Consider the following 230,686-nt stretch of genomic DNA (forward strand, 5'->3'; position numbering starts at 1 on the left):
ACTGGTGATGGAGCTCCTGAACAGCAAAGTGAACCACAAGGACTATATGTGCGACCGTACCGCCTGGGGCGCTGAGCTGGCCAAACGATTGGGCTCTGAGAACTTCAAGCTGCTGTATGACATCTACCACATGCAGGTAGACGAGGGCAACGTGATCCAGACCATCAAAGACAACCACCAGTACATTGCGCATTACCACACCGCCGGCGTGCCGGGCCGCCACGAGATTGATGATACCCAGGAGCTCAATTACCCGGCCATCATGCGGGCCATCAAAGACACGGGGTTTAAAGGCTTCGTGGCGCAGGAATTCATTCCGCAGGCCAAAGACAAATTGAAATCATTGCGGCAAGCCATCCAGATCTGTGATGTCTGAGCGGCCTGCCCATCAAAGAATACTCTAACCAATCAACCTTCTACTAAGCACCAAAGCCAAATGAACAACAGAAGATCTTTTTTGCAGAAGCTGGGTTTGCTGTCGGCGGGCGTCGCCTTCGCGCCGTCGCTGCTTGCCTCCTGTGATTCCTCTAAAACCACTAATACTGATAATGCCTCTGCGGATGCTTCTACAGACACCAGCACCGCTGGCGCCAGCACGGGCAAAGCCACCGGGGCCATCCGTGACATAGGAATCCAGCTGTACACCCTGCGCGAGCTGCTGCCCAATGACCCGAAAGGCGTGATAGGCAAAGTGGCCCAGGCCGGATACAATGATGTGGAAACCTACGGCTACTCCGTAGACAAAGGCTACTGGGGTCTTCAGCCGAACGCTTTCAAAGAACTGCTGCAAGCCAACAACCTGGTTTCTACGAGCGGCCACTATGAGTTTGGCCAGTACATGAAAGACGGCAACACCGACATTGTAAAGCGCTATATTGAGGCCGGAAACATTGTAGGCCAAAAATACATCACGGTGCCTTACCTGGGCGAAGAGCTGAGAAACAGCGCAGATGCCTACAAGAACATCGCTGAGAAAGTCAACAAGGCGGCGGAGTTATGCAAAGCCTCAGGCCTGAAACTGGCCTACCACAACCACGATTTCGAATTCAAACAATACGGCAACACCACCGGGTACGACATCCTGCTCAAGGAAACCGATCCGGCCCTGGTAAGCTTCGAAGCCGATCTGTTCTGGATGGAAAAGGCCGGCCGCAAACCGGTAGACCTGTTCAACCAGCACAAAGGCCGTTTTGTGATGTGGCACGTGAAAGACATGGATAAAAACTCGCCTGACCTCAACACCGAGATTGGCAGCGGCACCATGGACTACAAGGCCATCTTCGCGCAGGCTAAAACCTCCGGTCTGGACCGCATTTTCGTGGAGCAGGAAAACTTCGCCGCCGGCATGGACCCCTTCAAGAGCATCAAGCAAAGCCGCGACTACGTGAAAAATACCCTGCTCGCGTAAGCAGCTGCACCATTTTTGTCATCACCCTTTCGGGCCTGTTTTACCAGAAACAGGCCCGAATTGCGTTTAGGGGCTCCGGTTGGTTTTTGATTTTAGGGTGATGGTAGGGCAGTTTTGGTTGTTGGTGATAACACCAACAACGGCGGATGAGGCAGCGAGGGAACGATAAGGAATGTAGGGGCACCTCTTGTAGGTGCCCTTCTTGGTAACTGCCAGTCGCAGCCGTTGCGGAGGACCCGTGGGAGACAAGACATGCCTTGTCTCTACATGATCACCTAACCTAATGCACAAACACCTGTTTTCCTGCGGCGGGCCGGGGCGAAGGCCTACAGTGAGGCCGAGACACGGCCTGCCGCACGGATGAACTGTTCATTTGGTAGTGGCCTGCATTAGCTATGGAACAGAGGACGGCAGCGGGGTGGTACCTTGATGGAAGCCTCACTGTCCGAGCGTCAGCGAGTTTGAGGCTTCTTGATTCTTTTGGTTACTTTTCTCATCAAGGAGAAAAGTGACAAACGCCCGCAGGCCGCGGCTGCAGCCAAAGAGATAGTAGGGAAGGCAGTAGGAAGTAGAGGCAATAGAAGGAAAGCCACGGAAGTAAATCCGCGCCAAGGCAAGTTTGAGGCTCACGCCTCACTGCAGTTGCAAACTGCAGCCCATGGTAGGTCCAAGTCACAGACTTGAACCAGAGAAGAGAGAAGAAGAGTCAGCAGAAGAGGTCATCCACCTACCCCCTTCAAAGGGGGACGTGCGTTTAGTAAGCATTTTTAGAAAATGAGCCGTAAAGGGAGAGGTCTTCAAGTCTGATGGTTAGAACCCCAAATCCATTTCTTGGGCAATCTTCCAAAACCATCTCAAAAGCACTTTTCCCAAAGTGAAGGTCAGAGACTTATCAAAACAATCCTTATCTTCACAAATCCCAAACTATCACCCTACTAACCCCTTTATTATGAAGCAGTTTTTTACCAACCATGTCTCTGGCTGGAGGAAACCCGTGTTGCTGCTATGCACTCTGGGGCTGTTCGTGGATCCTTCGCTGGCCCAGAACGCCCCTGCCCCGGCAAAGAAGGACGGCGCCAAAAAAGAAGAGAAGAAAGACCTGCCTTTAGAGGCGGGCCGCACCATTGACATTAACACCAAGGAAGGCTCCTGGCTCGCGCTAGACGTGCACCCGGCCGGCGGACAGATCATCTTCAGCATGCTGGGCGATCTGTACCTACTGCCCATGGCCGGTGGCAAAGCCGAGCAGCTCACCGAAGGCATGGCCCTGGACGTGCAGCCGCGTTTCAGCCCGGACGGAAAATCCATTGTGTTCCTCTCGGACCGCGATGGCAATGACAACGTGTGGGTGATGGATTTGGCTACCAAAAAGACGCGCCAAATCAGCAAAAGCAAAAACGAGAACTTCCAGGCCGCCGAGTGGACGCCCGATGGCGAGTACCTGGTGGTGTCGCAGGGACGCCGGAATCTGAAACTGCACCTGTACCACAAAGACAGCGGTAGCGGAACGCAGCTGATCAAAACGCCCGAGACCCTGAAAACCGTGGAGCCGGCCTTCGGCAAAGACCCACGCTATATCTGGTACGCCCGCCGTACCGGTGGTTGGAACTACAACGCGCAGTTGCCGCAGTACCAACTGGCCACGCTGGACCGCGAGACCGGTGAGACGGATACAAGAACTTCGCGCTACGGCTCGGCGTTCTCGCCCACCTTGTCGCCGGATGGCACCATGCTGGTCTACGGAACCCGCCACAACAACCAAACCGGCCTCATTGTGCAGAACCTGAAATCGGGCGATGAGAAGTGGCTGGCCTATCCGGTGCAGCGCGATGAGCAGGAATCGGTAGCGCCACTAGGGGTGTTACCGGCTATGTCGTTCACGCCCGACAGCAAAGAACTGGTGGCGTCTTACGGCGGAAAGATCTACCGCATTCCGGTAAGCGGCGGCCAGGCCAAGGAGATCCCGTTTGAGGTGAACACCAAGATCGCGATCGGGCCTAAGCTGGAGTTCAAGTACCCCATCAACGATGACAAAACCATGAAGGTGACGCAGATCCGCGATGCGGCTATGTCACCGGATGGCAAGCGTCTGGCCTTCACCGCGCTGGACCGATTATACATCACCGATTATCCGAACGGTACCCCGAAACGGGTGACCACCAATGATTTCACCGAGGCGCAGCCCGCCTGGTCGCCAGATGGCAAGGAGTTGGTGTTTGTGACCTGGCACGAGAAAACCGGCGGTGCTATCTACAAGGTGGCGGCCAACGGCAAAGCGAAACCGGTAAAACTAAGCCAGGAGAACTCGGTTTTCCAGGAGCCGGTATGGTCGCCTAAAGGCGATAAAATCGTGTTCATCAAAGGCTCTGCGCAGACCTACCGTGAATCGGCTGGTCCGGGCGCGTTTGACTCCCGCCAGACCATCAACTGGATCTCGTCTAAAGGCGGACCCAGCACGTTTGTGACCAAAGCCAACCTGGGTGCGAACCCGCACTTTGTGCAGGGCGATGACCGCATCCATTTGTACAGCTCTACTGACGGATTGATCTCCATCCGTTGGGATGGTACCGACAAGAAGCCGTACGTGAAAGTGAAAGGGATCACCACCTTCGGATCGTTCGCCGATATGCTGGAGGAGGAGATGAGCCACAACACGCACGTAAACGAGCGTGAGCCGCAAATGCAGGCTTCTACCGCCACTACCGTGATCAAGGCCCCCAAAGGTGACAAAGCCCTGGCCCTGATCAACAACGAGATCTACGTGGTGACCATCCCATTTGTGGGCGGTGAAACGCCTACCATCTCCGTGGCAGACGTAGCTAGCTCTCAGTTCCCGTCCTGGAAGTTAACAGATATAGGTGGTCAGTTCCCAAGCTGGTCAGCTGATGGCAAGAGCGTGTACTGGTCTATCGGTAACGCTTTCTTCGCTTACAATTTAGACGCCGCTTTCGCGAAGAAACGCGAAATGGAAGCCGCTGAGGAGCTGAAGAAAGACGCCAAACCTGCTACCGAAGCCAAGAAAGACAGTACCGGCGCCAAAGAGGCTGTGAAGATTGAAGGCTACAAGCCGGTGGAAACCAGAATCGCGATCACCGTGCCGCGCGATATCCCAACCGGAAACATCCTGTTGAAAGGTGCCCGCATCATCACCATGAACGGCGATGAGGTGATTGAGAACGGTGATATCCTCATCCAGGACAACCGCATCAAGGCCGTAGGTGCTTCCGGTACCTTGACCGTGCCGCAGAACGCCACCGTGATGGACGTGAAAGGCAAAACCATTACCCCGGGCTTCATAGATACCCACGCGCACATGTGGCCACGTTGGGGCGTGCACTCCAACCAGGTATGGATCTACGCCGCTAACCTGGCCTACGGCGTGACCACCACCCGCGACCCACAAACCGCCACTACCGACGTGTTGACCTACGCTGACATGGTGGAAACCGGCAAGATGATCGGGCCACGCGTGTACTCTACCGGTCCGGGCGTGGGCTACTGGTCATACAACCTGAAGAGCCTGGATCACGCCAAGAGCGTGCTAAAGCAGTACTCAGACTACTACAACACCAAGACCATCAAAATGTACATGGTGGGTAACCGCCAGCATCGTCAGTGGATTATCATGGCCGCCAAAGAGCAAGGCCTGATGCCTACCACGGAAGGTGGTCTGGATTTCAAACTGAACCTAACCGAGATTCTGGATGGCTACCCTGGCCACGAGCACTCGTACCCTATCTATCCGCTGTACAAAGACGTGATTGATTTTGCTTCTAAGTCGCAGATCGCATACACGCCTACATTATTGGTGTCTTACGGCGGACCATGGGCCGAGAACTACTACTATGCCACTGAGAACCTGGCCGGCGACAAAAAGCTGAACTACTTCACGCCTAAAGTGGAGCTGGATGAGAAATCGCGCCGCAGACCAGGTTGGTTCATGAAAGAAGAGCACATCTTTGACAAGCACGCGGAGTTTGTGAACAACCTGGTGAAAGACGGCGGTCTGGCTGGCGTAGGCTCGCACGGTCAGTTGCAGGGCCTGGGTTACCACTGGGAGCTTTGGTCTATCCAGTCGGGCGGCATGAAGAACCTGGATGCCCTGAAAGTAGCCACCATCCTGGGCGCGAAATCCCTGGGCTTGGAAGGTGACCTGGGCTCCATCCAGAACGGCAAACTGGCTGATTTGGTCATCATGGACCAGAACCCGTTGGAGAACATCCGCAACACCAACACCATCAAGTACGTGATGCGTAACGGTCGTCTTTACGATGCCAGCACGCTGGATGAACTGGCGCCAACCAAGAAGAAAGCCCCGGACTTTGACTGGCACAGCGCCCTTCCATTGGGCGTACCCGGTATCCAGGAGTAATTTCTGGAAAACGGTTGAGAAAAGCCTCCCTTGCATAGCAGGGGAGGCTTTTTGTTTTATGGTTATAAAGTGATTTCGCGCTGTGCCTGAGCTAAATTCGGTTGTTACTATTTCCGCCTCCCAGTAGCGGGCTGATTCATTTCTCCCGGAACTGATTCACTTCCTCAGATTGCCTGGTTCAAGTTGAAAACCTGAACCAGGCAATCTGAGGAAGTGAATCAGTTCAAGTCATGGGAGGGGGCTGGCTTCTTGATGAACTCCGCCGAAGGCGCGGGACTGTTTCTAAGCTGATTTTGAGAAAACACTCATAAAACAATAAGCCAGGTAGAACCTAGAACCCCTGAGGAAAGACGTAAATGACAACCCCAGGCCTATTTCATCTAAGACAAGTAGAACCTCCTCGCCAGCCTGGGAGTAAACACGGGTAAATTCTTTCCTTACACCTATCCCAAAAAGAAAAGATGAAACTAGCTGGAAACACAGTGCTGGTTACCGGAGGCGCCTCCGGAATTGGACTGGCCATTGCCGAGCGTTTTTTGAAGGCTGGCAGCACCGTCATCATCTGCGGCCGTCGCTCAGATAAACTCAACGAGGCAAAAGAGAAGTACCCCGAACTGCATACCCTGGTCTGCGATGTGGCCCGCGAGGCCGAGCGCATTGCGCTGCTGGAATGGACCACCGCTGAATTTCCCAACCTGAATGTGCTGGTGAACAATGCAGGCATCCAGCGGCGGGTAAACCTGGTTTCAGAGCAGGAAGAGTGGAGCAAAACGCAGCAGGAAATTGCCATCAACCTGGAGGCTCCCATTCACCTGTGCAGCCTTTTTGTGAACCACTTGAAGAGTCAGCCGCACGCGGCCATCGTGAACGTGACCTCGGGGCTGGCCTTTACGCCGGGCGTTTTCGCGCCGGTATACTGTGCCACCAAGGCCGCGCTGCACTCTTTCACCATGTCTTTGCGGTACCTGCTTTCCAAAACCAACGTGGAGGTGGTGGAGATTGTGCCGCCCGCCGTGAACACAGATTTAGGTGGTACCGGGCTGCATACCTTCGGGGTGCCGCTGGATGAGTTCGCAGATTCTGTCATGCAGCGCGTGGACAACGGCGAACTGGAAGTTGGTTTTGGGACCTCTGAGGTGAGAAGAAACGCCTCTCGCCAGGAGAACGATGCCTTCTTCTTGGAGATGAACTCCCGCTGGGCTTAAGAGAAAGGCGTTTAGGTCTGTTTCTTAGAAAACAGGTCCTAAACACCTTCATTATCGCTTGCTTCTCCCTCTGTTTTAATCTATCATAAGGATCTCCTTTGGCCTAGTAAATGTCTGGCTTTTACAGTGTAAATTTTGTAACTTCCTGACAGGGCGAAGCCTTGTCTCTCTTCTGCAGCTTGCATGAGTTGGTGTCTAGTAAGTGCTTTCCCTTTCTGTTTTTTACTCTTTAATTTCCGGAAAGATGAGATGGGTATATAGTTTAAAACATAAAACAAAGGCCGCGCTGCTGCTGGCTGTCATCATGGTGCTGGTGCTGGCTAAGAATACGCTGGACAACAAGACCGTAACCAAACTAGGGACTTCCTTCGCTACGGTGTACGAGGACAGACTGCTGGTGGAAAGCTACATCTACCAGCTGTCGGGGCACCTGTACCAGAAGAAAATGCTGCTGGATAATTCTTTCTATGCCGGGAATGACGGGAAGTTGTCCTTGGGGTTGAAAGAAAACAACACGGCCATTGCCACGCTCCTCACAGAATTTGGTAAAACCGAGTTAACCCAGTCCGAGGCCCGTTATTTATCGGCCTTCAACCAGAACCACCGGGCCCTACAAACTTTGGAGAACCAATATCTGGAAGAACTGGGAGGCCAGGGCGCTAAGCCAGCCAAGCAAAAGCTGGACGCCAGATTCCAGCTGGCCACGAATTACCTAAACCACCTGTCCAGCATCCAGGTGGCCGAGGGCAAGCGGTTGAATGATTCCACCAAGCAGATGATGGCTGGGTCTGCGGTCCTTACCCAATTGGCGTTTGTGCTGGTCATAGGCATCGGGATCATGATTCAGGTGCTGATCTTCGCCTCCAAATCAAAGCTCTCTAAGTTTCCGCAGAACCCCATGTTGAACTGAGAAAGCGACTTGTGGGCAGCTGGGGAAAGCAGCAGATAATGTATGTTAATCTTCGTCTTGAAAACTAAAAATCAATAATGAAAAATACGATTCAGGTCCTTTTCCTCGCTTCTCTGCTCTTTGGGGCTGGTTGTGCCGAAAGTAAAAAAGAAGCCGCCTCTGGTGCAGGGGCCGGGAATAATACCTCTCTGCCGGTAACTACCTATTCCTCCAGTTCTGCCCCGGTAATTTCCAGCCAGCCAGCGGCTACTGTTAGCCAACCGGTGACCTCTCCGCAGCCTGCGGTAACGGCCGGCTTAAACCCAGCCCACGGCCAGCCTGGCCACCGATGCGATATCCCGGTTGGTGCGCGGTTAGACTCGCCTCCGGGCACAACGGTAAGTTCCAGCGCCACCACCCCGTCCGCCTCAAGACCTGCTACCTTGCCTCCGGCGCCGGTTCTACCTGTAGGCCCGCCGGTGGTTACGGCCAAAGGCATGAATCCACCGCATGGCCAACCCGGGCATGACTGTAGCATTCCGGTTGGCGCCCCGTTGAAGAAGTAGTTGTATTAAAAAGGCGCGGTTGATTGTTGGGCTGATATACCTGTTTAGGGGTTGTTTTCTTGAAATAGCCTCTAAAACAAAGGATAGTGCCTTTTTCTTTGCTTCTCCCGAGAGGAGCCCAGGCCTGTTTATTCTGGCGTGAAGCGTAAGCCGGCAGATCAGCATAGCTGGTTTGAGGCTTACGCCTCACGGAAGTTTCAAACTTCCGATCATAGTAGGTTCAAGTTGAAAACTTGAACCAGGTGTTTGTCTCTTTGTCGTTTCAGGCTTGTTTTCAAGGAAACAGGTCTAAAACGTACCAAAGTCCAGAGCTTCGACTAGAAGCAGGATTGGGAATTTGACCAATCTTATGGTTCGATACCAAACGGGATCACCTCAATCTTCCGGTTTGGCTATGGCCCTGAGCCAAGAATTTAATGTGCTGTTTTGGTCTCGTTTTCGGGGAAATAGGCTGGTTTCGCCTTACCTGATCTCTGGCAGCAGAATCAAAGGATATTGTCTTTGAATGCTTTTGCGACGGCCTCTGATTTGGAGTTCACCTGGAGCTTCTCGTAAATCTTCTTCACGTGCGAGCGCACCGTCTCCAAAGAAATGAAGAGCTGTGCGGCCACCATTTTGTAGGAGTAGCCATTCACGAGCCAGTGCAATACTTCTTTCTCACGGTCGCTGAGTTGGTATTGAGGCGCCGTGGCTTTAGGGGTTTGGTGCGCGAATAGTTGCAGTACCTGGCGGGCGACAGATGAAGTCATGGGGGCACCGCCTTCGTAGACATCCACAATGGCTTCCAGGAGTTTGGCGGGCGGCGTTTTCTTGAGCAAGTACCCATCGGCACCGGCCTGCATGGCTTCCAGTACATTCTGGTTATCATCGAACACGGTAAGCATCACCACCTTCATCTTGTCAAACTGGCTCCGGATGAGTTTGAGGCCGGCAATGCCACCCACGCCCGGCATATCAATGTCCATCAGGATCACATCGGGGGAGAGTTGGGTTACCTGCTGCAGCACCTGCGTACAGTTCTGAAAAGCACCTACCACCGAGAAGCCCTCGGTGCCGTTGAACAACATGGAAAGGCCCTCGCGCAACGGGGCGTTGTCTTCATAGAGCAGGATCTTTATCATACGGGTAGGGGGTGGAAGGCTGTTTTAGAAAGTGGTGCGGTTAGTGAAACGGTAGTGCCCTGTCCGGGTGCCGAGCTGATGTCCAGGGTCGCTTTGATGTTCTGGGCCCGTTTCTGCATGTTCAGCAAGCCGTTGCCGCTGCTGGCCTGGGCTGTGTCAAACCCCTGGCCGTCATCTTTAATCTCAAGATGCAGATTGTTCTCCTGCAGTTTTATCTTCATCCAGACTTGGCGGCAGTGGGCGTACTTCGCGATGTTGTTAATGGCTTCCTTGAAAATCATGAAGAAATCATACCGCGCCTCCAGCCCAAGCCGAAGGTTATTCACCGCCGGGTCTGCTTCCAGGCAAAAGGCTATATCTTTTGCTTCCAAAACCTCAGTGGCCACTTCCCGCATGCGCGAAACAAGGTTCTGTACCAGATCATTATGCGGATTGATGGACCAGACAATGTCATCCATCACGGTCATCATCTGGTGCGAGTAGCGGCTGATTTTCTGCAGGTAGCCTCGGGCCAACGCAGGGTTGCCCAATACCTGCTGGTTGGCCAGATCAGAGAAAATGGTGATGGTGCTGAGGGTAGAGCCCATGTCATCGTGCAAGTCGCGGGCAATGCGGGTGCGCACCGCTTGCAGAGCCAGTATACGGTTGATCCGGAGACGGTAGAGCCCATACAAGCCGAGGGCCACCAGGAGAAAGACCAGGCCCAGGAACCACCAGGTTTTCCAGAAAGGATCAGAAATGACTAGGCGTAGGGTAGTCACCTGCGGGGTAATGGCACCATCGTCGCGGCGGGCTCTTACTTTAAACAGGTAATCGCCGCCGTCTAGGTTCGTGTAGCTGGCGAAGCGGTTGCGGCCCGCCTGCCGCCAGGTCTGGTCCACGCCTTCCAGTTGGTACTCGTATTGGATCTTGGCGTCATCATAATAGCTCAGGGAAGCGAACTCCACCATGAAGAAGTTCTGGTTATGGGTCAGGTGCAGGCCTTCTTTTCCCGTGATAACCTCGTTTAGCGGGATGTTTTTGTCAAACACCTTGAACCCGGTGATGGCAACCTTGGGCAGAGCGGCAGAGCAGTTGAGACTGTCTGGGTGAAAGTAGTAGAAACCTTGGAGCGTTCCTACCAGTATCCGTCCATCTTTCAGGGTATAGCCAGTATTGAAAGCATAGGATTCCTTCACCAGCCCATCCTGAGCACCGTAGCCGGTAACGGTTTTGGTCTTGGTATTCCAGCGGCCCAGGCTGAACTGGGTGGTGAAGAACAGGTGCTTGTCCGGGGTTTTCACCAGGTTCAGGATGGTATTGGAGGGCAAACCGTTGGCGGTGGTGAGCGCGGTGATCTGGCCGGTCTGCACGTTCAGGAAATGGATGCCCAGGCTAGTGGAGATGGCCAGGGTGTGGTCATCGTGCCAAATTATCTCACCCACGGCGTTGCTGAGCAGGCCCTTAGGACGGCTGGCGGTGGAGTAATGCGCCATGATCTTGCCCGTTTTAGGGTCAACCCGCAAGACGCCGGCTTGGGCAGTGGCCAACCACAAGGTACCATCCAAGCCAAACAATAGCCTTTTGATCTGCCCCATGGTTTGGGAGGGTGCCTGCTCCTGCAGAGAAAAAGACTTGAATTGCCCTTTCTCTGGATCATGCTGTACCAAAAGCCCTTGATTAGTGCCCCACCATATTTGCCCCGAGGCATCCACAGTAGCCTTCATGATGTTCTGGCCCATCAACGTAGGCGGATTGATGTGCCGGATAGCCGACTTGCCCGGTTCCATCAAAAGTAACGTGCCGTCTGAGGCACCGGCCCAAACCCGGTGCCGACGATCTTCTACCAGGCACCAGACCTGTAAACCACCTAATGCATAATCTTTGAAAGGCCTGAACTCCTGGTCATACACTTGGATTCCCTGGTTCAGGGTGGCGGCCCAGATCTCACCCGCGGCGGTTTCCAGAAAACCAGAGACCACGGCTAGATCCTTGGTATTTGAGTCTACGGAAAAGAAACGCTGCTGCCCAGGGTTGAAGTAGTACACTCCCTTGTTCGTGCCCAGCCAGATGGTGCCTTCCTGGTTCTGGGTAATGCTGTAGATCTGGTCAAAGTCAAGGCCGTGCCGGAAGTCATTGTGCTGCGGGATCAAATCAAAGGTGGTGGCTCCCGGCGCCTGGGCCCACAACTGCTCCGAAGCGGCCCAAAGCGTTTCCCGGTTATCTTTTAGATACACATAAGGCTCCACACTGGGCTGGGGAACAGGAGCTGCCTCAACTTTCTGGAGGCACGAGGCTATTTTTCCACCGGCTGCCTGAGGCACTACAAAAGCCTTTTGGTTGGGTGCGAACACAAATTGCTCCTGTTGGTTTCCGGCTTCTAGGATCATGGTACCTTGGCATTGCCGGAGGCGCCACCGGCGGGGACCGCTGGTGAACCGGGCGGCGGTTTGGATGGGAATGCGAGTGAAGGTGCCGCGGGTGGGGGAGTAGCGCGTGACCTGCGCGGGAGAGGCGATCCAGATGTTGCCTTGCCCGTCCTGCAGCAGCGCCTCCACAATATCAGAAGCCAGGCTGTTAGGGTTGTTTAGGTCATACCTGTAATGGAGAAACTGGCGACCGTCGTAGCGCTGCAGTCCGTTGTCGGTGCCAAACCACATGTAGCCGTCACGGTCCTGCAGAATGGCCAATACAATACTGCTGGCCAGGCCGTCTTCGCGGTCCAGGTGCTGGTAAATGTAGGGGTGCGGTGCCCCCATGGTATTCCCCGTCAGGCCCAGTAAAAGCCCGATCAATACTCCTGACAAATGAAGAAATACCCTGAGGTGCCGCATAAAAAGAAGCTGTAACTAAAGGTACAAGTTACCGGCTTATCCAGAAACAGCTGGCTGCAATATCCCCCTTTTATGGGAGGCAAGTGGGCGGTTGCAGCGGCAATTCCCCCTTATATGCGATTGAACTACAAGTAGAAAAGGACGCATCTTTGTCTTGTTCTCTAATGTGTACTTCAACCCACCATAACCATGAAAACCATACAGAAAATAGGAAGCTTGTTGTGCCTGGCCATGTTCCTGTCCACTGCTTCCGTAGCCCAGAAAAGCCCCCAAAAGGAGGCCGAGAAATTCTTCCGGGAGATCATGCAGCGCGAGCATATCCCTGGTTTGGCATATGCCGTGGTGAAAGACGGGAAGGTGGTCTCGCAGGAGCAGTTTGGCGCCGCCAATCTTTCCTGGAATGCTCCGGTAGACAAGGAAACGGTTTTTCAGACGGCCTCCTGCAGCAAACTGTTCTCTGCCTTGCTTCTGGGACGCCTCTTTGACGAGAAGATCCTGCTGCCTGGCCAGACCATGGGCGAACTGCTGGATTCTATCCCGGCAAACTGGAAGCCAATCACCATCCAGCAACTGGCCGCCCATCAGTCAGGGATCAACATTGCCGATTTCAGCAGAACCAAAACAACCAAGGAAGCCTTTGAACTGGCCAAGAAGCAGGAGATGACCTATGAGCCCGGCACCAAATCTTTCTACGTGAGCTCAGACTACTGGATCCTGCAGTACATCATTGAGAAGAAATTAGGCAAGCCGTACTTTGAGGCCCTGAAATCCTATGTGCTGGACCCGCTGGGCATGCAGCACACCTTCGTGAACAACAACGATGACAGCCAGATCCGGAGTCATGCTGTGCTGCCCAAGGAAGCCGCTGTGTACGCCTACCAAAACGGAAGCCACAAGGTGAGCGATATGCAGTTTGTGAGTACCGGCTACACCGCGGGTGGTATTTACACCTCCATCACTGATATGGCCCGGATTGCCCAGACACTGGACGATGGCAAGATTCTTACTCCTGCCACGCAGGCTCTGCTCTTGACCAATGCGTCGCTAAAGACAGGAGGTAAAGGTGATTTTGGCATCGGGTTCCATATAGAAAACCATCAGGGGCACAAGATATCAGGCCACAGCGGCGGACCTGCCTTAGCGGATTTCGTGCGGTTCGATGACAAGAAAACCACCTTCATCGTGCTTACCAACCTGCGCGGCTTTTACCCTTACCTGGCCAAGAAGCTGGCTACCTTCTACATCCCCGGCCTCAAGAATCCTGAGTTACCGCCTAACTATTGGCTGGCGCTGGAGTAGCTGAGAGGAAGTCCTCAGGACGGGTTAGATAAAATGTTAGAAGCCTGAAAAAAGAACGTGCCCTAATGATCTCTCAGAAGGGCACGTTCTTTTATGGGCTCTCGATTGGAGTTTAAGACAAACCTGTCACCAGGTAATATCCCAAGCCGGCCAGGGCGCTGATGATGATCCAGGTGATCATGCCTATTTTGAAGCGGTACATGGCTACAAACGAAATCAACGTCCAAGCCAAGGCGAAATAGTCTATCCCGGAGAGGGAAAGGCCTTTAGGGAAAATCACCGCCTGCCCGAAGTATACCGTCAGGTTGAGTACTACACCCACCACCGCTGCCGTCACCACGCCCAGCACCGATTTCACGGCCGTGTTGCCGCGGGTGCGTTCAATAAGCGGTGCACCCGCCAGAATGAACAGGAAGCACGGCAGGAAGGTATAGAAGGTGGTGGTAAATAGTCCTACCGCGCCCATGGCCAGCGAACCGCCGTAATGGTTGTAACCGGCCATGTAGCCCACAAACGCCAGCACCATAATGAGCGGACCCGGCGTAGTTTCACCCAGGGCCAGACCGTCTATCATCTCGTACTTGGTAAGCCAGTTCAGTTGCTCCACCGTTACCTGCGCCACGTACGGCAGCACGGCATAGGCACCCCCAAAGGTGATGAGCGCAGCTTTGGTGAAGAAAAGAATGAGTGTGTTCCAGAAGGCGAAGTCTTGGGTAAGGAAATAGAACAGCGCTACTGGTAAGGCCCACAAGACAATCGTGGTGATTACCCGCAGCACGCTGGTAGTGAGGTTAACGCCGGCGCCCACTACTTCGCTGGAGGCGTTGAGGTAATAGCCTGCCTCATCGGTCTGGGCTTTGGCCGTGGCAGGCTTCTCAGCCAGGAACGGCGGGTGCAGTTTCTGGAGCAGGAAAGCAATCACAATAGCGCCCAGAATGATGAAAGGAAACGGCACGTGCAGAAAGAAAATGCTGATAAAGCTCACCGCCGCCACGGTATAGTGGAACCAGCTCTTCAGAGACTTGCCCGCAATCTTCATCAGGGCCAGAATCACAATGGCCACCACCGCCGGCTTCAGGCCATAGAACAGGGCAGACACCCACGGGATGGTCCCGAAGGACACATAAGCGGTGCTCAGGCCCAGCAGAATAAACACTGAGGGCAGCACGAACAGAATGCCGGCTACGAGCCCGCCTCTCACACCGTGCATAAGCCAGCCCAGGTAGGTGGCCAGTTGCTGCGCCTCAGGGCCAGGAAGGAGCATGCAGTAGTTGAGCGCATGCAAAAACCTGGAATCAGAGACCCAGCGTTTCTGCTCCACTACAAACTGGTGCATAATAGCAATTTGCCCCGCCGGGCCGCCAAAGCTGATAAACCCCAGCTTCAGCCAGAAAAGAAATGCTTCTGTGAAAGAAGGTTTTCCCGGGGGCGGAAGGGGGGCTTGGGTCTCCTGTTCAATTAAAACTTTCTGGGTCATGCGGCTAAGGAAAACTTTCTACAATTCTACGACACTCTTACTTTCAAAGATAGAACAGGCGTAACCTTTGGAATCCTTTTTACTTTTAACCGGCTTTTTAAGCCTGTTTTCCGGAAATCGGCCCCAAAACAGAACGATTACTTTGTCTGTCTGTGGCAGGAAACCTACAGAAGCATCTGCCGGAAAACCTCAGGTGTTTAGAGCCTGTTTTTAGGAGATTAGGGCAGAACCGGTGGCTCAGTTAGCCACCGGTTCTGCCTTGGGTTTACGGAAATCCAGGTTATGGAAGAGAAAAAGTCTAAGCGTGTGGGTGTTGAAAAACTGGTTTCCGGCGGCCGTCTGCTGGAACACGTTCATGTAGCCCAGCTGCGCGTTGAAGCTTTTGGTGAACTGGTAGCCTATGCCCCCGAAAAGGCGGTTCTGGTCAAAGTAGTTGTAGACAATCTCCTTCCCGAAATTCACATGCACCTCGTCATTGAATACCAGAAAAGGGACGCCCGGGGCAATGACATCGGCGGTTAAGGGCACCATCAGCCCGATCATGTATCGCGCCCGGAAGTTGAAATGGTAGCCTTCCTGCAGCTCATCATTGGCGATGTTGCGGTTGAACCTTTCCTCCAAACGTACCCACTGGTTTGTCTGCAGCCGTTTGCTCTTCCCAGACCAGTTGATCTGCTGCCACAGCCGATGCTCGGGCCTTACCGTTTCCTGCTCTGCCGAGGCGGGCCAATGGGAGGCATAGGCGTAACCCACTGTAAAGCGGGTGTGGTCTGAGATGTGGTAGGTGATACCCGGACGCACAATGGTGGTCGCCCAGCGGTCCAGAAAATCATTGCGGCGCGCGTGCAGATCCAGCCACAAAGAGAACTTGTCTGAGATGCGGGTCTGGTTAAAATACCCTAGCCAAGTCTGCGACCGGTCTGTCACTTTCTTCTCGGCCGTCTGAGCCTGGGTTTGGAAGGGTAGGAGAATGAGTAGCGCAAAAGCAAAGCGTAAAGTTAGTTTCATAGGGCAGGTGGTATGTTGAGTGTTTCAGGATCAGGTTATGAATGACGATATCCGGATGTCCCCCTTTGAAGGGGGTAGGGGGATGATTACTCGTGCAGATCATGGCATTCCAGAAGTGTAGGGGCAATCCCTTGTGGTTGTCCTTGGTTGAGGAGCGTAATAAGCGTATCTGCTCTGTAGCCAAAGTAAATTGGTTCTTTCAGCGGCCTTGTCATCCCCCTACCCCCTTCAAAGGGGGACGATAATTTAGTCCGTCATTCTGGCAATCGGCATCTTTGGCAGAAGACGCTTCGTTTCAGGGCCGTTTCCTGGAAATGAGCTTTAAAGCAGGGGAGTTGAGCTGTAAACCAGAAGCGGCAGGTTTTGGCCCGCCGCTTCTGGTTCTGTTATTTGGCTAGCAGCCCGTCTATGGTCAATGCCACGTAGTAGAGACCGCCTATGGTGGGGCCGGCGGCGAATTGGTAGTAGCGTTTGTTGAACAGGTTGGTGGCACCCAGCTTTACAGAAGACTTGAAGGCCGGGAGTTTGGCGGTTACCTGGGCATCAATGGTGGAGAAGGCAGGAACCAGGCCGTTGGCCAACGTGCTTTCCCAGTACACCTCGTCCTGGAAGCGCCACACTACGTTGAAACCTATGTTCTTGAAGACTTCGCGGTTGCTGAGGGAAAGGTTGGTCACCCATTTAGGCGTGTTGAAACTGGTGAGGAAGATATCTGGGGTAGGGTTCTTTGACAGGGCGTTGTAGTTCGCATTTCCTGAGAGGGTGAACTTCTTGTAGAAGATATAGGTCAGCCCCAAAGATGTGCCGTAGCTGTTGTAGATGTTCTTGGCGTTGGTGTATACCCGGTACCGGTTTTGCTTGGACCTGGTAAGCATATCCAGCACCGCCGCATCTGACCCAACCGGTCCCGAGGTGGGAACTGCTACCTCTACCTGGCCTAGGAATCCTTTGTAGGAGTTATGGTAGGCATCAAAGTCAATGGTGAGGGTATTGTCAAACAAGACGCTCTTGTAGCCTACCTCAAACGAGTTGATGCTTTCTGGTTTCATTACCGGAAGATTGGCCACCTGTAACAAGCCCCTGTTTTTCAAAGCCGCGTCGTTACGGGTCATGCCGGCGGTAACATCGGCATTCACGGCCGCCGTAAATTTGTCAAAAGAGGCTAAGGTGTAAGAGTTCTCCAGAAACCCGATGCCTTCGTTTACCCGGGCCAGGCCACCTACCCGGCGCACGCTGGCATTGTTCAGGAAGGATAAGGCTTCAAACAGGGCCGGGAAACGGTATCCGTTCTGGAAAGAGGCTCTGAAATTGTGCTTCTCCGCGGCGGTATACACAGCCGCGATTCTAGGGTTGAACTTAGGGCTAAACTCCGGGTTGTTGTCCAGGCGGGCCGAAACCGTGAACTTCAGTTTGTCATCCAGGAACAATTTGCTGGCCTGCACAAATCCGCCATACTTGGTATAGTATTGGTTCTTCCCGAAGGAGCCATTGGCATCTGCCACGGTTCTGGTCTCCAGGGGCCTTGAGAGGTCCACAAAGGTGTTTCCGTCAGGGATTACCTCGTAGCGGCGGTAATCGGCGCCAATCAATATGTTGGCCCATTTAAATTTGCTCAGGTTGTACTGGAAATCGGCGTGGTAGGTGTTGCTGTACTGCCACAGGGCGGCACCTCCGTTGGGCGCTCCTCCCGGTACCACCGAGGCAATGTCCCAGTTATTGGAGTTGATGATGGTGTTTTTGAGGGCATCAAATTCCGGGGTTCCGGGCTCGGCGCGACCGGCATCGGCGGCGGCCCGGGCTATCTTCATGGCCGTGACCAGATCCACCCCATTGTCTACCTGGGTTTGCAGGGTGTTCTTGAACACTCCACCCCACTGCGCATTGGTGGCGTGGCTCAGGTCAAGGCTGTACGCCAGGGGGTTGAGGTTATAGGAGTTTCCCGTATTTTCCTTCAGTACATAAGCCCGCACCAACAGGTCGGTGCCCTTCAGTTCCAGTTTATGGTTCTGGACCTTCACGTCTTTTAACTGGATGCGGTTACCGCGCTGGAAAATACCATCCATAATGCCGAAGCGGTAGCCGTAAGACAGTTCCAGTTTCTCGTTCAACCTGTAGAAGATGCTTCCGTCTAGTTTCAGGTTCCGTACTGTTGGGTAGATAAGGTCTTTCTCCAGGTAACCGGTTCTGGCCACGTTGAAGGTCTGGTTAACGCCTTGGTAATTGATGGTGATGGCCTGGCGGGCTTGCCGGTCATCGCCGTAGCGGCTCCATTGGTCAAGCGCGGGGTTGTTTTCGCCGGAAAGCTCGGGGAATTTAGGGTTGGCAGTGGCCAGGTTCTGGGGATTCTGGTCCACCAGGCCATTCGCCACCCAGTCGGTGCCCTTCAACGTGCTGAAGTTTACTTTAAAGGCGAATTTATCATTGAAGGCCTTAGCGTAACGCACGGCGGTTTCGGTGAGGATGCTGGGATCCCGGTCAATACCATCCACGTGGTTCACGCCCACCTTTTGGTAGACGCTCAATCCCTGGTACAGGAAAGGGCTTTTGGTGGTGAGGTTGGCCATGCCGTTGATGGCGTTCATACCATACAACGCCGAGGCAGCGCCCGGCGTGATCTCCACGCTCTCAATGTCTAGCTCGGTGGCCCCGATGGCGTTCCCTAGCGGCACTCCCAGGGTAGCGGCCTGCATGTCTACGCCATCCACCAACTGCATGAACCGGAAGTTGTTGGGCACGTTGAACCCCCGGGTGTTAGGGACTTTGAAGGTGAGGCTGGAAGTGAGCATCTGTACGCCTTTAACGTTCTCCAGCGCCTCGTAGAAGCTGGGCGCGGCCGTTTCCTTAATGGCCCTGATGTCCAGCTTCTCAATGGCCACCGGCGATTTCAGGATGCTTTCCTCTACCCTGGAGGCCGTCACCACCACTTCCTTGCCCAGCAAGGTCTGGGTAACCAGCGCGATGTCCAGACGGGACCCGGGTTGGGTGATCTCAAATTCCTGCGGCTGGTACCCCACCATGGAAATCACCAGATTGAACGGGAATTTCAGTTTGGTCTTGAGGTTGAAGTCGCCTGAGGCATTGGTGGTGGTGCCGGTCACCGTGCCGCGCACGTACACACTCACGCCGGGCAGCGGGTCTTTGGTTCCCTGCTCGGTAACCCGGCCGTTGATCTCCACAAAGTTAGTTTCCTGCGCGCGGAGGCTTAAAAGTGGAATGAAAAGAAAATGAAGGAGAAGTAAAAGTTTTGATTTCATGACTGATGTGTTGAAAAATTAAAGAGAAAGGGAGCGGAGGCGATTAGCGGCAACAACAACCAAAACCAGCAAAATGGCCAGGTCTGCTTTTCTTCATTCTTTTGGGGATAACATCAGGTTTCATTGGGTAATAGGTATAAGTGAATGCGTAAGGGGGAGGGTTACTCCCGGGTATTTCAGATCTCAATCCCCAACTGGGGCCGCGGAGGTTCTGGGTTCAGCAGGAGCCGGCATTTGGGGGATGCTTCTCTCTTTCTGCTTCATTTGGCTTTGCCTCTGGATGAAGCCTTGGTAGACCTTGCCTTTGCAGGGAGGTGAGACAGGCCAGCTTTTATAGCACCATAGCCGGCCTGTCTCTTGTCTACCAAACTCCCCTTCTGGCTGCTTTGGATCCTTTTCTCTCAAAACAGCCCCAAAACGCGGCGCGCAACTCTCTTTACCTTTTGACGCCGCACTCTGGAAAGAACAAGGGTTGCGGTCACGGGCGGAATCGAACCGCCATAAAAAACCTTGCGGGTCTTTGCTTAGCCACTCAGCCACACGACCGGTTTCTCCTGATTCCGGAGTGATTTCAAGTAAGCCCGGAAGCCTCCGGGGAGCTTCCTCTTGTTTGATACTCTTAATCCCTATAGAATCAGTAGACAAATAGAATGGCTTTTTACGGCTTCAGCAAATTTTTACCAGAAAATTTCAATCTTATTTTTATAAGGTGTTGAAAATTAGTAAGATAAAATTACGAGTGTTGCTTCTGAATTATCTTAAAGGCCAAATAATCTGTTGATTACAAAGCGGTTACAGTCGGTTTTGCGGTATTAATCGGGACTTAGGCCAATGGTAGGGGCCGGTTGATAAAAGATGATTGGTTCAAACTACTGCGCTGCAAAATCCAGCGGAAAAAAGTGTCTGCTGCCCGGGTTTCTTTCTAGGGCTAGTACTCTGCCAGTCCTTTCCGACGTGGATCAAGGGCCGGTCTTACAGATAAGGTGAATGATTTGCAAGATTACCCTGGGTGCCTAACCTAAGCTAGAACACAGTTAACCTTTAGAACCTGGTTTACTTTTTAAGCAAACTTTTTCGGTACTCAGACGGGCTCTGGCCCATGTGCTGGCGGAAAATGCGGGTGAAGTGACTTTGGTCGGAGAAACCAGTGAGGTAGGCCACCTCCGCGAGGGAATAACCCGAGGTATGCAGCAGGCTAAGCGCCTTTTCTATGCGGAGTTTCCGGATGTACTCGCCAAAAGAGAGGTTATCGAAGTATTTGGAGAAAACCCGGGACACGTAGGCAGGGTGCACATCCAGCGCCTCGGAGATTTCCTTCAGGCTGAGCGCGAGGTTGGTGTCTATCTGGTCCTGGATGATCTCCTTCAGGTGCATTGCCCAGGCCGGGACTTTCTGCTGGTTCTCTTTCTTTTCCTGCAGGTATTTGTGGTACACCTGCAGGAAAAGCTGCTCCGTGGGCTCGGTGGTATGCTTTTGCTTTTGCAGGTGCTTGGCCCAACTGTACAATCCATCATAGAGGACCATGCCCTTCTCCAGCAACTCATGGTCATCAGAGATGTTGAAAGACATGCCGTGCGAAATAGCCCACAGCCCCGCCGATTGCGCCGCCAGCGAGTGGTCATCGGTATCGGCGCCGCGCACAATAAGGGCCATGGTTTGCAGGGCCGGCTCAGTGAGACTGTACTTCTCCAGGAAATAGTCAAAAGTGCACCGGTCCTCATAGTGCGAGTACTCCACCCCGGGTATGTCAAACGGAATGGCATCCAGTTCCCTGGCCTTATCCAGCACCTGGCTCTCGGGCACGTAGATGATTTCTGCAGAGGCATCAATGAAGCGCCTGATTAGCCACGGGCAGGCCAGCCGGTCAATCTTGGGGCGCTCGCGGGTTATCCATTTCATGGCGTTTTTGATAGAAGGGGATGACTAGGAGAAATTGGTAGCTGAAGTAAAGATAAGCGGAAATGACCTGCATTTTAAGCCTCTTTTCAGGAAATCATGCCCAGAACGGAGAATGCTTCACGTTCATCAACACCAGCAAGCCCAATAAAAAGTAATCCTGCAAGGTCCTTGGGCGAACGTCTTGCTTAGTATAAGCCATTCTAGTTCGCACACAAGATCCTTTCAGGATGACAAAGAGTGGTAAGAAGGTAAAATTGTTTTCAGGCCGTTTTCCAGAAACCAGCCCAGAACCAGTCAAGAAATAGATTATAGGTTGGCTTTCTTCGTCCAGTTATCGGTTCTGAAGCCGGAGGCGGGCAGACCTGCTTTGTTGAACAGGTTGGGGTTGGCGGAGTTGCTCCAGCCCAGCCGGACGGCCACCGGGTTCTTTACTTCTTTGGCGCTTACCACCACGGTTTTGCCGTCTATTCTGGCTTTGGCAGGCACGAAGTTCTGGTCCTCGCCGGCGATCTCAAAATGGATGAGTTCTTTTCCTTTGGCTATCAAGCCTTGTTCGGCGTTGTCAAAGTAGAGGCGGATCTTGTTGCCTTCTTTTTTCATCTCGCGGTAGATAGGGCCGGAGGCAGGCACGTCTTTCTTGCCGTAGGTTTTGTTCAGGGCCAAAGCTGCCAGGCGCTGGCCCACGGGCAGCTTGTTTCTGGGATGGATGTCATCTACGTTGCCCACGTCATGGATCACGGCCATGCCGGTATTGGGCACGCTCAGGGTTTTCAGCTGAGCTTCGGCCAGACGGGGCCATTCCTCGGCGCCGCCGTACTTGTAAGGCGCGATCTGCACGAAGTAGAACGGGAACTCATTTTTCCACTCGGTGCGCCAGTTCTTGATAAGGGCGGGCAGCATCTGGGCGTACACCTCGGGTGCGTCAACGTTGGACTCGCCCTGGTACCAGAGGGCTCCGGCCAGGCGAAAGGGGATGAGCGGCGCGATCATGGCGTTGTAGGCTTTGGCGGGCTGCACCGGGCCCCATTCCACCTCTTTGCGCTTGGCGGCGGCATCAGCTAACACCGGGTTCGTGGAAATGGCGCTGGCGCTCAGCCAAACCTCGGCGGGTGTGCCGCCCCAGCTGCTGTTGATCAGGCCCACGGGCGCCTTCAGGTTATGGTGGAGCTCGCGCCCGAAAAAATACCCGATGGCGCTGAAGTGTTTCATGGTCTCGGAGGTGCACACCACCCATTGGCCCTGCACATCCAGTTGGGGCGCATCGGCGGTGCGGTGGCCCACCTGGAAGAAACGGATGGACGGGTAATTGGCCTCTGCGATGTGTTTCTCGGCGTTGTCTATGCCCGCGTTGGCGCTCCATTCCATGTTAGACTGGCCCGAGCACAGCCATACTTCGCCCAGCAGCACGTCTTCCAGCACAATGGTGTTATACCCTTTCACGGTTACAGTCTGGGGACCGCTCACGCCCGAGGTCTGCAGCTTCACCGACCATTGGGCCAGGTTGTCTGTTTTGACTTTCATGGGTTTGTTGTCCCAGCTGCCGGTGACGGTGACCTCCTCGCCGGTTTTGCCCCAGCCCCAGATGGTGACCTCGGCGTTGCGCTGCAGCACCATGTGGTTGCCAATGATAGAAGGCAGCGAGACGGCGCCCGCCGAGGTGGTTCCTGCCGCCAGCAGCAGGCCCATGAAAAGTTTACCCAATGATTTCAACGATTTCATGTTTTTTGAATTGGTGCGTGGATTTCAAGGTAAGCAGAAGATTGGAAAGAACTGCGTTTGGCTATCGCTTCTGCTTTAAATGTATTAAAAGCCAAGGTAGAGACGCAATACTTTGCGTCTGGCGTGCACGAATAAATAGGATTGGGTCTGAGAGGGCTCAAACGTTCCATAGAGTAGAGACGCAAGGTGTTGCGTCTCTACCCTATGAAAGCGTTTGGGGCCTGTTTTACAGAAAACAGGCCCCAAACGCTGTTTTGCAGCCACCAAGCAGGAAGTGGTTACTTGCTGGCTACTTTTTCTTTGTCGGCGGAGAGTACCAGCAGAATGACATCGTGGGCGGGTACGGTCGCCTCGAAGTCCTTTTTCGTAGTGCCTTGGCTTTTCTTCGTCCAGACGTTGCGGATTTTGTAGGTGGTTTTGCCGCCGTCCAGTTGTCTTTTAGCCACCTCATCGTTGATCACGTTCTTCTGCCAGTCAAAGTCTACCTTCTGCGGATTCTTGGCCCGGTTGAGGAAAGCCACCGCCCATTTGCCGCCATCCAGCGGTTTCACCCAGGTCTCTAGGCTGTCTTTCACGGTGTACCGCAGGCCCTGCACACCCAGTTTATCCTGGTTGATGGCCAACACTTCTTTGTCGGTGAGGATGGCTACGGTTTCTTTGCTCATCTTGCGCAGGTCGTTTCCCGCTATCAGCGGCGCCGCGATCATGCTCCACATGGTGAAGTGGGCGCGGTCTTCGTTCACGGGCATGCCGTTGCCTACCTCCAGCATATCCGGGTCGTTCCAGTGACCGGGGCCGGCGTATTGGCGCAGGCCATCCTGCTTGTCCAGAATCTGCATCACGCCCCAGGATTTCCAGGTGCCATGGTCTTCCACGCAGTCAAAGCAGTTGTAGATATCACCAGTGGTGCGCCACAGATGACCTACCGTTGGACCCCATTCCCAGGGCTTGTCGTTGCCCCACTCGCAGATGCTCAGCACCATTGGCCGACCAGCCTTGCGCAACGCCGCCGCGATGGTTTTGTAAGCGCCCTCGGCTTTCAGTCCCTCGGTGTTGCACCAGTCATATTTGAGGTAATCAATGCCCCACTTGGCATACATCTGGGCATCCTGGAACTCGTAGCCGCGGCTGCCCGGACGGCCGCCGCAGGTCTGGGAACCGGCATCGGAGTAGATGCCCAGTTTCAGGCCTTTGGAATGCACGTAATCTGCGAGGGCTTTCATGCCCGAGGGGAAACGCTTGGGATCAGCGTGGATGAAGCCCAGGCTGTCGCGGTCGCCGTGCCAGCAGTCGTCAATGTTGATGTAGGTGTAGCCCGCATCGCGCATGCCGGAACTCACCATGGCATCGGCGGTTTCCCTGATCAGCTTCTCGTCCATGTTACAGGCGAATTTGTTCCAGCTGTTCCAGCCCATGGGCGGGGTCAAGGCCAGGCCTTCAAACTTGGTGTAGTTCTGCGCATAGTTGTTTCCCTGGCCGAAAGCGGTCACTGAGAGCGTGAGGGCCGCCAGGGAGAGCAGGAGTTTTTTCATCTTGTTAGGTCAGTTAGGGTTTGGATTTAGGTTCTGGGTGATCGGTTCTGTAGATGTTCTTTGCAGTTCTGATTCAGGCACGTTTTTGCGAAATCGGCTCCTAAACGGACCATTTGGTAGGTTGAGGAAACAGGCAGGGGCCGCTTATTTCTTTACCACCACCTTGCGGCAAACCTGCTCGTTTCCTTTTCGAATGGAGAGCACGTAGATGCCCGCCGGTACCTGCCGCAGCGGAAGCCGCACCTGGTTCTGGCCACTGACCAATTGCGCGGTGACTTCCGTTACTTTGGCGCCCTTGGCATCGTAGAGACCAACGGTAGCTTTCATAGGCGATCTGGCCATGGTCTTCATGGTGAGGTGCGTACCGTTAGCCGGATTGGGATACACTTCCAGCTGGCTCAAAGCCTGTTCCAGCGCGCTGCCGGTCACCGCGCCGGATTTCCGCCAATCGGGCAGTTCGTCCAGCGTGATCACGTCTGGGTCGTTGAAAACGGCGTGGAGAAGGCTGGTGGGCTGTTTCCTGGTGTACTCGGCGCCGGGCCACACGGCAAACCAAGACCACCAGGTTTTGAAAGTCCGGATGTACTCGGGGTTGGGCAGATTACCAGTCTCGGAGAGTGTCACCAGTTTCTTGCCGTTGAAAAGGTTCTGCAACTCGGTCCACTGGCCGCTCAGGTTAGAGGCCACGGCGGTGTTTTCATAGATGTCAATGCCCACTATATCCACGTACGCATCGCCGGGGTACCACTCTGGTTTGGCGCGCTCGGCGGTGTAGACCCAGATGAGGTTGTGCAGTTGGTGGTGGTTGGTGAGGCGGTCATACATCAGTTTCCATAGTTCTTTGAACGGACCGGCGCCCTGGGCTCCCCACCAGAACCAGCCGCCGGCCGCCTCGTGCAAAGGGCGCCACAGCACCGGGATGTCCTGCGCCTGGAATTTCTTCAGTTCCACGGCAATGGCGTCAATGTCACGGAGCAGGAGCTGGTAATTAGCCCCGTTTTTATCGGCGAGCGCCGCCGCAAAGTTGAACGTGGTAGCCCGGGTGTAGAAGCCGCTCCACCAGAGTTTATCGGGTGATTGGTTGATGAGATCGGTGGGCGCGTTCCAGTGCCACATCAAACTAATGATGCCGCGACCCTGATCTTTCTTGGCCCATGCTATGGCTCTCTCGGAGAAACCGGCGGGGTTGGAGCCGTACTGGATGCGCGAGGGCGAGTACTCAATCAAATCATAGGACCCAACGGCCGGGTCTTTGCCTGTGTGCGTGCGCACGTAATCTATTTCCTGCAGCTCATTTATTTCCTGCTGTCCCGCGAGTACCTTGGAACCATAGATGTCCACCAGGTACGAGAACAGGTTTTTGGTGGAAACTGTGGCGTTGGCGTCAGATAAGGTCTTGGGTGGTTTGGCAGGTAGCGGGATGTTGGCCGAGGCCAGGTTGATGAAGTCAATAAAGTAAAACCCCCAGCCGCCGCCCAGGGTGATGGTGTTCGCGCCCGCCGGTAAACTGAACATGCCGCCTTGCGCCGTCCCAAAACCCGTCACGTTGGTGAACATGCCCGAGGACTGCTGCCCGTTCACCTCAAGCACGTAGCCTTTCTCCCCAGATGGGGTGGCGTAGCGGATGGAAAGCTCGTAGATGCCAGCGGCGGGAAGGTTGAACGTGAACTTTACGTTTTTCGCGAAGGAGTTGTCAAAGCCCTGGACGTACCCGGTGCCGGAGTAACCCGCCATGGAGCTGGCCACGGTCACGCCGTTGCGGGTACCGCTCTCGGCTTCCAGTTTAATGTCAGCAGCCATGGCGGCAGGAGCGAACGCCATGAAAAAGAGAGCCGCGAGCCAGGTAAAATGCCCGGGCCTGTCTATCTTGGAAAGCAAACGTAGCAGTGTTTTCATCCTGGAATCAAGGGTTAAAGTGGATATTTCTAAATGTGTTTCACGGCCATTTTCACAGAAACGGCGCCAAGGCATTGACCTTCCCGTTTTAAGCCTGATTTTCATAAACTAGGCCCAAAACGGGAAATAAAATTTATCTACTCCACGGCGGCTTCGCCAATGGTTTTCCTGCACCGATGTATGACCTCGAGGCAGGCGCGGGCATTGTGGTAAGGGCATTTCCAGAAACCCACCTTGTCTTCTTTGTCCATCAGGGAGTAATCTTCGTGCACGCCCCAGTGCCACTCACCCCGCTCCAGGTCCAGCAGGTGGGTCTGCGCGAACCGCCAGGCACCGAGCGAGTGCCGGAGGAAGGCCTCGTCTTGCGTGAGCTCGTAGGCGTTGAGGAACCCGACCATGGCCTCGGCGCTCACCCACCACTCGCGGTGCGTGTCGTAGTGGCGGGTGTCCGCGTTCAGCTCGTGGTAGAGGCTGCCGTCGGGCAGCAGGGCCTCGGCGGTGGCGCGGGCCATCTGCAAGGCGGTCTCCTTCACCTGCGCCAGCAACTTGGCATCGCCCAGCACCTCGGCTGCTTCCTGCAGGAGCCAGGAGGCCTCGATGTCGTGGCCGTAGGAGACCAGGTTCGCGGAAGAGGCCCAGTCGCGGGCGAAGAACAGTTTCAGGTGCCCGGTCTCCGCATCCACGATGTGCTGCAGGAACACTTCGATCAAGCCTCCGAGCTGTTTTCCCAACAATGGATCTGGCCAGGCGCGGTACAGGTTGGCGTAGGCCTCCAGGATATGCAGGTGCGTATTCATGGTCTTGGGGTCGTTGCGGTCCTTCTCGCTCAGGCGCAGGTCCTCCAATAATTCGCCCGTTTGGCTGAAGGCCTCCAGGTAGCCGCCGTGCGCCGGATCAAAACTGTATTTCTCAATCCAGCGGAACAGTTCCTGGCTCACCTCCAGGGCTTTCTCGTTTTGCGTGGCCAGGTAGAACTCACTCATGCCGTAGATGGTGAACGCCAGCGCATAGATTTGCTTGCGGTTGTTTAGGGGCTGGCCCTGGGCGTCCACCATCCAATAGACCCCGCCGTGGGCGGAATCCAGGAAAGAGGCGCACAGGTAATCGAAAGCGCGGGTGGCGGTTTCCAGGTACGTTTTCTGCCCCGTTTGCCGGAAAGCGGCTGAAAACGTCCACAGGATGCGGGCGTTGAGGACGCTGCCTTTGGGGGCCCCGTGGTTCACCGTGCCGGTGTTGTCGATCTGTCCCACGAAGCCGCCGTGCCGGTGGTCCAGAGTGTGCCCGACCCAGAAGGCCAGGATCCGCTCCAGCTCGGTCCCCATCTCCCGCTGGTAGGTGGAAAACATATGGGTTAAAGAAGTATCGGAAGCGGTAGCCATCAGTTTGCGCCGTTCAGTTCGGGGGCCAGCGCCTGCTTCTTGCTTTGGATGTAGGCCTTGTTCCTGTCCACCAGTTGGTTGATCTGCTCCACCGAGGCGGCCGAGCGGAGTCCGTCGGCCGGGGTGTTCAGCACGTAGTCCAGCAACTGCCCTACCGTGGAGGTGGCCACGTGCAGGCGGGTGTCGGAGGAGGCATAGTAGATGAAGACGGTGCCGTCCCCGTCCAGGATCCAGCCGTTGGCGAAGGCCACGTTCGAGACGTCGCCCACCCGCTCCTCGCCCTCGGGCGCGAGGAAGAACCCGCCGGGCTTGGCGATCACCTTGGAAGGGTCCTGCAGGTCGGTGAGGAACAGGTAGAGCACGTAGCGTAGGCCGGCGGCGGTGTTGCGCACGCCGTGGGCCAGGTGCAGCCAGCCTTTGTCGGTTTTAATAGGCGCCGGGCCCTGGCCGTTCTTCACCTCGTAGACGGTGTGGTAGGCCTTGGGGTCGATGATGGCCTCGTCGTCCACCACGGCGTTCTCCATGGAGTCGGTGAGGCCCCAGCCGATGCCGCCGCGGCTGCCCGCCTCGATAAAGCTGTCCTGCGGACGGGTGTAGAGTGCGTATTTGCCGTTGATGAACTCAGGGTGCAACACCACGTTACGTTGCTGCGGCGAGGTGGATTTCAAATCTGGCAGGCGCTCCCAGGAGACCAGGTCGCGGGTGCGGGCGATGCCGCACTGGGCCACAGCCGAGGACTCATCGCCGGGATGGGCGGCCGGGTCCTTGCGCTCGGTGCAGAACAGGCCGTAGATCCAGCCGTCCTCGTGCCGGACCACCCGCATGTCGTACACGTTCACGTCCGGGTTCTCGGTCTCGGGCATGGTGATGGGCTTCTCCCAGAACCGGAAGTTGTCGGTGCCGTTGGGGCTCTCGGCCACGGCGAAGAAGGACTTGCGGTCGTTGCCCTCCACCCGGGCCACCACCAGGTACCTGCCGTTCAGCTTGACGGCGCCGGCGTTGAACACGGCGTTGATCCCGATCCGCTCCATGAAGTACGGGTTGGTCTCGGGGTTCAGGTCGTAGCGCCAGGCAAGGGGGGCGTGCTGGCTGGTCAGGATGGGGTATTTATATCTGTCGTAGATGCCGTTGCCCAGGGGCTGCTTCTCGTTCTTTCTGGTGATCAGCTCGGCCTGGAACTGCTCCAAAGCGTGCTGTCTTTTCTGGAAGGTGTTTTCCATGGGGATTTTGTAAAAGGTTGCTAAAACGGCTTTTTCAGGGCCGGTGATAGTTTAGGAAACAGAGACTAATTTGCGTTTAAGGGTGGCCGCCACTGAATCGCCGTCCTGGGGCAGTTTGTCCCACCAGGTTTTCTTCAGGATGGCGCTGCACACAAGCATAAGGACCACGGAAACCATCAGTTCGGTGTGCATACCCAGGATGAGGTAGATGGGGATAACTGTGAGGCACATCTGCCACACCACCCCGATGGCCACGTTGCACATGTCCAGCCCGAAGTTCCTGTTCTCCACAAAGGAGGGATCCTCGGCTTCCACCTGCTCGGCGACGGGTTTCCAAAAGCCCCACGGGCGCACGTTTTTGTAGAAGCTTTTCAGGGTCGCGGGATCAGTGGGCGGCGCTAGGTACGTGCCAATCAAGCTACCGGCCAAAGAGATGAGCAACAGCCACGGGAAGTAATAAAGGTCAAGTCCTTCTGTGAAATACGGGAAGATGAGGGCCGCCACAATGCCTACCAACATGCCCCAGAAGAAGCCGTTGGCGTTGAAGCGCCACCAGTACCATTTGAGCACGTTGGCCGAGATGTAGCCTCCATAAAGACCAGCCACAATCCACTGCAGCAGGCTATTCACGTCCTTGGCCAGGAAGCCCAGCGCCATGCTCACCAGCACCACCACGATGCCCGTGCCGTAGTTCATGCGGTTCACCGTGGCGTTGCTGGCCTTGGGGTTCACGTACTTCAGGTACACGTCGTTCACCAGGTAGGCCTGCGCCGCGTTCAGAGTTCCGGCAAACGTGCCAATAAACGCCGCCAGCAGCCCGGCCAGCAGCAAACCCATGACCCCCGTGGGGGCGAACCGCTGGATGGCCGCCGGCAGGATTCTCTCAAAGTCAATCCCGGAGGCCGACTGGAGGTCCAGCTGGTCATAGTTCAGGATGGCCAGAACCGTGAAGCCCATGATCATGAGGTAGCGCGTGGGAATCAGCACCACCGAGACGAAGGCGCTCATCTTGGCGGCGTCCTGCGGCGAGCGGGACGAGAGGATCTTCTGCATGTCGTAGTTGGGCGTGGGCCCGGCCAGGCTGGCCAGGATTCCCTTGAAGACCATGAGCGAGAAGAAGACCCCGAAGAGCGAGTAGCCGTCCGACCGGACCTTGGCGTTCACGTCGTCGATGATGCCGGTCCAGTCCATGTCGAGGGTGGCCCCGAAGAAAGGCGTCCTCCACTCTTCCGGCACGTTCAAGGGGGCGGTGTCCAGGTTGTCCATGGCCAGCACGGCCACCACCACGGAGGCGGCCGTCATGATGGCGTACTGTAGCACGTCGGCCCAGACGATGCTGGCCATGCCGCCCAGCACCGAGTAGAACACGGCGAAGCAGGTGAAGAGCATGCCGTAGAAGTGGGGCACGAACTCCGCCGGGATAGTGAACGGCACGTAGGGCTGCACCGCGGACCACGGCACGAAGATCTCCACGAACTTGCCCAGCCCGATGAAGCCGTACGCCAGGAAGCCCAGGCAGCTCAAAAGGGCGAAGGCCACCACGATGGCGTGGGACCTGTTCGAGTCGCGGCCCTGGCCGAAGCGGGTGAGCATCCACTCGGCGCCGGTGGTCACGTTGGAGCGGCGCAGCCAGGCGGCCAGGAACATCATCAGGAAAATCTGGTTGAAGGAGGGCCACAGCCAGGGGATCCAGATGCTCTTGAGGCCGTAGACGAAGCCCAGCATTACCATCCACATGGTGCCGGAGATGTCGAACATGCCCGAGGCGTTGGAGAGCCCCAGCGCGTACCAGGGCAGGGTGTTGCCGCCCAGCATGTACGCCTCCTTGTTGGCCTTGGCCCGCTTCTGCAGGACGAGCCCGATGGCCGCCACCGCAAAGAGGTAGACGAAGATGATCCCGATGTCAAGCGCGGTTAGTTTCATGAGAAAACAGTAAAGTTTTGTTGGGTTTGGTGGGTAAGAGGCGGTGTGAAGGTGCTAGTATTATTTTTTGACACCCAATTTGTCTTGCGGAACCGGCGCGTACAGGTTTTCCCGGGCTACTTTCTTCATGAAGAACACGTTGGGGTTCTGATAGAAGCTCTTGAAGTCCTGGGCGCTTTTCTGGCCGGGGTAGGGCGCGTAGAAATGGTCTGGCCGGGCGTTGCGCCACACCATCACGTAAGACAGACCGGAATCTTTCACGATAGGGGCGAGCACGTTCGTCCACCAATCTGTCACAGGAAGGGTTTCCAGGCCGGTTTCACTCAGGGTCCAGACCTTATTTTTCTCCTGGCCTATCTGGCGCAGCGTCTCCACCATCTGGCGGGTTTCTTTCACAAAGTTCTGGTTCGATTGGGCGAGTTGGTTGGCGTCTGCGTTGGCGGGAGGACGGTGGTAAATATCGAAGCCCACAATGTCTACGTAGTCATCGCCGGGATAGCGCTCCAGGTAATCCTCGCGGGAGGTGAACCGGTCAGTGGAGTAGGCGAAGAGCAGGTTGTTGGCTTTTTTCTTGCGCAGGTAATCTACCGTAAAGCGCCACATCTGCTTGTATTCTTCGGGGGAGCAGTGCTTGCGGCCCCACCAGAACCAGCTGCCGGTGTGTTCATGCAAAGGCCGGAACACCACCGGAATCAGCTCGCCGTTGGGGCCTTTGAGGCTTTTCATGAAACCAGCCAATCCGTCTAGCCAGGATTTGTAACGCTTCAGGGCTTTTTTGTCTTGGAACAGGTGCCGGATGGTGAAATCTGCCGCGTCCCAGCTGGTCTTAGATGGGTCTACGGGGTTGTTCAGGTGCCAGCTAAAGGTGTTAAGGCCTCCCTGGGCGTACACTTCCTGAGCGTAAGCCTGCATTTTCTGGAACGGCACGCTGTCCAGGTTCATGGGTTTGCCTAGTTCCAGGTGTCCCAGTTCCCAACCCACTACCGCCGGGTATTCGCCCACTACCTCTTTTACGTCTGAACGACCAACCTCATACTTCCACCCGATGCCGTAGGCCAGTGCGTCCTGATGCCCGAACATGATGCCTTTCTGGGAAAGGCGTTTCAGATTGGCGTACAGGTTTTTAGTGGCCTGGGTCGAGTTCTTGTTCACCGGTAAGGCCTGCCCCAACGAGGTAAGATGTGCAGTCAACAGAAGAAAAAAGGCCAGTTGGGTTCTAGTCATAGGTTCTGTTTGGTAAGATGCCTGTAAAAAGCAAAGCCTGAAGTCGTGGTTTTCCTTATGGAAAGTGCCCGAATGACAAAGTCGGGACCTTTTCTCTCACGATTCCCGCTCTGGTGAGAGCAGAGTGTTTCGTTACTTTACAAAACTAGATAGTTTTTGCACAGACTTGTAGTACTATTTTATCGTTTGTTTGATGAAATCTATATAATTAACCCACCAAGGGATGGAAGTGTGCTTTAGCGGTGATTTTGTGGAATTTAGCCATAACTGGAATAGAGTGGCTTTAATCTGGTAGTTTGTTGTTGATTTTACAATAAACTAAAGAATGAAGCCACAAATCACAGCTTAAGTTGGCTCTGTGATGAATGTGCGGTAAGGAGTTGTGCAGGAGAAATTTTTGGTATGAAGGCTTTCTGTGCAGATTAGGAAGGATGCAAGTCATCTTTAGACTGGTATTTTTTTAACCTATTTGGGGTAGTTGTAAGCAAATTTGTGTAAATTGGCTATGTAATTCAGCTATTATGAGTGCTATCTATCGTGAGATTACCCCGTTGACGCAGAACGACTGCTTTACCCTGTTTTCCAGGACAAAGGAGGAGTTTAATTTCCCGCTTCACTACCACGAGGATTTTGAGTTGAACTTCGTGTACAACGCCGCCGGCGCCAAGCGGGTGGTGGGCGACCACGTGGAGATCATTGATGATCTGGACCTGGTGCTGGTGGGCAGCAATTTGCCCCACGGTTGGTTTACGCACCAGTGCAAAACCAAGGCCATTGAGGAAATCACCATCCAGTTCCACCGCGATCTGCTGGACGAGAAATTCCTGCGCCGGAACCAGCTGAGTTTTATCAGGGCGCTGCTGGAGCGCGCCAGCAAGGGTATTTCTTTTTCCCGCGAGATCAAAGAAGCGTTCAGACCTCGCCTGAAGCAGCTGACCCAGAAAGGTGGCTTTGACTCGGTGCTGGAGCTGATCTCTATTCTGCATGACCTGTCCATCTCGCGCAACATGCGCACGCTCTCCAACAGCTCTTTCACCTCAGACCAGTTCAACTACTACAGCCGGCGCATTGAGAAAGCGTTTGAGTATATGCAGACCTACTATGACAAAGAGGTTTCCCTCGCCGATGTGGCCAAGGTAGTGAACATGCCCGAGGTCTCTTTCAGCCGGTTTATTAAAAAACGGACCGGAAAAACGTTTATCGAGAGCCTGAACGAGATTCGGCTGGGGCACGCCTCGCGCATGCTCATAGACACCACCGAGACCATCTCGGAGGTGTCCTTCAAGTGCGGGTTCAACAACCTGTCTTACTTCAACCGTATTTTCCGGCGCAAGAACGGCTGTACGCCCAAAGAATTCCGGCAGAACTACTCCGGTTCACGGGTTTTCATTTAAGGGTGTAAGTATGAAATATAGGCTTTTGCTCAACCTTGGAATCTGCTTAATCTATTTTTGGCTAATCATCAAATGGACTTGGAACACTTCAGGTGGTGACATAGCAGCAATGTTCTTCTTTACAGTTCTATTTCTTCTGCATCTTACAGTTGTATTGATTTTTGTAGTAAAAGGTAAAGGCCCCACAAAATTTAGTTATCTCTATGGACTTTTACTTGGATTGGCCTTGAATGTCTTGTCCTTTCAACTACTATCGGCATATAGAACTTTTAGATTTGAGAAAGAAGGCGATATTAGAGTTGTGATAGAAGAAGGGATTTGATGAGTAACACTAATAGGAAGACTTGCCAATGAAAACCATTGTCTACCTAAGGCCGATTTCTGAAAAACAGGCTCTAAACGCCTCTCTAAATTTGAGTCCTGCAAAAGTAGAAATCCCCGCGTAAAATGGTTTACGCGGGGATTTCTGTTGTAAAGCTGGTTTGAACACCCAGGCTAAGGCTGTGTTTTCTCTTGTTTGGCTTTCTCCAGAAGTTGCTGCCTAACCAGCTGACCGGAGGCGCTGATGCTGGCTTCGGGCCACTGGCCGGGGGCGTTGGTGCCGGGTTTCAGGGCCGAGGCTGCTTCGTCTTTGTTTGCCACGGACCAGTTGCACCACGAGATCTGGTGCTGGTCCAGGAAAGCCCACCAAGCTTTGGCTTCGGCCTCGTCTACCTTTCCGTTGCCGTCGGCGGCGCAGGTCCCGAACTCGGTCACGAACAGCGGTGCGCCTTTTGCAATGGCTTTGGAAGCGATGTTGCGGAGTTCCTGTTTGTGGGTGGCGGCGTAGTAGTGCAGGGTGTAGGCAATGTTGCGGGCGTTGATGGGGTTCTCCGCCGCCTCGTCTACCCGCTGTGACCACATTCTGGTGCCGCAGACAATAACGTTATCGGGATCGTGCTTCCGGATTTCTGCAATGATGGTCTCGTGGTAAGGTTTGATCTGGGTGGCCCAGTCAGCGTCTTGCAGGGGCTCGTTATACGGCTCGTAGATCACGTTGGGGTACTCTCCGTAGCGCTGGGCCATCTCCCCGAAGAACGCTTTGGCGGCCTCGGTGTGCTTGTGCGCCTCATGGTCGTGCCAGTCAATGATGACGTAAATGCCCTCTTTGATGGCGGCTTCCACCACCGTGATCACCTTCTGCTTCTCGGCTTCGGGGTTCTTGAGGTATCCGCCCATGTCCACGCCCATGGCGGCCCGCACCACGGTATTCTGCCAATCGTCTTTCAGCCATTTCACCGTGGCCGGATGATAGAAACTGCCCTGCCACTGGCTCCAGAAAAAAGACATACCCCTGAGTTGCACCGCTTTCCCGTTCTGGTCTACCAGGTGCGTCCCCACAATGCTCAGTTGTCCGTGTTGCTCCACCGGCGTCTGTACCGCGGCAGGTTTATCCGGTACGGTGCTTTTGCACCCAAAACAAACTACCGCCGCCAGTAACACGGCGATGGTAAGGTACAGGAAATGCTTATTATTCATAGAAGGAGGTGAGGTTTGGTTCTGAGAAAGGTTGGCTTTTTTAAGGCTGATTTCCGGAAAACGGCCCCTAAACAGCTTGTCAACAAAGATTTTTTAAGCCAAAAGAAACAAGCTTTCCGTTTCGGGGCTGCTTTTGGGAAAGTGGGCCCTAAACGGAAAGCTTGTTTACAGGATATCGGTTATTGCAGGGTCACCACGGTTTTCTGGTCGCCTACCATCAGGTCGAAGGCGCCGGGCTCGGTTACCCATTTGCCGGCCTCGTTCACGAAAGCCAGGTCTTTGGCGGAGATGGTGAAGCTCACTTCTTTCTCCTCGCCGGGCTGCAGAGACACTTTGGAGAAAGCTCTCAGGCGTTTGGCAGACGGGGTGATGCTGGCGTACTGGTCGTGGCTGTAGAGTTCCACTGCTTTCTTGCCGGCCTTGCTGCCGGTGTTCCGCACCCGCACAGTTACCTTTAGGTTGTCATTGTTACCGAAGGTGGTTTTGTCTACGCGCAGGTCAGAGAAAGCGAAAGTGGTGTAGCTCAAACCGTGCCCGAACGGCCACTGCGGGTTGAAGCCACGGTTTCCGGCGGCGTTAGGAATGTCCTCGCGGATGATCTCGGTGCCTTTGTGGTCATAGGTCAGCACGTCGCCGGAGAATCTTGGGTAAGTGAAAGGCAATACGCCGTCTGGGTTATAGTCTCCGAACAGCACATCGGCAATCGCCGCGGCCCCGAAGGTAGCCGGACGGTAAGCCATCACAATTGCATCGGCCAACGGCTCCACTGAAGAAAGCACACGTGGTCTGCCTTCCAGCAATACAATGATTACCGGTTTGCCGGTTTCTTTGGCGGCTCTTACCAGGGCTAGTTGGTTTTCCTCCAGGTCAAGGTCATCAATCACACCAGGGCTCTCGGCGTAGGCTTTCTCGCCTAGGCAAAGCACGATGGCCTGGGCCTGGGCAGCGTCTCTTTTCAGCTGGGCCACGCTGTAGTTGGCGGCGTTGCTGAATTCAGCCACAGAACGGGAGATCACATTGTTCTTCCCGATTTCGGCCACTAGGCCTTGGATCACGGTTTTGGCTTTGGCTGGGTACTGGGTCTCATCGGTTCCTTGCCAGATGTAAGACCAGCTGCCGTGTAATGCCGCCAGGGTGTTGGCCGTAGGGCCGGCTACCACAATCTTGGAAGTCTTTTTAAGCGGCAGTACCTGGTTGTTGTTTTTCAATAGGGTGATGCTTTCCAGGGCCGACTGCAGTGATACCTGGTCAAACTCTGCTTTGTGAATGGTGGTTTTCAAGGCTGCTTTTGGTCTCACCTGCTCAAACAAGCCTAATTTCTTCTTTAGGGCCAGGATGCGGCGCACCGAGGTGTTGATACGGTCCTCAGTGATGGTGCCTTCTTTCACCAGGGCCACCAGGTGGTCATAGAAAGACAAATCCATAGGCACCATGCTCATGTCCAGGCCGGCATCCACGGCCATGCGCACCGCTTCTTTAGGCGTGGCGGCTACTTTGTGGCGGGTGTGCAGACGGATTACGTCTTCCCAGTCAGACACGGCCACGCCTTCAAAGCCCAGTTCGTTCCGCAGGATTTGGGTCAGGTAGTACTTGCTGCCGTGCACCGGTACGCCGTTGATCTCGCCGGAGTTGATCATGACAGTAGAAGCGCCGGCTTCCACGGCCGCTTTGAACGGCGGCAGGAAAATCTCGCGCAGCATCTGCTCCGGAATGTAAGAAGGCGTGCGGTCTTTACCGGTAGAAGGGTAGGAGTAGCCCAGGAAGTGCTTCATACAGGCGGCCACCGTGAAATCCGGACCTTTGCCGTTCTGCTCATAGCCTCTGATGGCGGCGGCGCCCATGGTTTTCACAACAAACACGTCTTCGCCGAAGGTTTCCTCGAAACGCGGCCACAGCGGCTGACGGCCCACGTCCAATACCGGGTCAAAATTCCACGGAATACCGGCGGCACGCGTTTCCAGGGCGGTGATCTGGGCCAGGCGGTTCACCAACTCGGGGTTACGGGTGGCGGCCATGCCGATGTTGTGCGGGTAAAGGGTGGTGCCGGCCAGGTAGTTGTTCCCGTGGATGGCGTCAATGCCGTAGATCACCGGGATTTTCAGGCGGGTTTTGTCGGTCACGTCATGGATGGCGTTCAGGACGGTGTGCCACTCGTCAATGGTGTAAGCCCGGCCTTTCACGTTCAGAATGGAGCCGATATGGTGGTTCACCAGCACATTCCGCAGCTTGGCGGTGTCTACGGTGGCCGCTTCGCTGTCTTTCAGGATAAGGTCAATGGTGAGCTGCGTCATCTGCCCTACTTTTTCCTCCACGGTCATTCTGGAGAGCAGGTCCTCAATCTGCTGGTCGCGGGCCTGGGTGGCCGGGGCGGTGCTGGTGGCCGCAGACATGGAAGCTTCTGGTTTGGCTGACTGTCCCGTCTGGGTAGAACTGCAGGCCTGCAGCCCTAGCGCCAACACCAAAGCCATTGGGGTAAGGTATCTCATTGTTTTCGGTTGGTTGATTTTGGTCGGAAGATGCCCTGCCCCGGAGTGCCCGAAACAGGGATTGTACAAGTATAAAGCATCTTTTTGAGGAGACCTTCGGCCATGGGCCATTCTTAACAAATGGACCACCAAAAGGAAACATTTGATACTTCAGGGGCGCTGCCAAAGCCGCTACCTTTGACCACAGTGGGAGTTTGGCGCCTGCCTCTATGGTTAACATTCTTTCGCCGGTCCAGTCAAAAATTGGGGTTCTGTTAGCAAAGTCGTAACTTTTGGGAGTTTAAACCTCAAAATGGCAAGCATCCGTTTCAAGGCAGTTTTCTACAAAACGGCTTAAAAGCTTTCCTTGATTAGGGAACGTTTTGCAGGATTGGTCTGTGTTGGAGGGGTTAGAATGATAACTGCCTCATTGGGTTTTAGTTAATTCTGAAAGGCCCCGTTTTAGTGCCGGTTTTCTGAAAATAGGCCTCAAAGACAAAGGAAAATAAAGGTGGGTTCCGCCTGCCGGTGAAACATCAAATAAATGGCCCCAGCCCATGGCAAGGGGTGGGTTTAAGATAAATTTCCACTGAAGATCAGGTATGGGAGTAAAAAGATGGGTAGTGGTAGTGCTGGTGCTGCTGGGGTCGTTGGCCCAACAGAGTCAGGCGCAGGCGCCGGGGCAGTTCAGGTTTTCGTCTATAGACATGGACCAGGGCTTGTCCAGCAACCAGGTGAAGTGTTTCCTTAAAGACAGCCGCGGCTACCTGTGGGTGGGCACCGTCTCGGGTGGTCTGAACCGCTATGACGGCAATAAACTCAAGGTCTACAAGTCCCAGTCCAACGACACCACTTCGCTCATCAGCAATGATGTGACCAAGCTGCTGGAAGGCCCCGACGGGCGCATCTGGGTACAGACCTTCCAGGGCAATTGCATCTTTGACCCGCAGACCGAGCGGTTCCACCGAAACCCCCAGGCCTTTTATAAACAATATAAACTGCCGGCATCCAGCGTGGTGCAGGATATCCTCAAAGACCGGGAAGGTAACTTCTGGTTTGTAGTGTCGGGCCAGGGACTGGTGAAGTACAATGTGCGCAATAAAAGCTCTGTGCACCTCAAGCACGCTTTCTCTGCCAAAAGCAGCCTGAGCACGAACAATATATCGTCCATCGGCCAGACTTCCCGCGGCGATATCTGGATGGTGCACCAAAATGGCCTCCTGGAGCGGCTGGACGGCAAAACCCTCAAAGTAGTAGAGCGCAACGACGACATCTACCGCAAATACAGCCAGGAAACGCAGGACTACGCCCTCACCGTGGACACTAATAATGACCTGTGGCTCTACGTGCGCGAAAGGGAAGGAGGCGTTTACTTTTACTCCAGCGCAGGTAAAACGCTCCAGCATTTCCACAAAGACTCTCCGGGACTGCAGCTCAACAACAACCTGGTGCGCGGCATCATTGAAGGCGCCCCGGGCAAGATCTGGGTGGGCACCGATCACGGCGGCATCAACGTCATTGACAAGAAGAACCTCACGGTCCAGTACATCCGGCACGACAAGGAGTCTGACCAGAGCTTGGTGGATAACAGCATCCACTCTCTGTACAAAGACAACCAGGGCATTATCTGGGTGGGTACCTTCAAGAAAGGCATCAACTACTACCACCAGAACATCATCCGGTTTCCGCATGTCAAGTCCCAGTCCTCGGTGCCGGGCAGCCTGCCGTTTGATGATGTGAACGCCTTTGCCGAAGACGCTAAAGGCAATCTCTGGATTGGCACGAACGGTGCCGGTCTGCTTTATTTAGACCGGGCCACCGGCCAGTACACCCGCTACACGCATAACCCCAAAGACGCTGCCAGCCTCTCCAGCGACATCATTGTGAGCCTGCTCATTGACCGCAACCAGAAACTGTGGGTGGGCACCTACCTTGGCGGGCTTTCGCGGCTGGAGGGCCAGAAGTTCGTGCATTATAAAAATGAGCCGGGAAATCCCCACAGCCTCTCTGACAACAACATCTGGGAACTGTACGAAGACACCAAGGGCAACCTCTGGATTGGCACGCTCAGGGGCGGGCTGGAACTCTTTGATCCGAAGCTGAACGGGTTCATCCACTCCAAAGGCGGTGCAGGCAAATTCCCCAACCACTGCGATTACATCAGCTCCATCACCGAGGACCGGCAGGGGAATCTCTGGGTGGGCGGCGGCTACGGTATTGACGTCTTCAACAAGGAAACGGGCAAGAGTACTTTTTTCCTCCATGATCCCAAGAACCCCAAGAGCCTCCTTAGCAACAACATCACCTATATAAAAAGAGACAGCCGGAATAACATTTGGATCGCGACCACCGAGGGGCTGGACCTGTACAATGAGCGTGATAACTCTTTCACCCATTTCACGGTCAAAGACGGGCTGCCCAACAACACCATCACCACCATTCTAGAAGACAAAAGCGGTAACCTGTGGGTGAGCACCCATAACGGCATCGCCAACGTCATTGTCAAGCAACAGGGAAAGGGGTACCGCTATGATTTCGTAAGCTACGATGAGCAGGACGGCTTGCAGGGCAAAGCCTTCAATGAGAACGCGGCCCTGAGTACCCGCCGGGGGGAACTGATCTTTGGCGGCTCAAACGGTTTCAACATTTTCACCCCTAGCCGGATTGAGAAGAACAAGGTACCGCCCAAGGTGGTGTTCACAGATTTTCAGTTGTTCAACCGGAGCCTGGTGCCCAACCAACCCGTTGATGACCGCGTGATTCTGGAAAAGTCCATCTCTGATACCCGCGAAATAACCCTGCAACATGACGAGAACGTGTTCTCCATTGAGTTTGCGGCCCTGAACTACATTCACCCGGAGAAGAACCGCTACCGCTACAAACTGGAAGGCTTTGACAAAGAGTGGCACCCTATCACTGACGGAAACCGGAAGATCACCTACACCAACCTGGACCCAGGTGAGTATAAGTTCAAGGTGATGGCCGCTAACAATGACGGCGTCTGGACCCCCACCCCGGCCACCATGAAGATTACTGTGCTGGCACCTTTCTGGCAAACGCCCCTGGCTTTTCTGCTCTATGCGGCGGTAGTAGTGGTGGGGCTGGTTATGATCCGGCGGATAGAGCTCAAAAAGGCCATTGCCAGGTTTGAGATGGAGCAGGAGAGAAGGGAGGCCCGGCAGTTGCACGAGCTGGATATCCTGAAAATCAAGTTCTTCACCAACGTGAGCCATGAGTTCCGGACGCCGCTTACCCTCATTCTGGCGCCTATCGAGAAACTGCTAAAAACCACCACTGACCCCGAGGTGCATCAGCAGTACCAGATGATCAACAAGAATGCCCGGCGCCTCCTGAACATGGTGAACCAGCTGCTTGATTTCAAAAAGATGGACGTGGAGGACATTAAACTCTCGCCGTCTGAGGGCAATGTGGTGGCTTTTGTGGAAGAAACTGTCCATTCCTTCGGGGACCTTTCTGATAAGAAGCATATTTCCCTTTCCTTCCAGACCGAGGTGCCCGAACTGCACACGTCCTTCGACAAGGATAAACTGGAGAAGATCCTGTTCAACCTGCTCTCCAACGCCTTTAAGTTCACCCCGGAGCACGGCCGAATCTCGGTGGAGCTCAACTGCCATAACAATGACTCCTCTTCAGAGGGGATTAAGATCCTTGAGATCAAAGTCAAAGACAGCGGCATTGGCATTGCCAAAGAAAACCACAAAAAGATCTTTGAGCGCTTCTTCCGCGACACCGTGCCCAGCCACATGGTGAACCAGGGCAGCGGCATCGGGTTGGCGTTGGTGCAGGAGTTTGTGCACCTGCACGGGGGCGTGATCTCCGTGGAGAGTGCCCCTGGCCAAGGAAGCTCCTTTACCGTGACCATTCCGGTGAAAGAACTAAGCAAGGCGCAGGCAAGCGAGGAGATTCCGGTGGAAGAAATCAAGGAGCCAAGCCAGCCGGTGCAGGCAGAACCTGTGAAACCCCAGAAACCGGTGTTCGCCGACAACAAACCCGTAGTGCTGGTGGTGGAAGACAACGACGATTTCAGGTTCTACCTCAAAGACAGCCTGAAGCCGCATTTCAACATACTGGAGGCCCGTGACGGCAAGGAGGGCTGGCAAAAAGCGCTCTTCCACCTGCCAGACCTCATTGTGAGCGACCTCATGATGCCTGAGGTAGACGGCATGGAGTTCTGCCAGAAGATAAAGGCCGACCCCAGAACCTCGCAGATCCCGTTTGTGCTGCTTACCGCCCACGCCTCAGACGAGAAGAAACTCAAAGGCCTGGACGTGGGCGCCAATGATTACCTAACCAAGCCCTTCAACTTTGATATGCTATTGTCCCGCATCCGGAACCTGATTTCCCAGCGGGCGCTTTTGCAGAAGGTGTTTGAGAAGAAGATTAGCGTGCAGGCCAGCGAGAACGAGATTGTGTCCCTGGACGATAAACTCATCCGGAAAGCCATCAAGTACGTGGAGGACAACCTGTCCAACCCAGACCTGTCGGTGGAGGAGATGAGCAGGGAACTGGGCGTGAGTCGGGTGCACCTGTATAAGAAGATGATGGCCATCACGGGGCAGTCGCCGGTGGAATTCATCCGGAAGATTCGCCTGCAGCATGCGGCCCAGTTCCTGGAGAAAAGCCAGCTTACGGTGGCCGAGGTGGCTTACAAGGTGGGCTTCAACAACCGGAAATACTTCACCAAGTACTTCAAGGAGGAGTACAACATACTGCCCTCTAATTACGCCGAAAGTCTGCATAACGAGAAAAAGGAATCTTAAAGTCGTTTTGAGGCTGTTTTCTGAAAATCAGGCCGCAATCATTCGGTTTGATAGGCACGGGTTAACCGGAGAGGGACAGATTTGAAACATTTGGTGTACCCCGGCGCGAGTGGGCTTGCCTATCTTAGCCAACCAGAAAACAGCCTTTCTGAAGGGTATAAATGTCCCATCCAGAAGGCTATTCCTCCATGTCTTTGTCCTTGGGCAAAGAAATAAATTGAAAAGAACAACCATGCGTCATCTCTACAAAACCTTGGGCGGAGCCCTGCTCTGCCTTTCTTTCTCCTGTGCCCAGGCGCAGAAACCCTTGTCAAGCCAGGAAACCATCCGGCTGAATCAGATCGGTTTTTACCCGAATGCCTCCAAAATAGCCGTGGTGGTGGGCGAGAACAAAGGCGGCAAGTTCTTCGTGAAAACCGCCGATGGATCTAAAACGGTCTTTACCGGCCAACTCACCGATGCCAAAGCGGCCGAACTTTCCGGCAAACCCACGCGGTTAGCGGATTTCAGCGGTTTCAGCGGGACTGGGTCTTACGTGCTGGAGATTCCGGGGGTAGGCAAGTCCTATCCGTTTGACATAAAGCCACAGGTGCACGGACCAGTGGCGGCCGCGGCCATCAAGGGCTTTTACTTCCAGCGTACGGCCATTGAACTGCCGGAGAAATACGCCGGGAAATGGCATCGGCCGGCTGGCCACCCAGATGATAAGGTATTAGTGCACCCTTCGGCAGCCTCGGCCCAGCGCCCGGCCGGCACGGTGATTTCCTCTCCCAAAGGGTGGTATGATGCCGGTGACTACAACAAATACATTGTGAACAGCGGCATCACCATGGGCACGCTGCTCTCGTCTTACGAGGATTTCCCTAAGTTCTACGCCGCCCAGAAACTGAACATCCCCGAGAGCGGGAACGCCGTGCCGGATCTGCTGGATGAGGCCCTCTGGAACCTGCGGTGGATGCTGACCATGCAAGACCCCAACGATGGCGGCGTGTACCACAAACTGACCAACCCTGCATTTGACGGCATGGTGATGCCCCACGAGGCCACCAAACCCCGGTACGTGGTGCAGAAAGGAACCGGCGCAGCCCTGAACTTCGCGGCCGTGATGGCGCAGGCCAGCCGCGTGTACAAGAACTTTCCCAAAGAGTTTCCGGGTTTGTCTGATTCCTGCCTCACCGCCGCCACCAAAGCTTGGGAATGGGCCCAGAAAAACCCCAACGTGGCCTACGAGCAGGATGACATGAACAAGAGCTTCGACCCGGATGTGACCACCGGCGCCTATGGCGACAAGGACTTCAACGATGAACGTCTGTGGGCCGCCGCCGAGCTCTACACCACTACCCAGAAAGACAGCTACTACCAGGCCGTGAACGTGCTGCCCGATGCCAGGATGCCGCTGCCCAGCTGGGCACAGGTGCGTCTGCTAGGCTACTATACCCTGCTGCGGAACAAGAACCAGAAAGGCGCCGCCCAGAAGGACCTGCCGGAGATCAGAAAAAGGCTGTTGCAGTCCGCCGATGACATGGTGACGGGCGCCGCCAACGCTTCTTACAGAATGGTCATAGGCCGGGCCAAGGAAGATTACGTGTGGGGCAGCTCCTCGGTGGCCGCGAACCAGGGCATTCTGCTCGTGCAGGCGTACCAACTCACCGGCGACAAGAAATACCTGCAGGCCGCGCTCTCCAACCTGGATTACCTCCTGGGCCGCAATGCCGTGGGCTACTCCTTTGTGACCGGCTTTGGGGAGAAAAGCACCATGCACCCACATCACCGTCCTTCCATCGCCGATGGCGTGGCGGAGCCGGTGCCGGGTTTGTTGTCCGGCGGTACCAACAGCAATGCCAACAAGCAGGATAAGTGCGAAGGCTACACCGCCACCTCCCCAGATGAGATGTACCTGGACGTGGATTGCTCTTACGCCTCCAATGAAATCGCCATCAACTGGAACGCCCCGCTGGTGTATTTGACCGGTGCCATGGAGGCCCTGCAGCAACAGGCCGGTTTTGCCGCGAAAAGCACGAAGTAACCAAAGCAGTTTTCCCGTTAGGGTTTTTATGAGGCTTCAAGGATAGAAATTGCTTTCTGCCTTTGAAGCTTTTCATTTATAAATCTGCTAAATTGTTTTACTAAGCTGCAAACGGATTTTCTGACGGCTTTTATGGCTAAAATCTGAAGATAAAGCAGTATACTTGAAGATTCTATGGACAGAAAGCCGCTACTACCTATCGGTTGCTTTTCTGAAGGGTAGAGGCAATACGGCGGCGGCTGGTTTTGGGCTTGTTTTTGCAAAAATCGACCTGAAACAGAAACCGCCGGGGGGAGAATTGGTGAAGTACTATTGCCGATGCCTCGCTGTCCGTAATGCCTAACCCTTCCCGAGGAAAAGCTTGGGTAGCCCGCTTCTGAAAACCAGAACTTTAACGTTTCATCCCCTTACCAAACAAAACAAACCATATGGCAGGAATTTCCAGCAGCGCGGCCTCGGCTCCCGCGGTAACAGAGCCCGGTACCACCAGCAAGAGCTACACCGGTGCCTTGATGACGGTGACCATGCTCTTCTTCATGTGGGGCTTCATCACATGCATGAATGACATCCTCATCCCCAAATTGCAGCAGGTTTTCACGCTGCAGAACTGGCAGGCCATGCTCATCCAGACGGCCTTCTTCGGGGCTTATTTCATTGTCTCCCTTCTGTACTTTATCTTCTCGGTGACCAAAGGCGACCCTATCCTGAAGATCGGATACAAGAACGGGATCATTGTGGGATTGGCGGTGACGGCCATCGGCTGCCTGCTGTTCCTGCCTGCCGCCGATTCTCATTCCTACGGCTTGTTCCTGGCCGCTTTGTTCGTGCTGGCCTCGGGCATCACGGTGCTGCAGATCACGGCCAACCCGTACGTGTCCATCCTAGGTCCGCCGGAGTCTTCCTCCAGCCGCATGAACATGACCCAGGCCCTGAACTCTTTCGGGACGACCATTGCGCCTATCATCGGGGGATATCTTATTTTCGATCAGGTGTCTAATGATGCCGCCACCGCGGATTCAGTGAAGATGCCGTACATCGGCCTGGCCATTACTTTGATTGTGATTGCGGTGATTATCAAACTGGCCCGTTTGCCCCGCCTCACCGGCGATGGTACCGCGGTGGTGGCCGGCTCTGGCGCCCTGCAGCACAAGCACCTGGTGCTGGGGATTATCTGTATTTTCATGTACGTGGGCGGCGAGGTGGCCGTGGGCAGCATGCTCATCAACTACTTCAAACTGCCGCAGATTGCGGGTCTGGACGAGTCTGAGGCCAAGCACTTCCTGTCGTTTTACTGGGGCGGGGCCATGATCGGCCGTTTCTTCGGGGCTGTGGCGCTGGCGCAGTTCCGCAACAACTCGCTTAAGTACGTGATCATGGCCGTGATCGCGGCCGTGACCTTCGGGACCGTGTACGCCATCTATGACCTGAACCAGGCGCTCATCATCCTGGGGCTGATTGCCGCCAACTTTGTGGTGTTGCTGCTGGGTGGTTTCATCCCGAACCGCACGGTGGGTCTTTACGCCACCGCTGTGATCGTGCTGCTTCTGATCGGTACCTTCGGCCAAGGCGCCGTGGCCATGTGGGCGGTGATCGGCATCGGGTTGTTCAACTCCATCATGTTCCCTACCATCTTCGACTTAGCCATCAAAGGCTTGGGCGTGCACACGAGCCAGGGTTCGTCGCTGCTGGTGATGGCCATCGTGGGCGGGGCTATTGTGCCGCCGCTGCAGGGCGCCGTGGCCGATGTGACGGGCAACGTGCAGCTCTCCTTCATTGTGCCCCTGCTCTGCTACCTCTACATTGTTTTCTACGGCTTCCGAGGCTACCGCACCCGCGACCACAGGTTGGTAGACTAGGCGTTTAGGGGCTGGTTTCAGGAAAACAGGCTCAAAACACCTCCCTTTTTAAAGCAATCGGCCCGGGAAGATTTACTTCCTCCCGGGCCGATTGCTTTTGTTTTTTGTGGTTGAAAATGTATACCTTGGCCGCACGTATGAATACAAAAATTGTCATGTCGGGCAGCGCGGTGGTGATGGCTGTTTTAGGGTTAACGGCTTCCTTTCTGCCGCAGGAGGTGCTGGCGTCCCTGGGCGCCGAGGCCACCGGAATGGCCCCGTTGCTGGTGCAGTTGCTGGGCGCGCTGTACCTGGGCTTCGCCATCCTGAACTGGATGGCCAAGGGTATCCTTATCGGTGGGATCTACGCCCGTCCACTGGCCATGGGCAATTTCCTGCATTTCTTCTCCGGGGCCATGGCGCTCCTGAAAGGCCTGCAGGCCGGTCATCAGCACCAAATTACCTTGGCTTTGGCAGTGGTGTATGCCTCGCTGGCGCTGCTTTTCGGCCTGATTTCGTTCCGTCATCCGGCCAAGGCCTCGCTGGCGGGCTAAATGATCTCTGCGGAGAAAGCCGCCGGTTCATTTTCAAGCCAATTTTAGAAAACCGGGCCTGAAATGCCTCCTCACGAATCTTCCATTAGGCGTTTTTTTACGGGAAAGTGCTCCTCAGATTCATCAATTTGGGTTATCTTCATGCTATGTGAACCGGTTGTTGAAAGTAAACACCAGCGATATGGAAGCGGACGAAATCCAGAAGTTTGACACCGTGGAGGAGCTGTTGGCTTTTCTGCCCTTGGAAGAACGGAAACTGGTGGCCGAGCTGCGGCACCTGGTGCTGGAGTGTCTGCCGTTCTGCGCTGAGAAGCTTTCCTACAACGTGCCGTTCTACGTGGGCCATACCCGAATCTGTTTTATCTGGCCCGGCGCTTTGCCTTGGGGGCCCGTGAAGCAGGAAGGTGTACAGCTGGGTTTCTGCAACGGAAACCTGCTGCAGGACGAGACCGATTACCTGGAAAAAGGCAAACGAAAACAGGTGTTCACCAAAACCTTCCTGCATGTTCAGGACCTGGATTATGACCTGATCAGGATGCTGCTCTACGATGCCGGGGAGGTGGATGCCAGGCTGTTTGCCCAGAAGAAAGAGCGCAGCAAAGTCCGCCGGAAAGCCTAACCAAAGGCTTTTGTGAAAGGCAGCAGGTGAGAGGCTGCATTGTTCCAGAAAGAACCTTTTCCTATCATTGGCAAAACAACTGAACTTATGAACCGGGTAGACAGGCTTTTCGGTATATTGACCTTGCTGCAGTCCAAGAAATACGTGACCGCCGAGAAGATTGCCGAGGCATTTGACATCAGTGTTCGCACCGTGTACCGCGATGTGAAGGCGCTGGGCGAGCAGGGCGTACCCGTGGGCTTTGAGCCGCACAAAGGTTATTTTGTGGTGCAGGGCTACTTTCTGCCGCCCGTCTCCTTCACCTCCGAGGAAGCCAACGCCCTGCTGTTGATGGAGGCCATGGTCTTCGGGTTCACCGATAAATCCATCCACACGCACTATGCCTCGGCGCTGAACAAGGTGAAAGCCGTGTTGCGCACGACCCAGAAAGAGAAACTTGATTTCCTTAATAACCACATCAAGCTGCAACTGCCGCCCTGCCTCAACAATGACTACGAGTACCTGGCGCTTATTCAGCAGGCCATCTCAGACAGAACCATCCTGGAGATCGGCTATAAAAACAAAAACGAGGAAGTCAGTAAACGGCAACTGGAGCCCATCGGACTGATTTTCTACGCCTACAGTTGGCACCTTATCGGTTGGTGTCACCACCGCCAAGACTACCGCGATTTCAAAGTCTCCCGCATCCTCACCATCAGGAACACCGGCCTGCCTTTCCTCAAAACCGAGCACCTGCCGGTAAGCGAGTACATGAAGCAATTGCCCGTGCCGTATTGATAAAGCCTCGTTTGGTAAACCGTTTTGAAGCTGTTTTTTAGAAAACAGGCTTAACGCAGGACATCAAAAAATAATTTACACTTCCTGAAAGTAGACTGCCATAGGGTTGTCAGTGGGTGACGGTTTCTTTGTGTCATCACTAAACCACTAACCTTATGTCAGAGATGCACACCTCCATCGCCACTACTACCATCCTGGATCTGCTCGCCAAAGAAATGGAGCAGGAAGCTGTTACCACCCGTAAAATGCTGGAGCGCATTCCAGATGACAAGTTCGACTGGAGACCCCACCTCAGAAGCATGGACATCCGCACGCTGGCCACGCACATCGCGAACTTGCCGTCTTGGGTAGGCATGACCTTAAGCACCAGCGAACTGGATTTCGCCCAAAACCCGTACCGGCCTAAAGTTGTAAATACCACCGCTGAGGTGCTGGCCTATTTTGAGGAAATGCTGGAAGACGCCAGAAAGTATTTAGCCGAAGGCTCTGATGAACAACTAGACGAGTCCTGGACTCTCAGAGAAGGAGATACCATCTATCTCACCTCCACCAAATACGATGTGCTGCGCATGACCATGAGCCAGATCATCCACCACCGGGCGCAATTGGGCGTGTTCCTGCGTCTGCTCGACATACCTATCCCTGGCAGCTACGGCCCCAGCGCCGATGAACCGGGAATGTAAGTAATAACCTGCAAGTAACATCAAGGTGGCTGTTCACCTGAACTTATCTACCTTAATTGTCACGCATTCCGTCCCCCTTTGAAGGGGGTAGGGAGATGATTACTCTTGCTGATCACACACATTCCCGATTTGGTAGGGGCAATCCTTTGAGGTTGCCCTAGGTGAGGAGCACCATCAAGTTCCCTGCACTGTAGTAAAGTCTCTGGTTCTTGAAACGACCTTGTCATCCCCCTACCCCCTTCAAAGGGGGACGAAAGGCGTGTAAAACTTTGGAAGATTAGACTTAAAATCGGGATTGTCGTTTCGCAGATGTTAAGGTGTTTCTGAACAGTTGCTGCCACTTCCCGAGCCAAGGTCGTTCATAGGAACAAAACGCCCCGCTGGACATTCCAGCGGGGCGTTTTGTTATATCAGGTAATAAGCACTTTACAACTTTGGCAAATCTTTTACTTCTTTCTTGCTGCCTTCTTTGATGCTGATGGCCAGGCCGCCGCTGGAGGCTAGTTTCTGCTTCAAGACACTGCCAGGCGTTACCACTACTTTCCTCACGGTGTAGCTCTGGGGTTTTTTGTCGTAGCTGGCGTCTGCGCCGTCTGCGTAGATGGTGGCAATGTACTGCTTGCCTTTGGGCAGGAAGGAGAAGTTTACGGTGGCGGTGCGCGGGTTTTCATCTGTGACGCCGCCTACGAACCACTCATCTTTGCCTTTGGCTTTGCGGGCGGTGGTCACGTAGTCGCCGGGCTCGGCTTCCAGCACGTAGGTGTCATCCCAATCCACGGCTACGTCTTTGATGAACTGGAACGCATCGGGGAAGCGGAGGTAGTTCTCAGGCATATCGGCGGCCATCTGCAGCGGGCTGTACATGGTTACGTAGTAGGCCAGCTGCTTTACCAGGGTGGTGTTCACGCGGTTGCCATGCCCGTAAATAGATAAATCGGTCTGGAAAATGCCGGGCGTGTAGTCCATCGGGCCACCCATGAGACGGGTAAATGGCAGGATGGTGGTGTGCTCCGGGGCCAGTCCGCCCATGGCTTCAAACTCAGTTCCTCTAGCAGATTCCTGCGCGATCCAGTTAGGGTAGGTGCGGTTAAGGCCGGTGGGGCGCACGGCTTCGTGGCTATTGACCATGATCTTGTAATCGGCAGCGGTGTTGGCTACGTGAATGTAGTGGTTCACCATCCATTGGCCGTCGTGGTGCTCGCCGCGCGGAATGATCTGGCCTACGTAACCGGTTTTCACGGCGTTGTAACCGTTATCCACCATAAACTGGAAAGCGGGGTGCAGGCGGCGCTCGTAGTTCGTGGCGGAGGCCGAGGTCTCGTGGTGCATCATGATCTTCACCTTTTTAGAGGCAGCATAACGCTGCAGCTCCTTCACATCGAAGTCTGGGTACGGCGTCACAAAGTCAAACACGTTCTCTTTCCAGTTCCCGATCCAATCTTCCCAGCCGATGTTCCAGCCTTCTACCAGCACCGCATCAAAACCGTGCTCGGCGGCAAAGTCAATGTGTCTTTTCACGTTCTGGGTGGTGGCGCCGTGGCGATTGTTGGGCGTGAGCTTGCTGAAGTCCTGGTCCAGTTTCACGTTGTTCTCGGTACCGTAGGCCCAGGTACTTTTGCCGGCCACAAAGTACTCCCACCACACGCCAATGTATTTCACCGGCTTGATCCAGGAAACGTCTTTGTATTTGGTAGGCTCGTTCAGATTAAGGATCAGTTTGGAGGCCAGGATGTCGGTGGCTTTGTCGCTCACGATGATGGTACGCCAAGGCGTCTGGGCATCGGTTTGCATGTAGCCCTTGTTGCCCACGGCATCGGGCACCAGGTGCGATTTCATCCGGAGGGTTTTGGCATCCACTTCCAGGTCCATGGCCGGGTAGTTGATGAGCGCGGCCTCGTGAATGTTGATGTACAGGCCATCAGCGGATTTCATCATGGAAGGCGTCTGCACCGATGGTTCTTTGATAGGCGTCTGCGCCGTGATCTGCACCGTGGCTTTCTTCTGCAGGCCCGGGATCTCCGACACTTTAGAAGTGGTGTACGGATACTCATTGGTGTCATAGTCGCCCGGAATCCAGAAGATCTTGTGGTCACCGGCCAGGTTGAACTGCGAGTGCTCTTCCTTGATCACGAAGTAGTTCAGCTCCTTCTGTTTTGGGAATTCGTAGCGGAAACCCAGACCGTCGTTGAACAGCCGGAAGCGGAGGCGGATGACACGGTCTTTCTGCGCCTTCTGCGTCAAAGTCACCAACAACTCGTTGTAGTTGTTTCGGATGGTTTTCTGTTCGCCCAGTACTGGCTCCCAGGTATCGTTCACCGATTGCAGCTCGGTTTTAGTTACGGTGAAGCCGTCCAGGAAAGAAGCTACGTCTTTGGTTTCAATGCCCAAAGTGCTGGGTTTGATGACCGGTTTTTTCTTGTACGTCAGTTGGTAAGAGGGAACGCCTTTCTCTTTCAGCTCAAACTTGAACGTGAGGTTCTTGTCTGGCGAGGTGAGCGTCTGGGCCTGCAACTGCACCGTGAAGACGCAGGCCATGAGGAACAATAGGATTCTTTGCATGGGGTAAATTAGGATATAGGTATAGGGTTCGGGGTGTTTTCAGGCGGCTTTTTGCAAAACAGCCCGAAAACGGTTTTCTCTTTCCAGCCATCGGCTTGTAAGCCTGAAGCCAAAACGGAGAAAGTTTACCGCAAGTTAAATGCTCCTTTCTGATTTCCGGCTGATTTTCTGAAAATGCCTCTTAAACGCAAATAGAGTTAAGGAAATAGTATGGGAAAAAAGAGAAACGGGTTGGCCGGAAAACCCGCCAACCCGTTTCTGCTTTATTTTATGGAATTTGGACCTGAAACTACTTTCCAGTCGCCTCCACAAAGCTGATGGCGTAGCCGCCGCCCGGGGCCACAAACTGTGACAGCTTGGATTTGCTCGTCACGTTTACCTTGCGGATGTTATAGGCTTGCGGATTGGTTTTGTAGTGGGCGTCTTTGGCATCGGCGTAGATGGTGGCCACGTATTTTTTGCCTTTGTCCAGGAAGTCCAGCTTGATGTTGGAGGTGCGGGCCTCGTTGCCGCCCACGCTGCCTAAAAACCACTGGCCGGTGCCTTTGGCTTTGCGCGCCACGGTCACGAACTCGCCGGGCTCAGCCTCCAGGTAGCGGCTGTCATCCCAATCCACGGCCACGTCTTCGATGAACTGGAACGCATCGGGGAAGCGGTCATAGTTCTCAGGTAAATCAGCGGCCATTTGCAGCGGGCTGTACAGGGTGAGGTAAAGCGCCAGCTGGTTGGCCAAAGTGCTGTTCACGTGCGATTTGTTCTGCGGGTTGAGTTTGCTCAGGTCCATCTCGAAGATGCCCGGCGTGTAGTCCATAGGGCCACCAATCAAGCGGGTGAAAGGCAGCACGGTCACGTGGTTGGGCTTGGAACCGCCAAAAGATTGGTACTCGGTACCGCGGGCCGATTCGTTCCCGATGAGGTTGGGCCAGGTGCGGGCCACGCCGGTAGGGCGCACCGCCTCGTGGGCGTTCACCATGATCTTGTACTCGGCAGCTTTCTCAATGGCGTACTGGTAATGGTTCACAATCCACTGGCTGTAGTGGTTCTCGCCGCGCGGCAGGATGTTGCCCACATAGCCACTTTTCACCGCATCGTAGCCGTTGTCTTTCATGAACTGATAGGCTTTGTCCATGTGGCGCTCATAGTTACGCACCGAGGAAGAGGTCTCGTGGTGCATGATCATCTTCACGCCTTTGGACTTGGCGTAATCCCGAATTCCTTGCACATCAAAGTCAGGGTACGGGGTCACGAAATCAAACACGTAATCTTTGGAGTTCCCGAACCAGTCTTCCCAGCCCACGTTCCAGCCTTCCACCAGCACACCGTCAAAGCCGTGCTTGGCCGCGAAGTCAATGTACTTTTTCACATTGGCAGTGTTGGCGCCGTGGGTGCCGTTGGGTTTGGCTTTGGAGAAATCGGTGATGCCCAACTGCACGGTAGGATAGTCGTTGGTGTAAGACCAGGTGCTCTTGCCGGTGATCATCTCCCACCACACGCCCACGTATTTGGTTGGCTTGATCCAGGAGGTGTTTTTGATCTTGCTAGGCTCGTTGAGGTTGTAGGTCATTTTGGAGGCAAGGATGTCGCGGGCATCGTCGCTCACGATCACCGTGCGCCAAGGCGTGCTGCGCGGTGCCTGCATGTAGCCTTTGGCTCCCTGCGCATCGGGCGTGAGCCAGGACTCAAACACCAGGTTCTTGTCGTCCAGGTTCAGGTGCATGGCTGGATAGTCAATCAGGGCAGCCTCGTGCAGGTTGATGTAGATTCCATCTTTGGACTTCATCATTAAAGACGTCTGCACGCCGGTAGGCGAGAAGGTGGTCTGCGACAGGTTGTTCGTCACGGCCTTGGCCATGATGCCCCTGATCTCCGACAGCTTTGAAGTGGTGTAGTCGTACTCCTGGGTGTCGTAGTCGCCCGCGATCCAGTAGGCGGTGTGGTCACCGTTCATCCCAAACTGCGTCCTTTCCTCCTTGATCACGAAGTAGGTGAGGTTCTTCTGGGTAGGGAATTCATACCGGAAACCCAGTCCGTCATCGAACAGCCGGAACCGGACCACCATCTGGCGGTCGGTGCCTTTCTGGTTCAGGGTCACGGCCAGTTCGTTGTAATGGTTCCGGATGGTTTTCACTTCGCCCCACACCGGGTTCCAGGTCTCGTTGAAAGAAGCGTTTTTGGTATCGGTGACGGTGAAGTTGTCATGCAGGGAGCCCTGCAGGTTCACGGCCTTCTGCTCCATATTGGCATCAGACCCGCCCGAGGCCGCCGCCGCGCCTTTGGTGATCAGTTCAAAACCCATTTTGCTGGGCTTGACGATCTGCTTGCCTTTGTAAGTGAGAGCGTAGGTGGGCACCCCGTTGCCCTGCAGCGAGAATCTCATGCTGAATTTCCCGTTGGGCGATTTCAATTCCTGGCCTTTGACCCGTACCATTCCCACGAAAAACACCAGAAGTAGTGTCAATAAAGAAAGTTTATGCATGTTTTAAAAGTAAAAGCGGTTGTTTGAATGATGAGTTTGGGTTCTGTTTTGGCCCTGCTTTCTATATTTCAGGCTGAAAACGGAAAGCTGGAATACCGGATGACAGAAAACGCCAGAAAAGGGTACCATTGCTTTCCGCAGGTAAAGCTAACGCCTATTTACCGATTTTTAATACTTAGGCTCAGCCGGTTTCCTGTAGTTTAAGTTAAGAAATGTTGTCCGTTTTGCCTTGGGTTTATGGTTACTTCTTTTACTCTATCCTGGTCAGCCGCAGGTAGTCCAGCAGAGCGCGGTTGATCTCACCGTTCATGTTCTCGTTGGCCGGTTCAAACGCCAGGGTCAATTCGCGGGTGCCTTTCTCCAGTTTCACCTGCACGGCATTGGTGAAGCCCCAGTCTGACCACTCATTTGTGCCTCGCTGCGGCAGCACGACCGTTCCCAGGAAAGCGTCGCCTTGCCTAAAGGTCCGGATGGCGCATTTGTTCTCGGTGTTGATAGGGCCCTCGCCGTTGGCGTACCGGAAGTCAATGGCGTATATGCCGGTTTCCGGCACCTGTACCTTGAACGTGACCTGCGTGTTCTGGGTCTTGCTGATTTCCACGAAGCCCTTCCCGCTGAATCCTTTGTAGGGCAGGCTGGCCTTGGTGGCACTATTTTCGACTTCCTGGATGATTTGCTTTCCAGTGGGCACCACCACTACCGGTTCATTCGCGAAGGACTCGTGGCCTCTGGTATGCACGGCAATGACCTGGTACTCGGCGTAGGCACCTTTGTTTACCTGAAGTTGGGTTTTATTGGTTTTCTCTATCTGTTCCCCGTTTTTAAGGACTTTGAAGTGTTTTACTCCGTTGCCAGCCGTCCAGGAGAGGGTGCCGTTGGCGTAGGTGACCACCGGGGTTGCCGGGGCGAACTCCACCGCTACCCGGTTCACTTTGTTCTCTCCCAAAGGATTATTGGCCAGCACTATCTTCACGGCGTGTTGCCCGGTGAGGGCACCCGGAATCTCCGCGTTGGGAAGCGGCTTCCCGTCCAGGGTGATAGATTGGATCTGGTCGCCGTGGCCTTCCATTTCTATGTCCAGCACGGCGCTCCGGTATCTGAAATTGGTGAGCTGGCGCTTGCCCCCGAAGGCCTGCGGCACCACCGGTTGAAAGACCAGGTTGTTGGCCCGGTACTCCATCCCGAAGATGACTTTGTAGGTCATGCTCAGGTTGCCCGCCAGGCTCCAGAGCATGTTGCTGGAGTTGATCTGGGTGCCGGCATAGTCGCCGCTAATAGCCACGAAGTTCTCTTTGTTCGTCAGAAACAAGGCGGCAGGCCGATAAATGGCACTCATGCTTTCCAGCAGGGCTTCTTCGTTCTTTACCTTGGCAGCGGCAAGTGACCAGTAAGACTGCACAAAGGGCCAGGTGGCGTTATTGTGGTAAGGCGGAATATTGGGGATCTGCGGGTAGATAGTAGGGATACCGAACGGCGCGACCGGCGTGTTACCTACAATCTGCTTCTGTTTTTCTGCATCAGCGATGCCGAACAATACGGTAAGGGCCTCGCCGAGCGCCTCTGCCTTGGGTGACAAAGTTTTGTAGTTGCGGCCGTATAGATATTGCCCATAGTAACCTTTATCCGACATCCAGAGGTGTTCGTTAATGCCTTTTTTTACTTTCTCGGCAAGGGCTTGGAATCTGGTGGCGGAGGTACCATCATTCAGGAGCGTGGCCATTTGCGAGAGAATGCTGGTGGCTTGGTAGAAGACCGCGTTGGTGCCCAGGTTCTCAGATTCATAGATGTCCACGGGTTGCATCCACTCGGGATAGGTTTGTTCTCGCCAGTCCAGGAACGAGGACTCACCTTTGAACAGCCCGGTTTTGGGGTCATACACGTTCTTCAGGTCATCTTCCAGCGTGTTTTTGACGATCTGGAAAGATTCCTTGAGCCAGTTCTGATCTCCCGTCACCTTGTAGAGTTCCCAAGCCGCCACGGCCCATATGATGCGGTCTGACGAGACGGGGTACGCGCCGCCCGTGCCGGTGTCTTGTACAATGCGGCCGTTCTTCACTTTCCGCATGAGACTGTTGTAGGCAACTTTGGGCTGTAGGGCCGCCATGGACAGGATGATGCTGTAGCTGATGTCACGGGTCCAGACGCCGGCCCATTCTTTTCCCGTCCTGAAGGTGCTATCCGGCTCCACGGCGTTCACCATCTCCTCCAGGGAAAGGTTGTACAGGGCATCCACCATGGGGTAACCTGATCTGTATTGCGGGAAGGCGGCTACGTTCTTGGACAGTTTCCAGGTGGAGGCCGTGACGGTTTCATCCCCAGAGGGATTCAGCACCAGGTCCAGTTCATAGATGCCATCTTCGTCAGCGTCTTTCAGCTCCAGATTTTTGAAGTTGTGCAGGTTGTCAAAGTCCCAGGTGAGTGGAGCGGTGCCGCCCGCCACGAATACGCCTTTGAAGTCCTCTTTGTAGATTTTGTCGCCGTTGAAAGCCGTATAGAAGCCTTTTTTGGAAAACGCCTCCAAAACGTGCCGCATGTCCAGCCTGATCTTCAGTCTGGTATTGGGCGCCAGGTACGTGTTGGCCGGCACCTTGGAGCTGATGTTGTTCTGCGTCCCGAATACAATCAACGGTGTCTCACAGCTGCCATTTTCTGCCATGCAGGCAAAGGTATGGTCCCGACCGGAAAGCATTTCGTTGTCCTTGCCATTGATACTGAACTTGAACTTGAGCTCGGGGCTCAGGAACTCCTTGGCCATGCTTCTGTAGTTGGAGACCAGTTCTGTGGGAGAAAGTGCCTTGGCTTCAAAGGAGCCCTGCACCACCCGGTTGGGGTAGATGGCGTACTGCTCCGATTTGAAAATAGGCTCTTCTTGCATAACGGGGGTAGTTACAGAGGCCAGGCTATTTCCTTTCTGCGTTTGGCAGCTCCCTAAAAGCAGGAGGGAAAGCGCCAGGCTTATTTGTAAAGGTTTAGTACTCATTGCGGAAAGCGGAGGTTATGGTATTGGGAAGGGTTTGGCTCAGGAAAGAGGGGGCGATCCTGAACCGGGGGAATCAAATGGAATGTCATGAAAGCTTTGCCCAGGTGCACCGTTTTAGGTTCTGGGGCAGGTTGTGCCAAGATCTTGTTTTGGGGCTCTTTTCTGAGAAACAGGATTAAAACGGCGGCGGCTAAAACCGGGTGAAACCAGAAACTGCCCTGCAAAGGACACAAGGGCAGCTTCCGGTGACAGGTTTCTAATACTCTACCACAATCATGCTCCAGTACTGCAGCTCGGGCAGGGTGAAGCTGACGGTATTGCCGCTTTGGGCAAAATTCAAGGAGCGGGAGGCGCCGCCGATATTATCCGGGGAGGCGCACCACACTTTCTTCACCGGGCCTGTGGCCGTGAAGGACAGCTTGGCATCCTTTACCTGAACCGGGGCTGTCTGGATGCCGTTGGTGTCGCGCCAGTTCTGGGTTTTGGAGTTCTTGAAGTTGATAAGGTGGATGACCTGACTGTTTCCTGCCTGTTTTCCGAAAACGGCCACAGAACCGGCCGTGGCAGGCCAGTTGGCAATGGCCAGTTTATTATCCTTTGAAGAGAGGGTGACGTTGTTGAACGTGCCACCGTCGCGCAGCAGGTTCTGGTAAGCCACCAAAAAGTCATAGTAGTTTACCAGGGCATTCTTGAGGTCCTGCTTCATCTCCAGTTTGCTGTGCGGGAAATACTCCTTGGAGAGCATGTGCTCGCCCATTTCCAGGTGCGAGCCGCCAAACGCAAAGATCACCGCATTGGTCATCAGCACCGAGGAAGTGTTGAAATAGCCGTTGTTGTTGGACAGGTCATAGTTCATATACGCAGTCAGGACCGTGTTCTTGGTGTTGTTGCTGAGGGTGTTGTTCTGCTTGATGAGGTTGGCCAGATCATTGAAGGTGTCAAATGGAGCCCAGACCTCGGTGTACAGGAAATCAGCGTTAGACTCAGCAATGCCTTGTTGTCCATATTGCGCCACGGCATTCATGACCGCGTACTTGTTAGGGGCCTGGGCTTTCACCGCGTTGATGAAGGGTTTATACGTCTGGGAAAGGTTCAGGGCGTTGCCGTTGTACGCGTAGGTGGTGCCCCGGTCGCCTAGTTGGTCCATGTGGAAACCATCGAATGCCAGGTGCTGGTACACTTTCCGGTTTTCATTGATGAGGTAGTTCTGCCAGGCGGTGTTGGCGGGATCCACCAGGTAAATGTTGCTCAGGAACGGCGGCGTAGGCAAGGGGTGGAAATCGCGGTTGGTGCGGGTGTTGTCTTTAAAGACGTACCATTCTTTCTGGACGCCGTCTGCCTCGGCATTGTCCCAGGCCCCGTAGACCAGGTTGTACTGCATGGCTTTCATGTTGAAGCTATGGGCGCTGCTGATGTATTTCTGCACGGTGCTGAAATAGATGTCCCGGTTCATGATGTCTTTCCAGGAACTGGCCGGGGTGCCGCCGGAAACCGGAAGCGGCTGGTGGTGCTTGTTATGCCAGTCATAGAACTGGATGCCGTTGATATGGTGACGGTTTAAGTTAGAAATGACCCCGTTCACCTCGGCCTCGCTCAGCTGGGGGAATTTGGAGAGGAAACCATAGCGGGGAAATTTCTTCCAGTCTGAGGAAACGTCTACCCCAATGGTGGCGTGGATGGTCTCCGTGGCATTGACCGTGCTGAATACCTCGGCCAGGTAGCCCCGGAAATCAGTGGCGGGCGCTTTCCAGGTCCAGGTGCCCGATGTAATAGCTGCTTCACCTAACACCTGGTTCAGGTACTTGTACCGCACCTTGGCCCCGGCCGGTAGTTTGGCGAAGTCAACCGTAAAGGTCACGTCACTGCCCGGGCTGTAAGCGGCTTTATCAATGGAAAGGGACACGTTGCCATAGGCGGGAGTGCCCGGATTGGCTGGCACCTCGGTAGGCGAAGGGTCAGAACTGGCATTGCTGTCTTTACAGCCCAATCCTGTAAAAAGAACCAAAAAACACGAAAATAGAATCCTGAAAGTCATAGTGAGGGGATTTGATCCCAGCCTCCGGACATCTCGCGGAAGCTGGAATTGAATGAAATGGAAAGGAGGATTATTGCTTTTGGAACTGGATGGTTTCGTGCAGCACATCAATGGTGATTTTGTAATTGCCCGCCTGGTCTGCGGAGATTCTCCATTTATTGTCTGGCTGCCCGCCGGGAACGAACTTCATCTCGGTACTGGTAGCGTCTTCGTTGGGCGTGACCGGCATGTAGTAGTCCCCTGTGAAGTCTTTCTGCAGCGGGAACTTGAACTCACCCGCTTTCAACGCCCCGGTGTAAGTGAAGACATTGGGATTGGCGGCATCACGCACTAACGGTGTGGCGTTCCCGATATCCCAGCCGTTAGGCGTGGCATCCCCCACGAGCCAGATCTGGGTGGGCGGCGTAAAGGGTCTAATCTCGATCTTCATGGTTTCCAGATCCAGTTTGATCTTGTAAGCGCCCGGCGTGGTGATCTTCCATTTGAGGTCTGGGATTCCGCCGCGCACCAGTTGCACCCCGGTGGAGCTCAAGTCTGGGTTGTTCACCAGGGGCATATAAAAGTCGCCGGCCCACCCATTCCCGGTAAAAGTGGGGATCTTGAACTCGCCGGCCTTCAGCACTTCATTGTAGGTGAACACGTAGGGGTTTGATCGGTCTACCCGCAGTTTATTGGGGTTGTCAATATTCCAGCCGTTAGGCGTGGCGTCGCCTACAATCCATAGCTCAGAGTAAGGAGGGGCGGAGCCCTCTACAATGGAAACGGTCATGTCCAGCAGGTTCACCGAGATGGCGTACAAACCGGCTTTGGTGATGGTGAACTTGCCATCTGGCTGCGCATCTGCGGTGCGGTACACCAATTGCGTGGGAGAGGTCCCTTTGTTGTAGGATGGCAGGAAGGCGCCTTTGGTAGTGATGAACTTGAACTCACCGGCCTTCAATCTGCCTTGCCAGGTGAATCTTCCCGGGGCCGAAGGGTTCAACGTAAGGGGCGTGGCCTCGTCGGCGTTCCAGTCATTGGGCGCAGCGTCGCCTATCAGGAACAGAGTGGTGGTTACCGGTTGGTAAGGGGTTACTTTCAGCGTGGTTATGGTAGAGTCTGACAAATCCGTGCCCGAAACCCTGGAGACTACTTTGGCTTCCAGGGTGGATTCCACGCCTGGCATCAAGTTCAGCCCCAGCAGCAGGTCATTGAGTTCCTTCACGCTGTACTTCTTCTGGAAGCTGGCTTTGCCCATATCCGTTGCCACGGCGTTCTGGAAGTTGTTTCCCTGGCGGTCAAGGTACAGGGTGTAGGAAATAGAATTGTTGGTGCCGTAGTTGGAGCCGGTGGTCCAGTTGAAGGCCACGGCTTCGCTGGCGGCCAGGCTTTCCTGCAGCACTACTGCGTCTTTGCTGGTGGAGATAGCCAGTGGCGCATTGACGCTTTGGTCAAACTCGTCGTAAATATCGGTTTTACAGGAAACCCCCAGTAAGGTCACCAGCAGGAGCAGCAGGGCGTTTAGCCAGTTTACTCCTTTAGAGAGGTTATATATGTTTTCCATATCAGTCTAGAATGAAGGGCTAATGATTAGTAACCGGGGTTTTGGACAAGGTTTGGGTTCGCGGTGACCTCCTGCTGCGGAATGGGCAAGAGCATGTGCCTGGTGCTGGCGTTGGTCTTGCCCAGGGAATGCAGGTAAGGCACGAAATACTGGCCGTTGTCATACCGAATGATGTCAAACCAGTGGTGTCCTTCAAAGGCTAATTCAAGGCGGCGCTCTTTTCTGATGGCTGTTCTCAAGGCAGCCTGGTTAAGGTCGATGAGGTTGGGCAATCCGGCTCTTAATCTTACCCGGTTCAAAGGTCCTCCATTGTTAATGCTGGTAGCGGGGGCCTGGGCCTCGGCGGTTCTGCCCAGTTCATTCAGGGCTTCGGCCTGCATCAGGAGCACATCGGCGTAGCGCAGTACCGGGAAGTTGGCCGGGTTGGTGTTGTATTCGGGAGAAATGGATTTTGGCACCAGGAACTTGCGCAGGTTATAGCCCGTCACGGAGTAAGATTTCTTGTACGCCTGCCCGTCAAAGTCAGGGCCGCCCTCGTACAGGATGGTTTTGTCTTTTCTGAGGTCACCGGGTTCATATTGGTTCACGAACTCCTGGGTAGGCTGGTTCCAGCCATAGCCCCCGGCCACCATGTTGGCGTTTCTTGGTCCGGTGAAGGTGCTCACCCAGGAAGCCATCTGCTCATTGCCCCCGAAGAAATCGGCGGTGTTCACTTTGCCGGCGTACTGTACCTCAAACAGCGATTCGGGGCCGTTTTCAGATAAAGGGGTGAAATTCGCGCTGTAGTCCGGGTTCAGGGTATATCCCAAAGAAGTCACCTGTTCGCACAACTCCACGGTTTTGGCATAGTCACCTAGGGTTAAATATACCTTAGCCAGCAATCCGGTGGCAGCACCTTTAGAGGCGCGTCCAATGTCAGAGCCGGAGTAAGTTTCTCTGGTGGGCAGTAACTCAATGGCCTCGGTTAAATCCTGCACAATCTGGGCATACACCTGGTCTTTGGGCGTGCGTGAAGGGTAGAGGTATTCCTGGGTTGGGGTGTCGGGGGCATCGGTAATCAGGGGTACATCGCCGAAGGCCCTTACCAGAATGAAATAGTACAGGCCCCGCAGGAATTTGGCCTCACCCAGGATGCGGTTCTTCAGACCTTCTTCCATTTCAATGGCCGGTACATACTTCAGCACCACATTGGCCCGCAGAATTCCGGGGGAAGGACCGCGCCATAGATCCAGGGCGGCCTCATTGGCGGTGGTGAGCACAAAGTTGGAGACATCCTGCGTCCCAATCCCGTCCGTACCGCCCCCGGCGCCCACAATACTGTTACCCGCCCAGATGTCTGAGGTCCAGATCTGGAAGTTGTACAGCTTGGGCCACATCAAAGGCTGGTAGGCCCCGTTGATGGCGGCAATGGCATCTTTCTCGGTTTTATAGAAGTTAGAAGGGTTGATGGTGTCCAGCGGAGTTCTGTCCAGGTAATCGTCGCAGCTGCCAAGCCCCAAGGTGAGCAACAGGGCCGCGGTATATTTGATGAATGATTTCATGCTTGTTCGTTTTTGATGATTAAAAACCAATGTTGATGCCGGCGCTCAGGGTTCTGGCCAAAGGATACACACTCAGGTCCACGCCGCTGGTACCTACCTCCGGGTCAAAGCCGGTGTAATCTGTGAAGGTGAACAGGTTCTGGCCCGAGACATAGATTCTGGCAGAGCTCATCTTCACTTTCTGGGTGAGGCTTTGCGGCAGGGTATAGCCCAGGGTCACGTTCTTCACCCGCAGGTAAGAACCGTCCTCAATGAAGCGGGTAGAGTTTCTGGTGTTTTTGTTAGGATCATTGAAGACCGCCCGCGGCATGGTGGTGCTTGGGTTGGACTCGGTCCAGCGGTTCAGGGTAGCGGTAGTCTGGTTCTGCGCCACGGCCATGCCTTCTTGGAAAACCCTATTGGCGTTGAAGATGTCGTTGCCCTCTACCCCTTGCAGGAACAAGGTGAAATCAAAGCCTTTCCAGGCCAGGGTGTTGTTCAAGGCAAAGGTGAACCGAGGGTTAGGGTCGCCAATGTACGTGCGGTCTGCGTCGGTGATCTGTCCGTCGTTGTTGATGTCCAGGAACTTTACGTCGCCGGGTCTGGTGCTGTTGAAAGGGTCAGCGCCCTGTTGCTGGCGGGCATAGTTGTCAACCTCTTCCTGGGTCTGGAAAATGCCGTTCATGATGAAGCCGTAGAATGAGTTGATGGGATAACCCACTTTCTGCCGGTTAATCTGCCCTATACCGCCGTACAAAGGCACATCGCCGTTCAGGTTCAAGACCTCGTTCTTATTGATGGAAAAGTTGAAGTTGGTGCTCCACTCCAGGGCCCCCGTCAGGTTCTGGGAGTTCACGGCGAACTCAAGCCCTTTGTTCCGCACTTTCCCGAAGTTGATGCTGGGCACGAAGATGTCTGAATATCCCGTAGTCACCGGCACGTTCATGGGCACCAGCATGTCATTGGTGTTTTTCAGATAGGCATCTACGGTCACGTTTACGCGGCCGTTTAGGAAAGCAAGGTCTAAACCAAGGTTGGATTGCTCCACCTCTTCCCAGCGTACATCGGCGTTAGGCAGCACCACCGGTACCACCGAGTTGACCACGGTATTATTAAAGTTGGCTTCGCCGATGGCTAGCCGGGACGCATAGGCGTAGTTCCCAATGTTCTGGTTACCGGTGATGCCGTATCCCACCCGCAGTGACAGATCGCTCAGCCAGCCTATTTCCTTGAAGAATCCTTCTTCTGAGATGCGCCATTTGGCTGAGGCCGAAGGGAAGGTGCCGTAACGGTTATTGGGTCCGAAGCGGCTGCTGCCGTCGCGGCGGATGTTGGCCGTGAGCAAATACTTGTCATTGTAGTTGTAGTTCACCCGGCCCAGAAGCGAGAACAGAGCCCAGTCGCTGGCGTTTCCGCCGGAAGGAAGCATCAGGGTGGCGTTGTCCAGTTGCTGGGCATCATCACTGACGAAATCCTGGCCGGCGGCATTCATCTGGTCGTAGCGGTTGTCCTGGGCGCTGGTTCCGGCCAGAATGGTGAGGTGGTGCTTCTCCCCGAAGGTGGCATCATAGGTAAGGTAATTGTCCCAAAGTTTGGTGATGCTCTTGTTGGAGCCCTGGTAGAGGGTGCTGAACTCATTGGCGATGGGTTTCCAGGCGTATTGCGGGCTCCAGTTGCGGTTATCCCAGAAGGCCGCCTGAATACCCACGGTGGTTTTGAAGGTCAGCTGCGGCAGGAGGGTGAACTCCCCGCTGAGGTTGCCCAGCACATTGTAACCCGTGGTGGTGTTGTCATTGAGCAATGCCTGCCCGATGGGGTTGCGCACATCGCCGTACCAGTTGCTTTGGCCCTCGGGGCCAGCCCAGGTACCGTCTGGGTTGCGGATGGGCTGCACGGGAAGCGCCGCCATGGCATTGCGGATATCCACGGTGCCGCTGCTCTTCTTGTCATGGCTCAAAAGCAGGTTATTGGAAAGCTTGAACCACGGGAAGAAGTTGTTGTTGCTGTTGAGCGTGAGGGTATACCGTTTGTAGCGGTTATTGATCACAATCCCCTCCTGGTCTGTATAGGTGCCCGAAGCATAGAAATTAGACTTCTCCGTACCACCAGAGTAAGACAATGAGTAGTTCTGCTGCGGAGCCGATTGGAAATATTCGCCTAGCCAATCTGTGTTGGTAGAGATGGAAGCCGGGTCTGCGTAGGCCGGGTTCTGGATTTGACCGTTGTTGGCCATGATCTCGTTGTGCAACGCCGCGAACTGGGCCGAGTTCAACATCTTCACCGTGCTGGTGGCCTGCTGCACCGCAGTATACGCCTTGAACTCCAGACGCCCTTTCTCAGAACCTCTTCTGGTGGTGATCTGTACCACCCCGTTGGCGCCCCTTGAACCATAAATAGCGGTGGCGGAGGCATCTTTCAGGATATCCATGGTGGCGATGTCATCCGGGTTGATGGCATTCAAAGGTAAGTCGGTGGGTACGCCATCAATCACGATCAGCGGGTCACTGTTCCCGATGGTACCGGTGCCCCTCACCCTGATGGTCACGTTGCTGCCCGGAGCCCCTGAGCCCACCACCTGCACCCCTGCGGCGCGCCCCTGCAAGGCCTGGCCCGCATCGGGTACCGGCAGCGAACGGGTTTCCTCCATGTTCACGGAGGAAACTGCTCCCGTCACTTCTCTTCTGTTTTGGGTGCCATAACCTACCACTACCACCTCGTCCAGGGCTTTGGCGTCTTCCAGCAGCACCACGTCTATATTGGTCTGTGTGGTTACCGGTATTTCTTGGTTTAGGTACCCGATGTACGTGATTTGCAAGGTGCCCCCCGTTTCTGGTACCGAGATTTTGAACTTTCCTTCCACGTCCGTAGCCGCACCAATGGTGGTTCCTTTTACCACCACAGACACTCCGGGAAGCCCGGTGCCCGCAGCATCTTTCACAGTGCCAGACACAGCACGGGTACCTTGGGCCTGGGCGGATACTGCCAGGAGGAGGAAGCCAACCATTACCACCATCTGGCGATATCCGTTGGACCATAATCCATCTCTGCAGAATACGCAGGCCACAAAAGAACTAAGCTTTGGTGGCCATTGAGTTAAATGTTTGGTCATAAAGGTGTGAAGTAAGTTATGTTAGCTATTAAGAATTGCCATTTTGTTAATTATGAGGGTTTGGCCCCAAGAGGAGAAGAGCAGGACAGGATAGAATGAGATGGCTGCTTATTCCCTGTTTACAAATTTGAGATTCTTATCAGCCAAGAAGAAGAAAGTGAAATGGAAAGTAAATGTTTTCACAAAGGGTTTATTTGTATTGTATTGATTTTCAGATAGTTGTTTTTGTTTTTTGGCTTAATTGGGTAGGTGAAAAAGTAAATGATTTGGAGCGAACAGGTGGTGTTTTAAGGTGAATTTCCCTGTTGGCTCCCTGTTTTGACTCGGGCAATCCCAAGCGAAGGCTGAATAGATCCTTTTTGGAATATTGACAAAATGTCAAAAGAAGTCCTTGGGTCTGCGCGCGGGAGTTGGATGAGAAGGCGGGAAGAAAGAATGGTAAGTGGGGCTGGAACGGGGCGTAAAAAGAAAACCCTTTTGGGGCTCTTTTTGCGAAAAGAGCCCCAAAAGGGAAATGCTGAACTTCGGGGAGGACCGGCAAGGGACTACACGTCTCTAGGCCTGCCTAAAAGGCTTTGATCTCCATGATCTTCTCCTCAAAATCGTCGTTGGGCAGGATGGACCGGTTCTTAACCTTGGTTTTGTAGTTGTAGATGGTCCGCACGGAGTAGTCCAGGAACTGGGCCACCTGCTCGTGGTCGGTAATGCCCAGGCGCAGGAGCGCGAAGATGCGGAGTTCTATGTTGAGGGAGTTCTTGTCTTTGAGCCTGATCCGGTCCTCTTCCTTGAAGTACGAGTTGAAGGTGGAAACGAAGTTGGGGAAAAGCTTCAGGAAGGTCTGGTCAAAGCTCTGGAACAACAGCTCGCGCTCGTTCTGCACGTTGATGCTCTTCATGGCGTGCCCAATCTCGTCATACTTCTTGGCCATGAGTTTGCGGTCAATAGACTTCTTGAACTTGTCTATCTTGTCCAGGTACGTAGACTGGAAATTGAAAGAGTAGCCAATGTACTCCTCCTTGATCACGTTGGCCTCAATCAGTTTTTCGTTTGTTTCCCGAAGTTTGTCATAGGCATCGGTAAGCGTCTGCTTGGCTTCCACCAGCTCATCATTGGTTTGCTGCAGCTTGTCAAACGCCTCAGTGAGGGTACGTTTCGCCTCCCGCAGCTGCTTCAATTGCCGGAAGATGATGTAAGCAAACACCAATACCAGCAAGGACAGCACCGTCACCACGATGGCGTAAATGTAGAGCCGCTGGCGCTGCCCTTCCACGGTAGAGAGACGCTCGCCTTCAATAATGGGCAGGATCGCCGCCACCTGGATGGTCCGTTGTTTGGCCCCATAAAAGGTAGCGTCCCGTAAAGCCTGCTTGATGTATTCGTAGGCCCGTACCTCGTCTCCGGTCTTGTACAGGAACTCCGCCAGGGTCATAAGCGCCACCCCCTCCTTCACCGATCCTTTCATATCCGCGATGGCGGCTTTGGCCATCATCTCAATGGCTTTGTCCACGTTTCCTTTTTTGTAGTAGATATTGCCCAGGGAGTTGGCCGCCATGGCATATTGGTTCAGCGTGGGATTGAACCGGTCCAGGATTGTCTGGAAATAGCCCCGGGCCTCATCTGGTTTCTGCGCGATCTCTGCCCGCATTCCCTTCATGGCATGGAACTGCAGCTTGCTCTCATCCAGCAACGCCAGCGCGGAGTCGGCGTAAATCTCGCCTTTCTTAGAATAGCGCGAGGAGTAAAAGATGTCCTGGGTATAGCCGGAGAGGTCATAGTACGCCCGCGATTTCAAGGCATAATAATCTAACCGCACACTGTCTGGCAAGTTGGTTGCCCTGATGTTTTCCAGGGAGTCCAGCGCCTCGTTGTACATGCCTGAGGAGACCAGGATAAAGCTCAGTTTCAGTTTGGCGTGCGTAACTCTCACCGGATCATTCATCTTTCTGGCTACTTCCTGCAGTTTTAAGGCATAGGCAAAAGCGGAGTCATACTTAAAGGCGCGGTATTGGTAGACAAGTTTGTCATACACGGTGAACTGGTGCAGGAGTGACCCTGAGTTCCCGTTTTTCAAGGAGTTCTTCAGTTGGTCAAGCTGTCGGTTTTTCCCCTCAATATAACTTTCATTGTTTTTAATGGTCTGGCTAAGCTCCGTGAGTAAGCTGTCAGTCACCGGAGATGCCTGGCCGTTGGAGGGGCAGACCACGCAAGAAAGCAACAGGGCAAGTGCGACCCAAAGATTCTTGCCGGTTGGAAACAAAATGGGATTCAAGTTCTTCAAAGAAGCTTCTGATCTGATATGAATAAAGCAAAATGAGCTGCCAAAGCTAAGGGGAGGCAGATGCAACGCTAAAGATACCCAAATATAGAACCTTATGCCGGGTGACAGAACTAAAACTGTGAAAGGCGGCGCACCTCTGGGCAGGGAAAAGCAGTGAAGGTCAGAAAGGGCTTTAACGCTAATCGGGTTTAGGGGCTGTTTTGCGGAAAACAGCCCCTAAACCCGATTCAATATATCTGATTATAAGTCCTGTTACGGATTACCCGCTGAGGCGCCCGAAGCAGTGAGCGTAAATGGCGCGGACTTCACGTCACGAGAGTTAGAGCCTACGTACACCATGAAATCGCCGGGCTCGGCTACGTACTTCATGTTGATGTCGTAGAACTTGAGGTCGTTCTCGGTGAGGGTGAAGGTCACGGTCTGCGTCTCGCCTTTTTTGAGGAAGACCTTCCTGAAGTTCTTCAGTTCCTTCACCGGCCGGGAGACGGTGCCCACCAAATCCTGCACGTACAGCTGCACCACTTCCTCGCCGTCATAGTTGCCGGTATTCTGCACCTGCACGCTCACCGTCATATTGCCGCCCGGTTGAAGGTTGGCGGTGCTCAGCGTAGGGGCCGAGATGGAGAAGGTGGTATAGCTCAACCCAAACCCGAACGGATACAGCGGATCATTGGACACGTCCAGGTAGCGGGATTTGTACTTGTCCAGCTGCTGCCCGCCGTATGGCCGACCCGTCATTTTGGCATTGTAGTAAATAGGCACCTGCCCCACGTTCTGCGGGAAAGTAGCCGTGATTTTGCCGGACGGATTATAGTTCCCGAACAGCACATCGGCGATGGCGTTGCCGCCCTCGGTACCAGGGAACCAGGCTTCCAGCATGGCGTCTACGTTGTCGTTTTCCCACTTCAGCGCCATAGGCCGGCCGTTCATGAGCACCACCACCAAGGGCTTACCGGTGGCTTTCAAGGCTTTGAGCAGATCCAACTGGCGGCCCGGCAAGGTGATGTCTGAGCGGCTGGAGGCCTCACCGGTCATGCCCTGCGATTCACCTACCACTGCCACCACTACATCGGCCCGGCGAGCGACCTGCACCGCCTCCCTGATCATAGCTTCCGCGGAGCGTGGGTCAACTTCAATGTTGCCACCGTGGGCGTTCAACCGGCGCAGCATGAGCGTATCATCGGCGATGTTCGCTCCTTTGGCGTAGGTGATTTTCAAGCCCGGTCCGGCTACGTTCCGGATGCCCTGTTCTACACTTATGGCCTGTTTCCAGTCACCGGCGCCGTTCCAGTTGCCTAATTGGTCTACCTGGCTTTTCACCAGCGGGCCCACGAGCGCAATGGAACCTGTTTTCTTGAGGGGCAAGGTCTGGTTCCGGTTTTTGAGCAACACCATGGTACGGCGGGCGATGTCACGGGAGGCATCACGGTACTCTTTTTTCAGGAGCGTTTCTTTGGCGCGCTGCTCGTTCGCGTAGCGGTACGGGTCTTCAAACAAGCCCAGTTTGTACTTGGCCTCCAGGATGCGCCGGCAGGCGACGTTGATCTGGTCCTCGGTTACTTTTTTGTCCTTCACCAGTTGACCCAGGTGTTTCAGGAAGACTTCGCCCACCATGTCCATGTCAATGCCGGCGTCCAGGGCTACCTTGGCTACCTCGTACTCGTTTTTGCCCAGCCCGTGCGGAATCAGCTCATTGATGGCGGTGTAGTCGGTGACCACCATTCCATCGAAGCCCCACTGGTTCCGGAGCAGTTCGGTCATGAGCCAACGGTTACCGGTAGCGGCCACGCCGTTGATGTCGTTGAACGAGGACATGACGCTGGCGGCTCCCGCATCCAGGGCGGCTTTGTAGGGCGGCAGATACTCTTCCATCATGCGGCGCTCGCTCATATCAGTAGTGTTGTAGTCGCGGCCGGCCTCGGCGGCGCCGTACAGCGCGAAGTGCTTCACGCAGGCCATCACCGTGTTGTTAGCCGACAGGTCATTGCCCTGGTAGCCGCGCACCATGGCCTTGGCGATCTGGCAACCCAGCCAGGTGTCCTCGCCGGCACCCTCGGCAATGCGGCCCCAACGCGGATCACGGGCGATGTCTACCATGGGCGAGAAAACCCAGTTCAAACCATCCGCTGAGGCTTCGTCGGCGGCGATGCGGGCGCTGCGTTCAATGGCGGCCAAGTCCCAGGATGCGGCCAGGGCAATGGGCATCGGGAAGATGGTGCGGTGCCCGTGGATGACGTCGTACCCAAAGAGGAGCGGGATTTTGAGACGCGATTGGGTGATGGCTTTCTCCTGCAGTTTACGCACGGCAATAGGTGTAAAGGTGTTGAACACGCCGCCCACCAGCCCTTTGGTGATGTTCTCGTCCACGTTTTCGCTCACCACCGGACCCGTCACTGTAAAGCCCACCGATACCAGGTTCAGCTGCCCGATTTTCTCCTCCAGCGTCATCTTGCCCATGAGGTCGTCAATAAAGGCTTTCATCTTGGGGTCCTGCGGTCGGGTGGGGATTGAGTTAGTGGCGGTGGCCGCAGTCTGGTTTTGTCCGGTACCGGTGGAGGCAGTTTCCGGGGTTTTCTGCGGAGGCATCTGCGTGCAGCCTCCACTTATCAGCAGGATCAAGGCAAGGGTAAAATTTCTCATCATGCGCGCGTGTTTAGTGGCTTCTAATGGTATTCTCTCATATTCTTTTCGGCCAACCGATGACATCTCACCGGCGAAATCTGACCTACCGTTTTATGGCAGTTTTGGTAAAATCAGCCATAAAACGGAACTGTACTTTGGGCACTTTTCATCTGCTGTTTCACCTGAATTCAGGCGAGGCGTTTCGGGCCTGTTTTCCTGAAATCGGCTTCAAAACACCTTTATTTCGATTCTATCACTTTGCTTCTTTCCGAGACGCCGTTTTCGTTGATGGCCTCAATCTGGAAGTAGTAGGGCAGTTCTTTGTCCATGCCTTTGAAGTAGTACTCGCCGCCGCCGTGCACCATGATGCAGTTGTAGAGCTTGTCGGGGGCCACGCCCACGTAGAGGTTGTAGGCGTAGGCATCGCTCACCTGCGACCACTTGATCCAGGCGCTGCGTTTGTCTTTCTCGGTGCGCAGAATGGTGAGGTCTTTCACGGCCTGGGGCTTTTTGCCGTTCCCGCTGCCGAACACCCGGAAACCGCTAATGGCGAATTTGCCGGTGGGCATGTGCAGGTTCTCCAGCTTGAGGTAACGCGCCTGCACCGGCTTAGCCAGCTCAATGTAGTCATGCGGCACATCGGTTTTGTTCTGGCTTTTGTCTACCAGCACCTTCCAGGTTTTGCCGTCCAGGGAACTGTACAGTTTGTACTGGTGGTAGATGTTCGTTTGCTTGCCCAGGAAGGTCACGTCCTGATCGGCGTAGTTGAGTTGGATGGCGTTCACGGTGCTGGGTTGGCCCAGATCGGTCTGGATCCATTCGCCTTTGTTGCCCGTGGCGGCGCTCCAGTAGGTTTTGATGCTCTCGTCCACGGCGTAGTTGGGAGCGTAGGCAGCCAGCGTGGAGGAAACCGTCACGGGCTTGTTGTAGTTGAGGAGCATCCAGCCAGTGAAACGGCTTTTGAGGTGATCGGCGGAGCCGTTGGGCAGGTAATGCGGGTAATCCCCGAAGGTGGTGTTGCAGTACATGACACCGTCTTTGTCAAACCCGGCGGGCCACACGCCCAGGCGGCGCTCAAAGTTGTTTTTCACCGAGATCACCACCGTGGAGACGTGCCACCAGTTGCCCCATTTGTCTTTGAACGAGTTGCCGTGCCCCGCCCCGCGCGCGAACCCGCCGGGCTTGTAGGCGAACGGATTGTGGGCCTGCGGTTTGAACGGCCCCAGCGGACTGTCGCCTACCTGCACGCCATCGGCGTAGCCGCTGAATTCAGTGCCGGGGGCGCCGTACTGCAGGTAATACTTGCCGTTGTGCTTGTCCATCCAGGCGCCTTCCATGAACGGGTCCAGGAAGGTGTTGTCCAGGTACTCCCCGAAACGCTGCCACCCAAACCGCTCGTGGTTGAGCCCGATCATCTCCTTCTTTTCACCTATTGGTTCAAAGGTTTTCCGGTTGATCTCGATGCCGTACATAGGGTACACGTTGCTGCTGCCCCAGTAGAGGTACAGGCGGTTGTCATCGTCCAGGAAAAAGGCAGGGTCCCAGGCGCCCACCTGGAACGGCTCCACAGCCTCTTTCCACTGGTTGGCTTTGGGGTTGGTGCTCATCCAGAGCGGGAAATTCTTCTCGTGCGTGGACCCGAAGACCAGCAAGGTATCGCCCAGCACGAACACCGCCGGGGCGCACAGATCGTCGTAGACTTTGTGGTGCGGCTTCAGGAAGGACTTGGAGACGAAGTTCCAGTTGTAGAGGTTGTTGCTCCACCAGTATCCCCACTGATTTGTGGAAAACAGGTAATAATCGCCTTTGTACATGACAATGACCGGATCTGCGGTGGCGCGGTGCTTGCCAGATTCCGTGAAGTTGGGGATGGGCGTGTAGCCGTAATCCAGGTTCATGGGGTTGCAGTAGGTGCGCTGCGGTTTGGGTTGGCCGGTAGCAGGCAGGTGCATCAGCCAGGCGATGAGCAGGAGTAGGCCCAGGTGTAGGACTGTTTTCATTTGCTAGCATTTACAGGTAACTGAGGACTCTCAAACCCGAGTTTCCGGAGGCCGTTCTGCACATCGGGGATGCTCATGAACAGTTTCCAGAGCAGACCGGTCCGGTGGTTCTCGATCATGACGATAATGGGCCCCTGGTCGATGGCCAGGTGCGAGTTGGCGTACCAGTTGTGGTGCTCACTGAAGGCATCCACGAAGCCGTACTCGCTCCAGATTTTATCACCCAGGGTGTCATAGAAGTACCGCATCGCTTTCATGGAAAACTCGGGCGTGTAGGGGAACGAAGACAGGGCCGCGGTGGGAGTGATCACCCCTAAATCCTCAGTAGGCGAGTGGGCGGCGTAGCCCCGGTAACTGTCGCTGGCGGTGAGGCCCCAGGAGTTCTCTGAGTAGCCTTTGTATTTCTTGGGGTTGTCAATGCAGTAAGCCCGGTTAATGAGCGTGTGGCGCTTGTTCTGCTCCCAGTAATCGGCGTACTGGTCTTTGAGGCCGCGTGGATCTAAGCCTAAAAAGGAATAATGGGCGAAAAACAGCGGCCCGCCGTAGTCAAAGCCTAGCGGCAGCTTGATGCCGTAGAATTCGCGGTCGTTGCGGAAGTAGTTGTTCGTGGTCCAGCCTTGGTGATACACCTGCGGAGGGATGCTGAAGCGCGGTGAGGAAGCCGCCAACACGTAGGTGATCAGCCCTTCGTTCCAGCCGCGGAGCTGGTGGTTCATGCTCCAGCCGTTGTTTGGGCTCCAGTGCCAGTACAGCACGTTCTGTCCGCCCTGGGTGTGCCAGTTCCACTCAATGCCCTCCCACATCCAGAGGATTTTGTTGCGTAATTGGCTTTCGGTGGGATTGTCCTGGTTGAAGTACTGGCGGGCGCAGAGCAGACCCTGGAACAGGAAAGAAGTTTCCACCAAATCGCCGCCGTCGTCTTTGGGGCTGAAGCGAATCACCTTGCCCGTTGCGCCGTCGAGCCAGTGCGGGAACACACCGTGGAACTGATCGGCTTTCCAGAGGAAATTCACGATTTTGAGCATCCGCTCGGCGGCCTGCTGGCGGGTGATCCACTTGCGCTCGGCGGCCACAATGATGCCCATCACCCCGAATCCGGTGCCGCCGGTGGTCACTACCTCGTCGCCGTAGTCAAAGCTCCGGTTGCTGCGCTCGCGGGCCATGCCGCTGACCGGGTGCCCAAAATCCCAGAAATACCGGAAGGTCTGCCGCTGCACCAGCTCCATCAGTTGTTCATCGGAGAGGTTTTTGGGGCGTTTCACGGTGCCTTTCTTCTGGGCTTGTACGCAGCCGCAGAAGAGAATCAGGAGAAGTGCTATGGTGTAAAATTGCTTCATAGTTCGTTGGTATGTGGTGTGCAGTTCTGTTTTGGAGCCGTTTTTCCTTATCGGAGGTAAACCGGCAGTTCTTTGTTAAGCGTGGTATGGGTGAGTTTGAGTTTATAGGCGCCTGGGGGCAAGCCTGTCCCAAAATTGACTTGATACAGCCCGTTGGCTTTGGCCTCATGGTTCCAGAGCGTCTCCATGACGGTTCCGTCTGGTTTCTCCACCGTGAGGGTCACCGTGCCGGCATTCTTGAGAGCGACATCAATCTGGTAGGTTTCCACATCGGGGTGTTTGAGCAGGTCGTAGAGCCCGGTTCTCACCTCCGGAATGGCCAGGTAAAAGCCCGTCTCGTACTCCGGTTTCTGGATGCCGACCTTCGCCAGGGCTGCCTGAATTTCCGGGAGATCGGTAAACAGTTTCCACAAGAGTCCGCTGCGGTAGTTCTCAATCATAGCCACGATTGGTCCCTGGTCAATGGCCAGGTAATCTTTGCCCACCCAGTTCTGTGGTTTGTTGTAGGCATCATAAGGCCCGTAGGTCCCGATCATCTGTCCGCTGAGGTTGCCGTACAGGTTCCGGAGCACCTGCATGGAGTAGTAGGGCGTGTAAGGGAAAGAACTGAGTGCCGCAGTGGGCGTCACGGTGCCGTTGTCGTTGGTGGGGCTGTGCGCCGAGTAGCCGTTGGGTTCATCAGAGGCGGTCAAACCCCACAGGTGCTCTGAGTACCCGTAGGCTTTGGGCGCCAGGTAGATGCTGTAAGACCGGTTAATGAGCGTGTGCTTCACGTTATGTTGCCAATAGTTCACGTACTGATCCTGCATCTGGCGCGGATCAAGGCTCAAAAACGAATAATGGGCAAAGAACAGCGGTCCGCCATAAGGTGGACCGATCTCCAGCTTATAGCCTTCCAGAGTTTGGGAACTCCTGAAGCCGCTTCCTTGCCATGAGGTTTGGTAAACCGCCGGTGAGATGGCGTGCGTGGGGGAGGCCAGGGCCAATACATAGGCAATCAAACCCTCGTTCCAGCCCTGGATGGGCATGTTCATTTCCCAACCATAGTTGGGGCTCCAGTGCCAGTAAAGTTTGTTGTCGCCGCGGGAGGCGTACCAGTCCCATTCCACGGTTTCCCAGAGTTGGGTGATCTTGTTCCGCAGTTCGGTTTCCCTGACATCGGCGCCGTTGAAGTAAGCCCGGGCAGTAAGCAGCCCGTTCACCAAAAAGGCAGTCTCTATCACATCGCCGCCGTTGTCTTTGGCGCTGAAGGGAATCACCTTGCCGTTGCTGCCATTGAGCCAGTGCGGCCATACCCCGTGGAACCTATCAGCGGAGGCCAGAAAGTTGCAAAGCTTCAGTAAGCGGTCAGTAGCTTCTTGCCGGGTGATGAACTTGCGGTGCACCCCCACAATGATGGCCTGCACCCCAAATCCGGTGCCGCCGCTGGTGACTGTTTCGCCGGAATTGGTTCTTTCCCGGGCCATGCCCGAGGCCGGGTGCGCATACTCCCAGAAATACTTGAAGGCAGACTCCTGTACCTTGTTCAGCAACTCCCGGTCCGAGGCTGTGCTCACCGGGTTCTCCGGTGGGTACAACGAGGTGTCATCTGCCTCGTTTTTATCCTCCTTGCAGGCGAGGGTAGCCCATGCGAACAGAAGGCAGAAGATATAAAACGTCGGTTTGGTCATCAGGGGAATGGGAGTGGGTTTCCTGTTAAAATAGCCTGAAAGTTTGGGGTACAGTAAGGCTGATTTCAGGCCGTTTTCCTGAAAACGGGCCTAAAAAGCCAGAGGCGATTACACAAGAAAGAAGCGGTTTTAAAGGAAGGGCCGAGGCGTTAAAACCCCGGCCTTTTGCCTGTTCTAGTAGTTAATACCCTGGGTTCTGCACCAGCTTGCCGCCGCTGAGGGTGATTTGGTTGAGTGGAATAGGGAAGACCTCGTTTTTGCCGGTGGTGAAGTTCTTGCCGTGGGCTCTCAGTACCTGTTCTGCCCGGCCTTGGCGTACCAGGTCATAGAACCGTTCGCCGTTTTCCAACGCTAGTTCTACCCGACGCTCATGCCAGATTCTCATGCGCATTTCTTCTTTGGTGGTGAAGGTGATGGGATCCAGACCTGCGCGTTCCCGGACCATGTTCAAAGAACTTTCCGCTTTGCCGGTTTGCCCAAGTTCGTTCGCGGCCTCGGCGTGCATGAGCAGTATCTCCGCGTAGCGCAGAATGCGGATATTTTGATCTTTGCCATACCCGCACGCCTGGGTTACGCTGGAAGGCACGTAGGCTTTCTGGTTATAGCGTGGATTGGGAGCATTGGGGTTGATAAGGTCGCCTTCAGGAGTGGTTTCGCCTCGGAACAGAATGGTGGCCTCCTTCCGTACGTCACCAGGTTCAAAGGCGTTGACCAGGTCCTCGGTGGGAGTGAAGAAGCCCCAACCGAATTGCTCCCTTACGGCTTGTACTTCTGCCCACTGGCTGTTGGATGCGTCACAGTTTCCGGGTATAGTCTGGGCTTGGATCTCAAAGATGGACTCGCTGTTGTTTTCGCCCGAAATCCGGAAAATCTGGTAGAAATCTGGGGTAAGGCTATAGCCTAAGCCCATTACCTGCTCGGTGAGGGAAAGCACATCCTGCCATTCGCTTTGGTAGAGTTTTACCTTAGCCAACATGCCCAGAGCAGCTCCTTTAGTAGCCCTCCCAATGTCTGCGGCTCCGTAAGCAGTGGGCAAAACAGCAGCGGCATCGGTCAGGTTCTGTTCAATGAAGGCATAGGTTTCTTCGCGGGTGGCCCTAGCAGGGTTAAGTTCTTCCGGGGTTTCAGGTACTTTACTTACAATTGGTACGCCACCAAAAGCCCTCACCAAGTTGAAATAATGATAGGCCCGTAAGAACTTGGCTTCCGCTAAAAGCCGGGTTTTTAGAGCTTCATCCATTTCAATGTTTGGCACGTTGTCTAATACCCGATTGGCCAGGTTGATGCCTTGGTATTGGCCTACCCAGTAGCCGTTTAATTGTCCTTCTGTGGGGGTGACGGTGAACTGGTCATACAGGTTCATGAAGCCGGCATCGCCGGGCACGCTGCCTTTGTCAGCATCATCTGAGGAAACAGTGGTTAATGCCAGGTGTGCAAACGCAATATTATTCCATTCCCGCAGGTTGCCGTAAATGGAGTTTACCGCCTGTAATGCATGAGCTTGGGTTTGGAAGAATTGGGATTCCACTGCCTGACCTTCCGGTGGAACATCCAGAAAATCGTCGCTGCAAGAGTAAAAAACACCAAACGTCAAGGCTCCTGCCAAGAGCCAGAACTTATGCTTCTTCTGATATAGTCTATTTTTCATGGTCTTTGTCTGCTTAGAAGGTGACATTTACGCCCAGATTGTAAGTGGCTGAAAGTGGGTAGACGTTGCGGTCAATGCCGTAACTAACTGGTGAAGGACCTCCCACTTCTGGCGAAAAGCCGTTGTAATCAAAGATGGTAAGCGGGTTCTGCGCGTTCAGGAAGATTCTGAGGCCTTGCATTTTCAACCGACTGATAGTTGTAGTAGGGAAAGTATAGCCCAGTTGCAGGTTCCGGATCCGGATGTAATCTCCGCTTTCTACATAGAAACTGTTAGGGTCTAAGTTGGAGCCTGTTAGGTCAGCAGAGGGATAGGTGTTTGATGTGCCTGGCCCTCTCCAACGGTTGTCATAAAAGTCCTGGTCATAGTTCTCATTCCCGAAACGGATGTTCCGATTACCGTTATAGATGTCTACGTCAGCAACCCCCTGAATATCAATTTGCAAGTCTATGTTCTTATACGTAAAACTAGTGTTGATGCCGTACAGGATGCCAGGATTAGGGTTGCCCAAAACCGCTTTGTCTCGTTCATCAATTGTGTTGTCTCCGTTTAAATCCCGGTACCTGAAATCACCGGCAGAGGCGTTGGGTTGGGCAGACTCGTCTGCTTCTACATCTGATTGGAAAATGCCATCCACTATGTACCCATAAAAAGAACCAATAGGGAGGCCCACCCGGGAAATAGTGGAAAAGTATCCGCCAAGACCTAAGTCACCAGCAGCCAAGGAGGTGTTGCCTGTAGCCAGGCCAATTACTTCGTTCTTGTTTTTGGCAAAGTTCACTCCAATGCTATAAGAGAAGTCGTTGCCTATGTTGGTGTTCCAACGAGCGGCAAGCTCAATGCCTCGGTTTCTGAATGTGGCGTAATTACCAGTGATGGAACTGTTCTCAGCACCCGCAGTACCAATTAAGGGAATGGTGAAAACACCATTCTCTGTTTCCTTATTGTACCAATCTGCCTCAAAGGTTAACCGGTTGTTTAGGAAGGCAAACTCAACCCCAATGTCTGTTTCTTTAACTACCTCCCAGAGCAGGGTGGGTGGTGGAACGTAAGTAACGTTGCTACCAGAGTTTGGTATACCGTTAAAGAATGCAATGTACCTGGGTAAATTAGAGACTGGGGTTGACGTGATGTTAGGCTGTACGTTGTTGTTGCCTAATTTGCCCCAACTGGCCCGCAGTTTCAAGAAGTTGATGACCTCCTGGTTCTTCATAAAGGATTCTTCTGAAAGTACCCAACCTAAGCCAATAGAAGGGAAGTAGTCATACTGATCGCTTTTGGGGTATTTAGAGGAACCATCATACCGGAGGGTAGCCGTCAACAGGTATTTCCCCATGAAAGAGTAATTAATCCGTCCGAAATAGGAAAGGAACTTCTCTCTACCCGCTGAATTAAACGCTCTGAGGGTTGTTTGATTTCCGTTTTCTAGATAGAGGTTGGCCTCAGTCTCATAGGTGACACCTTCTACAGTACCTCCTAAGGTCTCATTGAATGCCTCCTGTGAGGATGTACCAGCCAACACGGTGAGTTCATGATCTCCGAACGTCTTCTGGAAGGTAAGGGTGTTTTCCCATAGCCAACTATTGGCTTTGCTTCTGCTTCTCCTTAAAAAGCTCGTTTCTGATTTTTGAATTGTGGTCAAAGAGTCTTCAGATCTGAAGTTCCTGAACTCGTTGATTGCATAATCCAGGCCAAGGCTGGTTCGGAAAGTGAATGCATTAAGGAAATTCCATTCGCCAAAGGCGTTACCAGTTAACCGTTGGCCATTTGAACGTTGATTATACCAATCTAATGAAGCCTGCGGATTGGCAAAATTACCAATCGGGAAGTTTGCCGGGTCCCCATAGAATCCATTCGGTTTTCTTACTGGTACAATGGGAGGTAAAACAAAGGCTTCGTAGAAGATACTTCCAGGTATGTCTCTGGACCTGAATCCATAAAAGATACCGCTATAGCCTACTTTTATTCTGCTGGATAGATTCAAATCTTGTTGAGCGCGGGCAGTGATCCGCTCGTATTTGTGACCTTCCACAATCCCCTCCTGATTCAGATAACCAGCGCTTACGCTGTAGGTCATTTTTTCAGAACCGCCAGACGCAGATACCTGGTGGTTGTTGATCATGGCCGTGCGCAGGATCTGGTCATACCAATCGGTGCTTGGCAGGTTGGGAGTTAGCGTGTTAGGAGCATTTTTTTCATTGTACAACTCGGTATACTCACGTGCATCAGTCATTTCCAGTTTATTGGTTACCCGCTGCACGCCCACAAACCCATTGTAGTTGATTCTAGCCTGACCAGCTTTCCCACGCTTGGTAGTTACAATGACTACCCCGTTGGCCGCCCTAATGCCGTAGATAGAGGCACTGGAGGCATCTTTCAGGATCTCCATAGACTCAATATCCGCTGGGTTCAGGAAGCTTAGGTCAGACACGAAGGTTCCGTCTACCACATAGAGGGGTTCTACCCCGCCCTGGGCGGAGCCCACGCCCCTCACCCTGATCTGCGGAGAAGCTCCTGGTGCTCCCGAGTTGGTTACCTGCACCCCGGCCACTTTCCCCTGGATGGAGCTCACCGGGTTTTGAGACGATTGCCGTTCAAATTCTTGGCTTTTTACGGAGGAAATGGAGCCAGTCACATCTCGTTTCTGTTGTGTGCCATAGCCTACTACCACTACTTGCTGAAGTTCAGTAGAGGCCGGTTGCAGTTGAATGTTGATGCTGGTTTGGCCGTTCACGGCAATGGTCTGGTCTATATAGCCAATGTAGCTCACAACCAAGGTAGCATCTGAAGGCACGTTGGCAATGGTGAAGCCACCATTGGCGTCGGTCTGGGCACCAAGGGTGGTGCCCCTTACCTGTATACTCGCTCCAATAAGGGGATCGTTGTTCCCGGCATCGGTGACCCGACCGGCTACCGTGACGGTGCCCTGGGCGTGAACGAGCGTGAATGTTAACAGGTAAAATAGGAATAGGAGTAGGGGTTGTTTCATAGGTAGTTTGGTATAAGGGTACACACTCTTCTGAACTGACCTAAAAGTCCTGACATTATTCACTAAAGGCTAAAAATCTGCCTCAACAATACTACATCAATTACGAAATTTTCAATATTCTTGTTTAAATGCAGCTTGAATCTAATGAATAGGCATTTTTATAGCTTTTAAGATGTGAAATTCATAAGGCTTAAACAGGTGTGTACACCCTATGAGAGGTAATGATGTAGTGGGAAAAGCCTCTTTCCTCTCAGATTGTACTAAGCGAAAGGCATGAAGAACCCTTGATAGGCCTCCTGGCCTCTGACAAGTAGGGAGAACTAGGGCTTTCTGCGATCAGAAGCGGCGGTAAGTTGCAAGGGGCAAGGGAAGAGTGCAGGCTCCTATCAAGGGAGATGAGAGGTGGAAAAGTAAGTTGTAGAGGCAGGCTTTCCGCAAGAATCAGGATGAGAAACCCTGGAAAAGGAATGTTCCGGTGGGCGCGAAGGGAAGGAAGGTGCTGTTTTAAGGCTGTTTTTGAAAAATCAATCCAAAAGCGCATCCCAGGTTTGAGCTGTTTTGGCCCAAGGATTGGAATAATGGAAGCTGCCAGGTGTGCGGAAAACTGGTTTCGCTTCACTAATGGTCGGGCAGTACCAAGAGTCGGCTTAGTGCGTATCTGTAGAACAATGAAAAGGGTAAAAACCAGGGAGTTGGTGTTGAGAGGCTGCTTTTTAGAAAAGAGGCTCTAAACACCAGCTTACTTTTGAGAGTTAGAGGAAACATTCCAACACTGGTAAGAGGCGCAGGCAAATCTTGGGGGTGAGGGTTTCATGGTTTCTCCGCTACTCTCAGGTAGTGGAAAGGACCTATACATCCATGAGAAACTCCACCAGGTTCTTTTCATGGTCAAGGTTCAGTTTGCGGCGGAGGCGGTAGCGCCTGATCTCCACACCCCGCAGGGTGATGTTGAGCAGCGAGGCGATCTCTTTGCTGTTCATGTTCATGCGCAGGTAGGCGCACAATTTCAGGTCGTTGGGCGTGAGGTCAAGGTGGCGGCATTTGAGTTTCTTGAAGTAGTTCTCGTGCGCCTCATTGAAACTAGACTCAAACAGGTTCCAGTCATAGTCCTCGGTCATGCCATCTTTGATCACCTTCTGAATTTTCTTCAGTTGGTTATCGCCCAGTTTTTTGCCGCCCTGGTCTTTCAGTTGCAGAATCTCTTCTTTGATGTTGAGTAGCAGTTCATTCTTGGAGACAATGTTCAACGCAGAGTTGGCCAGTTCGCGGCTTTTGGCCGCCAGTTCTGACTGTAGCTGCTCGTTCCTGAGCTTGATCAGCTTCTGTTCATTGATAATGGCTTCCTGCCGCAGGAACTCTTCTTTCTCTTTCTCTAGCTTCAGCCTGATGCGTTCTTTGTCTTTCTGCAGCTTCAGGAGGTACAGGTGCCGGCATAGCAAGAGCAAGATACCGCCTATGAGCACGTAAACGATGCCCGCCCAGTAAGTGGCGTACCAGGGCGGCGCCACTGTGAAGGCAAACTCCGTGACCGGCGACTCGGCCTCGTTGTCAATGCGGGCTTTCACCAGCAGCCGGTAATCGCCTTGCTCCAGGTTAATGAATTCCTTCTGTGTGGCGCTGCCCCAGTCTGACCATTTCTCAGAGAATCCTTCCAGAAAGTACCGGAACTGCGGCCGGGCCTGGCTGTAGTAGGGCAGAGAAAACGCCACGCTGATGTTGTTCCGGCTGAAGGGGAGCCTCAGGTCCCGGCTGCCCCGCTCCGTAAGGATAACTGAGCCGTCTGCGGCGTTCTGGACCCTTCGCACCAACACCGGCGGCAGCGTTTTGTTACGCTGCGGCGATACCTCGGTGTTGTACACTACAAAACCATCGTCAATACTGATGAGGTAAATGGAATTGCTTATCCGGCTGATGTTCTCATTCTGCTGTACCATGCGCCCGTTGAGCAGGCTGAACGGACTGGAACTGATTTCCAGCGCGCCAGGGCTGGCCAGGTTCACCAGCGCCACTTTGCCGTGGTTGATAAACCAGTACTTGTTTCCGGCGGCTTTGATAATGCGGTTAGAACCCGCAAAAGGCCCCAGCATTTTGTTCAGCTCGGTGTAGCCAGAGAACCGATCGCTGATCTCGTCATAGACCTGGAAACCTTCAGTAGAGGAAAACACCACGCGGCTGCCCAGCCTGAACACGTTGATCTGGTTGTTCCTGGGCAGGCCATTCCCTTTCTCATAGTACCTGGAGCTTTTCACGGTTCTCAGGTCACTGCTCAGGGCCAGGCGGTACAGGCCTTTGTAGGCGTGGCTCACCCAGAAATGCCCTGAGTTGTCCTGCTCCACGTACCTTGACGGCTCCCCGAAACCCGTTACCTGATGCGAGAAAACCCAGTTGCCCGTCGGGTCTTTTTTGTAGATGACCAGCCCTGTGTAGGTTCCTTGCACCAGCAGATGGGGGTGAGAGGCCAGGCGCTTGATGGTCCAGCCGCCTTTGAAATCAGATAGTTTCTGGATGCGGTCGCCCTCTACCCTGAAAGTGCCTTCGTTATGGCCGCAGAGGAGTTGCCCGTCTACCAGAATGAGTTCCCATACCTGGCCTTGGGAGCCTTCAATGATCTTGAAATCCAGCGATTGGAAAGACTGCGCGTTGTTGGCGGTCCAGTTGCTGTAAAAGATGCCCTGGTTTGTGCCCAGGTAGATCTTGCCGTCATGAACAATGCTGGAGTAGACCGTGCCAAAAGTGCCGGTTTTGTCAAAGTAGAAGTACAGCGGCGAGTTGACTTCAATACGGTCCACGCCGTTGTCCAGGCCGGTCCAGAGGTTCTGCTCCTTATCGGTGAAAAGGCTGAGGACGGTGTTGTTCAGCAGGCCGCTGGCTTTGTTTATCCGGTGGGTGATGTTGCCCTGGCGGTCCAGGATGATGAGGCCGTTGAGGATGGTGCCGTAGGCGAATTGCCCATGCGGCAGCACCGCGCCGTTGTTCAGTTGGTTTGTTTTGAGAAAAGCATTGGCCGCCGGCGAGCCCCAGGGCGAGATGGAAGTGCCGTCATACAGGAAAAGGCCGCTCTTGGCACTGCCCACCAGGAACGAATCCTTCTGGAAAGGCAGCACCGACAACACCCCCGCCTCTCCCAGGCCGTCGCTGCCTTTGATGTACTCCAGCTTGTTGCCCTTCAGTTCATACAATCCTTTGGAAATCACCTCCACAAAATACCGGTCATGGGCCTTGAGCAGGAACAGCAGGGTGTTAGGGCCTTTCACTACCTCCACCTTGCCTTTCTCATAGATGTAGATGGCCGAGAAAGATTGGAAAAGCACCCGGTCTTTCTCAACGTAGATTTTCCAGATCTCATCTTTGAGGGCGTTGTCGCGGGGGATAAGCTTGGAGAGGGAATGGTAGGTGAACTGGCCCTTGTCATTATGGCTCCAGTACCCAAACTCCCCGAAACCTCCGGCGTAGATGCGGTCCTTCTCCTGGTCGGCGGCTACGGCCCGCACAATGATTTTCTCCGGCATGCGGTAGAGTTGCCAGTACTGCCCGTCATAGGCCATGAGGCCGTCTGAGTTGCCGAAGTACATGACCCGGTTTTTCCCCTCGGTAATGGACCAGTTCTGGTTACCGGCCTGGTAAAGCAGTTTTGAGTAATTCTGGACAAACGGAAAACTGGCACGCTCGCTCATTTGGGCCGTGGAGACCGCCGTGCAAAACAGCATCACCCAGCCTAAAACCAAACAGATTTTGCTCTTCACTCTCATCCCTTATCACAAATGAACCTGATACTCTTTCTCCAGGTCCGGCCATCCCAAGAAAAGAAATAGAAAATGCCGGGCTGAAGTACGCTAAGCGGTGGCTGTCCGTCTGTTCCCTTTTTAGAGATGAAGAGGAGCAAGCCAAAGAAAAGGGGGCAGCCAAAAAAGAGGCAGGCCGCAAGATGACCTTAATTTCCTGTAATTTTCTCTAATTCTGAAATATTCAGGCCAGAAATATAAGGTGTCATCATGCTCCCGTGCGGTTCAGGCTATAAAGCAAAGTCTTTTGGAAGGGCGTGTATGCCACGCCGGAAGCGCGGGAGAGGAGAAGCAGCGTTTTAAGCCTGATTTTCCTGAAACTTGCCCTTTTCAGGCGCAGAGGTGAGCAGTGGTTCGGTTCCGTAGTATCTTCTCCTGAACCAGTAGGCCACGTTTACCAGCGCAATGAGTGCCGGAACCTCTATGAGCGGACCAACTACCCCGGCGAAAGCCTGCCCCGAGTTAAGCCCGAATACCCCAATGGCCACGGCAATAGCCAGTTCAAAGTTGTTGCCTGTAGCGGTGAAAGCCACCGAGGCGTTCTGCGCGTAATTCGCTCCCAAAGCTTTGCCCATGTAAATGCTTACCAGAAACATCACGGCAAAGTAGATCACCAGCGGCACGGCAATGCGCAGCACATCCAGCGGAATGGTCACAATCAGGTTGCCTTTCAAACTGAACATCACCACAATGGTAAACAGCAGGGCCACCAACGTGATGGGGCTGATAGCCGGGATGAACTTCTGCGTGTACCAGGCATCGCCTTTGATACGGCGCAGGATGAGGCGCGATAAGAAGCCCAGCAGGAACGGAATACCCAGGTAAGTGAAAACGCTCTGCGCGATATCACCCATGCTGATGTCTACCACCTTGCCCTCCAGCCCGAACCAGGTGGGCAGCACCGTGATAAAAACGAAGGCGAACACGCTGTAGAACAGCACCTGGAAAATGCTGTTGAAGGCCACCAGCCCGGCCGCGTACTCCCGGTCCCCCTCGGCCAGTTCATTCCAGACCAGCACCATGGCAATGCAGCGGGCCAGCCCGATTAAGATAATCCCGATCATGTACTCGGGGTAGTCCCGCAGGAAAATGATGGCCAACAGAAACATAAGCACCGGCCCGATGATCCAGTTCAGCACCAGCGACAGGGTAATGACTTTCACGTTGTCAAACACCCGGCCCAATTGCTCATACCGCACTTTCGCCAAGGGCGGATACATCATCAGAATCAGGCCCGCCGCGATGGGTACGTTCACGGTACCCACCTGGAAGGTATTGATGACTTCCTCGGTGCCGGGGTACAGGTACCCCAGGAGCACCCCCGCGCCCATGGCCACAAAAATCCAGAGGGTAAGAAAGCGGTCCAGGGTGGAAAGCTTTTTCCTTTTATCTACAGTGCATTGGCTCATTTACGTGTGATATTTGATTTGATGAATGAAGTTATCGGGATGGGTCCTGGGTTAAACCCAAGATTTCGTTTCAGGGCAGTTTTCCTCAAAATGGCCCCGAAACCGAAAACCAGCTACAGGCCTGAAGGGAAAGTTAAACCAGATGTCTGGCTCAGGCCGTGCGTAGCATCTGGGCAAACGCGTTGGGCAGGGGACTCGCCTCTATGGCTTGGGCGGCTTTCTCCACCTCATAAGGCACCCTGATGAACTCTACTTTGATGCTTTCCGGCTTACGGAGGTTGCTGTCTGGATTGAGTTCCAGGATCACGTAGCCCGCCCTGGGGTCTCCGTCCTTCGGTTTTCCCACCGACCCGATGTTGATGGCGTGCCGGTACCTGGTCTGGCTCTGGTGCTCGTAAGCCATGGCGCGGTGGTAGGGCTTATGCGTGTGCCCGAAGAACAAAAGATCCGCTTGGGCTTCTTCCATCATCTTCAGGAAGCTCTTTTCGGGCCGGTCTTCAAAAAGGTACTCGTTTATTTTGCGGGGGCTGCCGTGCACCAGCAGGATTTCCATTCTGTTTTCCTCCTTAGACTCGTCCAGGAAGGTGAGCCGAAGGTGGCGCGGCAGCATGCGCAGGTACTGGCGGGTCTTCGGGGTGACCACCTGATTTGTAAAATCAATGGACTGCTGGCCCAGGTCTTTCTCCTGGTCGGTTTTATAGGCACAGCCGCAGTTGGGACTTCCCAGGCCCACGCCTTCGTCATAATTCCCCGCAATGGTGGGAATCCTTCTTTTCCTGATTTCCGCCACTACCTCGTTGGGCCAGGGCGCGTACCCCACCAGGTCTCCCAGGCAGTAAATGGCATCTAATTGTTGGGTGTCCATGTGGGCCAGCACTGCCTCCAGGGCAGGAAGGTTGGCGTGGATATCGGAGAAAAAGGCGATTCTCATACTTGGGTTATGTAACGATGAAGGAAGTGGATTTTTAGCAACAGTTGTCCTGGCAGGACACCGGGCTGGAGAACAACTGCAGGAACATATCGCGGGCTTCTTCCCAGTTTTGCTTGTCTATGCAGTAGCACACGCTGGTGCCTTCTACGGTGCCTTTAATCAGCCCCACCGCTTTAAGTTCTTTCAGGTGCTGTGATACCGTGGCCTGCGCCAGCGGAAGTTCGCTTACCAGATCGCCGCAGATACAGGTCTGTTGTTTGAGCAGGTGCTGCAGAATGGCTATCCGGGCCGGGTGCCCCAGGGCCTTGGCCAAAGCCGCCAGCCTGTTCTGCTCCCCGGTGAAGTGCTGAGTTTTGGTAACGCCCATGGTTCTGGTTTCTAAATTCATCGCAATACTACGATAAAGCCAAGTGAAATCAAATGGGTCAGGTGCAACCCGCCGAGATTCAATGGTGCTTTGTAGTTCTTGGGGTTCCTTTACTGGACCAGTGGAAGAGTTTTCCCTGATCGCCAAACTTATGGCTGTCTGGGTTGGCGACCGGTGGCCTCTTGGCTGTACAAGTGGTTTTGCATGTTCTGGGTCACGCCTCCGCCGAAGTCCTTCTGTAACTTCTACAGCCTTTGGGTAAGCTTGTTATTCTTGTATCTGGTGGTATCTTAGAGCCATAATGAAAGCCTGCTCAGTTGATATTATTTTCCCTGTAAGGACTGCCTTCAAGCCTATTGCCAGGTTTGATCTCCAATCAAACAACCTGGCTTTACCTACTAGAAAACGCATCATGTCTTAATGAAAGGCTTCCTCTGTTTCTTCCTGCTGATTTACTGTAGCTTTATTACCTACGCCCAGGCTGTTGCGCCAAAGACCAGCTATGCCCTTATTCCTTATCCTGCTTCCCTGGTAGAAAAGGAGGGAAGCTTTACCGAAAGCTGGCTTAAACACTAACCTGGCGTTTATTGGCCCGAAATTTAAAATACTGATAAATCTGAGTTGGAATAGATTCCTTTCCATGACACCTGAACCCTCATTTTAACGGCCCACCATGAAAGATCAATCAACACCCCTCCTCAAGTCCTTTGCTGCGCTGGCATTGGGCCTAAGCATTTTTATAGGATGTAAAAGTGTGAAGGAGGAAACCAGGGCAACCCTCACCGACAGCCTTACCCAATTTGTTGATCCCTACATAGGTACTAGTTTCCACGGCCACGTTTTCATGGGGGCCAACGTTCCCTTTGGCGCGGTGCAATTAGGCCCAACCAACATAACTGAAGGGTGGGACTGGTGCTCTGGCTACCATTACTCAGACTCCACCATTGTGGGTTTCGCGCACACCCATTTGAGTGGCACCGGCATCGGGGATCTGGGCGACATTGCGGTGATGCCCACCACCGGCCCAGTGAAGGTGATGGAAGGATCAGTTAAGAACCCCGAGAAAGGCTTTGTGTCTCTGTTCTCGCACCGGGATGAGCGCGTCAAGCCCGGCTATTATGCCGTAAAACTAAAACGGTATAACATCCAGGCGGAACTGACGGCCTCAGAACGGGTGGGTTTTCATCAATACACTTTTCCGGCCTCAGAAGAAGCCCACATTGTGGTGGATCTGCAATCGGGTATAGGATGGGACCAGCCCACCGAGACTTTCATTGAGCAATTGAATGACAGCACGCTGGCGGGTTATCGTTTTTCAAAGGGTTGGGCAGCGGACCAACGCATCTATTTCGCGGCCGTTTTTTCTAAACCCATCCAAAACTTCAAAAGCTATCAACTGCTGGATTCCCTGGGGAACACAGCCCCGGCCTACAAAGGAAACAGAATCAAAGGAGTAGTCAGCTTTACTACTTCCAATGGCGAAAAGGTAAAACTGAAAGTGGGCATTTCACCGGTGAGTACCCAGAATGCCGTGGCGAATATCAGGGCAGAGATCCCGCACTGGAACTTTGACAAAGTAGTGGCCGATGCCGATGCCGCCTGGAACAAGGAACTGCAGAAAGTGAGCATCCAAACGGATGATCCCAAACAGCTGAAGACTTTCTACACTGCACTGTACCACACTTTGATTGCGCCTTCCATTTTCAACGACCATAACGGCGATTACCTGGGCACGGATAAAAAGGTGTACAAGAATGCGCCTTTCACCAACCTCACCACCTTCTCGCTTTGGGATACCTACCGGGCGGCGCATCCGCTGTTTACCATCCTGCAGAAAGAACGGGTAAGTGATATGATCAACTCCATGCTGGCCGTGTACAAGCAACAGGGTAAATTACCGGTATGGCACCTGATGGGCAACGAGACCAACACCATGGTGGGCTACAGCGCCGTACCAGTGGTCGCCGATGCCATTCTCAAAGGCTTTGATGGGTTTGACAAAGACCTGGCGTATGAGGCCATGAAAGCCACGGCCATGCGAGACGACAAAGGGCTGGATCAGGTAAAAGCCAAGGGCTACATCCCCGCCAACATCACGGTAGAATCAGTGGCCATGGGGTTGGAGTACGCCATTGACGATTGGTGCCTGGCGCAAGTCGCCAAGCAGAGAGGCGCTACTGAAGACTACGCCTACTTCAGCAAACGAGGCCGGAACTATGAGAACTACTTTGACAAACAAACGCGTTTCATGCGCGGTCGGATCTCTGACCAGGAATGGCGCACCCCGTTCAGTCCGTTTGTATCGCGGCACCGCAATGATGATTTCTGCGAAGGAAACTCCTGGCAATACACCTGGCTCGTACCCCAGGATGTGGAAGGCCTGATCAACTTACAAGGCGGCGAGAAACAATTCAGCCAGAAACTTGACTCATTGTTTGTGGCCCAAGGGGACATGGGAGAGGAAGCCTCTAATGACATCTCGGGGTTGATTGGCCAGTACGCCCACGGCAACGAGCCTAGTCACCACATCACCTATCTGTACAGCTATGTAGGCCAGCCCTGGAAAACCGCGGACAAAGTACGGTTCATCCTCAGCCACTTCTACACCGATAAACCCGATGGCATCATTGGGAACGAAGATGTGGGTCAGATGTCTGCCTGGTATATTTTCTCATCCCTTGGCTTCTACCCGGTGAATCCAGCCAACGGCGCTTACGTCTTCGGGAGCCCAGCCGTGAAGGAGGCCACGCTGAACCTAGCTGATGGCAAAAAACTGGTGATAAAGGCGCCCAACAACAGCCCTGAAAACAAATACATCCAGAAAGTCACCCTGAACGGCAAGCCTTACACCAAATCCTATATCCTGCACAAAGACCTGATGCAGGGCGGCGAACTGGTTTTTGAAATGGGCAACACGCCAGGTGCTACCTGGGGAGTGGCGCAAAAAGACAGACCCAGATCCGTAACCAGGTAGGGCCGAAGGCAAGCCACAGCTTATTCATCATTGCCCTCAAATAAAAGCGCTCAGTTTAGGGGCTGTTTTCCAGAAAACAGCCCCTAAACTGAGCGCAAAATGAGTCTATTTGCAGGCTTGAGACTTACCCGAGATGTGGCCTGTATCTACTTTAAGGGAGCTCCGGGGTTTCTTGGAATGAAATACCTGACAATTTAAAATGACAGAAGTTGCTTTAGGTGGCTTACTTTTAAGGCATGAACAAGGAAAACAAGAAAGTAGCAAGAGTAGTCATATTTTTCATGCTGGTTTTTCTAGGTTTAATCACAAACCTTGCAGCTTCCATCTCTTTGCGTGATGACAATGCGGTCAAAGTGCCTTTGCTTGTTATAGGATTCTTCACTGCCGTTTTTAGTTTCATTTTCCTAATTGGCGCTATCTTGTCTTTGATTATGAGTGGAAAGGATAGGAGTAAGTAAATCAGCATCAATCCTCCTCAGCATCTTTAGCAGTTAATTTAATTCTTTGACTAACGCTCACTTTTGGCCAACAGAGCATTGGAGTGTCGGTGTAGGAATCTGCAACAGGTAATAAGGTTTACCTCTCTTTAACTTAAAACAGGCTCAAACTTAAAACAGGCTCAAAACGCATTAGGGTGATCAGACATGCCTCTCAATTAAGTTAAAGCCCATCCAAGTCTTTCCCATACTCCTTAGAACTTCATTTTTAGTTTCCAGTGCTTTGCCAACCGTTTAGCTTCTTTTCTGGTGAGGTGCACAACGGCTCCGTGTTTGGGCGACGAAAAGTTGGTGGTCTTCATCACGCCCTCATTGAAATGGCCAATAGGGGTGAAGTTCACGAAGTCTGAGGTCTCACTGAACCCGAAATTATGAGGGTTGATGCCGTAGATGTCATAGATGAGCACCCATTTATCCTGACCAATACGCTTGAAAACGGTGGGTGCTTCGCAGGCCTGAGGCTCGGGGTCAATCCATTGGGGAGCATACTGGTACCCGATGTGGATAGAATCTGATACCGCCTGCTTGATCCCGGGAACCCCGTCATGCGGCACATAGAACATGTGGTACCTGTTTCCTACTTTGGTGATATCCGCGTCAATGTAGGTGATGTCTTTGGGGTACTGGAATAGGAGTTGAGGCGCTGTTTCCATGGCGGTAAAGGCATCGTTCATGTAGGTGTAGTACAGCTTATTATTGCCATTCCCGAACCGCATGGTAAAATACAGCATCAGCTTTTTCTTGCTCTCGTCATAGATGGTCTGGGGCGCCCAGGCACATCCAATCTCCTCCAGTCCTGGGAACGCTTGGTCTACCCGCAGGATAGTCCGTGACCAATGGATGAGGTCCCTGGATTTCATAAGTACCAGGGATCGGTTGTTTCCCCAGCCGTACAGTTTGCCGTCGCGTTCCCACTCGGTGTCGCGGTAGCCCGCTTTCTGGGCAAAGATGTGCAGGTCCGTCATGGCCAGGTAGAACATTCCATCGGGTCCGCGAGTGATGTGCGGGTCCCTGATGCCTTTCTGCAGGGCAATGGTATCTCCGGCCATGACCTGGTTTCCAGAATTGATATCCGTAAAGGTGTACCCATCCGGGCTGAGGGCCATGTGTAACCCGTGGGTAGCATCCTTGAAATACACCAGCAGGTACGCCTTCATATCCTTTTCCTGAGGAGCTCCAGATTTTCTTTGAGCTTGAACTCCACCGGTGGTAAGTCCCAGTATCACAAACAGGGCCATAGCTGCCCGCCTAAATTCCTTATTGTACTTCATGCATGATGAGTGAGATAGCCGCAAGTGTAGGTTGCCAATATACTCGTAGATTTTGCTTATATGTGTAAAATTAACATTTATTTAAGCATCTGCGCGAAAAAGCGGCGATTATTGAAATTTTAATCCAAATACAGCTAAATGGACCTTTCTAATTAGCAAAAATTTATTTTACTAAAATGTGGTTGCAGATTTTGCAAATTCTGAATTAAAGAGTAGGTTTATCCCCAAGTGAATAAGTGTACAAACAACGCTTATTTTTAAGCCGAAAGCTACCCAGTAAAAATTGGTATTTAAATGTGGCTCCTGTTTGAATATAGGATGACCAATATACCAGCATGGAGAAGCTTATCATTGACAGAATGCAGTCGATAGATACCATCACAAATTCCCGTCCCCCCTACGGGTATGATAGGTTTGGTTAATCCTGAACCAGGATTTTCAAGAAGTTAAACGCTGCGATAGTTCCATGGGCTAGACTCATGGTCATGAGGCAGTTATTGATACTCTTTTAAAATTTTAAACCAACTATTTTACCTATGAAGCACAATTACTCGGCTAAGGAGAACAGGTACGCTCTGGTTCTTCTACTTTACTTATCCACGCATTTCACTGGGTTGGCTCAGATGCTTCCGAAAAGTGAAATAAAGACCCCTGAGATTGGTTCTGTTTCCTCGAAAAGAGGCAATAAACCAACTACGCTTCTCGCCAGTAACAGGCAGCCAAGCCCAAGCGGCGCAGCAGAACGGCAAACCCAGTTCAAAGTAACGGGCAAGGTGGTATCCCAGGAAGACGGTTCCGGTCTTACAGGGGTAAGCGTTGTGTTGAAAGGCACCACCATTGGTACTAACACAGACATCAACGGAGACTTCACCTTGAACGCCCCGGACGGAAAAGGCATCCTGGTTTTCACCTACATAGGTTTTGTGACCCAAGAGGTGCCCCTGGAGAACAGAAGGGAAATCTCGGTGAAGCTGGTACCGGATACAAAAGCAATACAGGAAGTAGTGGTGGTGGGATTTGGCGAGCAGAAAAAGGCCAGCCTGGTAAGTTCTATCACCTCGGTAAGCGTGGCAGATCTGAAGACCCCAACCTCTAACTTAACCAATGCCATTGCCGGTAAAGTGGCCGGGGTTATCTCGTTTCAGCAAAGCGGCGAGCCTGGCCTGGGAACTGATAACTCCACCTTCTACATCCGGGGTCTGTCCACCTTCGGAACCGGTAAACGCGATCCCTTGATCCTGATTGACGGCATAGAGTCCTCCCCAACGGATATGGCCCGCCTGCAGCCAGATGATATCTCAGATTTCTCGGTATTAAAGGATGCCGCGGCTAGCTCTATCTATGGCGCCAGAGGAGCAAACGGCGTAGTCCTGATCAACACCAAATCAGGGAAGGAGGGACCTATCAAAGTCAGCCTACGGGTGGAAAACCGCATCTCCACCAATACCAGGAACTTTCAATTGGCTGACAACATCACCTACATGAACCTGGCGAATGATGCCACCTTGACGCGTTCTCCACTCGCCAAAGAGCCTTACTCCCAGAACAAAATCAACAGTACCAGAATGGGGGAGGATCCTTATCTGTTCCCTAACAACAACTGGGTTGATCAACTGATCAGGGACCATACCTTCAACCAGGGCTACAACATCAATTTAAGCGGGGGTACGAACAAAGGCCGCTATTACCTGGCCATGACCTACAACAAGGATAATGGAATCCTGAAAGTAGACCCCATCAACAATTTCAACAGCAACATCAGTCTGAACAATTACTCCATCCGGTCCAATATTGATTTTGACCTCACACCCACCACTGTATTGACTGCCCGGGTGTACGGTCAGTTTGATGATTACAACGGACCTATTGGAGGTGGGGCCACCACCTTTAGGAATGCCTTGAACACCAACCCGGTGATGTTTCCGGCGTTTTACCCCAAAGACAAACTGCCCTTCGTGGATCACCCGCTGTTTGGGTCTGCCCGCACCATCAATAGCGATGCCGTAGAGACCACCACGTTATTCGTGAATCCTTACGCTGAGATGGTGAAAGGGTACGAAACTTATAAAACCGCCAACCTGAACCCACAGTTGGAGATAAAGCAGGACCTGGGTTTCCTTACCAAAGGACTTAGTGCCAGGGCCATGACCTACCTCAAGAGAGTGTCTTTTGTGTCGCTCAACCGGTTCTACAACCCGTTCTACTACAGCTCAACCATCAACCCGGAAGACGGAAGCTATAAAATAGGGGTGCTGAATGATGGGTCCTCTACTTCCATCGGGTTGCCGGGAACAGAGTATCTGAACTACACCGAAGGAAACAAAGTAGTAGAGTCAACTTTCTGGCTGCAGGGAGCGGTGGATTATAACCGAACCTTCGCTGACAAGCATGATGTAGGTGGATTGTTGGTGTCCTATATCTCCAACTACGAGGCCGGTAACCCCGGTACCCTCATCCGTTCCCTCCCCAACAGAAACCACGGCATTTCCGGCCGCTTCACCTACGGGTATGACCAGCGTTACCTTATTGAGATGAACTTTGGTTATAACGGATCTGAGCGCTTTGCCAAAAAGAACCGTTACGGCTTTTTCCCATCAGCGGGTATTGGATACCGCATCTCCAATGAGAAATTCTTTGAGCCTCTCAAAGGCATCATCTCTAACCTGAAATTCAGGGCCACCTACGGTATTGTAGGAAATGACCAGATCGGGAACAGAGACGAAAGATTCCTGTACATGTCCAACGTCAATCTTAATGACAATGGCTTTGGTTCTTCCTTCGGAAGAAATGACGGTACCGCTGTTTATTACCGACCAGGGGTTTCTATCTCAAGATATTCCAACGAGAGCATTACCTGGGAGAAATCAAAGCAGCTCAACTTAGGGATGGACCTGAACATAGGGTCTGCCCTTAACTCTGTGGAGCTGATTGTGGATGTGTTCAAACAACACAGATCCCAGATCTTACAGCCTATTACCTACATAGACAACGTCTCTGGTTTAATGGCTACCCCGCTCTCCAACTACGGTAAGGCAGAGTCGCAGGGGGTTGATCTTTCTGCCAACTACAGCAAGACACTTTCCCAGAATCTGAATGTAGAGCTCAGGGGGACTTTCACCTACGCTACCAGCAAGGCAGTGAAGGTAGATGAACTGGCCTATGACAGTGACTTGGCCCACTTGTCCAGAGCCGGACGTCCACTCAGCCAAAGATGGGGCTATATCGCGGAGCGCTTGTTCGTGGACAACGAGGAGGTGGCCAACTCTCCGGTACAGTTTGGCGACAGAGGCCTGCTGGCCGGTGACATCAAATACCGGGACATCAACAAGGACGGCGTGATCAACACCGATGACATGGTTCCCCTGGGCTATCCGCAGCAGCCGGAGATCATCTACGGCTTTGGTACCACCGTCAGATACAAGAAGTTTGACCTGAACCTGTACTTCCAGGGAGCAGCCCGCACCTCTTTCTTCATTGATCCGTGGGCTATCCAGCCCTTCTACCAGTACCAGCTTCCTAACCAGGCAGGCGGTTACCAGACAGGTCTTTTACAGGCCATTGCAGATGACCATTGGTCTGAAGAGAATGGAAACCTGTATGCCTTCTGGCCACGCCTAAGCACCTGGCAGGTACCCTCTAACAACCAAACCTCTACCTGGTGGATGCGGAACGGAAGTTTCATCAGACTGAAGAATGTGGACTTTGGGTACAACATAGACAAGGTGAAAAGACTTGGGGTGCAGAGCGCCAGGATATACTTCTCGGCCACCAACCTGTTGATGTTCAGCAAATTCAAGCTGTGGGATGTGGAAATGGGCGGCAATGGCTTGAACTATCCAATCCAGTCTGTTTACAATCTTGGTCTGTCTGTCAATTTATAATCAAAGTTTGATGTACAATATCATGGAAAAGAAGAGTTTCCTCTCAAAAATATATCCCTTTGGCAAAGGGCTTCCCAAAGCCCCGGCCAAAAAAGAATCCTCGCACAGAAGAAAGAAACCGTTCAGCTTCTTCCTGGTTCTTCTGGCTCTGGCTGCTTCTTCCTGCAAAGACTACCTGGATGTGGTGCCAGACAACGTGGCTACCATAGAGCATGCCTTCAAACTGCGCAACGAGGCCGAAAAGTATCTGTTTACCTGTTATTCCTTTTTGCCTAAAAACGGGGATGGCTGGTACAATGCGGGATTGATGTCCGGCGATGAGATTTGGCTGCCCCAGGCAAGCCAAACCCATTGGCACCCGGCCTACAGAATTGCCCTGGGCCAGCAGACCAAAGATGCGCCTTTGTTTGATGAATGGGCCGGCATGCGCAAAGGCAACGGGGGCTGGAATGACCACCTGAAAATCTATAGAGGTATCCGCCACTGCAATATCTTTCTGGCCAATGTAAAGGACCCGAACAAGGTGCCTGATCTCACTCCTGAAGAACGCATCCGGTGGATTGGGGAGGTAGAGTTCCTGAAGGCATTTTACCACTTCTACTTATTCCGGATGTATGGGCCCATTCCGATTGTTGATGATATCCCTGCCACTGACGAGCCCAGCGCAAAGCGCATGCCGGTAGATGAGGTGGTGAACTACATCTCCAACCTGCTGGACCAATCCGTGGAGAAATTGCCCGCCCGGATTTTCGACGAGAACAAACAGATGGGCAGAATTACCCAACCTATTGCGCTGGCTGTAAAAGCAAAGCTCTGGCTGTATGCCGCCAGTCCTTTGTTCAATGGCAACGCTGATTATGCCGGCTTCACAGACAAACAGGGCGTTGCCTTATTCAATCCTACCTATGACCAGAACAAATGGGTAAAAGCTGCAGCAGCAGCCAAAGCAGCCATTGAATCGGCGGAGCAAAACGGGCATGCGCTTTACAAGTACACCACCGATGTGTACAACCTAAGCCAGGTCACCAAAACCCAGTTGAACATCAGAAACGCGGTTACCAACCGGTGGGGTACTGAGCATGTCTGGGCTTTGTCTAACAGTTATTTCATCAATGAAAGACTGTGCATGCCTCCTATGGAGAGAGGAAGCCAGAACAGTAGGTTTGAGTTGCAGGCTCCTTGGTCTGCTCCTATCAAAATCGCCAAGATGTTCTACACCAAAAACGGCGTGCCTATTGAGGAAGACAAAACGCTGGACTTCACCAACTACTCAGCGGTGAAAGTGGCCGGGGCAGAGGAGAATTTCAACATAGAGGCCAACTACAAAACCGCTCGCCTGAATTTTGACCGTGAACCCCGTTTCTACGCCGATTTAGGTTTTGACGGCGGTATCTGGTACATGAAGGATGGAAACCCAACCGGCAGTGATGTCAACACCTTCTATGTGAAATCTAAGAACGGAGATAAAGCAGGTTTCGGGGACTTTGTGAACTGGAACGAGACCGGGTACTTCATCAAAAAGCTGGTGCACTGGGAGTCCACTACCAACGGCACCAATGCCCCCACCTGGAAATCTTACCCCTGGCCAGAAATACGACTGGCAGATCTATACCTGATGTACGCCGAGGCCCTGAACGAGGTGCAGGCAGGTTCTCCTGTGGCCATTGAATACTTAGACAAGATCAGGGAAAGAGCCGGTTTGAAAGGCATTGTAGAGTCTTGGTCCAATTTCTCTAAAAACCCCTCAAAATACACTTCCCAGACCGGCCTGCGGGACATCATCAGACGTGAGCGCCTCATTGAGCTTGCTTTTGAGGGTCACCGTTTCTGGGACTTAAGAAGATGGAAACTGGCGGGCGAGGAGTTGAACAAAGATATCACGGGCTTTAACATCATGGGTAAAACCCCTGAGACCTATAACAATGAAAGAGTGGTGTTTAGTCAGAAGTTTATCACCCCAAGAGACTATTTCTGGCCGGTGGGCAACTATGACATCAGACGCAACCAGAATTTGGTAGAAAACCCTGGATGGTAAATCAACATTTTAGCGGATTAAACTTATGAACTTACATAAACTTAAAACATCGTTTTTCCTCATTTTTGGAATAATGGCCGTGGTTTCCTGCGAAGAGGATTTGCAGTTCCGGGAACCCATAGGAGGGGATAGCAGCGTGCCCAGCATGGTGTCAAACGTTACCGTGGAGAACCTGGCGGGTAAGGCTAAACTGACCTATACCATACCCAAAGACCAGAATCTGCTGTACGTGAAGGCGGTGTATACCATTGCCACCGGTAAAACCCTGGAGGCGCAGACTTCTTACTACAACAACTCGCTCATAGTGGATGGCTTTGCAGACACAAATGAGCATGAGGTGCAGTTGTACACCGTGAGCCGGAGCAACATCAAATCCAACCCGGTTACGGTGAAGGTGAAGCCCCTGGAGGCGCCTATCTGGAAAGTCTACAAAAGCATTCAGGTGGCTACTGCCTTTGGTGGTTACAACCTGTCTGCGGCAAACCCAGATACGGCCAATGTTTCCATCATTGTGATGAAGAAGAATGCCTTCAATGAGTTTGAGGTAGATAACCAAAAGAGCGTTTTCACTTCAGTAAAAGACATCACTTCTAAGATCAGGGGCCTGGATACTACCCGGTATGAATTCAAGGTCTTTGTCAAAGACAGATGGGGAAACTCCACAGACACCACTTCCAAAATAGTCCAGCCCTTGTTTGAGGCCGAGCTGCCCAGTTCAGGGTTCAGGGCATTTGTCCTGCCCGGTGATGCGCCCCAGGTAACGAACGGCGCCCGGCTGGAATACGCCTGGGACGGGCTTCTGGGGTGGCCCTATGTAAGCTTTACCCATCAGGTGAACGGCGGGCCCGAGCCCCATATGATCACCTTTGACACCGGCAAGCTGGCCAAAATGAGCCGCATCTGGATCCGTCCTTTTCCAGAGTTGGACCCGCCTCAATTCTATTATCTGACCACCATGAAGCGGTTTGAGATCTACGGATCGGCCAATCCTTCTTTGAACGGGGCTTTAGACGCCAGCTGGGTTTTGCTGGGCTCTTACGAAGTGGTGAAACCTTCGGGCACTGGTTACGGGCAAGACACGCCCAAAGACCGGGAGACAGCGGCCGCCGGCTTTAACTGGGATCTGGACCTGAACGCGCCTAAGGTGAGATACATCCGGATTAGATGCCTAGAGAACTTTGCGGGAGGCACGGCCCAGAGCATCAATGAACTGAAAGTGTACGGAGATACCCGTTTGTAAAACATTAAATCCAGGTCCTGCCGCCATTCTATGGAGGGGAGGCAGGACCTTTAAAGAAAACATACAATGAAAAGGATATTCATACATAAAATAAGGCTGGCCTTTGCCTCCTTACTTTCCTTGATGGCTTTGTATTCCTGTACTGACTGGGATGACTTCAAGGAGTACACCAAGGATGGGGAGATTCAGTACGCCGGCAAAATGGACTCGGTGAAAATCTTCTCCGGCAAGGGACGCGTGCTGTACAAGGCGCAACTAAGTGCCGACCCTAAGGTGAAAACGGTGAAAATCTTCTGGAATGACCGGAAAGACTCCGTGGAATACCAGATTGAAAAAGGTGTGGGCAAAGAACCTTTTGAAAGAACTTTCGCTGTGGACGAAGGCGTGAAGAACTTTGTCACCGTTACCTATGACGCCGCCGGGAATGCTTCTATTCCGGTGAACGCGATAGGTACATCCTATGGCAATACCTACCGCAGGAGATTGAACAACCGGCTGATTTCTTTGCTTGACTTTGAAACCAGCAGAACGGTGATCAACTGGGATGCCATGGACCTGTCTACCGGGGCCCAGTATACCGAGGTAGAGTATGTGGTGAACGGGGAAACAAAGGTGATCACTACTCCCGTGTCTACCTCCAAAACTGTTCTGGAAGGACTTACAGAATCCACCACCATCAAATACAGAACCATCTTCAAACCAGAGCCGACCAGTATTGACACATTTGCGGTGGCTTTCCAGAATTATGCCATCAACATTGTGCCGCAATTGAAGAACAAGAAAGTACCGTTTATCGCAACTGCTACTTCGGGAAGGTGGGGCAACCTGGCAAACTGGATCACGAACGATGCGGCTAAAAACCACGGCGGTTTTGGTGGCTGGGATGAATGGAACGGCAATATCTTCAACGTGGAATCCGGCTGGGGCTCGCCGCCCATCACCAACGGGAAGATCTACCAGACCCTTACCCTTGACCCCGGAACCTATACTTTTGAGATATCGAACCTGAGAGACACAAACCTGACGCCTGACGATAAAACCTACCTGGTGGTTGCCCTGGGGAATACCCTGCCGGATGTGGAGCAAGTCACCACTTCTTTGGGCCATACAAAGATCTATAATGGAAAGCCCATTGGAGAACTGCGGGTGACCTTCACGGTTCAGGAAAAGTCAGAGGTAAGCATGGGATACCTTACCACCCAGCCAGACGGATGGCCAGGTAAATTCTGTAACATCGTCGCGTTTGATTTCTATAAGAACTAAGCAAGGTTAATTAGGGTCGCATGCAAAAGCAAAAAGCCAGAAGGGGAATACCCTGCTGGCTTTTTGTTTTTACCCTTCTTATCCAATTCTACTATGCAGCAAGAGAGAGTTAGCTGACTTGCGCCCACCTGTGTATTCTAAACAAACCACAAAGATTGTGCAGGGCATTTTATAATTTGCGTGCCTTATTACTTCCCCCTGTTACTTCATGCTTGAGATGAAACTGATAAAGAATTTAAAAATAAGGGATAAACTCTCCATTGTCTTAACCCTGCTCTTGGTGCCGTTGCTGTACCTGGTTTTCTCCACCATAAAAGTGGAAGTAGAGGCAAACCAAAGGTTAAAGCAGGAAGCGGTTCAACTGGAGGAGTCAGAGAGAATCTCCGGCTTCGTACACGCTTTCCAGAAAGAGCGGGGCCGTATTCTGGCGGCGGTGGATGGTAACGCCAGATTTTTAGCTGAGGCACGGACTGAAAGAAGCAAGACAGATGCCGCCGAAAGAGACCTGAAGGAATTTCTGGAATCCTCTGGCCGTGTGTTGCCGGAAGTTGCGCTCCTTAATGATTTAAAAGAATACCGGAACAACCTTGACCAGAACAGGTTGGACGTAATGGCCTTCCGGCGGTACTCCACCAATTTGCTCTTTAGTTTCCTGGACAGAATAGACGCCAATGCCACGGGGCTGGGGAATGTGGAGATCAGCCGGCAGTTAGCCAGTTTCAGAAATCTCGCCGAGGCCAAAGTTCAGTTGGGCAGAATCAGGAGTTTGCTCATGAAGGTAATCCCCGAAAAGCGCTTCTCATATGAAGACTACGCCCAGATCAAGATTCAGATAGAGGCCTATAATCGTTCATTGGCGGCTTTCTACCGGTACGCCAGACCTGCATCCAGCGCAAGGGTACAGCAGCTTACTTCATCAGCGCAGTACAGAACCGTAGACACCATACTGCAGGACATCACCGCCAACCCTGCGCTGGACTTAACCTCTTTCCAGCCAGAGGCTATCTTTAATGTCTTTACCCAAAGCATTGAAGAGTACCGGAAAACCGAGGAATTCTTGATCAGTAAGATCAGGGAACAGGTGAACCAGGAAATCAGCCAAAAGCAGCAGTACCTCGTGGCACTCACCATCATTATGGTCCTGATTCTGGGATTGGCCGGGTTCCTGTCTTTCTATATTTTCAATCTTATTTCCTCTTCGCTTTCTACCTTAAAAACCGCCGCCGACCGCATCAAGTTGGGCGCGACCGATGTAGTCATTGACATTGACAGCAAGGATGAGATTGGCAGCGTGGCCAGTTCTTTCAGGGAAGTGGTGGAGAAAAATATTGCGCTGTCTAGGGTGGCCAAAGCCATTGGGCAGGGGCAGTACGAGGTGGAAGTGGCCGTGCAAAGCGACGAAGACGTGCTGAGCCACGCCATCAAAGACATGAAGGACAACCTGCAGACCTTCACCACCGAGAACGCCAACCGCAACTGGGTGCTCACGGGCGTTTCTGAGCTGAATAATCTTGTAAGCGGTGAAACTACCATGGAGGGCGTGGCAAAGAAAGCCATTGCTTTCCTCTGCGACTATACCAAATCTGAGGCCGGCATTCTCTACCTGCACAACGACAGCGGCCAACTGGAGCCCGCCGCTGCGCACGGAGTAGCTTACAGCAAAGAGCAGCTGCCCGCCTTCGGGATTGGGACCGGTAAAGTAGGCCAGGCCGTGCAGGAGCGGAAGGTAAAACTGCTGGAAGGCGTCGCCGAGGAGTACCTGAAAATAAAGACCGGCTTGTCTGAAGTAGAGCCCGCCAATATCATCATTGTGCCGCTTTACTTCTCGTCCAACGTGGTGGGTGCCTTAGAGCTGTGTTCCCGTCAGTCGTATGGAGAGTTGCAGCAGAAGTTGTTTGACACGGTTTCGGAGCGAATTTCGGTCATCATCCACACCCTGAAAGCGCACTTACAGACGCAGGAACTGCTGTACGAGACCCAGAACCAGGCCGAGGAACTGGAAACCCAACAGGAAGAACTGCGCCACTTAAACGCCGAGCTGAAAGCCTCCGAAGAGGAACTGCGCGTGAACCAGGAAGAACTGCAGGAGAAAAACGCCGAGCTGGAAGAAAAAGCCCAACTGCTGGAAGAACAGTACGAGGCGCTCCAGTCCAAGAACACGGCGCTGGAAGACGCCCGGCAAGCCATAGAGCTGAAGATAAAGCAGGTAGAAACGGTTAGTAAATACAAAAGCGACTTCCTGGCCAACATGTCGCATGAGCTGCGCACACCGCTCAACAGCATCCTGATTCTTTCCCGTCTGCTAGCCGATAATGTGGAAAACACGCTTTCCACCAAGCAAATAGATCATGCCCAGATTATCCACAAATCCGGGGCAGACCTGCTCAAATTGATCAACGAGATTCTGGATCTCTCCAAGATTGAATCGGGTATGATCAAGCTGGAAACTGAGGAAATCAAACTCAAAGACATTTCGCTGGCGCCTATGTTCCGGGAAGTGGCCGCTAAAAAGCAGATCACCTACCGGGAGAGCATCCGGCCGGGCAGTGTGGAAGCCATTGTCACAGACCGCTTCCGGCTGGAGCAGATCCTCAAAAATTTCATTGGCAATGCCATCAAGTTCACCGGCGAAGGCGGCGAGGTGGAGCTTTCCATCTATCCGGTGAGCAACCGGCCCAAGTTCCGGTCTGAGCAGTTGAGCGAACAGCCGGAGATCATTGCTTTTGCGGTGCGTGACACGGGCATTGGTATTCCCAAAGACAAGCAGGAAATGGTGTTTGAGGCGTTTCAGCAGGCAGATACGTCTACTACCCGCAAGTACGGCGGAACGGGCCTGGGCCTCACCATCAGCAAAGAACTAGCGTCTCTGCTGGGCGGGGAACTGATGCTGGAAAGCGAGCCGGGCCAGGGCAGTACCTTCACCTTGTACCTGCCGGCTAACCCGGTTACGGTTGCCAAAAGGCAACAACCACAGCCTGTTAAAGAGCCGGTTTCTGCCCCGGTTTTGCCAAACAAGGCCGAAAACGCCCACCAGGTGCTGGACCGCATGGAGCAGAAAGACAAGAAAGACATCTCGGTGCTCATTGTGGAAGACGACAAAGGCTTCAGCGATATACTGGCAGATTTTGCCAGAGCCAAGAAGTTTGTAGTGCACCAGGCGTTCACCGGACAGGAGGGGCTGCGTCTGGCCCGCCTGGAGAAACCTGATGCCATGCTCCTGGACGTGCATCTGCCCGATATCACCGGCTGGGAAGTGCTCCGGAAAGTGCGGGAAGACCGCGACCTGCGCCACCTGAATGTGCACGTCATGTCGGCGTATGACAAGGAGGTGATCAATGAGCACGGGCACAAAGAAGAATACCTGCCTAAGCCTGTGACTTTGGAAATGCTAAACAAGGCTTTCTCGTCTATCTCAGAAATGTCGGGCACGGCGCTGGAGAATATCTTGATTGTGGAAGACAACGAGATTGAGAACAAGGCGGTGGCCGAGCTGCTGTTGGCGCACGGGTTGAAATCTACTTCGGCGTATTCCGCCGAGGAGGCCGAGCAGATCCTGGCCAAGCAGAAAGTAGACTGCATCATCCTGGACCTGAACTTGCCCGGCATGAAAGGCTACGAGTGGATGAAGAAGCTCAAGTCGCAGACCGCCCTCACGGATATTCCTATCGTCATCTACTCGGGCAAAGACCTGAGCGAAGAGGAGGAAGCCGACCTGAAGGAGTTCGCCAACACCATCATCATCAAAAACGAGTATTCTTATTTGCGGCTGCTGGATGAGGTGCAGTTGTTCCTGCACAAGGTGAACCAGAAACTACCCTCGGGCAGCGAGTTCAAGATGAAGTTGCACGTGCCCAAAGAAGTGCTGCAAGACAAGAAAGTGCTGGTGGTAGATGACGATGTGCGCAACATCTACTCACTCAGTAGCTTACTGGAGCAGCACGGCATGGAGGTAGTGACGGCGTACAACGGCAAGGAGGCCATCCAGAAACTGGACACCGAGAAAGGCATTGACATGGTCATCATGGACGTGATGATGCCCGAGATGGACGGTATTGAAGCTACAAAACGAATTAGGGAAAACCCTCGTTTGAAGCAATTGCCAATCATTACGCTCACCGCAAAGGCCATGAAAGAAGACAAGGAGAAGTGTATTGCCGCCGGGGCATCAGACTACATTGCCAAACCCGTAGACACCGACAAATTATTGACCTTAATGCGGGTGTGGTTGTATGAAGCTTGAGGCCGATGCGCTTTTTGAGCAGGCGGTAGAAACGCTTATCCAGGACATCCATGCACAGTACGGGTATGATTTCAGCGGCTATGCGCGGGCCTCGGTGTACCGCAGGATCAGGCGGTTTCTGGGTAACAAGAACCTGGCGTCTATAGAAGAACTGCGCAAGAACTTGTTCCAGGATTCTTACTTCTTTGAGAATTTCTTGCAGGAAATCACCGTGAACGTGACCGAGATGTTCCGGGATCCGACGTTCTTTCTGGCGCTGCGCGAGAATGTGATGCCCATTCTGTCTACCTACCCGTTCATCAAGATCTGGGACGCGGGCTGCTCTACCGGCGAGGAACTGTTTTCCCTGGCCATCATCCTGAAAGAGGAAGGCCTGCTGGACAGGACCAAAATCTACGCCACAGACATCAACCAGAAAGTGCTGAAGCAGGCGAAAGAAGGCATTTTTCCGCTAGCCAACATGGCGGCTTACACCACGGCTTATTACGCTGCTGGGGGTAAAACCGAGTTCTCCAGCTACTACACCAGTAACTACGGCAGCGCCAAGTTTGACGCTTCTTTGGTGAAGAACGTGGTGTTCTACCCGCACAACCTGGCCACCGATTCTTCTTTTAATGAGTTTCACTTGATTCTGTGCAGAAACGTGCTCATCTACTTCAACCGGACCTTGCAGGAGCGGGTTTTCGGTCTGTTTGATGAAAGTCTGGTGAGTTTGGGCTACCTGGCTTTGGGCAAAAAAGAGACCCTGGCCATGTCACAGATAAACGGCAACTACACCTGCGTGGATAAAAGTAACCGCATTTACCGCAAAACCACCTGATGAAGAAGGAGGCAAAGGTGATTGTGATAGGAGGGTCTTGGGGCGGCATCAAGGCTTCGCAGGCCATTCTCAAGCAACTGCCCGCTTCCTACAGCATTCCTATTGTAATGGTGCTGCACCGGCTTCGCCACTTTGACGGCAATTTACAAATAGTGTTTGAGAAACGGGTGGCGCTGCAGGTAACCGAGGTAGAAGAGAAGGAAAAACTAAAGCCTGGTTACGTGTACGTGGCGCCGTCTAACTACCATGTGCTGCTGGAAAAAGACCAAACGTTCTCGTTAGACGTTTCAGAACTGGAGAACTACTCGCGTCCGGCCATAGACGTAACGTTTACCAGCGCGGCAGATGCGTTCGGGTCCAATACCATTGCCATTCTGCTGAGCGGGGCCAGCAAAGACGGCAGCGCCGGCCTCAAGTACATTGCGGAAAGAGGCGGAACGGTTATTGTACAGGACCCGCAGGAGGCTGAAGTAGACACCATGCCCCTGGCCGCTATTGCCCTGGTGCCAGGTTGCCAGATAATGAATTCAGAGCGTATCCAAGCTTTTTTACTTTCTTTGCATGACCACTGACCAATCCCTTACCGCTCCCATGATTTCCCCCGAAGTACAAGCCGTTAAGATTCTTTTGGTAGATGACAAACCAGAGAACCTGGTCAGCCTGGAGAGCTTGCTTTACAAGGAGGAGGAGGGGATTACCTACCTTTTTGCCGAGTCTGGCGAAGAGGCCCTGAAAATAGCCTTGCAGGAAGAACTGGCCCTCATCTTACTGGACGTGCAGATGCCCGGTATGAACGGCTACGAGGTGGCCCGCTACCTGCGCGATATCTCCAAAACAAGGGACATTCCCATCATCTTCGTGACCGCCATTGACGAGCAGGATACCCACGTGATAGAAGGCTTTGAGGCCGGCGCGGTAGATTTCCTGTTTAAGCCCCTGCACCCGTACATCACCAAAGCCAAAGTCTCGGCTTTTGTCAAGTTCTTCCTGCAAAGGAAAGACCTGGAGAAAGCGAATAAGCTGGCCCTGGAGATGAACCAGGAACTGGAGGAACGGGTGAAAGAACGCACGAAAGAGTTAACCCGGGTAAACAGAGACCTGGATAACTTTGTCTATACCGCCTCGCATGACCTGCGAGCGCCCATCCACAACATAGAAGGGCTCATGGCCGCCTTGCAGGATACGCTGCAGGAAGACACCATTAACCGCGAGGAAGTAGCGCCTATCCTGGAAATGATCAACAACTCGGTGGACCGTTTTAAGGCTACTTTACAGGATTTAACCGAAATCGCGAAGGTGCAATATGAAGCGGCCGGCAAAAACACCGTGCGCTTTGACGAACTCCTGACCGATGTGAAAGTACACATCAAAGACCTGATAGAAAGCGCTCACGCCACCATCACCGCCGATTTCTCCCAGGCCCCGGAAATCTTCTTCTCCAGGAAAAACCTGCGGAGCGTTCTGTACAACCTGGTCTCCAACTCCATTAAGTATAGATCACCGGAACGCGCGCCAGAAATACAGGTGACGACCACCAAGGTAGATTCCTACACGCTTTTGACTGTGCAGGACAACGGCCTCGGGCTAAAGAATGAAGACAAAGAAAAAGTATTCGGCATGTTCCAACGCGTACACCTGCACGTGGAGGGAACAGGCGTGGGCATGGCCATCGTAAAAAGGATAGTGGAGAACTGCGATGGTAAAATTGAGTTCGAGAGTGAGTTAGGCCAGGGCACCGTCTTTAACGTGTATCTGAAGGAAACACCCAACGGCAACTGCTAGAGCAAGCCTATTGTAGCGTGCCGGAGAGCATACCCACCAATTCTTTTTGAAGGTCCTCGCCTTTGTTTGCGTTGTACCAGTTCTGGATCTCAACTTTTATTTTCTCGAACGGGGCTTTCTCCTTCTTCATTTGGGTAAATACCAGCTGGCAGTCTGCGGGGCGCGGCCCCCAAGTTCCCAGATCATTTCCTTCCTGGTTCCGGATGATTAGTTTCGGGATGGACCTTGTGCCATTGGTAAGGTATTCCTCAATCCTGAAGGGGGCCGCATCCCTTAGCTCGTAGGAAACCGATATAAGTGCATTCTTCCGCGCTATCATCTCTATGAAGGGGATATTATGGGCCGCATCGCCGCACCAGGGCTCCGTGATCACAATCCAGTTCTGAGGCCGGTCTATTTTGCCTACAACCTCCAGGATCTCCTCAGATAGCTTCCCTGTCTTGAACCAGCGGTTCATGCGTGCCCAGTTCAAATTTGTGTAATCCAGGTAATCCGGATTGTCATAGGGTGGCTGCTGTTCTGCGGCATCTTTTTCCAGAATACCTTTAAAGTATGCGCTGTATTCCTGATAGTTCATGGCCTTTGTTTTTGGTAAAGATGACGGAAGCCGTCGCCGTTTCTCCTGATTACTTGTGAAACGAGCCTGGCTGCTGCGTCCGCTTCCCATATATAAGTAAATTCTCCGGTAAATTAACTTATTAATAATTCACAATTCGTCTTCGTCTAGCCCTGGATAGAATCCAAATATTCTAATAACAACCAGTTTTATAAGAGTGTTTAATCAACTGGTGTCCCCGATAGGTCTGTGGTAGTGGAGACAGTGATTTAACCTTAGCTCAGGTAAGAAGACCAGGCCTGTCTATTTTTAGCTTGTTTTCAGGAAAGTAGCCTCAAACCATGGTGAGGTGTTTTTAAGCGGTTTGCTGAGCAACACTTTTGGGTGCTTCCTTTTTGAGGTGTCTCTTTAAGTTGGAAATCGGTAGTTCAAAAAACTTCCAGGAAAGCCAGGCAAGCAGGAAAAGCAGAACCAAATTCTCTGATAGGAAGAAGTAGAAGTTTCCCTTGATTTCCTGAGGAAGGGGTAGGGCTTTGTTGAAGCTGTGCAGTAACCTTGCGCTATGATTGAATACGGTGACATGGTAGAGGTAAATGCCGTAGCTTATCTTCCCCATCAGGAGCAGAGCCCTATTTTGAAAAATCCAGGTTAGTTTTTCGTTTCCGGTATCTCCCACGCTTAAGAAATAGGCTATTGCCCAGGATACAACCAGAGCTACCAAGGTTCTGTGGTGGGGCGAAGGAAAGTCTCCCCATAGGTTCTGGCCTGCAATGACCAGGATGCTGAACGGGCCAAGCACACGAAGCGCTTTGTACACCGTAGGGAAAATCTGGTTCTTCTCTACCACTACCCAGGCCAGGAACGCGCCTATCCCCAAGGCATCAAAGCAGGTCTGGGGTAAAATCCAGAGGAATTCTAAATCTGGGGTAAGTTTCTGACTTATGATTCCTGCAAGAATAAACGAGACGATGGTGTGCGATAAGAACTTCTTAGGAATAAAGAGGATGATCAGCGGCCAGAAAAGATAGAACTGTTGCTCCACCGACATGGACCACAGGTGCCCCAGTTCTCCCCAATACTTGTTACTGTACATGTCAAAGTTGGCGGTGAAGTTAAGGTAACTGCTGTACCGGGGAACGGAGTTTGGCTCCAGTACATAGGTCAAGAGGAGCGTGAGGTAGTAGGCCGGGAAAATCCTCAGGGCTCTTTTAAGGAAAAAATCAGAGAAGACTTTTCCTTTATGGGTGCTACTGACTTCGGCTCTTCTCCTGTCTTTCAACAAGATCATCGTGATAAGGAACCCACTAATGGTAAAAAAGATATCTGGCGCGAAAATGATTAAGGATAACTGATGGAGGAGGGTGTCAGCGGGCAGGCAATGGTTGCAGAGAACAAAGAAAATAGCGATGGCCCTTAATGAGTCTAACTGCTTGATGTATCCCATAAGCTCCCATAATTAGAAGTTAATTACCTTACTCTGTTAGCAAGAATTCAAAAGCTTCTGATGCTTTCTGATCCGCATATTGATCTGGTGTTTTAACTCCATTTAGGGGAATCAAGGCCATAAACGTTTGTCTATTGCGTTAAATCACCTTCAGTAACCAGACTGCTATGGTTTAGAAAAACAAAACTGCTGGGGGATTGTCTTGCTAAGTTATATTCTGTGTTGGTAAGATGCAATACTGTTGTGTTAAATACTTACTTCTAGCTAAACAGCCAATTTGTATTGTTTACCAAGGATGGCAGGCAGAAAACTATGGGTTGGCTTTTACTTGAGGATTCTTGTTTCGCTACTTTCCTTAAGGGCTCTGGCTTTCGTTTTTAGGTGTAGTGATCAGAAGTTGGTCTAAACTGATGGACTACCTGGTGCTTAGGGGATAGATAAGGACAACAAAAACGCCCCGTAACAGCTAGTTACAGGGCTTCTCTTAAGATTGGTGGAGATGAAGAGAAGGCAGATGCTCCGTGTAAGAAAGAGATCGTTAACATCTGCGGCGTCTCGCCTAACGGCGTGATAAAGCCAGGGAGTCCTAATCGCAACCATGTCATAGATAATTCCAGCCTGGCTGCGCCTTGTCATAATTCATTTTAGCCATCTATGCCAACAGAGTGGTTAGGTTTTCAACTCCAGAAAACTACCTCCATCAGGAGCTCACATATTAGTGTTAAAGTATTGCAATCCGGCGAAATCAGACCCCTCCGGTCAAATCCAAAGCCTTCCAATCGAGTAGTCATACCCCCGCCTATTAAATACAAACCTTGCGTCCGTAGGTCTCAAGTGATTTATTGTAGCCTTATCTACAGCCATAAAACCATCTGTCTCCAAGTTTGGTAGATATTGATGGCTTCTGTTTAAGTTGACAGGAACCACTACGCGGTAGATGAATAGCGAATTAATAAACTCTTTGGATGTTTTTAGATGAAAACTCGGGAGCCAGAATAATTTTGCCTAAACTCTTTGGGAGTGCAGCCATTCTTTCGTTTAAAGATTCTGTTGAAGTAAGAAAGATTGTTGAAGCCACATTTTAAGGCAACCTCTGCTATGGTCACCGTAGTGTTGATTAGCATACGGGAAGCATGCCCTAATCTAATCTCATTTAGGCTTTCTATGAAGGTTTTACCTGTTCTTTTTTTGATAAAACGACTAAAGGAAACCTCTGGCATGTTTACCACCTTTGCTGCATCACCTAGTGATAACTCTTTGTCATAATAAGCCTGCATAAACTCGAACACTTTCTCAATCCTGCGGCTATAGTAGTTAGATTGATCAGATGAGAAAGAGCTGTTGGAGAGCGTTCGCATGTTCCGGGAAATGGATAGATCATGTAAAATGGAAATTAGCTCCAACACTGAGTCAAATCCTCTTTTTTGGGTTAGCGCCTCCAACCTGGGCTTAAAAGCTTTGCAGGTTTCATCAGAGAACGAGACGCCTTTACTTGCTCGCTCTAAAAGTGTTCTGATAAAGATGAGTTGATTGCGGCGCAAAAATTTGTCATCAAACAAGTCCCGATGAAATTGGATTGTGATTTCCGTGATTTCTTTGCCTTTGCATTGGTGCGTAAACCAACCATGAGGTAGGTTGCTTCCCACTAACACCAGTTCATAATCATTAATGGACTCTACATTGTCTCCTACAATCCTTCTAGCTCCAGCTGCATTGTAGATGAAGTTCAACTCAAAGTCTTCATGGTAATGAAGCGGAAAATTAAACTCACTCTTCACCCTAGGAAACAGGGTAAAACAATCATACTGTGTTAGTGGAGTTATCTCGTGATAAATGGCACCCATGCTTCTTTAAAGTTAGCTCAATAGATGAGTGTGTAAAATAAATATGGTATTATGATAAAATAGTATCAATTGGTGCAGGGGTGAATTCTTAAATTTTGCTCTAAAAGTTATCCATCGTAGAGTAAAGCAGCCACTACAAGATTTTGCCCATAATTGTGATTTGCATAATGGAAGAGCTTTGATATGGTGCCCTAGGTACTTTATTAGGCAAAATTACAACAAACTTAGGGTGTTATTTTATTATTGATAAAATGATTTCCAATGTCACCTCCGGAACACTGCCCTGAAAGTAAATGAATTTCTAGTGTAAAAATTGCTTCAATATAGTCTCAGAGTTATTAATTGATAAAAAAGTATTAATAACTAGATTGAAAGCTATATACTTTTGTGAAGGACGTATGAAGCTCCTCAAAGCTTATGATAAGAGGGCGGTACTGTTCTCCTGCATCAACGCAAGGCGCTAAGCAGCCAAGGGGTATTCAGCGCCTTTAAGACATTTTTAAATACAAGGCTTAGGCGCTCGCCGGTATTATTTTATCAAAGCTGTTGGCTTGAAGCTCAGGTTGATAGATCTGATTTCAATAAGCGCAAGAGAAAGTAAGCCGCCTAATAGGCAGACAGTGACACATGTGTTTCAAACTAATCTTATTAACTTATTATGAAACTAACCGCGCTTGACCTCGGGATCATCTTCGTCTACCTCTTTGCGGTGGCGGCCATCGGGCTGGTGCTGCAGAAGCGGGCCAGGGCCAACAAGGAGGCGTACATGCTGGGCGGCAACACGCTGCCCTGGTACGCGCTGGGCCTCTCCAACGCCTCGGGCATGTTCGACATCTCCGGCACCATGTGGATGGTGATGCTGGGCTTCGTCTACGGCCTGAAGAGCGTCTGGATCCCCTGGCTGTGGCCCTCCTTCAACCAGGTCTTCCTGATGGTGTTCCTGGCCGCCTGGCTGCGCCGCTCCAACGTGGCCACGGGCGCCGAGTGGATGCTCACCCGTTTCGGCCGGGGCCGCGACTCGAACAGGTCCCACGCCATCGTGGTGGCCTTCGCCCTTTTGAGCTGCCTGGGCTTCCTGGCGTACGGCTTCATCGGGCTGGGCAAGTTCGTGGAGATCTTCGTGCCGTGGTCCGCGGTGCAGCCCTACGTGCCGTTCACTATCCCGGCGGAGTTCGTGCCCCACTTCTACGGCATGCTCTTCACCTGCTTCGCCGTGTTCTACTCGGTGCTGGGCGGCATGGCCAGCATCGTCTGGGCCGACGTGCTACAGTACGCCATCATGACGGCCGCCTCCGTGGTGGTGGCCGTGCTGGCCATGGACAACCTGGACACCGCCCCCTTGAACGTGCCGGAAGAGTGGAGGACGCCTTTCTTCGGGGCCACCCTCGACATGGACTGGACCGGCATCATCGACGACGTGAACGCCAAGGTCCGGTCGGACGGCTACTCGCTCTTCGGGGTCTTCTTCTCGCTCATGGTCTTCAAGGGCGTCCTGGCCAGCCTGGCCGGGCCCACGCCCAACTACGACATGCAGAAGATCCTCTCGTCCCGCTCCCCGCAGGACGCGGCCAAGATGAGCGCCTTCGTCTCGGTGGTGCTCATCCCCACGCGCTACCTCATGATCATGGGTTTCACCGTGCTGGCCATCCTCAACTATGATCAACTGGACCTGCAGTCGGCCTCCGGCATCGACTTCGAGCGGATCCTGCCGGCCGCCATCCAGCGGTTCGCGCCCACGGGCGTGATGGGCCTGATCCTGGCCGGCCTCTTGGCCGCCTTCATCGGCACCTTCGCCGGCACGCTCAACGCCGCCCAGGCCTACCTGGTGAACGACGTGTACCTCAGGTACGTCAACCCCGGGGCCGGCAACGCCACGGTGACCCGCATGAACTACGGCACCGGCGTGGTGGTGGTGCTGGTGAGCATGGCCCTGGGCTTCCTGGCCAAGGACGTGAACAGCCTGCTGCAGTGGATCGTGGCGGGGCTGTACGGCGGCTACATCTCGGCGAACGTGCTCAAGTGGTACTGGTGGCGCTTCAACGCCAGCGGCTTCTTCTGGGGCATGCTGGCGGGCATCATAGCCGCTTTAGTCTTCCCCTACTTCACCGAAGGGCTGGACCTCTACTACTTCCCGTGGCTGCTCCTGATCTCCCTGGCCGGCAGCATCGTCGGCACCTACCTGGCCCCGCCCACCGACATGGAGACCCTGAAGGGCTTCTACCGCAGCGTGCGCCCCTGGGGCTTCTGGGGGCCCGTGGCCCAGCAGGTGAAGGCCGAGGACCCCTCCTTCGCGGAGAACAGGGACTTCGGGCTGGACATGTTCAACGTGGTCATCGGGGTGGTGTGGCAGATGAGCCTCACGCTCCTCCCCATCTACCTCATCCTGACCATGTACACCGAGCTGATGGTGACAGGCGGCATTATGCTCGCGTGCAGCGCCGTCCTGAAGAAGACCTGGTGGGACAGGCTGCCCCATGACGGCGACTCGGTGGCCGCCACCCTCAAACGCAAATTAGTCTCTGTTTCCTGAACCATCACCGGCTGCAGATCACAGAGCCGACACCATTATACCATTTTCCCCATGAAGAATACCTTCCAGATAAGACAGAAAGAGTTGGAGCAGTTCCAGGCCGAGCTGACCGCCAGAAAGAACGAGAGGCAGCCCCTGGGCAACGGCATCTACGACCGATACAAACATCCTATTTTAACGAACCAGCACGCCCCGCTCGCCTGGCGCTACGACCTGAACCCTGAGACCAACCCGTACTTCATGGAACGCATCGGGGTGAACGCCGTGTTCAACGCGGGGGCCATCAAACTGGACGGCAGGTACCTGGTGGTGGCCCGGGTGGAGGGCCACGACCGCAAGTCCTTCTTCGCCGTCGCCGAGAGCCCCAACGGCGTGGACAACTTCCGCTTCTGGGAGAAGCCCATCACAATGCCCGAGACCGGTGAGCCGGACGTGAACGTGTACGACATGCGCCTGACCCAACACGAGGACGGCTGGGTCTACGGCCTGTTCTGCACCGAGCGCAAGGACCCGGACGCTAAGCCCGGCGACGAGTCCTCGGCGGTGGCCCAGTGCGGCATCGCCCGCACCCGCGACCTCATCGCCTGGGAGCGCCTGCCCGACCTGAGGTCCACCTCGCCCCAGCAGCGCAACGTGGTGCTGCACCCCGAGTTCGTCCACGGCAAGTACGCCCTCTACACCCGTCCGCAGGATAGCTTCATCGAGGCCGGTAGCCGCGGCGGCATCGGCTGGGGCCTGACGGATTCCATGGAGAACGCCGCGGTGGACGACGAGGCCATCATCGACCCGAAGGCCTACCACACCGTCTACGAGGTGAAGAACGGACAGGGCCCGGCCCCGCTCAAGACCGACAAAGGCTGGCTGCACCTGGCCCACGGCGTCCGCAACACCGCCGCCGGCCTCAGGTACGTGCTCTACCTGTTCCTCACCGACCTGCAGGACCCATCAAAAGTCATCGCCAAGCCGGGCGGGTTCTTCCTCGCGCCCGAGGGCGAGGAAAGGGTGGGCGACGTCTCGAACGTGGCCTTCGCCAACGGCTGGATCCTGGACGGGGACGGCACGGTGTTCCTCTACTACGCCTCCTCCGACACCCGCACCCACGTGGCCACTTCCACCCTGGAGCAACTCCTGGACTACGTTTTGAACACCCCCGCCGACGGGCTCCGCTCGGCCGCCTCCGTGGAGCAGATCAACCAACTGGTGGACAGGAACAAGGCTTATATCCAAAGCAAGAAGCACGCGATGGCCCCTGAACTGAACGGCGCGAACTGATGGCTACCGCTTCCGATACTTCTTTGACCCACCTGCTCTCGGTCTACCAGCAGGAGATGGAGGCCGAGCTGGAGAGGGCCCTGGCGTTCTGGGTCGGGCACACCCCGGACCACGAGCACGGCGGCTTCGTGGGGCAGATCGATAACGCAGGGAAAGTGAACCACGGGGCGCCCAAAGGCAGCGTCCTCAACGCCCGCATCCTCTGGACCTTCTCGGCCGCCTACCGGCACACCGGGAAAGAGGGGTACCTCGCCATGGCCACCCGGGCCTTCGACTACCTGTGCACGTCTTTCCTGGACCCTGCCCACGGCGGGGTCTTCTGGAGGGTGGACGCCCAAGGCCGGCCCCTGGACACCCGCAAGCAGGTCTACGCGCTGGCCTTCACCGTGTACGGCATGAGCGAGTTCTACCTGGCCACCCAGAACGAAAAGGCGCTGGAAATAAGCCAGGGGCTTTTCCGGTGGATCGAGCGGCACAGCTATGACCCGGGGCACGGCGGGTACCTGGAGGCCTTCGGCCGGGCGGGCGAGCCGCTGGAGGACCTGCGCCTGAGCGCCAGGGACCGCAACGACCCCAAGACCATGAACACGCACCTGCACATCCTGGAGGCCTACGCCAACCTGTACCGCGCCTGGCCCGACCCGCTGCTGGCGGAAAAACTGAGAGACCTGATCGAGGTGTTCCTGGACCGCATCGTGGACCAGAAGATCGGGCACCTGAAGCTGTTCTTCGCCCGCGACTGGGCTTCTACCGCCAACCTCATCTCCTACGGCCACGACATCGAGGCCTCCTGGCTCCTGCAGGAGGCGGCCGAGGTGCTGGGCGACCAGGAGCTGCTGAGCCGGGTCAAGGAAACCGCCCTGCAGATGGCCCAGGCCACCGCCGAGGCGCTGCTGCCCGACGGCAGCCTCTACCATGAACTGGATATGGACGAGAACCATTACGACAAGCACCGCGAGTGGTGGGTGAGCGCCGAGGCCATGGTGGGCTTCCTCAACGCCTACGGGCTAACCGGGCAAGAGGAATTCCTGCGGCACTCGCTCAATGCCTGGCGGTTCGCGCAGACCTACCTGCTGGACCTGGAAGGGGGCGAGTGGCGCTGGGGCGTGCACGACGATTACTCCCCCATGGACAAGGAGGACAAAGTCGGCTTCTGGAAGTGCCCCTACCACAACGCCCGCGCCTGCCTCGAGGTCATCCATAGGTGCGATAAGGTAAAAAGAACAGGAAGATAGATGCTGCTATGGCGATACTGCCTAGATCTACACAAATATCTACGCCTAGAACCCCTTATCGTATGGGCTTGAATTGGTGTTTTATGATAAAATAATACTAATAATCGTTAAGAAAAGCAAAGTTGAGGCAGCTTTATAGTCGCTATGCATTAAATGTATGAATGACGACAAACAAAGTTTCATTTTAGTAGCTCAACTAAAAACATTGGATTAGTGACTAAATTCAACAGCTTTCGAGGGAAAAGCTTTTTGAGTTCTTGACTCAATTAGCAACTGCATGGCGCTAAAAATATCCTTTGTAATAAGGCAAGCATTTTTAAAATGGTTATTTCAGCAAACTAAATGATAAAATAGTATTAAAATTAATTTATCAATTAATGTAGCTTTGTTACTATTAAAATTTAGGATTTGCGAAAATCACCCCTTGGTAAAAATCATTTTGCAAATCTGCAGCTGATATATAATCAGTTCAACTCTGTTCTTCATCAGTTAACAGAATTTAAGGCGAAAGTCACTCGCTTATTTAACCAATCTTTTCGATGCCCTATCACTGTGGCCTAAGTTTGTTTTAGTATAACGTCCTCATTTTAAAGCTTAACTACACTTTTATGAAACAACGATACCTATTGTTTTTATTTCTGTCCCTTCTGCTGGGTTCTGTGGAAGTATGGGCGCAAACAGTCACTGTGAGTGGGACTGTAAAAGATGGAGCAACGGGTGAGCCGCTGCCAGGAGTGAGCATCGTGGTAAAGGGTACTACTACTGGCACGTCCTCTCAAGTCGATGGCGCCTTTTCAATAGGTGTGCCCTCAGATAAAGCTATTCTTGTATTTACTTACATCAGTTACCTTTCTCAGGAAGTTCAGGTGAATGGAAGATCATCCCTGAACATTGTGATGCAAACAGATAGCAAGTCCTTGGAGGAGGTAGTGGTAGTAGGTTATGGGGCTGTAAAAAAGAGTGATCTTACTGGAGCGGTATCTACATTAAAAGGAAGTGAACTCAATAGAACACCTGCCGCCTCTGTAGATCAGTTGCTGCAAGGTAAACTGCCAGGTGTTCAAGTGATGGCGCCTAGTGGTCAACCTGGTGCTGGTGCTACCATCCGGATCAGAGGGGCTAGTTCCTTGAATGGTTCAAAGGCGCCCCTAATGGTTGTAGATGGATATCCTTGGGGAGATGCAGGTAACTTAAAGCAGATTAACCCAGAGGATATTGAATCCATAGAAGTGTTGAAAGATGCTTCATCTGCAGCTATTTATGGGTCAAGAGGAGCGAATGGGGTAATTATTATAACCACTAAAAAAGGACGCGAGGGAGAGGCAAGAATAAGCTTCAGTTCACTCAATACTATTTCTACTTTACCCGTTAAGCCAGATCTTTGGAGGGATCCTATAGAAGAAGCAACGTATGCTAATGAGGCTGCTATCAATGGGGGACTGGTTGGTGTGGATATTCCATATACTGGGATTACAAGGAACGGTGTTTATTATCCTTCAATAGCTGAATTGCGTGGTTTGGATCCCAATAAACCTCAGTGGCAGTATAATACAGATTGGGTGGATTTAGTGTATCGTAACCCTTTCTCTCAAAACTATACTTTAAGTGCAGATGGAGGCACAGAAAAAACAAAGTACTCTATTTCAGGAAACTACTATAAAGAAGAAGGATTATCTATTAAGAACTTCTATGATAAGTATACAGGTAGATTAAACCTTGATCAACAAATATCAAAAAACATAAAAGCTGGGACCAATGTTGTATTGGCCCATACCAAGGCAAATGGGTTTGGGTTGAGTGTGGATCGCTCTAGGATCTTTCCTGCTTATGATGAAAATGGTAACTATTTCAGAATGAGCCCAACAGATTATGGCAATCCACTTGCTCAAGCCAATCAAGTCCTGAGTACTTCCAAAACCATAGATGTTTTAGGAACAATCTTTTTGGATGCCAAAATAACAGATTGGTTGCAGTTCAGAACCCAGCTGAGTTCCAAATACGGCAATTCAGTTCAAGACCAATATGAGCCAGCAACGGCAACATTCAGAGGGTTTGAATCTCAAGGATATGGCTCCATTGGAAATAGCACCTACACAGACCTTTTGAACGAAAACTATTTTACTGTAAATAAAAAGTTTGGCTCAAACCATACCCTTAGCCTTGTAGGAGGGTACTCATTTCAGAGGACGGTTAACAAATTCAGTACTCTTACCGGACAGGGTTTTGTCAATGACAACCTGCAAAATGAGAACTTATCCGCTGCCGTAACCAAAACAATCAGCAATGACTTGTCCAGGTTTGACCTAGCCTCTTGGTATGGACGGGCCAACTATGCCTTGATAGATAAATACTTATTCACTTTCACGGGGAGGGCTGATGGATCCACCAAGTTCGGGGCCAATAATAAATGGGCATTTTTCCCATCCGGAGCATTTGCTTGGAAACTGAGTGAGGAAGATTTTATAAAGTCAATTGAAACTATCTCAGAATTAAAACTGAGAACAAGCTATGGATTGACAGGAAACCAAGGTATTTCTCCTTATCAAACATTAGACAGATTTGGAACCGGCAGATATTTTACCGGAGCAGGATTCCAAACTGGATTTGGACCGGGTCTCGCCAGCGGCAACAATGAGCAAGGACTTACTATTGTTGGAGGTCTTGGTAACAATAGCCTGAAATGGGAAACCACCAGATCATTTGACATAGGCTTTGACTTAGGGATTATGGATCAGAGATTCACCCTTACAGCCGATTACTATGTCAAGAACACCAGTGATTTGTTAAGGCTTAAAACAATCGCACCTTCTGCTGGATATGATCAGCAATGGATTAACGACGGGGAGATCAGCAACAGAGGGGTAGAACTTGGTATTACAGCAGACGTTCTCAGTAAATCTGAGTTGAACTGGACAGTTGGCGCCAATTTTACATTGAACCGAAACAAAGTAGTTTCAATGGGGGAGAATGACCAGATTGAAATAGGCACCTTGTATGAGTCTGTAAGACAAAGAATAAGCACCTATGCTGTAGGCCAGCCAATGTATGTCTTTTATGGCTACAAAACAGATGGTATCATACAGACCTTGGAAGAGGGGGTGAATGCAGGTTTAACAGGCGCTGCCGCACGGCCAGGCGAAATTAAATATCTTGATATCTCCGGACCAGAAGGCGTTCCGGATGGTGTAGTGGATAGCTTTGACAGAACTATCATAGGAAATCCTAATCCTAATTTCCTGTACAGCTTCAACACTAATCTAACCTTCAAGAGATTTGATCTCTCAGCACAACTCTACGGGGTTCAAGGAAATGATGTCTTTGACTTCAGAAAGATGACTCCAAGTAGACAAATCCAAAGATGGACCCCTGACAACCCAAGCCAGGAGTTTCCAAGAGCCAACAGCACAAGAGGGTACAGAGCCTCAGATTTCTTTATAACAGACGGTTCTTTCCTGCGGGTGCAGAACGTAACCTTAGGCTACAACTTAAAGCCAGGTTTGATCAAAGGAGTGAAAAGCTTAAGGGTTTATTTCTCTGGCAACAACCTGTACACTTTCACTAAATTCAATACTGGTTTTGATCCAGAAATGGGTGAACTGGGTGTAAACGAAGGCAATTACCCAAGACCTAGAGCATTCTCTTTAGGAGTTAACGTTGGATTTTAATCTAAAAGAAGAAACCATGAACTATAGAAAATATTTATACGGCTCCCTGGTGATAGCAGCGCTTTTATCAAGCTGTTCAGATTTGGAGGAGGATCCCTACGGGCTCATCAACACTGGTTCTTTCTATAAAACCCCCTCAGATGCTGAATCGGCTATTATTTATGCCTACTCCATTCTGCCAGAGGTTGGTTACTACTCTAGAGGGTTTCTAATCATCACGGAGTTGCCTACCGAGAACCTGACCCAAAAGGGAGATGCTGGTGTATCCAACTTTGAGCTTGATGAACTACGGACTACCTCTACTAACGCCGATCTGGATAATATCTGGACTTACTTATACCGGGGAGTAGCTAGGGCCAATGCCGTCATCACCAACGTTCCCAATGTTCCGAACATGCCGGAAACGAACAAGAACCAAATTGTTGGCGAGGGATACTTCCTGAGAGCGCTTCATTTCTTCAATCTGGTGAGGCTGTTTGGGGAAGTTCCTCTGAGGGTGGACAACATTGTGGAGGCGTCCCAGGTGCCAATCGCTAAGTCATCGATCGAAGACGTTTACAAAGTAATCATAGCTGATTTGCAGCAAGCTGAGACCTTGATAAGTTCCCAAAAAATCAGCGAGGGAAGAGCTAATAAAGTTGCTGTTCAGGCCTTGCTTTCCAAAGTGTATTTGCACTTGGCATCCTCAAAAAACTCTAACTCTCCTGGATATGGGTTTGTGGCGAATGCTGACGAAATGTATGCCCAAGCCAAAACCTATTCTGGGAAAGTAATCAATGAACAAACAGCCTTTGGGTTCACTGAGAGTCTGGTTGATATCTGGAATACTGAAATTTATAAAAAAGCGCCTGTCACAGAACACATCTTTGACGCAGCCGTGGACAGGACAGGGGAAATTGAATCTAATTACTCCAAGTTACCCAACATGTTCCTTCCCGCTGACCGCCGGATGGTAATCCCCTATGATCCACTTGTTCCTACAAGTACTAACATCAATATAGGCCAAGGCTGGGGACACTTCCGGACTGAATCAGCTATTTACAACAGCTATGCAGCAGACGATAAGCGTAAAACCCAACTCATTGTTTCACAATATAAAGGTGAGGATGGTGCTTCATATACATTAGATATCAACGGGAACGCCAGACCATTCACCAGAAAATATATTGATCCTTTGCGTGTTGGGGATAAAAGCAGTGCCAATACACCTATCCTCAGATACTCAGATATTCTTCTGGTATACGCTGAGGCTGCTGGTCCAACTCCAGAAGGCTATGCTGCCATCAATAAGGTGAGAGCGAGAGCTGGGCTTGGTAATCTTGACCCATCATTAGGAGTTCAAGCCTTTAGAAACGCGGTCATTGAAGAAAGGGCATTAGAGCTTGCCTTTGAAGGCAATCGGCTTTTTGACCTTCGCCGCACAAACTCAATGGAAGATGTATTGGAACACAAGTATAACAAGACCATTACAAGTGGTGCTTACTTCTTCCCTATACCTCAAAGAGAAATAGATACCAACCCTTTAATGAAGCCATAATCAAGGTTATGAAAAAAAGAATCATTTTCAATTTAAACCTCCTGCTGGTATTTGTAGCTTTTTGTACAGGATGTGTCGAAGATCCATACGATGGGGTTGTAAGTAACGAGAGATCAATAGAAGCTGTAACGCTAGGAGGTGATCTGGTGCAAGTGGGACCTGCAGTTGTGGACAGAACCGAAGGGAAAGTTACTGTTACGGTATTAGTACAACCAGGCACAGACCTAAGTAAGGTTTCTCCTCAGATTCAGACCTCGTATAAGTCCACCATTTCCCCTGGTTCGGGTGAGCCGGTAAACTTTGCGGCTAACAATAATCAGGCAACTTATACGGTTACTTCTGAATCTGGCAAAACGCGTGACTGGAAAGTGGAACTGGTTCCTTTTACGGAGACCCTTCTTGGAACCTATGACATCAACGGTTTGGTCGTATTTGGTGGTACGGGGCCAGAATATGGAGGAGGAGCCGTTTTAAAAATGACGGATAAACCTTGGGTTTGGCCAGCATCTGGAGGACCAGAGGCAGAGCTGGACAATACACTAACGTTTGAGTTCTCTGGTGTAACGGCAGAAGGTCATACTTACGGTACCGTAACAAACAACGCCGGCCCAGACGGATTATATGCTAATTTCCTGTTTGTAGGCAATCCTCAGACTGATGTTAACGGTTTTTATAGGAGAATCCCTAAAGGTGTAGGTACCTGGACCCGTAATTACACGGCCAACACTGTTACATTCACCTTTGCCGACAAAACTACCGCCACCGCCACTTTTGTAGGTCCCGGAAGCATAAGCTTAGGCAATAATCTGACTAAAACAGTAACAGATAACGCTTTCGAATTCACCTTGAATGGTACAGATGACTGGAATAACATCTATTCTGATTACGATAAGTTTGTGAAAAAACCTAGAAGGTTCTGGGTTGAGGTGAAGAAACAATAGCAACAAAGGGCTGGGGACACACAATCTCCAGCCCTTTACAGCTTCAATAAACTTCTGTGTAAATGTTGCCTTTTTAATCGTTTACAAGAATTTTCTTTTTGGACCTGTTTGAGAATGGCCTAACCCAAATGGATTCTGCCTCCTTCTATAGTTTGGGTTGGCAATTATCATAGCAGTTTCTATCTACTTGCTGAAATTTGCTCAAGGCACTACATTTCAGCAAATCGTCAAAACCATCTTTTATGAAGAACAGAATTGTAGCTTTTGCATTGACCGCTTTATCTCTTTTTTCATCTTGTGGAAGTAAGGAAAGCGAGCCAGAGCCTGAAATACCAGTAGTTACACCCCAAACACCCTTCAAGACACTGAATTACCTCTACAGTATCTCAGGCTCAAAAACAGTCTCTGGTATCCATAACCGGGAGCCAAACGCTACCCCAGCACGGTGGACTGAGGAGATGAAAACTGTTACGGGTAAATACTCAGGTCTGTGGAGCGGAGATTTTCTGTTTCAGGCTGACAATATCAACAATCGCCAGATCATGGTGAATGAGGCTTGGAACCAATGGAAAAAAGGAGCTATCGTCAACATCATGTGGCATGCCTGTAACCCGGCCATGTCTCAGCCATGTGGCTGGGATGCCAATGGGGTCCTGAGCAAATTGACAGATGCCCAATGGACGGAATTGGTTACAGATGGCACCCCGTTGAATGCTAAATGGAAGGCAATGATGGATGAAGTCAGCGTCCACCTTCAGTTCCTGGAAGACAAAGGAGTGGAAGTGCTATGGAGGCCACTTCATGAGATGAACCAAGGGAACTTCTGGTGGGGCGGAAGACCGGGTGCGAACGGTACCCGCAAACTTTATCAGATCACCCATGACTACATGACCAAGACCAAAGGTTTGACAAATCTTATCTGGGTGTGGGATGTGCAGGACTTTTCAACCTTAGAGAATGACCTTGTCAACTACAATCCTGGCGAAGGTTACTGGGATATAGCGGCTTTGGACTTCTACGATGGTAGCGGATTCTCCCAAGGGAAATATAATGCCATGGTCAAAGCGGCTAAAGGCAAACCTATCGCCATAGGGGAATGCGAGAGATTGCCCACTGTTGAAGATTTAACCTACCAGCCAAAATGGACATTCTTTATGGGATGGTCAGAACTGGTCTTTGAAAGGAATACAGCGGCAGAAATGAAGGCGCTGCAAACCTCTTCAAAGGTCATCACCTTGGATGAAATGCCAGGTTGGTAAAATCTATCCATTTCCTGCTTTTGCTCTTTCATATTATTGCCACTTCCAGTTTACAACTGGGTTCAGTTCATCCATAATCTGTTATTCCGTTCAGTGTATCTTCTGACGGAATAACAACGGACTTTTCTTGCCGTGCAACCAGGCTATTCCGGCAAGATATTGCCATTAAGATTCCCTTCTTTATACAAATTCCCAAACTTCCATACTATGAATCTGCGTACTTCCCCCTTGTTTCTGTTTGCTTTCTTTACTGTGCTATTCTCTTCCTGTAGAAGCTCACAATCTTTTAAGTCCCTTGTTTATTTAAAAAGTATATCCGGCTCTAAAACCATAGCCGGGCAGCATAACCGCGAACCTAACAGCGAGCCTGAGAGATGGTCCAAGTACATTGCCGAGACAACTGGCAAATACCCTGCTTTGTGGAGCGGCGACTTTTTGTTTCAGCAGGAAAACATAGACCAAAGGTGGACTATGATCCATGAAGCCAAGCGCCAGTGGGAAAAAGGGGCTGTCGTCAATATCATGTGGCATGGCTGCCCCCCCAACCAGGGAGAGCCTTGCGGGTGGGATCCGGGCTTATTGAACGCCCAACTCAATGACCAGGAGTGGCAGGAAATCATCACTGATGGAACACCATTGAACAAAAAGTGGAAAGCCCGGATGGATGACATCGCGGTATATCTCAAATACCTGAAGGATAATAATGTAGAGGTGCTGTTTCGTCCTCTCCATGAAATGAACCAGGGTAAATTCTGGTGGGGTGGAAGGCCTGGGCCAAATGGCACGGCTCGCCTGTACCAGATCACCCATGATTATATGGTAAAGGAGAAAGGACTGACTAACCTAATCTGGGTGTGGGACATGCAAGACATGAGCCGTGATTTTGCCGAGTACAATCCGGGTGATCAATACTGGGATGTATTTGCTTTTGACGTGTATGACCAAGGGTTTGATCCGTCCTGGTACAACTATATCCTGCCCATTGTGGGAGATAAACCTATGGCCATAGGGGAGTGTGCCAAGCTACCTACCGCGGAAATGCTTAAGGGGCAACCCAGATGGATATTCTTTATGGCATGGTCTGAATTGGTGAAAGAGAGCAATACCCCCGAGGCAATAAAGGCATTGTACCACTCAGACAGAGTTATCACCCTGGATGAGATGCCAGGCTGGCAAAAAGCTAAATAAGGCAGAAGCTAGGATACCTTCATTGATTTTAGTGCAGTTCCCGTTTTCTGGGTGTTTTCATTAATCTATCCTGAAAACGGGAACTTTGTACCCACCTTTTTGGACAGTGTAAGTACCTGTTCTGTTTGGCTAGAAGGTAAGGGAGTTTTCCTCATAGTGGTCCCTTGTCTTTTGCATTATTCCCATCCTTGGGCTGAGTAGAATTTAGCCATGTTTGACCTTGTTTATTTATTCTCCATGAAAGCATCACTCAAAGTTTTGCTTCTATTCTTGTTGCTTACCCTGGCCAAAGCAACAGTTGCCCAGAATAGAATCCAAAAGGTAACCCAACCCAAATCACCCATAAGGCAGTTTGAGAAAGCGGAATGGACCATCAACCTGCAGGTCCCGTTCACGAACCCGTATGACCAGAAAGAAATCGCCCTGGACATGGTGCTGACTTCCCCATCTGGAAAACCGTTGGTATTACCTTGTTATTTTGAAAAGGGGGATAAAAACGCCTCTGAATGGAAAGCGAGGTTCGCTCCCCAGGAAGTTGGCACCTACAGCTGGTTCTTCCGGTTGGGCGGTAAAAACATTTCGGATGAATCTAAACCCGAGACATTTGAGGCAGGGAAGGGAGACAAACCGGGATTTCTACACAAGAATGATTTGTACACCTTTAAGTTTGATGACGGCACCTTGTTCAGGGGGATAGGAGAGAATGTGGGATGGGAGTCACGTTCATTTGAGAACGATAAGTGGACGTATGATTACCTACTCCCCACCCTATCTAAAAACGGCGCCAACTTCTTCCGGACTTGGATGTGCTATTGGAACTTGCCGCTTGAGTGGAAGAAGGTAAACTCCACCAAAAGGTACACTAACACCCAAGAGTACTTTCACCCAGGTGCCATTCAACGGATGGAGGAACTGCTGCAACTCTGCGACTCCCTGAACCTGTATTTCATGCTCACTTTTGACTGGCATGGACACCTGATGGAAAATGGCGGCTGGAAAAACAGCAATTACAACCAAGCCAATGGCGGGCCGGCCAAAACCCCTACCGAGTTTTTCACCTTGCAAAGGGCGCGGGAGAAATACAAAAACAAATTGCGCTACATTGTGGCCCGTTGGGGGTATAGCACCAACATAGCAGTCTGGGAGTTCTTCAACGAGGTAGACAACGCAGCATTTACGGCAGCTGATAGCGTGATTATTCCGCATGAAGCCATTACGCAGTGGCACGATGACATGAGTCGCTACCTCAAAGACATTGATCCCTATCAGCATTTGGTCTCCACTAGCATTTCCCACCGTGATATAGCGGGTATGAATGCCATCGCCTATTTAGACTTCAACCAAAAGCATATTTATAAACACACAGAGAAAATCCCGGCCATTTACCCAACCTACATCAGCACCTTTGGCAAACCATATGTGGTAGGGGAGTTTGGCTACCGTTGGGAAGACGCAGACCCAAAGTACGGGGAGGAATGGGATTATGATTACAAACGGGGTTTATGGTATGGCCTCTTCAATCCCACGCCCATTCTCCCTATGACATGGTGGTGGGAATTGTTTGATGACCGCAACATGACTCCGTATTTCAACTCAGTGAAAGAAATCAATGACCAGATGCTGGCTTCTGGCAACGGTACCTTTGAGCCTTTCCCAGTCCTTACAGACAAGATAGAAGCCTACGGAATGAAGTGCGGAAATAAATACTTTGTTTATCTGCTCAACAATTCCGCCACTGAATTGACTTCTGATATTTCTTTTGACTTGAAAGGCGGAAAAATCAAAGAGGTACAGGCCTTTGCTCCGGTAAGTCGCCAATACCAGAATCTTTCCTCTTTTAAAACTAAAGACCAAAGGCTACTGATGCCGCAGGTAAAACTTGCCCCACGGCAGGAAATGGTTCTGATTCTGTCAGGCAAATAAACAGCCATCTGCATTTCTGCTAAGCAAATTAAAAACACAAGCTTTAGTAGGTTCTGTTGTTTTCTTAGTTTATTTTAAAATATGAGGCATAAACAGGAACGGGGTACGCTGTTATTGGTAATCCTTTCATTATATGTTGTAGGAAAGGAGTTGCACTGCCCCCGGAAAAATTGACTACCTATCATGAAAATGAACAGAAGAAACTTTGTTGCCAAGGCTGGCTTAAGTGCTGCTGCCGTGGGTATTTCACCTGCCCTTACTTTATCCTCTTGCTCAACACCTGCTAAATCAGAGGAGTTAGAAGAAGACGGTCAAGCGCTGTTTATAGGAGATGACATTGCCGTAGCCCAAACTAAATATGGGAAAGTGAAAGGGTATATCATGAACGGGGTTTTCACATTTATGGGCATTCCTTATGCGGCAAATGCCTCTGGCAAGAACAGGTTCATGCCTCCAAAGGAACCAGAGCCATGGAGTGAAGTGCGTCCAGCTGTTTACCCCGGGAACTCAGCTCCTCAGGACATATATGACCGTAAACCTGAGAATTATTATTCATTTGTAGATCACTGGAACTATGATGAGGTAAGCGAAGACTGTCTGCGACTGAACGTTTGGACCCCAGGTTTAGAAGACAGGAAAAACCGGCCGGTTCTGGTATGGCTTCACGGAGGCGGATTCAGCAAAGGCAACGGCCTGGAACAGGATGGCTACCACGGTGAGAATTTCAGTAAATACGGTGATGCGGTTTTTTGTTCCATCAATCATAGGTTAGGGCCCATAGGCTTCTCTGATTTCTCCGCTGTTGGGGGTGAGGAATACAAGCATTCTGGCAATGTTGGAATGTTAGATGTGGTAGCGGCTTTGAAGTGGATAAACCAGAATATAGAAAACTTTGGCGGAGACCCCAACAATGTTACAGTGATGGGGCAATCTGGGGGTGGTGCCAAAGTGTGTATTGTGGCTGCTATGCCAGAGGCAAAAGGCTTGGTACACAAAGCAGTTGCCTTAAGCGGCTCTGATGTTAAGGGAGTAGACAAAGCGTATTCCCAAGAGTTGGGGAGATATATACTAAAGGAAGCAAACCTAAGTCCTTTACAAATTGACCAATTGCAGGAACTGCCTTGGAAAGACTACCTGGACTTGGCCAACAGAGCAGTCAGGAAAATGGAGAAGGAGAAGGGTGGCTCCGGCATGAGAAGAGGCGGCTTTGGGCCCGTAGCCGATGGGCTGCATTTGCCAGCCGGACAGTTCTACGCAGATGCTTCAGCTGCTTCTCCTAATGTACCTATGCTGTTATGCACTACTTTCCATGAATGGGCGCCTGGACGTACAGAACCAGAATTGGAAGATATAACCTTGAGTAGGGTTATAGATAAGCTGAAAAGCACTTACGGTGATAAAACAGCCGAAATAGTCAGCGCTTATGATAAAAATTTCCCAGGTAGAAAACCTATAGAAATATGGTCACTGATTGTGTCTAATAGGCAAGCAGTGGTAAAAACCGCGAATGCTAAACTGAAACAAGATGCCCCTGTCTACATGGCTTGGTTTGGTTGGAGTTCTCCATTGTTCAACCTTCGTATGCGGTCATTCCACTGTCTGGATATCAGTTTCTGGTTTCTTAACACCGACCGAATGGTAACCCATACTGGAGGAGGCGCACGCCCAAGAAAGCTAGCTATAAAAATGGCCCATGCTTTATTGAATTTCATGCATAAGGGAGATCCTAATGGTGCTGACCTACCTAATTGGCCTCAATATACCTTGGAGAAAGGAGAGACAATGGTTCTTAATGATGAGTGCAAGGTGGAGTACGACCCAGATAAAGAAGCCCGGCAAAAGCTATCCTAAAATAAGGCTTTAAGAAAAACACCTTTGGGTCAAAGTCTCAGCCCTAATTCGTAGAGCCGTTTCAATATAAACCAAAAACGCCCTGTAAGCTGTGGCTTACAGGGCGTTTTTGGTTGTAAAGTGGAGATGCAGGGATTCGAACCCTGGTCCAGACAAGGAAACTTGAGCGCTTTCTACATGTTTAGTCTTGGTTGGGTTTTCGTGTGGCTCCAGGCCCAAGCCTGGCCTATGAAGTCACCTTAGATGCTTTAGTTTCATGCAGACCCCGCACCTTGGCCTACACTAGATCGGCATTACGATGCCCTGTGACCAACCCCCACCGAACCGAGGAGCTGCAGGACAATGGCAAAATGCTTAGTACCTAGACTAGGCAGCCATGGCGTAGTTAGACTCGCCAGATAATCGTCGGTCAATTCTGATTTACGGGAAAACTGCCAACTCCCGACATGCTTACACCCAGCTTGCTCAAGCTGTCAATTCCGGTCATCCCCAATTGTGAAAGAACGCTTTCGGTCTACTATTACGGCCGATGCCTGCAAAAGTAACCAAATTATAGACAAATCCTACCAGGCGGGAGTTCCCGTTTCGGGGCTGTTTTACAGAAAAGAACCCCAAAGCAGGTTATAAGAACGTCTTCAACTGGCTCAGGCAGTGCACCTCATAGGTGGGTTTCAGACGGGGGCGCTTTTTCTCGGGGTTGAAGAAAACCTGGTCAATGCCCGCGTTCATGGCGCCCAGTACATCGGCTTCCAGGCTATCACCAATCATGAGGCTCTCCTGGGCCGTGACGCCGGCGCGCTGCAGCGCATGCTGGAAAATACGTTTATCAGGTTTGGTGCAGTTGATGCACTCAGAGGTGATGATCTCAGAGAAATAAGAATCCAGCTTCGCTGACCGCATCTTGATGTATTGCACGTCTTTGAACCCGTTGGTGATGATATGCAGGACGTATTTCTCCTTCAGGTAACCCAGTACCTCGTGGGTAAACGGGAATACCGCGGTTTTGGTGGGGCAGATGTCAATAAAGGCCTTGCTGATGCCCTCGGGTATATCGGTGGGGGCCACGCCCAGGTCTGTGAGGCATTTGACAAAGCGGTTCTCCCGGAGCTGTTGCTGCGTGATTTTCCCTTTGTGGTACTGGTCCCACATGCGTTGGTTTACAAAGCTGTATTTTCGGTAGAAAGAGTCCCGGGTGAAATTCCCCAGTTGGTCTAGCTTATAGTGGTCGTATAAATGGTGCAGCGTCTCTTCAGAGTTCTTCTCGAAGTCCCACAGCGTGTGGTCCAGGTCAAAGAACAGGTGACGGTAAGTTTTAGGCTTTTTCATAACAGAAGTGCTCGCTGACAAGGCAGCAGAAGAGCAAAGTTGTTATTTTAAAACCAATCTACCGGCTTTTAGTTTCAACAAAGCGGCGCGGGGAAAACATCTTCAAGGCTTTTTTTCGCAAAGGGGCCTCCAAAACATAGTAGCCTACTACAGAAATCAAAGCCAGCAGCAGCAACACGCCTCCTTTGTTTTGCCAGACATGGAAGTAAAGGAGATCAAACCCGAAGGTATAATGGGCCAGGTAGAAAATGTAAGAGCCTTTCCCTAGCCCTTCCCCAGTTCTGGAGCCGAGTAGCTTTGAAAGCGCGGTCTTTTCCATGGCCAGCCCGGTAACCAGGCTCCCGATGAAAACGGGCAGCACAAAGTTGTTCATGGTGTGGAAGGTGAGGAACCTCAAAGCTGGGGAATCGGGTAACAGGTTGCTGACCGGAGCTATGAGCAGCATAAGGGCCAGAATACCCAAAGCGCCCACATAGGTGAATGCGCCGGCCTTTTGCGCGGACTCAAGGGGAGGGGCAGAGAACAGCAGAAACCTTTTGACGCACCAGATACCCAGGTAGAATTCAAAGCATCGTCCGAAGAAAGTAGCCCTAAGCAGAAAATTGCTGTCTGGAACAAAGGCCATTGGCAAGGGTGATTGCCCAATCAAAAGCAATAGGCCACCGGAAAGCAGGGTGACCAGAAACCACCTGAACTGGCCTAATCTCTCCCAATATAATAGAACCAAAGGCGCAGCCGCATAGAAACATACCTCTACCGTCATGGACCAGCCAACGCCAATGCCCGTGAAAGAATACTCCGGAAACAGGCCCTGTGCCATAGAAAGGTTCATCAGCCAGACGCCGGGCCTGAAATCCTGCCGAAAAACTAAAGCAGCGAGGGTGCAGAGGAGATAAACGGGGTAGATGCGGGCTACCCGGTGCAAGGCATACTGCCGCCAGGCTGCAGAATCCTTCGCCTGAAAACTTTGGCTGTACCTTAAGCCAATAAGGAAACCGCTGAGCACAAAGAAAATAGAAACACCCATGTGGCCCTCCCGGAACAAGGTGTCAAAGAACGAGGTGGCAAAGGGGACCTGGGGCTTGGCATGGTGAGCATAAACCAGGTAGGCAGCCACAGCCCGCAGTCCGGTTAAAGCCGGGAAATACCGCCCGGAGGAATCTGGGGTACGCATGCAACTACAGGCCGGTAAAGTGCCGCTGCTGCAGCCGGTTAATGGCCAGTTCGCGGTTAGAGAAGAGCGTTTGGTAAACTTCCTGGTCTTTGAGTAACAGCGGATCTTTCTCCAGGTACCCAAACATCTGCTGCAAAAAGTCCAGCATTTCGTCTTTGATATAATAAAAGGCCCACTGATCCTGTTTACGGAAGGATACCAAGCCGGTGTTTTTTAGGTAGATGAGGTGGCGGGAGGTCTTGGTTTGGGTGAAATCCAGCACCAGTTCCAGATCAGCGATACACAGCTCCTTGTTGCGCATTAACAGGTTCAGGACCCTGATCCTGGAGACGTCACTCATGGCTTTGAATACTTGTTCCCCAAAACTGACGTTAAAATGTTTGAGCCTCATGGAGTATCTCTTCGTAAAATTAATTTAAAGCTCTTCGGCACAAAGTACTATAAAAAGCCTATACTTGTAAACGAACTGATCCATGACTACGCTATATTTCAATCCTTCTCCTTTATATTCCCGCTATTGGGCGCATCTGGGGCGCTTTCTGGTGGTCCTCTTACTTCTTTCCGGAATTAGCCTCACCTCTGCGCACGGCCAAGGAGCCAAAAAGGTGATCCAGTTAACCGGGGTGGTGACTGCCGGCGATAGCCTGCTGGGGATCCCGGGCGCCAGCGTGTACATTCCCAAAGCCGGCCGCGGGACCAACACAAATGAGTATGGCTTTTTCTCTTTGCCAGTGCTGGCAGGCGATAGCGTGGTGTTCAGTTCATTGGGCTACGCCAAACAGTCTCTGGTGATTCCGCAGAGCTTTGAGAAGGACAGTTATTCCATTATCATTGAGATGCTGGAAGACCCTACGGCTCTGCCCGAGATCCGGGTTTTCCCGTATGCCACCTTCCGCGACTTTACCCAGGCGGTGCTGGCCATGAAATCGCCGGTGGAGGACATTGACCGCGAGAGCGCCATGAGCCAGCAGATCCTGGACCAGATGTTCCGGAATACGCCCATGGATGCCAACTCTAACCATCGCACGTACATGAACCTGCAGAACCAGCAGCAAATGCGCCGGGGCGGTTATAATCCCGGGGCCACCAACCCGCTGTTAGACCCGATTAAGTGGTACCAGGTCATCAAAGCCATCAAAAACGGAGACTTCAAGAACAAAGAATAAACGCAGGTTTTTTGCCAACTTCAGGGACTGTCCAGCCAACGGACAGTCCTTTTTTGTGCCTTTTTCCAAAACCAACGAAAGAGGGAAACAGAGTTCATGCCTGTCTTCTAGAGAGACAAGCTGACCTGAGACCCAAATGAAAACAACTCAATCTCTCCTCCTGGGCATAATGCTGATGCTGGCAGGCTGTAACCCGAAGCTTACGGCGCCTTCACTGGATTATTTGCCCCAAGCGCTTTTGCCCGCTTTTGAGCAAAACGGCCTTAAAACGCAGTACACCCTCAACCCCGCGCTCAATCCTTTCTACCTTCAGGGGAATTTTGACGGAGACGCTGCGGAAGACTACGCGGTGTTCCTGCAAAACAAACGCACCCAGAAACCTGCCGTTTCCTTCCTGTTGGGGACAGACCCAGTCAAGGCGATGGTAGTGGAGGAAGGGCAGTGGCCTGCCTTAAGGAGCTTTATGGAGGTCGCCTTTTGGAAAACCACATCTCATTTTCCGGCGGGGGCAGGATCAGTTTTACCGGGCATCAAGGGAAGCGGGATTGTACTGGGGCTACGGAAGCCTGAGGAGGTCCGGTGGATTTACTGGAATGGCCAGCAGTGGCAGTGCATCAATCCAGAGTGAAAGCCTAATAAAGACAAAAGCCCCACCTGCAGGCAGGTGGGGCTTTTGATGGATGGCTGTTTAGAGCCTGCTTTCAGGGAAACGGGCCAGAAACCGTTGACTTAGTTTCCGCCTTGCGAACGGGGAGCCGCTTGGCGTTGGGTCTGCTGCTGCAACGGGTTAGGCGTGATGCCGCGTGGCTGTTCTTTGAACAGCTCAAAACGGCTTGGCTGCGGACGCTGTGGATACGAGTTGTTGTTCATGTCGATGTCGGCGGTTTCCTGGAAAGGATCCAGCATGAAGCTGGCCACCGGTTTCTCGGTCACGAACACTTTAGTGATCTCTTTCTCGTCGTAGCGCCAGATCTCCGCGGGGATGCGCACAATCTCGGAAGTGCCATCCTGGTAGGTCATTTGCATCACCACTGGCATTACCAGCCCACCGTTGTTCCGGATGCCTACTTCGTAGAAGTTCAGGCCTTTCTGCAATAGGGCCCGCTCTTCAGGAGCCAAAGACTGCAGGTATTTCTGATACTGCGCTTTGCTTTCCTCGGTCACGGCCAAGGGGTCATAGGTGTTGTAGAAATCCTTCAGCTCTGGTTTGGTGTCTACCAGGGTCTTCTGGATGTCCTGCAGGTTGCGCTGTTGCGACAGGCTCTTAGGCGCGGCGTTGATCTCGGCGCGGCGTTTGGCGTTCTCCACCTCGGGGTTGCGGGTGTCTACAGAGTACCATTTTACGCCGGTGAGTTCCTGCTCTACGTGGTCGGTGGTGTAGAACCAGCCTCTCCAGAACCAGTCCAGGTCGGTGCCCGAGGCATCTTCCATGGATCTAAAGAAGTCTGCTGGCATGGGGTGTTTGAAAGCCCAGCGGCGGCAATATTCTTTGAAGGCGTAATCAAACAGCTTGCGGCCCATCACGGTCTCGCGCAGGATATTCAAGGCGGTGGCCGGTTTGCCGTAGGCGTTGTTTCCTAACTGCGTGATGGACTCAGAGTTGGTCATGATGGGCTGCTGCATGCTTTTGTCCATCTTCATGTAGGTCACCATGTTTCTTGGCTCGCCACGGCTGGAAGGGTAATCACGCTGCCATTCCTGCTCGGTCAAATACTGCACAAAGGTGTTCAGGCCTTCGTCCATCCAGGTCCACTGACGCTCATCAGAGTTGATGATCATCGGGAAGAAGTTGTGTCCCACTTCGTGGATGATCACGGAGATCATGCCGTACTTGGTGCGCTCCGTGTAAGAGCCGTCTTTCTCCGGACGACCGCCGTTGAAGGAAATCATCGGATACTCCATCCCGCCCACGGCGCCGTGCACCGAGATGGCCACTGGATACGGGTAGTCAATGGTGAATTTGGAGTAGGTTTTGATGGTGTGCGCTACAACCTCGGTGGAATACTGGCCCCACAATGGATTTCCTTCCTTGGGGTAATAGCTCATGGCCAGCGTGTTTTTACCGGCGTAGTTCACGTTCATGGCATCCCAGATGAACTTACGGCTAGAGGCCCAGGCGAAATCGCGCACATCTTTGGCCACGAACGTCCAGGTCTTTTTGCCTTTGGCTTTGTTTTTCTCGGCTTTCAGGGCTTCCTCCGGCGTCACAATCAAAACAGGCTTATTGGCTTTCTTGGCCTGGGCCAGGCGGCTGCGTTGCGCAGAGGTTAAAACATCTTCGTTCTGCAACTCGCCGGTAGAGGCTACCACGTGGTCTGAAGGTACGGTGAGGCTCACTTTGTAGTCCCCGAACGGCAGGGCGAACTCGCCGGTGCCCAGGAACTGCTTGTGCTGCCAGCCATTCACATCGTCATACACAGCCATGCGCGGGAACCATTGGGCCATCTGGTACTCGTAGTTGCCGTCCTCGGGGAAGAACTCGTAACCGCCGCGACCGCCTTGTTTTTTCTGGTCGTTGATGAGGTTGGTCCAGTCAATGCTGAACTTCACGCTCTGCTTGGGTTTCAAAGGCTGGGGCAGGTCAATGCGCATCATGGTGAAGTTGATGGTGTAGGGCAGGGCTTTGCCGTTCGCATCTTTCACCGATTTGATTTTGTAACCGCCGTCAAACGTCTGCTCGGCCAAAGCCTCGGCCACGCCAAAGGTAGGCTTGTCCGGGATCTTGTTCGTGCGGGTGAGGTTGGTCATGGAATTCTTCTCGAAGATGTTCTGGTCCAGCTGTACCCACAGGTAGGTCAGGACATCGGGCGAGAGGTTGGTGTAGGTGATAGTCTCCGAGCCGGTGAGCGATTGGTTGTCATCGTTCAGCTCGGCTTTGATGTTGTAGTCGGCGCGCTGTTGCCAGTACTCGTGGCCCGGGGCGCCGGAAGCGGTACGGTAGGTATTGGGGGTAGGCAATTCCTGCGCCAGTTGCCTGAACTTGGACTTGTCAATGTTTTCCTGCGCCAGAACCGGTGCTGCCAAACCTAGGAGCAGCCCGGAGGCGAGTAAGAATTGTTTCATTTAGTGTTGAAGGTTGTGTTTGTTGGATTGTGAGAAAAAGCAAATTGGGCAAATAAAGGCAAAGAAAAAAGCAGACGTGCTCTTATTTAGACATTTGGGGAAGATCCTCGCCAAAGTGCTTCCTGATATCCTGCCGCAAAACCTTCATGAGCCGGAAGATGGCAGACCCAATAGGGACCGTGATCACGCCCAGCAACAGGTGCTTGTATTGCCCCGAATAGAAGAAAAGAAAGGGAACCAACATAAAGGTGAAGCCCGTGAGAAAGCCAAGGAAAAGCACCAGGTAGCTGCTGCCCCAGGCCAGGACGTACCACCACTTTTTCTTCATCTCCAGGGTGCGCTGCACGTACGCTTGGTGGTCTTTCTCGCGCTGGCGGCGGGCTCTTTCCCGCGCTACGGCCGCCCAGGCCAGGTACTCCTTAGGATCGGCGGGCGGATCATAGACAAACTCGTATTTTTCCCAGTCAGACTGCTGTTTGGGTGGCGCTGTGTAAGAGTAGGAAGCGGAAGGTGCCGCCGCGGCTACCTCCTTGAAACGCTGCAGATACTCATACGCCGACTGGATGCGCATGAACATGGCCGGCGCCTCAGGGTCTTTGTTTCTGTCTGGGTGGTACTGCAAGACCAGTTGCCGGTAGGCATGCCTTACCTGGGGCATCTCAGCGCCAAAAGGGACTCCTAATACGCGGTAAGACTCGGTCAGCATGGGTGCGGCTTATAAAACAGGAAAGCAGGGGCGCTCCTGATTTATACTTGTTTTTCAGAAAATGGCTGAAAAATCCTGGTTTAAAATTAACATAAGGGCAATAGCCCCGGCTGCGCTGCTGATGCCCAACGCCCAGTCGCGTTTCTGGATCGGTAAGGCCCTGGTGAGGAGGAAATTAAGGATGAGTACAATCAGGACAATCAGCAACTGACCTATCTCAATGCCCACGTTGAAGGCCAATAATTCCAGCACAATGTTCTGCCCCTGGCCCAGCAGAGATTTGAGGTAATTGGAGAAGCCCATGCCGTGGATGAGCCCGAAGAAAACGGCGAACGCGTTGTTCAATGACCAGACCGCGCCGCCTTTCTTTTTAACCTTGCCCAACTGGGTGAAATTGTACAAACACGTGAGCAGGATGGTGATAGGGATAAGCAGTTCTATGAGTGCGGTATTGAACTTTATCAGGTTAAGGGTAGACAAAGCCAGCGTAATGGAATGCCCAATGGTGAAGCTGGTGACCAGGGCCAAAATGCGGCGCCACTCACTGCCAGAATACATGGCGCACATGGCCAGCACAAACACCATGTGGTCATACGCCTGAAGGTTGAAAATGTGGTGAAAGCCTAATTGAAGGTAGGTGAAGAAGACGGATGACACTTTTGTTTGCTGTATTAAAATGGTGTTAGTCAGGCAAGATTAGAAAAAAGCCTCAGGGATGCAAGTTCTGTGGGTGATGAGGGAGCAGGTGAAGGTGAGTTTCTGGTTCCTGCCTGTTTTAGAAAATACATGCCGAAAACGTAGCGGCGTTACACCGTAACGCCGTGTGGCCACAGGGCAATACCGCTGCCAATAACCTGAATTGTGCTTTAGGATTAAATAGACAAATATCTTTGGCGTGGTAAGGCTTCTGGGGAAAGGAAGCCAACGGCTGCGTATGACCACGGCGTTACGGTGTAACGCCGCTACATAAATGGTTTAAGGGCTGTTTTCTCATAATCTGCCCTGAATCTGGGTGGCCATCATTTTGAATGAGTAATAAAAAAAGGCGCCGGAGAATTGCTTCCCGACGCCTTCACTTCAACTTAAAACAACGGATTATCTATCAATGGGCAGATCAATGTCCACGTTGATGAACTTGATCTCGCCGTCTTCCAGCACCGCTTCCACTACCGCGTCTTTCCGGATGTCACCAGACAGGATCGCTTTGGACAGCTCGTTCAGGATGCGGCGTTGCAGCACACGTTTCAGCGGACGGGCCCCGAACTGCGGATCGTAACCTTCTCGGCCCAGGAAGTCCAGTACCTCTTCGGTTGCTTCCAGACGGATACCGCTGTCTTCCAGACGCTCCTGGATGTGGCGGAACTGGATGTCCACAATCTTCCGGATCTCTCTGGAGCTCAACGGACGGAACATGATCAGCTCATCAATCCTATTGAGGAACTCAGGCCGAAGCGTTTTCTTCAGCACCTCAAAGACCTCGTCACGGGTCCGGTCAATGGTAGGTTCCGGGTTCAGTTCGTCCAGATCCTGGAAGTTTTCCTGGATGATGTTCGCGCCTATGTTGGAGGTCATGATGATGATGGTGTTCTTGAAATTCGCCACCCGGCCTTTGTTATCGGTCAGACGACCATCATCCAACACCTGCAGCAGGATGTTGAATACATCCGGGTGCGCTTTCTCAATCTCGTCCAGCAAGATTACAGAGTACGGCTTCCGGCGAACGGCTTCGGTCAGCTGACCACCTTCATCGTAACCCACGTATCCCGGAGGCGCTCCCACCAGACGACTCACGGCGTGGCGTTCCTGGTACTCACTCATGTCAATCCGCACCATGGCGTTCTCGTCATTGAACAGGAAGTCGGCCAAGGCTTTGGCGAGCTCGGTTTTACCCACCCCGGTAGTACCCAGGAAGATAAACGATCCGATGGGGCGTTTAGGGTCCTGCAACCCAGCCCGGCTTCGGCGCACGGCATCAGAAATGGCGGCAATGGCTTCTTCCTGACCAGCCACGCGGCGGCCCAGTTCTTCTTCCAGGTGCAACAGTTTCTCACGGTCGCTTTGCAGCATTTTGTTTACCGGCACGCCGGTCCACTTGGCTACCACTTCGGCGATGTCCTCGGAGGTGACTTCTTCCTGCAGCATGTGGTCGCCGTCTTGTTGCTGTTTCACCTGCTCTTGCAGTTCGCGCAGTTTGGCTTCGGCTTCCTGAATCTTACCATAGCGCAGCTCAGCCACTCTACCGTAGTCACCGGCGCGTTCAGCGTGCTCGGCCTCCAGACGGAATTGCTCAATGGCCTCTTTCTGTTTCTGGATGCCTTCAATGACCTGTTTTTCGCTCTGCCACTTGGCGCGCAAGGCGTCACGGGTTTCGCTCAAATCAGCGATTTCCTTGGAAAGCAGGTTCTCTTTCTCTTTATCATTCTCGCGGCGGATGGCTTCACGCTCAATCTCCAACTGCATGATCTTACGCTGTACCTCGTCCAGCTCTACCGGCAAAGAGTCAATCTCGATGCGCAGTTTAGAGGCAGCCTCATCAATCAAGTCAATGGCTTTGTCTGGCAGGAAACGGTCAGAGATGTAACGGCTGGATAATTCTACCGCGGCAATGATCGCATCGTCCTTGATGCGCACCCCGTGGTGCAGCTCGTATTTCTCCTTGATCCCGCGCAGAATGGAAATCGCATCCGGGATGCTTGGCTCATCCACGGTCACAGCTTGGAAGCGGCGCTCCATCGCTTTGTCTTTCTCAAAGTACTTTTGGTACTCTTTTAAAGTAGTGGCACCAATGGCATGCAACTCACCACGGGCCAAAGCTGGTTTCAAGAGGTTGGCGGCATCCATGGCGCTGTCGCCACCGGCACCGGCCCCAATCAAGGTGTGGATCTCGTCAATGAAGAGCACGATTTCGCCTTCAGAGTCTACCACTTCTTTGATCACCGCTTTCAGGCGCTCCTCAAACTCACCTTTGTATTTGGCACCCGCTACCAACAGACCCATATCCAGGCTCATGATGGTTTTGGTTTTCAGGTTCTCGGGCACGTCACCAGACACAATGCGCTGGGCCAGGCCTTCCACAATGGCGGTTTTACCCACGCCCGGCTCACCCAGCAGAATAGGGTTGTTTTTGGTACGGCGGCTCAGAATCTGCAGCACCCTGCGGATCTCTTCGTCACGGCCAATCACCGGGTCAATCTTGCCCAGACGCGCCTGCTCGTTCAAATCAATGGCGTAGCGCTTAAGGGAGTTGTATTTCGCCTCGGCGTTCTGGTCGGTTACCTTAGAGTCACCACGCAGTTCTTTGATGGCGGCTTTCAGGCCTTTCTCGGTGATACCCGCGTCTTTCATGAGCGTGGCCACCCGGTCTCTACCAGCCAGCAAGCCCAGGAGCAAGTGTTCAATGGCGACGTACTCATCGTCAAATTCCTTCAGGTATGAATTGGCTTTCTGCAGTGCAGCGGCCGCATCATTGCCCAGGTACGGACTGCCCCCGCTCACTTTAGGGTAAGCGTTCACAATCTCGTCCAGACGCGTGTTGAATTGGTTCACGTTTACGCCCAGTTTCTTCAGGTAGAAACCGGTCACGTTCTCGTCGGTCTGCAGGATGCCCTTCAGCAAGTGCCCCGTCTCGATGGCCTGCTGCTGGTTGCCGCCGGCAATCTCGGTCGCCTTCTGCACGGCTTCCTGCGATTTGATGGTATAGTTGTTAAAGTTCATAGCGCTATCTAAGTCTTTCCGTAGTTTCTAAGTTTGTTATGACGATAGTAGCAAATGAGGTGCCTACCCGTTTTTGGCCTGTTTTCCGGAAAAAGTGGCAGAAACGGGAGGGTGTTTATTTAACATAATGAGACAAAAAGTCTGCAAGTGGAACAAGCAGGTGGCATAGACGCTCGCAGGTCCTCCGGACGCTACGAGGTCTTTTGAGTAAGCGGTATTGCGGAGGCAAACGTAGTTGAACCCACCCCTACCCCTCCTAGGAGGGGAGTTATCTGCTACTGTAAGGAGGAAATGAATTCTTAATGATTCCTTTAGCTTGGACTCAGATTTAAGGTCTTGGCTGCAAAACGATAGAGCAGAAATCCCCCATTATTAAGCAGAATATCTTTTGCGTTTTACCCCTAGTTATGGCAAAACATCCTCAAACCGGAATGGCCCAATTCCCCTCCTGGGAGAGGGAGGGGTGGGTTCAAATGGGTTCAACTGCGTTTCTAACCTCTTTTTCCCACAATCCCCTAAAAACACATTCCCTACTTAGGATTCAGAACTCAAGACTCAGAACTCATTATGCCATCTGCCGCAGTTTCTGCAGCATCTCATACAGGAGGCGGTAGATTTCCCGCAGTTCAGAGATGTCCAGGATGGCTTCGTCTTTGGAGAAGGTAAGCACGGTCTCGGGGCCGGTCTCGTCGGCGTCTTCGTCTAGTTTCAGGCTGCAGTTCTTATGCTTCAGGAGCATGTCATGGATAGCGGGATCAGAGAGCAATGCTTTGAGGGTTTCCGGCTGGTTTGTCTTGATGATGAAGGCGTCGTCAATGTCTGGGTAACCCAGTTCAATGTCTTCCATCCCGAAGAACTTGCCTACTTCGTCCATCCAGCCTTGTTCATGTAAGGCAAACCGCAGGGAAACGTGCGCCGGCACGGGGGCCATGAATGTGGTGGACGAGATGCCGCTTTCAAAGCCGCCGCCTAGGTCAAGGTCGGTGTCAAAGTAAATCTGGGTGCCGTGCTGCTGCAGGAGCGCAGAATAGGATAACAACTCTTTCTGGCTGGCCATGTCATAGGCTACCAGGTGCCAAAGTTCTTCTTCAGAGGAGGCGGAAAAGGATTTGATTGTTTCCATAGAGTTTTAGGTTGGTGGACGCTGCCTGTAAAAGCCCGCGTTTTCACCGTAAGGACGTAAGTGGGGAGCTTCGGGTTGGCTACGGCGACGGGCAGGCTAAAAGGGCGGCCCTTGAAGTAAGCCAATAATTGCCGCAGATGCAAATGGTGCTGCGCTGTTTTTCAATGTGTTAAGTTCAGGTGCCCAGATTGTGAAAGTTTGCCGGCCCAGGTTTTCTTCAATACTTTGATTTGATCTGGTTTTCACCAGATAATCTACTCACAGGCTTTTTTGTTGCCTGTTTCCGGGTGACCCAAGAACCAAAGGGCGCCACAGGAAAGAGCCTTTCCCTAACAGGGAAAGGCTCTTTGGGGATCCAAAAAACAACGGCTATAGGGTACGCATCAGGCATTGGCTTGCAGAAAGCTTCAATGGCCTGGGGCACGGTATCTGTTCCTTCTTTAAAATTATAGTAGCAGTAAGAGGCTCTTAGAATATACTAGTGCCATTTGGGTTGGTTTGGGAAAATGGGGCAGATGAACGCAAATCCAGTACATATACAGACACATTGCTTACCAGATGCCGTATTTGCCGACCCTGCCTCCGTATTCTCTCATGTACGGGTTTAAACCACCTCTTTCTTGTATACCTCGGCGTAGTGATCGGCCAGGCGGGTAGGCTCGGGCAGTTTGTGCTTGATAGCAGTCTGCAGGGCAATGGTCGTGGCGGTTTCCAGGTCCATCAGGTGGCCCGGCGATACAAACACCGGCTTCACTTTGTCTTTGGTCCGGATCACGTTGCCGATGTGTTCCTGCCGGTGCAGGAGTGGGGTAATGCTGCCTTTCATGAGGGCAGGCTCCTCGTAGCGGCCGGTCAATACTTTCTTGGCCACGCCCATGGTAGGTTTGTTCAACAGTACGCCCAGTTGGCTGGCAATGCCTAGACGGCGCGGGTGCGCAATGCCGTGCCCGTCTACCATGATCAGGTCAGGGGTGTGCTGCAGCTTGCCGTAGGCCTTCACCAGATTAGGGGCCTCCCTAAATGCCAGGAAACCCGGAATGTAAGGCAGCTCCACCGGGCCGTAGTGCCACACGCTTTCCACCAGTTCCAACTCAGGGTAAGTCAGCACCACGAACACTGACAGAATATTCTCCCCGATGAAAGATGAATCACAGCCGGCCAGCAGCTTCAGGTCGAAGTCTGGTTTCTGCAGCACCACCTGTTTCCGCAGCACTTCCTGCTGCTCGGTCAGGGTCTTAACAAGCTGGGGGTCTGGGGGAGGAAGGTGCGAGGGCCAGGCCATACGGAGAGTTCTGAATCTTGAGTTATGGGTCTTGGGTTTTGCGCGAAGCTGTTTTGAGGCTGATTTTAGAAAAGTTGGCCTAAAACAGATTTGTTCCTGTCTCTTACGGTGGTTAGGCTGGCAAGATGCTTCCACTTGCGGTGAGTTTGTCTGAAAGCCAATTCGCTTTCATGATACTTGATACCAGAATCAAGCGCTGCACGGTACTGAGAGGTCTATGAACAGCACCCGCCACTGGCCATTGATCTGCCCGAAATGGAATCTGAAACCGCTTTTGGTGTGCAGTACTGTTTTGCTGACCAGTAGTTGGGTTTGGTAAACTTTCTGCTCTTCCTGGGCTGGTAAACCGGCGTATTTGTTGGCCTCATTCTTTCTGAAAGCTGCGGCATCAGCCACAAAGCAGCCCTGCCGGGTGAAATTGTTGTCCTCGCCCTGGCAGGTAATGGTGGGCAGCGCCTTCACTTCTTCCAGTTTGCAGTCTTTGATCGTTTCCCCGATGGAGAAGAACGGCCGCGCTCCGGCATTGGCTCGCTTGAAGTTCCTGATATCCGTGACATGGGTGAATTGCGGAACCGCACCCGGGGTTTCAATGAGGTAAAGTCCCCTTTCCGGGTCTATCCATTGGTTGAATTCTTGGGCTTGCTGCTGGGTGATGGTTTCCCTGAAGTTTTCAAAAAACGGCTTAAAATCAAGCGAAGCGCCAGGCGTTGGCTTTTTTACCACCTCGTCCTGCACTGCGTTCAGGGTGTCTTTGGCCAATACATCGGCTTGTTGGCGCTGCTCTTCTGTCTGGGTTCCTAGCGCAGGACGTTCCTTTTCCGTGGTGGCATTTTCCCTGCCTTCATTTGGTCCGCAAGCAAACAAGAGCAGTGTGGCAAGCGCCAGGGCATAGTTCCGTGTCTTCATGCGCCTTATACGTAGGTAGTTGCCTGGTGAAGCACATTGTCATTATGCAGATGATTGGCAGGTGGGAGCAAAGGGAAGGTGCCAACATAAAAGCCTCAGGGCACTTTGCTCTGTGAGGAACAAGGTGCCCTGAGGCATTATCCGTAAGCAAGTGCTTAACTGGTTTTGAAAAGGATCTTGATGGCTTATTGCTTAAAGAACTTGCTAACAGAGTGGTTTGATTTCACCAGGTAAAGGCCGGCGGCTAATTCCCGCACGGACAATTGCACCGATGCCTCGTTCTTGGGCAGTACCACTGTTCTTACCAATTTGCCCGCCGCATTCAATATATAGAAGGTCTGGTCTTGCTGGGAGGTGGACCCTGCTTTGAGGGTAAGTGCATCGGAGGCTGGGTTTGGATAGGTGGTCACGGTAGAAGACTGTGGTTCTCCTTTATAGGCCAGGTAAATGGTTTTGGATCGCTCAAATTTGCCGTCATAGTCAACCTGGGTTAAGCGGTAGTAGTTGGCGCCTGGTTTAGGGGACCGGTCTACAAAGGAATACTTGAGGAGAACGTTGCTGTTACCGGCACCTTTTACCTCGCCAATGGCCACAAAGGTTTTGCCGTCCTGGCTGCGTTCTACCACAAAACGCTCATTGTCTTTTTCGTTCGCGGTAATCCAATCCAGCTTAGCGCCCTCGGCTACTTTCTTTACACCAAAGGCGGTCAAGGAGATGGGCAGCGGATCTGGACCGGTGCCGCCGTTGCTAGGAGCGCTGGGGGTAGAATAGTCTACCGGCGGTGCTGGCATGTTTATATTCCGCCAGGCTAAATCAGAAATCGCGAAACCTTGCTGTCCTTTCCCGTTTTGCGGAGGAATGCCATTGTAAAAGGTGAATTCAACCCTGTCAACCGGCTCCAGGAAAGTGATGGTGACATCACCCTCTGGGGAAGATCCGTCAATGCTCGCTCCTCCGGCGGCAGAAGTTTTGCTTCTGAAGAATATCGTATTTCCCTCCTGGGCCATTTCATTGGTGGCGGTGGTTTGTGTATACCGTTTCTGGGGCAAAATAGGTGTAGTGCTTCCGGTGCGGTAAGCAACAATCTTTAAGATATCTAAGAACTGGTTTCTGTTCATGTCTATGTCAAAGAGTGAGAAGGTTAGTCCCTCCACAGCGGTATTTCTGAAATGAAGCGTGTTCAGTGAGTAGTTGTTTGAAGTGACCCCTCCGGCATGTTGCTGCGAGATAGAGTAAGCGTGTATGTTTTGGTAATCTGGGGTAACCTGCTGGGTGTACATATTGGCCGTGCCAACTTCCTGCTTGTTCCATTGCATTTTGACCCCGTCTGCCTCATAGTAATTATTGCTGCCATACCGTGCTATATTGTAGGGTACCTCGCCGCCCACTCTGTTATCCCAACTGAACTTTGACAAGGCCGCTGGAAGGCCAGGCCCCCCGTAGGGTATTCCGGTAATGGTAATATCATCAATGGCGTAAGCGGTGGAGGCATCAGTGACAACGAAAGTCCAGCGTAATTTTACCCTGCCTTTGTTAAAACAGTCGGGTAAGGAAATACCTAGTTCTGCATTCACTTTTGACCATTCGGTGCCTACATCAAACCATTTGTCAACTGGTACCCAAGCGCCGCCATTAAAGCTGTATTCCAGAAGCAAAGCTGTCTCTCCGGCTTTTTTTCCACCCCAGCTTACGTCTATGTCTTCGTACCCTCCGGTAGATAACTCACCCAGCTCTAGTATATAGGTGCCTGGGGTAGTCCCTGTCTTGAGATGTGTTCCCTTAGAAGCCTTGGTATAGGAGGTAGTGCTGTTCGGGGTGGTTCCAGTTTGCCAGTTATGCGTGATGCTGTTAAAGGTGCCTACAAAATTTTCGTGGTAAAGAGTGGTTCTAGGGGCTTGTCCATACACCTCTACCTGTAGTAATGCTACTACGCCTACAAGGATCACTAGTAAAAATGATTTCATAAAGGGGAATATTAAATTACTGGTATATATAAAATGCGAAAAGTGCTTTTCTTGGTATTTATGTTAAATTATATCTTGTTGTTATTATATAATTGGTTTAAAAATATGTCGTAAATTATATTTTATTTAACTATTTAACAATAGGTAAGTGCTTTGAGGAATTCTTAGAGTGGGTGCGGAAAGTAGTGGTGAATGCAAATAATGCTACTCATTTTCTTTGCGGTAGCCTTAAAATTGTATCTTTGTATAAAATAGTTATATTAAAAATATAATAAATTATTTTTAAAAAATATTTGCTAAAAATTTATACTACCCCCATAAGGTTCTTTAAGCCTTATCTGGCTTGGCGCGGAAGAAAGCTCTTTGAATGCTATTAGTTAGAGAGAAGACCTTGAAAGCAGCGTGGTATATAATTCATCCAAGCCAGTATTTTAAGAAGTAGAATCCTAGCCAGATAAAGTTTGGTGCGAGTTAATTGTGCTGATGGTGAGGAGGTTATGGTTTTGGCTTGCCCCGGAGCTTGTATGCGGTATCCTGGCAGACAGGCATCAATGTTCAATGGCTACCAAATAGAGGACGGGCTCGTGACCTGTTTTCTAAGGGGTGGGCAGAGAGGTAAGCTGCTTTTCTTAATCCTGATGCCCATTTGTGCGTAAGGGAATAGGTTGTGTCTGCCCGGTGCTCCCGGGTAGGCTATATGAAAAAGTCGCTTATATTTGCTAGGTAAACCCTGCCTTTAACGGCAGGGCACAGGTCTGAAATCGTTTGGGGTTGTAAAGCCCCGGGTGATAGTATTTAATTTAAAGAGCAACATGACAAAAACCGCGAAGATCATTTATACCATTACAGATGAGGCGCCGGCCCTGGCTACGCAATCTTTTCTGCCTATTGTGAAAGCCTTCACCAAGGCAGCCGATATTGAGGTGGAAACCAGAGACATCTCTCTGGCAGGCCGAATTTTGGCTACTTTCCCAGACCATCTAAGAGAAAACCAGGCCCAAAACGACGACCTGGCCTACCTGGGTGAATTGGCCAAAACCCCCGAAGCCAACATCATTAAATTGCCGAACATCAGTGCCTCAATTCCGCAGTTGACGGCGGCTATCAAAGAATTGCAGGCCCAAGGCTATAACATCCCAGATTATCCGGCCAACCCGCAGACTGATGCCGATAAAGAGATCAAGGCTCGTTACGCTAAAGTATTGGGTAGCGCGGTGAACCCAGTTTTAAGAGAGGGTAACTCTGACCGCCGCGTGGCCGATGCGGTAAAACAATACGCCAAAAAGAACCCGCACTCTATGGGTGCCTGGTCTTCAGATTCTAAGTCGCACGTGGCGCACTTGGACGGTGGCGATTTCTACGGCAGCGAGCAGTCTGTAGTAATGGAGCAGGGCGGCGAGGTAAGAATTGAGTTTGTAGCGGCAGACGGTACCACCACCGTGCTTAAAGACAAACTTGCCCTGAAAGCCGGTGAAGTGATTGACGCCTCCCGCATGAGCAAAAAGGCATTGCGCGCTTTCTATGAGAAAGAGATCGCCGATGCCAAAGCATCGGGCTTGTTGCTTTCCCTGCACCTGAAAGCCACCATGATGAAGGTTTCTGACCCTATCATGTTCGGGCACGCGGTAACCGTGTTCTTCAAAGACGTATTTGAGAAGCACGCAGAACTGTTCAAGTCTATTGGGGTAGATGCTAACAACGGTCTGGGCGATGTGTACAGCAAAATCCAGGCGTTGCCAGAAGAGCAGAGAGCAGCCGTAGAAGCTGACCTGCAAGCCGCTTACCAGAACGGACCGGCCATTGCCATGGTTGATTCTGACAAAGGCATCACCAACCTGCACTTCCCTAACGACGTGATCATTGACGCGTCTATGCCAGCGGCTATCCGTTCATCGGGCAAAATGTGGGGACCAGATGGCAAACTGCACGATACCAAATACATGATCCCAGACCGCAACTACGCGGGCATCTACCAGGAAGTAATCGATTTCTGCAAAGAGAACGGTGCTTTTGATCCTAAAACCATGGGCACGGTGCCTAACATCGGGTTGATGGCGCAGAAAGCCGAGGAGTACGGTTCGCATGACAAAACCTTCCAGATCACTACCGCCGGGACCGTTCGCGTGGTGGATGCATCGGGCAATGGCCTGATGGAGCACCAGGTAGAGGAAGGCGATATCTGGAGAATGTGCCAAACCAAAGACCTGCCTATCCAGGATTGGGTGAAACTGGCCGTAACCCGTGCCCGCATCACCAACACGCCAGCTATCTTCTGGCTTGATAAAAACAGAGCGCATGATGCCAACCTGATCAAGAAAGTAGAGCGGTACCTGCAAGACCATGACACCTCCGGGCTGGACATCCAGATCATGTCTCCGGTAGAGGCCATCCGGTATACCTGCGAGCGCGCCAGAGCGGGCCAGGACACTATTTCCGTGACCGGTAACGTACTACGTGACTACCTCACTGACTTGTTCCCGATCATTGAGTTGGGTACCAGCGCCAAGATGCTTTCCATTGTGCCTCTGCTGGACGGCGGTGGACTGTTTGAAACCGGTGCCGGTGGATCTGCCCCTAAGCACGTACAGCAGTTCATGGAAGAAAATTACCTGCGCTGGGATTCCCTGGGCGAGTTCCTGGCCCTGGCCGTTTCGCTGGAGGATTTGGCCTACAAGACCAAAAACGAAAAAGCCCAGGTTCTAGCCGAGACCCTGAACCAGGCCAATGCCGAGTTCCTGGAGAAAGACAAGTCACCTTCGCGTAAAGTGGGTGGCATTGATAACCGCGGCAGCCACTTCTATCTGGCGCTTTATTGGGCCCAGGCCCTGGCGGAGCAGTCCAAGAACGAGGAACTGAAAGCCAGATTCTCTTCTTTGGCCCAGGCGCTAACTGAGAACGAGGAGAAGATTGTTCAGGAGCAGATCGCGGCCCAAGGCAAACCGGTTGACTTGGGTGGCTACTTTCACCCTGACTTCAACAAAGCGGCTGAGGCCATGCGCCCAAGCGCTACCTTAAACGCATTCATTGACCAGTTCTAAGAAGAACTGATTTTAAAACAAAAAGGCCGCTGGAGATTCTCTCCGGCGGCCTTTTTGTTTTAGCACGCTAACGTTAAAAGGTGAGTAGGTAAGCTTTGAATTTTTATTGCTTGCGGTTATCAGGTAATATCTGAGCGCAATTTTAGATTTTACCACCCCTACGGAAAAGCAAGAAACGACACCTGGAGCTCGCCCAGCTTTTTATATCCTAAGGCATTCATATGGATAGGATCGCGATAATACAGATGCTTGTTGTAGATATTATAGCCGCCTAAAGTAAATTGGTCAAGAACGGGAATGCCGTGGAGCGAGCAAATCTGTTTTTGCATCTCAACGTATTTGTTCATCCCCTGCGCGTAAAGCGGATCGTAGCCTCCCCGGTCATTGAAGGCTTTGCTGGAGGTGAAAAAGTAGATGATTGCCTGAGGGTTTTTCTCATAGATCCTTTTTATGCAGTAGTTAATCCCGCCTGCTTGAGTAGTTAGTTTCTTTTTATCATAGCCGTCAAATTCTGTATAGTCTGTGTAAGACCCAATCTCTCTTTTATTGGTATAGTCATTTGTTGAAGCCCAAAGAATATAGATGTCAAACACACCGGCTTCATCAACCTGTTTCTGAACAGATTTCCCCTGCAAGGAAGAAAAACCTGCACCAGGCACTCCGTAATTAGTAACAGTCAACCCTAAGGATTTTTTCCACATGATTTTGGCGCTGTCACTTTCAGGAATAACAGAAACAGAGCCACCAAAAACAGCTACAGACTTGCCGTAATTCAAAGATTGTGCAAATGGTAAACCTTTAATTTTATTTTGTGAGAAAACGTTGGTTGAAATTAGAAGGAAAAGAATAAACAAATAATTTAAGCTGCTTCTCATGGTGATAAATTTGAGGTTGTATTTGGTTGAAGATTGTTTCAAGTAATTTCTGGTTTAATTGAAGTCCTTGTTTTTTTTCTTTGAGGATCTTAATTATAGATAAGTTAAGTCTCTTTTTATAAGTTGATTTCTGATACGTCTATTGGGTTAATATACGCTCAATGGTTAGTATAAACGACGACTGAGGCAGTCGGCCGATGCTGGCGTTTAGCTCTTGTTAGCGGTTCGTGCTTTTTTCTATCGGAATATTGCTTATGCAAAACGAACAAAATATTCAACAATAATTAAAATCGGGACCAAGAATGGTAGTCCAACTGAGAACCACAGTCCCAGCTTATATAAGCTTTGTCTGTAGGATTGGCTATTGTCCTTGTTAAAGTTTTTATCTACTATGTATCCGAGGTTGTAAAATATATTGGCAATAAGCATCATAAATAAATAGCCAATCCCTTGAAAAAATATTGTAAACAAGGTTATTTCAAAGTTGTAGTCGTAAGGAGCGATCAAAAGCCCGCCGAGGATAGCATAAGCAAAGAAAGCAGTAACTCCTGCAACTACGAGTGCTAAATTGTATTTCCCTCTTTTATTTGACCACCATTCTCTACTTGCCAAAGAGTCATTTATTTTTTTGCCAACTAGCGACTGCGTATCTATACGTTCAGGTTTTATCATATATTTGACTCCAAATCCTGCCAGAATCAAAATACCTAATGCTAATATTATTGTTATCATTTAGTTGTTTATCATATGTGCATGACTGCTAAAGTCTGGCGAGGCCGTAGGGCGAAGGTTGGCGTTTATGCCTTATTGGCAAGCGTTTTTCTTTTTACTTTATCTGATTATGTTTTTAGCTTCTTTTCTGAAAATGCAGGCAGAAATCGAAATCCGGTTAAGATAAATCTTCTAGTTTTGGTTTATTCAGTTAGTTTGAAATTATGAAAAGCATCGAAAATGTCTTTTCGGATATCTTTAGTTGTGTCAAACTCTTGTAGGACTATTTTGTTAAAGTCGAATATTTTGCAGATTTTTTGCCGGTTTTCTTTTTCTAACTCCCAATATCTCTTATCGCTTTTCAGGACGCTCTGTAACAGATCGCCCTCGAAATAATCCCCTTCAGCCAAAATGTTAGACTCTAATGTTTCTATGGCTATTGGTATTAGGTATTTCAAACCTATGTTTTGGCCAATCATTATCCTTAAATCTTCGGTTGTGAAGTCTTGAAGCGGCTTCTTTCTTAGTGAGCTGCAAGTCCTTATTAGATACGTACTTTCCTCTGGATCTAATGAAGGCCAAATCTTTTTCTCAAGGCTCTCCAAGGTTTTAGACTTCCAATTATCCTCAATTTTCATATTTTAAATGCTTGCCAACGTACTTGTGTAAACGAGGGCGAGGCCGTCGGCCGCTGCTGACGTTTACACGTTGTTAGGTCTAGTTTTTTCTTTTTAGTGACCGCATTTTCTTACTGTTTATGGCCTGTTTTCTAGAAAATAGCCTTAAAACAGGTGCAAATATTAGGTGAAGCCGGTTATTTTAAATTGTACCTTTTTAGCCCGTTTTCTGAAAATCATGCTGAAAACGCAAAAGCTTGAATTATTTGACTATCACTTTTTAAACCCGATTACATCCTTCCTGATTTTTCTCTTCCACTTTGTCCCATGTGTTTCTGTAAGGTAGGAGAAGATTCTTTGGTTGTAAGCTCTCGCGTATTCTAGTCTAGGGCCAGTGCAGCCAGATTCGTAATAATAGGCCTTGAAAGTTTCCTCAAACTCGCTGTCCGTGGGATAGACTACTGGTGATATACCACTTTGGAGCAGCAGAAAAGGAAGTCCCTTTCTTATATCTTCTTCAGCGAGTTCTTTGGCCTCCTCTATGCTCTGGACAAAAACTATTTTGATAGCACCGCTTTGGTTGTATTGCTCGTCCGTAATCTTCACTGTCTGACCGTAAGCCATTGCGGAAGAAAGTATCAGTAGAACGAGGAGCAAATTTTTCATTTCTGTTTTTAAAATTAGACCTAACTACTGTGTAAACGGAGTGAGCTCCGGCTATTGGTTCTGTGTGCTAACGTCAAACTTCCGTTTATCCGACCAACGGTAGTCAGATAACCGGAACCGGGCCGCCGAATATACTATATTGTGCAAATATTATATGAGCCATTCTGTTTTCGGCTTCCTTTTTCTAAAACGTACTAAAAACAAAGGAGGAGCAGCCACAAGGCTGCTCCTCCTTTGTTTTCATCAAGAGGCAAATCGTCTTAAATACTACTTTCATTTTCAGTACCTATGCCAGATTCTTCTACGGAATCAGGCGGTCTTTCCGCAACTGCTCAAACAGGTCGAAAAAGGACTCATCGGTTCTTTGGTAGACGTGGAAACCCAGTTGGCGGCTTTTAGACATATCGGTCATGACCTCGATGGGGCGGCCCAGGTCCAGGTCGGTGTGCCAGGCCGAGGCAAGGCGGTCTAGGTTGGGTTCTGCCAGGTTGTATTTCTCGGCAATTTGTCGCCATAACTCGCCGTCTTTCGCTAACTCGGCTTCCAGCGGATGGATGGTGCCGTCATAGCCCACGGCCTTCACGCCAAACCATTGGGCCAACTGGTACCACAGTTTGTTCCAGCGGAAGTACTCGCCGTTGACTACGTTGAAGGCTTCGTTACGGGCGGCCTCGGTGGTGGCGGCCCACACCAGGTGCTTGGCCAGCACGCGGGCATCGGTCACGTCAGAAAGGCCGTTCCATTGTGCGGAGGAACCCGGCCAGTGGAACGGCCGACCGGTCTCTTTGCAGATAGTAGCGTAAACGGCCAGGGTAGTGCCCATGTTCATGAGGTTGCCCACGGCCTTGCCGATGATGGTGTGCGGCCGGTGGATGCTCCAGGTAAAACCATCGCGCTCAGCGGCGGCGTACACTTCGTCTTCTTGGGCATAATAGAAGTTCTCCATGTCCAGGCGCGGATGCTCCTCGCGCAGCGGCGTCTCGGGCAGGAACCCTTCAGTGGCGTAGGCCTCAAACGGGCCCAAGTAATGCTTCAGGCCGGTCACCAGCGCCACGTGCTGCACCGATTTCTTGGGCGACAACACAGCCAGCAGGTTCCGGACCATGGCGCTGTTCACCCTAATGTTCTCGGCCTCGGTTTCTTGGCGCATCCAGCTGGTGAAGAACACGTGCGTCGGCACAATGTCGGCTAAGGCGGCCTGCAGGCTCTCGGGGCTTTGCAAATCAGCGGCCACGGGTTGCAGGCCGGGTACATCGGTTTGGGGGTTGCGGGCCAGACCGTAGGTGGTCCATCCCTGGGAGAGGAGTTCCTGGGCCAGGTTGCTGCCTACAATTCCGCTGGAACCCACTACTAACGCTATCTGATTCATGGTGGTGTCTTAGGTTGAAGTTGATGTAAACAGGTGCCTCGTTTTCGCACCGTTTTCTAAAAAGTACCCCCTTTTCGACTTAAGAGTTTACGCGATGGCCAGTTTTCTGGCTTTTTGTCTATAAGCCGCTACCAGCAGCAGGCAGAACAGCACCCCGGTAAACGCCAGCGCGGCGCCCACATATTCCGGAGACGTGTACCCGAACCCAGCCGCAATGGGCAAGCCGCCCAGGAAAGCCCCCAGCGCGTTGCCCATGTTTGACGTAGCCTGCAGCAGGGAAGAAGCCAGCATCTCGGCACCTTTGGCCTGCTGCACAATGAGCATCTGCATGGGCGCGATCATCCCAAAACCAATGGCCCCGATGAGAAACGTCATCATAATGGCGGTAGGTTTGAACTGGACCAAAGCGACCATAAGGAAGAGAGCTGCCACCATGCTCACCAACAGGAGGGTAGTGGTGGTCAAAGGAGAGAAACGGTCGGCCAGCCGACCACCCACGAAATTGCCTACCACCATGCCCAGGCCCGCCACCACCATGATAATGGTCATGACGTTATTGCTGAACCCGGCAACCTCGGTCATGAGCGGCGCGATGTAGCTGATCCAGGCAAAAAAGCCGCCGGTGCCAATGGTGGAGATGCCGATGATGTACCACAGCTCCTTGTGCCGGAAAATGTTGAGGCTCTTGAGGAAGCTGGTCTCCGAGTCTGATTTCACCGAAGGCATCCAAACCTTCACCGCGAACGCCGCTACCAAGGCAACTGCCGCAATCAAGGCAAAGGAAAACCGCCAGCTATAGTTGTGCCCGATGAAGGTCCCCAGCGGCACCCCAATGATATTGGCCACCGTCAGCCCCGCGAACATCACGGAGACCGCTCTTGCCTCGCGGCCAGGTTCGGCTAATTTACTCGCCACCACCGCGCCAATGCCGAAGAAGGCCCCGTGCGGCAGACCGGCCAGAAGTCTGGTAGCCATGAGTAAGGGGTAACTGCTCATCAGGGCGAACAAGCCATTGAAGATGCCCACCATCAGCATCAGGCCGATTAATACTTTCTTGGGCGGCATGTTGGAGGTGAGGCCCACCATCAAAGGCGCGCCAATCACCACGCCCAGGGCGTAAATGGAAATGAGGTGACCCGCCTCGGGAATGGAAATGTTGATGGCCCTGGACATATCGGGCAGAATGCCCATCATCAGGAACTCGGTCATGCCTATGCTGAAACCACCCAATAGAAGGGAAATCAGGCTCAGTTTGAAGAGGGGAGGATTGTTGGTACTTTTCATGTAAGCGTAAGATTGTTCATCCGGAGATGGTAAAAGGATAGCCGTGCCTTCTTGCCCGGGATGAGCCGAAGAAAGCACAATAACCGGTTTGTAGTTTAAAGGTAGGTAAACATAAGTTAAGCCATCCGCAGCAGGTTGGTATGGTACAATAAACCACTGCCCCTAACGGAGTACCTGCCGCGCTAAAAAGTAAATACGAATTAGGTCTAACGATCCTGGTGCCTTGATGTTCCCCTGAAAAAGACAATCAAGTATAAATCCCATTTCTTCCTAAGAAGATCTGCACCAGCGTTTTAGTCCTGTTTTCTCAAAAACAGCCCCAAAACGAAAAGGGAGCGACTAGTGGCCGCTCCCTCTTTTATTAACCAAGCTTTGTGCCCCAACCTTACCGACCGGCTTCCAGGCTTTTTAACTTCCTACGGGTTTCTGCTACCTCCTCCAGAGACAGGGCCTTCCTGAATGCTTCCATGGCTTTCTTCTTATCCCCTATGGCCACGTAATAGTCGCCCATAGAGTCATGCAGGTTACCGTCTGCGGGGTAATTGTCCAGGTTCAGCTTGAAGAACTGGTAGGCCCTTGCATACTGCTTGTTACCCAGGGCAATGTAGCCCAGCGCGTTCACCGTCCCCGCTGAGGGCAGCACCTGGTACTGTAGTAGGGCAGACACGGTACGGAAATGATTTTTGAGGTAGTCTACGGTGACGGTAGAATCTTTTAAGTCCTTATCTAGCTCATATTTTTTAAAGAAATACCGCAGGGCGTCATATTGCGCTGGGAACGGTACCGAGCCATGGTTGTCTTCTGGGTAATATTTCCAGGCCCAGGCCAGGTTCTTGCTTTTTCTGAGCGTCTCTCTGAAAAGCAGGTGATTTCTCACATTATGATTGTCTTGGGTTTTGTCCTGCACCACCCGCACGGTATCCATTCCCTTCTCCATGGTGTTGGCAACCGCATAAAATAGGCTTTCGGTGGCGTAGTCTTTTTGAGTGAGGGCTTTCTCAGCCTGTTTCATGATGAGTTGCTTGTCCCACCAGATGCTAGGATCAATGGCCACGTAAGAAGTAAACAAGGCTGGTTGATGCACCAGGGCCTGCAAGACGGTCAAGCCACCCAAAGAATGACCTACAAACATACGGTACGGCTGGGTTTGGTAGCGTTTCTCAATGTAGGGCATTACTTCCTTCTCCAGAAAGGCCATGAAGTTGGGCCCGCCACCCGAGGATTTCAGGTCATTGGCAGGCTCTCCACTGGCCCAAAAAGGATAATGGGTGGGCGTTAGGTCCCTCACCCGGCCTGTGTTTTCAATGCCTACTATGATCATTTCAGGCATCTTGCCTTGTCCGCTCAGATAGTCCACCGTACCGGCCATGGACGTAAAAAAAGCCTCTCCGTCTAACAGGTACATCACCGGGTATCGTGTTTTCGCGCCATCGCCAGATTTAGGCACATACACCCACAAGTGTCGGTCCTCTTTTAGAATAGCCGAATGAATAGTTTCTTTAGTGCCGATGGTGATTTGGTTGTCGTTCTGCCTGGCCGCCTGGCCAAAGCAAAGCGCAGGGAGTAGAAGTAAAATGGAAAGGAATACTCTCATGAGAGGTGGAGGAAGTAAAGGAACAGGGGTTGAAATTTTAAGGATTGATATTCAAAAGTAAGCTGATCTTACCGATCACACGCAAGAAAAGGCTATATATAATTACTGGTATGTTTCGCTGTTAGCTTCTTGCTTTATGAAACAAGTTCCTGTTTTGGGGCTGTTTTGATGAAAACAGCCCCAAAACGAAAAAGGAGAGACTACTGATCGCTCCAACTTCGTTTTCTGATGGAATGCGTCCGAAATTACGGTGTAACGTGGCTACAGCAAAAGTAGCGTCGTTGCACTGCAACGACGTCATCCGGCAAGATGAAAGGGCACTATCTTCCCAAAACAAGGTTTGCCCGGGCCAAGGCACCTTCCATCATTTAGCCTGTTTCAGCTGGTTGATTTTCTCCAGGTTGTTCTTGCTGTTTCTGAGCGTGGAGGAATCGTTGGTGGCGGTGGCAAGTGCAATGGCTTTCTGGAACTGTTGTTCCGCCAGCTTGAGGTTTCCCTGCTTGAGTAAGGCTTCCCCGTAACTGTCAAATGCGTTGGCCGATTGTGGGTACTGGACCGTGTTGTATTTGAACGTCAGCAGGGCCAGAGCCATGTGGTCTGGACTATTGAGCTGCTGGTAGGCAATGGTGTTGATCATGGGTTCCTTGAACCCGGAGTTCTTCAGCGCCTCAAACACCACCGCCTCGGCCTTCGGTGCTTTGCGTTGTTTCAGGAGAACAGCCGCTTGTTTCATGCTCGCTTCCAGGGCCGCCATTTTCGCTTCGTGTTCCTGCCGCTGTTTCTCCTTGGTGGCGGCCTGCACCACCTGATTGATTGCGTTCACTACCAGCTCCGGCTCCTCGCGGTGTATGTTGTGGCCGCTTCTGGAGGTGATGACATGCGCGCCACTGGTAAACTGACTGAAGAACGCGTTGTGCAGATTCCGCCATACTTCCACGCCCTTCGGCTCGTGCAGGAACAACTCAGGGTTGGCACGTTTCTGAACCGAAGTCAGCACCACGGCCGGCACCTGGGGCAGCTTCCCGAAATGGGGCAATTCGGCTTTCTCAAAAATCTGGTTGATGGCTTCGTTCTCCTGCTTGAACTTAGCAGGCACGAAGCTGTTCTGCAGTTCCATGTCTTTTATCGCTTTGGCATAGTCTGCTTTTTTCAGTTCCTGCATCATTTTCTCGTGGGCAGGGTCCACAAATACAAACCCCTTCACTTTGTCCGGGTGCTTTGCTGCGAAAGCGCGAATAATGAAGGCTCCGTAGGAATGACCTACCAGAATGAAGGGCGCTTTGAGATTGGCCTTTTCCACCAGGGTTTCCAGGTCCTTCACCGCCTGTTCCAGGGTATGCGGATTGGGGTTAGGTTCCGAGTTGCCGGTTCCGGCCCTGGAGTACAGCTGCACCCGGTTGGTTTGCATCACCTCAGCGGCTACGTTGCCCCATACTTTATACGCTGTCCCAAAGCCCGATTCAAAAATGACGGTGTACTCTCCCGCGCCGGCCTGTACCATTTCCAGGGAGTGGTTCCCTACATTCACCATCTGGGTTTGCTGTGCCTGGGCCAGCGCCCTATTCCCTAGGAAAAACAGCAGCAGCAAGGTTCTTTTGAGCATCATAGAATTAGTTGTTTAGATAAGTTGTAGGTCAACCGGCTCTATATAAAGCCCCGGCAGAAGGTTAATATCTTGTAGATGCTATATAAAAGTCGTCGGTTGCCCGAGGGTTGTTCTTTTTCAGAATGCTGCTGCTCAGGAAAGAAAAGTACAACTGGATATGGAGGAGTATCCGCTTAATTTTCCTGCGGATTACTAACTCAGTTTTGGGCCGTTTTGGTGAAAAAAGCCCAAAAACAAAGAAGGAGCGACCAACGGCCGCCCCTTCCAAATTCTAATCACTAATAACTAGCGACTAATCACTAAGAGCTAGTACCCAAACAGCTCTTTCAAGGTCAACTGCTTCACAGTGCCGTATTTAGCCAGTTCCTTGAAGTTGAGTCGATCTTTTGACCCGATGACCAGAATGGTCTGGTTCTGGCCTTTCACAAACTGCTGCTGGAACGCTTTGATCTGGTCCAGGGTGAGGGCATCCAGGCTCTCGTAGATGTCGCGGCGAAGGTCATGGTCCACGCCCAGTTTACGGGCCTGCTCGTAGTTCATGAGAATGCCCACCTTATTGATGCGCTCCGTCGCGATGCTGTTGCGCACCGAGGCTTTGGCGTTGGTGAAGTTGGTCTCGGCCAGGGGCAGATCGTTCAGGAGTTCCTGCATACCGGCCATGGCCTCGGGCAGTTTATCAGATTGTGTCCCGATGTATGACATGATGTAGTTTGCGCGGTCTTTGCGGCTGGCGTTGGCAAACCTTGAGCTGGCCGAGTACGCCAAGGCGCGGGACTCGCGCAACTCCTGGAACACAATCGCGCCCATGCCGCCGTCAAAGTACTCATTGTACAGCCTAATGGTAGGCACCAGTTTGGGATCGTAGTTCAAAGACTTGGTCAAAAACAGCAGCTCGGCCTGCACCATGTCATAATTGGTCCAGTACACCTTACGGTCTTTGATCTCCAGTTCCTTGAAGGCATTCTCCGCAGGAACCGGTTTCAGGGTAGCCGGTACAATGTGGCCGGTGTTCAAGGTAGCGGTAATGGCCTGCAGCTCTCTCGGGCCATAGTACAGCACGCGGTGCTGGTAGGTAGGGATGCTCTTGATGCGGGAGATCAGCTCGGCGGGCTTCACTTTCTTCAGCTCCTGCTCGCTTAGAATATGTGTGAACGGGTTCTTAGGGCCATACTTGGCGTAGTTCACCATGGCCACACTGTGGATGGTGTTCTTGTCCAACTTCGCGTCTTTGCGGTCTTTCAGGATACCGGCCACCATGTCGCTCAAAGCCTTAGGATCAGCTTTGGGGTTCTGAAGGAGGCTTTCAAACAACTGCAGGCCTTTCTCCAGGTTCGCGTCCAGACCGGTGAGGGAAACATACACCTGGTCCTGGCCCGAGGAAACGCCAAACGAGCAACCGATCTTGAAGAACTCTTTCTGCAGTTCCTCGGCGGTGTATTTGTCGGTGCCCAGGTACTGCAGGTAATCCACGGCCAGACCCAGTTTCAGGTCGTTGTTCGTGCCCATGTCCAGGATGTAGAACAGGTTGAACAGGCCGTTTTCCTGGTTTTTGGTGTAGTACACCGGGATATTGCTTTTCAAAGTGCCTTCCTGGATGTCTTTCTTGTAGTCCACAAACTGGGGCTGCAAGTCAGACACGGTGCGGCTGGCCACCTGCTTGTAGAACTCAGACTGCGCCTCGCGGTTGGCGGGCACCGGCGTGATGGTGGGTTTCTCCACTTTCTGGGCATTGGGGTCCTGGCCAGTGCGCTTGTAAATCACGGCGTAGTTGTTTCCGTAGTAGCGGTTGGCCACGTCCATCACATCCTGCTTCGTGATCTTCTCAAAATTCTCTTCCTGCTTCAGGTAATCGGCCCAGTCCTGGCGGGCGATGAAGGCATCCACAAAAGCGGTGGCGCGGGCCGCGTTGCTCTCGTAGGCCTGCATCTTGCTGATCTTGTTCTTGTTCACGATGGCCGGAATCAACCAATCCTCAAACTGTCCTTTCTTCACCAGCTCAATCTGCTGCAGCAACAGGTTCTTCACCTGGTCCAGCGTTTGCCCTTGGCGCGGATTGGCACTCAGAAAGTGCGCGCTGTAATCATTGTAGACCTCGGCGAAAGAACCAGCGCCCAACGCGGCCTGCTTCTGGTTGATGTTCAAATCAATGAGACCAGCCTGACCGTTGCTCAGAATCTGGTTGATCATGCGCAACACGATGGCGTCCTTTGATTTGATGCCCGGAAAACGGTACGCCAGCAGTAGGCTCTCGGCCTCCGGACCCAGAATTTCCTTTACCACGGGAGCGGTGATCGGCTTCTCCTGCGGCGGGGTGTAGGTCGGGTCGGCTTTCTGCTGCCATCTCCCGAAGTGCTCATTGATTGTCCTGATGGTCTGATCAAAGTCCAGGTCGCCGCTCATGGCAATGGCCATGTTGTTGGGCACGTAGTAGGTATCGAAATACTTCTTGATCTCGGTGATGGAAGGGTTTTTCAGGTGCTCCACCGTCCCGATGGTGGTCTGGGCGCCATACTGGTGCGTTGGGAACAAAGCAGCAAACGCCGCCTCAAACGCCTTGTTGTTGTCAGAGTCCAGTGAGCGGTTTTTCTCCTCGTACACGGCCTCCAACTCGGTGTGGAACAAACGCGGGATCATCACGCCCAGGCGCTCAGACTCCAGCATGGCCCATTTGTCTACCTGGTTGCTGGGGATGTCGCCGTAATAAATGGTCTGCTCCACCCAGGTGCTGGCGTTGGAGTTCTTCATGCCCATAGCCGCTACCAGTTTGTCGTACTCGTTCGGCACGGCGTATTTGGCCGCCACGCCCGAGATGGAGTCTATCTGGTGGTAGGTCTTCTTGCGCAGGGCAGGGTCTTTCTGGGTGCGGTACTGCTCATACAGCGCCTCAATCTTGGCCAGTTCCTCTTTCTCCTTTTCCCAATTGATGGTTCCTAAGCGGGTGGATCCTTTGAAGGCCATGTGCTCCAGGTAGTGCGCCAAACCGGTGGCGTTGGCAGGATCGTTCTTGCTGCCCGCGCGTACCGCGATGTAGGTCTGGATACGGGGTGCATTGTCGTACTTGGTCAGGTACACCGTGAGGCCGTTGTCCAGTTTGTAGATGCGTGCTTTCAGCGGATCATTGGGAACGGTGGTGTAGGTGAACTCTTTCTTGGCCTCCGCTGCCGGAGTTTCGGTGACCATGGCGGTGGTTTGGGTTGGCGTACTGGTCTTGCACTGGGCAAACAGCATGGCTCCCATGAGGGAAAAAGCAATAAATCTTTTTTTCACGTCAGGTGGAATTTATCTGATAGATAGTAGTCAAATATAGGAAAACCGGGGGAGTTTATGATATTCTTTATAACGCTTTGATTTACAGGAGAAGTACAGATAAAGCAGTTTTCTTTTGTGGCCATCTGCTTTGCCGTTAAATGCTTTTTCTTGTGTACACGTAGTCTGCAATAGCTGGCGTGGCGCTGGTGTTTGCGTGGGTGCATGGGCTGGGTTGTTGCATGGCAGGGCTCCGAGCGCTCACGGCCGCGAGGCCCCGCCTTCCGGCCTCGCGCTGCGCCAGCTTCCTTTGCTCCTTTCAGTCGCAATGCCTTCGGCACCGGAACCTGACAAGGCGCTCCACCGAAAGGCTGGAAAAGGAAATACGTTTGCAGGAACGCCCCAAACTCACAGGTTTTGAAAACCTGTGAGGTCTTCTATTTATGACATGGTTCAAGTCTATGACTTGGACCCACCATGACCGGCAGTTTGCAAGGCCGTGAGGCGTTAGCCTCAAAAGCACACTTTTCCTGCTTGCCTGCCGCTCTATGCCTTTATCTAATTTTATAATTGTCAAAGATTCCTCCTTCGAAGGAGGGAGTGAGGATGTTTACACCTGCTGATTCACGCGTTCTCATCGTCCTTGAAATGTAGAGACAAGGCATGCCTTGTCTCCAACGTGTCCTCCGCATCAAGCAATGATTCCCTGAAAGGCAACCTGAGGTTTTATCAAACAGGCAGCAGCTGCAATTGCCATTTGCAGGACCTCCAGCCGCTGCGAAGTCTTTAGCGCAGATGGTAATGGTGGCGGGGCAGAGGCTGGTGCATTCCCGGAATTCCCCCTACTCGGAGGGGTAGGGGTGAGTTCACATGCCTCTTAATTGTTATCAGTGTTCCATTTCAAGCCCATTTTGCAGAAAACAGCCCGGAAGCAGATATCACAACCGGGAAGTAGGGGAGGTGAGGGTGTTCTCAGCGGGGATGTTTAATTGGCTGGAAAGGAGATGGAGGGTTTTCTGTGCCTCCTCGGCACTGTCGGTGCGGAGTTCGTAGTCTGGTTCCTGGGATTGGGAGTAGAGCCCAATGGTGTACCATAGGACCGGCGCAGCGGGTTCATGGTCGTGCGTGTGGCCGTGATCATGGTCATGGTCCTCGGCGGTTCTGAGGTGAGAGGTGAGCCGCACCTTTTGAAATGCTGGCAAGGGCGCCCATTTACCGGTTTTCAGGCCGAACATGCTCAGGTATTCCCGCACGCGGCGGTGCTGGAGATCCAGTTGGAAACCGTGGTAGGTGAACTTGAAGAGCACGCCCAGCAGGAGCAGGAGCGCACCCACTGAGAGCATCTGTATTGTGTCTACCGCATCGGTGCGCCACCAGGGGCTGCTGCCTAAGACCAGGCCAACTAACAACAGGGCGTACCCTAGGTAACTGAGGGGCCCAAAAAAGGAATCGGTTTTACGGTCTAGGAGGTGGCGCATAGGCACAAGTGGGTACAGACCTGTGAGACGCATAAGTAGCCCCGCAGGTTTAAAGAAAGCAGAAAGTTAGAAATCGGTATCCAGACCCAGGCGGTTTTTTAGGTCTTTGAGGGCCGGATATAGATCTGCCAGGTAGTTGTACTTGTCCTGCGAGGTGTAGAGCTTGCGGGCGTTCTCCTGCTGTACCACGTCAATATGCACCTGCAAGCGGTTGTGGCCTAACGCTTGGCGCAGGTATAAAAGAAATTCCGGTTTGAAGCTGTTGAACTCGGCTACCTGTACCTCATTCTCCACTTGTAAATGCACCTCGGCTTTCTCGGCGTCAAAATACCATTCGCGGTTCAGGATAGTGTACTCCAGGGTGCGGTCGGTGTGCTTCACGCGGTCCACGTACTGTTGCCAGAGCTGTTGCAGTTTGTGTTGGTTGATGGTGGGCAGGGAGCCGGGCACGTAAGCCTCGTTCTCCTCTTCCAGTACCTCTACCGCGGGTGCCGCCGAGGCTGCTACTTTCTCCTCAATGTTCTTCAGGCTAGGCAGCTTGGATAGTTTGCGGCTGGCCAGGGGAGAAGCAATAGGCCGGGCTGGGGCTGCCGGAGCCGGTGCGGGCATGGGCGGTGCCATGGAAGGTACCGGAGAAGGTGCCTGACTAGGGTAGGTGCCAAACACCGGATCTTCGCCCGCGTCCATATCAGCAGGGGCGGTGTTGTGGTGTGTTTCTGAGCCGTTTTTCGCGGAAGCGGCTGAAATCGGCGCCGCCGGTGCTGGAGCCGATGGGGCAATAACGGGAGCGGATGCCGGGGCCGGGCTAGCCGGAACAGCGGCTGGAGCCGAACCGTTTGGCGCAGCTACGCCGGAATTCCCATTAGTTTTTTTTTTGACCTCTCCGTTCACAGAGAGGTCTGAGGCAAGCTGCAAGGCATGCGGCAGGTGGGCCAGTTTCATGAGCAGCAGTTCCACGTGCAACCGCTGGTTCTTAGCCGCTTTGAAGTTCTGGTCGCAACTACCCACCAGGTTCAAGCCAGAAAGCAAGAAACTCAGAGACGCCTCCTGCGATTGCTTCGCGTATTGGGCCTTTATGTTCTCAGAAACCTGCAGCAACTGTATTGTCACGGTGTCTTTGCACACCAATAAGCTTCGGAAATGCTCGCCAATGCCCAGCACGAAGTTGTGTGAATCAAAGCCGTTTTTCAGGATTTCGTCATAAAGCAGCAGGGCACCGCTCAGGTTCTGGGTAAGCAGATATTCCGTAAGGCGGAAGTAATAGTCGTAGTCCAGAATGTGCAGGTTCTGCACGGTAGCCTTGTAAGTAAGGTGATGACCCGAGAAGGTCACCATCTGGTCAAAGATAGACAAGGCATCGCGCAGGGCACCGTCGGCTTTCTGTGAGATCAGGTGCAGGGCATCGTCATCGGCTTTGATGTCCTCTTTTTGGGCAATGCGGCCCAGGTGCTGCACCATGTCCTCAATCCGGATGCGGTTGAAGTCAAAAATCTGGCAGCGCGAGAGAATGGTAGGGATGATTTTGTGGCGCTCGGTGGTAGCCAGAATGAAAATGGCGTAGGCCGGCGGCTCCTCCAGGGTCTTCAGAAACGCGTTGAAGGCCGAGTTAGAGAGCATGTGCACCTCATCTATAATGTAGATTTTGTACTTGCCCGTCTGCGGCGCATAGCGCACCTGTTCCACCAGGTTTCTAATGTCTTCTACCGAGTTGTTGGATGCGGCATCCAGCTCGTGCACGTTGAATGAGCTGTTGTTATTGAAGCTTTTGCAGGAATCACACACGTTGCAGGCCTCTGTCTCCGGCGTAATGTTCTGGCAGTTGATGGTCTTGGCCAGAATACGTGCGCAGGTGGTCTTGCCCACGCCCCGGGGGCCGCAGAACAGGAACGCCTGCGCCAGGTGGTTACTGCTGATCGCGTTCTTTAAAGTAGTGGTAATATGGTGCTGCCCCACCACGCTATCGAACGTAGTTGGGCGGTATTTCCTAGCAGATACAACAAAATTCTCCATCGCTCTACAAAGTTAAAGGTTTCTAAACCGATTGCGAAACCGAATCTGGGCAGGGCAGGAAGGTTCTTGGTTTAGTGCAAAGGGTATGATGTTTCTGGCCTGTTTTAAGGAAAGGAGGCCGGAAACATAAAATTGACCTACTTATCCGCTAAAGAATAATGAATCCCAAAGAGCAGATTGGAAGTGTTGATTTTACCATCTCTTAAAGATTTGTTGCTGTCATGTAGATTGAAGTTATGCCTCATTTCACAACTTAAGCCTATTTGAGATGAGATGGCACGAGCATATCCGAGACCCAGGGAAAGACCAAGGCTTAAGTTCTTTGCATCTGAGTACGAAGAATATCTTACTCCATCGCCTCTGTAAGTGTGTTTAAGTAGTATACCTAAGTTAGGGCCGGTATTCAGAAACAAGCCCGTTTCCTTTAGGTTTATGCCAATTAGAATTGGGATGGAGAGGTAGCGGCGATTTTCTTTGAATAGAAACTCCTCAGCAGGTTCGTTTGGTAAATTATTAGGGTAATTTGTAAAGGTTGTGGCAGATCTTTTATTTTCAAACAGGAAGTTGGTTGCAAGATAGAATTTCTCAAACTGATACTTTGAAGAAACGCCAAAGGCTCCAATCAAAGCAATCTTGCCTTTATGTTCTAATTGGTTGGAAGCAAAAAGGATACTTTCTCCTAAATGGCTATAGTTAGGGCCAGCAAGAAGCCCAAGCTGAAAAGTGCCTGGTTGTTGCTGGGCAAAGCTGATTGTTGAGCCGGTGAATACACATAGTGCTAAAAGAATGTGTGTTTTCATGGTGTATTACTTAGGTATATAATATTTTATATATTATTAAAACCTATATAACAGATTGAATAGTATTTACTTGCTTAAATTTATTTGTCGGTCTTGATAACCTTTACCTGAACGGCCGCTTCACCAGACTCACCTGCCCCATGGCGTCTTTCTCGTATCTGGCCAGGCAATGCGGCTGGAACTGGGCGTCAAAGTTCTGGGCTCCGGGGAACACTTCTTTGGGGGCGGGCTGGCCTTCCAGGAAGAAGTAGACTTTGGTGTTGCCGTATTTGGTGTGGGGCATGAAATCGCCGTACTGTTGCATCTGGTCCCAGAGGCTGTCTGAGACGGTGACGGCGTAGATGCGCTGGATAGGGCCGGTGTTGTTCTCGTTCCGGTAGATGGCTACTTCCTCAAAATCGCCGGAGAGGTCCTGCACGCCGGGCTGGGTGAAGGCATCCTTGACAAACCAGACCATGAGCGCGGCAAAGACCGCCACCAAGGTATATTTCAATTTATTTCCAGACATCACGTGTTCCTGCGTTGGTTTAAAGCCCAAACTTACGCAGGCTTGCCCTAACCGCAAGCGGGAAGTTTAGGAGCCGCTTTTTATAAAAAGGCTTAAAAACAGAGATTTCCCGCTTTCTGGCCAGTTGTGACGCTGGGGAGATAACATTTTTCAAAGGATTCAGTAAATGCTATACCCACAGTTTCTATCATAAGGTTGGCTTCTGGCTACCTGTGAGCAGGGCGGTGGGCGGAGCGCCTAAACAGGCAGGCATCTTTGAACCTTTCAGCACTGATAATATTATGGAATTGGATGATATGGCCCCAGAGGTGGCCCAGGAATTTTACCCGCAAGCCCTTAAAATGCTTCACGAAAGCGGACTGCCTTTCTTAATGGGCGGTGGTTTTGCCCTCAGACAGTACACGGGCATGCAGCGTGCCATGAAAGACATGGACGTATTCTGTAAGGCCGGAGACTGTCCGCGTTTGCTCAAGATCTTCAATGACGAGGGTTTCAAGACCGAGCTGGTGGATGCCCGTTGGCTGGCCAAGGCCTATAAAGAAGGCAAATACGTAGACTTCATCTTCAACAACCCCGGCAACAACATGCCCGTGAACGACGGCTGGTTCCGGAGAGCTCCGGACGGAACAGAGTTTGGCGTGCCTGTGAAATACATCTCCGCCGAGGACTTGTTCCGCTGCAAAATCTACGTGCAGAACCGCGAACGCTACGATGGCTCAGACTTGAACCACCTTATTCTGCGCCACGGCGAGCACATGGATTGGGAACGTATTCTGCAGACCCTGGAGCAGCACTGGCAACTGGTACTCATGCAGTTGCTGTCTTTCCAGTTCGTGTACCCCTCTGAGAGAGACATCATTCCGCGCTGGCTGTTTGATGAGCTGTTGCTGCGTGCCAAAGAGCAGTTTGACATGCCACCGCCAACCGAGAAAGTGTGCCGCGGTTTGCTCATAGACCAGACCCAGTACGCCCCGGCCGTTACCGAGTGGGGCTTCAAAGCCATGACCATCATGACCATTTAACAAGATAGTAGATGTTTGAAAATAGATGTTTGATTTTCAGTAGGAAAGGGAGAAGGTAAAGCGGTTTTAAACCATCAGCTAATCTTCGCACGTATTCTATGGCTCAAACAAGATGTCTAACATCTAATGTCTAGCGTCTAAAATCAAATCAAGCATGGAACAACAACCGCAGACCTTCATTGCGCCGCAGCCCGTTCAACCGTTACAGCCCCAAGCCACTGATCAGCCCAGTCCCACCCCTGAGGCCCAAAAGCCGGTAAGGATTGCCGCCGTGGGCGATATCCACGTGCGGGAGACCGACAAAGGCAAGTGGGTGGATTTTTTCAAAGCCGCCTCTGAACAGGCCGAGATCCTGCTCTTATGCGGCGATCTCACTGACCATGGCTACGCGAAGGAGGCCGAGGTACTGGCGGAGGAAATGCGGGCCTGCACCATTCCGGTGGTCTGCGTGCTGGGAAACCACGACCATGACAAAGACGAGCATGATGCCATCCGCAACTGCCTTGTCCGCGACAACGTGCATTTCCTGGACGGCGACGCCGTGGTAGTGAAGAACGTGGGTTTTGCGGGCGTCAAAGGTTTTGGCGGCGGTTTTGACAAGTACATGCTTTCCATGTTTGGCGAGTTAAGCAACAAAGCCTTCGTGCAGGAAGCCGTAGATGAAGCCCTTAAACTGGAGGCCGGCCTCTCGCGCCTGGATACCGAGTACCCCGGCGTGAAAAAGATTGCCGTGCTGCACTACGCCCCCATCAAAGCCACCGTGGAAGGGGAGCCCGAGGCCATCCACCCGTTCTTAGGCTGCTCGCGCTTGGCTGAACCCCTGGACCGCCAGAACGTGCTGGCCTGTTTTCACGGACACGCCCACGTGGGCACCCTGGAAGGAGAGACCCCCAAAGGCGTAAAGGTCTACAACGTAGCCAAACCCATCCTGCAGAAAGCCGGCTTTGCCATGCCGTTCTTTTTGTTTGATGTCTAGAAGACAGTCCTGAGTTCTGAGTCTTTTGGAAAGAACTTGTAGGGGCAATCCCTTGTGGTTACCCTTATTGTTTTCAGCGCGGGTTAGGTCGTTGGTGATAACAATAAAAAGGCGAAAGCTCCAGGCCCTGCGTGATTAACCAAAACAAGAATTACATAAGCCTGTTTAAGGTCCGGTTTTCTGAAATCAGGCTTTAAACAGGCTTATTTCTTTATCCTTCCTATCCGGCTGAAGACGGGGAACCGCACTTCCTTGGTCTCGTTTTCAGGCCACAATTCCTTCACCTGTTCCATAAAGCCATTCACCGGGTTGTCGCCATTCTTCCGGATGTAGGACTGCACACTGGACCAGGAATTGAGGTAGCCTTCAAAATCAGGTAAGGCCCATTGAGCGGTGATGGCGCCGGTGAAAGCGGGTTCTTCCTGAAAGGGGAACGGAATGGTGGTATAGGCTTCGTCCACGTAACGCCGCTCGAAATTCCAGTACGGGCCCACCGTGCCTGAGTAGAAATGGTTGAATAGGGCATCTACCTCCGGCGAGATGGAAAGCACGCCGTATCCCCAGAGGGCCAGAATAGCACCTGGCTTGGCTACCCGGTTTACCTCCTGGTAGAACCTCTCAAAGTCAAACCAATGCACGGCCTGGCCCACGGTGATCAGGTCAAAGGAATTATCCGGGAAGGTAGTGTGCTCTGCTGGCATCAGGTGGTAGGTGATGCGGTCTGAGGCGGGTGCTTTGGAAAGCTGCTGCTCGCTGATATCGGTGGCGTGTACATGGGTGAAGAACTTGGCCAGTTCCAGGGCTACCTGTCCGTTGCCGGTGCCGCAGTCCCAGGCCAGTTCGTGCGTTTGCAGCAGGGAGCGCAGATGCTGGTAGAGTTCTGGCGGGTACGTGGGCCTGAACTTCTTGTACAGACCCGCCTGGGTGGAGAATAGGTCTTTGGGTGCCATTGCAGAGAAAATTAACGTTAGAAAGAGGAACCGTTGGGGTAAAAAGCCCATAAACCCATTGGCTACCATGGGTTAGCCTTTTTTACTCTAAACCCCTACCTTTGCTTATCTCATTACCTGAATTTAAAAACCAATACCCAATATGGCCAACGGATTTTTTAATGTCCCCATCCCGGTAAACGAGCCCGTAAAGAGCTACGCGCCCGGCAGCAAAGAAAGAGAAGAACTACTTAATGCCTATAATACGCTGCGCGAGCAGCAATTGGATATTCCCATGTACATTGGGAGCGAGGAAGTGCGCACCGGCAACCTAATGCCCGTAACTCCTCCGCACGACCACAAACGTGTCATCGGGAATTACCATTACGGTAACGCCAGCCATGTGCAGCAGGCTATTGACGCCGCTCTGGCTGCCCGCGAGCAGTGGGCCCATATGCCTTGGGAAAGCCGTGCCGCCATCTTCCTGAAAGCCGCTGATCTGCTGGCCGGACCTTTCCGGGCACGCATGAACGCCGCCACCATGCTAGGTCAGTCCAAGAACGCCTTCCAGGCCGAGATTGACGCCGCCTGCGAGATGATTGACTTCTTCCGGTTCAACGTGAAGTACATGACAGACATCTACAAAATGCAGCCGGAGTCAATGCCGGGCATGTGGAACCGTCTGGAGCACCGTCCGCTGGAAGGTTTCGTGTTCGCCTTAACGCCGTTCAACTTTACCTCTATCGCCGCTAACCTGTGCGCCGCTCCGGCCATGATGGGTAACGTAGTGGTATGGAAACCAGCCAACACCCAGGTGTACTCGGCCCACGTGATCATGGAGCTGTTCAAAGCTGCTGGCTTGCCAGACGGTGTGATCAACCTGGTGTACGTAGACGGTCCTGAGGCCGGCGATGTCATCTTCAAGCACCGCCAGTTCGCGGGTATCCACTTTACCGGCAGCACCGGCGTGTTCAACAACATCTGGAAAACCATTGGCGAGAACATCAACTCGTACCGCGGTTATCCACGCATTGTGGGGGAGACCGGTGGTAAGGACTTTATCGTGGCGCACAAATCGGCGCACGCCAAAGAAGTGGCCGTGGCTATTACCCGTGGCGCTTTTGAGTACCAGGGACAGAAATGCTCTGCTGCTTCCCGTGCCTACATTCCTAGCAACATCTGGGAGGAAGTGAAGGGGCACGTGGTAGAAGACCTGAAATCCCTGAAAATGGGTGATCCGCAGGACTTCGGTAACTTCATCAACGCCGTGATTGACGAAAAGTCCTTCGATAAACTGGCCAAGTACATTGATGCCGCCAAGAACGATGACCAGGTAGAGATCATCGCCGGCGGTAACCATGACAAGAGCAAGGGTTACTTTATTGAGCCTACCTTGATTGTTGCCCAGGACCCGCAGTACGTAACCATGTGCGAGGAGCTCTTCGGGCCGGTACTCACGCTGCACGTCTATGATGCCGATAAGTTTGAGGAGATTCTGGAGATTGTAGATACAACCTCTCCTTACGGATTGACGGGTGCTATTTTCTCCAATGACCGTTACGCCGTTGAGCTTGCCACGAAGAAACTGAGCCACGCGGCCGGTAACTTCTACATCAACGACAAACCTACCGGTGCCGTAGTAGGGCAGCAGCCATTTGGCGGTTCCCGCGCCTCCGGTACCAACGACAAAGCCGGTTCCATGCTGAACCTTTTGCGTTGGACCAGCGCCCGTACCATCAAAGAAACGTTTGTACCGCCGGTAGATTACCGCTACCCATTCCTGCAAGGCGGAAGCGCCGCTGAAGGTGCCCTCTAAGCGATTCTGACCTTATTTTCTGGAAACAGCCCCTAAACGGAAATCCGTTTAGGGGCTGTTTTGTTTGCATCTTTTCTATTGTCATCCTGAAAGGATCTTTTGGGAGGACGGTAATGACGTACAAGCCAAGGCATTTCCAGTTTGCTCACAAGATCTTTCCAAGATGACAGTAGGTGAGGTGACAAAAGGAGAAGCTATCCCTGGAGACACCGCAGGAGGCAAGAAAGCGACTTTCTGGGCAGCAAAAGGGGAAGGTTTACCCAAAGTCTGTTATCTTGGCTTTTAGAACTCACCAGAAGAAGCTGGCTATGAAAACTCCCGCACCGGTTACCCTCAAAGGCAAGCATGTGATACTCCGGCCTCTGCAGGAAAGTGATATCCCGGAACTGTGCCGGGTTGGTTTGGAGGAAGACCTTTGGCGTTTGAGTCTGAACGTACTGCGTACCCCAGAGGACATGGCGGCTTACGTGCAGGCTGCCCTCAAAGCCCAGGAAGCGGGCACGGCCCTTCCATTTGTCTACCAGCATCCCACCACTGGCGAACTCATGGGCAGTACCCGTTTCGGGAACATTGACGTGGCCAACAAGGGCCTGGAGATTGGCTGGACCTGGCTGATGCCGGCCTGGCAGCGCACCGGCGTGAATACCGAGGCCAAGTACCTGTTGCTTCGGCACGCCTTTGAAGACCTGGGCTGCATTAGGGTGACCCTGAAAACCGATGTGCTCAATGAACGGTCCAGACAGGCCATGCGCCGTATAGGGGCCCGCGAGGAAGGCATTCTGCGCAACCACATGGTCACTTCAGACGGCCGCGTGCGCGATTCGGTGATTCTCAGTGTCATTGACCGCGAGTGGCCCGATGTAAAGGCCCGGCTGGAGGGCATGCTGCAGCGGCAAAGCTAAAACTAATCTTACTGCCTGTTTCTGCGTATGAAGGAGAAATCCCCAAAACCATGCAGACAACCCCGCCCGTTACACCCGTTGATGAACGCCTGAAGTGGGTAGAGTCTATCTCCAGGCTACTGGATAACCAGTTTGTGCTGCCGGGCACCAAATTCCGGTTCGGGTTAGACCCCATCATGGGTTTATTGCCCGTGGTAGGCGATCTTTCCTCCTTTGCCATGTCTGGGGTGCTGGTCATGACCATGGCCAAGCACGGAGCCAGCCGGGCGCTGGTGGTAAGAATGCTGTTCAATATTTTCCTGGATGCCGTGATAGGAAGTATCCCCATTGTGGGCTGGCTCTTTGACTTCGGGTACAAGGCAAACCAGAGAAACGTGAACCTGCTGCGCCGCCACTACCAGGAAGGCAAGTACCAAGGCAAAGGCACCGGTTTCATCATAGGCGTGCTCATTGCTTTCCTAATCCTGTTCGGGCTGCTGCTTTGGGGTCTCTGGAAAGTAGCCGAGTACCTGTGGCTGTGGGCCTCCTCGGCGTGGTAATAATTAAGAGAGAACTTCAGAAAGATAACAAGCCTTGTTTTAGCCCTGTTTATTCAAAATCAGGGCTGAAACAAGGCTTTTCTGTTTGACAAAAGCATGCCTTCTGGACCCGCTGGCGCGAGCGTCCCGCTCGTGTCCGCACGCATTGCAGATCCTCTTCTGCTTCCTGGTTTCAGAGTTCAGGCATTCCCCTCCATTCTAATTGACAGCACTCCTCTTGTTTGTCATCTTGGAAAGATCTTGTGGGCGAACTGAAAAGGCGTTGAAGAAACGGGACTACCGCTTGTTCCCAAGATACTTTCAGGATGACAAAACGGTGTTTTAAAATGCGTGCGGACACGAGCCGGAGGCTCGCGCCAGCGGATCTTATGCCTCAGACATTAGAGCGATTAAATAGAACTTAATTATGCTCCAGCGCCAGGTACCGATGACGCACCAGCAGGCAGGCTCCAATCACGCCGGCTTTCTCGCCCAGTTTGGAGACTTTGAGTTGGGTGTCATTGTTCACCAGGCTGAGGGAGTAGCGTTTGATGGCGCTCTTGATGGGCAGCAGGATGTAGTCCTCGGTAGAAGCCAGGCTGCCACCCAGTACCACCAACTCGGGGTTGAAGACGTTGATGAGGAGCGCAATGCCGCGGCCTATCTTGTCGCCTATCTTAGCGATGAGTTCTATGGCCAGCACATCGTCGTTGTGGGCGGCGGTGATGATATCCTCCAGTTGCAGGTCCTCCGGTTGGATGTTGTTCTGCGTAATGACGGTGGAGGCGCCGGCCAGCATGCTTTCCCTGAACATCTCAATCAGAGCCCAGCCCGAGGCCTCGGTTTCCAGGCAGCCTTTCTTGCCGCACTTGCACATCTTCTCGTTCTGGTACAGCGGAATGTGGCCAAACTCGCCGGAGTAGCCAGATTTGCCGTAGTACAGCTGGTTGTTCAGGATCATGCCCATGCCAATGCCGTAGTCCAGGTTCAGGAACAATACGTCTTTCTCGCTCTCTACCACGCCTGAGCAGAACTCTCCGTAAGCCATGGCCCGGGAATCGTTCTCCAGGAACACCTTAATGCCGATCTCCTTCTCAATGATCTTGCTCAGCGGCGCATCATGGAAATCAAAGAGGTTGTAGTTGTAGCCCTTGGCGTAGTTGATGCGACCCGAGAGGTTAATGCCTATGCCCAGAATCTTCTCCTTAGGAATGGGCAACTCAGAGATGAAGTTGTTGATGATGTGGCACAGCTCGTCAAGTGATTCTTTGTCGTTGGCCAGCTTATAAGGGTAGCTCTCGAAATCTGAGATGAGATTCTTCTGGAAATCGGTGAGGCCGATGTTGATGTGGGAGGTTTTCACGTCAATGCCCAGAAAGAAGGCAGACTCGGGTGCCAGGCCATAGACGTTGGGTTTGCGGCCGCCCGTGGAGTCTACTTTGCCGTGGTCCTGCACCAGGCCGTCCTGGATGAGGTCATTGAGCAGGCTGGTGATTTTGGGAACGCTCACGTTCAGTTCCTTGCTCAGCTCGGCAATGGTGGCGTTCCCCGTGTTGGCGAAATAAGAAATGACTTTCTTCTTGAGGTTGACGTTCTTAAAGGCCACCCCGGTAGAGAAATCACTGTTTATTTCCTCAAAGAAAGTCATTGTCATCTTCGGTTCGTATGCATGTAGCTAGAGGGGGAGCAGTTTTTCTGCTTGCTCTCCAAATTTAGTTATTTCCAAACAAGGAATGTCGCTTTTTCATAATTCTTCTGCACCTGTTTAGCACTATTCCTAAAGAACGATGCAGTCTGCCCGTAGTCCGTTGATAGCCAGCGCCCTGTGTCAAGAGCCATCCGTTTTTAGCAAAATACCTTGAAAACGGCCCGTCAGAAGCAGTACCTTACGAGCATGAAACCCCTTGCCATCTTTAACTGGAGCGGCGGCAAAGACTCCGCCCTGGCTTTGCACCGGATACAGCAGGCGCAAACTTTTTCCCTGCATGCCCTCTTCACCACGGTAAGCCAGGCCCACGGACGCGTGACCATGCACGGCGTGCGCGAGGAACTCATGCAGGCGCAGGCAGCCGCTTTGGGTTTGCCCTGGCAACCGCTCTACCTGCCCGAGGGGGCCAGTATGCCGCTCTACAACCAGGCCATGGCCCAGGCCTGGACCCAGTTCAAAACCGATGGCGTGACGCACGGCATCTTCGGGGATATTTACCTGGAGGATCTGCGGCAGTACCGGGAGGAGCAGTTGGCGCAGGTGGGGGTTGAAGCAGCTTTTCCGTTGTGGGGTGAGCAGCCCACGACTTTGCTGGAGGAGTTCTGGCGGGCGGGTTTCAAGGCCAAAGTAGTCTGCGTGAACGGCCAGCACCTGGATGCTTCCTTCGCCGGCCGTGACCTGGATGAGGCTTTCGTGTGGGATTTGCCCGCCCACGTAGACTCCTGTGGCGAGAACGGTGAGTACCATTCCTTTGTCTATGATGGGCCCAATTTCCGCCAGCCGGTGCCGGTGCAGTTGGGTGAGGTAGTGTTCAGAAGCTACGCCCCTGCCTCCCAGACGCAGGAAGATGAATGCTTCGCGGAGAAGCCGACACCCTATGACACCGGCTTCTGGTTCTGTGACCTTCTGCCCACCTAAATGAAAGTTCTCGGGATAAACCTGGTGTAGGCAGACTTTCCCTAAAACAGGCCGTAAACGCCCCAAGGATTGGCAATATCGGCGCAGCTGCGCTATTTTAAGGACCTTTTTCTGAAATAGATTTGAAAATGCGTAGCTTTCTTCCCTAATCCAGAGCCCCTATGCTGTACTTTCTGCTTAAGACCCTTTTCAGGATAGCGTTGCGCGTTTTCTTCAGGCGTTTCACGGTGAACAACCGGCACCTGCTGTTCTCTGATGGGCCCCTCATAGTGGTCTCCAACCATCCCAACACGCTCATGGACCCTATTGTGACGGCCTCGCTCATGAAGCAGAACATCTACTTCCTGGCCAAGAGCAGTTTCTTTAAACCGGGCATCCAGGGGTGGCTTTTCCATAGACTGTTCATGATTCCGGTGTACCGCCGCGAGGACGTAGGCGACAGCGGCACCGCCCAGAATGATGCCACTTTTGCCAAATGCTACGAGTTTCTGGGCAAAGGCGGCACGCTCATGGTTTTCCCCGAGGGCAACAGCTTCATGCAGCGCCGCCTGCGTCCGCTGAAGACCGGTACCGCCCGCATTGGCTTGGGTGCCGAGGCCCAGCACGATTTCAACCTGGGTTTGCGCATTATTCCGGTGGGCGTGAACTACTCAGACCCGTCCCGTTTCCGCAGCGATGTGTTTGTGAACGTGGGCGAGCCCATCCACGTCAAAGATTTCCAGGCGGCTTACGCCGATGACCCCTTCAAAGCCTCGCACGTCCTCACCGATGAGATAAAGGCTCGCCTGGAGTCCCTGGTCATCCACACCGAAACCGACGAAGAAGACGCCCTTGCCCGCCAGGTGGAAGCCGTGTACCAGGACCAACTGGTAAAAGAACTGGACCTGGCCCCGTCTGAACCCCAGGAGCGTTTCCTTATCACCAAAGGCATTCTGCAGAGCATTAAATACTTTGAGGCCCGCCAACCCGAGCGCATCCATTACCTGCGCGCCGAGCTGCAAAACTATCTTCAGCACCTGGAGAGCGTAGGCCTGGTCCCCGATGCTTTCAAGCGCATTCCTAAACGCCGGGAGGTGGCCTGGGGCACCGTGCAAACCATCCTTTACCTGTTCCTTGGGTTTCCTTTTTACCTGTTCGGGGTGGTGCACAACTACCTTCCGTACCTCTTGCCCGCCAAGATTGCCCGCATGCTCACCAAAGATATTGAGTTTTATGCGCCCATCATGATGACCATTGGCATGTTCACCTTCCCCATCTTCTATGCACTGATTGGTTGGGCAGTGCATGCCTGGCTGGGGTTTTCGGGTTGGGCGTTGGTGGCTTATTTGGTGGCTTTGCCTGTGACCGGTTTCTTTGTGCTGCACTACTGGCACCGCATCCAAATAGCGCGCCGCAACTGGATTTTCTTCTCGTTGTTTTCTAGGCGTTCAACCGTGCTGCATAGCCTGCTGGAGCAACGCACCCGCCTGATGACCGCCCTGGAGCAAGCCCGCCAGGAGTTTTTGGCGTCTTTTCCGGAGAATAATGCTGAAACAAAGAGTGCTTGAAATTCTCTTTCCTGGTTCAAGTCTGTGACTTGGACCTATATTGGCTGAAGTTTGCAACTTCAGTGAGGCGTGAGCCTCAAAACCACTTTACGGAATTACTTCCTACGTTCTTCCTTACCAAGCCTCAGGGCTGCAGCCGCGGCCTGCGGACGGAGGTGGGATTCTGCGGTCCTAGCCTTGTTCTCACCGGTTTTTGAATGTAGAGACAAGGCATGCCTTGTCTCCAGCGGGTCCTCCGCAATAACAGGCAACTATTGGAAATAACCGGGAGCAACCGGAAAGGGCACCCACAAGAGGTGCCCCTACATTGCCCTCTGCCCGGGGATGCCTCCTCCGCCCGCCGTTGTTGGTGTTATCACCAATAACCATAATTGCATATCCCTGCGTCCTATCCCAAGTTGAACAATCCAAAGAAGCAGGCTGTTGCGTAGATGAGGTAGGAGGCAGGTGGTTCTGCTTCTGTTTATCAATTCTACCGTTATGTATTTTCTCTCCAGGTTAGTGTTGTTTTTCGCGGGTATTCTGTTTTTGGCGGGCTGCTCGTCTTCAGGTAAGGAGGAAGTTGAAAATACGCCAACTCCTAAAATCCCGAGTTCGCCTTCTGCTTCCACCGCTTACCTGGCCTTGGGCGATTCTTACACCATCGGGCAGGGTGTGGCGGCTACGGAGCGGTGGCCGGTTTATTTGGCTAATATGCTGGGGGCGGAAGGGGTGAAGGTGGGCGAGCCGCGCATCATTGCGCAGACCGGTTGGACCACTGCCAATCTTCTACAGCGCGTGAAGTCTGAGAAGTTTGACGGAGATTTCGGGTTAGTCTCGCTTATGATAGGGGTGAATAACCAATACCAGAACCGCAGCCTGGAGGAGTTCAGGATGCAGTTCAAAGAGCTGTTGGCGCTGAGTACCAAACTGGCGCAAAACGACCCTAAAAATGTGCTGGTGCTTACCATCCCAGACTGGGGTGCCACGCCTTATGCTTCGGGCTGGGACCGGGCGTACATCACGGCGCAGATCAAAAAGTTCAATGACGTGATCAAAGCGGAGACGGTTGTAGCAGGTATTACCGTTATAGATATTTATGACATGACTTTGGCCGTGAAAGAATCGCCTCAGCTTTTGGCACCTGATGGATTGCACTACAGCGGATTGATGCACCAGCTATGGGCGCAACAGGCCTTGCCGGAGGCGAAGAAGAAACTCCTGGATTAAATTTTTTTGGGAGGTCTCATTTTTGGAACGGTATATGTAATACGGATTTTGCCGCCGCAGCGACACAAAATTAACCTCACAATCTATCCCGTATGGAAATGAAATTTAACGCAGTTGGTGCCCTGTTAGTGGCAGGGATTTTAACGTTGTCTGGTGCCTCGGCGCAAACCCCAAATAAACCCATTGCTTTGCAGAAAACCGCTTCTGTAGCCAGGGTTGCTCCTGGTAAAGACGCACCTGTCCGTCGTGAGACTTTATCCGGCATAGACCTGTTTCCTCAGGACAAAAAGAACGATATTTTCATGCTTTCTTTCCAGCAGGAGATCCCCGAGGATGGGGTACTGGAGCTCACCAACTATGCGGGGAAAGTATTATACACCACCGTCATCCCTAAGGGAGACAATACCCTGGCACCTCCCTTGAACATAGGCAAATTGAAAACCGGCACGTACCTGGTGGAAGTAAAAACTGGCAACACGGTGTACTGGAAAAAGCTCCGCGTTAGGCTGAGGTAATATCAAGAAATCAGAGGTATGTTGCCTTCTGATTGGGATCAGTCCACTATTCTTGATTTCCCTTCTGGGAGGGGTAGGAGAGGGTTCCTCCTGAAGCTATATCTGAGGCGTGCTTTCTCAAGCCTTTCTTCTGAATTTTGCCAACAAAAAGGCCTGCGGTATTTTCTCCGCAGGCCTTTTTGTTTGTGCTGATTTTACCAGTTGAAGGTGAGCAACACCAATTCTGAGGAGCCATCGTCATTATCGGCCACGGCCACGGCTTCCAGGTGGTGGCGGTGTTCGTCTATAATACAGATAGATTCAATTTTGCTTTTAAGGATACTGCCGTCTTTCTCTTTCACGGGGATCACGGTCTGCGGTACGGTGGCCTGGGCAGAACCCTTAGGGTGGGCTTTGAGCCAGCCTACCAGGCTACCATAGACTTCCCCGTCCAGCACGGCGTTGGGCGTTTCCTCGGCAGAGGCCGTGAACAAGAGCCTGCCACCCAATCCGGTCGCCAGACCAGAGAAGCCGGTTTTGATCTGGGCCAAATCGGGAAGGACCCAGGGCTGAATGGCAGATGGTTGGGGTGCCTCGCCTCTGCCGCGCAGGAAAGACGTGATAGACGACAGCGTATAGGTGATGAGCACATTATGGCCGCCCGGCGCAAAACGCTGCAGCAGGTATAGGTATTCCTCATCTGCCGAGAGACCTTCAATGTTGAGGGCGGCTTCGCCGGTGATGGCTTTGTTCTGGCGCAGCTGATCGTAGAGTTTTTCCAGGGGTACCTGTACCGGTTTGCCCGCGCCCTGCCGGGTGATGGGGACCAGATAACCGACATTACGCATGCTGGTAGCCCCCGAGCCCACAATGAACAAGTACGGTTGCCCTTCCAGCATCACCGAGGTAATGGCCTCCAGGTCTGGTTTCACGGGTTTGGGAATGCGACCGCCCACCATTGATTTCGCCTCCAGCAAAGACACTTTCTGCACCACCTTAAACTGCTCATTGAGGCAGAACAGGTACGGCGAATCATCCCCGATGACGTAATATTGGTCGCCTACGCGCTCAATGCCCGAGGCCGAGGGAACGCCCTCCAGCACCATTTTCTGGGTTACAACAGCGGCAGGTTGGGCTGAATCTGAGGATGACTGGCAGCCGGTGGAGAATACAGTCATGGAAAGAAAGAAGCAAAAGCAAAGTTGACGTACGAACATAATCATTTTGGGTCTACCCTAAATCTGATCCATGGACAATGACCTATTCCTCGGATGTATGGTGTACGAGGCAAACTTGTTTTTAGCCCGATTTTAAAGAAATGACGGTAAAACAGCATCAGACCAGGGCCATTTCTTCCAGTACCTGCCGCGCCCGCAGGCAACTGGCTTCCTTGTCTTTGATCTCCAGCATAATGTCCACATCCAGCCCGTTGAGGTGGGTGAGAAACTCGCGGAACAGCTCGGTCTCTATGCTGGTAATGTGCTTGCCCTTGCGCTCGCCGGGGCTCTGGGAGCTGTAGTCCATCATGAGCACGCCATCTTGCTGCGGGTGCCAGGTACCTGAGGCCAGTTGCAGGGCCTCTTCCATGGGCTCGCCGTTGTTCAAACACTCGTGATGGAAATTATCGAAGAGGATGGGGATGCCTGTCTCAGCGTGCAGTTCCAGGCAATCCTGCAGACTGTAAAGTCGGTCATCGTTCTCCACCACCAGGCGCGCCTTCACGGCCTCGGGCAGTTGGTGATGGAAGGTCTGGATAAAGCGTTTGAGGGCCGCAGGTTTGTCGCCGTACACGCCACCCGCATGGATCTGCAGTTTGGCCGTGGAGTCCAGCCCCATCAGATCCATAACGCTGCCCTGGTATACCAGCTCCGCGATGCTGTTGCGCACAATGCGCTCATCTGGCGAATTGAGTACCACAAACTGGTCTGGGTGCATGGAGATGCGCATGTTGTGCTTCTTGATGTAATCGCCCAGGCGCCGGAACGTCATCTGGAAATGCTGCTGCCAGTTGTAGGTGCAGATCTCGTGCGAGGCGAACGGCACCAACCCGGAGCTCATCCGGAAGAACAGGAATCCGTGCTCCAGGTTGTACTCCAGGATACGGCGCAGACAGGCCAGGTTTTTCTCCACCATCTGCACCAGCCGCTCCTCATTGTAAGAAGCCAGCCTGAACGTGCCCGACGAACTGCAGTCCAATGATTCATTCACACAGGGATATCCGATCTTCATGGTTCACAAGGTTTGATGCTATAAACCCTTGCCCCAGGCATAAGTTTATGGATTAGTTAACGAAGGCCCGCCCGTTGTGTTCCGATGAAGTGCTGTGTTTGAATAAATGAAGTTCTAGCTTTGGACAACGTCTGCTTGATTCAGGTGCGTGACATAGCGTTTTAAACCCGTTTTCATAGAATTAAGTCGGCAACGGATTAGGCTGGAGACTACCAACCCATGGTTCAAGTCTGTGACTTGGACCTATTATGCGGGCAGTTGCAACTGCCCTGAGGCATTAGCCTCAAGCTGAATTTTTAACTTTTTCCGCTGGCGCGAGCCTCCGGCTTGTGTCCGCACGCATATTGAATGGAAAGGCCTACCCTCTTTTGTCATCCTGAAAGGATCTTGTGAGCAAACAGAATTGGCGTTTCTCTAACGTTTTTCTAGTTCGCCACAAGATCTTTCCAAGATGACAGCAGGGAAATTGTAGGAATGTAGGGTAGGGTTCGGGATTCCTGAAAGCCAAAACAAGCCTTTCATGAATGCGTGCGGACACGAGCCGGAGGCTCGCGCCAGCGGGAGCTAAGGACAAGTCCTTTAAAGGGGAATGGAATGGCATAAAACGTTTCGGGCCTGTTTTCTGCAAAACAGGCCCGAAAACGGGAGTGTATACACTCAGGACTCAAGACTCAGAACTCCTTACTTCACGTTCACCTCTTTTACGCCTTCCCGCCCGAAGAAAGTAGGGAAATACATGAGCTCTGCTTTGGCCGGGTTCAGGGTGTAGGTGCCTTTGTAGCGGGGCAGCAGCTGGATGGTGAACGTGTACTTCCCTCTGCTCAGGTGGTTGGAGAAGATAGATACTTTGTGGCGGAAGTACTCGCGGTGCGCCTCGTAGCGGCCCCAGCTGGATTTGGAGTCATAGGTGCAACCGGCGGGGATGGGCACTTCAATCATCACGTAAGAGGCATCGGCTTTCACTTCTATCTCTACTTCCATCTGCACCGGTTTACCCGCCGACAAAGTGGCTTTGGCCTGCTTGGTATCGGCGAAGGACGTGCGGACCACAAAGTCTTTGTCTACCCGCGCGGGTTGGGCGATCCACTCGTTCTGGTAGGCGGTGAGATACATCGCCAGCGAACCTTGTTTCTTAATGGTAATCTGCTGGGTGGGCGTAAAGGTGGTGTCAACCGGGAATTTCTTGAGCGTGGCATTCACCCCTCCAGAGAGGAAAAGCTGGTTCTCGGGAGTCTGGCCTTTCTCTTTGACCAAATCAGGCAGAAGCGTCTCTAGGATTCTCGCTGATTCATAGGTGTTGCGCCAGTAACCGGTGCGCCGCTCGTTCAGCAGGAACGCCTGGATTCTGAGCAGATCGCGCTCGTGGTTGCCCGCCGCTTTCAGGATTTCGTAGGCCAGCAGCGTGTTGGAAATGTGATTGTCAAACAGGCTGTTTTTGTTTTCGCCCCAATGCAGACCGCCCAAGATGGTGGTGCGCTGGTACTTCTGCAGGGTATCTAAGGGAGCCCTCAGGTTCAATTGCTGCCGAAGTCTGGTCAGGCGGAACTGGTCTTCCAGAGAGAGTTTGGGTTGTTTCTCTAGCTTGGTCACGTACGCCGGGAAGTCAACTTTGGCATCTAGTTTCTGTAGAATCTCCAGCGCCCTGATTTTGTCACTGGCGTCTTTCCTTTCCACATGATAGGTGAGGTAGTCAACCAGCGGTTGTTTCTTGAAACTGGTGGTGTAGCCTTCCTGCTGGGCCATGACCAAAGTCTCGGTGACGTGGTGGCTGATCCAGAGGTAAGCGGGGCCGTTTTCCCACCAGCTCCAGGTACCGTCTTCTTTCTGGGTTTTCTCCAGGTGCCGGATCAGGCGGCGTACCATTTTGTCGTGCTCAAACTCCTTGCCTAACGCCGCCTGGATGCGTTTCTCCCACAGCAAGCCTTTCAGTTTAGAGGCGGCCTGCTCATTGCACCAGTATTCATAGCGGTGGAGGGCCTTGATCTCGTCCAGCATGACTTGAAGCAGACTGCTTTGGGCGTAGAAGTGCGCCGGTCCTTTGTTGGGATCAAACGTTAGGGTAAGCGTGGTGTCAATGGGCAGCGACAAGAAAACGCCTGTACGCTCCAGCACGCCTTTTTTATACACGCCAATGTGCCGCCTCTCCCCGTCTGAGATGCCGCTGCCCTGCCGCAAAGAGTACATCAGTTCCACCGAGTCCGGTGCTACGGCCGGAGCCTGAATCATGACAGTATCGGTGAACACGCGGCCCAATTTCAGGTTTTGTTGCCGAAGCGTTTGTCCGTTGAATTCGAATCGGGTCTGTACTGAGGCGGTATCTGGCAGGTAGTTTACCGCTTTGCTGATGATTTGCGTTTTATCGCCTTCAATCAGGAACCTGGGGCCGCTCAGGGTCGCCATCATGGCTTTGAACGACCGGATCTCGGTGCTGGTCTGGCCGCTTCGTTTGTTTCCGTCCATGGCCAGCACGTGCGCTTTCCAACTGGTGACATCGCCGGGGAAGGTGACCGGAAAGGTGACTTTGCCTTGTTTGTCGGTGGCCAGGCGCGGTTGCCAGAAGGCATAATCAGAGAAGTAGCTGCGGATGGAGGCGGTGGCGTCTGCCTCGGGGCCAGCCAGAAGCGGCTGCTCGGCATCGGCTTTGCCTTTCTTGGTGGTAATGATGATGACGCCGTTTGCTGCCGCGGCTCCGTAGATGGCGGCTGCCTCTGCGCCTTTCAGGGTGGTAGTGGAGGCAATGGCGTTCGCCCCCAAATCTCCTATATTTCCGCTGAACGGCAGACCATCAACAATAATGAGCGGTTGTGAGTTGCCCTGGATGGATGAATTCCCTCTGATGCGGATAGGACCATTGGATTCTGCTACCTGCACACCGGCTACCCGGCCTTGCAATGCACCTTGTATCCCGTAGCCGGTGACCACCACTTCATCTAATGCTTTAGCATCAGTCATTAGTTTGATGTCTATGCGGCGGCTGCCCCTTACCGGTACTTCCTGGTTTATATATCCAATGAAGGAGATCACGAGCACACCGTTTGAAGGGGCTTCAATGGAGAACCTGCCATTCACATCAGTTGCAGTAGCTGTGCTGGTCCCTTTTATCTGAACCGTTACTCCTGGCATGGCCTCTCCGGTGGCCGCATCAAACACCTGGCCTTCTACTTCATTGAAGTAGCTCCCCAAAGAACCACTGTAGATCACTGTGGGAGCTGGATTGGCAGGAGCCGGTACAGACAATGGGGCGGTTGTGATTGCCCGGCGTTTGGCGGCTTCCACGCTGTTCTGTAAATACGCTTCCAGGGCTTTGGTCTCCGGGGTAGGAGCTTTTAGCTGAGATTTGCTGAAAAGAAGGCGCAGTTCCCCGTCGGGCCGGATGGTCACCAGGGTGCTGATTTGCCGATGGTCAGGAAACACCAGCACCAGTTTGTATTTCTTGGGAGCCAGTTGGTTCAGGTGGTTCATGCTGCCTCGGTACATGGCTACCTGTTCATTGGAGGCATTGGGTTCATACAAAAAGAAAAACCTGGGGCCTTCTGCAAACGTGGAATCCAGTTGCCAGTGCAAACGGCCGCTACCAGCTTCGGTGCGGTACTCGGGTTTTTCCAGTATTTGAGATAACCAGAAAGCGTTTTGGGCTTCTTCCCACTGGTGCCGCAAGCCTTTTTCTGTATAAGCGATTTCTGCCAGAGAAGCAGACGGTAGGTGGTAAGAATTGCCTTTTGCCGAAAGAAACACCCTGTCTGGGAACGTCAGTTTTTCGCGCATTTTCAGCAAACCAGGCTCAAAACGATGGGTGTAATTGGCTTCGGGCGTAAAGCTGGTCATGAAGTTTCCCAGCGAATAGAACTGCACCTCATGTGGTTTGAAAGGCCCGGTCAGCAAGATTTTATCCCATTGATTACTGCGGTTGAAAGTTCTTAGACTGGGACTGTTGGGTAAGTACTGCACGGTTTTTCCTTGCTTAAGGAAAGTGAGACCGGTATGGAAATTCTGCTCCACGGGCACCAGGTACTGAGACAGGACACCTTGTTCAGATTGGGAAAGATACCCTGCTTCGGCTTTCTCCAGTAAAGCGGGCATCTTGTTCTGGTCGATACTCAGGATTAGTTTCTGCCCTTGTTTCAGGTACACGCTGTCTAACTCAAGGAAGTGTTTGGCCGTGCGAAGTTTCAGGGAATGGTACCCGCTGTCGGCCGGGAAAGAATAAGGCGGCACCACATCTGTGCCGGAGAAGTACACCGGTACCTGGTCCAGGAAAATCACATGCACGGGCACCACCCGGCCGGAGTCTACCACAAAGGGAGCGAACTGGGTGGTGCTGTCTGGAGTAGCGGTGTAGTTGGAGTAAAGTCCGCTTTCTGGGTACAGCAACTGGTAATAGGCCAGGCTGTCCAGGCCCATGCTTTTCCGCCATTGAGTCCACTGCAAAAGATGCGAGCCCTGGCCCGGCGCATCTTTCCTGGAAAAGGTACGCCGGTCTTTCCTGCTTTGGAATTTCTGGTATTTGGGAAGCGAAGGCGGTGAATCGTTCCTGAACTTTGAGGTGAGGGCGTAGGCTGTTACATCCACGTTGGCCGCAGGTTTGCCCTTGGCGTTCTTCACTTCTAAGGTGAGATTGGTTTTCTGCCCCGGATACACCGTAGCCGGGGCCTGAACGGTGATGTTCAGTTCATTCTTCCGGAAGGGAGCATTGTATTCCTCGCTCTTTACCTCGCCGCTCCACAGGTACTGCACAGACACATAATACGGCTCCTGATTGGTGGCTTTGCGGGTGTTTTGCCAAAAGGAAGCGGTATCCTGTCCCCGATCAATTAATTGGTTGTTTTTGTAAACGAAGTACCAAAACGGCAGGCGTCTGGGGTTCTGGATGGAAAGGAAAAGCGAGTCGCCGGTGCGCTCAGAATAGAACTGGAGGTTGGCCGGTTCGTCTCTCAGTTCAAGGGTGCTTTGCAGCTTTTCGGAGGTGATCTGGTACTTCCGGACATGGGCCTGCAAAGGAAGAAGGGCCGGCAGTTGAATGACCTGCGTCTGCAGTTTCTTTCCCTGGGCATCGGTTAAGACCAACGTGGCTGTTTTAGGAAGTGATTTCTCGCCCTGCAGGTAGATGGCCTGCACACTGTCTTTGAGTAGGGTTAGTTGCAGGTGACCGTCTTCAAAAGAGTAAAGGCCGCTGGCGCTTTTGGTGCTCCGTTCATTGCTGGAGTTCAGGAAAACAGCTTGCACCTGGTACTCCACCTTTGCCTTTGGGAAGATGGTGGCCGGAAGCTGGATGGTGGTTTCGCCGGAGCTCTCCAATGGCTGCGTATGTACCCACAGCGTGTCTGGGATAAACTGCACCGGATCTTTGGTCTGCCTGATCTGCCTGGTGAGCACGGTGATTTCTACCCGGGCATCGGTTAAAGTCAAGCCATTGGCATCGGCTCCGCGCAGGATGACGCTGTTGGTGGTGCCGGCAAAATGCTCGGGTTTCTCTAGCCTGAGGGTGTAGGTGTTCTCCTTCAGTTCATAGTCTTCGTACTTGAACTGGGTAGTGGTGATGCTGACATCGTCCCATTTTTTCTCCCGTATCAGGGCCAGGTTGACATAGGTGTCTAACCTGAGTTGGAGGGAGTCATGGAGCACGAAAGAACCCTCGTAGGCACCCGGCCGGAATGGTTTCAGGTTGCCCACCTTCTTGGTTTTGCTGTTACCATAGAGCTCTGCCTTTAAATTCTTCTTGTAGGGTTTTCCGCTTGGTTTCACCAGAAACGCCTTGTACTGCACCGTATCACCTGGGCGGTACATGGGTTTGTTCAGGACCAGATAACCTTTAGGAGAGGTATCGAAGTTATCTAACCAGGAGCCGTCAAACAGATTGAAGACCTGTTGAACAAACCCTCTGGGGTAGCCATGGATGATGCTATAACCAATATCCCGGAAAGGGCTCCAGAAATAATACAGTGGTCGGCCCAATAAAACCTTACGCCATAGCGGGGCTTTCCACTTCCTGCTATTTTGCTCTACCGGCACATAAAACGTGAAGCCTTCATGCGTCACCGAGAGCAGTCCGCTTTTCTTGATATTGGCCCGCCGGTAACTTTCTGAGGCAGCATCGAACGGAATCTTTTTCCTGCCCAGCTCTACTTTGGCGTTGGTGATGGGGTTACCCAAAGAGTCATACAGCACCGCCGCCAAGTCCACATGGTTCTTCAGGAGCTGCAGTTGCAGGTTGGTTTGGCTCTCCAGAGAATACATCAGATCAGGCCCCGAGGTGTAGGTGTACAGGTAATGCCCCTGCGGCAAACGCTTCTGATAGGCCAGGTTGGTAGGGAAGGAGTCTATCCTGGAGTGAAAGAAGCTCTCTTTGGCTGCGTCCATTCCTTTCTCATAAAGCGTTTCCGCCTCGGCGTCTGTGATTCGGTAGATATAGGTGTAGTAACTGGTAGTGCGGCTGTTAGCCAGGTTCTTCTGCGCCCAAGTATGATGAGTGAGTTGCAGAAAGCAGATGAAAAACAAGAATAGAAAACGAGTGCGGAGGCAGGGGAGCAGCGGCATGCAGGGCAGTTTTTTGTTATTAATATAGGGAAAAAACAGTATTCTGCTGCATGCCGAGGAAAATGCCAGGTTCTGTTTTACCCCTGATTTTAAGGAAACAAACCTAAAACCGGGAGGGCAGAAGCCAAGGCTTAATGCAGATTCTTCGTTTGGATGGGTGGCAAAAAAGCCTAATTTTGCGTACAGTTTAACCAGAGCGTACATCTTTCACATAATCCACTACACATGAGTGTTTTAGTAAATAAAGATTCCAAAGTGATTGTGCAGGGCTTCACCGGCTCAGAGGGTTCCTTCCACGCACAGCAAATGATTGAGTATGGTACCAATGTGGTAGGTGGCGTAACGCCCGGCAAAGGTGGTTCTACCCACTTAGACCGTCCGGTGTTCAACACCGTGGCCGAGGCCGTACAGAAAGCCGGAGCCAACGTATCCATCATTTTCGTGCCGCCGGCTTTTGCCGCCGATGCCATCATGGAAGCCGCCGATGCCGGTATTGAAGTGATTGTGGCCATCACCGAGGGAATTCCGGTGAAAGACATGGTTGCCGCTAAAAACTACATCAAAAACAAGCCGGTTACCTTGATCGGGCCAAACTGCCCGGGCGTGATCACGCCAGGCGAGGCGAAAGTTGGTATCATGCCAGGTTTCGTGTTCAAGCCAGGTAGAATCGGGATCGTTTCCAAGTCTGGTACTTTGACCTACGAGGCTGCTGACCAGATTGTTAAAGCTGGTTTGGGTATCTCTACCGCCATCGGTATCGGGGGTGACCCAATCATCGGAACGCCTACTAAAAACGCGGTTGAGCTGTTGATGGAAGACCCAGAGACCGACGCCATCGTGATGATCGGTGAGATTGGCGGTAACTACGAGGCTGTAGCCGCTGAGTACATCCGGGCTACCGGTAACAAGAAGCCAGTGGTTGGTTTCATCGCGGGACAAACTGCGCCAGCTGGCCGTAGAATGGGCCACGCCGGTGCCATCATCGGCGGTGCCGATGACACGGCTGCCGCTAAAATGCGCATCATGCGCGAGAACGGCATCTTCGTGGTAGACTCTCCGGCTGAAATCGGCGAGACCATGGTAAAAGTCCTGAACGGCGAAGCGGTGAACGCGTAAGCATTCTCCCTATAAGCATTCTCCCTATAGATATAGAAAGAGGCGGTTCTGCAAAGAGCCGCCTCTTTTGTTTTAGGCCTGTTTATGTAAAATCAGCCTCTAAACAGCATTTACTTGATCTTCACCACCCTTACCGGATGTCGCTCCTTCAATCCGTCTGGTACGTGCGCTAAAATTTCATCTCTCAACGCCTCAATCAGCTTCTTTTTCAGGAAACTGCGGTGCACCACCAAGCTCACCTCGCGAAGTGGCTGTGGCTCGGCGAAGGGGCGGATCATGGCTTTCTTCTCGTCTGACATGTCCTGCACCGATAGCTCGGGCAGCAGGGTCATGCCGCTTTGGGTTTCCACGATCCGCTTTAATGTTTCTAGCGAACCACTCTCGTAGTCTAGGTGCACGTTGCGGATGCCTTTGGCGCGGTTGCAAAGCTGCAGCACCTGGCTTCTAAAGCAATGGCCGTCGTTCAGGAGCCACAGTTCGGCGGGATCAATGGCCTCGGCGGTGATGGTCTCGTTTTTGGCCAGCGGGTGAGAAGGGTGCAGGTAGCCTACAAACGCCTCGTAGAAGAGCGGTACCTCCACAATGGTTTTATCGTGCAGGGGCGTCACCAGCAAGCCCACGTCCAGCAGTTCCAGCCGCAGATTCTCCACGATGCTGCTGGTGACCAGTTCCTGGATGGTGACGTGCACTTTGGGGTACTTTTGGATAAACGAGGTGATAAACAGCGGCACCAGGTACGGGGCAAGGGTAGGGATAACGCCAATCCGGAGTTCGCCCGTGATACCGTCGCGCTGCACTTTCACCAGCTCCTCAATCTTCTTGAACTCGGCCACGGCCACCCTGGCCTGTGCGATGACCTCTTTCCCCAACTCGGTGGGGCGTACGGGCACCCGGCTGCGGTCAAACACTTGCACCCCTAATTCCTCCTCCAACTTCTGGATCTGCATGCTCAAGGTGGGCTGCGTCACAAAGCATTTCTCGGCGGCAGTGGCGAAGTGGCGGTACGTATCTACAGAAAGCAGGTATTCCAGTTGGGTGAGGGTCATCTTAGTATTGAATGATTGAGAGGTTGAGTGATGGAGTGAATAAAGCTTCTGAATGAATTTTTGGTGTTTATTCCAGATAGCCTTTTGGGCCTGTTATCTTAAAAAGCGACTTAAAAGGCTTTTTCCGGAACTGAGACAAAGGTAATAGATAATGGCTATGATAGTATAAGTACTATCAATTTGTTCTATATAATCGTTTCGGACACCTTTGTCGTATGGTTAGGCAATACAAGAACATTTTCTAACCTATCACACCACTATGGAATCACACAACGAATTAGGACTGGAACGCAGAGACACCAAAGACTTAGCCGTTAAACTGAATGAATTGCTGGCTAATTACCACGTGTACTATCAAAACCTGCGCGCCTTCCATTGGAATATCAAAGGCGGAAACTTCTTCGCGCTGCACGCCAAGTTTGAGGAACTGTACACCGAGGCTTTTGAAACCATTGATGAGATTGCTGAGCGTATCCTGACCCTGCGCCACGTGCCCATGCACAGCTTCTCTGATTTTCTGGCCACGTCCCGCGTGCAGGAAAGAAAAGGCCTTACCTCAGACGTAGACACCGTGGCCGCCACCGTGGAGAACATCGGGCAGATCATCCACCTGGAGCGCGAGGTGCTGGCTCTGGCCGCTGAACTGGACGACGAAGGTACCCAGGGCCTCATCAGCGATAACCTGAATACCCTGGAGAAAAACCTCTGGATGCTGAACGCCTTCCAAGGTTCTTAATCCGCCGCGCTCCTAAAACACTACTACAACCCTTTATTTTCTTTTAACCTTTACATATATCATGTCACAAAACCGAGTACTATCTGTTGGGGCAGAATTCCCTGCCTTTTCCAAGAAAGCTGTTGTTTCTTTAGAGAGAGACCAAGAGTTTAGAACCATCACCGAGCAAGAGCACCGCCAAAACGACCAGTGGCTGGTGATGTTCTGGTGGCCGAAAGACTTCACCTTTGTGTGCCCCACCGAGATCGCCGAGTTCAACAAGAACTATGATGAGTTCCGCGACCGCGACTGTCAACTGATTGGCGCCTCCACTGATTCTGAGTTCGTGCATGCCGCCTGGCGCCGCGACCACGATGACCTGCGTGGCCTTCGTTTCCCAATGCTGGCCGATACCTCTAAGTCTTTGGCCGAAGAACTGGGCATCTTAGATACCGAGGAGAAAGTAGCCTACCGCGTTACTTTCATTGTAGACCCACAAGGCATCATCCAGTGGGTGAGCGTGAACGGATTGAGCGTGGGCCGCAACGTAGCCGAGGTGCTGCGCGTGCTGGACGCCCTGCAAACCGATGAGTTGTGCCCTTGCAACTGGAAAAAAGGCGAAGCTACTTTATCCGTTTAATTGTTTTTAATACAGGAAGGCTGCGGAGGGCCGGAAGGTAAAGTCTGTCACTTACCGGTCCCCGAAGCTTCTGTTTCCTTTTCACTTTCCGGAAAACGGGCCTAATTCCCTACCTGGGAGCACAGCCTGCCCATCCTCCCTATCTATACTTTACCATGCTTTCTGTCATCCAAGAAACCCAACAAGATTTCCTGAAGGACTTAGGTCTTTCTGATCAAGCTTTCGCGCGCCTGGACCAACTGGTGCAAGGCGACTCCAAATACCTGAAAGACCTGCGTATCAACCTCAAAACTGCCCTGCAGTCTGAGAACGTGACGTCCAAAGAAGCGTACCTGATAGCCTTGTCGGCGGCCGTAAACGAAGAAAACAACACCTTAACCGAGTCTTTCCGGACGTTGGCTGCCTCCCACGGCGCCACTGACGCTGAGTTAGCCGAGGCCGTTGCGGTGACTTCGCTGTTGAGCACCAACAACATTCTGTACCGTTTCAAGCACTTCATGCACACTGATTTCTATGAGTCAGCGCCTGCCAAAGTGAAGATGAACATCATGATGAACCCCGTAACCGGCAAAGAATTCTTTGAACTGGTGAGTCTGGCTATCTCAGCTATCAACGGCTGTGAGCGCTGCGTGACCTCGCATGAGGAAAGCGTGCGTAAGCTGGGCGCTTCTGAGCAGCGTATTTTTGATGCCGTGCGCATTGCCGCCGTAGTGGTGGGCGTGAGCAAGGTCATCCGTTAGGATTCTTATTTCTTTTGCCTATGTCAATGGCATTAAACCAGGTAACCGTTTCTGTGCAGCAATTGCCGGAAGCGGTTGCTTTTTACAAAGGCTTGGGCCTGCACCTGATTGTGCAAAGCGCCCATTACGCCCGTTTCGTGTGCCCCGATGGACTTTCCACGTTCTCGGTGCACCAGCACCAGGAGGGTACTTTTCCGCCCTCGGCAACCACCGTTTACTTTGAGTGCGCCCAGCTAGACCGGCAGGTGGCCTCCTTGAAAAGCCGGGGCTACGTGTTCGAGCAGGGCCCCACAGACCAGCCCTGGGCCTGGCGCGAAGCCTACCTGCATGACCCCTCCGGGAACCGCATCTGCCTGTACCATGCCGGCGAGACCCGCGTGAACCCAGACTGGCGCCTGCCCGAGAGCAAAACCAAACATTTCCTCACCGAAGCCCGGTTCACCCACTGGCTGAACTCCATCCAAACTGCCCTGGGCGATAATGATGCCGCCTCCTTGCGAAGCCTTTTTGCGCCGGATGTACGGTTGCTGGAATCGCCGTTCGCCGCGCCGGTATTCGGTCCTCTGAAAGTGAAACAGCACTGGGACAGAGCCATGGGACTGTACGCCAACGTGTCTTACCACCTCATAGGCGTGCAAGGTGCCATTGGCTACGCGCAATTGGAGGGTACCTGGGGCGCCTCAGAAAGCGTAGTCTACAGTGCCATGCTGGCCCTCCGGTTCAACCCCGCGGGCCTCTGCACCGAGGTAGTGGTTTGGGGCGGACCTACCATCTCCAGAGGCGTCATGCTCAAGAACGTTTCAGGGGTGTTTTCCAGAAATCAGGCCTAAAACAGGTGAGGAGATAATTTGATGGACTAACCGTGGAAACCAGGCATCGCCTGGTCTCCACGGTATCTGATTTACCTAACCTGATTCACGGTATTGGTAGGGGCAATCCTCCGCTGGCGCGAGCGTCCCGCTCGTGTCCACAGGTATTGCTGAACATTACCCTGCTGATGTGCAAAAGAGGATCTGGAATGCGTGCGGACACGAGCGGGACGCTCGCGCCAGCGGAATTGTTTAATGCTGTAGGGGCAATCCCTCGTGGTTGCCCTTTGCTGCTATCGCCGTAAGGCAACCACGAGGGATTGCCCCTTCATTAAAATCGATATAAAACAAAGAGGCCCTCCGCTTTGTAGCAGAGGGCCTCTTCTATCTGTTTTGCAGAAATCAGCCTCAAAACGAGAAGCTAATCACTGGCAACTAATAACTAATTACTACTTCGCGTAAGACACCGAGCGCATTTCGCGGATGACCGTGATCTTAATCTGACCTGGGTACTGCATCTCTTTTTCAATCTTCTGGGAAATATCAAAAGAAAGCTGTTGGGCGCGTTCGTCGGTGACGTTGTCGGCGTCTACCATGACGCGGAGCTCGCGGCCGGCCTGGATGGCGTAGCACTGGTTCACGCCGTCGAAAGAGTGGGCGGTTTCTTCCAGTTCTTTCAGACGCTTGATGTACGACTCCATGATCTCGCGGCGGGCACCAGGGCGGGAGCCGGAAATGGCATCACAAGACTGGATGATTGGCGAGATCATCGCGGTCATCTCAATCTCGTCGTGGTGAGCCCCAATGGCGTTGCATACGTCTGGGTGCTCTTTGTATTGCTGGGCCAGTTGCATCCCGATGATGGCGTGCGGCAATTCTGGTTCCTCAGTCGTTACTTTTCCAATATCGTGGAGCAGACCGGCGCGTTTGGCGTGCTTCACGTTCAGGCCCAGTTCGGCGGCCATGGTGGCGCAAAGGTTGGCTACTTCTCTGGAGTGCTGCAGCAGGTTCTGGCCGTAAGATGATCTAAAGCGCATGCGGCCCACCATCTTGATCAGCTCAGGGTGCAGACCGTGGATACCCAGGTCAATGGCAGTACGCTCACCGATTTCCACAATCTCTTCTTCAATGCTTTTCTTCGTTTTGGACACCACTTCCTCAATACGGGCCGGGTGGATACGTCCATCGGCTACGAGGCGGTGCAGGGAAAGACGGGCAATCTCGCGGCGTACCGGGTCAAAACCAGAGATGATGATGGCTTCCGGGGTATCGTCTACGATGATTTCAACGCCAGTGGCGGCTTCCAGGGCGCGGATATTACGACCTTCACGACCGATGATCTTGCCTTTGATATCGTCAGACTCAATGTTGAAGATAGAAACGCAGTTCTCAATGGCGTGCTCAGCGGCGGTGCGTTGGATGGTCTCGATTACTACCTTTTTGGCTTCTTTAGTAGCGGTGAGCTTGGCCTCGGCCACAATGTCTTTGATGTAAGAAGAGGCGCGGGTAGAGGCTTCTGACTTGAGGTTCTCCACCAGTTGCTCACGGGCTTCCTCGGCGCTCAGGTTGGCAATACGCTCCAGGCGGCTCAGAATTTCGTGGTGATCCTGCTCTACTTTGCTTAGTTTGTCGCGGTACTGGGCCTCCAGGTCTTCTTTGCGCTTGTTGAAACCGTCCAGTTGCTGGTTCAGTTTGTCTTTAAGAACGTCGGTTTCCTGCTCTTTTTTCTTCAGGTCTTCCTGCTGCTTGGTAATGAACTGCTCGCGCTGCTTTACCTTGTTCTCGTTCTGAATGATGATGTTTTTCTTGCGGTTGGCCTCTTCCTCGTACTCGGCTTTCAGTTTCAGGAAATGCTCCTTGGCTTCCAGCATCTTGTCTTTCTTCTGGGTCTCGGCTTTCACCTCCGCCTCGCGGATGATGAGTTTGGCCCGCTCAGTGGCCTGTTCTTCCTGCTCCTTGAAGAGCTTCAGGAGCAGCACGCGGCCTACGTAGAAGCCTATCCCGGCGCCTACTACCGCTGCTAAAATGATATAAATAGTCATGGCTATAACTGTAAAGGGTTATGTTATAGCAATGACACTTGGCCAATAAATGCGGAGCGGACGGTTGATTATCCGAGCTGCAGAGAAGAGAGCAGTTGGTTTAAAGAAGAGAGTTTTTCCTCCAACGACAGTTGGGTTTCTACGGCGGCGTCCTCCGTTTTTATCTTGTCGGCGGCGGTTTCCAAGGCAATCATGGCCAGCAGGTCCTGCTTGTCATGAATCCCGAACTCTTCCCGGAACATTCTCAGGCGCTCGTTCAGGTATTTGCCGGCCTGCCGAAGCCTTTCTTCCTCGTCCTCGTTTACCCGCATTGGGTATTCGCGGTCGGCTATCTTGATGCGTATAGATAACTCACTCATGCCCAAATGCTGTTAAGTGCTGCCGTGGCGCGTTTGTTGGTTAAAAGGTTGCCCTGCGATGTCATAAAAAAGTAAAAATTCCGCATGTCAAGCCTAAGGTTCTAAATTGGTATAAGGGCGTGCAGGCACGCATTTAAAGAGAACAACAACAACCGCAACCAGACAACCCGTTCTTCTATTCTCTTAAATAAGCGATGCACTTGTCAATTTCGCGCAAGTACTCGTTTATTTTTAGCTTCAACTCCGTTGAATTGGTAGTGTCTACTGCTATGGTTTGTACAATTTTACTAATATTATCTTGATTCTGAAAATTTTTTATCTCAGCATCTTTTTCCTGAATCACTTGCTGGAGGCGCGCTATTTCCTGGTGGGCTGCCTGTAGCCGCTCTTGCCCGGCCTGGTACTGCTGTACCAGCTGGCGCACTTTGCCCTCAATGGACTGGATCTGCTGAAGGGTGGATTGGTCAGACATCTTACTTCCGGATTACGGCTCCTAGTTGGTGCTCAAACTGTTGCATCAGGCGGTTCATGGTAGAATCAATCACTTTGTCGGTCAGCGTCTGGTTCTTGTCCTGCAGGGTGAAGCTGATGGCGATGGCTTTTTTGCCGCTCTCAATCTTGTCTCCCTCGTAGACGTCAAACACATTCACCTCCTGGAGCAACTTGCGTTCCACCTTCTGGGCCACCTGCTTGATCTGGTCAAAAGATACGGATTTTTCCACCACCAAAGACAAGTCGCGGCGCACTTCGGGGAATTTAGAGAGTTCCTCAAACACCAGCTTGTCTTTGTAGTTGCGCAACAAATAATCCCAATTCAACTCAGCGTACCAAACGGGCTCTTTCACGTCTACCTGCTTGCACACGCTGTCCTTCAGTAACCCGATATGACCCAAAGTCACATCGCCTTTCTGATAGGTCACACCACCCGCTAAATAGGGGTGCTCTGTGGGTTTGGTGGTGTAGTTAGGCAGACGACAAAGCGTCAAGACCTGCTGCACCTGTCCGGCCAGATCATGGAAAGAAGCCTTGGCAGTGGCCTGTTGCCAGCTTTCGGCGGCGCGGTTGCCGGTTATGAACAAGGCCAGGTAGTTGTTCTCTTTGTATTTCTCGCCCTCTTTACGGTAGACTTTGCCAATCTCAAACACTTTGAGGTCGCGCTGGCGGCGGTTGATGTTGTGACGCAGCACCTCCAGACCAGAATACACCAAGGTAAGGCGCATGGCATCCAGGTCTTCTGAGTTGTAGTTGAGGATTGGCACCAGTTCGGCAGGCGTGTTGCCCTCCGCGTCTTTGTAGTAGTTGGAGTTAGTGAGTGAATTGGTGATGGTCTCCAGATAGCCGTTGGCCGCCAAGGCATCCGCGATGCGTTTGGTGATCACCTCTGGGTCAGGGTTTGGGAACTTGGCCAGGTAACTGGCGGCCAGGTTCTCGCTCAGATGGATGTTGTTGTAGCCATAGATACGCAGCACTTCCTCTACCACATCGGCTTCGCGGGTCACGTCTACCTTGTGCGGCGGAATGGATAACAGCAAACCCTCAGCAGTTTCTTCAATGATGCCGATGCCCAAATCAGTCAGAATCTCCTTGATTCTGGCTTCGCCGATGTGCTGCCCGATGAGTTGGTGCACGCGGGCGTAGCTTACCTGAATCTGGGTAGGCTCTACCGGCGACGGGTACACATCAACAATCTCCGACGAAATCTCGCCACCCGCTACTTCCTGAATCAACAATGCGGCTCTTTTCAGGGCCGTGATCACCATGTTGGGATCTGTGCCGCGCTCAAAGCGGAAGGAGGAATCGGTTTTGATGCCGTGCGTCTGGGAAGTCTTCCGGATGCCGGCCGGAGCAAAGTAGGCGCTTTCCAGGAAGATGTTCTGGGTGGCCTCGGTCACGCCGGCCTGCAAACCCCCGAATACGCCTGCGATCACCATCGGCTCCTCGGCGTTGCTGATGGTCAGGTCCTCGGCGCGCAGGGTACGCTCCACGCTATCCAAAGTCGTGAACTTTGTGCCTTCAATGGCATTTTTCACGATGATCTTACCGCCCTTGATTTTCTCGGCATCGAAAGCGTGCATGGGCTGGCCCAACTCGTGCAGCACGTAATTGGTCACGTCCACCACGTTGTTGATCGGTGACAAGCCAATGGCTCTTAATCTTTGCTGCAGCCACTTAGGCGATTCCTGCACTTTCACACCGGAAACGGTCACGCCCGCGTAACGAGGACAGGCCTCGGTGTTTTCCACCTCCACGGAGATAGGCAGGCTGGTATTGGCTACCTGGAAACCGCTTAGGTCTGGTAATTGAAAAGGCGTTTTGAGCAGGGCCTGTAAGTCACGGGCTACGCCCAAGTGAGAGGCGGCATCGGCGCGGTTTGGCGTCAACCCAATCTCAAACACCTCGTCAGACGCCAACCCGAAATATTGAGCCGCGGGGGTTCCGTTAGGCAGATCAGTATCGAGCACCATGATGCCGGAGTGGTCGTTGCCTAACCCAATCTCGTCCTCGGCACAGATCATGCCCTCAGACAAGGCGCCTCTGATTTTTGATTTTTTGATCTGGAAGGGCTCGCCACCCGCAGGGTACAGGGTAGCCCCCACGGTGGCAATAACCACTTTCTGACCCGCCGCCACGTTGGCCGCACCGCAGACGATGTGCTTGGGCTCGCCGTCACCGGTGTCCACGGTGGTCACGCTCAGTTTGTCGGCATCGGGGTGCTTGGCGCAGGTGAGCACCTCCCCGATGACCATGCCCTGCAAGCCGCCGGGTACTACGTCTACGGTTTCAATGCCTTCTACCTCCAGACCGGCATCGGTGAGGAGTTTGCCCACTTCCTGGGCGGGTTTATCTATGGCAATTAACGTCTTGAGCCAATCCAGTGATATGCGCATGGTGTGTAATCTCAGGGTGTGACAGGTGCAGCCACGCCGCACCTACAGCCGTTTTGCGGCTACAATTTTCAAAATTACCAAAAACTGGTTAAGATGGAGAAATCAAGGCGTTATTTTGTGGAAAACGTCTTGAAGCAGCTTGGATAACCTGCATTATGAGGGATGCAGAGAGTTTTGGGACTGTTTTCTGGAATACGGGCTAGAAATGGCGTTGGCGCAGACGCTCGCAGGTCCACCAGACGCTACGAGGTCATTTGAGCAAGCGGTAGAGGGTAAAGCAGAGATTGGTTCCTCCGCTGGCGCGAGCGTCTCGCTCGTGTCCGCACGCATTGCTGATTAGTGTGCTGCTGATGTGCTCAAAAAGATCAGGAATACGTGCGGACACGAGCGAGACGCTCGCGCCAGCGAAGGACTTTTAACTCAGAACTCAAGACTCAAGACTCATTACTCGCCAAGTCTACTTGGCAAACGCTTGCTCGCCGGCCGGAATCTTCACCTTCAGGCGGTTTTCGGCGGGGGGCATAGGGCAGGCGAACTGCGGGTTGTAGGCGCAGAAGGGGTTGTAGGCTTTGTTGAAGTCCAGCACGATGGTCTGTCCGTTGGGGATAGCGTCCAGGTAGCGGCCGCCGCCGTAGGTCTCAAAACCGTTGGTCTGGTCGGTAAAGGGGATGAATAGCGTATCTGAGGTGGAGCCGGCTTTCTGGAACAGCGTGAGCGTATGCGTCTGGCCTTCCAATTCAAATGAGGCTTTCCCTTTCACAAAGTAAGGTTCTTGGGTGCCGGTGGTCATGGGCATGGCAGTAGGTTCCTTGCTTTCAATGGGCGTGAAATCAGCGGCGATCTCGAAATCACGGGCGGGGGCGTAGTAATTCAGCTTGTTGAAGGAGCGGCGCAGAGAATCAGGGAGGGGAGAGCGGGTGACGCTTCTGAAGGTGAGGTCTTTGTTTTCCCTGAATTTCAGGACAGCCTGGTTGTAGCTCTCATCGTTGAAGAATAGGTCTTTTACCAGGTAACCTACAATGAGCAGCACGCCAATGAGAATGATGTATTTGAATCCTTTCATGAACTAAGGCAGGTTGAAGGCGCAAAGGTCGGAAAGAAATTGATACGGTGGAGAAAGAAGCCGCTTTGGGTCTGCTTTTCTGAAAACGAGCCCGAAACGCCGTAGCTGCGTTATCCTGTAACGCCGTCGTTCTATTGAACGAAATCACCTTTTCCAAATAAGACCTTGTTACAAAGCTAGAATCTGAGTGGCAAGGATAATTTATTGAGATTTGAGTCGTGGGTTGCTGCGTAGGGTCACGGCGTTACGGTGTAACGCCGCTACAGTTTGAGTAATGACTAGTACGGTTTAGGCGCGTTTTCCGGAAAACAGGCCCTAAACAAAAAGGCAGCCACTTCTTAGCGACTGCCTTCCAGAAAGACAAAACAATGGACAATCAACAATCAACAATTCTTCATAGAAGGTCTTCGTCTGCGAAGCTATAGTAGCTGCTGTCGGTGAAGATGAGGTGGTCCAGGATGGGGAGGTCCAAAACCTTTCCGGCCTCCTGAAGCTTTTTAGTTAAGGCAATGTCGGCGGCGCTGGGTTTTAATTGCCCCGAGGGGTGGTTGTGCACCAGGATAATGGCGCTGGCCAGGTTCTCCAAGGCATGTTTGAAGATGAGCTTCGGATCGGCTACGGTGCCTGCCACGCCGCCGGTGCTGATCTGGATTTTCTTCATAATGGTGTTGGCCCGGTTGAGCAGGATAATCCAGAACTCCTCGTGCGGCAAATCCAGCAGTTGCGGGCGGATGTAGTCGTAAATATCGGTGGAGCAGGTGATGCGGGTTTTCACGGCCGGGGCGGCCTCTTTGCGGCGACGGCCCAATTCCAGCGCGCTTACAATGGAGATGGCCTTGGCCTCGCCGATGCCTTTGTGCTTCTGCAGTTCCTTTACGGTAAGCCGGGCCAAGGCATTGAGGTCATTGTCTACGGCGCTGAGGATGAGTTTGGCAACGTCCACTGCGCTCAGTTTGGCCGTGCCAGACCCGATGAGGATACCAATGAGTTCGGCATCGGAGAGGGCGGCGCGGCCTTTGAGCAGGAGTTTCTCGCGCGGGCGATCTTCCTCAGCCCAGGACTTAATAGAGAGTGGTGCGGTGGCGTAAAGCGTAGACATACGGGATAATGCTTATATAGAATTCAGAATAAAATTTCTTGTACAATTTATATGGCTTAGAAATAGTTCACCGCCCGGCTACAATAACACGTACATCCTTCGTTAAGGAAAATTAGCTTTGTCGCATTGAATTAGTTTTATAGAAGCACATGACCAGATTGATCATCACGTTAATACTCGTATTACTCATAGATATTTATGTTTTCCAGGCCGTGCGGGCGGTGGCAGCCGCCTGGGCGCCGGGTGCCCGTAAAACGGCTTACATCATTTACTGGGCCATCAGTTTGTTTACCTTAGGTACCCTGTTGCTGGCTTTGCTCACCCGGGGCTCGGCCCCCAACCCCACGCGCATGCAGGTGGCCAACGTGCTCTTTGTCCTGTTCATCTCTAAGTTAGTGATCGTGCTTTTCCTGTTCCTGGATGATCTGGTGCGCCTCACGCAGTGGGTCTCCAATACGGTACGGGGGCCGGAGAGCCCTAAGTTTGATGTGTCCCGGCACCGGTTCATGAGCCAGCTGGCGCTGGTGATGGGTGCGTTGCCGTTCACGGCCCTGATCTGGGGCATGGTGAAAGGTGCCTATGACTACCAGGTAAAGAAAGTGACCCTCAGGTTCCCCAACCTACCGCCCGCCTTTGAAGGATACCGGCTTCTGCAGATCACCGATATGCACTCGGGCAGTTTCCACTCTGGGGAGCCGCTGGAGAAAGCCGTGGCCCTCATCAACAAGCAGGCCGTAGATGCGGTGGTCTTCACCGGCGATATGGTGAACAACGTAGCCTCTGAGGTGGAGCCGTATGTTCCTACGCTGGCTAAAATCAAGGCCCGCGACGGGGTCTTCTCCATCCTGGGCAACCATGACTACGGCGACTATGTGGCCTGGGAAAGCCGCGAGGATAAAATGCGGAACCTGAACACGCTCATCAATCACCACCGCCGGGCAGGCTGGGATATCCTCATGAACGAGCACCGCGTGCTGGAGCGCGATGGGCAGCAGATTGCGCTGCTGGGGGTGGAGAACTGGGGGCACCGCATGAATTTTCCCAAGTACGGGATTCTGTCCAAGGCTTACGCCGGCACAGAGCACCTGCCGTTCAAGATCCTGCTTTCCCATGATCCCTCGCATTGGGACGGGGAAGTGAACACCAAGTACCCAGATATCGACCTTATGCTTTCAGGCCACACCCACGGGATGCAGTTTGGCGTGAACATCCCCGGTTTTAAGTGGAGCCCCGTGCAGTACGTGTACAAACAATGGGCCGGCCTGTACCAGAAAGGCAGGCAGCATCTGTACGTGAACGTGGGTCTGGGATTCCTGGGTTACCACGGCCGTGTAGGCTTCCTGCCTGAGATCACAGTGTTTGAATTCAAACGTGCTTAGAAAAGCTTTGGATTTGGATTGATCTAAAATTCTTTTGGTGATCTTTTGATCAAAGTACAAACCCTGTTTTTAGGTCTTTTTTGGTAAAAAGGCCTAAAAACAGGGTTTTTGTTTTGTTAAGTACTTTTATGGCTTTTGTGGAGAGAAACGTTGATGTAGATTAAGTACAATCTATGAATAACCTGGCCGATGGGGTTGCGTAAAACTGCTGGAATGAGCTAAGCTACTTGGCCACAGATGTTCTACTTAAGAAACAGGTTATGAAAAAGTATATGTTAATGTTTATGGCGGCAGGGGCCTTTGCTTTCTCTTCTTGCCGTGAAGACGCCGGTACCTCTACAGAAACAAACGAAAACGACAGCGATACCCCAGACAACGCCTCCGGCGAGACCACCGACTCTTCTACGGTTTATAACTATGAGCGAGAGTCAAGAGATAGAGCCAACCGCATGTCCTCCCAAATCTCCCAGGACCTGAAACTAGACGCAGCCGCCCAGGCCCGCATCAGAACGGTGATGTATAACCGCGCCCGCATGATGAACGAGCTGGAGACCCGCTACAGCAGCACAAACCAAAGTGCCGGCCTTGCCGCAGACAGCAGCACCATGAGCGAAGACATGATGGTAGAAGACGATAACATGATGGACAGCGGTGCCGCCGTGCAGACCTCCAGTACCATGGAAGTGACCGGCTACCCTGATGATTATCCTACTCAATATTACAGCGAGATTGAGTCTATCAACTCCAATGTAGACATGGAGGTAAAAGGCTTCCTTACTCCAGAGCAGTTTAAGATGTACGAGGCCAACCGTCAAAAATATTACAGCACAGAGGCTAAATACAAAACCCAGGACGGCTCCAAGCTCAAAATTGACGGTGACGAGGCCAAGCTGAAAGCGGGTCAAGCCAAAATGAAGAGAGACGGAGATGAGTCAAAACTCAAAACCGAGACCACCAAAGTGAAAAAAGACGGTGATGAGTCTAAAATCAAGACCGATGCCGCCAAGATCAAGCGCGAGAAGGACGAGGTGAAATACAAGTCCGGTGACACTAAAATAAAACTGGAGAACTAAGCGTTCTCTCTGTATCTTTGAAAGGCTTGCCCGTAAGAAAGGCAAGCCTTTTTCATTGCATTTGCGCCCTTCTGTGTTCTATGAGTAAGCATTTTTGCTTTTTATTTCTTTTGATGTTAAGCTTGGCTGGCCTGCAGAGAGCCTCGGCCCAGACCACGGCAGGGCACAGCATCTGGGTAAGCGGGCAGGTATTGCGGGAAGACACCAAAGCGCCCATCGCGGGGGCATCTGTGTACCTCAAAGCCACCGGCCAGGGACAGGCCACCAATGAGCAGGGCGCCTTCCGGATCAAAATCTCCTCTGCTGACACGCTTGTTTTCCGGGCGCTTGGCTTCCGGGAGAAAATATACGTGCCCTCGCTGCGCAGCGTCACAGAGCTGCGGGTGAACATCCTGCTGCAGCAAGAGAGTGTGCAGTTGAAAGAGGTGCGGGTATCGCCTTTGTCGCCGGAAAAGGTAGACCGGGTACTCAGGAACATGAAACCGCGCCCCGCGCCGCCCAAACCCCGGATGAACGTAACCGTGCCGCGCATCATCATCCCGCCCGGGCCGCCTGCCCCGGCAGACCTCATTACCAGCCCCCTGAGTTTCCTGTATGAGCAGTTCTCCAAAGAAGGAAGGCAGCGCTCGCGCGTGGCCAAACTCATGGAGGAACGCGAGCGCCAGAAGCAGGCCGAGCGCCTCATGATGCGGCAGGATTCGCTGCGGCAGGCCCGCCTGCGTTATAACCGCCTCTTCCGGGACACCACCACTTTCTATGAACCGCGCTGGTAACAGACTCCTGGCCTGAGCCCGGTAGGTCTTAAAAATTTGGTTACCTTTGTGCCTGATTCCAAGAGTCAAACCACCAAGAGACAAGGTATGTATTTCAATAATGTTATAGAGGCCATTGGTAACACGCCACTGGTGAAGCTGAACAGCGTCACAGACGGAGTGAAAGCCACTGTGCTGGCAAAAGTAGAGTATTTCAACCCGGGCAACTCCGTGAAAGACCGTATGGCCCTTCGCATGGTAGAAGACGCCGAGAAAGCGGGCATCCTCAAGCCGGGCGGTACCATCATTGAAGGAACCTCGGGCAATACCGGCATGGGCCTGGCCCTGGCCGCCATCGCCAAAGGCTATAAATGCATCTTCACCATGTCTGACAAGCAGAGCCAGGAGAAGATCAATATTTTGAAGGCAGTAGGCGCCGAGGTGGTGGTTTGCCCTACCAACGTGGCTCCCGAGCACCCAGACTCTTACTATTCTGTGGCCAAGCGCCTGAACCAGGAGATCCCCAACTCGTTCTACCCCAACCAGTACGATAACCTCTCCAACACCGCCGCCCACTATGACACCAGCGGCCCCGAGATCTGGAAACAGACTGAGGGTAAAATCACCACGTTCGCTTGCGGCGTAGGCACCGGCGGTACCATCTGCGGTATCTCCAAGTACCTCAAAGAGCAGAACCCAGACATCAAAGTGATAGGCATTGACACCTACGGCTCAGTGTTTCAGAAATACAAAGAGACCGGCGTCTTTGACGAAGAAGAGATCTACCCGTACGCCACAGAGGGTATTGGCGAAGACATCCTGCCCAAAAACGTGAATTTTGACCTGATTGACAGGTTCATCAAAGTAACCGATAAAGACGGGGCCCTCATGACCCGCCGCCTGGCCAAAGAAGAAGGTCTGTTTGTGGGCTGGTCCTGCGGATCTGCAGTGCACGGCGCCCTTGAGTACGCCCGCCAGCACCTCACCGAGAACGATACCATGGTGGTGATTTTACCAGACCATGGTACCCGTTACCTGGCCAAAATCTACAACGATGATTGGATGCGGGAACAAGGCTACCTTGACTAAATCTTTGCTTTTAAGCCTGTTTTTTTAGAAACGGGCTTAGAACGGCCACCAAGCTTTCATCTTGGTGGCCGTTCTGTTTATAGAAGTTGCCGTCAACTAGCTGTGGATCAAGGCCGAATTTCTGCCAGCAACTTTGTGGCGGTAGCACCCGTTTTAAGCACATTGAACTTTCAAAACCTAACCTGTGGTCCTCCTTCAGATTTCCCCAAATAATGCGGTAAGTTCTCCTGCAGGCACCCCTGGGCCCGATGGTCTGGTGTTGGTAGGGGATTTGATGGTGGTAACAGCCTACGTTCTGGTAGCAGGCACGCTTTTCTACCTGGCAATCCGGCAAAAAAACCAGGAACGGAAGGTAGTGCTGACGCTCTTCGGCGTCACTGCTTTAATGGGCGGGGCTTTGCACTCTCTCAACTTCTGGGGCGATGGCAATGACGGAGGCTTGTTTCTGGTGCTAAGGCTGGTATTTGGCGTGATTGCCTTGGTAGCCACCGGTTTGCTGATCAAGGCCGTGCCGGGGCTTTTGGCCATTCCCAGCCCAGAGCAGTTGCAGAAGGCCAATGACGAGCTCAGGGAGCAGATAGCCGAGCGCGAACGAAGCCAGGCGGCCCTGCGCCAGGTGCAGCAGGACTTAGAGCAGCGGGTGCAGGAGCGCAGTGCCCGGGCCATCACCGCCACCCGCGAGCTGGAGCGTGAGGTGGAGAACCGCAAACGCGCCGAGAAGCAGCTTATCTCCAAAAATTACGAGCTGGTCAAGAAAAACGCTGATCTGGATGATTTTGTCTACTATGCCTCCCGTGACCTCCGTGCCCCGGTACTCAACATCACCGGCCTGGTAGAAGCCCTAAAGGAGGAGTTGCCGCCGGATAACCCCGAGTTCAACCAGCTTTTCGCGCGCTTGGACGATTCCGTTTCCAGCATCCACCGCAAACTGTACAACATCACAGAGGTGAGCCGTATCCAGCGGCCGGTGAAGGAGGAGGAACTGAGTATGGTTTCTTTTACGCAGGTGCTGGAGCTGGTGAGGGAAAGGCTGGCAGAGCCCCTTAGCATCGCGGAAGCGAACCTGCACACCGATTTCTCCGCCGCGCCCGAGGTGTACTTTTCCCGTGACAACCTCCTCAGCCTGCTCACGAACCTTATCTCCAACGCCATTAAATTCCGCGATGCCCTGCGGCCGCTGCAAATTACCCTGTCCACCCGGCACCAGGACCACTACCTGGTTTTAACAGTGCAGGACAACGGCATGGGCATGGACTTAAGCCAGTACGGCCAGCATTTATTCTCATTGTTCCGCCGGTTCCATGACCACGTGGAGGGCAGCGGCGTAGGATTGTATATTATTAAACGCATCATGGACAACAACCGCGGCAAAGTGGAGGTGGACAGCGTGTTGGGCGAAGGAACCACCTTCCAGCTGTATTTTGTGAACCATGAACAATAGACCGCACCAAGGATATGAAGAAACTGAAGGGCATCATGCTCGTCGATGACGATGATACAAACAACTTCCTGAACCAGCGTTTGCTGAGCCGGATGCAGATTACAGACAAAATCAAGGAGTTCCGCAATGGCAAACACGCCTGGGATTACCTCCACCAGTTAAGCGAAGGGAGCGTTGACACCGCCTCAGCGGATTACTTTAAGCCCTCGCTCATCCTGCTGGACATCAACATGCCCGTGATGAACGGCTTTGAGTTCCTGGGCATGTTTGAGCAACTGGACCCCGGTTTTCGTCAAGACATGGTGCTGGCCCTGCTTTCCACCTCAGAGCACAGCCAGGACACCGAGCGCGCCGCCGCCCAGAACATCGCCTACCTTACCAAGCCCTTGACGGCCCAGAAAGTACAGCACCTCCTGGATACCTATTTCCCTGAAACCGGCGCGTAAACAAATAATGTGAGGCAACTTTCGCTGATAGCTAGAGAATCCGGAGTTTGATATCTGCGGAGCGTTTCAGGGGTGTTTTCTAATAAACGCCTCTGAAACGCTTTGTTGTTTCATACCCGCTGGGCGGAAACCTAGAACTGGTATTTCAGGAAAATGTGCACCATAACGCTGATGCCCGCCAGCATGAGGCCCACTCCTATAAGTTTCTCAGAAAATTGCTGGGTAGGAGGGAATTGCTGGCCTTTGAGGGTTTTCCCCAGCAGCGCCCCAATCGCGAAGGCCAGCATGAGCGGCATGCTCTTGGTCCAGTCAATATGCCCTAGCCAGTAGTGCGAGGAAATACCTGAAAGGCTGGTGACCACCAGGATGAACAAAGACGTAGAGATGGCAATCTGCGACGGAATCTTGAACACCCTGATCATGATAGGCGTCTGCAAAAAGCCCCCGCCAACCCCGAAGAGCCCGGCAATGACGCCGGAACACAACCCGAAGAAAGCCATGAGGCTGCCGTTCAACCTATAAGCCAGGTGCCTGGGGTGGTTCTTCCGGATGAAAGAGGTGGGCATGCGGTTAAGGCGATACATCATGCCCTGCTTGCGTTTTTTCTCCTGTTTATACGTGATGAGCATATAAATACCCACCGCCAGCACAAACAGCGCGAACAGGATCTGCATCTGCAGCACGGGCATGTAGGCCACCAGAAAAGCGCCTATGAGTGTCCCCACCATGGCCGGGAACTGCAGGAGCGAGGCTACCACGTAGTCAATGCTTTTCTCCCGGAAATTGAAGATGGAAGACACCAAGGCCGCCGGCAGCAGCGCCGTCATGGCCGTGCCTATAGCCAGTTCAATGGGAAACTGGAAGAACATGATGAGGATAGGCACCATGAACACCCCACCCCCAAAGCCCACCAACGTCCCGAAGGTGCTGACCACAATCCCTACCGCAAAAAGGAGAATTTCTGTTAACAAGCCGCGCTTTTACTAGATGTCAAGGTATGAGAAAGAGGAGCAATACCCTTTCCGCCGAAGTGTAGTTTTTGGGGCTCCATAAAAGGGCCCTGCCATTGCTTACCGTCCGGCCGGAAGAATAGTTACCAAGCCAGAAGCAATAATTTTGCCAGCGTGCGCTGAATAGGCGGCAAGCAGCTGGATAATGCGCCTTTTACCTGTTCATAGCAGGCAGAGTCCGTCTGTTTTTAGGCTGAAATCTCAAAAACAGGCTTAAAACAGGCAGAAACATACAACTGTTTATTCTCCCTCCAGGGTAGCGCTGGTCACGTTTACGAACTGGAAATGCAGGCCATCGAACAAGCCTTTGTCGCTGAGTTTCAGGGACGGAATCACCAAAAGGGCCATAAAAGAGAGTGTCATGAACGGCGAGGTGAGGGTGCTGCCCAGTTCCTTTGCGGTGCGGTCCAGTTTGGCGTACTGCTGGGCCACCCAGTAACCATCTTCCGGCGACATGATGCCGGCTACCGGCAACGGCAGCACCTCTTCTCTTTCTCCGTCTACCGCCGAGATGCCGCCTTTGGCTTCAATGAGCAGGTTCACGGCGCGGCACAGGCTCTCATCGTCCACGCCCACGGCAATGATGTTGTGCGAGTCATGGCCTACGCTGGACGCAATGGCCCCGCGCGTCAACCCGAAGTTCTTAATAAAGGCCAGGGCCGGCGCGGTGTTCTGGTAACGGTTCACCACGGTCATCTTCAAGACATCCTGGGCCAGGTCGCTCACAATGTGGCCGTTTTCGATTTTTGGGTCCAGAAACAGCATGCCGGTTACTAGTTGGCCGTTGTAAGGCTCAATCACCCTGATCTTCACGGCCTCGCCGGCCGGGAAGAGGAACTGGTCCACGGTTTTAGGCTCGGCGTGGAAGTTATTGATGACCTCGCTGGGGGTGAACGCGATCTTGCTCTGGCCGTTCTCCGCCACCAGTTGCCCGTTGATGTAGGTCCGGAGCACGTTGAAATCCTTTGGATTATCAATCACGATAAAATCTGCGGGGTCTTTTTCCTGCAGCAGGCCAACTTCCAGTTTGTAATGTTGTACCGGGTTCACGCAGGCGGCCTGTAGCACGTGGAACAAATCATGGTCTAGGACCAAGGCACGTTTCACCAGCTCGTTGATATGGCCTTCTACCAGGTTGTCGGGGTGCTTGTCATCGGAGCAGAACATAATCTGGTCCGGGTGCTGGGAGAGGAGTTCAATGAGCGCATTGAAGTTCTTGGCAGCGCTGCCTTCCCGGATGAGGATTTTCATGCCGGCGGCGATTTTATCCAGGGCTTCCTCAGCGGTGAAGCACTCGTGGTCGGTGGTCATGCCGGCGGCGGCGTAGGCTTGGGCCTCTTCGCCGCGTAGGCCAGGCGCGTGGCCGTCTACCTGCTTATCAAACTTCTGCGCCAGCGTGATCTTCTGCATCACCAGGTCATCCCCGTTCAGGACGCCGGGCCAGTTCATCATTTCGGCCAGGTACTTGACCTCGGGCCGCTGGAACAATTCCTCAATGTCCTCGGGCGTTATCTCGGCGCCAGCCGTCTCAAAAGGCGTGGCCGGCACGCAGGACGGTGCCCCGAAAAAGAATTTAAAAGGCACTTTTTTTCCGTTCTCCAGCATGTACTCCACGCCTTTGAGGCCCAGAACGTTCCCGATCTCGTGCGGGTCAGAGACCGTGGCTACCGTGCCGTGCGGCACCGCCAGGCGCGCGAACTCTGAGGGCACCAGCATGGAGCTTTCCACGTGCACGTGCGCGTCTATGAACCCGGGTAGGAGATAGTGCGTTTCTGTGACGGCTTCCCGTATAATGCGGGCAATCTGACCATCCATGATCTCCAGGGTTCCCTGGTAGATTTCCTTCTGAAGGACGTCAATGATATTGCCACTCATTTTGTAGAATCTGGGTGTAGCCATGGTAAGTTTTCAAGGAGTTTTGAGAAAAGTAGGCCGGAAATGATAGGGTACGTAAAAACCCGTAGCGGTTCCGGCAGAATACGTTTATCTTTGCAGTCAAAGTTAATGGTTTTGAGAAAGATTTTTTCCCTTGGGTTAGTGTGGTGCTTGCTGCTGGGTGCGGTGAGTCCCGCCTGTACGCGCAAGTCCTCGTCCTTGAGCAAGAAAACCAAAAGCTACCAGCGCCACCAGCGCTCGGGCAAAGGCATACCCTGCCCCACCAAAGATTGCTAATTTATTCACCTAAGGCACTGGTATGAAGAAGATTGTAGTAGCCCTGGACGGGCACTCTTCGTGCGGTAAAAGCACTACCGCCAAGCAAGTGGCAAAAGAACTAGGCTACGCTTACATAGACACCGGCGCCATGTATCGGGCCGTTACCCTTTACTTTTTAGAGCATTACGTAGACCTCACCAACCCCAAGAAGGTGCAGGAAGCGTTAGACAACATCGAAGTAACTTTCCACCGCAACGCCAAATCGGGCCGCAACGAGGTTTTCCTCAACGGCCTCAACGTAGAGGACGAGATCCGGAAAATGTACATCTCAGACAAGGTGAGTGAGGTGAGCGTATTGCCGGCCGTGCGCCATGCCATGGTGGCCGAGCAGAAGAAAATGGGCAAGCGCCGTGGCGTGGTGATGGACGGCCGTGACATTGGAACCGCTGTTTTCCCCGATGCCGAGGTGAAGGTTTTCATGACCGCCGATGTGGAGATCAGAGCCCGCCGCCGCCAGCAGGAGTTGTTTGAGAAAAAGCAGATGGTGCCGTTTGACGAGATTGTGGAGAACCTGAAGAAACGTGACCACATTGACTCTACCCGCGCCGAGAGCCCCCTGAGACGCGCCGAGGATGCACATTTGCTGGATACTTCCTATATTACCATAGATGAGCAGGTTGACTTCGTGCTGGATTTAGTCGCTTCGGCGCTGCTGCAGAAAGAACTTGCCCAGTAAACAGTTTGTTACCTTTGTGTATGAACGTAACCATAGATAAGAATTCGGGCTACTGTTTTGGGGTAGAGTTCGCCATCCAGATGGCCGAGGATGAATTGGAAGAAGTATCTGAGCTGTACTGCCTGGGTGACATTGTGCACAACAGCATGGAGGTACAGCGTTTGTATAACAAAGGACTGCGCATCATTGACCGCGAGCAGCTGGAGCAACTGCATGACTGCAAAGTCTTGATCAGGGCGCATGGCGAGCCGCCGGAGACTTACCAGACCGCTTTGCGCAACAACCTGGAGCTCATTGACGCCTCCTGCCCGGTGGTGCTCAAACTGCAGAACCGTGTGAAGCACGCCTATGACTCAGTCAAAGCCCACAACGGCCAGATTGTGCTGTACGGGCAACAGGGACACGCCGAGGTGATCGGCTTGGCCGGCCAGACCGGCAACGAGGCCATCGTGATCACCACCGAGGAAGACCTGGATAAGCTGGACTACACGCGTCCTATCACGCTTTTCAGCCAGACTACCAAAAGCACCAAAGGCTTCTATCGCATGAAAGAGCTCATTGAGGAGCGCGTGGCGGCGGTACGGGCCAACGGGGTAGAGGTGATTGACCTGGATGCCAATGACAGCATCTGCCGCCAAGTGTCTAACCGTGAGCCGCAATTGGACAAATTCGCGCAGAACCATGATGTGGTGGTATTTGTGAGCGGCAAGAAAAGCTCTAATGGCAAGGCGCTGTACGCTGTGTGCCAGCGGGTGAACCCCAGAAGCTATTTCGTGGAGAACGCCGAGGAACTGGACATGGACTGGTTTAAAGACGCTAACTCCGTGGGTATCTGCGGGGCTACTTCCACGCCTATGTGGCTCATGCAGCAGGTGGCAGATGCCATTCAAGCGCAGCACCCGGTGGCGGTATAATTCTTAGAACAAAATATTAGAGACTCAGTATATTTGAAAGCCCCGGTGACGGGGCTTTTTTACTATCCTTCTGTTTATGAAAAAATTCTTACGCTATTTTCTGAATGGTTTTCTGATTGTAGCTCCTATCTCTCTGACCATCTACATTATTGTGGCCACCATCAATTGGCTGGATGATCTGTTCTACATGAAATACCCAGGCGTGGGCCTGACGCTCATCATCATATTGGTGACGATAGTAGGGTTTATAGGTTCTCATTTCCTGGTGAAGCCTTTCTTTGTGCTCACCGAGCGCATCATGAGCCGCCTGCCACTGGTGAACATGATCTACTCATCGCTCAAAGACCTTTTTGATGCGTTTGTGGGCGAGAACCAGAAATTCAACCAACCGGTGCTGGTAAAGATGACGCAGTACAATGATACCTACAAACTGGGTTTCGTGACGCAGCTTTCCATGGACGCCGTGAACCTGCCCGAGAAAGTAGCCGTCTATTTCCCGCACTCCTACAACTTCTCCGGCGAACTGTTCCTGGTGGCCCGCGAGAACGTCACCTACCTGGAAATCCCAAGCAGCGAAGTCATGAAGTTTGTGGTATCCGGTGGAGTTTCCAAGCTCTAGCCTGCGGCTCAGTAGTCTGTCTGATTTTTACTTCAGTTTAAGGGCCGTTTTTGAGGAAGAAGGCTTAAAACAGAAATCAAAGAACCCGCTTCAAGCCTGTTTTCTTAAAAACAGGCTTGAAGCGGGTTCTTTATTTTAGGGCTTATTAGCTTAATGTGTGCTTCAAGTATACTGGTACCACGGGCAGATTTTCCCCTTGAGGAGCAGTTGCAATCTTTTTATAACTGTTTTTGCCGCTTCTTTTCTAAAAATGGCCTAAAAACACCGGAGCAGCCCATAAATTTAACCTTCTGTCAGAAGAAAGAGGGAAAGTCGGGAGGTAATGATATCTTTAGAGGCGCAAATTCTGGAAAAGCAGAATCTGGTGAAATTACTTTTGCCCCGGGTTTGCCTATTGTCGTGTGAATCAAAAACATATCCCCTGATGAAACATCTTCTTGTTGGTTTACTGAGCCTGATTTCCATTTGCTCCTGCGGACAAACGTCTCCTGCCCAACCCCAGGTAAAGACTACCCCAGCGGTAGACACGCAACAACAGCCCCTGAGCCTTACCTGGGAAGTGTTGGAGGAGAAGCATTTGGGTAAAAACCAGACGCTGTCGGTGCTCACTTTTAAGAACAGCGGGTCTGTGGCTCTGCCGGCTTCGGGGTGGAGTATCTACTTCCACTGCTCGCCGTCTTTCACGCCTAAAGCCACTGATGCGCCTTTGAAGGTAGAATCCATCAACGGGGATCTGCTGCGCATGGTGCCCACGGGCAAATTCAAGGAACTGAAACCGGGCGAGACGCAGAAATTTGAGTTTGTGGCGGCCGGCCAGATTGTGAACGAGTCCCGAGCGCCTCGGGGCTTTTATTTGGTGTGGGACAAAGAGCCTACCAAAGGTTACTCTATCACCAATGCCCAGGTTCTGAAACCCGCCAAGAACATGGTGGGTTGGATTGAGCCCAAAGACATCTACACCCAGAACAGCAGCATCAAAGATATTCCTGCCGAGCAACTCCCTAAGATTTTCCCTACGCCGGCGCAGTACAAAGAAACAGACCAAGCCTTTGCTCTGACCTCGGCGGTGCCGGTGGTAGCGGACGGGGCTTTCCAGAACGAGGCCGCTTTGCTGGCTGCTCACCTGGGCACCATCTTCGGGCAGAAGCCTGAGGTAATAGCCTCCGGCACGGGCAAAGCCATCCGCCTGAAGAAGAAGGCAGGGTTGGGGAAGGAAGCCTATGAACTGGTAGTGACGCCGCAGGAAATCCTGATCTCGGCCACTACGTCCGCGGGCGCTTTCTACGGCACGCAGTCTCTGAAGACCCTGTTACCGGCCTCGGCATTGGCCCAGACACAGACCTCGGTTCTGGTCCCCGGGGTGCAGGTGAAAGATGAGCCGAGGTTCGGGCATCGCGCAGTCATGCTGGACGTGGCGCGTAATTTCCATAAGAAAGAAGCTGTTTTGAAGGTGCTGGACCTGATGGCCCTGTATAAATTGAACGTGTTCCACTTTCACCTGAACGATGACGAAGGCTGGCGTCTAGAGATTCCGGGTTTGCCTGAGTTGACGCAGGTGGGCGGTCGCCGGGGCCATGACCCTAGCGAGAAAAACTTCCTTATGCCCGCTTATGGCTCTGGTCCCGAGGTAGACAAATCCAGCGGTAGCGGCTTTTACACCCGCGCAGATTTCATCCAGATTCTGAAATACGCCCGCGAAAGGCACATCAAAGTAATCCCCGAGGTGGAGACGCCCGGCCACGCGCGTGCCGCCATCAAATCCATGGATGCCCGCTACGAGCGGCTGATGAAAGAAGGCAAAACCACCGAGGCCCAAAAGTACCTGCTCCGTGATTTGAACGATAAATCGGAGTATCGCTCAGTGCAGTACTTCAACGACAACGTCATCAACGTGGCCCTGCCGTCTACCTACAACTTCCTGGAGAAAGTGACGGATGAGCTGCTGGCCATGTACAAAGAAGCTGGCGCGCCCATCCAGACCATCCACTTCGGGGGCGACGAGGTGCCCAATGGCGTGTGGGAGAAATCACCGGAAGTGCAGAAACTGATGACCCAGAACCCCGAGGTGAAGAACGTGGATGACCTGTGGTACTACTTCTTCGGGAAGGTGAGCAAGATGCTGGAGAAACGGAATCTGTACCTGTCTGGCTGGGAGGAAATAGGGTTAAGCAAGGTGAGAACCAACGGCCGTCTGTCTTACGTAGCCAACCCCACGTTTGTGAAAAAGAATTTCCACGTGGATGTCTGGAACAACGTGGGCGCCAACCTGGATCTGCCGTACCGCATGGCCAACGCCGGCTACAAAGTGGTGCTCACCAACGTGACGCACTTCTACCTGGACCTGGCATACCAGAAAGAATACGATGAAAAGGGTCTGTACTGGGGCGGGTTCCTGGATGTGGACAAACCCTTCTATTTCAATCCCTTTGATTACATGAAGAGCATACGGGTGAACGAGGATAACAAGCCGCTCACCTCTAGCGCTGCTTTCGCGGGCAAAGAGCAACTCAAGCCCGCGGCCCGCGCCAACATTGTAGGGCTGCAGGCCCCTTTATGGAGCGAGACCCTCACCTCACCGGACCGTCTGGAGTACATGCTCCTGCCCAAAGTGCTGGGCTTAGCGGAAAGAGCCTGGGCCCCTGATCCTGCCTGGGCTGCCAACCCTGAGTCAAGTCAGAGCAAAGCGGCCTATGTGCAGGCCTGGTCCCAGTTTGTGAACGTGCTGGGCAAACGGGAACTGCCCCGCCTCAATTACTACGCCGGCGGATTCGGTTACCGGATTCCTACGGTGGGCGCCACAGTGCAGGACGGCAAAGTACTGGCCAACGTGCAGATGCCTGGCCTCATCATCAGGTACACCACAGATGGAGCAGAGCCAAACGCGCAAAGTAAAGTGTATTCCGGACCTGTTACTGAAAAAGGAACCATAAAACTGGCCGCCTTTGACGTGGCGGGTAGAAGCAGCCGGGTGACCACTGTTGAGAATAAGTCTGGTATGCTCTAAGCAGAACAGGACTAGAAAAGTGAAAACCTTCTTCTAGTTTTTTTATGAATGCGGCTCTCTATAATGGTAGTGAGCCGCATTTTTGTTTAGATTGTTTTCTCCTGTTTAAAGCTCTGGTGAGTACTGCTTATGAAAAGGCGTTTCTGGGATAATGATGAAACATATGATTTCAAGCCCCTATATGAGGCTATAAAGAAGTATTACCCTTTAGGAGCAATCCATGATGCAGAGGATTATCAGGATGATAGCTCAGAATCTATGTTGAGGTATGATACCATCCACAAAGGTGTTTATACGCGCAGCCATTATTCAGCAAAATGGAGAGAGTTTAAAAAATACCTGCAGAAAGAAGTCAGTAAGAAAATCAAAACCAACCATTTCCTTTCTGATCCTTGTTTTCAGGGGAGCCTGTTGCTTGAACAGAAGGGAATAGAGGATTTAAAATGGACAAAAGAGCTGCACTTTTCCATTTGTTTGCTAGGTCCGTTTTACACCATTTTTGGTTTGGACTCAACAGAAATTTCTTTAGCCCCGGATAGAATGTTCACTGAAGATCAGGAGCCTAGGTGGCAAAGGTTTTCCCGATCGCATGCTGTAACAGTATCCCCCGTTTTTGAATACAAGGAAGCCTTTTTGCTACTTCAGGAAAAGATTAGCAACTGGTTTGAAGGATATAAGTTTGTTCCTTATCACATCAATATGATAGAGATAGACGGGCTTGTTACAGAGGTGTATCAAAAGAATAAGAGTCTAACCGGAACCGTGTACAGCGCCTTGTTCAGCTCTTATATAGAATTGGATGCTCCCATCAGGGGAGACGATAGGTACGGTTATCAGGAGTGGCGGAAACCGGTTAAGCTCACCGATGAAGATATAAGGAAGCAAAAGCAGTTGGAAGCATCTAAGCTGAAAAGCAAAGAGCAGGCTGACTCAAAAGAAGTTTCATTGCATAAGCTCTGGAGATACAAAGAGCTTATCAGGTTACCGCAACTTACCAGGGCATTTATTTCTATACCTACATATTCCCTTCTGGACTTTACAGAGCCCGGTCTTCTTTTGTTCACTACGGAGAAGAACGATATACCCCAGGCAACTAAGTATGAAGTTGTAGGGGAGGAGATCAGGTTGGCTTCTGTGAATCATTATTGGTTTAAGATTTCCTCTATTTCAGAAAGAGAGTTGAAGTTGATTTTTCATATTGATTTAGAAGCTGGTGAAAAGAAAATCAAAGGAGACCTGGTGGAGCTTGTGTTTGAGCTGTACTAACCGGCAAGTCTTTGATGCCTTTGATTTTCTTTTCAACAAATCGTTTTTAGCCCTTTTTCAGAAAAGCAGTCCTAAAACAGTTTTATGCTCAGCTATCTTCGTAGGGCAATTCTGTAGGTTTTCTATACTCCTTAGTTGCATCCGGAAGTATAGGTAATATGGCAGAATACCAAAGCCAAAGACCAGAGACGAAGGGTTATTAGTCGTTGGTTTTCTCCAGGGCTTTCTCCGCTTTTCTGGCTTGCTTATCGGCCTTCATCCTGTTGCGCTGGGCCTTGCGTTCCATTTTGGCGGCTTGTTTGGCTTCCTTGGCAGCATTGGCGGCGTCTTTCTCTAGCCGGCTAGCCTCTTTGGCCCGGGCCTTGGCTATTTTGGCTTCGGCCTTGGTTTCCTTCCTTATCTCTGATAACTCGTTCAGGCGCCTTTTGTCATCCAGGGCTTTCTGCCGCATAGAGTCTTGCTGGGTGCTTTGCGCCGATGCCTGTAAGGAAAATAGCGAGAGGCCGGCGGTGAGTAAAGTGAATAGTAAGAGTTTGGCTTTCATATGGTTATGGTGGTTGGTTCTGCTCTTTTTTACGAATGTTGGTCTAAAAAGGGCGGAAAACCGCTATATATAGATTCAGCTATCAGAAGAAAAGGTAAGCGCTCTTCCCAGGGGATGCCCCGGTGAAATTAATTCCTCATGCTGTCTGCTTTTGTGTACCTTACCAGATGCTGGAAAATCAAAACTTTTTGGGTCCTATCGTTTTCGAGGGAGCGACCTTCGGTTTAGGTTGGTGATGAAACGTTCTGCGAACGGATTTGCAGCTTTGAGCGGTAAATCTTTAACAACCCAGCTGGCCTGAGTGAGTAAAAGTAAAGTTAGCAGAGATTGGGTAGGAGCCTGTTTCTTAGAGTCGCCTTTCCCGGCTGATCTTTCTGCAAATTATAAACCACAGACAACCGCTTTTTTTGTGCCGTCCATCAGAATAAAATCATCTAATCTGCATTACCGCATCATGGGTAACGGGCCGAGGGCGCTACTGGCGTTCCATGGCTACGGCCAGGAGGGGCATTACTATGATACCATGGCCCGCACCCTGCAGCCCGAGTACCGGGTGTACGCCATTGACCTGTTCTTCCATGGGCAGAGTACCCTGAGCAAGGCAGACCAGCCGCTCTCCAAGAAAAAGCTGCAGGCATTTATCCAAGCCTTGCTGGAGAAGGAGGACATTGGCCGTTTCTCGGTGATGGCGTTCAGCATGGGTGGTAAATTCGCGCTTACGGTGCTGGAGAAGTTTCATGACCGCATGCAGGAACTCTACCTCATTGCCCCAGATGGCATCAAAACGCACCTGCTTTACAGTCTGGCCACGTACCCCGGCTGGATGCAAGGCCTGTTCAAACGCATCGTGCTGCGGCCCACCCGGTTTTTCCAGACCTTGAGTTGGCTGGAGCAGAAACGGTGGGTAGACTCCGGCCTGGTCAAGTTCGCCAACTGGCAGATGGACTCGCCCCAGAAACGGCTGCGCGTGTACCGCAGCTGGACGGGTTTCAGCAATCTCACCTTTGACACGCGCAAGATTGTGCGGCTCCTGAACCAAAGCAACATTGAGGTGAACGTCTTCCTGGGTAAGTATGACCAGATTATCTCCCATAAAAGGCTGCAGGTGTTCCTGAATGCCCTTAAGCGGCATAACCTGGTGGTACTGCAGACCGGCCATACCAACCTGCTTTACACCGTGGCCACCTGGCTCAGGAATCACCGTTCAAAGACAGCCAACTGAGTTTCTTTGCGTATACGCCCTAGAGGTGTTTTTCCCTTAGGTGAGCCAATGGGATCTGCCTATCCGTTTTGGGCCTGAAATCAGGAAAATAACGTGGAAACAGCTTGGCAAAGTCCATTGGGCCTGCACCGGATAATAAGGAGAAAGAAATGAAACTATTCTTTCACTAAGGGCTGGAGTCGGCTTTTCAGGAGTACATGAAGTGTCTTAACTGTATCACGCTTCTGGTTGCCCGGGCAAGAAAAATGACGCCCCACAAGGTGTTTAAAAAGGGGCCCAGGAACTCATGGAAGTAAAAAGAAAGGATCATCAACTGGAAAAAGCAAGCGTGACCCAAGACTTTAAGGAGGATTTTTAATTTAAGGATATGCACTAGGGAAATATTGTAATTTTAAGATTTACTTAGGGGTAATCAATAGTAGCTTTATTGGTGAAATACTGTTTTGTAAATCTAGGAGTATGCTTAAATCTTGCGCTATCCCGTGTATATTAATTTTTTACAATATTGAAATTCATTAATATTGTAAAACTATATACCATTTAAGTTTAATTTTTTAATTGGAGTATTCGGGTATTACCGCTTGCTCTGCAAACCTGCTCTAAAAACTATGAAACAAAGCACTATCCTGAAGTGGGGTACTTGTTTACTGGTGGTTCTCTGCCAACTGGGATGCTCTTCCAACTCGGGCAAGCCCGATGCCCAGGAAGAAGGCGAGAGAACCTCTACCGCCGCTCAGGACACCGCCTCTGAGAACGTGACGGAACAGCCCGCCACTGATGCAGACCTGGCCAAAATCTCCTTGCCAGACGGCTTCCAGATCAGCTACTTCGCCCGTAATGTGGTGAATGCCCGCTCCATGGCCCTGGGCCCGGACGGAACGCTCTACGTGGGTTCCCGTGACAAAGGCAGCGTGTACGCCTTGCCAGACCGCAACAAAGACGGCAAAGCCGATGAGGTGATCACCATTGCCAGCGGCTTGAACATGCCCAACGGCGTGGCCCTGCGCAACGGCTCCTTGTTTGTGGCCGAGATCAGCCGCATTACGCGCTATGACAACATCGCCCAGAACCTGAAGAACCCGCCCAAACCGGCGGTGGTCTATGACAAATTCCCTACTGAGGAGCACCACGGCTGGAAATACATCGCCTTCGGGCCCGATGACAAACTGTACGTTCCGGTGGGCGCGCCCTGCAACATCTGCCTTAGAAAAGAACCGGTGTACGCCGCCATCAACCGCATGAACCCAGACGGCTCGGGCTTGGAGGTTTTCGCCAGCGGCGTGCGCAACACCGTGGGCTTTGACTGGCACCCTACCACCAAGGAACTCTGGTTCACCGACAACGGCCGTGACCTCATGGGCGACAACATGCCGCCAGATGAACTGAACCGCGCGCCTAAGAAAGGCATGCACTTCGGGTATCCGTTCTGCCACGCCGGTGAGACCCTGGACCCTGAGTTTGGTAAAGGGAAGAACTGCGCAGACTACACCGCGCCCGTGCAGAAGCTGAATCCGCACGGCGGTACCTTGGGCATGGAGTTCTACACCGGCAATATGTTCCCCGAGAACTACAAAAACCAGATCTTCATTGCCGAGCACGGCTCCTGGAACCGCACTGAGAAAATAGGTTACCGCCTGAGCCTCTACCGCACCGATGCCCAGGGCAAAGGCAGCTTTGTGCCTTTCGCGGCGGGTTGGCTGCAGGACGGCAAGGAGTGGGGCCGCCCGGTAGACGTGGAGGTGATGCCAGATGGTTCTCTGCTGGTTTCTGATGACATGAACGATGCCATTTACCGCATCACGTATAGCGGTAACAAATAAGCTGATTTCTGGCTTCTTTTTCTCATATTGGCCTAGAAACAGTATGTTCCATGCATGTAAGGCGCCAGATGATGAAAAAGAAGCCAGTACTTTTTTCGGTCGTGGGAATATTTCTTTTCGCTGCTTCTGCTTTTGTGTTTATAGAACACAGCAATGACCATAAGGAGTGCTCTACAGTTACCAGCACTACCACCAATCAGGCAGGAATTCAAGTCACAAGCACAAAGCACCTTTGCAGAGAGCAATTCAGTTTTTAGGTACGCATCTTAACCGAGTAACCAATGTCTGTTTCAGGCCTCTTTTTACAGAACAGGCTTAAAAACGGCTAAGTCCAGGAGGTATGAAGAAAGACAAACCTGTAAAAAGTATCATTGGCCGGCGCGAGATGGTGGATTTCCCCGACCTGGAGTTATTTGACATAGAAGCCAAGGTAGACACCGGCGCGTATACCTCTTCCATCCACTGCAACAACATTAGGGAGGTGGATTTGCCCAACGGGCAGCGGGCCATCCACTTTGAGCTTCTGGACGCCAACCATCCGGCCTATAACCACAAGGCTTTCCAGTTCACAGATTTTGACCTCCGGATTGTAAAAAGTTCGTTTGGCGATGTGCAGGAACGCTACGTTATCCGTACAAAGGTCCTCATTAACGGGCTGGAGGTAGAGACGGAGTTCTCGCTTTCAGACCGCAGCGACCTCAAGTACCCGGTGCTGCTGGGGCGTACGCTGCTCAGGCGCCGCTTTATTGTGGATGTCTCCAAAAAGTACCTGTCGCTCAAGGCCAAAAACAAGTCCAAAAAAAGTAACACACCCAAGAATTCCCCTTTATGAAAATAGCGATTCTCTCGCGCGACCCCAAATTATATTCCACCCGCCGGTTAGTGGAAGCCGCCCAGCAGCGGGGCCATGAGGTAGTAGTCCTGGACCACTTGCGCTGTGACCTGGTCATGGAGAAAGGTGACCCGCATATTCTCTACAAAGGCGAGTTGCTCACGGGCATAGATGCCATTATTCCCCGCATCGGGGCCTCGGTTACGTTCTACGGAACGGCCGTGGTACGCCAGTTTGAGATGATGAAGGTGAAAAGCGTAGTGGCTTCCCAGTCCATCCTGCGATCAAGAGACAAACTCCGCAGCCTCCAGATCATGGCCCGGGCGGGTCTGGGCATGCCCAAAACGGCTTTCACCAACTACTCCAAACAAGTAAAGGAACTCATCAAAGAGGTAGGCGGCGCGCCGCTGGTGATCAAACTGCTGGAAGGTACCCAAGGCCTGGGCGTGGTGCTAGCCGAGACCCAGAAAGCCGCCGAGTCGGTGATTGAGGCGTTCCACAACCTTAAGGCCCGCATTATTGTGCAGGAGTTTATTGCTGAGAGCAAAGGCGCCGACATAAGGGTGTTTGTGGTGAACGGCGAGGTAGTAGGGGCCATGAAGCGCCAAGGCAAGGAAGGCGAGTTCCGCTCTAACCTGCACCGCGGCGGCAGCGCCAGCCTTATCAAGCTTACGCGCGCCGAGAAAACCGCTGCCCTCATGGCTGCCAAGTCCCTGGGCCTGGACGTGGCCGGCGTAGACATGCTGCAGTCTTCTCGTGGGCCGCTGATCCTGGAGGTGAACTCCTCGCCGGGGCTGGAAGGCATTGAGAAGGCCACCCAGAAAGACATCGCGGGCAAGATCATTGAATACACAGAATTGCTGGTGAACAAAGGGAAAACTAAGAAGTCCAAACCCAAGAGTACCCCAGATGGCGGAGATGATCATCAATGATATTCCCATCTACCCGGGAGACAGCAAACTCATCCGGCTTAATGTTTCCCGGCTGCCCAGCGGCACGCAGATAGACATCCCTATCCACGTTTTCAGGTCCCAAGAACCCGGTCCGGTGCTGCTGCTCATGGCCGGCATGCACGGCGATGAGGTGAACGGCATTGAGTTGATCCGGCGAATGATCAGGAGAAACCTGCTGCATCCTTTGAAGGGCACGGTGCTGGCCATTCCTATCCTCAACATTTACGGGTTCCTGAACTTCTCGCGTGAGGTACCAGACGGAAAAGACGTGAACCGCAGCTTTCCGGGGAACGCTAAAGGTTCTCTGGCCAGCCGCGTGGCGGCGCGGTTCACCAAAGAAGTTCTGCCGCTCATTGATTACGGCATAGATTTCCACACCGGCGGCGCGAGCAAATCAAATTTCCCGCAGATCAGGTGTCGCCTGGAGGACGGTGAGAGTGATGCGCTGGCCAAAGCGTTTGGGGCGCCCTTCGTGCTGAACTCCAACTATCGGCCGGGCTCCCTCCGCAAAGAAGCCTCAAACCTGGGCAAGACCATCATTGTGTATGAGACCGGTGAGTCTCTGCGGTTCGATGAACAGGGCATTATCCTGGCCATGGAAGGAACCCAACGCGTCATGCACCACCTGGGCATGGCCGACAAATCAGTGCCAGCATCGCAGCCGCCCGTGGTCTGCCACCATACCACCTGGATTAGGGCACCCCGCGCCGGGCTTTTCCGCAGTTTTGTGAAAAACGGGCAAGAAGTGAGCCGGGGGCAGCAAATAGGCGCCGTTTCTGATCCGTACGGCGGAGCCACCCATCCCATCACCACGCCCGTGGCAGGCTATGTGGTAGGGCTAAACCATATGCCCGTGGTAAATCAGGGAGACGCCATTCTGCACATCGGCTATTAAGCTTTATTTTTATTTAGGGAGTGGGGGTAAATACGATATTGCCTGTCAATTACCTACCAGGTAGGTAAACATGCCTGCGATCTGTGTCTATCTCAACTCTTTTCTGAATGTCCTTTCATCTTCGGTTCCGGAGCCCTGCAAGTCGCAGCCTCCGGATGTTTGCTGCTTTGGTTTTTCTGTTGCTCCCGCTCACGGGTTTGGCCCAGAGACACACCATCAGCGGCTACGTGCGTGATGCCCAGACGGGCGAAAACCTCATTGGGGTAGCCATCCTCAACACCGTCACGGGGCAGGGCACTGCCACCAACGCTTACGGCTTCTACAGCCTTACCCTTCCCAAAGACTCTGTGAAACTGGTGCTTTCCTACGTGGGCTATGAGCGCAAGACGTTTTCGGCGTATTTAGACAAAGACGTGCAGCAAAACCTCCTGCTGACCCCGTTTGCCACGGCCCTGCAGGAGGTGGAGATTGTGAACACCCGCGAGGAAGACGTGCGCGAGAGCACCCGCATGAGTACCATCAACATGAGTGTGGCGCAGATAAAATCGGTGCCGGCTATGTTTGGCGAGGTGGACGTGCTCAAAACCCTGCAACTGCTGCCGGGCGTGCAGAGCGGGGGCGAGGGAAGCAGTGGCTTGTACGTACGCGGCGGCGGTCCGGACCAGAACCTCATCCTCCTGGACGGCGTGCCGGTGTACAATGCCTCGCACCTGTTCGGGTTTTTCTCAGTGTTTACCGCTGAGGCCCTCAACAACGTGGAATTGGTGAAAGGCGGCTTCCCGGCGCGCTACGGCGGTAGGCTGTCCAGTGTGCTGGACATCTCCATGAAAGAGGGCAACATGAACAAGGTGGACGGCGAAGGTTCCATCGGGCTCATCGCCTCGCGGCTGACTGTGGGCGGACCTTTGAAGAAAGATGTGGCTTCCTTTATCGTATCGGGCCGCCGAACCTACATTGACGTGTTGGCCCGCCCGTTCATGAACAAAGAAGAGGGCGTGGGAGGCTATTATTTCTATGACCTCAATGCCAAACTGAACTGGAAAGTAAGCGAGAAAGACCGCCTGTACCTGAGTGCCTACCGAGGCTACGACGAGTTTTACGCCGATATGGAACGCAGCGGCGCCGACAGGGAGAAAAGCACCGCCGGACTGGGCTGGGGAAACCTCACCTCGGCGTTCCGCTGGAACCGTGTCATCAACCAGCGCCTGTTCCTGAACACGCACCTCACCTACACCAAATACCAGTTTGATATCAGCAGTGAGGAAGAATCTACTTACCAGGGCGAAAGCTATGACTACAAACTCAAGTACTTGTCCAACATCCGGGACCTGAGCACCAAGCTGGACTTTGACTTTATCCCCAATCCCAACCATTACATCCGGTTTGGGACTCAGTACGTGCACCACCAGTTTCAGCCGGGCGCGCTGCAGGTACGGGACAATAACGGCGGCTCGGCCGAGGACCTGAACGTGAATACCCAGAAAACCAATGCGCAGGAAGTAGGGCTCTACCTGGAGGATGACTTTAAGCTTTCTGACCGGGTAAAGGTGAACGTGGGCGTGCGGGCCAACGGCTTTTGGGTTAACAAAGAGACCTATTCTTCCATTGAGCCGCGGGCTTCGGTTCGGTTCATCGCCACAGAGAAGCTGAGTTTGAAAGCGTCTTACACGCACATGACCCAGTTCATCCACCTGCTCACCAACAGCGGCATTGGGTTGCCCACCGATCTTTGGGTGCCGTCCACTGAGAAAGTGAAACCGCAGCGCTCGCGCCAGATCGCGCTGGGTGCTACCCGTACCATCGCCGGCGATAAGCTGGAAGTCAGCCTGGAGGGCTATTACAAAACCATGCGCAACCTCATTGAATACAAAGAAGGCGCGTCTTTCATTGGCATCTCCAACAGTTGGGACACCAAGGTGACTACCGGCAAAGGCTGGGCTTATGGTATGGAGCTTTTTCTGCACAAGAAGACCGGCCGCACCAACGGCTGGGTTGGTTACACGCTGGCCTGGTCTAACCGCCAGTTCCCGGATTTAAACCGAGGCAAGGAGTTCCCTTACCGCTATGACCGGCGTCATGATTTTGAGGTGGTGGTCATCCATCAGCTTAAACCCAACCTGTCTTTGTCGGCTACGTGGGTGTACGGCACCGGCAACGCGGTTACCTTGCCCGAGGCCGAATACGTGCTGGGCGAGGCCTGGGAAGGTGGCTACGGCGGAACCCAGACCTACAAGGACTACGGCGACCGCAACGGCTACCGCATGGCCTCTTACCATCGCGCCGATATCAGCCTTAGCCACACCAAGAAGAAACGCTGGGGCGAGGTGGTGAACAACATCAGTTTCTACAACGCCTATAACCGCAAGAACCCTTACTTCATTTACGTGCAGGCCGGCCGAAACGAAGGCGATCCGCCCCGGTTCAAGCAGATCAGCCTGTTCCCCATCTTACCTTCTATCAGCAAAACCTTTAAGTTCTAGTAGCGCATGTTAGCTCCCGTTTTTACCCTTTTTTCTGGAAACCGACCTAAAAACACCCGTCCGCTGGGTTGGGTTATGCGCTGCCTTCTGCTGGCTGGAATAGTATCTGGCTGTGAGCAGGACGTGGATATTGACGTGCCCGGGCATACCCCCAAGCTGGCGGTGCAGTACAACCTCAACACCGAGGCCCCCAAGCAGAACATGTACATCGGGCGAAGCCAATCTGTGCTGGCCAGCGACGATCTCTGGCGGAGCGGCTTGGTGAAAAATGCCTCCATCACCATCACCGACGGCAACGGTACCCTGCGGCAGGGCTTTGTATTCGTGCCCCTGGAGTACAATCATGAAATAGGCAACTACAAGCCTACGAACGAGTTTACGCCTGTGCCGGGCCAGCAATACAGCCTTACCGTAAGCGCTCCGGGTTTTGAGACGATTGAAGGAAAACTCACCATGCCCACCGAGGTGCCCGTGGCATCGGCCTCGTTCGTGCCCGATACCAAGAACGATGGATATAATTTCAATGGGCTGCTTCGCGTCCAGTTCAACGACCTGGCAGGCCAGCAGGACTATTACCGCCTGCATGTGCGGCTGGTAGATGAAACAGGCCAGCCCGTAGGCAACCTCTATTCCAGGGACGACAACGATGACATCTTCGGGGAGGAAGTGGAGAAGATAAAGCTGTCTACGGTCTTTGACGACGGCTGGGCAAAACAGGGCGTCATCACTTTCTCAGACAAAGTGGGTGCTTACGTTGGAAGCGGCTTGGCGCCCAAGTACATTGAGATCACGCTGCAGCACCTTACCTCAGACCTGTACCTGTACGAGCGCTCCAAAAACAACTACCAGGAAGACAACCCCTTCGCAGAGCCGCTGAACCTGCACAGCAACATCCGGAACGGCTACGGCAACTTCGGAGGCATCACCGCCACCAAATACCGGATTCCGCTGTAAGTTTTCCCAGCGGTTGGTTTCTGTTTCAGAAGCGTTTTTGCTAAAGCCGTCCGGAAACGTGAGCCACCGCAGCCTTGGTTAAAGGTGATACAAAAAACAGAAGGTCCATTTACCCAGGTAAATGGACCTTCTGTTTTTTGTATCTGTTTTGTGAAAATAAGCCGCTAAATTGCCTAGAAAATGGCCTTGGCTACCGCCACTGTGGCGTCTGATTTACTCATGGTGTAGAAGTGCAGGCATGGTACCCCGAATTCCATCAACTCTTTGCACTGCTGGATGGTCCATTCAATGCCCACCTGCTTCACGTCTTTGGGATTGGTGCAGGCTTCCACGGCGTTCACCAGGTCCTCGGGCAGGTCAATGTTGAAGTAGCGCGGCAGCACGTTGAGCTGGTTTCTGGTGGTGAGCGTTTTCAGGCCCGGGATGATGGGAACTGTGATACCGGCGGCGCGACAGGACTTCACGAAATCAAAAAAGCACCGGTTGTCAAAGAACATCTGCGTGATGATATAGTCAGCGCCCAGGTCTACTTTCTGTTTCAGGTAACGCAGGTCGGTAGCCAGGTTGGGGGCCTCCATGTGTTTCTCAGGGTAACCCGCCACCCCGATGCAGAAATCCGTAGGCACGGGGTTTTCCATCTCCTCGTCCAGGTAGTGGCCGTGGTTCAGCTGCACTACTTGCTTGATGAGGTCAGAGGCGTAGGCGTGCCCGTCTTTGTGCGGCCGGAAACCGGGCTCGGTCTTCACCGCATCGCCGCGCAGCAACAGCACGTTGTCAATGCCCAGGAAGTTAAGATCCATCAAGGCGTTCTCGGTCTCTTCCCGGCTAAAGCCCCCGCAAATGATGTGCGGTACGGCATCCACGTGGTACTTGTTCATGATCGCCGAACAGATACCTACCGTACCCGGCCGCTTTCTGATGGTGATTTTCTCCAGCAACCCGTTCTCGCGCTCCTTGAACACGTACTCCTCGCGGTGGTAGGTCACGTTGATGAACGGCGGCTTGAACTCCATCAAAGGGTCAATGCCCTGGTAAATAGACTGAATGCTGGTGCCCTTCACCGGCGGCAGAATCTCAAAAGAGAACAGGGTATTGGTGGCGTTCTGTAAATGCTCAGTAACTTTCATTGAAGTTAGGTATGTCTTAGGCCAAGGCCTTTCTTATTGCTTTTGTTTCCGCTCTCTTGTTTTTGGAGAAAGCAGGGTGTTTTTAGGCAAATTGCCCCGATGGTTTTATATCTTACTTCCTTTTGCTTTCTCGTTCTCCTCATTTGTCATCCTGAAAGGATCTTGTGAGCGAGCTGTAGCAACGCTTCTACAACGCTTTTCTAGTTCGTCCACAAGTTCCTTTCAGGATGACAGTAGGGAACCAAGATGACAGTAGAGAGGGAGTGTCATCCCAAAGAGAGCCTTTTTATACTTCCTCTTTTAGAAGGGATTTCCTGTTTCAGAGCCATTCTCACTAAACCAACCCCGAAACAGAAAACGCTAGTAATTCAAATTAGGCGACAGCCAGCGCTCGGTTTCCTCCACGCTCATGCCTTTGCGCTGCGCGTAATCCGTTACCTGGTCTTTCTCAATCTTGCCCAGCCCGAAGTACCGTGACTGTTTGTGCGCGAAGTACATTCCTGAAACGGCTGCGGTTGGATACATGGCCAGGCTCTCGGTTAAGGTGATGCCGGTGTGCTTCTCCACATCCAGTAACTGGAACAGTGTTGTTTTCTCGGTATGGTCCGGACAGGCCGGATAACCGGGCGCCGGACGGATGCCCTGGTATTTTTCTTTGATGAGGTCTTCATTGGTGAGGCTTTCCTCCGGCTCGTAGGCCCAAATCTCTTTCCGGACAATCTCGTGCAGTTTCTCGGCGAAGGCTTCGGCCAAACGGTCAGCCAGGGCTTTGGCCATGATGCTGTGGTAATCGTCATGGTCAGCTTCAAACTGTTGCACCAGCTCGTCCAGGCCAATACCAGCGGTTACCGCGAAGCCGCCGGTGTAATCTTGAAGGCCCGTTTCTTTGGGTGCCACGAAATCAGCCAGGGCTAAGTTAGGTACGTTCGGGCCTTTCTGGCCTTGCTGGCGAAGGGTGCGGAAGTGCGTTAACACTTGGGTGCGCTGTTCATCCGTGTAGATTTCCACGTCATCGTCGCCTACAGAGTTAGCCGGGAACAAGCCGGCCACGCCGTTGGCGGTGAGCAGTTTCTCGTCCACAATGCGCTTGAGCAGGACTTGGGCATCGGCGTACAGTTTGGTAGCTGCTTCGCCTACTACGGCGTCTTCCAGCAGTTTCGGGAATTTACCGTGCAGTTCCCAGGCCTGGAAGAACGGCGTCCAGTCTATGTACGGTACCAGTTCCTCCAGCGGGAAGTTCTGGAACACCTGCACGCCGGTTTTGGCCGGGGTATACACGTCCTCGGCTTTCCAGTCAACAGGTAGTTTGTTCGCGCGCGCTTGCGGCAGCGGCAAGTATTTCTTGTCTTTCTGACGGCTCAGGTAACCTTCCCGCATCTGGTCGTACTCCAGACGGGTTTCCTGGGCGAATTTTTCTTTATTATCGGGGCTCAGCAGGTTGCCTACTACGGGCACGCTGCGCGAGGCATCCAAGACGTGCACCACGGTGCCGTTGTAGGCCGGCGCCACTTTCACGGCGGTATGCGCGCGCGAAGTAGTGGCTCCGCCAATCAGCAAGGGAACGTTGAAATTCTGTCGCTGCATTTCGCGGGCTACGTGCACCATCTCGTCCAGGGACGGGGTAATCAAACCGCTGAGTCCGATCACGTCCACGTTGTGTTCACGGGCGGCATCCAGGATTTTATCGGCGGGCGTCATCACGCCCAAATCAATCACCTCGTAGTTGTTACAGGCCAGTACCACGCCCACAATGTTTTTCCCGATGTCATGCACGTCGCCTTTCACCGTCGCCATCAGGATTTTTCCGTTGGTCTGGCGGGTAGAAGTGTCTCCGTTGGCGGCAGCGCGTACCTTCTCTTCTTCAATATAAGGCAGCAAATAGGCTACCGCTTTTTTCATCACGCGGGCGCTTTTCACCACCTGCGGAAGGAACATTTTGCCTTCCTGGAACAGGTCACCTACCACGTTCATGCCGTCCATGAGCGGACCTTCAATCACTTCCAGCGGTTTCTGGTACAGGTGGCGGGCTTCCTCCACGTCCTGGTCAATGTATTCTACCAGTCCTTTCACCAACGCGTGCGTTAAACGCTGCTGCACCGGCTCGTTGCGCCAGGCCTCGTCCCGCACCACTTCCTTGCCTTTGTTTTTCACCGTCTCGGCGAATTCCACCAGGCGCTCGGTAGCATCCGGTCTTCTGTTCAACAGCACGTCCTCCACACGCTCCAGCAGGTCCTTCGGGATTTCCTCGTAGACTTCCAGCATGCCCGCGTTCACGATGCCCATGTCCAGACCGGCTTTGATGGCGTGGTACAGGAACACAGAGTGCATGGCCTCGCGCACGGGGTCATTGCCCCGGAACGAGAAGGAAATATTGCTCACCCCGCCGCTCACTTTGGCACCCGGCAGGTTCTGCTTGATCCAGCGGGTGGCGTTGATGAAGTCTACGGCGTAGTTGTTGTGCTCCTCCATGCCCGTGGCCACGGTGAGGATGTTGGGGTCAAAGATGATGTCCTCAGCGGGGAAACCCACTTCTTTGGTTAATATGTTGTAAGCGCGTTCGCAGATCTGGATACGACGCTCGTAGTTATCGGCCTGGCCTTCTTCATCAAACGCCATTACCACCACGGCAGCACCGTAGCTGCGCACTTTGCGGGCATGCTCTTTGAACACCGCTTCGCCTTCTTTTAAGCTGATGGAGTTCACGATGGCTTTCCCCTGCACGCATTTCAGACCGGCCTCAATCACGCTCCATTTAGAGGAGTCAATCATGATAGGCACACGGGCGATGTCTGGCTCAGAGGCAATCAGGTTCAGGAACAAAGTCATAGCCGCCTCAGAGTCCAGCATGCCTTCGTCCATGTTCACGTCAATGATCTGAGCACCGTTCTCCACCTGCTGGCGGGCAATGGCCAGGGCTTCCTCGTACTGCTCGTTCAGAATCAGACGCTTGAATTGCTTGGAGCCGGTTATGTTGGTGCGCTCGCCAATGTTGATGAAGTTAGAGCCTTCAAACACCGTGAGTGGCTCCAGACCTGAATAGGTAGGAACAGCCGGTAATTGCGGTAACGGACGAGGTGGGTATTGCTTCGCAATCTCGGCGATGGCTTTGATGTGCGGCGGCGTAGTTCCGCAGCAACCACCCACGATGTTCACGAAGTTGTTATCCAGGAAGTCTTTGATGTGCTGGCCCATCTGCTCCGGTGTCTCGTCGTACGCCCCGAAGGCGTTGGGCAGACCAGCATTGGGGTAGGCGCTGATGTGGAATTTAGACGCCTTGCTCAAAGACTGCAAGTGCGGGCGCAGCTGCTTCGCCCCGAGGGCGCAGTTAAAGCCCACGCTCAACAACGGCATGTGCGACACGGAGTACAGGAACGCTTCTACGGTCTGGCCAGATAAAGTACGTCCGCTGGCATCGGTGATGGTGCCGGATACCATTAAAGGCAAACGCTTGCCGGTTTGCTGGCTGTATTGGTCAATGGCGAACAGCGCCGCCTTGGCATTCAACGTGTCAAAGATGGTTTCCACCAACAACAGATCCACGCCTCCGTCTACCAGGCCGCGTACCTGCTCGGTGTAGGCTTCTACGAGCTCATCATACGTGATAGCCCTGAAACCTGGGTTGTTCACGTCTGGCGACAAAGAAGCGGTACGGTTGGTGGGCCCGATGGCTCCGGCCACGAAACGTGGTTTCTCCGGGGTTCTGGCGGTCCACTCCTCGGCGGCTTCGCGGGCGATGCGCGCTGATTCATAGTTCAGCTCGTACACCAGGTCCTGCATGTCGTAATCGGCCATGGCAATGGAGGTGCCGCTGAAGGTGTTGGTCTCGGCAATATCAGCGCCGGCCTCAAAATAGAGGCTATGTATTTCCTTGATGATGTGGGGCTGGGTGAGGGAGAGCAAATCGTTGTTGCCCTTCACGTCCAGGTGGTAGTCTTTGAAACGCTCTCCGCGGTAATCGGCCTCTTGGAGGTTGTACCGCTGGATCATGGTGCCCATGGCGCCGTCTAAGACTAATATTCGCTTCTTTACTTCTTCCTCAATGCGGGTCATCTTGTGCAAACCTAAAGGGTTAGTTGCGGCTCAAGAAAGGGCAGAGGAAAGTGGCGGGCGCAGGTGCGTAGGAGTTCCGTCACTTATCTCCCCCGGCGCGTAGGTGCAGCGGGTAGGAAGTAGCACCCAACTGAATTGGGTTGCTAAGACATCACAGGGCCTAATCCCTCCGTCTTTCTTGATAAGCATTAGCAAAGATACGGGCTGCGGTTGGATTCTGCAAACGCCTTGAAACCCAGCCAACATCCCCTGTTTACCTTTTTGCGGTAACGATTTTTACAGACCCGCGGATTGGTGCCGTATACCTGCGGCGTTGAGGCAAGTTTTACGTAAACTATTGAGAACCAACTAAGGAAGCATGGCTGGCTTCCCATCTCAGAAATGCGTTACAAAACTTAACTATCTGCAGCTTGCTGATACCTCAACCATGAAACGGAATGTATGCAGCCGCCCCTTTGTCTTGACTGTACTTTTCTGCCTTAGTTTTCTGGGATGCCATAAATCTGGGGAGAATGCGCGTGACAGCCAGCACAAACAGGAAGTAGCCTCCAACCCAATTGATTTGGGGGAATTTACTTCTAAGACCACCAGAAAGGAAAAGCGGATTGACATGACGCAGTTCAAAAAGACCGCGCTGGATATTCCGTATGCGGGAACCCAGAACCCCAGGCAGACGCTGGACATTATCTATCCCAGCCGGGGAGTGGCGCCTTACAAAACCATTGTGCTGTTCCACGGGGGCGGCTGGATGGCCGGAGACAAACGGTCAGAAGCAGTAGCACCCGTTTTCCAGGCTACTGACCAAGGGTACGCGGTTGTATCAGTGAATTACCGGTTGTCTGATGAAGTGAAATGGCCCAAGCCCTTGCACGATGCCAAAGCCGCCATTAGGTTCCTCAGGGCCAACGCCGGCAAGTACCAGTTAGATGCGAAGAACCTGGTGGTGTGGGGTGCCTCGGCAGGAGGCCATATCGCCGAGATGCTGGCCGCCACCAATCACAAGCCCTCTTTTGAAGATTTGACTATGGGCAGCAAAGACAGTTCCAGCGCAGTACAAGGCGTTGTAAGCTGGTGCGCGGTGCACGATGTGAGCGCCCTCACTGATGCCGGAACCCCGCCCGCAAACAAAATCATGGGCTTTGACGTGCGCACCAACCGAACCAAAACCCACAATGCCAACCCCATTGAATTAGTAACCCCCAGGTTCCCGCCCATTCTCCTGGTGCACGGCACCGGCGACCAGGTAGTGCCTTACCAGCAGTCGGTGGACATGCAGAGAAAGGTGAACGAGGTTACGCGTAAACCCACAGCCCGGCTCATCACCTTTGAAGGCGCCATTCACGGGGACCCCGTCATTAAGACCAACCGCAACGTACACGAAAACCTTGATTTTGTAGACCGCATTCTATATCCAGAAGGCCGGAATCCTTACCGTCACGCAGGCCATCTGGAAATAAAGCTGCTGGAGTAGCCTGCAGAGGAATGAAGTCCACGGGTGAACAAATCCCAAAATCACGTTATAGTAATCCCCTTACTTAGAGGGGCAGGGGTGGATGTTCTTTTTGCCGAAGCCACATTCGTTACAAGTCTGGAAAACCATTTTAGCCATGTTTCCCGGAAAACAGTCCCAAAACACAAAGTATCAAAAATGGGAACCTTTCATTCTATATTTTTTTCTGTTCCAAGGCAGTAGCATGAGGAGCTTAATCTCAAGCCATTTCCTGAGGTTATCACCTCACTGAAGTTGAAAACTTCAGCCTATGGTAGGTCCAAGTTTAAAACTTGAACCAGAGACTTTGGAGAAAGAAATTGAAGAAAGAACTACAGGCAGAAAATTCCCCTCCTGAGAGGGGTAGGGTTAGGTTTGTTTCAAGAATTCAAAGGCGCTACTTGAATGCCGGAATGTGCAAGGCCATAATCGGCAACGTTTCAGGCCTGTTCTACCAAAATTGGCCCGGAAACGGAAAAGCCGGAAATAGAAAAAGCCTGCACGAGGCAGGCTTTTCAAGTAGGTTCGGGGAAGCATTAGAATGTGTAGCGGACGGTCAGAGCTCCGTCGCCATACAAGAAAAGTCCCGCTCTGTTGGTTTCGATAAATGGCTTAAAATCGACCCCAAGTGAAATCGGAATTTCCGTAATCTGATATTCCAAACCTACAATTCCGTCTATCCCCACCGTAGCGAGGTTTCTGTCATAGTTTTCTACATAGTGTTTGTTTGAGGACTTGAAGTAGTACCTTCCGCGGAAAGCGCCTACGTGTGCGCCGCCTCCGTAAAACCACTGCAGGCCCGGTACGGCAAACGCCGGGGCATGCAACTCAAACAAACCGGTTAACTGAAAACCCCTCCGGCCGAGGCCTGTTCCCAGGATTCCCTCAAACGCAACGGCGTCTCTGAAGAAATATTTCCCCGAGATGCCGGCCGAGTAACCGCCCACCCGCAGGCCTAAGCCCGCTTTCTGGGCCTGGGCGATTTGCAGGTTCGCAAAGGAGAGCATCAGTATTCCCAGCCCAAAAATAAGATGTTTGTTTCTCATAGTAAAAAGAATCTTTGCAAAAGAGAGCAGAACGGTACTTGTCTCTCTAAAACTGCTGAGAACCCGCTATTATTTTACCTGTGCATAAAAACAGGCAAAGACACCTTATGGCTTTCTGGCTGAAAACCCGGCTGGCAAGTTAGCCTTTTTTGTACGATTGCAGGTAAGCCTCGCGGGAGGTGCGTTGGCCTACCAGCCGGAAGAAGCTGATCTGGTGGTCGGTATCTTTTTTGAGCCCGCGCGCAAAAGGGTCTTTTTTCTGGCCGTGTTCCTCAAAATCGCGCACGTATTGTTCCCTGATCAGGTCGGCGGCGGGCAGCAGTTCGGCGTTCTTGATCTGCACCAAACCCGTCTTTTCCCACAGTTTGCGCCACCAGGCCACCGAGTGGACGTAGTACCAGTAGTTCTGGAAATCGGCGCGCAGGAATTCGGGCACCTGGTCAATGGTCTCTATCTCCTCCTTGAAACAAACGTCCACTATGCCAAT

At 52.5% G+C, this 230,686-nt stretch carries 151 protein-coding genes, 1 tRNA gene, 1 other RNA gene, 1 pseudogene and 1 riboswitch (2 of these 155 only partly in view); of the genes and pseudogenes, 72 read left to right on the forward strand and 82 right to left on the reverse strand.

The features are described 5' to 3' along the window. The 6 genes from J3P35_RS05205 to J3P35_RS05230 form a co-directional block, all read left to right on the forward strand. On the forward strand, positions 1 to 376 hold the 3' end of the coding sequence (locus J3P35_RS05205; RefSeq protein WP_210463296.1) for a hydroxypyruvate isomerase family protein. The gene continues 512 nt to the left of window position 1, outside the view; 376 of the gene's 888 nt are visible here — the last part of the coding sequence; the start codon falls outside the window, past its left edge; the stop codon is at positions 374 to 376. 60 nt (positions 377 to 436) lie between these two features. Then, positions 437 to 1,408, forward strand: coding sequence for a sugar phosphate isomerase/epimerase family protein (locus tag J3P35_RS05210; RefSeq protein ID WP_210463297.1), 972 nt, complete (start codon positions 437 to 439; stop codon positions 1,406 to 1,408). A gap of 949 nt (positions 1,409 to 2,357) precedes the next feature. Next, on the forward strand, positions 2,358 to 5,780 hold the full coding sequence (locus tag J3P35_RS05215) for an amidohydrolase family protein (RefSeq protein ID WP_210463298.1): 3,423 nt from the start codon (positions 2,358 to 2,360) through the stop codon (positions 5,778 to 5,780). A 461-nt stretch (positions 5,781 to 6,241) separates the two neighbouring features. Next, positions 6,242 to 6,985: an SDR family oxidoreductase gene (locus J3P35_RS05220; RefSeq protein ID WP_210463299.1), complete on the forward strand. Its 744-nt coding sequence runs from the start codon at positions 6,242 to 6,244 to the stop codon at positions 6,983 to 6,985. A 244-nt stretch (positions 6,986 to 7,229) separates the two neighbouring features. Then, positions 7,230 to 7,895, forward strand: a complete 666-nt coding sequence (locus J3P35_RS05225) for an MCP four helix bundle domain-containing protein (RefSeq protein ID WP_210463300.1) — start codon at positions 7,230 to 7,232, stop codon at positions 7,893 to 7,895. A 77-nt stretch (positions 7,896 to 7,972) separates the two neighbouring features. Then, positions 7,973 to 8,440: a hypothetical protein gene (locus tag J3P35_RS05230; RefSeq protein WP_210463301.1), complete on the forward strand. Its 468-nt coding sequence runs from the start codon at positions 7,973 to 7,975 to the stop codon at positions 8,438 to 8,440. A 485-nt stretch (positions 8,441 to 8,925) separates the two neighbouring features. On the opposite strand, the gene J3P35_RS05235 is transcribed toward J3P35_RS05230, so the two are convergent. Beyond that, entirely contained in the window at positions 8,926 to 9,561 is a 636-nt protein-coding gene (locus tag J3P35_RS05235) for a response regulator transcription factor (RefSeq protein ID WP_210463302.1), read from the reverse strand. Beyond that, entirely contained in the window at positions 9,558 to 12,374 is a 2,817-nt protein-coding gene (locus tag J3P35_RS05240; RefSeq protein WP_210463303.1) for a sensor histidine kinase, read from the reverse strand. Before J3P35_RS05240 ends, J3P35_RS05235 begins: the two co-directional genes overlap by 4 nt. Positions 12,375 to 12,563: 189 nt before the next feature. Here J3P35_RS05240 and J3P35_RS05245 point away from each other — a divergent pair, with 189 nt between their 5' ends. Beyond that, positions 12,564 to 13,673, forward strand: a complete 1,110-nt coding sequence (locus J3P35_RS05245; protein ID WP_210463304.1) for a serine hydrolase domain-containing protein — start codon at positions 12,564 to 12,566, stop codon at positions 13,671 to 13,673. Between the two features lie 112 nt (positions 13,674 to 13,785). On the opposite strand, the gene chrA is transcribed toward J3P35_RS05245, so the two are convergent. From chrA to J3P35_RS05305, 12 genes are all read right to left on the reverse strand, one after another. Beyond that, entirely contained in the window at positions 13,786 to 15,150 is a 1,365-nt protein-coding gene (gene chrA, locus J3P35_RS05250) for a chromate efflux transporter (RefSeq protein ID WP_210463305.1), read from the reverse strand. A 237-nt stretch (positions 15,151 to 15,387) separates the two neighbouring features. After that, positions 15,388 to 16,158, reverse strand: a complete 771-nt coding sequence (locus J3P35_RS05255) for a DUF2490 domain-containing protein (protein WP_210463306.1) — start codon at positions 16,156 to 16,158, stop codon at positions 15,388 to 15,390. Positions 16,159 to 16,544: 386 nt separating this feature from the next. Continuing rightward, complete coding sequence (locus J3P35_RS05260; RefSeq protein WP_210463307.1) at positions 16,545 to 19,412, reverse strand: TonB-dependent receptor; 2,868 nt, start codon at positions 19,410 to 19,412, stop codon at positions 16,545 to 16,547. Between the two features lie 475 nt (positions 19,413 to 19,887). Continuing rightward, positions 19,888 to 19,958, reverse strand: a tRNA-Cys gene (locus tag J3P35_RS05265). A gap of 507 nt (positions 19,959 to 20,465) precedes the next feature. Beyond that, entirely contained in the window at positions 20,466 to 21,311 is an 846-nt protein-coding gene (locus J3P35_RS05270) for a chromate resistance protein ChrB domain-containing protein (protein ID WP_210463308.1), read from the reverse strand. A gap of 306 nt (positions 21,312 to 21,617) precedes the next feature. Then, positions 21,618 to 23,030: a sialate O-acetylesterase gene (locus J3P35_RS05275; RefSeq protein ID WP_246849967.1), complete on the reverse strand. Its 1,413-nt coding sequence runs from the start codon at positions 23,028 to 23,030 to the stop codon at positions 21,618 to 21,620. Between the two features lie 278 nt (positions 23,031 to 23,308). After that, positions 23,309 to 24,562: a glycoside hydrolase family 27 protein gene (locus J3P35_RS05280; protein ID WP_210463309.1), complete on the reverse strand. Its 1,254-nt coding sequence runs from the start codon at positions 24,560 to 24,562 to the stop codon at positions 23,309 to 23,311. Positions 24,563 to 24,706: 144 nt separating this feature from the next. Next, entirely contained in the window at positions 24,707 to 26,458 is a 1,752-nt protein-coding gene (locus J3P35_RS05285) for a glycosyl hydrolase (RefSeq protein WP_246849969.1), read from the reverse strand. A gap of 137 nt (positions 26,459 to 26,595) precedes the next feature. Next, positions 26,596 to 27,837, reverse strand: coding sequence for an AGE family epimerase/isomerase (locus tag J3P35_RS05290; RefSeq protein WP_210463310.1), 1,242 nt, complete (start codon positions 27,835 to 27,837; stop codon positions 26,596 to 26,598). Further along, positions 27,837 to 29,057 (reverse strand): glycoside hydrolase family 130 protein, encoded by a 1,221-nt coding sequence (locus J3P35_RS05295; protein ID WP_210463311.1) that lies wholly within the window; start codon positions 29,055 to 29,057, stop codon positions 27,837 to 27,839. Before J3P35_RS05295 ends, J3P35_RS05290 begins: the two co-directional genes overlap by 1 nt. A 51-nt stretch (positions 29,058 to 29,108) precedes the next feature. Beyond that, a complete protein-coding gene (locus J3P35_RS05300; RefSeq protein ID WP_210463312.1) occupies positions 29,109 to 30,980 on the reverse strand; it encodes a sodium:solute symporter family protein in 1,872 nt (623 codons plus the stop codon). A gap of 60 nt (positions 30,981 to 31,040) precedes the next feature. Further along, positions 31,041 to 32,204, reverse strand: a complete 1,164-nt coding sequence (locus J3P35_RS05305) for a glycoside hydrolase family 26 protein (protein ID WP_210463313.1) — start codon at positions 32,202 to 32,204, stop codon at positions 31,041 to 31,043. A gap of 521 nt (positions 32,205 to 32,725) precedes the next feature. Between J3P35_RS05305 and J3P35_RS05310 the strand changes: the two genes are divergently transcribed. Further along, positions 32,726 to 33,598, forward strand: a complete 873-nt coding sequence (locus tag J3P35_RS05310; RefSeq protein WP_210463314.1) for an AraC family transcriptional regulator — start codon at positions 32,726 to 32,728, stop codon at positions 33,596 to 33,598. 495 nt (positions 33,599 to 34,093) lie between these two features. On the opposite strand, the gene J3P35_RS05315 is transcribed toward J3P35_RS05310, so the two are convergent. Then, positions 34,094 to 35,116, reverse strand: a complete 1,023-nt coding sequence (locus tag J3P35_RS05315) for a glycoside hydrolase family 5 protein (RefSeq protein WP_210463315.1) — start codon at positions 35,114 to 35,116, stop codon at positions 34,094 to 34,096. Between the two features lie 179 nt (positions 35,117 to 35,295). After that, positions 35,296 to 37,602 (reverse strand): glycoside hydrolase family 3 N-terminal domain-containing protein, encoded by a 2,307-nt coding sequence (locus J3P35_RS05320; RefSeq protein ID WP_246849971.1) that lies wholly within the window; start codon positions 37,600 to 37,602, stop codon positions 35,296 to 35,298. A 581-nt stretch (positions 37,603 to 38,183) separates the two neighbouring features. On the opposite strand from J3P35_RS05320, the gene J3P35_RS05325 reads away from it, so the two are divergent. The 7 genes from J3P35_RS05325 (at position 38,184) to J3P35_RS05355 (ending at position 48,856) form a co-directional block, all read left to right on the forward strand. Continuing rightward, positions 38,184 to 42,362 carry a hybrid sensor histidine kinase/response regulator transcription factor gene (locus J3P35_RS05325; protein ID WP_246849973.1) on the forward strand — a complete coding sequence of 1,393 codons (4,179 nt, stop codon included), beginning with the start codon at positions 38,184 to 38,186 and terminating at the stop codon, positions 42,360 to 42,362. Positions 42,363 to 42,594: 232 nt separating this feature from the next. After that, on the forward strand, positions 42,595 to 44,388 hold the full coding sequence (locus J3P35_RS05330) for a glycoside hydrolase family 9 protein (RefSeq protein WP_210463316.1): 1,794 nt from the start codon (positions 42,595 to 42,597) through the stop codon (positions 44,386 to 44,388). 428 nt (positions 44,389 to 44,816) lie between these two features. Then, positions 44,817 to 46,244, forward strand: coding sequence for a sugar MFS transporter (locus J3P35_RS05335; RefSeq protein WP_210463317.1), 1,428 nt, complete (start codon positions 44,817 to 44,819; stop codon positions 46,242 to 46,244). A gap of 137 nt (positions 46,245 to 46,381) precedes the next feature. Continuing rightward, entirely contained in the window at positions 46,382 to 46,777 is a 396-nt protein-coding gene (locus J3P35_RS05340) for a hypothetical protein (RefSeq protein ID WP_210463318.1), read from the forward strand. Positions 46,778 to 46,958: 181 nt separating this feature from the next. Then, a complete protein-coding gene (locus J3P35_RS05345; protein ID WP_210463319.1) occupies positions 46,959 to 47,396 on the forward strand; it encodes a DUF1801 domain-containing protein in 438 nt (145 codons plus the stop codon). Between the two features lie 87 nt (positions 47,397 to 47,483). Beyond that, entirely contained in the window at positions 47,484 to 48,173 is a 690-nt protein-coding gene (locus J3P35_RS05350; protein ID WP_210463320.1) for a helix-turn-helix transcriptional regulator, read from the forward strand. A gap of 155 nt (positions 48,174 to 48,328) precedes the next feature. Beyond that, a complete protein-coding gene (locus tag J3P35_RS05355) occupies positions 48,329 to 48,856 on the forward strand; it encodes a DinB family protein (protein WP_246849975.1) in 528 nt (175 codons plus the stop codon). Between the two features lie 426 nt (positions 48,857 to 49,282). On the opposite strand, the gene J3P35_RS05360 is transcribed toward J3P35_RS05355, so the two are convergent. The 18 genes from J3P35_RS05360 to J3P35_RS05445 all read right to left on the reverse strand — a co-directional run bounded on the left by J3P35_RS05360 (position 49,283) and on the right by J3P35_RS05445 (position 86,111). Beyond that, positions 49,283 to 51,415 carry a glycoside hydrolase family 97 protein gene (locus J3P35_RS05360; RefSeq protein ID WP_210463321.1) on the reverse strand — a complete coding sequence of 711 codons (2,133 nt, stop codon included), beginning with the start codon at positions 51,413 to 51,415 and terminating at the stop codon, positions 49,283 to 49,285. 289 nt (positions 51,416 to 51,704) lie between these two features. After that, complete coding sequence (locus J3P35_RS05365) at positions 51,705 to 53,891, reverse strand: glycoside hydrolase family 97 protein (protein ID WP_210463322.1); 2,187 nt, start codon at positions 53,889 to 53,891, stop codon at positions 51,705 to 51,707. Between the two features lie 250 nt (positions 53,892 to 54,141). Then, positions 54,142 to 56,766 carry an alpha-L-rhamnosidase-related protein gene (locus J3P35_RS05370; RefSeq protein WP_246849977.1) on the reverse strand — a complete coding sequence of 875 codons (2,625 nt, stop codon included), beginning with the start codon at positions 56,764 to 56,766 and terminating at the stop codon, positions 54,142 to 54,144. 361 nt (positions 56,767 to 57,127) lie between these two features. Beyond that, positions 57,128 to 58,858 (reverse strand): endo-dextranase, encoded by a 1,731-nt coding sequence (locus J3P35_RS05375; protein ID WP_210463324.1) that lies wholly within the window; start codon positions 58,856 to 58,858, stop codon positions 57,128 to 57,130. 118 nt (positions 58,859 to 58,976) lie between these two features. Next, positions 58,977 to 60,449 carry a SusF/SusE family outer membrane protein gene (locus J3P35_RS05380; RefSeq protein ID WP_210463325.1) on the reverse strand — a complete coding sequence of 491 codons (1,473 nt, stop codon included), beginning with the start codon at positions 60,447 to 60,449 and terminating at the stop codon, positions 58,977 to 58,979. 26 nt (positions 60,450 to 60,475) lie between these two features. Beyond that, the gene (locus J3P35_RS05385; protein WP_210463326.1) at positions 60,476 to 61,990 is read right to left on the reverse strand and encodes a RagB/SusD family nutrient uptake outer membrane protein; all 1,515 of its coding nucleotides are present in this window, start codon (positions 61,988 to 61,990) and stop codon (positions 60,476 to 60,478) included. A gap of 19 nt (positions 61,991 to 62,009) precedes the next feature. Then, positions 62,010 to 64,973, reverse strand: a complete 2,964-nt coding sequence (locus tag J3P35_RS05390) for a SusC/RagA family TonB-linked outer membrane protein (protein WP_210463327.1) — start codon at positions 64,971 to 64,973, stop codon at positions 62,010 to 62,012. Positions 64,974 to 65,643: 670 nt separating this feature from the next. After that, positions 65,644 to 67,347, reverse strand: a complete 1,704-nt coding sequence (locus J3P35_RS05395; RefSeq protein WP_210463328.1) for a DUF6377 domain-containing protein — start codon at positions 67,345 to 67,347, stop codon at positions 65,644 to 65,646. 261 nt (positions 67,348 to 67,608) lie between these two features. Further along, a complete protein-coding gene (gene bglX / locus J3P35_RS05400; protein WP_246849978.1) occupies positions 67,609 to 69,999 on the reverse strand; it encodes a beta-glucosidase BglX in 2,391 nt (796 codons plus the stop codon). 218 nt (positions 70,000 to 70,217) lie between these two features. Then, positions 70,218 to 71,978, reverse strand: coding sequence for a family 43 glycosylhydrolase (locus J3P35_RS05405; RefSeq protein ID WP_246849980.1), 1,761 nt, complete (start codon positions 71,976 to 71,978; stop codon positions 70,218 to 70,220). After that, positions 71,975 to 73,315 (reverse strand): glucoamylase family protein, encoded by a 1,341-nt coding sequence (locus J3P35_RS05410; protein WP_210463329.1) that lies wholly within the window; start codon positions 73,313 to 73,315, stop codon positions 71,975 to 71,977. The genes J3P35_RS05405 and J3P35_RS05410 overlap by 4 nt, the downstream gene beginning before the upstream one ends. A 47-nt stretch (positions 73,316 to 73,362) precedes the next feature. After that, positions 73,363 to 74,985, reverse strand: coding sequence for a glucoamylase family protein (locus tag J3P35_RS05415; RefSeq protein WP_210463330.1), 1,623 nt, complete (start codon positions 74,983 to 74,985; stop codon positions 73,363 to 73,365). A gap of 181 nt (positions 74,986 to 75,166) precedes the next feature. Next, positions 75,167 to 76,633 (reverse strand): RagB/SusD family nutrient uptake outer membrane protein, encoded by a 1,467-nt coding sequence (locus J3P35_RS05420; RefSeq protein ID WP_246849982.1) that lies wholly within the window; start codon positions 76,631 to 76,633, stop codon positions 75,167 to 75,169. Positions 76,634 to 76,646: 13 nt separating this feature from the next. Next, on the reverse strand, positions 76,647 to 79,622 hold the full coding sequence (locus J3P35_RS05425; RefSeq protein ID WP_210463332.1) for a SusC/RagA family TonB-linked outer membrane protein: 2,976 nt from the start codon (positions 79,620 to 79,622) through the stop codon (positions 76,647 to 76,649). Positions 79,623 to 80,470: 848 nt separating this feature from the next. Next, entirely contained in the window at positions 80,471 to 83,365 is a 2,895-nt protein-coding gene (locus J3P35_RS22155) for a triple tyrosine motif-containing protein (RefSeq protein ID WP_210463333.1), read from the reverse strand. Positions 83,366 to 83,703: 338 nt separating this feature from the next. After that, positions 83,704 to 84,813, reverse strand: coding sequence for an ACR3 family arsenite efflux transporter (gene arsB / locus J3P35_RS05435; protein ID WP_210463334.1), 1,110 nt, complete (start codon positions 84,811 to 84,813; stop codon positions 83,704 to 83,706). Positions 84,814 to 84,964: 151 nt separating this feature from the next. Then, complete coding sequence (locus J3P35_RS05440) at positions 84,965 to 85,744, reverse strand: metallophosphoesterase family protein (RefSeq protein WP_210463335.1); 780 nt, start codon at positions 85,742 to 85,744, stop codon at positions 84,965 to 84,967. A 34-nt stretch (positions 85,745 to 85,778) separates the two neighbouring features. Then, positions 85,779 to 86,111 carry an ArsR/SmtB family transcription factor gene (locus J3P35_RS05445; RefSeq protein WP_210463336.1) on the reverse strand — a complete coding sequence of 111 codons (333 nt, stop codon included), beginning with the start codon at positions 86,109 to 86,111 and terminating at the stop codon, positions 85,779 to 85,781. Positions 86,112 to 86,865: 754 nt separating this feature from the next. Here J3P35_RS05445 and J3P35_RS05450 point away from each other — a divergent pair. Both J3P35_RS05450 and J3P35_RS05455 read left to right on the forward strand, forming a co-directional pair. Further along, the gene (locus J3P35_RS05450; protein ID WP_317195355.1) at positions 86,866 to 89,085 is read left to right on the forward strand and encodes a GH92 family glycosyl hydrolase; all 2,220 of its coding nucleotides are present in this window, start codon (positions 86,866 to 86,868) and stop codon (positions 89,083 to 89,085) included. 236 nt (positions 89,086 to 89,321) lie between these two features. Next, positions 89,322 to 89,543 (forward strand): hypothetical protein, encoded by a 222-nt coding sequence (locus J3P35_RS05455; protein ID WP_210463338.1) that lies wholly within the window; start codon positions 89,322 to 89,324, stop codon positions 89,541 to 89,543. A gap of 233 nt (positions 89,544 to 89,776) precedes the next feature. On the opposite strand, the gene J3P35_RS05460 is transcribed toward J3P35_RS05455, so the two are convergent. Beyond that, positions 89,777 to 90,739 carry a glycoside hydrolase family 43 protein gene (locus tag J3P35_RS05460; protein ID WP_210463339.1) on the reverse strand — a complete coding sequence of 321 codons (963 nt, stop codon included), beginning with the start codon at positions 90,737 to 90,739 and terminating at the stop codon, positions 89,777 to 89,779. 737 nt (positions 90,740 to 91,476) lie between these two features. On the opposite strand from J3P35_RS05460, the gene J3P35_RS05465 reads away from it, so the two are divergent. The 8 genes from J3P35_RS05465 (at position 91,477) to J3P35_RS05500 (ending at position 106,114) form a co-directional block, all read left to right on the forward strand. Continuing rightward, positions 91,477 to 94,734, forward strand: a complete 3,258-nt coding sequence (locus J3P35_RS05465) for a SusC/RagA family TonB-linked outer membrane protein (protein WP_210463340.1) — start codon at positions 91,477 to 91,479, stop codon at positions 94,732 to 94,734. Positions 94,735 to 94,756: 22 nt separating this feature from the next. Continuing rightward, complete coding sequence (locus tag J3P35_RS05470) at positions 94,757 to 96,769, forward strand: RagB/SusD family nutrient uptake outer membrane protein (protein ID WP_210463341.1); 2,013 nt, start codon at positions 94,757 to 94,759, stop codon at positions 96,767 to 96,769. Positions 96,770 to 96,794: 25 nt separating this feature from the next. After that, positions 96,795 to 98,009, forward strand: a complete 1,215-nt coding sequence (locus J3P35_RS05475; RefSeq protein ID WP_210463342.1) for a DUF4959 domain-containing protein — start codon at positions 96,795 to 96,797, stop codon at positions 98,007 to 98,009. A 66-nt stretch (positions 98,010 to 98,075) separates the two neighbouring features. Further along, positions 98,076 to 99,272 carry a DUF4998 domain-containing protein gene (locus J3P35_RS05480; protein ID WP_210463343.1) on the forward strand — a complete coding sequence of 399 codons (1,197 nt, stop codon included), beginning with the start codon at positions 98,076 to 98,078 and terminating at the stop codon, positions 99,270 to 99,272. 208 nt (positions 99,273 to 99,480) lie between these two features. Continuing rightward, positions 99,481 to 103,512 (forward strand): response regulator, encoded by a 4,032-nt coding sequence (locus tag J3P35_RS05485; RefSeq protein WP_246849984.1) that lies wholly within the window; start codon positions 99,481 to 99,483, stop codon positions 103,510 to 103,512. Further along, on the forward strand, positions 103,502 to 104,332 hold the full coding sequence (locus J3P35_RS05490) for a CheR family methyltransferase (RefSeq protein ID WP_210463344.1): 831 nt from the start codon (positions 103,502 to 103,504) through the stop codon (positions 104,330 to 104,332). Before J3P35_RS05485 ends, J3P35_RS05490 begins: the two co-directional genes overlap by 11 nt. Then, positions 104,332 to 104,904 (forward strand): chemotaxis protein CheB, encoded by a 573-nt coding sequence (locus J3P35_RS05495; RefSeq protein WP_210463345.1) that lies wholly within the window; start codon positions 104,332 to 104,334, stop codon positions 104,902 to 104,904. Before J3P35_RS05490 ends, J3P35_RS05495 begins: the two co-directional genes overlap by 1 nt. Beyond that, positions 104,894 to 106,114 (forward strand): sensor histidine kinase, encoded by a 1,221-nt coding sequence (locus tag J3P35_RS05500; RefSeq protein WP_210463346.1) that lies wholly within the window; start codon positions 104,894 to 104,896, stop codon positions 106,112 to 106,114. The genes J3P35_RS05495 and J3P35_RS05500 overlap by 11 nt, the downstream gene beginning before the upstream one ends. Before the next feature lie 7 nt (positions 106,115 to 106,121). On the opposite strand, the gene J3P35_RS05505 is transcribed toward J3P35_RS05500, so the two are convergent. The 3 genes from J3P35_RS05505 to J3P35_RS05515 all read right to left on the reverse strand — a co-directional run bounded on the left by J3P35_RS05505 (position 106,122) and on the right by J3P35_RS05515 (position 109,958). Next, a complete protein-coding gene (locus J3P35_RS05505) occupies positions 106,122 to 106,691 on the reverse strand; it encodes a thioredoxin family protein (RefSeq protein WP_210463347.1) in 570 nt (189 codons plus the stop codon). A 334-nt stretch (positions 106,692 to 107,025) separates the two neighbouring features. After that, positions 107,026 to 108,114 (reverse strand): acyltransferase family protein, encoded by a 1,089-nt coding sequence (locus J3P35_RS05510; RefSeq protein WP_210463348.1) that lies wholly within the window; start codon positions 108,112 to 108,114, stop codon positions 107,026 to 107,028. 971 nt (positions 108,115 to 109,085) lie between these two features. After that, complete coding sequence (locus J3P35_RS05515) at positions 109,086 to 109,958, reverse strand: AraC family transcriptional regulator (protein ID WP_210463349.1); 873 nt, start codon at positions 109,956 to 109,958, stop codon at positions 109,086 to 109,088. 658 nt (positions 109,959 to 110,616) lie between these two features. On the opposite strand from J3P35_RS05515, the gene J3P35_RS05520 reads away from it, so the two are divergent. The 10 genes from J3P35_RS05520 to J3P35_RS05565 all read left to right on the forward strand — a co-directional run bounded on the left by J3P35_RS05520 (position 110,617) and on the right by J3P35_RS05565 (position 127,359). Further along, the gene (locus J3P35_RS05520; protein WP_210463350.1) at positions 110,617 to 112,488 is read left to right on the forward strand and encodes a sodium:solute symporter family protein; all 1,872 of its coding nucleotides are present in this window, start codon (positions 110,617 to 110,619) and stop codon (positions 112,486 to 112,488) included. 51 nt (positions 112,489 to 112,539) lie between these two features. Beyond that, positions 112,540 to 113,760 carry a glycoside hydrolase family 130 protein gene (locus J3P35_RS05525; protein WP_210463351.1) on the forward strand — a complete coding sequence of 407 codons (1,221 nt, stop codon included), beginning with the start codon at positions 112,540 to 112,542 and terminating at the stop codon, positions 113,758 to 113,760. Positions 113,761 to 113,816: 56 nt separating this feature from the next. Further along, positions 113,817 to 114,995, forward strand: coding sequence for an AGE family epimerase/isomerase (locus J3P35_RS05530; RefSeq protein ID WP_246850099.1), 1,179 nt, complete (start codon positions 113,817 to 113,819; stop codon positions 114,993 to 114,995). 608 nt (positions 114,996 to 115,603) lie between these two features. Further along, on the forward strand, positions 115,604 to 118,660 hold the full coding sequence (locus tag J3P35_RS05535; protein WP_210463353.1) for a SusC/RagA family TonB-linked outer membrane protein: 3,057 nt from the start codon (positions 115,604 to 115,606) through the stop codon (positions 118,658 to 118,660). Between the two features lie 16 nt (positions 118,661 to 118,676). Then, positions 118,677 to 120,197, forward strand: a complete 1,521-nt coding sequence (locus J3P35_RS05540) for a RagB/SusD family nutrient uptake outer membrane protein (protein ID WP_210463354.1) — start codon at positions 118,677 to 118,679, stop codon at positions 120,195 to 120,197. An 8-nt stretch (positions 120,198 to 120,205) separates the two neighbouring features. After that, complete coding sequence (locus J3P35_RS05545; protein ID WP_210463355.1) at positions 120,206 to 121,138, forward strand: hypothetical protein; 933 nt, start codon at positions 120,206 to 120,208, stop codon at positions 121,136 to 121,138. Between the two features lie 242 nt (positions 121,139 to 121,380). Further along, positions 121,381 to 122,397 carry a glycoside hydrolase family 26 protein gene (locus J3P35_RS05550; RefSeq protein WP_210463356.1) on the forward strand — a complete coding sequence of 339 codons (1,017 nt, stop codon included), beginning with the start codon at positions 121,381 to 121,383 and terminating at the stop codon, positions 122,395 to 122,397. Positions 122,398 to 122,604: 207 nt separating this feature from the next. Continuing rightward, the gene (locus J3P35_RS05555) at positions 122,605 to 123,585 is read left to right on the forward strand and encodes a glycoside hydrolase family 26 protein (RefSeq protein ID WP_210463357.1); all 981 of its coding nucleotides are present in this window, start codon (positions 122,605 to 122,607) and stop codon (positions 123,583 to 123,585) included. Between the two features lie 210 nt (positions 123,586 to 123,795). Next, positions 123,796 to 125,508 carry a DUF5060 domain-containing protein gene (locus J3P35_RS05560; protein WP_210463358.1) on the forward strand — a complete coding sequence of 571 codons (1,713 nt, stop codon included), beginning with the start codon at positions 123,796 to 123,798 and terminating at the stop codon, positions 125,506 to 125,508. A 183-nt stretch (positions 125,509 to 125,691) separates the two neighbouring features. After that, positions 125,692 to 127,359 (forward strand): carboxylesterase/lipase family protein, encoded by a 1,668-nt coding sequence (locus tag J3P35_RS05565; RefSeq protein WP_210463359.1) that lies wholly within the window; start codon positions 125,692 to 125,694, stop codon positions 127,357 to 127,359. 118 nt (positions 127,360 to 127,477) lie between these two features. Here the strand turns inward: J3P35_RS05565 and ssrA are convergent. The 4 genes from ssrA to J3P35_RS05585 all read right to left on the reverse strand — a co-directional run bounded on the left by ssrA (position 127,478) and on the right by J3P35_RS05585 (position 130,250). Further along, positions 127,478 to 127,850, reverse strand: a transfer-messenger RNA (tmRNA) gene (gene ssrA / locus J3P35_RS05570). A 130-nt stretch (positions 127,851 to 127,980) separates the two neighbouring features. After that, complete coding sequence (locus J3P35_RS05575; RefSeq protein ID WP_210463360.1) at positions 127,981 to 128,685, reverse strand: YjjG family noncanonical pyrimidine nucleotidase; 705 nt, start codon at positions 128,683 to 128,685, stop codon at positions 127,981 to 127,983. A gap of 58 nt (positions 128,686 to 128,743) precedes the next feature. Continuing rightward, positions 128,744 to 129,859 (reverse strand): acyltransferase family protein, encoded by a 1,116-nt coding sequence (locus tag J3P35_RS05580; protein WP_210463361.1) that lies wholly within the window; start codon positions 129,857 to 129,859, stop codon positions 128,744 to 128,746. Between the two features lie 4 nt (positions 129,860 to 129,863). Continuing rightward, positions 129,864 to 130,250 carry an ArsR/SmtB family transcription factor gene (locus J3P35_RS05585; protein ID WP_210463362.1) on the reverse strand — a complete coding sequence of 129 codons (387 nt, stop codon included), beginning with the start codon at positions 130,248 to 130,250 and terminating at the stop codon, positions 129,864 to 129,866. An 82-nt stretch (positions 130,251 to 130,332) separates the two neighbouring features. Here J3P35_RS05585 and J3P35_RS05590 point away from each other — a divergent pair, with 82 nt between their 5' ends. Further along, positions 130,333 to 131,025, forward strand: coding sequence for a carboxypeptidase-like regulatory domain-containing protein (locus J3P35_RS05590; RefSeq protein WP_210463363.1), 693 nt, complete (start codon positions 130,333 to 130,335; stop codon positions 131,023 to 131,025). A 136-nt stretch (positions 131,026 to 131,161) separates the two neighbouring features. After that, entirely contained in the window at positions 131,162 to 131,653 is a 492-nt protein-coding gene (locus J3P35_RS05595) for a hypothetical protein (RefSeq protein WP_210463364.1), read from the forward strand. Positions 131,654 to 131,754: 101 nt separating this feature from the next. On the opposite strand, the gene J3P35_RS05600 is transcribed toward J3P35_RS05595, so the two are convergent. The 8 genes from J3P35_RS05600 to J3P35_RS05635 all read right to left on the reverse strand — a co-directional run bounded on the left by J3P35_RS05600 (position 131,755) and on the right by J3P35_RS05635 (position 143,783). Then, on the reverse strand, positions 131,755 to 134,088 hold the full coding sequence (locus J3P35_RS05600) for a M1 family metallopeptidase (protein WP_210463365.1): 2,334 nt from the start codon (positions 134,086 to 134,088) through the stop codon (positions 131,755 to 131,757). Positions 134,089 to 134,170: 82 nt separating this feature from the next. Next, positions 134,171 to 134,794, reverse strand: a complete 624-nt coding sequence (locus J3P35_RS05605; RefSeq protein ID WP_210463366.1) for a J domain-containing protein — start codon at positions 134,792 to 134,794, stop codon at positions 134,171 to 134,173. 54 nt (positions 134,795 to 134,848) lie between these two features. After that, positions 134,849 to 135,451, reverse strand: coding sequence for a HupE/UreJ family protein (locus tag J3P35_RS05610; RefSeq protein WP_210463367.1), 603 nt, complete (start codon positions 135,449 to 135,451; stop codon positions 134,849 to 134,851). A 438-nt stretch (positions 135,452 to 135,889) separates the two neighbouring features. Next, a complete protein-coding gene (gene clpB / locus J3P35_RS05615) occupies positions 135,890 to 138,508 on the reverse strand; it encodes an ATP-dependent chaperone ClpB (protein ID WP_210463368.1) in 2,619 nt (872 codons plus the stop codon). 565 nt (positions 138,509 to 139,073) lie between these two features. Next, positions 139,074 to 139,631, reverse strand: coding sequence for a hypothetical protein (locus J3P35_RS05620; protein WP_210463369.1), 558 nt, complete (start codon positions 139,629 to 139,631; stop codon positions 139,074 to 139,076). A gap of 604 nt (positions 139,632 to 140,235) precedes the next feature. After that, positions 140,236 to 140,913: a deoxyribonuclease V gene (gene nfi / locus J3P35_RS05625; RefSeq protein ID WP_210463370.1), complete on the reverse strand. Its 678-nt coding sequence runs from the start codon at positions 140,911 to 140,913 to the stop codon at positions 140,236 to 140,238. Between the two features lie 189 nt (positions 140,914 to 141,102). Continuing rightward, entirely contained in the window at positions 141,103 to 141,819 is a 717-nt protein-coding gene (locus J3P35_RS05630; RefSeq protein ID WP_210463371.1) for a hypothetical protein, read from the reverse strand. Between the two features lie 185 nt (positions 141,820 to 142,004). Beyond that, positions 142,005 to 143,783: a T9SS type A sorting domain-containing protein gene (locus J3P35_RS05635; RefSeq protein WP_210463372.1), complete on the reverse strand. Its 1,779-nt coding sequence runs from the start codon at positions 143,781 to 143,783 to the stop codon at positions 142,005 to 142,007. A gap of 812 nt (positions 143,784 to 144,595) precedes the next feature. Between J3P35_RS05635 and J3P35_RS05640 the strand changes: the two genes are divergently transcribed. After that, positions 144,596 to 146,821, forward strand: a complete 2,226-nt coding sequence (locus J3P35_RS05640; protein WP_210463373.1) for an NADP-dependent isocitrate dehydrogenase — start codon at positions 144,596 to 144,598, stop codon at positions 146,819 to 146,821. A 158-nt stretch (positions 146,822 to 146,979) separates the two neighbouring features. Here the strand turns inward: J3P35_RS05640 and J3P35_RS05645 are convergent, their stop codons facing one another. The 13 genes from J3P35_RS05645 to J3P35_RS05705 form a co-directional block, all read right to left on the reverse strand. Next, positions 146,980 to 147,738 (reverse strand): SGNH/GDSL hydrolase family protein, encoded by a 759-nt coding sequence (locus tag J3P35_RS05645; RefSeq protein WP_246849985.1) that lies wholly within the window; start codon positions 147,736 to 147,738, stop codon positions 146,980 to 146,982. A 210-nt stretch (positions 147,739 to 147,948) separates the two neighbouring features. Beyond that, the gene (locus J3P35_RS05650) at positions 147,949 to 148,428 is read right to left on the reverse strand and encodes a hypothetical protein (protein ID WP_210463374.1); all 480 of its coding nucleotides are present in this window, start codon (positions 148,426 to 148,428) and stop codon (positions 147,949 to 147,951) included. Between the two features lie 182 nt (positions 148,429 to 148,610). Beyond that, on the reverse strand, positions 148,611 to 149,045 hold the full coding sequence (locus J3P35_RS05655; protein WP_210463375.1) for a contact-dependent growth inhibition system immunity protein: 435 nt from the start codon (positions 149,043 to 149,045) through the stop codon (positions 148,611 to 148,613). A gap of 252 nt (positions 149,046 to 149,297) precedes the next feature. Continuing rightward, positions 149,298 to 149,690 (reverse strand): FEKKY domain-containing protein, encoded by a 393-nt coding sequence (locus tag J3P35_RS05660; protein WP_210463376.1) that lies wholly within the window; start codon positions 149,688 to 149,690, stop codon positions 149,298 to 149,300. Positions 149,691 to 149,991: 301 nt separating this feature from the next. Then, the gene (locus J3P35_RS05665; RefSeq protein ID WP_210463377.1) at positions 149,992 to 151,059 is read right to left on the reverse strand and encodes an SDR family oxidoreductase; all 1,068 of its coding nucleotides are present in this window, start codon (positions 151,057 to 151,059) and stop codon (positions 149,992 to 149,994) included. Between the two features lie 87 nt (positions 151,060 to 151,146). After that, positions 151,147 to 152,343: an MFS transporter gene (locus J3P35_RS05670; protein ID WP_210463378.1), complete on the reverse strand. Its 1,197-nt coding sequence runs from the start codon at positions 152,341 to 152,343 to the stop codon at positions 151,147 to 151,149. Positions 152,344 to 152,728: 385 nt separating this feature from the next. Then, complete coding sequence (locus J3P35_RS05675) at positions 152,729 to 153,937, reverse strand: alpha/beta hydrolase-fold protein (RefSeq protein ID WP_210463379.1); 1,209 nt, start codon at positions 153,935 to 153,937, stop codon at positions 152,729 to 152,731. Positions 153,938 to 154,301: 364 nt separating this feature from the next. Beyond that, complete coding sequence (locus tag J3P35_RS05680) at positions 154,302 to 155,543, reverse strand: alpha/beta fold hydrolase (protein WP_210463380.1); 1,242 nt, start codon at positions 155,541 to 155,543, stop codon at positions 154,302 to 154,304. A 306-nt stretch (positions 155,544 to 155,849) separates the two neighbouring features. Continuing rightward, entirely contained in the window at positions 155,850 to 158,810 is a 2,961-nt protein-coding gene (locus J3P35_RS05685; RefSeq protein ID WP_317195357.1) for a M16 family metallopeptidase, read from the reverse strand. A gap of 917 nt (positions 158,811 to 159,727) precedes the next feature. Next, positions 159,728 to 160,267, reverse strand: a complete 540-nt coding sequence (locus J3P35_RS05690; RefSeq protein WP_210463381.1) for a hypothetical protein — start codon at positions 160,265 to 160,267, stop codon at positions 159,728 to 159,730. Between the two features lie 66 nt (positions 160,268 to 160,333). Beyond that, positions 160,334 to 162,277: a DNA polymerase III subunit gamma/tau gene (locus J3P35_RS05695; RefSeq protein ID WP_210463382.1), complete on the reverse strand. Its 1,944-nt coding sequence runs from the start codon at positions 162,275 to 162,277 to the stop codon at positions 160,334 to 160,336. Positions 162,278 to 162,414: 137 nt separating this feature from the next. Next, a complete protein-coding gene (locus tag J3P35_RS05700) occupies positions 162,415 to 163,077 on the reverse strand; it encodes an outer membrane beta-barrel protein (RefSeq protein WP_210463383.1) in 663 nt (220 codons plus the stop codon). 103 nt (positions 163,078 to 163,180) lie between these two features. Then, the gene (locus J3P35_RS05705) at positions 163,181 to 163,615 is read right to left on the reverse strand and encodes a hypothetical protein (RefSeq protein ID WP_317195358.1); all 435 of its coding nucleotides are present in this window, start codon (positions 163,613 to 163,615) and stop codon (positions 163,181 to 163,183) included. A 251-nt stretch (positions 163,616 to 163,866) separates the two neighbouring features. Between J3P35_RS05705 and J3P35_RS05710 the strand changes: the two genes are divergently transcribed. Together J3P35_RS05710 and J3P35_RS05715 are read left to right on the forward strand one after the other, a co-directional pair. Beyond that, complete coding sequence (locus J3P35_RS05710; protein WP_210463384.1) at positions 163,867 to 164,607, forward strand: nucleotidyltransferase; 741 nt, start codon at positions 163,867 to 163,869, stop codon at positions 164,605 to 164,607. 154 nt (positions 164,608 to 164,761) lie between these two features. Further along, complete coding sequence (locus tag J3P35_RS05715; RefSeq protein WP_210463385.1) at positions 164,762 to 165,583, forward strand: metallophosphoesterase family protein; 822 nt, start codon at positions 164,762 to 164,764, stop codon at positions 165,581 to 165,583. A gap of 203 nt (positions 165,584 to 165,786) precedes the next feature. Here J3P35_RS05715 and J3P35_RS05720 read toward each other — a convergent pair whose 3' ends face one another. Beyond that, on the reverse strand, positions 165,787 to 166,533 hold the full coding sequence (locus J3P35_RS05720) for a class I SAM-dependent methyltransferase (protein WP_210463386.1): 747 nt from the start codon (positions 166,531 to 166,533) through the stop codon (positions 165,787 to 165,789). Positions 166,534 to 166,675: 142 nt separating this feature from the next. On the opposite strand from J3P35_RS05720, the gene pruA reads away from it, so the two are divergent. From pruA to J3P35_RS05735, 3 genes are all read left to right on the forward strand, one after another. Further along, complete coding sequence (gene pruA, locus J3P35_RS05725) at positions 166,676 to 168,328, forward strand: L-glutamate gamma-semialdehyde dehydrogenase (RefSeq protein WP_210463387.1); 1,653 nt, start codon at positions 166,676 to 166,678, stop codon at positions 168,326 to 168,328. A 308-nt stretch (positions 168,329 to 168,636) separates the two neighbouring features. Then, complete coding sequence (locus tag J3P35_RS05730) at positions 168,637 to 169,230, forward strand: GNAT family N-acetyltransferase (protein WP_210463388.1); 594 nt, start codon at positions 168,637 to 168,639, stop codon at positions 169,228 to 169,230. A gap of 50 nt (positions 169,231 to 169,280) precedes the next feature. Further along, complete coding sequence (locus tag J3P35_RS05735; RefSeq protein WP_210463389.1) at positions 169,281 to 169,769, forward strand: DUF4112 domain-containing protein; 489 nt, start codon at positions 169,281 to 169,283, stop codon at positions 169,767 to 169,769. A 400-nt stretch (positions 169,770 to 170,169) separates the two neighbouring features. Here the strand turns inward: J3P35_RS05735 and J3P35_RS05740 are convergent, their stop codons facing one another. After that, a complete protein-coding gene (locus J3P35_RS05740) occupies positions 170,170 to 171,402 on the reverse strand; it encodes an ROK family transcriptional regulator (protein WP_246849986.1) in 1,233 nt (410 codons plus the stop codon). Positions 171,403 to 171,642: 240 nt separating this feature from the next. On the opposite strand from J3P35_RS05740, the gene J3P35_RS05745 reads away from it, so the two are divergent. From J3P35_RS05745 to J3P35_RS05760, 4 genes are all read left to right on the forward strand, one after another. Next, on the forward strand, positions 171,643 to 172,374 hold the full coding sequence (locus tag J3P35_RS05745; protein ID WP_210463390.1) for an adenine nucleotide alpha hydrolase: 732 nt from the start codon (positions 171,643 to 171,645) through the stop codon (positions 172,372 to 172,374). A 161-nt stretch (positions 172,375 to 172,535) separates the two neighbouring features. Further along, positions 172,536 to 173,921, forward strand: coding sequence for a lysophospholipid acyltransferase family protein (locus J3P35_RS05750; RefSeq protein ID WP_210463391.1), 1,386 nt, complete (start codon positions 172,536 to 172,538; stop codon positions 173,919 to 173,921). Between the two features lie 480 nt (positions 173,922 to 174,401). Continuing rightward, entirely contained in the window at positions 174,402 to 175,130 is a 729-nt protein-coding gene (locus J3P35_RS05755; RefSeq protein WP_210463392.1) for an SGNH/GDSL hydrolase family protein, read from the forward strand. 98 nt (positions 175,131 to 175,228) lie between these two features. Next, positions 175,229 to 175,645 carry a T9SS type A sorting domain-containing protein gene (locus J3P35_RS05760; RefSeq protein ID WP_210463393.1) on the forward strand — a complete coding sequence of 139 codons (417 nt, stop codon included), beginning with the start codon at positions 175,229 to 175,231 and terminating at the stop codon, positions 175,643 to 175,645. 194 nt (positions 175,646 to 175,839) lie between these two features. Here J3P35_RS05760 and J3P35_RS05765 read toward each other — a convergent pair whose 3' ends face one another. The 3 genes from J3P35_RS05765 to J3P35_RS05775 form a co-directional block, all read right to left on the reverse strand. After that, complete coding sequence (locus J3P35_RS05765) at positions 175,840 to 176,841, reverse strand: DUF6929 family protein (RefSeq protein WP_210463394.1); 1,002 nt, start codon at positions 176,839 to 176,841, stop codon at positions 175,840 to 175,842. A 118-nt stretch (positions 176,842 to 176,959) separates the two neighbouring features. Then, positions 176,960 to 177,853, reverse strand: a complete 894-nt coding sequence (gene uvsE / locus J3P35_RS05770; protein ID WP_210463395.1) for a UV DNA damage repair endonuclease UvsE — start codon at positions 177,851 to 177,853, stop codon at positions 176,960 to 176,962. A 681-nt stretch (positions 177,854 to 178,534) separates the two neighbouring features. Next, positions 178,535 to 184,387 (reverse strand): carboxypeptidase-like regulatory domain-containing protein, encoded by a 5,853-nt coding sequence (locus J3P35_RS05775; RefSeq protein WP_210463396.1) that lies wholly within the window; start codon positions 184,385 to 184,387, stop codon positions 178,535 to 178,537. A 225-nt stretch (positions 184,388 to 184,612) separates the two neighbouring features. Here J3P35_RS05775 and sucD point away from each other — a divergent pair, with 225 nt between their 5' ends. Next, positions 184,613 to 185,503, forward strand: a complete 891-nt coding sequence (gene sucD, locus J3P35_RS05780) for a succinate--CoA ligase subunit alpha (protein ID WP_210463397.1) — start codon at positions 184,613 to 184,615, stop codon at positions 185,501 to 185,503. 110 nt (positions 185,504 to 185,613) lie between these two features. Here sucD and J3P35_RS05785 read toward each other — a convergent pair whose 3' ends face one another. After that, on the reverse strand, positions 185,614 to 186,549 hold the full coding sequence (locus J3P35_RS05785) for a hydrogen peroxide-inducible genes activator (RefSeq protein ID WP_210463398.1): 936 nt from the start codon (positions 186,547 to 186,549) through the stop codon (positions 185,614 to 185,616). Positions 186,550 to 186,808: 259 nt separating this feature from the next. Between J3P35_RS05785 and J3P35_RS05790 the strand changes: the two genes are divergently transcribed. From J3P35_RS05790 to J3P35_RS05805, 4 genes are all read left to right on the forward strand, one after another. Next, complete coding sequence (locus J3P35_RS05790; RefSeq protein WP_062542817.1) at positions 186,809 to 187,285, forward strand: Dps family protein; 477 nt, start codon at positions 186,809 to 186,811, stop codon at positions 187,283 to 187,285. Between the two features lie 61 nt (positions 187,286 to 187,346). Then, positions 187,347 to 187,904 (forward strand): peroxiredoxin, encoded by a 558-nt coding sequence (locus J3P35_RS05795; protein ID WP_123125458.1) that lies wholly within the window; start codon positions 187,347 to 187,349, stop codon positions 187,902 to 187,904. A 155-nt stretch (positions 187,905 to 188,059) separates the two neighbouring features. After that, positions 188,060 to 188,644 carry a carboxymuconolactone decarboxylase family protein gene (locus J3P35_RS05800; RefSeq protein WP_210463399.1) on the forward strand — a complete coding sequence of 195 codons (585 nt, stop codon included), beginning with the start codon at positions 188,060 to 188,062 and terminating at the stop codon, positions 188,642 to 188,644. 20 nt (positions 188,645 to 188,664) lie between these two features. Next, positions 188,665 to 189,474, forward strand: coding sequence for a VOC family protein (locus J3P35_RS05805; RefSeq protein WP_246849987.1), 810 nt, complete (start codon positions 188,665 to 188,667; stop codon positions 189,472 to 189,474). A gap of 428 nt (positions 189,475 to 189,902) precedes the next feature. Here J3P35_RS05805 and rny read toward each other — a convergent pair whose 3' ends face one another. The 6 genes from rny to radC form a co-directional block, all read right to left on the reverse strand. Next, on the reverse strand, positions 189,903 to 191,495 hold the full coding sequence (rny, locus tag J3P35_RS05810; protein WP_246849988.1) for a ribonuclease Y: 1,593 nt from the start codon (positions 191,493 to 191,495) through the stop codon (positions 189,903 to 189,905). 68 nt (positions 191,496 to 191,563) lie between these two features. Next, a complete protein-coding gene (locus J3P35_RS05815; protein ID WP_062542813.1) occupies positions 191,564 to 191,854 on the reverse strand; it encodes a cell division protein ZapA in 291 nt (96 codons plus the stop codon). Between the two features lie 175 nt (positions 191,855 to 192,029). Beyond that, the gene (locus tag J3P35_RS05820; RefSeq protein ID WP_123125455.1) at positions 192,030 to 192,326 is read right to left on the reverse strand and encodes a hypothetical protein; all 297 of its coding nucleotides are present in this window, start codon (positions 192,324 to 192,326) and stop codon (positions 192,030 to 192,032) included. A gap of 1 nt (position 192,327) precedes the next feature. Further along, on the reverse strand, positions 192,328 to 194,742 hold the full coding sequence (pheT, locus tag J3P35_RS05825) for a phenylalanine--tRNA ligase subunit beta (protein WP_210463400.1): 2,415 nt from the start codon (positions 194,740 to 194,742) through the stop codon (positions 192,328 to 192,330). A gap of 457 nt (positions 194,743 to 195,199) precedes the next feature. Beyond that, complete coding sequence (locus tag J3P35_RS05830; protein WP_210463401.1) at positions 195,200 to 195,805, reverse strand: DUF1684 domain-containing protein; 606 nt, start codon at positions 195,803 to 195,805, stop codon at positions 195,200 to 195,202. A gap of 394 nt (positions 195,806 to 196,199) precedes the next feature. Further along, the gene (radC, locus tag J3P35_RS05835) at positions 196,200 to 196,904 is read right to left on the reverse strand and encodes a RadC family protein (RefSeq protein WP_210463402.1); all 705 of its coding nucleotides are present in this window, start codon (positions 196,902 to 196,904) and stop codon (positions 196,200 to 196,202) included. Positions 196,905 to 197,053: 149 nt separating this feature from the next. Here radC and J3P35_RS05840 point away from each other — a divergent pair, with 149 nt between their 5' ends. The 6 genes and pseudogenes from J3P35_RS05840 (at position 197,054) to J3P35_RS05865 (ending at position 203,084) form a co-directional block, all read left to right on the forward strand. Further along, positions 197,054 to 198,283 carry a metallophosphoesterase gene (locus J3P35_RS05840; protein WP_210463403.1) on the forward strand — a complete coding sequence of 410 codons (1,230 nt, stop codon included), beginning with the start codon at positions 197,054 to 197,056 and terminating at the stop codon, positions 198,281 to 198,283. A 260-nt stretch (positions 198,284 to 198,543) separates the two neighbouring features. Beyond that, positions 198,544 to 199,356 carry a hypothetical protein gene (locus J3P35_RS05845; protein ID WP_210463404.1) on the forward strand — a complete coding sequence of 271 codons (813 nt, stop codon included), beginning with the start codon at positions 198,544 to 198,546 and terminating at the stop codon, positions 199,354 to 199,356. A gap of 122 nt (positions 199,357 to 199,478) precedes the next feature. After that, entirely contained in the window at positions 199,479 to 200,129 is a 651-nt protein-coding gene (locus tag J3P35_RS05850; RefSeq protein WP_210463405.1) for a carboxypeptidase-like regulatory domain-containing protein, read from the forward strand. A gap of 87 nt (positions 200,130 to 200,216) precedes the next feature. Further along, a pseudogene (locus tag J3P35_RS05855) lies at positions 200,217 to 201,194 on the forward strand (PLP-dependent cysteine synthase family protein); the annotation flags it as partial. A 187-nt stretch (positions 201,195 to 201,381) separates the two neighbouring features. Next, on the forward strand, positions 201,382 to 202,638 hold the full coding sequence (locus J3P35_RS22160) for a sensor histidine kinase (RefSeq protein ID WP_210463407.1): 1,257 nt from the start codon (positions 201,382 to 201,384) through the stop codon (positions 202,636 to 202,638). A 14-nt stretch (positions 202,639 to 202,652) separates the two neighbouring features. Further along, complete coding sequence (locus J3P35_RS05865) at positions 202,653 to 203,084, forward strand: response regulator (RefSeq protein WP_210463408.1); 432 nt, start codon at positions 202,653 to 202,655, stop codon at positions 203,082 to 203,084. A gap of 131 nt (positions 203,085 to 203,215) precedes the next feature. Here J3P35_RS05865 and J3P35_RS05870 read toward each other — a convergent pair whose 3' ends face one another. Next, positions 203,216 to 204,055: a sulfite exporter TauE/SafE family protein gene (locus J3P35_RS05870; RefSeq protein ID WP_210463409.1), complete on the reverse strand. Its 840-nt coding sequence runs from the start codon at positions 204,053 to 204,055 to the stop codon at positions 203,216 to 203,218. A gap of 279 nt (positions 204,056 to 204,334) precedes the next feature. Further along, positions 204,335 to 205,993 (reverse strand): adenine deaminase, encoded by a 1,659-nt coding sequence (ade, locus tag J3P35_RS05875; RefSeq protein WP_210463410.1) that lies wholly within the window; start codon positions 205,991 to 205,993, stop codon positions 204,335 to 204,337. 111 nt (positions 205,994 to 206,104) lie between these two features. On the opposite strand from ade, the gene J3P35_RS05880 reads away from it, so the two are divergent. From J3P35_RS05880 to J3P35_RS05905, 6 genes are all read left to right on the forward strand, one after another. Continuing rightward, positions 206,105 to 206,266 carry a hypothetical protein gene (locus J3P35_RS05880; RefSeq protein ID WP_210463411.1) on the forward strand — a complete coding sequence of 54 codons (162 nt, stop codon included), beginning with the start codon at positions 206,105 to 206,107 and terminating at the stop codon, positions 206,264 to 206,266. A 22-nt stretch (positions 206,267 to 206,288) separates the two neighbouring features. Continuing rightward, entirely contained in the window at positions 206,289 to 206,984 is a 696-nt protein-coding gene (cmk, locus tag J3P35_RS05885; RefSeq protein ID WP_210463412.1) for a (d)CMP kinase, read from the forward strand. Positions 206,985 to 207,004: 20 nt separating this feature from the next. Next, entirely contained in the window at positions 207,005 to 207,898 is an 894-nt protein-coding gene (locus J3P35_RS05890) for a 4-hydroxy-3-methylbut-2-enyl diphosphate reductase (RefSeq protein WP_210463413.1), read from the forward strand. Between the two features lie 76 nt (positions 207,899 to 207,974). Continuing rightward, positions 207,975 to 208,517: a DUF502 domain-containing protein gene (locus tag J3P35_RS05895; RefSeq protein ID WP_210463414.1), complete on the forward strand. Its 543-nt coding sequence runs from the start codon at positions 207,975 to 207,977 to the stop codon at positions 208,515 to 208,517. Between the two features lie 424 nt (positions 208,518 to 208,941). Continuing rightward, positions 208,942 to 211,521 (forward strand): family 20 glycosylhydrolase, encoded by a 2,580-nt coding sequence (locus J3P35_RS05900; RefSeq protein ID WP_210463415.1) that lies wholly within the window; start codon positions 208,942 to 208,944, stop codon positions 211,519 to 211,521. A 129-nt stretch (positions 211,522 to 211,650) separates the two neighbouring features. Further along, positions 211,651 to 212,787, forward strand: a complete 1,137-nt coding sequence (locus J3P35_RS05905; protein ID WP_210463416.1) for a hypothetical protein — start codon at positions 211,651 to 211,653, stop codon at positions 212,785 to 212,787. A 199-nt stretch (positions 212,788 to 212,986) separates the two neighbouring features. Here the strand turns inward: J3P35_RS05905 and J3P35_RS05910 are convergent, their stop codons facing one another. Next, the gene (locus J3P35_RS05910; RefSeq protein ID WP_210463417.1) at positions 212,987 to 213,331 is read right to left on the reverse strand and encodes a hypothetical protein; all 345 of its coding nucleotides are present in this window, start codon (positions 213,329 to 213,331) and stop codon (positions 212,987 to 212,989) included. A gap of 409 nt (positions 213,332 to 213,740) precedes the next feature. Here J3P35_RS05910 and J3P35_RS05915 point away from each other — a divergent pair, with 409 nt between their 5' ends. The 7 genes from J3P35_RS05915 (at position 213,741) to J3P35_RS05945 (ending at position 222,487) form a co-directional block, all read left to right on the forward strand. Then, positions 213,741 to 214,553, forward strand: coding sequence for an alpha/beta hydrolase (locus J3P35_RS05915; protein WP_210463418.1), 813 nt, complete (start codon positions 213,741 to 213,743; stop codon positions 214,551 to 214,553). 608 nt (positions 214,554 to 215,161) lie between these two features. Then, positions 215,162 to 216,373 carry a PQQ-dependent sugar dehydrogenase gene (locus J3P35_RS05920; protein WP_210463419.1) on the forward strand — a complete coding sequence of 404 codons (1,212 nt, stop codon included), beginning with the start codon at positions 215,162 to 215,164 and terminating at the stop codon, positions 216,371 to 216,373. Between the two features lie 340 nt (positions 216,374 to 216,713). Continuing rightward, positions 216,714 to 217,205 carry an ATP-dependent zinc protease family protein gene (locus J3P35_RS05925; RefSeq protein ID WP_210463420.1) on the forward strand — a complete coding sequence of 164 codons (492 nt, stop codon included), beginning with the start codon at positions 216,714 to 216,716 and terminating at the stop codon, positions 217,203 to 217,205. Then, positions 217,202 to 218,137 (forward strand): 30S ribosomal protein S6--L-glutamate ligase, encoded by a 936-nt coding sequence (gene rimK, locus J3P35_RS05930; RefSeq protein WP_210463421.1) that lies wholly within the window; start codon positions 217,202 to 217,204, stop codon positions 218,135 to 218,137. The genes J3P35_RS05925 and rimK overlap by 4 nt, the downstream gene beginning before the upstream one ends. Next, positions 218,115 to 219,053 carry a succinylglutamate desuccinylase/aspartoacylase family protein gene (locus tag J3P35_RS05935; protein WP_210463422.1) on the forward strand — a complete coding sequence of 313 codons (939 nt, stop codon included), beginning with the start codon at positions 218,115 to 218,117 and terminating at the stop codon, positions 219,051 to 219,053. Before rimK ends, J3P35_RS05935 begins: the two co-directional genes overlap by 23 nt. A gap of 107 nt (positions 219,054 to 219,160) precedes the next feature. Then, positions 219,161 to 221,533 (forward strand): TonB-dependent receptor, encoded by a 2,373-nt coding sequence (locus J3P35_RS05940; RefSeq protein ID WP_246849989.1) that lies wholly within the window; start codon positions 219,161 to 219,163, stop codon positions 221,531 to 221,533. A gap of 6 nt (positions 221,534 to 221,539) precedes the next feature. Further along, positions 221,540 to 222,487 carry a DUF4249 domain-containing protein gene (locus tag J3P35_RS05945; RefSeq protein WP_210463423.1) on the forward strand — a complete coding sequence of 316 codons (948 nt, stop codon included), beginning with the start codon at positions 221,540 to 221,542 and terminating at the stop codon, positions 222,485 to 222,487. A 173-nt stretch (positions 222,488 to 222,660) separates the two neighbouring features. Here J3P35_RS05945 and metF read toward each other — a convergent pair whose 3' ends face one another. After that, positions 222,661 to 223,614, reverse strand: a complete 954-nt coding sequence (metF, locus tag J3P35_RS05950) for a methylenetetrahydrofolate reductase [NAD(P)H] (protein WP_210463424.1) — start codon at positions 223,612 to 223,614, stop codon at positions 222,661 to 222,663. A 360-nt stretch (positions 223,615 to 223,974) separates the two neighbouring features. After that, complete coding sequence (gene metH, locus J3P35_RS05955; protein ID WP_210464112.1) at positions 223,975 to 227,664, reverse strand: methionine synthase; 3,690 nt, start codon at positions 227,662 to 227,664, stop codon at positions 223,975 to 223,977. 80 nt (positions 227,665 to 227,744) lie between these two features. Further along, positions 227,745 to 227,852: riboswitch (SAM riboswitch) on the reverse strand. A 239-nt stretch (positions 227,853 to 228,091) separates the two neighbouring features. On the opposite strand from metH, the gene J3P35_RS05960 reads away from it, so the two are divergent. Next, the gene (locus J3P35_RS05960; RefSeq protein WP_210463425.1) at positions 228,092 to 229,135 is read left to right on the forward strand and encodes an alpha/beta hydrolase; all 1,044 of its coding nucleotides are present in this window, start codon (positions 228,092 to 228,094) and stop codon (positions 229,133 to 229,135) included. Between the two features lie 554 nt (positions 229,136 to 229,689). Here J3P35_RS05960 and J3P35_RS05965 read toward each other — a convergent pair. Together J3P35_RS05965 and J3P35_RS05970 are read right to left on the reverse strand one after the other, a co-directional pair. Next, positions 229,690 to 230,199 carry a hypothetical protein gene (locus J3P35_RS05965; protein ID WP_210463426.1) on the reverse strand — a complete coding sequence of 170 codons (510 nt, stop codon included), beginning with the start codon at positions 230,197 to 230,199 and terminating at the stop codon, positions 229,690 to 229,692. A 139-nt stretch (positions 230,200 to 230,338) separates the two neighbouring features. Then, positions 230,339 to 230,686, reverse strand: the 3' portion of a protein-coding gene (locus J3P35_RS05970) for an SAM-dependent methyltransferase (RefSeq protein WP_210463427.1). It continues 438 nt past the right edge of the window; 348 of the gene's 786 nt are visible here — the last part of the coding sequence; its start codon lies beyond the right edge, outside the window — the gene reads right to left on this strand; it ends in the stop codon at positions 230,339 to 230,341.

This window comes from Rufibacter roseolus (assembly GCF_017916365.1).
GTDB lineage: Bacteria > Bacteroidota > Bacteroidia > Cytophagales > Hymenobacteraceae > Nibribacter > Nibribacter roseolus.

What these genes read in the sequence shown, in the direction of transcription:
- J3P35_RS05775 (WP_210463396.1), bottom strand. Translation starts at nt 184,387, where the DNA reads ATGCCGCTGCTCCCCTGCCTCCGCACTCGTTTTCTATTCTTGTTTTTC.
- J3P35_RS05945 (WP_210463423.1), top strand. Translation starts at nt 221,540, where the DNA reads ATGTTAGCTCCCGTTTTTACCCTTTTTTCTGGAAACCGACCTAAAAAC.
- pruA (WP_210463387.1), top strand. Translation starts at nt 166,676, where the DNA reads ATGGCCAACGGATTTTTTAATGTCCCCATCCCGGTAAACGAGCCCGTA.
- J3P35_RS05750 (WP_210463391.1), top strand. Translation starts at nt 172,536, where the DNA reads ATGCTGTACTTTCTGCTTAAGACCCTTTTCAGGATAGCGTTGCGCGTT.
- J3P35_RS05935 (WP_210463422.1), top strand. Translation starts at nt 218,115, where the DNA reads ATGGCGGAGATGATCATCAATGATATTCCCATCTACCCGGGAGACAGC.
- J3P35_RS05670 (WP_210463378.1), bottom strand. Translation starts at nt 152,343, where the DNA reads ATGAAAAGTACCAACAATCCTCCCCTCTTCAAACTGAGCCTGATTTCC.
- radC (WP_210463402.1), bottom strand. Translation starts at nt 196,904, where the DNA reads ATGTCTACGCTTTACGCCACCGCACCACTCTCTATTAAGTCCTGGGCT.
- J3P35_RS05755 (WP_210463392.1), top strand. Translation starts at nt 174,402, where the DNA reads ATGTATTTTCTCTCCAGGTTAGTGTTGTTTTTCGCGGGTATTCTGTTT.
- J3P35_RS05280 (WP_210463309.1), bottom strand. Translation starts at nt 24,562, where the DNA reads ATGAAAAAACTCCTGCTCTCCCTGGCGGCCCTCACGCTCTCAGTGACC.
- J3P35_RS05315 (WP_210463315.1), bottom strand. Translation starts at nt 35,116, where the DNA reads ATGAATAATAAGCATTTCCTGTACCTTACCATCGCCGTGTTACTGGCG.
- metF (WP_210463424.1), bottom strand. Translation starts at nt 223,614, where the DNA reads ATGAAAGTTACTGAGCATTTACAGAACGCCACCAATACCCTGTTCTCT.
- J3P35_RS05305 (WP_210463313.1), bottom strand. Translation starts at nt 32,204, where the DNA reads ATGACTAGAACCCAACTGGCCTTTTTTCTTCTGTTGACTGCACATCTT.
- J3P35_RS05565 (WP_210463359.1), top strand. Translation starts at nt 125,692, where the DNA reads ATGAAAATGAACAGAAGAAACTTTGTTGCCAAGGCTGGCTTAAGTGCT.
- J3P35_RS05800 (WP_210463399.1), top strand. Translation starts at nt 188,060, where the DNA reads ATGCTTTCTGTCATCCAAGAAACCCAACAAGATTTCCTGAAGGACTTA.
- J3P35_RS05805 (WP_246849987.1), top strand. Translation starts at nt 188,665, where the DNA reads ATGTCAATGGCATTAAACCAGGTAACCGTTTCTGTGCAGCAATTGCCG.
- J3P35_RS05310 (WP_210463314.1), top strand. Translation starts at nt 32,726, where the DNA reads ATGAGTGCTATCTATCGTGAGATTACCCCGTTGACGCAGAACGACTGC.
- pheT (WP_210463400.1), bottom strand. Translation starts at nt 194,742, where the DNA reads ATGCGCATATCACTGGATTGGCTCAAGACGTTAATTGCCATAGATAAA.
- J3P35_RS05820 (WP_123125455.1), bottom strand. Translation starts at nt 192,326, where the DNA reads ATGTCTGACCAATCCACCCTTCAGCAGATCCAGTCCATTGAGGGCAAA.
- J3P35_RS05650 (WP_210463374.1), bottom strand. Translation starts at nt 148,428, where the DNA reads ATGATAACAATAATATTAGCATTAGGTATTTTGATTCTGGCAGGATTT.
- ade (WP_210463410.1), bottom strand. Translation starts at nt 205,993, where the DNA reads ATGGCTACACCCAGATTCTACAAAATGAGTGGCAATATCATTGACGTC.
- J3P35_RS05905 (WP_210463416.1), top strand. Translation starts at nt 211,651, where the DNA reads ATGAAAAGGCGTTTCTGGGATAATGATGAAACATATGATTTCAAGCCC.
- J3P35_RS05455 (WP_210463338.1), top strand. Translation starts at nt 89,322, where the DNA reads ATGAACAAGGAAAACAAGAAAGTAGCAAGAGTAGTCATATTTTTCATG.
- J3P35_RS05600 (WP_210463365.1), bottom strand. Translation starts at nt 134,088, where the DNA reads ATGAAACAATTCTTACTCGCCTCCGGGCTGCTCCTAGGTTTGGCAGCA.
- J3P35_RS05580 (WP_210463361.1), bottom strand. Translation starts at nt 129,859, where the DNA reads ATGCGTACCCCAGATTCCTCCGGGCGGTATTTCCCGGCTTTAACCGGA.
- J3P35_RS05595 (WP_210463364.1), top strand. Translation starts at nt 131,162, where the DNA reads ATGAAAACAACTCAATCTCTCCTCCTGGGCATAATGCTGATGCTGGCA.
- J3P35_RS05765 (WP_210463394.1), bottom strand. Translation starts at nt 176,841, where the DNA reads ATGTTCGTACGTCAACTTTGCTTTTGCTTCTTTCTTTCCATGACTGTA.
- J3P35_RS05320 (WP_246849971.1), bottom strand. Translation starts at nt 37,602, where the DNA reads ATGAGATACCTTACCCCAATGGCTTTGGTGTTGGCGCTAGGGCTGCAG.
- J3P35_RS05220 (WP_210463299.1), top strand. Translation starts at nt 6,242, where the DNA reads ATGAAACTAGCTGGAAACACAGTGCTGGTTACCGGAGGCGCCTCCGGA.
- sucD (WP_210463397.1), top strand. Translation starts at nt 184,613, where the DNA reads ATGAGTGTTTTAGTAAATAAAGATTCCAAAGTGATTGTGCAGGGCTTC.
- J3P35_RS05425 (WP_210463332.1), bottom strand. Translation starts at nt 79,622, where the DNA reads ATGAAACAACCCCTACTCCTATTCCTATTTTACCTGTTAACATTCACG.
- J3P35_RS05210 (WP_210463297.1), top strand. Translation starts at nt 437, where the DNA reads ATGAACAACAGAAGATCTTTTTTGCAGAAGCTGGGTTTGCTGTCGGCG.
- J3P35_RS05380 (WP_210463325.1), bottom strand. Translation starts at nt 60,449, where the DNA reads ATGGAAAACATATATAACCTCTCTAAAGGAGTAAACTGGCTAAACGCC.
- J3P35_RS05530 (WP_246850099.1), top strand. Translation starts at nt 113,817, where the DNA reads ATGGAGGCCGAGCTGGAGAGGGCCCTGGCGTTCTGGGTCGGGCACACC.
- J3P35_RS05390 (WP_210463327.1), bottom strand. Translation starts at nt 64,973, where the DNA reads ATGGTTGGCTTCCTCCTCCTGGCAGTATCCGCCCAGGCCCAAGGTACC.
- bglX (WP_246849978.1), bottom strand. Translation starts at nt 69,999, where the DNA reads ATGATGAGAAATTTTACCCTTGCCTTGATCCTGCTGATAAGTGGAGGC.
- J3P35_RS05590 (WP_210463363.1), top strand. Translation starts at nt 130,333, where the DNA reads ATGACTACGCTATATTTCAATCCTTCTCCTTTATATTCCCGCTATTGG.
- J3P35_RS05485 (WP_246849984.1), top strand. Translation starts at nt 99,481, where the DNA reads ATGCTTGAGATGAAACTGATAAAGAATTTAAAAATAAGGGATAAACTC.
- J3P35_RS05385 (WP_210463326.1), bottom strand. Translation starts at nt 61,990, where the DNA reads ATGAAATCATTCATCAAATATACCGCGGCCCTGTTGCTCACCTTGGGG.
- J3P35_RS05830 (WP_210463401.1), bottom strand. Translation starts at nt 195,805, where the DNA reads ATGAAAGGATTCAAATACATCATTCTCATTGGCGTGCTGCTCATTGTA.
- J3P35_RS05215 (WP_210463298.1), top strand. Translation starts at nt 2,358, where the DNA reads ATGAAGCAGTTTTTTACCAACCATGTCTCTGGCTGGAGGAAACCCGTG.
- J3P35_RS05760 (WP_210463393.1), top strand. Translation starts at nt 175,229, where the DNA reads ATGAAATTTAACGCAGTTGGTGCCCTGTTAGTGGCAGGGATTTTAACG.
- J3P35_RS05675 (WP_210463379.1), bottom strand. Translation starts at nt 153,937, where the DNA reads ATGAGAGTATTCCTTTCCATTTTACTTCTACTCCCTGCGCTTTGCTTT.
- J3P35_RS05490 (WP_210463344.1), top strand. Translation starts at nt 103,502, where the DNA reads ATGAAGCTTGAGGCCGATGCGCTTTTTGAGCAGGCGGTAGAAACGCTT.
- J3P35_RS05785 (WP_210463398.1), bottom strand. Translation starts at nt 186,549, where the DNA reads ATGACCCTCACCCAACTGGAATACCTGCTTTCTGTAGATACGTACCGC.
- J3P35_RS05350 (WP_210463320.1), top strand. Translation starts at nt 47,484, where the DNA reads ATGAACCGGGTAGACAGGCTTTTCGGTATATTGACCTTGCTGCAGTCC.
- rimK (WP_210463421.1), top strand. Translation starts at nt 217,202, where the DNA reads ATGAAAATAGCGATTCTCTCGCGCGACCCCAAATTATATTCCACCCGC.
- J3P35_RS05540 (WP_210463354.1), top strand. Translation starts at nt 118,677, where the DNA reads ATGAACTATAGAAAATATTTATACGGCTCCCTGGTGATAGCAGCGCTT.
- J3P35_RS05330 (WP_210463316.1), top strand. Translation starts at nt 42,595, where the DNA reads ATGCGTCATCTCTACAAAACCTTGGGCGGAGCCCTGCTCTGCCTTTCT.
- J3P35_RS05230 (WP_210463301.1), top strand. Translation starts at nt 7,973, where the DNA reads ATGAAAAATACGATTCAGGTCCTTTTCCTCGCTTCTCTGCTCTTTGGG.
- J3P35_RS05525 (WP_210463351.1), top strand. Translation starts at nt 112,540, where the DNA reads ATGAAGAATACCTTCCAGATAAGACAGAAAGAGTTGGAGCAGTTCCAG.
- J3P35_RS05840 (WP_210463403.1), top strand. Translation starts at nt 197,054, where the DNA reads ATGACCAGATTGATCATCACGTTAATACTCGTATTACTCATAGATATT.
- J3P35_RS05415 (WP_210463330.1), bottom strand. Translation starts at nt 74,985, where the DNA reads ATGACCAAACCGACGTTTTATATCTTCTGCCTTCTGTTCGCATGGGCT.
- J3P35_RS05500 (WP_210463346.1), top strand. Translation starts at nt 104,894, where the DNA reads ATGACCACTGACCAATCCCTTACCGCTCCCATGATTTCCCCCGAAGTA.
- metH (WP_210464112.1), bottom strand. Translation starts at nt 227,664, where the DNA reads ATGACCCGCATTGAGGAAGAAGTAAAGAAGCGAATATTAGTCTTAGAC.
- J3P35_RS05710 (WP_210463384.1), top strand. Translation starts at nt 163,867, where the DNA reads ATGGAATTGGATGATATGGCCCCAGAGGTGGCCCAGGAATTTTACCCG.
- J3P35_RS05270 (WP_210463308.1), bottom strand. Translation starts at nt 21,311, where the DNA reads ATGAAATGGATAACCCGCGAGCGCCCCAAGATTGACCGGCTGGCCTGC.
- J3P35_RS05795 (WP_123125458.1), top strand. Translation starts at nt 187,347, where the DNA reads ATGTCACAAAACCGAGTACTATCTGTTGGGGCAGAATTCCCTGCCTTT.
- cmk (WP_210463412.1), top strand. Translation starts at nt 206,289, where the DNA reads ATGAAGAAGATTGTAGTAGCCCTGGACGGGCACTCTTCGTGCGGTAAA.
- J3P35_RS05355 (WP_246849975.1), top strand. Translation starts at nt 48,329, where the DNA reads ATGTCAGAGATGCACACCTCCATCGCCACTACTACCATCCTGGATCTG.
- J3P35_RS05965 (WP_210463426.1), bottom strand. Translation starts at nt 230,199, where the DNA reads ATGAGAAACAAACATCTTATTTTTGGGCTGGGAATACTGATGCTCTCC.
- J3P35_RS05575 (WP_210463360.1), bottom strand. Translation starts at nt 128,685, where the DNA reads ATGAAAAAGCCTAAAACTTACCGTCACCTGTTCTTTGACCTGGACCAC.
- J3P35_RS05585 (WP_210463362.1), bottom strand. Translation starts at nt 130,250, where the DNA reads ATGAGGCTCAAACATTTTAACGTCAGTTTTGGGGAACAAGTATTCAAA.
- J3P35_RS05325 (WP_246849973.1), top strand. Translation starts at nt 38,184, where the DNA reads ATGGGAGTAAAAAGATGGGTAGTGGTAGTGCTGGTGCTGCTGGGGTCG.
- J3P35_RS05790 (WP_062542817.1), top strand. Translation starts at nt 186,809, where the DNA reads ATGGAATCACACAACGAATTAGGACTGGAACGCAGAGACACCAAAGAC.
- J3P35_RS05700 (WP_210463383.1), bottom strand. Translation starts at nt 163,077, where the DNA reads ATGAAAACACACATTCTTTTAGCACTATGTGTATTCACCGGCTCAACA.
- J3P35_RS05735 (WP_210463389.1), top strand. Translation starts at nt 169,281, where the DNA reads ATGCAGACAACCCCGCCCGTTACACCCGTTGATGAACGCCTGAAGTGG.
- J3P35_RS05605 (WP_210463366.1), bottom strand. Translation starts at nt 134,794, where the DNA reads ATGCTGACCGAGTCTTACCGCGTATTAGGAGTCCCTTTTGGCGCTGAG.
- J3P35_RS05445 (WP_210463336.1), bottom strand. Translation starts at nt 86,111, where the DNA reads ATGGGCGTTACCAAAACTCAGCACTTCACCGGGGAGCAGAACAGGCTG.
- J3P35_RS05665 (WP_210463377.1), bottom strand. Translation starts at nt 151,059, where the DNA reads ATGAATCAGATAGCGTTAGTAGTGGGTTCCAGCGGAATTGTAGGCAGC.
- J3P35_RS05475 (WP_210463342.1), top strand. Translation starts at nt 96,795, where the DNA reads ATGAACTTACATAAACTTAAAACATCGTTTTTCCTCATTTTTGGAATA.
- J3P35_RS05245 (WP_210463304.1), top strand. Translation starts at nt 12,564, where the DNA reads ATGAAAACCATACAGAAAATAGGAAGCTTGTTGTGCCTGGCCATGTTC.
- J3P35_RS05910 (WP_210463417.1), bottom strand. Translation starts at nt 213,331, where the DNA reads ATGAAAGCCAAACTCTTACTATTCACTTTACTCACCGCCGGCCTCTCG.
- J3P35_RS05405 (WP_246849980.1), bottom strand. Translation starts at nt 71,978, where the DNA reads ATGAAAACAGTCCTACACCTGGGCCTACTCCTGCTCATCGCCTGGCTG.
- J3P35_RS05460 (WP_210463339.1), bottom strand. Translation starts at nt 90,739, where the DNA reads ATGAAGGCGTACCTGCTGGTGTATTTCAAGGATGCTACCCACGGGTTA.
- J3P35_RS05520 (WP_210463350.1), top strand. Translation starts at nt 110,617, where the DNA reads ATGAAACTAACCGCGCTTGACCTCGGGATCATCTTCGTCTACCTCTTT.
- J3P35_RS05890 (WP_210463413.1), top strand. Translation starts at nt 207,005, where the DNA reads ATGAACGTAACCATAGATAAGAATTCGGGCTACTGTTTTGGGGTAGAG.
- J3P35_RS05235 (WP_210463302.1), bottom strand. Translation starts at nt 9,561, where the DNA reads ATGATAAAGATCCTGCTCTATGAAGACAACGCCCCGTTGCGCGAGGGC.
- J3P35_RS05260 (WP_210463307.1), bottom strand. Translation starts at nt 19,412, where the DNA reads ATGAAATCAAAACTTTTACTTCTCCTTCATTTTCTTTTCATTCCACTT.
- J3P35_RS05640 (WP_210463373.1), top strand. Translation starts at nt 144,596, where the DNA reads ATGACAAAAACCGCGAAGATCATTTATACCATTACAGATGAGGCGCCG.
- J3P35_RS05660 (WP_210463376.1), bottom strand. Translation starts at nt 149,690, where the DNA reads ATGAAAAATTTGCTCCTCGTTCTACTGATACTTTCTTCCGCAATGGCT.
- J3P35_RS05470 (WP_210463341.1), top strand. Translation starts at nt 94,757, where the DNA reads ATGGAAAAGAAGAGTTTCCTCTCAAAAATATATCCCTTTGGCAAAGGG.
- J3P35_RS05285 (WP_246849969.1), bottom strand. Translation starts at nt 26,458, where the DNA reads ATGAAAACACTGCTACGTTTGCTTTCCAAGATAGACAGGCCCGGGCAT.
- J3P35_RS05420 (WP_246849982.1), bottom strand. Translation starts at nt 76,633, where the DNA reads ATGAAAAATAGACTATATCAGAAGAAGCATAAGTTCTGGCTCTTGGCA.
- J3P35_RS05940 (WP_246849989.1), top strand. Translation starts at nt 219,161, where the DNA reads ATGTCCTTTCATCTTCGGTTCCGGAGCCCTGCAAGTCGCAGCCTCCGG.
- J3P35_RS05655 (WP_210463375.1), bottom strand. Translation starts at nt 149,045, where the DNA reads ATGAAAATTGAGGATAATTGGAAGTCTAAAACCTTGGAGAGCCTTGAG.
- J3P35_RS05480 (WP_210463343.1), top strand. Translation starts at nt 98,076, where the DNA reads ATGAAAAGGATATTCATACATAAAATAAGGCTGGCCTTTGCCTCCTTA.
- arsB (WP_210463334.1), bottom strand. Translation starts at nt 84,813, where the DNA reads ATGAGCCAATGCACTGTAGATAAAAGGAAAAAGCTTTCCACCCTGGAC.
- J3P35_RS05515 (WP_210463349.1), bottom strand. Translation starts at nt 109,958, where the DNA reads ATGGGTGCCATTTATCACGAGATAACTCCACTAACACAGTATGATTGT.
- J3P35_RS05635 (WP_210463372.1), bottom strand. Translation starts at nt 143,783, where the DNA reads ATGAAATCATTTTTACTAGTGATCCTTGTAGGCGTAGTAGCATTACTA.
- J3P35_RS05225 (WP_210463300.1), top strand. Translation starts at nt 7,230, where the DNA reads ATGAGATGGGTATATAGTTTAAAACATAAAACAAAGGCCGCGCTGCTG.
- chrA (WP_210463305.1), bottom strand. Translation starts at nt 15,150, where the DNA reads ATGACCCAGAAAGTTTTAATTGAACAGGAGACCCAAGCCCCCCTTCCG.
- J3P35_RS05845 (WP_210463404.1), top strand. Translation starts at nt 198,544, where the DNA reads ATGAAAAAGTATATGTTAATGTTTATGGCGGCAGGGGCCTTTGCTTTC.
- J3P35_RS05340 (WP_210463318.1), top strand. Translation starts at nt 46,382, where the DNA reads ATGAATACAAAAATTGTCATGTCGGGCAGCGCGGTGGTGATGGCTGTT.
- J3P35_RS05555 (WP_210463357.1), top strand. Translation starts at nt 122,605, where the DNA reads ATGAATCTGCGTACTTCCCCCTTGTTTCTGTTTGCTTTCTTTACTGTG.
- J3P35_RS05720 (WP_210463386.1), bottom strand. Translation starts at nt 166,533, where the DNA reads ATGGCACCCAAAGACCTATTCTCCACCCAGGCGGGTCTGTACAAGAAG.
- J3P35_RS05680 (WP_210463380.1), bottom strand. Translation starts at nt 155,543, where the DNA reads ATGATGCTCAAAAGAACCTTGCTGCTGCTGTTTTTCCTAGGGAATAGG.
- J3P35_RS05370 (WP_246849977.1), bottom strand. Translation starts at nt 56,766, where the DNA reads ATGCAAGAAGAGCCTATTTTCAAATCGGAGCAGTACGCCATCTACCCC.
- J3P35_RS05900 (WP_210463415.1), top strand. Translation starts at nt 208,942, where the DNA reads ATGAAACATCTTCTTGTTGGTTTACTGAGCCTGATTTCCATTTGCTCC.
- J3P35_RS05505 (WP_210463347.1), bottom strand. Translation starts at nt 106,691, where the DNA reads ATGAACTATCAGGAATACAGCGCATACTTTAAAGGTATTCTGGAAAAA.
- J3P35_RS05300 (WP_210463312.1), bottom strand. Translation starts at nt 30,980, where the DNA reads ATGAAACTAACCGCGCTTGACATCGGGATCATCTTCGTCTACCTCTTT.
- J3P35_RS05410 (WP_210463329.1), bottom strand. Translation starts at nt 73,315, where the DNA reads ATGAAGCAATTTTACACCATAGCACTTCTCCTGATTCTCTTCTGCGGC.
- J3P35_RS05360 (WP_210463321.1), bottom strand. Translation starts at nt 51,415, where the DNA reads ATGCAAAGAATCCTATTGTTCCTCATGGCCTGCGTCTTCACGGTGCAG.
- J3P35_RS05815 (WP_062542813.1), bottom strand. Translation starts at nt 191,854, where the DNA reads ATGAGTGAGTTATCTATACGCATCAAGATAGCCGACCGCGAATACCCA.
- J3P35_RS05630 (WP_210463371.1), bottom strand. Translation starts at nt 141,819, where the DNA reads ATGAAGACACGGAACTATGCCCTGGCGCTTGCCACACTGCTCTTGTTT.
- J3P35_RS05730 (WP_210463388.1), top strand. Translation starts at nt 168,637, where the DNA reads ATGAAAACTCCCGCACCGGTTACCCTCAAAGGCAAGCATGTGATACTC.
- nfi (WP_210463370.1), bottom strand. Translation starts at nt 140,913, where the DNA reads ATGGCCTGGCCCTCGCACCTTCCTCCCCCAGACCCCCAGCTTGTTAAG.
- rny (WP_246849988.1), bottom strand. Translation starts at nt 191,495, where the DNA reads ATGACTATTTATATCATTTTAGCAGCGGTAGTAGGCGCCGGGATAGGC.
- J3P35_RS05865 (WP_210463408.1), top strand. Translation starts at nt 202,653, where the DNA reads ATGAAGAAACTGAAGGGCATCATGCTCGTCGATGACGATGATACAAAC.
- J3P35_RS05345 (WP_210463319.1), top strand. Translation starts at nt 46,959, where the DNA reads ATGGAAGCGGACGAAATCCAGAAGTTTGACACCGTGGAGGAGCTGTTG.
- J3P35_RS05240 (WP_210463303.1), bottom strand. Translation starts at nt 12,374, where the DNA reads ATGCGGCACCTCAGGGTATTTCTTCATTTGTCAGGAGTATTGATCGGG.
- J3P35_RS05290 (WP_210463310.1), bottom strand. Translation starts at nt 27,837, where the DNA reads ATGGCTACCGCTTCCGATACTTCTTTAACCCATATGTTTTCCACCTAC.
- J3P35_RS05275 (WP_246849967.1), bottom strand. Translation starts at nt 23,030, where the DNA reads ATGAAATCGTTGAAATCATTGGGTAAACTTTTCATGGGCCTGCTGCTG.
- J3P35_RS05335 (WP_210463317.1), top strand. Translation starts at nt 44,817, where the DNA reads ATGGCAGGAATTTCCAGCAGCGCGGCCTCGGCTCCCGCGGTAACAGAG.
- J3P35_RS05925 (WP_210463420.1), top strand. Translation starts at nt 216,714, where the DNA reads ATGAAGAAAGACAAACCTGTAAAAAGTATCATTGGCCGGCGCGAGATG.
- J3P35_RS05695 (WP_210463382.1), bottom strand. Translation starts at nt 162,277, where the DNA reads ATGGAGAATTTTGTTGTATCTGCTAGGAAATACCGCCCAACTACGTTC.
- J3P35_RS05715 (WP_210463385.1), top strand. Translation starts at nt 164,762, where the DNA reads ATGGAACAACAACCGCAGACCTTCATTGCGCCGCAGCCCGTTCAACCG.
- J3P35_RS05255 (WP_210463306.1), bottom strand. Translation starts at nt 16,158, where the DNA reads ATGAAACTAACTTTACGCTTTGCTTTTGCGCTACTCATTCTCCTACCC.
- J3P35_RS05690 (WP_210463381.1), bottom strand. Translation starts at nt 160,267, where the DNA reads ATGCGCCACCTCCTAGACCGTAAAACCGATTCCTTTTTTGGGCCCCTC.
- J3P35_RS05560 (WP_210463358.1), top strand. Translation starts at nt 123,796, where the DNA reads ATGTTTGACCTTGTTTATTTATTCTCCATGAAAGCATCACTCAAAGTT.
- clpB (WP_210463368.1), bottom strand. Translation starts at nt 138,508, where the DNA reads ATGAACTTTAACAACTATACCATCAAATCGCAGGAAGCCGTGCAGAAG.
- J3P35_RS05550 (WP_210463356.1), top strand. Translation starts at nt 121,381, where the DNA reads ATGAAGAACAGAATTGTAGCTTTTGCATTGACCGCTTTATCTCTTTTT.
- J3P35_RS05740 (WP_246849986.1), bottom strand. Translation starts at nt 171,402, where the DNA reads ATGACAATGACTTTCTTTGAGGAAATAAACAGTGATTTCTCTACCGGG.
- J3P35_RS05440 (WP_210463335.1), bottom strand. Translation starts at nt 85,744, where the DNA reads ATGAGAATCGCCTTTTTCTCCGATATCCACGCCAACCTTCCTGCCCTG.
- J3P35_RS05745 (WP_210463390.1), top strand. Translation starts at nt 171,643, where the DNA reads ATGAAACCCCTTGCCATCTTTAACTGGAGCGGCGGCAAAGACTCCGCC.
- J3P35_RS05495 (WP_210463345.1), top strand. Translation starts at nt 104,332, where the DNA reads ATGAAGAAGGAGGCAAAGGTGATTGTGATAGGAGGGTCTTGGGGCGGC.
- uvsE (WP_210463395.1), bottom strand. Translation starts at nt 177,853, where the DNA reads ATGAAGATCGGATATCCCTGTGTGAATGAATCATTGGACTGCAGTTCG.
- J3P35_RS05365 (WP_210463322.1), bottom strand. Translation starts at nt 53,891, where the DNA reads ATGCATAAACTTTCTTTATTGACACTACTTCTGGTGTTTTTCGTGGGA.
- J3P35_RS05510 (WP_210463348.1), bottom strand. Translation starts at nt 108,114, where the DNA reads ATGGGATACATCAAGCAGTTAGACTCATTAAGGGCCATCGCTATTTTC.
- J3P35_RS05620 (WP_210463369.1), bottom strand. Translation starts at nt 139,631, where the DNA reads ATGGAAACAATCAAATCCTTTTCCGCCTCCTCTGAAGAAGAACTTTGG.
- J3P35_RS05960 (WP_210463425.1), top strand. Translation starts at nt 228,092, where the DNA reads ATGAAACGGAATGTATGCAGCCGCCCCTTTGTCTTGACTGTACTTTTC.
- J3P35_RS05895 (WP_210463414.1), top strand. Translation starts at nt 207,975, where the DNA reads ATGAAAAAATTCTTACGCTATTTTCTGAATGGTTTTCTGATTGTAGCT.
- J3P35_RS05535 (WP_210463353.1), top strand. Translation starts at nt 115,604, where the DNA reads ATGAAACAACGATACCTATTGTTTTTATTTCTGTCCCTTCTGCTGGGT.
- J3P35_RS05545 (WP_210463355.1), top strand. Translation starts at nt 120,206, where the DNA reads ATGAAAAAAAGAATCATTTTCAATTTAAACCTCCTGCTGGTATTTGTA.
- J3P35_RS05465 (WP_210463340.1), top strand. Translation starts at nt 91,477, where the DNA reads ATGCTTCCGAAAAGTGAAATAAAGACCCCTGAGATTGGTTCTGTTTCC.
- J3P35_RS05295 (WP_210463311.1), bottom strand. Translation starts at nt 29,057, where the DNA reads ATGGAAAACACCTTCCAGAAAAGACAGCACGCTTTGGAGCAGTTCCAG.
- J3P35_RS05920 (WP_210463419.1), top strand. Translation starts at nt 215,162, where the DNA reads ATGAAACAAAGCACTATCCTGAAGTGGGGTACTTGTTTACTGGTGGTT.